Origin of the sequence: Neobacillus bataviensis LMG 21833 (assembly GCF_000307875.1) — a bacterium.
In the GTDB taxonomy this organism is placed as follows: domain Bacteria; phylum Bacillota; class Bacilli; order Bacillales; family Cytobacillaceae; genus Neobacillus; species Neobacillus bataviensis.
The window spans coordinates 1-226,304 of record NZ_AJLS01000035.1 but is presented as its reverse complement, the minus strand read 5'-3'; the positions used below and the strand labels follow the sequence as shown (position 1 = coordinate 226,304).

The 226,304-nt window shown below is 39.0% G+C and carries 230 protein-coding genes, 8 pseudogenes and 4 riboswitches; of the genes and pseudogenes, 53 read left to right on the top strand and 185 right to left on the bottom strand.

What is annotated here, in order from left to right; genetic code table 11:
* Positions 1-113: 113 nt before the first annotated feature.
* The 12 genes from BABA_RS04030 to BABA_RS03975 form a co-directional block, all read right to left on the bottom strand.
* Positions 114-872, bottom strand: a complete 759-nt coding sequence (locus tag BABA_RS04030; RefSeq protein WP_040345163.1) for an ABC transporter permease — start codon at positions 870-872, stop codon at positions 114-116.
* A 6-nt stretch (positions 873-878) separates the two neighbouring features.
* A complete protein-coding gene (locus BABA_RS04025; RefSeq protein ID WP_007083855.1) occupies positions 879-1,838 on the bottom strand; it encodes an ABC transporter substrate-binding protein in 960 nt (319 codons plus the stop codon).
* A 13-nt stretch (positions 1,839-1,851) separates the two neighbouring features.
* Positions 1,852-2,634, bottom strand: a complete 783-nt coding sequence (locus tag BABA_RS04020; RefSeq protein ID WP_007083854.1) for an ABC transporter ATP-binding protein — start codon at positions 2,632-2,634, stop codon at positions 1,852-1,854.
* A 230-nt stretch (positions 2,635-2,864) separates the two neighbouring features.
* Positions 2,865-3,734, bottom strand: coding sequence for a formyltetrahydrofolate deformylase (gene purU / locus BABA_RS04015; RefSeq protein WP_007083853.1), 870 nt, complete (start codon positions 3,732-3,734; stop codon positions 2,865-2,867).
* A 265-nt stretch (positions 3,735-3,999) separates the two neighbouring features.
* Positions 4,000-4,102, bottom strand: a riboswitch (glycine riboswitch).
* Positions 4,103-4,169: 67 nt separating this feature from the next.
* Positions 4,170-5,558, bottom strand: coding sequence for an amino acid permease (locus BABA_RS04010; RefSeq protein WP_007083852.1), 1,389 nt, complete (start codon positions 5,556-5,558; stop codon positions 4,170-4,172).
* 366 nt (positions 5,559-5,924) lie between these two features.
* Positions 5,925-6,025: riboswitch (glycine riboswitch) on the bottom strand.
* A gap of 210 nt (positions 6,026-6,235) precedes the next feature.
* The gene (locus BABA_RS04005; RefSeq protein WP_007083851.1) at positions 6,236-6,418 is read right to left on the bottom strand and encodes a Fur-regulated basic protein FbpA; all 183 of its coding nucleotides are present in this window, start codon (positions 6,416-6,418) and stop codon (positions 6,236-6,238) included.
* 162 nt (positions 6,419-6,580) lie between these two features.
* A complete protein-coding gene (locus BABA_RS04000) occupies positions 6,581-8,152 on the bottom strand; it encodes a bifunctional metallophosphatase/5'-nucleotidase (RefSeq protein WP_040345092.1) in 1,572 nt (523 codons plus the stop codon).
* Between the two features lie 4 nt (positions 8,153-8,156).
* Positions 8,157-9,578, bottom strand: coding sequence for an MBL fold metallo-hydrolase (locus BABA_RS03995; RefSeq protein ID WP_007083849.1), 1,422 nt, complete (start codon positions 9,576-9,578; stop codon positions 8,157-8,159).
* A gap of 94 nt (positions 9,579-9,672) precedes the next feature.
* Entirely contained in the window at positions 9,673-10,989 is a 1,317-nt protein-coding gene (locus BABA_RS03990; RefSeq protein ID WP_007083848.1) for an ABC transporter substrate-binding protein, read from the bottom strand.
* 96 nt (positions 10,990-11,085) lie between these two features.
* Positions 11,086-11,910, bottom strand: a complete 825-nt coding sequence (locus BABA_RS03985) for a carbohydrate ABC transporter permease (protein WP_007083847.1) — start codon at positions 11,908-11,910, stop codon at positions 11,086-11,088.
* A gap of 17 nt (positions 11,911-11,927) precedes the next feature.
* Positions 11,928-12,818, bottom strand: a complete 891-nt coding sequence (locus BABA_RS03980; RefSeq protein ID WP_007083846.1) for a carbohydrate ABC transporter permease — start codon at positions 12,816-12,818, stop codon at positions 11,928-11,930.
* Positions 12,819-12,831: 13 nt separating this feature from the next.
* Entirely contained in the window at positions 12,832-13,923 is a 1,092-nt protein-coding gene (locus BABA_RS03975; protein WP_007083845.1) for an ABC transporter ATP-binding protein, read from the bottom strand.
* A 347-nt stretch (positions 13,924-14,270) separates the two neighbouring features.
* Here BABA_RS03975 and BABA_RS03970 point away from each other — a divergent pair, with 347 nt between their 5' ends.
* Positions 14,271-15,068 carry a Cof-type HAD-IIB family hydrolase gene (locus BABA_RS03970; RefSeq protein ID WP_007083844.1) on the top strand — a complete coding sequence of 266 codons (798 nt, stop codon included), beginning with the start codon at positions 14,271-14,273 and terminating at the stop codon, positions 15,066-15,068.
* A gap of 183 nt (positions 15,069-15,251) precedes the next feature.
* On the opposite strand, the gene BABA_RS03965 is transcribed toward BABA_RS03970, so the two are convergent.
* Together BABA_RS03965 and BABA_RS03960 are read right to left on the bottom strand one after the other, a co-directional pair.
* Positions 15,252-16,979 (bottom strand): glycine betaine ABC transporter substrate-binding protein, encoded by a 1,728-nt coding sequence (locus BABA_RS03965; RefSeq protein WP_007083843.1) that lies wholly within the window; start codon positions 16,977-16,979, stop codon positions 15,252-15,254.
* A gap of 1 nt (position 16,980) precedes the next feature.
* A complete protein-coding gene (locus BABA_RS03960; RefSeq protein WP_007083842.1) occupies positions 16,981-18,186 on the bottom strand; it encodes a quaternary amine ABC transporter ATP-binding protein in 1,206 nt (401 codons plus the stop codon).
* A gap of 339 nt (positions 18,187-18,525) precedes the next feature.
* On the opposite strand from BABA_RS03960, the gene BABA_RS03955 reads away from it, so the two are divergent.
* Positions 18,526-18,735, top strand: coding sequence for a DUF6440 family protein (locus tag BABA_RS03955; RefSeq protein ID WP_007083841.1), 210 nt, complete (start codon positions 18,526-18,528; stop codon positions 18,733-18,735).
* A 147-nt stretch (positions 18,736-18,882) separates the two neighbouring features.
* Positions 18,883-19,047 carry a Lin0512 family protein gene (locus tag BABA_RS27960; RefSeq protein WP_268870139.1) on the top strand — a complete coding sequence of 55 codons (165 nt, stop codon included), beginning with the start codon at positions 18,883-18,885 and terminating at the stop codon, positions 19,045-19,047.
* 9 nt (positions 19,048-19,056) lie between these two features.
* On the opposite strand, the gene BABA_RS03950 is transcribed toward BABA_RS27960, so the two are convergent.
* The 24 genes from BABA_RS03950 to BABA_RS03835 all read right to left on the bottom strand — a co-directional run bounded on the left by BABA_RS03950 (position 19,057) and on the right by BABA_RS03835 (position 49,818).
* Positions 19,057-20,235 carry an acetyl-CoA C-acetyltransferase gene (locus BABA_RS03950; RefSeq protein WP_007083840.1) on the bottom strand — a complete coding sequence of 393 codons (1,179 nt, stop codon included), beginning with the start codon at positions 20,233-20,235 and terminating at the stop codon, positions 19,057-19,059.
* 77 nt (positions 20,236-20,312) lie between these two features.
* A complete protein-coding gene (locus tag BABA_RS03945) occupies positions 20,313-21,158 on the bottom strand; it encodes a 3-hydroxyacyl-CoA dehydrogenase NAD-binding domain-containing protein (protein WP_211214155.1) in 846 nt (281 codons plus the stop codon).
* Positions 21,159-21,271: 113 nt separating this feature from the next.
* Positions 21,272-22,729 (bottom strand): 4-hydroxyphenylacetate 3-hydroxylase family protein, encoded by a 1,458-nt coding sequence (locus BABA_RS03940; protein ID WP_007083838.1) that lies wholly within the window; start codon positions 22,727-22,729, stop codon positions 21,272-21,274.
* A gap of 225 nt (positions 22,730-22,954) precedes the next feature.
* On the bottom strand, positions 22,955-24,514 hold the full coding sequence (menE, locus tag BABA_RS03935) for an o-succinylbenzoate--CoA ligase (protein WP_007083837.1): 1,560 nt from the start codon (positions 24,512-24,514) through the stop codon (positions 22,955-22,957).
* 34 nt (positions 24,515-24,548) lie between these two features.
* Positions 24,549-25,358: a cyclase family protein gene (locus tag BABA_RS03930; RefSeq protein WP_007083836.1), complete on the bottom strand. Its 810-nt coding sequence runs from the start codon at positions 25,356-25,358 to the stop codon at positions 24,549-24,551.
* A 54-nt stretch (positions 25,359-25,412) separates the two neighbouring features.
* Complete coding sequence (locus BABA_RS03925; protein ID WP_007083835.1) at positions 25,413-27,569, bottom strand: hydantoinase B/oxoprolinase family protein; 2,157 nt, start codon at positions 27,567-27,569, stop codon at positions 25,413-25,415.
* A 23-nt stretch (positions 27,570-27,592) separates the two neighbouring features.
* The gene (locus BABA_RS03920; RefSeq protein WP_007083834.1) at positions 27,593-29,689 is read right to left on the bottom strand and encodes a hydantoinase/oxoprolinase family protein; all 2,097 of its coding nucleotides are present in this window, start codon (positions 29,687-29,689) and stop codon (positions 27,593-27,595) included.
* Positions 29,690-29,773: 84 nt separating this feature from the next.
* Positions 29,774-31,114 carry an MFS transporter gene (locus BABA_RS03915; RefSeq protein WP_007083833.1) on the bottom strand — a complete coding sequence of 447 codons (1,341 nt, stop codon included), beginning with the start codon at positions 31,112-31,114 and terminating at the stop codon, positions 29,774-29,776.
* Positions 31,115-31,536: 422 nt separating this feature from the next.
* The gene (locus BABA_RS03910; RefSeq protein WP_007083832.1) at positions 31,537-33,513 is read right to left on the bottom strand and encodes a sigma-54-dependent Fis family transcriptional regulator; all 1,977 of its coding nucleotides are present in this window, start codon (positions 33,511-33,513) and stop codon (positions 31,537-31,539) included.
* Positions 33,514-33,639: 126 nt separating this feature from the next.
* The gene (locus BABA_RS03905) at positions 33,640-34,695 is read right to left on the bottom strand and encodes a zinc-dependent alcohol dehydrogenase (RefSeq protein ID WP_007083831.1); all 1,056 of its coding nucleotides are present in this window, start codon (positions 34,693-34,695) and stop codon (positions 33,640-33,642) included.
* A gap of 39 nt (positions 34,696-34,734) precedes the next feature.
* Positions 34,735-35,913, bottom strand: a complete 1,179-nt coding sequence (locus BABA_RS03900; RefSeq protein WP_007083830.1) for a dihydrolipoamide acetyltransferase family protein — start codon at positions 35,911-35,913, stop codon at positions 34,735-34,737.
* 74 nt (positions 35,914-35,987) lie between these two features.
* Positions 35,988-36,995, bottom strand: a complete 1,008-nt coding sequence (locus tag BABA_RS03895; protein ID WP_007083829.1) for an alpha-ketoacid dehydrogenase subunit beta — start codon at positions 36,993-36,995, stop codon at positions 35,988-35,990.
* Positions 36,996-37,008: 13 nt separating this feature from the next.
* On the bottom strand, positions 37,009-38,013 hold the full coding sequence (locus tag BABA_RS03890) for a thiamine pyrophosphate-dependent dehydrogenase E1 component subunit alpha (RefSeq protein ID WP_007083828.1): 1,005 nt from the start codon (positions 38,011-38,013) through the stop codon (positions 37,009-37,011).
* Between the two features lie 120 nt (positions 38,014-38,133).
* Entirely contained in the window at positions 38,134-38,901 is a 768-nt protein-coding gene (locus BABA_RS03885; RefSeq protein WP_007083827.1) for an SDR family NAD(P)-dependent oxidoreductase, read from the bottom strand.
* 42 nt (positions 38,902-38,943) lie between these two features.
* Positions 38,944-39,582, bottom strand: a complete 639-nt coding sequence (locus BABA_RS03880; RefSeq protein WP_007083826.1) for an MBL fold metallo-hydrolase — start codon at positions 39,580-39,582, stop codon at positions 38,944-38,946.
* Between the two features lie 327 nt (positions 39,583-39,909).
* Positions 39,910-40,671, bottom strand: coding sequence for an SDR family NAD(P)-dependent oxidoreductase (locus BABA_RS03875; protein WP_007083825.1), 762 nt, complete (start codon positions 40,669-40,671; stop codon positions 39,910-39,912).
* A gap of 126 nt (positions 40,672-40,797) precedes the next feature.
* Positions 40,798-41,979 (bottom strand): M20 family metallopeptidase, encoded by a 1,182-nt coding sequence (locus tag BABA_RS03870; protein ID WP_007083824.1) that lies wholly within the window; start codon positions 41,977-41,979, stop codon positions 40,798-40,800.
* An 80-nt stretch (positions 41,980-42,059) separates the two neighbouring features.
* Positions 42,060-43,118, bottom strand: a complete 1,059-nt coding sequence (locus BABA_RS03865; RefSeq protein WP_007083823.1) for an alpha/beta fold hydrolase — start codon at positions 43,116-43,118, stop codon at positions 42,060-42,062.
* A gap of 17 nt (positions 43,119-43,135) precedes the next feature.
* Positions 43,136-43,714, bottom strand: coding sequence for a hypothetical protein (locus BABA_RS03860; protein WP_007083822.1), 579 nt, complete (start codon positions 43,712-43,714; stop codon positions 43,136-43,138).
* 1 nt (position 43,715) lies between these two features.
* A complete protein-coding gene (locus tag BABA_RS03855; RefSeq protein ID WP_007083821.1) occupies positions 43,716-44,318 on the bottom strand; it encodes a hypothetical protein in 603 nt (200 codons plus the stop codon).
* A gap of 100 nt (positions 44,319-44,418) precedes the next feature.
* Positions 44,419-45,747, bottom strand: coding sequence for an MFS transporter (locus tag BABA_RS03850; protein ID WP_007083820.1), 1,329 nt, complete (start codon positions 45,745-45,747; stop codon positions 44,419-44,421).
* Positions 45,748-45,775: 28 nt separating this feature from the next.
* Complete coding sequence (locus tag BABA_RS03845; RefSeq protein WP_007083819.1) at positions 45,776-47,365, bottom strand: class I adenylate-forming enzyme family protein; 1,590 nt, start codon at positions 47,363-47,365, stop codon at positions 45,776-45,778.
* 23 nt (positions 47,366-47,388) lie between these two features.
* Positions 47,389-48,153: an SDR family NAD(P)-dependent oxidoreductase gene (locus tag BABA_RS03840; RefSeq protein ID WP_007083818.1), complete on the bottom strand. Its 765-nt coding sequence runs from the start codon at positions 48,151-48,153 to the stop codon at positions 47,389-47,391.
* 234 nt (positions 48,154-48,387) lie between these two features.
* Positions 48,388-49,818: a sigma-54 interaction domain-containing protein gene (locus BABA_RS03835; protein ID WP_007083817.1), complete on the bottom strand. Its 1,431-nt coding sequence runs from the start codon at positions 49,816-49,818 to the stop codon at positions 48,388-48,390.
* A gap of 198 nt (positions 49,819-50,016) precedes the next feature.
* Here BABA_RS03835 and BABA_RS03830 point away from each other — a divergent pair, with 198 nt between their 5' ends.
* From BABA_RS03830 to tnpA, 3 genes are read left to right on the top strand one after another with little or no spacing between them, the layout of a single operon-like run.
* Positions 50,017-50,313, top strand: coding sequence for an alpha/beta hydrolase (locus tag BABA_RS03830; RefSeq protein ID WP_007083816.1), 297 nt, complete (start codon positions 50,017-50,019; stop codon positions 50,311-50,313).
* Positions 50,314-50,348: 35 nt separating this feature from the next.
* Entirely contained in the window at positions 50,349-50,717 is a 369-nt protein-coding gene (locus BABA_RS03825) for an alpha/beta fold hydrolase (protein WP_476703713.1), read from the top strand.
* On the top strand, positions 50,683-50,871 hold the full coding sequence (gene tnpA / locus BABA_RS28470; protein ID WP_420805975.1) for an IS66 family insertion sequence element accessory protein TnpA: 189 nt from the start codon (positions 50,683-50,685) through the stop codon (positions 50,869-50,871). Before BABA_RS03825 ends, tnpA begins: the two co-directional genes overlap by 35 nt.
* Before the next feature lie 104 nt (positions 50,872-50,975).
* On the opposite strand, the gene BABA_RS03815 is transcribed toward tnpA, so the two are convergent.
* The 20 genes from BABA_RS03815 to BABA_RS03720 form a co-directional block, all read right to left on the bottom strand.
* Positions 50,976-51,719 carry a glucose 1-dehydrogenase gene (locus BABA_RS03815; protein WP_007083813.1) on the bottom strand — a complete coding sequence of 248 codons (744 nt, stop codon included), beginning with the start codon at positions 51,717-51,719 and terminating at the stop codon, positions 50,976-50,978.
* Positions 51,720-51,770: 51 nt separating this feature from the next.
* Entirely contained in the window at positions 51,771-53,003 is a 1,233-nt protein-coding gene (locus tag BABA_RS03810; RefSeq protein WP_007083812.1) for an acyl-CoA dehydrogenase, read from the bottom strand.
* A 28-nt stretch (positions 53,004-53,031) separates the two neighbouring features.
* Complete coding sequence (locus BABA_RS03805) at positions 53,032-54,012, bottom strand: NADPH:quinone oxidoreductase family protein (protein ID WP_007083811.1); 981 nt, start codon at positions 54,010-54,012, stop codon at positions 53,032-53,034.
* Positions 54,013-54,130: 118 nt separating this feature from the next.
* Positions 54,131-54,913 carry an enoyl-CoA hydratase gene (locus BABA_RS03800; protein WP_007083810.1) on the bottom strand — a complete coding sequence of 261 codons (783 nt, stop codon included), beginning with the start codon at positions 54,911-54,913 and terminating at the stop codon, positions 54,131-54,133.
* On the bottom strand, positions 54,910-55,797 hold the full coding sequence (locus BABA_RS03795; RefSeq protein WP_007083809.1) for a 3-hydroxyacyl-CoA dehydrogenase family protein: 888 nt from the start codon (positions 55,795-55,797) through the stop codon (positions 54,910-54,912). The genes BABA_RS03800 and BABA_RS03795 overlap by 4 nt, the downstream gene beginning before the upstream one ends.
* An 83-nt stretch (positions 55,798-55,880) precedes the next feature.
* Positions 55,881-57,056, bottom strand: coding sequence for a thiolase family protein (locus BABA_RS03790; protein WP_007083808.1), 1,176 nt, complete (start codon positions 57,054-57,056; stop codon positions 55,881-55,883).
* A gap of 45 nt (positions 57,057-57,101) precedes the next feature.
* Entirely contained in the window at positions 57,102-58,664 is a 1,563-nt protein-coding gene (locus tag BABA_RS03785; RefSeq protein ID WP_007083807.1) for an acyl-CoA carboxylase subunit beta, read from the bottom strand.
* Positions 58,661-60,337 (bottom strand): AMP-binding protein, encoded by a 1,677-nt coding sequence (locus BABA_RS03780; RefSeq protein WP_007083806.1) that lies wholly within the window; start codon positions 60,335-60,337, stop codon positions 58,661-58,663. The genes BABA_RS03785 and BABA_RS03780 overlap by 4 nt, the downstream gene beginning before the upstream one ends.
* A 77-nt stretch (positions 60,338-60,414) precedes the next feature.
* Complete coding sequence (locus BABA_RS03775; RefSeq protein ID WP_051185995.1) at positions 60,415-62,145, bottom strand: AMP-binding protein; 1,731 nt, start codon at positions 62,143-62,145, stop codon at positions 60,415-60,417.
* Between the two features lie 14 nt (positions 62,146-62,159).
* The gene (locus BABA_RS03770) at positions 62,160-63,716 is read right to left on the bottom strand and encodes an acyl-CoA carboxylase subunit beta (RefSeq protein WP_007083804.1); all 1,557 of its coding nucleotides are present in this window, start codon (positions 63,714-63,716) and stop codon (positions 62,160-62,162) included.
* A 34-nt stretch (positions 63,717-63,750) separates the two neighbouring features.
* Positions 63,751-64,719 (bottom strand): ABC transporter ATP-binding protein, encoded by a 969-nt coding sequence (locus BABA_RS03765; RefSeq protein WP_007083803.1) that lies wholly within the window; start codon positions 64,717-64,719, stop codon positions 63,751-63,753.
* Entirely contained in the window at positions 64,712-65,731 is a 1,020-nt protein-coding gene (locus BABA_RS03760; RefSeq protein WP_040345084.1) for an ABC transporter ATP-binding protein, read from the bottom strand. Before BABA_RS03760 ends, BABA_RS03765 begins: the two co-directional genes overlap by 8 nt.
* A gap of 5 nt (positions 65,732-65,736) precedes the next feature.
* Positions 65,737-66,576 (bottom strand): ABC transporter permease, encoded by an 840-nt coding sequence (locus BABA_RS03755; RefSeq protein ID WP_007083801.1) that lies wholly within the window; start codon positions 66,574-66,576, stop codon positions 65,737-65,739.
* 16 nt (positions 66,577-66,592) lie between these two features.
* Positions 66,593-67,540: an ABC transporter permease gene (locus tag BABA_RS03750; protein WP_007083800.1), complete on the bottom strand. Its 948-nt coding sequence runs from the start codon at positions 67,538-67,540 to the stop codon at positions 66,593-66,595.
* A gap of 24 nt (positions 67,541-67,564) precedes the next feature.
* Positions 67,565-69,130: an ABC transporter substrate-binding protein gene (locus BABA_RS03745; protein WP_007083799.1), complete on the bottom strand. Its 1,566-nt coding sequence runs from the start codon at positions 69,128-69,130 to the stop codon at positions 67,565-67,567.
* Between the two features lie 66 nt (positions 69,131-69,196).
* On the bottom strand, positions 69,197-69,409 hold the full coding sequence (locus BABA_RS03740; protein ID WP_007083798.1) for an acetyl-CoA carboxylase biotin carboxyl carrier protein subunit: 213 nt from the start codon (positions 69,407-69,409) through the stop codon (positions 69,197-69,199).
* 58 nt (positions 69,410-69,467) lie between these two features.
* Positions 69,468-71,027: an ABC transporter substrate-binding protein gene (locus tag BABA_RS03735; protein WP_007083797.1), complete on the bottom strand. Its 1,560-nt coding sequence runs from the start codon at positions 71,025-71,027 to the stop codon at positions 69,468-69,470.
* A gap of 69 nt (positions 71,028-71,096) precedes the next feature.
* Positions 71,097-72,746 carry a long-chain-fatty-acid--CoA ligase gene (locus tag BABA_RS03730; protein ID WP_007083796.1) on the bottom strand — a complete coding sequence of 550 codons (1,650 nt, stop codon included), beginning with the start codon at positions 72,744-72,746 and terminating at the stop codon, positions 71,097-71,099.
* 31 nt (positions 72,747-72,777) lie between these two features.
* Positions 72,778-73,914: an acyl-CoA dehydrogenase family protein gene (locus BABA_RS03725; RefSeq protein WP_040345081.1), complete on the bottom strand. Its 1,137-nt coding sequence runs from the start codon at positions 73,912-73,914 to the stop codon at positions 72,778-72,780.
* A gap of 147 nt (positions 73,915-74,061) precedes the next feature.
* Positions 74,062-75,453, bottom strand: a complete 1,392-nt coding sequence (locus BABA_RS03720) for a sigma-54 interaction domain-containing protein (RefSeq protein ID WP_268870141.1) — start codon at positions 75,451-75,453, stop codon at positions 74,062-74,064.
* 519 nt (positions 75,454-75,972) lie between these two features.
* On the opposite strand from BABA_RS03720, the gene BABA_RS27140 reads away from it, so the two are divergent.
* The 4 genes from BABA_RS27140 (at position 75,973) to BABA_RS03705 (ending at position 78,308) form a co-directional block, all read left to right on the top strand.
* On the top strand, positions 75,973-76,143 hold the full coding sequence (locus BABA_RS27140) for a hypothetical protein (RefSeq protein ID WP_007083793.1): 171 nt from the start codon (positions 75,973-75,975) through the stop codon (positions 76,141-76,143).
* The gene (locus tag BABA_RS27830; RefSeq protein ID WP_051185993.1) at positions 76,136-76,339 is read left to right on the top strand and encodes a hypothetical protein; all 204 of its coding nucleotides are present in this window, start codon (positions 76,136-76,138) and stop codon (positions 76,337-76,339) included. Before BABA_RS27140 ends, BABA_RS27830 begins: the two co-directional genes overlap by 8 nt.
* A 63-nt stretch (positions 76,340-76,402) precedes the next feature.
* Positions 76,403-76,798, top strand: coding sequence for an McrC family protein (locus tag BABA_RS03710; RefSeq protein WP_235749559.1), 396 nt, complete (start codon positions 76,403-76,405; stop codon positions 76,796-76,798).
* 772 nt (positions 76,799-77,570) lie between these two features.
* Positions 77,571-78,308, top strand: coding sequence for an alpha/beta fold hydrolase (locus BABA_RS03705; protein WP_007083792.1), 738 nt, complete (start codon positions 77,571-77,573; stop codon positions 78,306-78,308).
* 202 nt (positions 78,309-78,510) lie between these two features.
* Here the strand turns inward: BABA_RS03705 and BABA_RS03700 are convergent, their stop codons facing one another.
* From BABA_RS03700 to BABA_RS03675, 8 genes and pseudogenes are all read right to left on the bottom strand, one after another.
* Complete coding sequence (locus BABA_RS03700; RefSeq protein WP_040345074.1) at positions 78,511-78,699, bottom strand: hypothetical protein; 189 nt, start codon at positions 78,697-78,699, stop codon at positions 78,511-78,513.
* A 206-nt stretch (positions 78,700-78,905) separates the two neighbouring features.
* Positions 78,906-79,004: pseudogene (locus BABA_RS27955) on the bottom strand (DUF2277 domain-containing protein); the annotation flags it as partial.
* 342 nt (positions 79,005-79,346) lie between these two features.
* Positions 79,347-79,511, bottom strand: a complete 165-nt coding sequence (locus tag BABA_RS27135; protein WP_157273094.1) for a hypothetical protein — start codon at positions 79,509-79,511, stop codon at positions 79,347-79,349.
* A gap of 121 nt (positions 79,512-79,632) precedes the next feature.
* A complete protein-coding gene (locus tag BABA_RS27655; protein WP_162829830.1) occupies positions 79,633-79,776 on the bottom strand; it encodes a hypothetical protein in 144 nt (47 codons plus the stop codon).
* Between the two features lie 218 nt (positions 79,777-79,994).
* Complete coding sequence (locus tag BABA_RS03690; protein WP_007083790.1) at positions 79,995-80,216, bottom strand: hypothetical protein; 222 nt, start codon at positions 80,214-80,216, stop codon at positions 79,995-79,997.
* A gap of 66 nt (positions 80,217-80,282) precedes the next feature.
* Positions 80,283-80,510 (bottom strand): hypothetical protein, encoded by a 228-nt coding sequence (locus BABA_RS03685; RefSeq protein WP_007083789.1) that lies wholly within the window; start codon positions 80,508-80,510, stop codon positions 80,283-80,285.
* 285 nt (positions 80,511-80,795) lie between these two features.
* Complete coding sequence (locus BABA_RS03680; RefSeq protein WP_007083788.1) at positions 80,796-81,236, bottom strand: cell wall hydrolase; 441 nt, start codon at positions 81,234-81,236, stop codon at positions 80,796-80,798.
* A gap of 379 nt (positions 81,237-81,615) precedes the next feature.
* Positions 81,616-81,921, bottom strand: a complete 306-nt coding sequence (locus BABA_RS03675; RefSeq protein WP_007083787.1) for a DUF4870 domain-containing protein — start codon at positions 81,919-81,921, stop codon at positions 81,616-81,618.
* Between the two features lie 430 nt (positions 81,922-82,351).
* Between BABA_RS03675 and BABA_RS03670 the strand changes: the two genes are divergently transcribed.
* Complete coding sequence (locus tag BABA_RS03670) at positions 82,352-82,744, top strand: hypothetical protein (protein WP_007083786.1); 393 nt, start codon at positions 82,352-82,354, stop codon at positions 82,742-82,744.
* Between the two features lie 220 nt (positions 82,745-82,964).
* On the opposite strand, the gene BABA_RS03665 is transcribed toward BABA_RS03670, so the two are convergent.
* The 4 genes and pseudogenes from BABA_RS03665 to BABA_RS27950 form a co-directional block, all read right to left on the bottom strand.
* Entirely contained in the window at positions 82,965-83,156 is a 192-nt protein-coding gene (locus BABA_RS03665; RefSeq protein WP_338040012.1) for a PspC domain-containing protein, read from the bottom strand.
* A 156-nt stretch (positions 83,157-83,312) separates the two neighbouring features.
* Entirely contained in the window at positions 83,313-84,083 is a 771-nt protein-coding gene (locus tag BABA_RS03660; RefSeq protein WP_420805974.1) for an SDR family oxidoreductase, read from the bottom strand.
* 351 nt (positions 84,084-84,434) lie between these two features.
* The gene (locus tag BABA_RS03655) at positions 84,435-84,857 is read right to left on the bottom strand and encodes a hypothetical protein (protein WP_007083783.1); all 423 of its coding nucleotides are present in this window, start codon (positions 84,855-84,857) and stop codon (positions 84,435-84,437) included.
* A 10-nt stretch (positions 84,858-84,867) separates the two neighbouring features.
* Positions 84,868-84,945: pseudogene (locus BABA_RS27950) on the bottom strand (GNAT family N-acetyltransferase); the annotation flags it as partial.
* Positions 84,946-85,154: 209 nt separating this feature from the next.
* On the opposite strand from BABA_RS27950, the gene BABA_RS03650 reads away from it, so the two are divergent.
* A complete protein-coding gene (locus tag BABA_RS03650; protein WP_007083781.1) occupies positions 85,155-86,711 on the top strand; it encodes a gluzincin family metallopeptidase in 1,557 nt (518 codons plus the stop codon).
* A 66-nt stretch (positions 86,712-86,777) separates the two neighbouring features.
* Here BABA_RS03650 and BABA_RS03645 read toward each other — a convergent pair whose 3' ends face one another.
* Both BABA_RS03645 and BABA_RS25935 read right to left on the bottom strand, forming a co-directional pair.
* Positions 86,778-87,323 carry a GNAT family N-acetyltransferase gene (locus BABA_RS03645; protein WP_007083780.1) on the bottom strand — a complete coding sequence of 182 codons (546 nt, stop codon included), beginning with the start codon at positions 87,321-87,323 and terminating at the stop codon, positions 86,778-86,780.
* Between the two features lie 279 nt (positions 87,324-87,602).
* The gene (locus BABA_RS25935) at positions 87,603-88,553 is read right to left on the bottom strand and encodes an HD-GYP domain-containing protein (RefSeq protein WP_007083779.1); all 951 of its coding nucleotides are present in this window, start codon (positions 88,551-88,553) and stop codon (positions 87,603-87,605) included.
* A gap of 802 nt (positions 88,554-89,355) precedes the next feature.
* On the opposite strand from BABA_RS25935, the gene BABA_RS03635 reads away from it, so the two are divergent.
* On the top strand, positions 89,356-90,135 hold the full coding sequence (locus BABA_RS03635) for a Cof-type HAD-IIB family hydrolase (protein WP_007083777.1): 780 nt from the start codon (positions 89,356-89,358) through the stop codon (positions 90,133-90,135).
* Positions 90,136-90,286: 151 nt separating this feature from the next.
* On the opposite strand, the gene BABA_RS03630 is transcribed toward BABA_RS03635, so the two are convergent.
* Positions 90,287-90,655, bottom strand: coding sequence for a PH domain-containing protein (locus BABA_RS03630; protein ID WP_007083776.1), 369 nt, complete (start codon positions 90,653-90,655; stop codon positions 90,287-90,289).
* Positions 90,656-91,418: 763 nt separating this feature from the next.
* On the opposite strand from BABA_RS03630, the gene BABA_RS03620 reads away from it, so the two are divergent.
* A complete protein-coding gene (locus BABA_RS03620) occupies positions 91,419-92,708 on the top strand; it encodes a ComEC/Rec2 family competence protein (RefSeq protein WP_007083775.1) in 1,290 nt (429 codons plus the stop codon).
* Positions 92,709-92,720: 12 nt separating this feature from the next.
* Positions 92,721-92,933 (top strand): DUF3006 domain-containing protein, encoded by a 213-nt coding sequence (locus tag BABA_RS03615; protein WP_007083774.1) that lies wholly within the window; start codon positions 92,721-92,723, stop codon positions 92,931-92,933.
* Between the two features lie 190 nt (positions 92,934-93,123).
* On the opposite strand, the gene BABA_RS03610 is transcribed toward BABA_RS03615, so the two are convergent.
* Positions 93,124-93,666: a hypothetical protein gene (locus tag BABA_RS03610; RefSeq protein ID WP_007083773.1), complete on the bottom strand. Its 543-nt coding sequence runs from the start codon at positions 93,664-93,666 to the stop codon at positions 93,124-93,126.
* Positions 93,667-94,332: 666 nt separating this feature from the next.
* Positions 94,333-95,193, bottom strand: coding sequence for a GNAT family N-acetyltransferase (locus BABA_RS03605; protein ID WP_007083772.1), 861 nt, complete (start codon positions 95,191-95,193; stop codon positions 94,333-94,335).
* Positions 95,194-95,531: 338 nt separating this feature from the next.
* Here BABA_RS03605 and BABA_RS03600 point away from each other — a divergent pair, with 338 nt between their 5' ends.
* Positions 95,532-95,834 (top strand): hypothetical protein, encoded by a 303-nt coding sequence (locus BABA_RS03600; protein ID WP_007083771.1) that lies wholly within the window; start codon positions 95,532-95,534, stop codon positions 95,832-95,834.
* A gap of 60 nt (positions 95,835-95,894) precedes the next feature.
* Here BABA_RS03600 and BABA_RS03595 read toward each other — a convergent pair whose 3' ends face one another.
* On the bottom strand, positions 95,895-96,212 hold the full coding sequence (locus BABA_RS03595; protein ID WP_007083770.1) for an iron-sulfur cluster biosynthesis family protein: 318 nt from the start codon (positions 96,210-96,212) through the stop codon (positions 95,895-95,897).
* 117 nt (positions 96,213-96,329) lie between these two features.
* Positions 96,330-96,452, bottom strand: coding sequence for a hypothetical protein (locus tag BABA_RS28255; RefSeq protein ID WP_268870138.1), 123 nt, complete (start codon positions 96,450-96,452; stop codon positions 96,330-96,332).
* Between the two features lie 336 nt (positions 96,453-96,788).
* Here BABA_RS28255 and BABA_RS03590 point away from each other — a divergent pair, with 336 nt between their 5' ends.
* On the top strand, positions 96,789-99,821 hold the full coding sequence (locus BABA_RS03590; protein ID WP_007083769.1) for an efflux RND transporter permease subunit: 3,033 nt from the start codon (positions 96,789-96,791) through the stop codon (positions 99,819-99,821).
* Positions 99,822-100,004: 183 nt separating this feature from the next.
* Here BABA_RS03590 and BABA_RS28585 read toward each other — a convergent pair.
* Both BABA_RS28585 and BABA_RS03580 read right to left on the bottom strand, forming a co-directional pair.
* Positions 100,005-100,406: pseudogene (locus tag BABA_RS28585) on the bottom strand (hypothetical protein); the annotation flags it as partial.
* Between the two features lie 794 nt (positions 100,407-101,200).
* Positions 101,201-102,394: a YhgE/Pip domain-containing protein gene (locus BABA_RS03580; protein ID WP_007083767.1), complete on the bottom strand. Its 1,194-nt coding sequence runs from the start codon at positions 102,392-102,394 to the stop codon at positions 101,201-101,203.
* A gap of 170 nt (positions 102,395-102,564) precedes the next feature.
* On the opposite strand from BABA_RS03580, the gene BABA_RS03575 reads away from it, so the two are divergent.
* Positions 102,565-103,173, top strand: a complete 609-nt coding sequence (locus BABA_RS03575) for a TetR/AcrR family transcriptional regulator (RefSeq protein WP_007083766.1) — start codon at positions 102,565-102,567, stop codon at positions 103,171-103,173.
* A 203-nt stretch (positions 103,174-103,376) separates the two neighbouring features.
* Here BABA_RS03575 and paiA read toward each other — a convergent pair whose 3' ends face one another.
* Together paiA and BABA_RS26950 are read right to left on the bottom strand one after the other, a co-directional pair.
* Positions 103,377-103,895 (bottom strand): spermidine/spermine N(1)-acetyltransferase, encoded by a 519-nt coding sequence (gene paiA / locus BABA_RS03570; protein WP_007083765.1) that lies wholly within the window; start codon positions 103,893-103,895, stop codon positions 103,377-103,379.
* Between the two features lie 26 nt (positions 103,896-103,921).
* Positions 103,922-104,008 (bottom strand): annotated as a pseudogene (locus tag BABA_RS26950) (MarR family transcriptional regulator); the annotation flags it as partial.
* A 280-nt stretch (positions 104,009-104,288) separates the two neighbouring features.
* Here BABA_RS26950 and BABA_RS03565 point away from each other — a divergent pair.
* Complete coding sequence (locus BABA_RS03565; protein ID WP_007083764.1) at positions 104,289-105,185, top strand: RCC1 domain-containing protein; 897 nt, start codon at positions 104,289-104,291, stop codon at positions 105,183-105,185.
* Between the two features lie 152 nt (positions 105,186-105,337).
* On the opposite strand, the gene BABA_RS03560 is transcribed toward BABA_RS03565, so the two are convergent.
* The 6 genes from BABA_RS03560 to BABA_RS03535 form a co-directional block, all read right to left on the bottom strand.
* Positions 105,338-105,553, bottom strand: coding sequence for a hypothetical protein (locus tag BABA_RS03560; protein ID WP_007083763.1), 216 nt, complete (start codon positions 105,551-105,553; stop codon positions 105,338-105,340).
* Positions 105,543-105,824 (bottom strand): hypothetical protein, encoded by a 282-nt coding sequence (locus BABA_RS03555; RefSeq protein ID WP_007083762.1) that lies wholly within the window; start codon positions 105,822-105,824, stop codon positions 105,543-105,545. Before BABA_RS03555 ends, BABA_RS03560 begins: the two co-directional genes overlap by 11 nt.
* Positions 105,825-106,226: 402 nt before the next feature.
* Positions 106,227-106,595, bottom strand: coding sequence for a DUF6155 family protein (locus tag BABA_RS03550; RefSeq protein WP_007083761.1), 369 nt, complete (start codon positions 106,593-106,595; stop codon positions 106,227-106,229).
* Positions 106,558-106,779 carry a hypothetical protein gene (locus BABA_RS03545; protein ID WP_007083760.1) on the bottom strand — a complete coding sequence of 74 codons (222 nt, stop codon included), beginning with the start codon at positions 106,777-106,779 and terminating at the stop codon, positions 106,558-106,560. The genes BABA_RS03550 and BABA_RS03545 overlap by 38 nt, the downstream gene beginning before the upstream one ends.
* Before the next feature lie 208 nt (positions 106,780-106,987).
* A complete protein-coding gene (locus BABA_RS03540; RefSeq protein ID WP_007083759.1) occupies positions 106,988-107,377 on the bottom strand; it encodes a cupredoxin domain-containing protein in 390 nt (129 codons plus the stop codon).
* Positions 107,378-107,473: 96 nt separating this feature from the next.
* The gene (locus tag BABA_RS03535) at positions 107,474-108,583 is read right to left on the bottom strand and encodes a glycosyl hydrolase family 18 protein (RefSeq protein ID WP_007083758.1); all 1,110 of its coding nucleotides are present in this window, start codon (positions 108,581-108,583) and stop codon (positions 107,474-107,476) included.
* 183 nt (positions 108,584-108,766) lie between these two features.
* Here BABA_RS03535 and BABA_RS03530 point away from each other — a divergent pair, with 183 nt between their 5' ends.
* The gene (locus tag BABA_RS03530) at positions 108,767-109,084 is read left to right on the top strand and encodes a hypothetical protein (RefSeq protein WP_007083757.1); all 318 of its coding nucleotides are present in this window, start codon (positions 108,767-108,769) and stop codon (positions 109,082-109,084) included.
* Positions 109,085-109,679: 595 nt separating this feature from the next.
* Here the strand turns inward: BABA_RS03530 and BABA_RS03525 are convergent.
* On the bottom strand, positions 109,680-110,192 hold the full coding sequence (locus BABA_RS03525; protein ID WP_007083756.1) for a DinB family protein: 513 nt from the start codon (positions 110,190-110,192) through the stop codon (positions 109,680-109,682).
* Positions 110,193-110,623: 431 nt separating this feature from the next.
* On the opposite strand from BABA_RS03525, the gene BABA_RS03520 reads away from it, so the two are divergent.
* Together BABA_RS03520 and BABA_RS03515 are read left to right on the top strand one after the other, a co-directional pair.
* Positions 110,624-110,914: a hypothetical protein gene (locus tag BABA_RS03520; protein ID WP_007083755.1), complete on the top strand. Its 291-nt coding sequence runs from the start codon at positions 110,624-110,626 to the stop codon at positions 110,912-110,914.
* Positions 110,915-111,012: 98 nt separating this feature from the next.
* A complete protein-coding gene (locus BABA_RS03515; RefSeq protein ID WP_007083754.1) occupies positions 111,013-111,405 on the top strand; it encodes a hypothetical protein in 393 nt (130 codons plus the stop codon).
* Between the two features lie 420 nt (positions 111,406-111,825).
* Here the strand turns inward: BABA_RS03515 and BABA_RS03510 are convergent, their stop codons facing one another.
* The 6 genes and pseudogenes from BABA_RS03510 to BABA_RS03485 form a co-directional block, all read right to left on the bottom strand.
* Positions 111,826-112,563 (bottom strand): SDR family NAD(P)-dependent oxidoreductase, encoded by a 738-nt coding sequence (locus tag BABA_RS03510; RefSeq protein ID WP_007083753.1) that lies wholly within the window; start codon positions 112,561-112,563, stop codon positions 111,826-111,828.
* A 180-nt stretch (positions 112,564-112,743) separates the two neighbouring features.
* A pseudogene (locus BABA_RS26335) lies at positions 112,744-113,108 on the bottom strand (Tn3 family transposase); the annotation flags it as partial.
* Between the two features lie 5 nt (positions 113,109-113,113).
* Positions 113,114-113,338: a hypothetical protein gene (locus BABA_RS03500; RefSeq protein ID WP_007083751.1), complete on the bottom strand. Its 225-nt coding sequence runs from the start codon at positions 113,336-113,338 to the stop codon at positions 113,114-113,116.
* Between the two features lie 20 nt (positions 113,339-113,358).
* Positions 113,359-114,531 carry a Ger(x)C family spore germination protein gene (locus BABA_RS03495; RefSeq protein ID WP_007083750.1) on the bottom strand — a complete coding sequence of 391 codons (1,173 nt, stop codon included), beginning with the start codon at positions 114,529-114,531 and terminating at the stop codon, positions 113,359-113,361.
* 39 nt (positions 114,532-114,570) lie between these two features.
* On the bottom strand, positions 114,571-116,058 hold the full coding sequence (locus BABA_RS03490) for a spore germination protein (protein WP_051185996.1): 1,488 nt from the start codon (positions 116,056-116,058) through the stop codon (positions 114,571-114,573).
* Positions 116,059-116,246: 188 nt separating this feature from the next.
* The gene (locus BABA_RS03485; protein WP_235749557.1) at positions 116,247-117,530 is read right to left on the bottom strand and encodes a GerAB/ArcD/ProY family transporter; all 1,284 of its coding nucleotides are present in this window, start codon (positions 117,528-117,530) and stop codon (positions 116,247-116,249) included.
* 21 nt (positions 117,531-117,551) lie between these two features.
* On the opposite strand from BABA_RS03485, the gene BABA_RS03480 reads away from it, so the two are divergent.
* The 6 genes from BABA_RS03480 to BABA_RS03455 all read left to right on the top strand — a co-directional run bounded on the left by BABA_RS03480 (position 117,552) and on the right by BABA_RS03455 (position 120,265).
* Entirely contained in the window at positions 117,552-117,791 is a 240-nt protein-coding gene (locus BABA_RS03480) for a P-loop NTPase family protein (RefSeq protein WP_007083747.1), read from the top strand.
* 158 nt (positions 117,792-117,949) lie between these two features.
* Positions 117,950-118,195, top strand: coding sequence for a hypothetical protein (locus BABA_RS03475; protein WP_007083746.1), 246 nt, complete (start codon positions 117,950-117,952; stop codon positions 118,193-118,195).
* Positions 118,196-118,211: 16 nt separating this feature from the next.
* Positions 118,212-118,580: a spore coat protein gene (locus BABA_RS03470; RefSeq protein ID WP_007083745.1), complete on the top strand. Its 369-nt coding sequence runs from the start codon at positions 118,212-118,214 to the stop codon at positions 118,578-118,580.
* 18 nt (positions 118,581-118,598) lie between these two features.
* Positions 118,599-119,735 (top strand): zinc-dependent alcohol dehydrogenase, encoded by a 1,137-nt coding sequence (locus tag BABA_RS03465; protein WP_007083744.1) that lies wholly within the window; start codon positions 118,599-118,601, stop codon positions 119,733-119,735.
* Positions 119,736-119,752: 17 nt separating this feature from the next.
* Positions 119,753-119,947, top strand: a complete 195-nt coding sequence (locus tag BABA_RS03460; protein WP_007083743.1) for a hypothetical protein — start codon at positions 119,753-119,755, stop codon at positions 119,945-119,947.
* A gap of 18 nt (positions 119,948-119,965) precedes the next feature.
* Positions 119,966-120,265: a spore coat protein gene (locus tag BABA_RS03455; RefSeq protein WP_007083742.1), complete on the top strand. Its 300-nt coding sequence runs from the start codon at positions 119,966-119,968 to the stop codon at positions 120,263-120,265.
* A gap of 153 nt (positions 120,266-120,418) precedes the next feature.
* Here BABA_RS03455 and BABA_RS03450 read toward each other — a convergent pair whose 3' ends face one another.
* The 5 genes and pseudogenes from BABA_RS03450 to dctA all read right to left on the bottom strand — a co-directional run bounded on the left by BABA_RS03450 (position 120,419) and on the right by dctA (position 125,629).
* Positions 120,419-121,516 (bottom strand): L-dopachrome tautomerase-related protein, encoded by a 1,098-nt coding sequence (locus BABA_RS03450; RefSeq protein WP_007083741.1) that lies wholly within the window; start codon positions 121,514-121,516, stop codon positions 120,419-120,421.
* Positions 121,517-122,002: 486 nt separating this feature from the next.
* Positions 122,003-122,323 (bottom strand): annotated as a pseudogene (locus BABA_RS03445) (FMN-binding negative transcriptional regulator); the annotation flags it as partial.
* Between the two features lie 93 nt (positions 122,324-122,416).
* Positions 122,417-122,614: a hypothetical protein gene (locus tag BABA_RS03440; RefSeq protein ID WP_007083739.1), complete on the bottom strand. Its 198-nt coding sequence runs from the start codon at positions 122,612-122,614 to the stop codon at positions 122,417-122,419.
* Positions 122,615-122,842: 228 nt separating this feature from the next.
* A complete protein-coding gene (locus tag BABA_RS03435) occupies positions 122,843-124,204 on the bottom strand; it encodes a dipeptidase (RefSeq protein ID WP_007083738.1) in 1,362 nt (453 codons plus the stop codon).
* 174 nt (positions 124,205-124,378) lie between these two features.
* Positions 124,379-125,629: a C4-dicarboxylate transporter DctA gene (gene dctA, locus BABA_RS03430; RefSeq protein WP_007083737.1), complete on the bottom strand. Its 1,251-nt coding sequence runs from the start codon at positions 125,627-125,629 to the stop codon at positions 124,379-124,381.
* 239 nt (positions 125,630-125,868) lie between these two features.
* Between dctA and dcuS the strand changes: the two genes are divergently transcribed.
* Both dcuS and BABA_RS03420 read left to right on the top strand, forming a co-directional pair.
* On the top strand, positions 125,869-127,479 hold the full coding sequence (gene dcuS, locus BABA_RS03425) for a DcuS/MalK family sensor histidine kinase (protein ID WP_007083736.1): 1,611 nt from the start codon (positions 125,869-125,871) through the stop codon (positions 127,477-127,479).
* A complete protein-coding gene (locus BABA_RS03420) occupies positions 127,472-128,185 on the top strand; it encodes a response regulator (RefSeq protein WP_007083735.1) in 714 nt (237 codons plus the stop codon). The genes dcuS and BABA_RS03420 overlap by 8 nt, the downstream gene beginning before the upstream one ends.
* A gap of 85 nt (positions 128,186-128,270) precedes the next feature.
* Here BABA_RS03420 and BABA_RS03415 read toward each other — a convergent pair whose 3' ends face one another.
* Positions 128,271-128,816, bottom strand: coding sequence for a GNAT family N-acetyltransferase (locus BABA_RS03415; RefSeq protein ID WP_007083734.1), 546 nt, complete (start codon positions 128,814-128,816; stop codon positions 128,271-128,273).
* 244 nt (positions 128,817-129,060) lie between these two features.
* Between BABA_RS03415 and BABA_RS03410 the strand changes: the two genes are divergently transcribed.
* A complete protein-coding gene (locus BABA_RS03410) occupies positions 129,061-129,357 on the top strand; it encodes a DUF3243 domain-containing protein (RefSeq protein WP_007083733.1) in 297 nt (98 codons plus the stop codon).
* A gap of 86 nt (positions 129,358-129,443) precedes the next feature.
* Here BABA_RS03410 and BABA_RS03405 read toward each other — a convergent pair whose 3' ends face one another.
* Both BABA_RS03405 and BABA_RS03400 read right to left on the bottom strand, forming a co-directional pair.
* Positions 129,444-129,671: a hypothetical protein gene (locus BABA_RS03405; protein WP_007083732.1), complete on the bottom strand. Its 228-nt coding sequence runs from the start codon at positions 129,669-129,671 to the stop codon at positions 129,444-129,446.
* A 184-nt stretch (positions 129,672-129,855) separates the two neighbouring features.
* Complete coding sequence (locus BABA_RS03400) at positions 129,856-130,302, bottom strand: GNAT family N-acetyltransferase (protein ID WP_007083731.1); 447 nt, start codon at positions 130,300-130,302, stop codon at positions 129,856-129,858.
* Positions 130,303-130,440: 138 nt separating this feature from the next.
* Between BABA_RS03400 and BABA_RS03395 the strand changes: the two genes are divergently transcribed.
* On the top strand, positions 130,441-130,857 hold the full coding sequence (locus BABA_RS03395; protein WP_007083730.1) for a DUF1284 domain-containing protein: 417 nt from the start codon (positions 130,441-130,443) through the stop codon (positions 130,855-130,857).
* A 321-nt stretch (positions 130,858-131,178) separates the two neighbouring features.
* Here the strand turns inward: BABA_RS03395 and BABA_RS03390 are convergent, their stop codons facing one another.
* On the bottom strand, positions 131,179-133,341 hold the full coding sequence (locus BABA_RS03390; protein WP_157273093.1) for a PQQ-dependent dehydrogenase, methanol/ethanol family: 2,163 nt from the start codon (positions 133,339-133,341) through the stop codon (positions 131,179-131,181).
* A gap of 229 nt (positions 133,342-133,570) precedes the next feature.
* On the opposite strand from BABA_RS03390, the gene BABA_RS03385 reads away from it, so the two are divergent.
* Positions 133,571-134,194: a TetR/AcrR family transcriptional regulator gene (locus tag BABA_RS03385; RefSeq protein WP_007083728.1), complete on the top strand. Its 624-nt coding sequence runs from the start codon at positions 133,571-133,573 to the stop codon at positions 134,192-134,194.
* A 45-nt stretch (positions 134,195-134,239) separates the two neighbouring features.
* On the opposite strand, the gene BABA_RS03380 is transcribed toward BABA_RS03385, so the two are convergent.
* From BABA_RS03380 to BABA_RS26330, 4 genes are all read right to left on the bottom strand, one after another.
* Positions 134,240-134,722, bottom strand: a complete 483-nt coding sequence (locus BABA_RS03380; protein ID WP_007083727.1) for a sigma-70 family RNA polymerase sigma factor — start codon at positions 134,720-134,722, stop codon at positions 134,240-134,242.
* 426 nt (positions 134,723-135,148) lie between these two features.
* Complete coding sequence (locus BABA_RS03375; protein WP_007083726.1) at positions 135,149-135,856, bottom strand: DNA alkylation repair protein; 708 nt, start codon at positions 135,854-135,856, stop codon at positions 135,149-135,151.
* Between the two features lie 23 nt (positions 135,857-135,879).
* Complete coding sequence (locus BABA_RS03370; RefSeq protein ID WP_007083725.1) at positions 135,880-136,257, bottom strand: hotdog domain-containing protein; 378 nt, start codon at positions 136,255-136,257, stop codon at positions 135,880-135,882.
* A gap of 79 nt (positions 136,258-136,336) precedes the next feature.
* The gene (locus BABA_RS26330; RefSeq protein WP_007083724.1) at positions 136,337-137,320 is read right to left on the bottom strand and encodes an MBL fold metallo-hydrolase; all 984 of its coding nucleotides are present in this window, start codon (positions 137,318-137,320) and stop codon (positions 136,337-136,339) included.
* Between the two features lie 466 nt (positions 137,321-137,786).
* On the opposite strand from BABA_RS26330, the gene BABA_RS03360 reads away from it, so the two are divergent.
* Positions 137,787-138,068, top strand: a complete 282-nt coding sequence (locus BABA_RS03360) for a CD3324 family protein (RefSeq protein ID WP_007083723.1) — start codon at positions 137,787-137,789, stop codon at positions 138,066-138,068.
* Between the two features lie 126 nt (positions 138,069-138,194).
* Positions 138,195-138,851 carry a FusB/FusC family EF-G-binding protein gene (locus BABA_RS03355; RefSeq protein WP_007083722.1) on the top strand — a complete coding sequence of 219 codons (657 nt, stop codon included), beginning with the start codon at positions 138,195-138,197 and terminating at the stop codon, positions 138,849-138,851.
* Between the two features lie 91 nt (positions 138,852-138,942).
* On the opposite strand, the gene BABA_RS03350 is transcribed toward BABA_RS03355, so the two are convergent.
* Both BABA_RS03350 and BABA_RS03345 read right to left on the bottom strand, forming a co-directional pair.
* Positions 138,943-139,077, bottom strand: coding sequence for a BA3454 family stress response protein (locus BABA_RS03350; protein WP_007083721.1), 135 nt, complete (start codon positions 139,075-139,077; stop codon positions 138,943-138,945).
* A 141-nt stretch (positions 139,078-139,218) separates the two neighbouring features.
* The gene (locus tag BABA_RS03345) at positions 139,219-139,638 is read right to left on the bottom strand and encodes an RrF2 family transcriptional regulator (protein ID WP_007083720.1); all 420 of its coding nucleotides are present in this window, start codon (positions 139,636-139,638) and stop codon (positions 139,219-139,221) included.
* 232 nt (positions 139,639-139,870) lie between these two features.
* Here BABA_RS03345 and BABA_RS27825 point away from each other — a divergent pair, with 232 nt between their 5' ends.
* Positions 139,871-140,233: a hypothetical protein gene (locus BABA_RS27825; protein WP_157273092.1), complete on the top strand. Its 363-nt coding sequence runs from the start codon at positions 139,871-139,873 to the stop codon at positions 140,231-140,233.
* Positions 140,234-140,375: 142 nt separating this feature from the next.
* On the opposite strand, the gene BABA_RS03340 is transcribed toward BABA_RS27825, so the two are convergent.
* On the bottom strand, positions 140,376-140,801 hold the full coding sequence (locus BABA_RS03340; protein WP_007083719.1) for a universal stress protein: 426 nt from the start codon (positions 140,799-140,801) through the stop codon (positions 140,376-140,378).
* A gap of 28 nt (positions 140,802-140,829) precedes the next feature.
* Positions 140,830-142,044, bottom strand: coding sequence for an MFS transporter (locus tag BABA_RS03335; protein WP_007083718.1), 1,215 nt, complete (start codon positions 142,042-142,044; stop codon positions 140,830-140,832).
* A 111-nt stretch (positions 142,045-142,155) separates the two neighbouring features.
* Between BABA_RS03335 and BABA_RS03330 the strand changes: the two genes are divergently transcribed.
* Both BABA_RS03330 and BABA_RS03325 read left to right on the top strand, forming a co-directional pair.
* Positions 142,156-143,028: a LysR family transcriptional regulator gene (locus tag BABA_RS03330; RefSeq protein WP_007083717.1), complete on the top strand. Its 873-nt coding sequence runs from the start codon at positions 142,156-142,158 to the stop codon at positions 143,026-143,028.
* Between the two features lie 130 nt (positions 143,029-143,158).
* Positions 143,159-143,896, top strand: coding sequence for a YqcI/YcgG family protein (locus BABA_RS03325; RefSeq protein ID WP_007083716.1), 738 nt, complete (start codon positions 143,159-143,161; stop codon positions 143,894-143,896).
* A gap of 115 nt (positions 143,897-144,011) precedes the next feature.
* On the opposite strand, the gene helD is transcribed toward BABA_RS03325, so the two are convergent.
* On the bottom strand, positions 144,012-146,315 hold the full coding sequence (gene helD, locus BABA_RS03320; RefSeq protein WP_007083715.1) for an RNA polymerase recycling motor HelD: 2,304 nt from the start codon (positions 146,313-146,315) through the stop codon (positions 144,012-144,014).
* Positions 146,316-146,569: 254 nt separating this feature from the next.
* Here helD and BABA_RS03315 point away from each other — a divergent pair, with 254 nt between their 5' ends.
* The gene (locus BABA_RS03315; protein WP_007083714.1) at positions 146,570-147,001 is read left to right on the top strand and encodes an HIT family protein; all 432 of its coding nucleotides are present in this window, start codon (positions 146,570-146,572) and stop codon (positions 146,999-147,001) included.
* Positions 147,002-147,099: 98 nt separating this feature from the next.
* Here BABA_RS03315 and BABA_RS03310 read toward each other — a convergent pair whose 3' ends face one another.
* The 5 genes from BABA_RS03310 to BABA_RS26325 all read right to left on the bottom strand — a co-directional run bounded on the left by BABA_RS03310 (position 147,100) and on the right by BABA_RS26325 (position 151,374).
* Positions 147,100-148,173 (bottom strand): sulfate/molybdate ABC transporter ATP-binding protein, encoded by a 1,074-nt coding sequence (locus BABA_RS03310; protein ID WP_007083713.1) that lies wholly within the window; start codon positions 148,171-148,173, stop codon positions 147,100-147,102.
* Positions 148,174-149,061 (bottom strand): sulfate ABC transporter permease subunit CysW, encoded by an 888-nt coding sequence (gene cysW / locus BABA_RS03305; protein WP_007083712.1) that lies wholly within the window; start codon positions 149,059-149,061, stop codon positions 148,174-148,176.
* Positions 149,062-149,079: 18 nt separating this feature from the next.
* The gene (gene cysT, locus BABA_RS03300; RefSeq protein ID WP_007083711.1) at positions 149,080-149,907 is read right to left on the bottom strand and encodes a sulfate ABC transporter permease subunit CysT; all 828 of its coding nucleotides are present in this window, start codon (positions 149,905-149,907) and stop codon (positions 149,080-149,082) included.
* Positions 149,908-149,969: 62 nt separating this feature from the next.
* Complete coding sequence (locus BABA_RS03295) at positions 149,970-151,055, bottom strand: sulfate ABC transporter substrate-binding protein (protein WP_007083710.1); 1,086 nt, start codon at positions 151,053-151,055, stop codon at positions 149,970-149,972.
* Positions 151,056-151,206: 151 nt separating this feature from the next.
* Entirely contained in the window at positions 151,207-151,374 is a 168-nt protein-coding gene (locus BABA_RS26325) for a YezD family protein (protein ID WP_007083709.1), read from the bottom strand.
* Positions 151,375-151,839: 465 nt separating this feature from the next.
* On the opposite strand from BABA_RS26325, the gene BABA_RS03290 reads away from it, so the two are divergent.
* Positions 151,840-152,154 carry a hypothetical protein gene (locus BABA_RS03290; protein WP_007083708.1) on the top strand — a complete coding sequence of 105 codons (315 nt, stop codon included), beginning with the start codon at positions 151,840-151,842 and terminating at the stop codon, positions 152,152-152,154.
* An 83-nt stretch (positions 152,155-152,237) separates the two neighbouring features.
* Here the strand turns inward: BABA_RS03290 and BABA_RS03285 are convergent, their stop codons facing one another.
* Complete coding sequence (locus BABA_RS03285) at positions 152,238-153,080, bottom strand: aldo/keto reductase (RefSeq protein ID WP_007083707.1); 843 nt, start codon at positions 153,078-153,080, stop codon at positions 152,238-152,240.
* Between the two features lie 214 nt (positions 153,081-153,294).
* Here BABA_RS03285 and BABA_RS03280 point away from each other — a divergent pair, with 214 nt between their 5' ends.
* On the top strand, positions 153,295-154,155 hold the full coding sequence (locus tag BABA_RS03280) for an SPFH domain-containing protein (RefSeq protein WP_007083706.1): 861 nt from the start codon (positions 153,295-153,297) through the stop codon (positions 154,153-154,155).
* 13 nt (positions 154,156-154,168) lie between these two features.
* Positions 154,169-154,324 carry a type II toxin-antitoxin system antitoxin gene (locus tag BABA_RS26320; RefSeq protein WP_007083705.1) on the top strand — a complete coding sequence of 52 codons (156 nt, stop codon included), beginning with the start codon at positions 154,169-154,171 and terminating at the stop codon, positions 154,322-154,324.
* 95 nt (positions 154,325-154,419) lie between these two features.
* Here the strand turns inward: BABA_RS26320 and BABA_RS03275 are convergent, their stop codons facing one another.
* From BABA_RS03275 to BABA_RS03220, 11 genes and pseudogenes are all read right to left on the bottom strand, one after another.
* The gene (locus BABA_RS03275; protein ID WP_007083704.1) at positions 154,420-155,787 is read right to left on the bottom strand and encodes an MFS transporter; all 1,368 of its coding nucleotides are present in this window, start codon (positions 155,785-155,787) and stop codon (positions 154,420-154,422) included.
* A gap of 122 nt (positions 155,788-155,909) precedes the next feature.
* Positions 155,910-156,344, bottom strand: coding sequence for a MarR family winged helix-turn-helix transcriptional regulator (locus BABA_RS03270; RefSeq protein WP_007083703.1), 435 nt, complete (start codon positions 156,342-156,344; stop codon positions 155,910-155,912).
* Positions 156,345-156,382: 38 nt separating this feature from the next.
* Positions 156,383-156,832 carry a PaaI family thioesterase gene (locus tag BABA_RS03265; protein ID WP_040345061.1) on the bottom strand — a complete coding sequence of 150 codons (450 nt, stop codon included), beginning with the start codon at positions 156,830-156,832 and terminating at the stop codon, positions 156,383-156,385.
* A 301-nt stretch (positions 156,833-157,133) separates the two neighbouring features.
* Complete coding sequence (locus BABA_RS03260; RefSeq protein WP_007083701.1) at positions 157,134-157,835, bottom strand: ABC transporter ATP-binding protein; 702 nt, start codon at positions 157,833-157,835, stop codon at positions 157,134-157,136.
* An 11-nt stretch (positions 157,836-157,846) separates the two neighbouring features.
* Positions 157,847-158,623: an ABC transporter ATP-binding protein gene (locus tag BABA_RS03255; RefSeq protein WP_007083700.1), complete on the bottom strand. Its 777-nt coding sequence runs from the start codon at positions 158,621-158,623 to the stop codon at positions 157,847-157,849.
* 3 nt (positions 158,624-158,626) lie between these two features.
* On the bottom strand, positions 158,627-159,922 hold the full coding sequence (locus tag BABA_RS03250) for a branched-chain amino acid ABC transporter permease (protein WP_007083699.1): 1,296 nt from the start codon (positions 159,920-159,922) through the stop codon (positions 158,627-158,629).
* A 9-nt stretch (positions 159,923-159,931) separates the two neighbouring features.
* Entirely contained in the window at positions 159,932-160,918 is a 987-nt protein-coding gene (locus BABA_RS03245) for a branched-chain amino acid ABC transporter permease (protein WP_007083698.1), read from the bottom strand.
* Between the two features lie 83 nt (positions 160,919-161,001).
* Positions 161,002-162,192, bottom strand: a complete 1,191-nt coding sequence (locus tag BABA_RS03240; RefSeq protein ID WP_007083697.1) for a branched-chain amino acid ABC transporter substrate-binding protein — start codon at positions 162,190-162,192, stop codon at positions 161,002-161,004.
* Positions 162,193-162,385: 193 nt separating this feature from the next.
* Positions 162,386-163,828, bottom strand: a complete 1,443-nt coding sequence (locus tag BABA_RS03235; protein ID WP_007083696.1) for a DHA2 family efflux MFS transporter permease subunit — start codon at positions 163,826-163,828, stop codon at positions 162,386-162,388.
* Positions 163,829-163,989: 161 nt separating this feature from the next.
* Positions 163,990-164,712, bottom strand: a pseudogene (locus BABA_RS27945) (Ger(x)C family spore germination C-terminal domain-containing protein).
* Positions 164,676-165,383 carry a spore germination protein gene (locus tag BABA_RS03220; protein WP_007083695.1) on the bottom strand — a complete coding sequence of 236 codons (708 nt, stop codon included), beginning with the start codon at positions 165,381-165,383 and terminating at the stop codon, positions 164,676-164,678. The pseudogene BABA_RS27945 and the gene BABA_RS03220 overlap by 37 nt, the downstream one beginning before the upstream one ends.
* A 224-nt stretch (positions 165,384-165,607) precedes the next feature.
* Between BABA_RS03220 and BABA_RS03215 the strand changes: the two genes are divergently transcribed.
* Positions 165,608-166,585 (top strand): M20/M25/M40 family metallo-hydrolase, encoded by a 978-nt coding sequence (locus BABA_RS03215; RefSeq protein ID WP_007083694.1) that lies wholly within the window; start codon positions 165,608-165,610, stop codon positions 166,583-166,585.
* 112 nt (positions 166,586-166,697) lie between these two features.
* On the opposite strand, the gene BABA_RS27125 is transcribed toward BABA_RS03215, so the two are convergent.
* The 11 genes from BABA_RS27125 to BABA_RS03165 form a co-directional block, all read right to left on the bottom strand.
* A complete protein-coding gene (locus BABA_RS27125; RefSeq protein WP_157273089.1) occupies positions 166,698-166,835 on the bottom strand; it encodes a hypothetical protein in 138 nt (45 codons plus the stop codon).
* A 128-nt stretch (positions 166,836-166,963) separates the two neighbouring features.
* On the bottom strand, positions 166,964-167,248 hold the full coding sequence (locus BABA_RS03210; protein ID WP_007083693.1) for a hypothetical protein: 285 nt from the start codon (positions 167,246-167,248) through the stop codon (positions 166,964-166,966).
* A 68-nt stretch (positions 167,249-167,316) separates the two neighbouring features.
* Positions 167,317-167,952: a pentapeptide repeat-containing protein gene (locus BABA_RS03205; protein WP_007083692.1), complete on the bottom strand. Its 636-nt coding sequence runs from the start codon at positions 167,950-167,952 to the stop codon at positions 167,317-167,319.
* A 125-nt stretch (positions 167,953-168,077) separates the two neighbouring features.
* Positions 168,078-168,278 (bottom strand): cold-shock protein, encoded by a 201-nt coding sequence (locus BABA_RS03200; RefSeq protein ID WP_007083691.1) that lies wholly within the window; start codon positions 168,276-168,278, stop codon positions 168,078-168,080.
* A 200-nt stretch (positions 168,279-168,478) separates the two neighbouring features.
* A complete protein-coding gene (locus BABA_RS03195) occupies positions 168,479-169,252 on the bottom strand; it encodes a DUF2935 domain-containing protein (RefSeq protein WP_007083690.1) in 774 nt (257 codons plus the stop codon).
* Positions 169,253-169,471: 219 nt separating this feature from the next.
* Positions 169,472-170,179, bottom strand: coding sequence for a response regulator (locus BABA_RS03190; RefSeq protein WP_007083689.1), 708 nt, complete (start codon positions 170,177-170,179; stop codon positions 169,472-169,474).
* The gene (locus tag BABA_RS03185) at positions 170,157-171,767 is read right to left on the bottom strand and encodes an ATP-binding protein (protein ID WP_007083688.1); all 1,611 of its coding nucleotides are present in this window, start codon (positions 171,765-171,767) and stop codon (positions 170,157-170,159) included. The genes BABA_RS03190 and BABA_RS03185 overlap by 23 nt, the downstream gene beginning before the upstream one ends.
* A gap of 71 nt (positions 171,768-171,838) precedes the next feature.
* Positions 171,839-173,365: a tripartite tricarboxylate transporter permease gene (locus BABA_RS03180; RefSeq protein ID WP_007083687.1), complete on the bottom strand. Its 1,527-nt coding sequence runs from the start codon at positions 173,363-173,365 to the stop codon at positions 171,839-171,841.
* Positions 173,366-173,395: 30 nt separating this feature from the next.
* A complete protein-coding gene (locus tag BABA_RS03175; protein ID WP_007083686.1) occupies positions 173,396-173,848 on the bottom strand; it encodes a tripartite tricarboxylate transporter TctB family protein in 453 nt (150 codons plus the stop codon).
* Between the two features lie 61 nt (positions 173,849-173,909).
* Positions 173,910-174,947 (bottom strand): Bug family tripartite tricarboxylate transporter substrate binding protein, encoded by a 1,038-nt coding sequence (locus tag BABA_RS03170; protein WP_007083685.1) that lies wholly within the window; start codon positions 174,945-174,947, stop codon positions 173,910-173,912.
* A 177-nt stretch (positions 174,948-175,124) separates the two neighbouring features.
* Positions 175,125-176,141 (bottom strand): threonine aldolase family protein, encoded by a 1,017-nt coding sequence (locus BABA_RS03165; RefSeq protein ID WP_007083684.1) that lies wholly within the window; start codon positions 176,139-176,141, stop codon positions 175,125-175,127.
* Between the two features lie 139 nt (positions 176,142-176,280).
* Here BABA_RS03165 and BABA_RS03160 point away from each other — a divergent pair, with 139 nt between their 5' ends.
* Entirely contained in the window at positions 176,281-176,598 is a 318-nt protein-coding gene (locus tag BABA_RS03160; protein ID WP_007083683.1) for a hypothetical protein, read from the top strand.
* 153 nt (positions 176,599-176,751) lie between these two features.
* Here the strand turns inward: BABA_RS03160 and BABA_RS03155 are convergent, their stop codons facing one another.
* Positions 176,752-177,219, bottom strand: a complete 468-nt coding sequence (locus tag BABA_RS03155; RefSeq protein WP_007083682.1) for an SRPBCC family protein — start codon at positions 177,217-177,219, stop codon at positions 176,752-176,754.
* A gap of 168 nt (positions 177,220-177,387) precedes the next feature.
* On the opposite strand from BABA_RS03155, the gene BABA_RS03150 reads away from it, so the two are divergent.
* The 3 genes and pseudogenes from BABA_RS03150 (at position 177,388) to BABA_RS03145 (ending at position 180,458) form a co-directional block, all read left to right on the top strand.
* A complete protein-coding gene (locus tag BABA_RS03150; RefSeq protein ID WP_040345047.1) occupies positions 177,388-178,299 on the top strand; it encodes an MBL fold metallo-hydrolase in 912 nt (303 codons plus the stop codon).
* A 152-nt stretch (positions 178,300-178,451) separates the two neighbouring features.
* Positions 178,452-178,538: pseudogene (locus BABA_RS27940) on the top strand (YjcZ family sporulation protein); the annotation flags it as partial.
* Between the two features lie 159 nt (positions 178,539-178,697).
* Positions 178,698-180,458: a DUF4153 domain-containing protein gene (locus BABA_RS03145; RefSeq protein WP_051185992.1), complete on the top strand. Its 1,761-nt coding sequence runs from the start codon at positions 178,698-178,700 to the stop codon at positions 180,456-180,458.
* Positions 180,459-180,506: 48 nt separating this feature from the next.
* Here BABA_RS03145 and BABA_RS03140 read toward each other — a convergent pair whose 3' ends face one another.
* Positions 180,507-181,070: a DUF2062 domain-containing protein gene (locus BABA_RS03140; protein WP_007083679.1), complete on the bottom strand. Its 564-nt coding sequence runs from the start codon at positions 181,068-181,070 to the stop codon at positions 180,507-180,509.
* A 213-nt stretch (positions 181,071-181,283) separates the two neighbouring features.
* Here BABA_RS03140 and BABA_RS03135 point away from each other — a divergent pair, with 213 nt between their 5' ends.
* Both BABA_RS03135 and BABA_RS03130 read left to right on the top strand, forming a co-directional pair.
* On the top strand, positions 181,284-182,021 hold the full coding sequence (locus BABA_RS03135; RefSeq protein WP_007083678.1) for a metallophosphoesterase family protein: 738 nt from the start codon (positions 181,284-181,286) through the stop codon (positions 182,019-182,021).
* Between the two features lie 134 nt (positions 182,022-182,155).
* Positions 182,156-182,671, top strand: a complete 516-nt coding sequence (locus BABA_RS03130) for a hypothetical protein (protein WP_007083677.1) — start codon at positions 182,156-182,158, stop codon at positions 182,669-182,671.
* Between the two features lie 38 nt (positions 182,672-182,709).
* Here BABA_RS03130 and cysI read toward each other — a convergent pair whose 3' ends face one another.
* From cysI to BABA_RS03080, 10 genes are all read right to left on the bottom strand, one after another.
* On the bottom strand, positions 182,710-184,428 hold the full coding sequence (cysI, locus tag BABA_RS03125; protein WP_007083676.1) for an assimilatory sulfite reductase (NADPH) hemoprotein subunit: 1,719 nt from the start codon (positions 184,426-184,428) through the stop codon (positions 182,710-182,712).
* A 17-nt stretch (positions 184,429-184,445) separates the two neighbouring features.
* On the bottom strand, positions 184,446-186,251 hold the full coding sequence (locus tag BABA_RS03120) for an assimilatory sulfite reductase (NADPH) flavoprotein subunit (protein WP_007083675.1): 1,806 nt from the start codon (positions 186,249-186,251) through the stop codon (positions 184,446-184,448).
* A gap of 63 nt (positions 186,252-186,314) precedes the next feature.
* A complete protein-coding gene (locus BABA_RS03115) occupies positions 186,315-187,049 on the bottom strand; it encodes a sirohydrochlorin chelatase (protein WP_007083674.1) in 735 nt (244 codons plus the stop codon).
* Between the two features lie 8 nt (positions 187,050-187,057).
* Entirely contained in the window at positions 187,058-187,834 is a 777-nt protein-coding gene (gene cobA / locus BABA_RS03110; RefSeq protein WP_007083673.1) for a uroporphyrinogen-III C-methyltransferase, read from the bottom strand.
* Positions 187,835-187,855: 21 nt separating this feature from the next.
* Entirely contained in the window at positions 187,856-188,455 is a 600-nt protein-coding gene (gene cysC / locus BABA_RS03105) for an adenylyl-sulfate kinase (RefSeq protein ID WP_007083672.1), read from the bottom strand.
* A 13-nt stretch (positions 188,456-188,468) separates the two neighbouring features.
* Complete coding sequence (sat, locus tag BABA_RS03100; protein ID WP_007083671.1) at positions 188,469-189,617, bottom strand: sulfate adenylyltransferase; 1,149 nt, start codon at positions 189,615-189,617, stop codon at positions 188,469-188,471.
* 146 nt (positions 189,618-189,763) lie between these two features.
* Positions 189,764-190,813, bottom strand: a complete 1,050-nt coding sequence (locus BABA_RS03095; protein ID WP_211214156.1) for an inorganic phosphate transporter — start codon at positions 190,811-190,813, stop codon at positions 189,764-189,766.
* A 65-nt stretch (positions 190,814-190,878) separates the two neighbouring features.
* A complete protein-coding gene (locus tag BABA_RS03090) occupies positions 190,879-191,595 on the bottom strand; it encodes a phosphoadenylyl-sulfate reductase (protein ID WP_007083669.1) in 717 nt (238 codons plus the stop codon).
* Positions 191,596-191,672: 77 nt separating this feature from the next.
* Positions 191,673-191,828, bottom strand: a complete 156-nt coding sequence (locus tag BABA_RS27935) for a YezD family protein (RefSeq protein ID WP_083865269.1) — start codon at positions 191,826-191,828, stop codon at positions 191,673-191,675.
* Positions 191,829-192,088: 260 nt separating this feature from the next.
* Complete coding sequence (locus BABA_RS03080; RefSeq protein WP_007083667.1) at positions 192,089-192,286, bottom strand: Fur-regulated basic protein FbpA; 198 nt, start codon at positions 192,284-192,286, stop codon at positions 192,089-192,091.
* Positions 192,287-192,564: 278 nt separating this feature from the next.
* Here BABA_RS03080 and BABA_RS03075 point away from each other — a divergent pair, with 278 nt between their 5' ends.
* Complete coding sequence (locus BABA_RS03075; protein ID WP_007083666.1) at positions 192,565-192,846, top strand: hypothetical protein; 282 nt, start codon at positions 192,565-192,567, stop codon at positions 192,844-192,846.
* Positions 192,847-192,917: 71 nt separating this feature from the next.
* Here BABA_RS03075 and clpP read toward each other — a convergent pair whose 3' ends face one another.
* The 4 genes from clpP to BABA_RS03060 form a co-directional block, all read right to left on the bottom strand.
* Complete coding sequence (clpP, locus tag BABA_RS03070) at positions 192,918-193,613, bottom strand: ATP-dependent Clp endopeptidase proteolytic subunit ClpP (RefSeq protein WP_275450335.1); 696 nt, start codon at positions 193,611-193,613, stop codon at positions 192,918-192,920.
* Positions 193,531-194,226, bottom strand: coding sequence for a sigma-70 family RNA polymerase sigma factor (locus BABA_RS03065; protein ID WP_007083664.1), 696 nt, complete (start codon positions 194,224-194,226; stop codon positions 193,531-193,533). The genes clpP and BABA_RS03065 overlap by 83 nt, the downstream gene beginning before the upstream one ends.
* A 101-nt stretch (positions 194,227-194,327) precedes the next feature.
* Positions 194,328-194,468: a YrzI family small protein gene (locus BABA_RS26310; protein ID WP_007083663.1), complete on the bottom strand. Its 141-nt coding sequence runs from the start codon at positions 194,466-194,468 to the stop codon at positions 194,328-194,330.
* A 144-nt stretch (positions 194,469-194,612) separates the two neighbouring features.
* A complete protein-coding gene (locus BABA_RS03060) occupies positions 194,613-195,224 on the bottom strand; it encodes a TetR/AcrR family transcriptional regulator (protein ID WP_007083662.1) in 612 nt (203 codons plus the stop codon).
* A gap of 266 nt (positions 195,225-195,490) precedes the next feature.
* Here BABA_RS03060 and BABA_RS03055 point away from each other — a divergent pair, with 266 nt between their 5' ends.
* On the top strand, positions 195,491-195,688 hold the full coding sequence (locus BABA_RS03055) for a hypothetical protein (protein ID WP_007083661.1): 198 nt from the start codon (positions 195,491-195,493) through the stop codon (positions 195,686-195,688).
* A 47-nt stretch (positions 195,689-195,735) separates the two neighbouring features.
* Here the strand turns inward: BABA_RS03055 and BABA_RS03050 are convergent, their stop codons facing one another.
* The 4 genes from BABA_RS03050 to BABA_RS03035 form a co-directional block, all read right to left on the bottom strand.
* A complete protein-coding gene (locus BABA_RS03050) occupies positions 195,736-196,104 on the bottom strand; it encodes a hypothetical protein (RefSeq protein ID WP_007083660.1) in 369 nt (122 codons plus the stop codon).
* A 158-nt stretch (positions 196,105-196,262) separates the two neighbouring features.
* Entirely contained in the window at positions 196,263-197,633 is a 1,371-nt protein-coding gene (locus BABA_RS03045; RefSeq protein WP_007083659.1) for an MATE family efflux transporter, read from the bottom strand.
* A 285-nt stretch (positions 197,634-197,918) separates the two neighbouring features.
* Positions 197,919-198,731 (bottom strand): hypothetical protein, encoded by an 813-nt coding sequence (locus BABA_RS03040; RefSeq protein WP_040345041.1) that lies wholly within the window; start codon positions 198,729-198,731, stop codon positions 197,919-197,921.
* A 233-nt stretch (positions 198,732-198,964) separates the two neighbouring features.
* Entirely contained in the window at positions 198,965-199,165 is a 201-nt protein-coding gene (locus tag BABA_RS03035; protein WP_007083657.1) for a cold-shock protein, read from the bottom strand.
* Positions 199,166-199,482: 317 nt separating this feature from the next.
* Here BABA_RS03035 and BABA_RS03030 point away from each other — a divergent pair, with 317 nt between their 5' ends.
* The gene (locus BABA_RS03030; protein WP_007083656.1) at positions 199,483-200,727 is read left to right on the top strand and encodes an MFS transporter; all 1,245 of its coding nucleotides are present in this window, start codon (positions 199,483-199,485) and stop codon (positions 200,725-200,727) included.
* A 14-nt stretch (positions 200,728-200,741) separates the two neighbouring features.
* Here BABA_RS03030 and BABA_RS03025 read toward each other — a convergent pair whose 3' ends face one another.
* The 6 genes from BABA_RS03025 to ftsW form a co-directional block, all read right to left on the bottom strand.
* The gene (locus BABA_RS03025; RefSeq protein WP_007083655.1) at positions 200,742-201,935 is read right to left on the bottom strand and encodes an FtsW/RodA/SpoVE family cell cycle protein; all 1,194 of its coding nucleotides are present in this window, start codon (positions 201,933-201,935) and stop codon (positions 200,742-200,744) included.
* 82 nt (positions 201,936-202,017) lie between these two features.
* Positions 202,018-202,977, bottom strand: a complete 960-nt coding sequence (locus tag BABA_RS03020) for an LCP family protein (protein ID WP_007083654.1) — start codon at positions 202,975-202,977, stop codon at positions 202,018-202,020.
* A 27-nt stretch (positions 202,978-203,004) separates the two neighbouring features.
* Positions 203,005-203,652 (bottom strand): helix-turn-helix domain-containing protein, encoded by a 648-nt coding sequence (locus tag BABA_RS03015; protein ID WP_007083653.1) that lies wholly within the window; start codon positions 203,650-203,652, stop codon positions 203,005-203,007.
* A gap of 139 nt (positions 203,653-203,791) precedes the next feature.
* Positions 203,792-204,427, bottom strand: coding sequence for a sporulation membrane protein YtaF (gene ytaF / locus BABA_RS03010; RefSeq protein ID WP_007083652.1), 636 nt, complete (start codon positions 204,425-204,427; stop codon positions 203,792-203,794).
* Between the two features lie 158 nt (positions 204,428-204,585).
* Positions 204,586-205,230: a magnesium transporter MgtE N-terminal domain-containing protein gene (locus BABA_RS03005; RefSeq protein WP_007083651.1), complete on the bottom strand. Its 645-nt coding sequence runs from the start codon at positions 205,228-205,230 to the stop codon at positions 204,586-204,588.
* Positions 205,169-206,380: a putative lipid II flippase FtsW gene (ftsW, locus tag BABA_RS03000; RefSeq protein ID WP_007083650.1), complete on the bottom strand. Its 1,212-nt coding sequence runs from the start codon at positions 206,378-206,380 to the stop codon at positions 205,169-205,171. Before ftsW ends, BABA_RS03005 begins: the two co-directional genes overlap by 62 nt.
* Positions 206,381-206,549: 169 nt before the next feature.
* Positions 206,550-206,715, bottom strand: a riboswitch (M-box (ykoK) riboswitch).
* Between the two features lie 171 nt (positions 206,716-206,886).
* Between ftsW and BABA_RS02995 the strand changes: the two genes are divergently transcribed.
* Complete coding sequence (locus BABA_RS02995; RefSeq protein ID WP_007083649.1) at positions 206,887-207,624, top strand: protein-glutamine gamma-glutamyltransferase; 738 nt, start codon at positions 206,887-206,889, stop codon at positions 207,622-207,624.
* 73 nt (positions 207,625-207,697) lie between these two features.
* On the opposite strand, the gene BABA_RS02990 is transcribed toward BABA_RS02995, so the two are convergent.
* From BABA_RS02990 to BABA_RS02900, 19 genes are all read right to left on the bottom strand, one after another.
* A complete protein-coding gene (locus BABA_RS02990; protein WP_007083648.1) occupies positions 207,698-208,687 on the bottom strand; it encodes an ABC transporter substrate-binding protein in 990 nt (329 codons plus the stop codon).
* Between the two features lie 19 nt (positions 208,688-208,706).
* Entirely contained in the window at positions 208,707-209,477 is a 771-nt protein-coding gene (locus tag BABA_RS02985) for an ABC transporter permease (RefSeq protein WP_007083647.1), read from the bottom strand.
* Positions 209,467-210,207 (bottom strand): ABC transporter ATP-binding protein, encoded by a 741-nt coding sequence (locus BABA_RS02980; RefSeq protein ID WP_007083646.1) that lies wholly within the window; start codon positions 210,205-210,207, stop codon positions 209,467-209,469. Before BABA_RS02980 ends, BABA_RS02985 begins: the two co-directional genes overlap by 11 nt.
* A 7-nt stretch (positions 210,208-210,214) precedes the next feature.
* Entirely contained in the window at positions 210,215-210,886 is a 672-nt protein-coding gene (tenA, locus tag BABA_RS02975; protein ID WP_007083645.1) for a thiaminase II, read from the bottom strand.
* Between the two features lie 2 nt (positions 210,887-210,888).
* Positions 210,889-211,407 carry an energy coupling factor transporter S component ThiW gene (gene thiW, locus BABA_RS02970; protein ID WP_007083644.1) on the bottom strand — a complete coding sequence of 173 codons (519 nt, stop codon included), beginning with the start codon at positions 211,405-211,407 and terminating at the stop codon, positions 210,889-210,891.
* A 7-nt stretch (positions 211,408-211,414) separates the two neighbouring features.
* On the bottom strand, positions 211,415-212,053 hold the full coding sequence (gene thiE / locus BABA_RS02965; RefSeq protein WP_007083643.1) for a thiamine phosphate synthase: 639 nt from the start codon (positions 212,051-212,053) through the stop codon (positions 211,415-211,417).
* Positions 212,050-212,868 carry a bifunctional hydroxymethylpyrimidine kinase/phosphomethylpyrimidine kinase gene (gene thiD, locus BABA_RS02960; RefSeq protein ID WP_007083642.1) on the bottom strand — a complete coding sequence of 273 codons (819 nt, stop codon included), beginning with the start codon at positions 212,866-212,868 and terminating at the stop codon, positions 212,050-212,052. The genes thiE and thiD overlap by 4 nt, the downstream gene beginning before the upstream one ends.
* Position 212,869: 1 nt before the next feature.
* Positions 212,870-213,688 (bottom strand): hydroxyethylthiazole kinase, encoded by an 819-nt coding sequence (gene thiM, locus BABA_RS02955; RefSeq protein ID WP_040345097.1) that lies wholly within the window; start codon positions 213,686-213,688, stop codon positions 212,870-212,872.
* Positions 213,689-213,768: 80 nt separating this feature from the next.
* Positions 213,769-213,877, bottom strand: a riboswitch (TPP riboswitch).
* 101 nt (positions 213,878-213,978) lie between these two features.
* The gene (locus tag BABA_RS02950) at positions 213,979-214,224 is read right to left on the bottom strand and encodes a glutaredoxin family protein (protein WP_040345095.1); all 246 of its coding nucleotides are present in this window, start codon (positions 214,222-214,224) and stop codon (positions 213,979-213,981) included.
* Positions 214,225-214,522: 298 nt separating this feature from the next.
* Positions 214,523-215,407, bottom strand: a complete 885-nt coding sequence (gene galU, locus BABA_RS02945) for a UTP--glucose-1-phosphate uridylyltransferase GalU (protein WP_007083639.1) — start codon at positions 215,405-215,407, stop codon at positions 214,523-214,525.
* Between the two features lie 27 nt (positions 215,408-215,434).
* The gene (locus BABA_RS02940; RefSeq protein WP_007083638.1) at positions 215,435-216,214 is read right to left on the bottom strand and encodes a HipA family kinase; all 780 of its coding nucleotides are present in this window, start codon (positions 216,212-216,214) and stop codon (positions 215,435-215,437) included.
* Entirely contained in the window at positions 216,215-217,309 is a 1,095-nt protein-coding gene (locus BABA_RS02935) for a glycosyltransferase family 4 protein (RefSeq protein WP_007083637.1), read from the bottom strand. It lies immediately after the preceding gene.
* A gap of 67 nt (positions 217,310-217,376) precedes the next feature.
* Positions 217,377-218,402 carry a serine/threonine-protein kinase gene (locus BABA_RS02930; RefSeq protein ID WP_007083636.1) on the bottom strand — a complete coding sequence of 342 codons (1,026 nt, stop codon included), beginning with the start codon at positions 218,400-218,402 and terminating at the stop codon, positions 217,377-217,379.
* 198 nt (positions 218,403-218,600) lie between these two features.
* Positions 218,601-219,884 carry a YjiH family protein gene (locus tag BABA_RS02925; RefSeq protein WP_235749561.1) on the bottom strand — a complete coding sequence of 428 codons (1,284 nt, stop codon included), beginning with the start codon at positions 219,882-219,884 and terminating at the stop codon, positions 218,601-218,603.
* Between the two features lie 142 nt (positions 219,885-220,026).
* Positions 220,027-221,022 carry an agmatinase family protein gene (locus BABA_RS02920; protein WP_007083634.1) on the bottom strand — a complete coding sequence of 332 codons (996 nt, stop codon included), beginning with the start codon at positions 221,020-221,022 and terminating at the stop codon, positions 220,027-220,029.
* Complete coding sequence (hutI, locus tag BABA_RS02915; protein WP_040345037.1) at positions 221,000-222,301, bottom strand: imidazolonepropionase; 1,302 nt, start codon at positions 222,299-222,301, stop codon at positions 221,000-221,002. The genes BABA_RS02920 and hutI overlap by 23 nt, the downstream gene beginning before the upstream one ends.
* Positions 222,302-222,313: 12 nt before the next feature.
* Positions 222,314-223,987 carry a urocanate hydratase gene (gene hutU / locus BABA_RS02910; RefSeq protein WP_007083632.1) on the bottom strand — a complete coding sequence of 558 codons (1,674 nt, stop codon included), beginning with the start codon at positions 223,985-223,987 and terminating at the stop codon, positions 222,314-222,316.
* A gap of 186 nt (positions 223,988-224,173) precedes the next feature.
* Positions 224,174-225,688, bottom strand: a complete 1,515-nt coding sequence (locus BABA_RS02905; protein ID WP_007083631.1) for a helix-turn-helix domain-containing protein — start codon at positions 225,686-225,688, stop codon at positions 224,174-224,176.
* A gap of 7 nt (positions 225,689-225,695) precedes the next feature.
* Positions 225,696-226,091 (bottom strand): hypothetical protein, encoded by a 396-nt coding sequence (locus BABA_RS02900; protein ID WP_157273088.1) that lies wholly within the window; start codon positions 226,089-226,091, stop codon positions 225,696-225,698.
* Positions 226,092-226,304 lie beyond the last annotated feature (213 nt).

Below are 226,304 nucleotides of genomic sequence, written 5' to 3'. Positions count from 1 at the left end.
GCTCTCCGCCCTACGATAAGTCAACATCGAATCGCCTCCGGCTCTTCGTGTTTCCTTTATCTCAGTTGGATCGCTCCAGGCCATACGCCGCTGAACAGGGCGTTTGCGCTTTTCTAAGTCATTCCCCAATGCTTGCCCACCCATCCTTCAAATAAGCCAATTAATCGATCCAATAGAAATCCGCTCACTCCGATAAAAATGATCCCTGCTAGAACGTAATCGAGATTTAAGGTATTTCTCGCATCCACGATTAAAAAGCCAAGGCCTGACTGGGCTCCAACCATCTCACCGGCTACAAGGAAAATCCAACCCGTCCCCACAGCAAGACGCAGGCCACTGACAATCGATGGGAAGGCAGCAGGAAAAATGAATGTAACCATCAATTTCAGATTCCGAATTTCAAGGTTTTCGGCAATTTTCAAAAAGGAACGATCAATCTTACTGACTCCCGTTACTGTCGTTAATAGCACGGGAAAAAAGGCAGCAATAAAAATAATCACAATCGCTGGCATGTTTCCTATTCCAAACCAAAGAACGATGAACGGCGACCAGGCAACGGGGGATACCGGCCTCAGCACTTGCACAATCGGGTCAAACACTTGCCACACTTTCGGTAATCTTCCGAGAATCATTCCGAGAATAATAGCAGGAATTGCAGCTAAGAAATAACCTGCTAGAAATCTGCCAAGACTCACTTGTAAATGCTCGAATAAAGTACCCTCAACAATAAGGGCAATAATCGCTTTCCCCACACTTAACGGAGAGGGCAGCAGTGCTTCAGGATAACCGCCAATCCAAATCACGATTTGCCAGATGATCACCAAAATGACCATCCCTATTAAAAAATTCAACAGTTTATTTCCTAGTTTCATCATTTGTCACATCGCTTTATTAATAAATGTATTGTCAACAAATTCTTCATATAATGGCGGGTTTTCCATTAGCTTCATTTCCAAGATGAGATTGCGGAGCTTATCATATTCCTTTTTCTCTATGCGTAATCCATCAAACGAAATCCATTGAAGCGATAGATCAAGGACTTTCTTGTCTACTTTCATGTAATGCTGGAATGATTCGTATAAAGCCGGATCCTTCTGATTGGCAAGTTCGCCAGATTTTATATACTGGCTTACCATCGATTGAACGGCAGTCCGGTTCCCTTGAATAAAATCGTTACGGAAAACGAGTACACAGCAATAGGAATTTGGCCAAATGTCATCAGAAGAGTGAAGAACATGCCCTTTATCCAATACAACCGCTTGCGCACCAAAGGGTTCTGCCACTACATAACCCGCAATTCGATTTCCCGCTAACGCAGCAGGCATTTCAGCTGGCGGCATTTCCACTACCTTGACATCATCATAGGTCAACCCTTCTTTTTTCAATGTTTCATATAATAAGAGATTATGAGTTGAATATTTATGAGGAATCGCAAATGTTTTATTCTTAAGTTCTTTTGCATCATCAATCTCTTTTGATGCTATTAAGACATTTCCGTCTTTATGACCGAGTGCCACTGCTTTTAAGTCAATTCCCTTTTCCACTGCTTTCATCGCAAGTTCAATTAAGACAGAAGCACCATCTACACGTCCGGTGTTTAAGGCATCCATTAAATCGGGCCAGGAGTTAAATTTGACCAGTTCAATGTTATAATCCTCAAATTGACCATCATGAACATGGGCATCTAGGTACAGTGGTCCAGCATGTGTGATGGGAAGGTAACCAATTTTGATCGTTGGTTTATCCAGGGTTTTCCCTGCCTGCTGTCCGCATGCCGTCAAAAATAGCATAATACAAGCGGTTACTAGTCGGATTATCCATTTTTTGTTTTTCCTCAACGCTCATTTCCCCTTAAATGATGTATTCCGGTTCTTGGTGACTACCGCTAAGCTCGAACTCTTCTAAGATTCTTTTACGGTAGTGATGAAAATCTTCCCCCGCACGGTCTCTCGGCTTGGCAAGCTTAATCGGCATGTCTTTAAAAATTCTTCCCGGGTGGGAACTCATAATTAGTATTCTGTCAGATAAATAGACAGCTTCATCTATATCATGGGTCACGAGTAAAATAGTTGTCTTCAATTTTTCCTGAATCCGAAGAAGTTCATCCTGTAAGAGATAGCGATTAAACGTATCAAGTGCAGCAAATGGTTCGTCCATCAATATGACATCAGGCTGCATGGCGAGCGCTCTTGCGATGGCAACACGCTGCTGCATTCCACCCGACAATTCATGCGGAAATTGATGGAGGACATTTTCAAGTCCAACCAGCTTTAATGCGTCCATGATCCGTTTTTTCTTTTCCACTCTCGGAATTTTTTCTCCATCTAGTCCTAGTTCCACATTTTTTATAACCGTACGCCATGGCAGAAGATTAATTTGCTGGAACAACATAATGCATTTTCTTGAAGGACGTTTCACCTCATGACCATCAAGCATCACCGATCCTCCATCTGCCTTTTCGAAACCAGCCACCATATTTAATATAGTACTCTTCCCGCAGCCGCTTTTTCCAAGTAATGTGACAATTTCCCCCTTTTTGACCTGATAAGAAACCTGGTCAAGTACATGAAGTGATTCCTTTCCATTAACATATTTCTTCTCTACATCGGTTACTTCAATCACATCCGTTAACACATCTCAGCCTCCTTTATTTCAAACTAATATATTCATAGTGGTTTAGTTGGTATTGTAGGTTATTTTATTATACTTTATTTTAAAAAACAACCTACTAATTTCATTTTTCTGAAATTTAATTTCGCGTTTAGTTCATCCATATAAAAAGCCCCATCTCTATTAAAATAAAGAGACGGGGCATTGCACTCCTAGGAACTTCGTTTACAGGGCAACCACCTTATGAATTCAACTCATGCAAATACAATCGTTTTATTACCATGAACAAGTACTTTGTCTTCAACATGCCAGGAAACGGCTTCGGCGAGAACTCTTTTTTCCACATGACGTCCCGCAGTCTTCAAATCCGCTACTGTATAGCGATGATTAATACGCTGCACATCTTGTTCAATAATTGGTCCTTCATCAAGATCATTTGTTACATAATGGGCAGTTGCTCCTATTAATTTCACCCCGCGGTTAAACGCCCTTACATAAGGATTTGCCCCAACAAAAGCTGGTAAGAAAGAGTGATGTATGTTAATGATTTGTTTCGGATAATGGGAAATGAAATTAGGAGAAAGAATTTGCATATACCTGGCCAGAACAATAAAATCTACTTTCCCTTTTAATAGTTCTAATACTTTTTGTTCGGCATCTTCTTTCGTTTCTTGAGACAGCGGAATATGATAAAAAGGGATGCCATAGCCTTCAACTAATTCTTTTAAATCAGCATGATTACTTATCACCATAGGGATTTCCACAGGAATTTCATTCGATTTCCACCGCCAAATAAGCTCGGTGAGACAGTGATCAGCTTTGGAAACAAAGATGGCCATTCGCTTTCTTCTTTCATTACTGCTCAACTGCCAATCCAAAGCATACTCCCGCGCCATAACATGAAGATCTTTTTCAAGTTTTTCAAATGTAGAATCAAATTCTTCCAAGTCAAACTCGATCCGCATAAAAAATATACCTGCTTGTGGATTAGTAGTATGTTGATCAAAATGTACAATATTTGCTTTGTGTTCTAATAAAAAATTCGTTACAGTCCAGATAATCCCTGGCTTTTCTGGACAAGAAATTAATAATTTTGCACGGTTCAGCTTTACCTTTGTGTTCATTGCTCTTCCACCATCCTTAGGGTTATAATTTATGTTGTATTACGCATGAATTTCCTCTTAAAATCTCTAATATATATCGGAAAACTTGGATTAATAGGAATAAAATAACTTGTTTGGCCATACTTGTTTGCACGCAAAAAAGGACAAAAAAGGGTAGCACAAGGCTTTCTTCTACCCTTCTCTGTCCTTTTACCTGAGAGTTTAAGTTCGATTAAGAACCTTCCCCTTTGGTGGCATATAACTGTATACGCGCTCTCCAGAGTTGCGTCCAATTGTGGTTCCATCTACCTGAGAGATTTGTTCCAAGGGTCTTTTTGGAACTTGCTCCTTCGGTGGCGTGTAAACTTGCACTCTCCCACAACTATCTACCGCTTATTCATTTTTATTATTTTCAAGCAGAAACATGAATTAAGATTCTATTTCCTGAGTTGCTAATCAATCTCCTACTACTTTTTGTTGATTCTCCTGCTCCGCATAATTCTCCTTCTTTATCAACAGCTTATAAATCCCAATCAGCATGATAAACCAAACAGGTGTTACGAACAAGGCAACACGAGTGTCTTCCGCAAGTGCAAGTACAACAAGCACGAACGCTAAGAAAGCAAGGATTAAGTAATTGGAAAATGGATAAAGCGGCAATTTAAATTTGTTCACTTTCGCTAGATCTGGTCTGGTTTTCCGGTATTTCAAATGGCTGATGACCGTAATTCCCCAAATAAAGATGAAACATACTGTGGAAATACTTGTAATCAGCGTAAATACTCCTTCTGGCATAACATAGTTCAAAATAACGGCAATTAGAATGACGACAGTGGAAAAGAACAATGCATTAGTAGGTACTTGACGTGAAGTAAGTTTTGCAAATGGTACAGGTGCATTTTTATCTTTGGCAAGCGAGAATACCATCCGGCTTGTACTGAAAATGGCGCTATTACATGCCGAAGCTGCAGAGGTTAGAACGACAAAATTGACGATACCAGCAGCTGCAGCGATCCCAACCGCCACGAAGACTTGAACAAATGGGCTTTTCGCTGGATTGATGGCGTTCCACGGATAAATACTCATGATGACAATAAGGGCGCCAATGTAGAAAATTAAAACCCGAATAGGGATATTATTGATGGCTTTTGGAATTACTTTTTCTGGGTTTTCTGTTTCACCTGCTGTAAGTCCTACAAGTTCAATGCCAACAAACGCAAACACTACCATCTGGAATGAGAGGATAAAACCATTTATGCCATTTGGAAACATGCCGCCGTGGCTCCATAGATTCCCGAAACTGGATGCCCCGGAATTTGTGGAAATGCCTTTAATAATCATGAAAATCCCGATTACAATTAATGCTAGAATCGCAATGACTTTAATTAATGCGAACCAGAATTCCATTTCGCCAAAAAGTTTTACGGTTGCAAGGTTCATGATGAGCAAAACGACTAGTGCAATTAATCCTGGCATCCACTGTGGTACACTTGGAAACCAAAATTGAGTATAGAGACCAACGGCTGTTAAATCGGCCATTGCAATTGAAATCCAGCAAAACCAGTAGGTCCAGCCAGTAATAAATGCCGCCATATTACCTAAATAGTCTCTAACAAAATCAACAAAAGAATGATATTTCAAATTGGATAAAAGCAATTCGCCAAGTGCGCGCATGATTAAAAAGCAAATTATCCCTGTAATCAAGTAAGCAAATAAAATCGATGGACCTGCTAAATGAATAGATTTACCTGCTCCAAGAAATAATCCTGTTCCGATAGCCCCGCCAATAGCAATAAGTTGAACGTGCCTGTTTTTTAAACCTCGCGACAATGTTTGTTCCTGCATATGAATTCCCTCTCCCTACTTTTCAAGGATGTTTGCAATTTTTTGATAGTTTTAATAATAAAGTAAAATCAAATAATTGAAAAGTAATTTCCCTATAAAAGTTTAATATAATATTAGTCAATTCGGCAGAAATAAGCGCTTACATTTTTTTTAAAAAGTAAATATTTAATGGATAAACCTAATTGGAATTCGAAAAGAATTGGACGCCCCCATTATTAATTTTTGTGTTTAACTCCTCCTTTTTTTGCTTTTTCCTATTTTTCTCTACAAAAAAGGACAGTGAAAAATAGGCGTTCCCCTATTTTTCACTGTCCTTTTACCTGAGAGTATAACTCCTTTGGTGGCACATGGCGCTCTCCAGAGACGCGTCCTATTGTGGTCCCTTTTACCTGAGAGATTGACCCCAATTTTTGGGACTTGCTCCTTCGGTGCTAAACAATGCGTTTAGACTCTCCCACAATATTCATCCGCTAGTATGAATATAAATTTATACTAATCTTTCAAAATCAAGTTGTCAATTGAATTTTCAGAATTCATATATTATTATAATTTCACAGGTATCCTAGTCCATTGTTCTTGTACAAAACCACCATTTTTGAAATGCTTCAAAAAAATACAGCGTTTATCCCCCATGGCTAGGGATTTACGCTGCATTTTGATCATTAGGAGAATTGGCTTTATATCCATTGAATAGAACCAAACTCACCATGTGGATGATTTTGTAATTTAAATCTTTTATATTCATATTCTAATTTTGAAAGTGATAATTCGTAAAGCTGTTTGTCATCTTTGTTATATACACTAAAGAAAATTAGTTTATTAATAAGTTTTTGTCTCTTTTTTTCAACGTTGTTTCTCATAAGAAACACTCCTCGTGGTTTAGTGTAGTAACTTTACTATAAACATACAATTCCCATCTGTAAAGTATGAATTAAAAAATAGTTAAATCCTTTTTTATCTTCGGTATATGACTAAAAATCCTTTTCCATTTGGAAAAGGATTTTAGCTGTCTACCCGTTTTTTTAATAAATGACCTTCCAATTGTGATTAACCGTTGCTTTCACAATTTTATTTTTTAGAATATAGTTTGCGATAATTTCTGATATGTCTGTTGGGATCTCTTTCATAACGGGTTTGTTTTTATACATAATATAATTACCGCCACCACTAGAACGATAGTTGTTCATGACAACATCATATTCTTTTCCAAGTTCTACTGGTTCACCTTTGTACTCCAGCTTTACAATTCGTTCGCCGATTGGCTTCGAAATATCAATTAAATAATCTATCCCTTCCCACATATCATAATTGTAATGCTGTGGTTTCGGGTAAATAAATGCCGGATTCACTTTGATTTCTATACCATCATATTGTTCAAAATAAGAGGCGGACTGCTCTAATGCATCCTTCATATCTTGTCCTGTAATGCGGATAACCTTTAATGTATTTGGATAGATATAGTTTGAAACAACCGCTCTCATTGTTACATCCTCTGGAAACCCAAGTGCTACACTATCAAATAAAGCAGTACAAGAGATATCAACTCCTGAAACCTCCATTTGGACACGGTTGATAAATTCAATTAAGGAATTATCCTTTATTCTAACTTCCATTGGATCTCGAAAAATCATAGCTCCTTCGATTTTCCCAATTGGTTGATCTAACCAGTCTTGTGTATCGTCTTCGTACCTCTTCACTACTTCTAGTAAGCTGAAATCCTCCTCGTCAGAAGGAACGGATAGCAATTCAGAGGATTTTTGCATACATTTCCAGCCAGCTGCATCCTTTTCTAGCAGTATAGTTACTTTCCCTAACGCAATCCCATCTTTTCCTGGCTGTACGACGATTACACCATTTATTAAATTTCCGGCAATTTGTCGATGCTGGTGACCTGTTAAAAGCACATCAATACCTTCTATTTCCATACAAATTTGGTATCCTTGATTTTCCCCTGTCAATTTTTCAGTTGGCTCTCCTGTTACTAAATCTCGTTCAAATCCGCCATGGTAGGAAACCACGACAATATCTACCTTTTCATCATCTTTTAGTATCTTTACCCACTTTTTAGCTGCTAAAACAGCATCCTCAAACCTCATACCTTCTATATGCTGAGGCTGTTCCCAGTTTGGTATATAATGAGTTGTTAACCCAAGAATCCCTACCTTTAGGTCTCCTGCCTTTTTTACCAGATAAGGTTTTCCGAAGTAGGGTTTGTCTGTCTCTACACTAACAATATTTGCTGAAAGCCAAGGAAAATTTGAATCATTTACAGCGGAATCTAAGATGTCCTTCCCATAGTTGAATTCATGATTACCAAAAACAGCTGCATCATATTTCATTTCATTCGCAGCAACAATCATCGGATTCGGGCGATGGCTGTTAACTCGGGCATAATGATAGGTCAATGGTGTCCCTTGAATAAGATCTCCATTGTCAACCAATAGAACATATGGATTTTTCGTTCTCTCCTTTTTGATTAAAGAAGCGATTTTACCAAGACCAACATCAGATGATTGATTATTTCCATAATTCAGAGGAAAAATGTTGCCGTGAACATCACTTGTTTCTAGGATGACAAGTTCCATTCTTTCCATCAGTTCATTCCTTTCCTTCATTTGCTAAAATTTGATGATCTTTTAATGTATAATCAACACCATAGTCTGCCAGCAATTGAATACCGGATTTAGGTTTTAATCTTTCCGGATTAAAGCTGTGTAAGGGTAGTAGGAATTTTGGATCAATGCGATCTACGATATATTTTAAATGAGATGGTATGGCATGGCCACCCGCACCAATATAATCATAGTCAACATCCAATTTATTCAAGATTTTTTTTAGATTTTCAAATGCAGGATCAAAGGATCCCAACGGTACTCCGTTTGAATGGATGTATATCCCCTCACAAACATCTAAATCAAATAACTCGAGAACATTTTCATACGTATTTTGCAGAAAGTATTCTCCAGGATTGATATTAATCTTTTCGGCACTGATCGATTCATATCGTTTTAACAATTCAGATTTCCAATCTGGTAGTGTACCTGTTTGTTCTTCAAAAATAGTTTCAACAGATTTATAAACAAGAAAATCATGTTCATCTGTTAACTTGTCTAATAAGTAAGCAGTCTCATGTTCAAAAACAGCTTTCCTTGAAGAGCCTTGTGATGCTTTTATGATTCCTATTAACCTATCAATGTTCCGATGATAAACGTTAAATATTCCTAAACCCTTTGTTTCATTTAACTTGTTACTCATTTTTTCAGGAATAGTTATTTCTGTTGTCATTCCCTCTGGTACGATAGGATTACCTATAATAGCTTCGCGCATTTCTTCTACATTGCTCAATGTGGTTCCTTCGATAATAAGAGCATCTATACCAAGCCTGTTTACTTCATTAATAAAATGCTCGATTCGTTCTGGGTATTTCCCATGCAGCCTAAGGTCTCCCGTATAAAGTATAGCTCCATTTGGAGTTTGAATATGAAAACCACACGCCCCAAGAATATCATGATCAACTTGAATAGGTGTAATGGTGATTTCTCCTATTGAGAAAGACACCCCATAGTCACAGGATTGGTAGTTGCGTTTACCCGGAACTCCTTCTCCAATTACTTCTAATGCATGATAGAGTTCATAGCTCTCTTTTGTTAAGTATACAGGAATGGACGGAGCAATTGATCCCATTGCACCTATATGATCAAGATGTAAATGAGAAATTATGACTGCCGTTTCTTGACCATTTTCTTCAGCAGGGATCAGGTCATGCTGATAAGTTCCGAGATTTTCCGCTGAATATACGCCATCAATAGCTGGAATTAAATTTAATTTGAGATTGTCTCGCACCATTCCATGAACTCGCCTTTTAATCTGTCCATCAAAAATATTCGATGCAGGATTATACGTCAGACCAAAATCAAAAATAACTCGTGAATCTTTGTATTCCACCGATACAACCGTGCCGCCTATCGTTCTTAGGCCGCCCCAAAATCGAATATTCGTATGATTTACCTCTTTTGCCATCTTTTCCGTCACCTCTTTAAAATATAATCTTTTTGAATGATACCTAAGTGAATGAAGAAGGGAACCATTTACTGGCCCCCAATTCTTCTCATTTTTATTTACTAGCCTTATCTAAAGCATCTTGAGAATTCTTGGCAGCATCTTTGATCCCTTGATCAACTGATTTTTTCCCAACCAATACTGCTTGAATTTCTGTAGAATACGCTGATTTCATGGCGAAAGCACCGTTAAGATGTGGGAAGTAGTACCCAGCATCAAACTGTTCTTCTGCTGCAGCATAATTTGGATTTTCTTCTATATGTTTTTTCCATTCGGGGTCATTTAGAGCCGATTCTCGTACAGGGACATATCCAGTGTTTTTAGCCCAAAAGATGGTTTGTTCCTTGCTGGAAAGGAATTTCATAAATTCCCATGCTGCAAGCTTTTGTTGATCTTCCGCAGAATCGAAAGTCACTAAATTTGTACCCTGAAATTGTGTAGATGCTTGCTTATCAGCTGGCAGCGGGGCAGTTGCCCAATTAATTTTCCCTTGTGCTGATGCGCCCACAAAAGAAATTCCTGCTGAAGATCCGATATACATTCCCACATCTCCGCGAGTGAATGGATCAGACATATAGTTATCTTCGCCAGCTAATCTAGCAATCTTTTTATTATTAACCATATCATTTAAGAAAGTTAGAGCTTTCTTCCCTTCTGCTGAATCGAAAGTGACCTTTTCTTTGTCACTATCGACAAACTGTCCGCCCGCTTGCTGAACCCATGTCGGGAAATTAAGACCAATAGCATTTTCAAAGCCCATACCCACTACATTTCCCTTTGTTAGTGTTTGAGCTGCTTTTTCAAGCTCTTTCCATGTGGTTGGAGCCTTTAGATTATTGTCTTTGAACATATCTGTATTATAGTAAAGGATTTCTGTACTCTTGTTAAATGGAACACCATAGAATTTATTATTCCAAGTATTTTCTTCACGGAATACTTTGACAATGTCATTGAGTTCGGCATCTGTCCAACCCACCGTCTTATTTTGAATATATGGTGTTAAATCAGTAATTAAATCATTATTAATATAATCCTGCATCCAATCTTCGTAAGCTTGTGCCATTACAGGTGAAGTATGAGATTTAGCTGCGGCCATTAACTTTTTGTTTAAATCATCATAAGTCCCTTGATTGACAAGTTTAACAGTGATATTTGATTGTGAATCATTAAATTCTTGTGTCATAGTCTGTAACGTCTTCTCTAATCCGCCAGTCATGGCATGCCAGAATTCAATGGTTACAGGCTTATCAATTTTCGTTGGAATCTCTGCCGTATTTTGCTTTTTGGAATCTGTTGATTTGCTAGCTGTTGAACAAGCAGCAAGACCAATCGCTAACAAACAAACTAAAAATAGATTGACGATTTTTTTCACGGTATCTTTCCTCCAAATTTTAAATAATTATGAAAATAATAAATTATTTCAAGCAGGATCAGTGAACACATATCACCCCCTTTATTTCTCTTTAAATCACCCCTTAATCCCTGCTCTAGCTACCCCTTCGATGATATATTTTTGCAAAACGATAAATAAAATAATCATAGGCAGGATAATCATAGATGAAGCTGCCATTAATAATTCGTATTTCGTACCTGTATCTGTACTAAAGGAGATTAGTCCTACCGGCAGCGTCCTCATATTTTCAGAACTTGTAACGATTAAGGGCCACAAGAAGGCGTTCCAGCTTCCAATCGCCTTTAAGATGGCAATGGTAATTAATGCTGGCTTTGCAAGTGGAACCATGACAGACCATAGGAACCGAAAGTCGCTGCACCCATCAATTTTGGCTGCGAATGAAAGCTCCTTTGGGATCGAAAAGAAAAATTGACGCAATAAAAAGATTGAAAAAATACTAGCAAGCCAAGGAACAATTAACGCCTGATATTGATCAATCCATCCTAAATTTGATAAAGTAACAAAATTAGGAATCAATAACACTTCTCCCGGAACCATCATCGTTCCAAGCAGGACGGAGAAGATTATTTCACGTCCATAAAAATGAATTCGGGAAAAAGCATAAGCTGCCAGAATAGTTGTAATCAACTCACCTATAGTACTTGCGATTAAGACAATCACACTATTGACCGTATAAATTGCAAAGGGAGCTGAGAACCATGCTTCTATATAATTGCTCCATTGAATGTCCGAAGGAATCCACTTTGGAGGCATAATCATCACTTCGTTTGGTTGTTTTAATGATGTACTGATCATCCAAACAAAAGGCAAGAGCATTAATATACTTCCAATGATCAATAATAGATAAATAAAACTTTTGGAAAGTGCTTCTTTTTGCAACTTGCTCCCTCCTTCTGTTAATAATTCACTTTCTTCTTACCAAAATAAAGTTGAATCAGCGTAAAAATAAAAATTACCAAGAAAAGGACATACGCTGCTGCAGAGGCAACTCCAAAGTCCCATTCACCGTAAAATTTATTATAGATATAATAAACAATCGTCACGGCACTCCCTGCGGGGCCCGGCTGGCCGCCAAAGAGGGCATACACTTCATCAAATACTTTAAACGAGTTTATAATGGAAACGATGGAGATAAAAAAGGTCGTCGGCGATAACAGTGGGACTGTAATATTCTTAAATCTCTCCCAAGCACCTGCCCCATCAATTTTAGCCGCTAAATAGTATTGTTGATTAATATTTTGTAATCCTGCCAGGAAAATAATGATATTGTAACCAAGGCCTTTCCAGATCGCTAGAATAACAAGGGAAGGCATCGCCCATTTTGGATCCGTTAACCAATTAACCGGCGAGATCCCAATTAGGCCAAGGAAATAATTCAATACACCATATTGACTGTGGAAAATCCACCGCCAAACAATCGAAACGGCTACAACAGATGTAACAAAGGGCAGAAAGTAAACAGTACGAAACAAACCGCGAAACTTAATTTTTTGATTTAATAATGTAGCAATGATCAATGAAATAATAATCGAAAGTGGAACTACACCAACAACAAATAGTAAGGTATTTCCCATCGATTTCCAAAATTCAGGGTCTTGAAAAATCATTTTATAGTTATCCAGACCTCTTGCAAAAACAAGATCTTTAAAATAGTCATAATCCGTATAAAAGCTCATAAAAAAGGACTTAACAATTGGATAAATACTAAAAGTAATAATGAGGACCAAAGCAGGAATTAGGTAAAGTGCTGCCTTTATCGTTTTTTTCATAGTTGGTTTGTCATTCAAGATCAGAACCCTCCTATCCTTCGTGGTGCAGCAAGTTTTTACCATTGCTCAAATCAAATAAATGAGTGCGTCCAGGACGAATGGCTAATTTCACCATATCTCCTCGATTAACTTTTACATCCGGGGAAACAATGGCACGCAGGTTTGTTTGTCCTAATCTAGCGTACAATAAATTATCTCTTCCAATTCGTTCAACCATAATCGTCTCTACCGTGAATCCCGCTTTTGCTAAATCAGGTTCAATGTAAAAATCCTCCGGTCTAACACCAAGTTCATAATGCATATTTACCTCACCGTTACTTTTTAGTGGTGCTCCTAAATGCAATGAATCTTCAGTATCCGGTAACACGATAGTTTGTAAATCCTCGCCAAGTTTAACTGATAGTCTGTTAATCGGAGGATTCCCTAGAAATTGAGCAACAAAATGGTTTTCTGGATAGTCATACATATCTTGCGGAGGACTAAATTGCTGTTTTTTTCCATCCTGCATTAATAAAATTTTATCTGAAATGCTCATGGCTTCTTCTTGATCATGAGTCACAAATATAGTTGTAATGCCAACTTCTTGCTGAATACGTCTTATTTCTTCCCTCATTTCTAAACGCAGCCGTGCATCTAAATTAGACAAAGGTTCATCTAATAAAAGTAGCTTCGGCTTTTTGACTAATGCTCTGGCAATCGCCACACGTTGCTGCTGTCCGCCTGATAATTGACTAGGCTTACGATCTAATAAATGGTTTATTTGAACGAGTGCAGCCATCTCTCTAGCTCTTTCTTCTGCTTCCTTTTTAGGTATTTTCGCCATTTTTAACGGAAACATAATATTTTTAAGAACGGTCAAATGAGGATATAATGCATAGTTTTGAAATACCATTCCAATTTCTCGGTTTTCTGGTTCAATTTTATTTACGATACGATCACCAAAATATAGTTCACCCTCAGTTGGCTGATAAAGGCCTGCTAGCATAAATAAAGTAGTACTTTTTCCACAGCCACTTGGACCTAACAGTGATACGAGCGTACCTTCTTCAATTGTTACATTTAAACGATCAACAGCCGTCATATTTTCAAATCTCATGGTGATATCTTTTAGCTGTACTTTCAACAGAATGCCTCCTTGAAGTAAGTTTCTTTTCTCCCCTATCGTAGCGAAGATTTATTAAGAAACTGTAAATTTAATGTTCGATTTATTTAAATAATGTAGTATAATAAAATGTTACGAGTGTATCTATATTTAAAAACTCACAAAAAAAAGTGCCGAGCACAATCTATTTGCTAGATATTGCCGGCACTTTTATGACAGTGGGACGGTTCTCAGAGGCCAAATCGGAAGTTTTGCATAGAACTATCCATTGCTTCCCAATAAACTTTATTAAATCTGTACACTGAGTTTACAATTCTTTAATAGTCAGATGATATGATTGGTTCACCAACGATGAGGAGGTAGTATAAATGAATGTTCGTGCAATTTTTATTGATATGGATGGTACACTACTAAAAGCCTCAAACAACATTTCCAACCGAAATATGGAAGCTATTTATAGGCTCATTAATCAAGGGGTCAAGGTTTTTCTAGCTACAGGTCGGCACTATGAAGTAACCGCTCCTTACCATAAAGAAATTGGATTACGAACTCCAATGATCTGTTTAAATGGTGCTGCTATTCACGATGCTGAGACAGGAAGAGCTATACAAATGAAAACCGTCCAACTGAACGAAGAACGATTCCACCAACTGACCGCTGAAAATCCATGTAATGTTATGATCCATACAGCAAATGGGCTTTATTGTAAGGAAACGAATGAAGAAATCGATTATTGGACAAAAGTTGGCAAAATTCCGCCACAGTATATTGGTGATTTAAGACAGGCAAATTATCAAGATGTTCTTAAATATAGTGTTCGAACGGGTGCACCATGTCCGCAAATTTCCAGTTTGTTTAACAAGGAAGCAGAAGTCATCAATTGGAATGACGGGTTTGAATTACTCGCTCCTAATGTTTCCAAGTGGTCTGCTATAAAAAGCTTACTTCGTGCATTTCGAATTAGTCCAAATGAAGTCGTTGCTATTGGAGACGGACCCAATGATATAGAAATGCTTCGTCATGCAGGAACTGGCGTGGCAATGGGGAACGCTAGCGAAGAGGTTAAAGCAGCAGCTGATTTTGTTACAGGACACCATGAAAATGATGGATTAGCTGAGTTTATAGAACGTTATCTTCATCAATCATATGAATCAAATGTGATTTAGGGTAATCCAGTCGATGCTTGCCCGATGAAAGCCAAGACCTTAAAGGGAAATCAGAAAGTCGGATTATCCTATGAATACAAGTCAAAGACCAAATCTATATGACTTGGTCTTTTCATTTGGTTGTGATTGTTATCTTCTTCCACAAAAGCAAAGCTACTTCTCCAAAAGTGACATTCCCTTTTTCTACTTCAAATCTTCAATTGAATTTATATCCATATACTCTGGTACTACCAGTCCATTCTTTGTTCCATGTAGATTGGATCCAAGATCAACAATATCGTTTTTATATTGTTTATAAAATTCTTTATGCGTACTAGGAAGCCAAGCAGCTACCATTCCGTCCACACTGCCATTTGCCACACCAGCAAACATTGGTCCAACCTCAACTTGGCTCAATTTTACCTTATAGCCATTCTGCTCAAGTACCTTTCCAATGACATTTGTACTAGCAATTTCAGTATCCCAAGCAACATAGACAAGATTCACGGTTTCCCCATTCCCTGCCTGTGCACCTTTTGTCCATTGCCCCACTTTTTCCCCGTTCGCCTTGATCCAATTTTCAGCTGCTTTAGCTGGGTCTGTTCCCTTTTTAATGTCCAGCATCACTTTTTCCATATCCGCAGGTTTCCAGGTAAATTGATCGAGGATGGTGTAGGCGCCTGGTGCATCCTTTTCCAGACCTTTTCTTACGATTGTATGAATATCTTCCACCGCTCCATATGAATCCTTAGGGTCTTTGAGAAATTTCAAATCGTAAGTAGAAAACATCCAATGTGGTGCCCACCCGGTAACAATGATTGGTTTCTTATTCTGGTAAGCCTTGTCCAATTCTGCCGCCATCGCTGCGGATGAACCTTCCTGCAGCTGCCAATCTTTCAGCTGATAGTCTTTTATGGCTTTTTTCGTCTGTGACATGATTCCTGCACCAGGCTCAATCCCAATAATTTGATAATCAACTCGGGTCCCAATGCTGTTACCATTCTTATCCTTAGCAGTTTCTTTTGTAATGCTTGTCACAACCGCCGTCACGATGATTAGAAGAGCTACAATGGAAAAGACTATTTTTTTATTTAAGATACTTTCATATGCCGGTTTTCGTAGGTTTTGCGAAATTCGATCAAGAATAACGGCGATGAACACAATCGATAATCCAGCCTCAAAACCCCGACCAACGTCTATTTGACTGACAGCACGGTAAACATCTGCCCCCAGTCCCGGTGCACCCACTAATGATGCTGTTACCACCATTGATAGAGCAAGCATAATACTTTGGTTTACCCCTGCCATTATGGTTGGCGTGGCAATAGGCAATTGAACCTTGAATAACTTTTGCCTGTTACTGGAACCGAAGGCGTCGGCTGCCTCTATTAAATCTTTCGGTACCTCCTTAATGCCCAGATTGGTCATCCGAATCGTAGGTGCAATGGCAAAAATAAATGAGGCAATAATTCCCGGTACTACCCCAATGCCAAAAAATAAAATAGAAGGAATTAAATAAACAAACGCCGGCATGGTCTGCATAAAGTCTAAAATCGGCGTCACAATTCTATGCACCGTTTTTCTTTGGGCACACCAGATACCCACAGGGATCCCAATAATGATGGTGAGTAAGCCTGATAATAAAACAATGGCAATGGTTTGAATACTTGAATCCCAATAGCCAAGATTATCAACCAAAAGTAAACTGATGAGGGTGAAAATTCCTAATGGCCACCTGCTGGTATAGGCAACCAAAAGTGTTAAGACGATAATCATGACAATGGGTGGGCCGGCACTTAATACATTCACAATAATATTTAATAGAGACTCGATGACGGCAGTTAATAAGGTGAAAAATCCGGCAAATGCAACGGTGACCCATTTGACCAGAACGTCTATCCAATTACCTAAAGGGATTTTCGGCACATTCATCTCATTCACTCTCCAAATCGTTCAAGGAATCTTTATTTCCTGCCAATGCCCCAATAACCGCACCACGAATGACCACGCCTTTTAGGCGGTGTTCTTCATCGATAACGGAGATAGGCAGACTCGATGTGGCCATCACGTCCATCAAATCAGCAAGTACAGTTTCTCCGGAAACGGTTGGAATATCTGTTGACATGACTTCTGCAATCGATTGATTCTGATCAATAGCCTGTCGCGCCTCTTCAGCGGTTATCGCTCCCAGTAATTTTCGATTTCGATCAACGACAAATACACTTGAATATCCCTGCTTCCGCATGATTTCCAAGGCCACCCGCGGCCCGCGATCAACTGCGATTCTTTCAGCCGGTTTCATCACATGTGTGGCTGTTAATATTTTTGATAAATCCACATCCTCCACAAATTTCTCGACAAATTCATTGGCAGGATTCATCAAAATTTGTTCTGGTGTTCCCAGTTGAATAATACTCCCATCCCTCATCAATGCAATCCGATCACCGATTCTTAGTGCCTCATCCAAATCATGAGTGATAAAAATGATCGTTTTCTTGTATTTTTCTTGGATCTCCAGCAATTCATCCTGCATATCTTTTCGAATTAATGGATCAAGTGCACTGAAAGCTTCGTCCATCAAGATCACATCTGTGTTACTAGCGAGCGCCCTAGCCAGCCCTACCCGCTGCTGCATACCCCCGCTCAATTGTTTGGGAAGCTGGTTTTCGTACCCTTTTAATCCGACAACCTCCAGTGCACTAAATGCTTTTTCCCGGCGCTTTTCAACGGGAACTTTCTGGATTTCCAGACCATATTCCGTATTTTCCAAGATCGTTTTATGAGGAAACAGCGCAAAGTTCTGAAACACCATGCTGATTTTTTTCTGCCTGACTTCCCTTAGCCGCGCGTCATTCATCTTCACAATATCCTCATTTTCAATTAGGATTTCCCCAATTGTTGGCTTAATTAGGCGATTAAACATTCGAATCAATGTGGATTTCCCGCTTCCGGATAAACCCATAATGACAAATATTTCACCGGGGTAAATTTCAAAGGAAACATTCTTGACCCCAACGGTTTGACCGGTAGCCTTCAAAATTTCCTTCTTCGTTTTCCCTTGCTTTAATAAATCAATCGCTACTTTTGGATTCGTACCAAAAATCTTAGAAACACCTCTGACCTCAACATAAGGATTCATCCTGTCACCTCTTCTAATAAAAACCATTTCATATACATTTTTTCCGAATAGTTCTGTTCTATGTGAATTTAGGACAAAAATAACAGACATGATTTATAATAATTCTAAAAAGCCCTTACTGCTTAAAGCAGAAGGACTTATTATGTGATTTATAATACTAATCATTGAAGGGATCCTTACAGTACGAACGGGCAGGTTAATACAATGGGCTGTTATCAAGAAAATTGTTGCCTTTTTACTACTTTTGCAATAATTTCCTGCTAAGATTATAGTATAAAAAGGTGTTATTTGAAATTTCAGTAATAGTGTTAACATTTAAATGAATATGGGGGCGAAAAAATGTTTAAAAAAGACTCAGAGAAGAATAAAAGCTCAAATAAGAGATTTGAAGAAATCCTTACAGAAAATGGCGTGGCTAATGGAAACAGAATAATAGTAGATAAAGAAACAGGAATTCAATATTTATTTAGTTGGAGTGGATATGCAGGGGGAATTACCCCGTTATTGGATAAGGATGGAAAACCAATGATAAAACCAAATAATGAATAACACACTTTATCTTGTTCAACTATAGGGTAGCTTTAACACCATTATGAATAAAATTTCAAAGGTAACCAGCTCCCACGCTTTTTCCTGCGGTAAATTATTGTATTGCAAGAAAATTGAAAGGTTGATCAATCAATTATGGAAAAATGAATGTTTATTGAAACCGGGATGGGTATTGATGTTCAAGTTCAAAATATTACGCACGCAGTAGTTCGTGCTGTAAAAGAGCCCTACAAGTTCAAAATAGAGAATAATCCACCCCTATCAAGAAGGGTGGATTATCTTTTAACTAATCAATATTTATTATCCTATTAATAATAAAAATTAACATGCTTCAACTAATATCGCAATTCCTTGGCCTCCCCCAATACAGAGAGAAGCAACCCCGAAACGTCCGTTTATTCTCTTTAATTCTAGTATAAGCGAATATAAAATCCTCGCCCCACTTGCTCCAACCGGATGTCCAAGAGCGATTGCCCCCCCGTGAACATTCGTCTTTTCACGGTTTAAACCTAGTTCCCTCTCAACAGATAAATACTGTGAAGCAAAAGCTTCATTTACTTCCAATAAATCAATATCTTGAATCGTTAAATTTTCCTTTTTTAAGAGTTTTTGAATAGCTGGAATGGGCCCGATTCCCATTAATGTAGGTTCAACCCCTGCAATGGTCCAGGAAACAATACGGGCAAGCGGTGACTTAGCATGCTTAGAAATAAAGGAGTCACTAGCAACCACAAGTGATGCAGCTCCATCATTAATTCCACTGGCATTCCCAGAGGTAACCGTTCCTTCCTTTTCAAATGCGGATTTTAATTTTCTTAATGCTTCTATACTAGTATTTTCCCGAATATGCTCATCTTCTGTTATCAATAAACTTCCTTTTCTATTCTTTATTTCAACTGGAACGATTTCTTTTTGAAATACACCACTTTTTCTCGCAGCAGATGCCCTCTGTTGACTTTGTAAAGCAAAATCATCTTGTTCTTCACGTGATATATTATATTTCTTAGCTATATTTTCAGCTGTTATCCCCATACCAATTCCACTATATTCATCAGTGAGCGTAGCCCACAACATATCATCTAATTGCGGACTCTTTAAGCCTGTTCCAAAGCGGCTGCCATTCATTACATACGGTGACTGGCTCATATTTTCAGTTCCACAAGCTAAACCGGCTTCACCCTCCCCTAATATGATGGACTGGGCAGCCGATATCACTGCTTGCAAGCCTGAGCCACACAAACGGTTAACCGTTAAGGAAGGGCTTGTAATTGGAATTCCTGATTTTAAGGCAATATGCCTGCTTAGATAGGAAGCATTACGGGCAGTGTGGATAACGTTCCCTACAACAGAGAAGTCAATATGATCCGGTTCTATCCCACTTCGTCTGATCGCCTCTTTACTTGCGGTCACCCCGAGTTCTGTCGCGCCCACATCTTTTAACGCTCCCCCAAATGAACCAAACGGTGTCCTTGCTCCTTCTAAAATATAGATATCTTTCATTTTCTTCATCCTTTCTTATTAAAATAATACTGTCATCCTGTTCCCTGCTTCGATTTCCTGAAAATGCCCATTTTTAATCAATAGGAATAAAATCCCTTTTTGGTTTTTCGTCCAAGGTAGCCGCTCCGAACCATTTTACGTAAGAGTGGAGCTGGGCGGTATTTACTATCTGAAAACTCATCGTATAAAACATCCATTACCTGTAAGCACACATCTAAACCGATTAAATCGGCTAAAGCTAGTGGCCCAATCGGATGACTTGCACCTAATTTCATTGATTGATCAATTTCTTCAGTTGATGCGACTCCTTCCGACAAAAGAAATACAGCTTCATTAATCATAGGGACTAACATTCGGTTTACAACGAAGCCAGGGGCTTCATTCACTTCAATCGGTACTTTTCCAATTGAATGGATAAACTCTTTACTTCTCGTTACAATCCTATCATCTGTCCGTTGGCCGCGAATGATTTCTACAAGTTTCATAATGGTGGGCGGATTAAAAAAGTGCAGTCCTATAACTTGATCTCGTTTTTCTATATACGACGATATTTCACTTATACTAATCGATGAAGTATTTGTAGCTAATATGGTTTTTTCATCACTGATTTTATCCATTTGTTTAAAAACGGCACTTTTAATCTCCTTCTTTTCAGGTACTGCCTCGATGATGATATCAAAACAAACTTGTGGCAAGGTTGAGGTTGGTTCTAGGTGATTTAATGCGGATTCTTTTTGTTGTGAATCTATTTTCCCCTTTTCTACTAAAGAATTAAGCTGCTTTTCAATACCGCCCATTCCTCTTTCAAGCTGCTCTTTGGATTGATCGAATAATGTGACCTCGTGATTATTTTGTGCAATTACTTGAGCGATTCCTGCTCCCATTGTTCCTGTTCCGATAACGAGAACCTTTGACATAATCATTCCTCCCATTTTCATTTTGTCTCATACTATGTAAAAAAATCTACATAAAACGAAGCCGAGTAGCTGCAAATGGGCATCTACTCGGGCAGCAAAAATGTATAATTCCTTGTAAATTATCTTTTTACTTCACTTGGTTCCTCTGTATCCTTGACAATTTCCGAAGCAAATTTAATCTTTTCTCCCCAATTGATCGATCTTTGGATGACCACTTTTTGTGCCTGCGGCGATCCCGCACCATGCATACACTCGATTATTGGAGTAGAACCGGTCATATTTTCAATAAGGCGTCCCATTTTAATTCTTTGAATAGGATCTACATTTTCACCTGTACGATAGTATTTATGAATATAGGGAGCAATCCTTGGGTTATCCAACTCTTTTTCAGATGGTAGTGTAGCAACAAATCCACCTGCTAAATCTTGTGAAATCTTTGTTACTTCCGGATAATAACGGGCAGTATTTAGTTTAGATGTATTTGCCAGCACTGGATCAACAAAAGCAGTACCACAGCCAGATTTAGAACAATTAAATGAACAGGCAAGGGCTCCACTATACATGGTTTCAACTAAGTGTGCCATTTCTGAAAGCTTCTCCTTCACATGACTGGCCCTTGAGATTCCGTGCATGTCTGTAAGAGAAGCTGTTGCACCTATCAGCACATCAAGATTTCCGGCCTTGCAGGCACCATAATTTTGACGATGGTAGGATGCGAAGCGATCAACAAGTTTTCCGGTATACTTGGTTTCCTTATACATGAATACGCGTTCCCATGGAACAAATACATCTTCAAAAATAATTAGTGCTTCTCCACCGACCACTCCATATTTTGCATTTCCTTGATCAATTTTTCCTTCCCATTTCCGGCTGTCATTAACTTGCCGTCCAAAAACATAGACAATCCCTTCTTCATCGGCTGGAACAGCGAATGAAATGGCGTAATCTGCATCGTTTGGTGTCATCGCAGCTCCCGGCATGACTAAAATTTGATGTGAATTGACGGCACCGGTTTGATGCATTTTTGCACCGCGAACAACAATACCATCTTCTCTTTCTTCTACCACCCTGACATACTGATCAGGGTCTTGTTGTTCTGACGGTCTTTTCGAACGGTCTCCTTTTGGATCTGTCATGGCTCCATCTGTCATATAGTCATTATTTTGTGTATCAATTAAAAATCGTTTAAATCTTTCATGATAATTCGTACCAAGATCTCGGTCCATCTCCCATGTTGTTGAATAGAGAGTAATTAAGCCATCCATTCCAACACATCGTTGAAAACAGGTTCCTGTTATTTGTCCTGCAACCCGAAGCATCATCGCTTTCTTAACGAGATCTTCTTGATTTTGCGGAATATGTGTCCAGCGGTTAATTTTCTTTCCAGTCAGATGGGAGATGGCACTCCCAAGTTCTTCATATTCCTCTTCTGTACCCAGTTTATAGGTGACAGATGCTGCATTAATATGCGGCCTCATCGCCGGATGATCGACTACATTTTCAACCCTTTCTCCCATGAAATAAACTTCCTTCTTTTGATTGCGAAGACTTTCAATATATTCTTCTTGGGTCATCATAATTATTTTCCTCCTCTTCATGTAAAGTTGTAATTTTGTATGAGTAGTAAGTTCTCTCTTATATACTATTAATGAATCTATAAAAAAAGACGATGTATAATATCATCAAACTTTTTTCCAGAAGTGTCATTGCATCAAATCATATTATCTGCCATTTGCGTCTAAGTTTGGACATTATACATCACCAGTGATTTCTTATATATCTATCACTCTAAATTATTTACTTTATGGTGCTTGGATTTTTTCAAGTTCTCGCAGCTCTCTGCGTAATACTTTGCCTGCAGCATTCCTTGGAAGCTCATCAATAAACACAACACTTGTTGGTTTTTTATAACTTGCCAGATGTTTTTGGCAATGCTCGACTATTTCTTCTGCAGTTACTTTCTCGTTGTCTTTTGTTACCACATACGCCTTTGGTGTTTCTACCCATTTTTCATGTGGAACTCCGACAACCGAAACGTCCTCTACCAAAGGATGTTTTCGAATGACCTGCTCAACCTCTGCAGGATAAATATTCTCCCCGCCACTAATAATCATGTCCTTTTTACGATCGACAATAAAAATATACCCTTCCTCATCCTGATAAACTAAGTCACCTGAATGAAACCATCCATTACGCATAGCCTCAGCAGTGGCAGCTGGATTTTTATAATATTCTTTAAACACAGTAGGGCCTTTATAGACAATTTCTCCAACTTCCCCTTGCTGGACATCCTGATCAAAATCATCCACAATGCGAATTTCCACATTTACAGCCGGCAATCCTACGGCACCAATTTTCCTTCTGGTATCGTCCCCTTTTAAAAAGCATGTATTGGAGGACATTTCAGTTTGACCAAAGGCATTTACAATTTCAACAGATGGAAACGCCTTTAATATCCCTTCAATGACAGGGATTGGTGCAATGGATGCACCCCATAAAGCTTTTTTAATTTGTTTAAGATTGTACTGTGATAAATCTTCTTCAATAATTTGCTGCCACTGTGTAGGTACAAAATAACAATGTGTAGCACGGCTGGCTGAGATTAACTCCAGTGTTGGCTTTGGAGCGAATCCCGTACTGGAAGTTAACACATTTGTCCCGCCAACAAAGATAAATGGCAACACACCGTTAAGTCCTCCGATATGGAAAAGGGGCAATCCGGAAAGCCAGACTGAAGAATTAGTTACCTGCATTTCCATTGACCAATTCGTCGTATTCATCCAGAGGTTCTTATGTGTTAGGACGGCACCCTTAGGTCGTCCTGTCGTCCCTGAAGTGTACATGATAAAGGCATCGGATTCATCACTGACATAGACATCAGGCTCCTCAACCTGTTCACATGCGATTATTTCCTCGTAATCTTCAGAATGAGCAGAGGTTTCCCCCTCCATTTGAATGGCATTTCGAACAACCTTACCGGAAACTAAACGATCTGATAACTCTGTAAATTCTTTACCAAAAATGAACACTTCACTGTCTGAATTTGCAAGGATATAGCGTACTTCTTCTTCTATAAGCCGAAAGTTTATGGGTACAGCAACGGCCCCCAGCTTATTACAAGCAAAAAACGATTCTACGACCCGATGGGAATTGTAGGACATGATAGCTACTTTTGTACCCTCTTTTACATTTCTTTTCGATAATGCATTGGCTAGTTGATTAACTCGATTATTTAACCCACGATAAGAGAGTTTTGTTTTTTCGAAAACTAGTGCCAATTTTTCAGGTGTCTTTCTAGCATTACGAGCTAACATTTCCCCTAGATTTAAGGAGCGCCAATTTGCTTTCGAATAGTTACTCATATGTTACGTTCAATCTCCTCTCTCAATCTATTAGTTAAATTACCGCAATTGGACGAATAGGTGACGCGGTTCCGCCTACGATGTTTAATGGGATCATGATAAAGGTAAAATCATAGACCTTTTCTTTAGCCAATTCTTCCAAATTCACCATTTCCATAATAGGTATACCGTTCTCTGCAATTAAATGAATATGGACCGGTGTATCCGGACTTGGCCATACTTCAAATGCTAGTGTGTCTGCTCCTGCCATAAGTACCTTTTTACTTGAAATCCATTTAGCACCATCTACATTTAACCCTGGACAACCATCATGGTGACCTGTATATACTTCATTATTTTCAAAGTGTTGAATCCAGCCTGTACGAACTAATACAATATCATTCTCCTGAATGGTCACACCTTGTTTTTCCGCTGTTTTTTGTAAAAGTTCCGCATCAATTGGTTCATTTGGACCCATGTGTTCAACACCTAAATAGCCCGCAACATCTAATAACACGCCTCTGCAAATAACAGGAGGAATTTCATTTACCCCCCCTTTAGCTAACCCTTTTTGACCATGCTGAACTTCTTTAGCATCAATCCCGCCATAAATTTTCCCATCCTTTGCAATATGACCTAATGCATCCACATGGGTACCCACATGTCCTCCCATTACAATCAAATCGTTAGATGGAGAGCAACATCCACTTTGATAATCTCCATGCATTGCCCACTGAGCAAATAGGAAAGGAGGATGTAACGGGGCATGTGGCATAAAGTTTTTTAATGGCATTCCTAGGTCAAAGACTTTCCCTTCTTTAATTTTTCCAAGAATATCAACCATATTGTTAGTTGCTGTAAACATAAATAAAACCTCCTAGTTTTTTGGAATTAATCTTTATGGACAAATAATCAAAACTTATGCATTTTTTTTAATGGCTGTTTCCAAGAGAACACCGCAATTTGGACAATAGGATTCTTCTAAAAATAAGTCGGCTTCTTTTCTATCTTGAATCTCAATATTTAAACTTTTTAGTCTGCTGGATAAAGGAAATTGATCCACAAGAGCCTTTTCTCTCCAATCTTCATGACTCGTGGAAATTGATTCCTGGCAGCATGCACATTTCAACACATTATCAGCTAAAATTAGGCCAAACTCTGTATGGTTTTTGTCTGAAAAGGATACTTTTTTGCCAATACGGTTTGAAAGTATTTTCCCTCGTAATGCTTCTGTTCCCTGAACATCGACCACATTTGATGATTCAAATAGGACTCCATAAACCGTCTTTGCCGTATCCGCCGTAATAAATCCATCCGTTACATCCTTCGCAACCTTATGGATTTCTCTAAATAAAGGATCACCATAACCGCCTCCACCACCAGTCAATTGACGGAAGACATCATTCTCTGTCAGCTTAATGTTAGTAGCATGGTTTGGCATAATTTCTTCATTGCCAATTTCTTGTAATGAAGGCATCCGATTTTTCTCTTTAATAAACGACTGTGACTTAGCGTTACGATGTACCTTGTATAAATTTGTCGCTCCTGGATATCCGCCAAGGACACCCCGAGTCGGGATTTCTGCCATCGCATTCTCAAGTGTTCCAGATAATTCTTCGGTACCATACGGAACCCAGGCAATGTCAATTCCTTGTCCCCCTCTGTTAAAGCCGTGGCCGCCTGATCCATAATTCAGTGATCTCCAGAGGTACAACATTGGATATAATCCTTCATTAATCTCAACATCCGGAATGGAGTTACCTAACATGACTTCATGACAGGAAATATCTAACCCATCACCAATGGATTGGCCGCCCAAACCGCCGCTTCCACAATCTAAAACAGCAAATGCAGTGTAGTTTCCTGCCTTATCAAGCCCAACCCAGCTATTACCGGGCCAAGAATAATGACTAAGTGCGGCCGTTCTTTCCCTAATAGTCTGATCCTCGCTTCTTTGCAAAGCTTGAACCATTCCTTCCCACAATGCTCTTCCTGCTGCAAGTCCGCCTTCCATATGTCCACATGACACAGGAGCTGGTACTGTAGGATTTACCACTGTTCCCGGCTGACCAAGATCAATTTCAATGGGGCGTAATATCCCGGCATTTATTGGGATATCATAGGCTAAGCCGATCATCATCAGACCATTAACAATGCCAATCATTACCCCGGATCCCGCATTAATAAAGGCATCTAATTGCTGATCAGTATCACTAAAATCAAAATGTAAGGATGAATCATTTACAGTTAACGTACACCCGACCCTCACTAATTTACTATCACCATGACCATCGTACTCAACCCAATCTTCTGTCTGAAAGCTGCCATTCGGTATTTTTGAAATTTTTTCACGCATCATCTTTTCAGAAAGAACTTTGTTTATTTCGCAATATTTGCGGTATTCGTCAATGCCAATTTGGTCTATAAGCTCGGAAACCCGGCGTTGGCTGACATTATTTGCTGCAATTAAACTTTTAATATCATTAACTACTGGTTCTGGTAACCGTACATTACTTCTTATTAAGTTAAATAACTCATAATTATATTTCCCTTCATTCACAATCCTTGTGGGAACAAACCGTAATGCTTCTGAATAAAGATCGCGTGCAACAGGTGCCCAGCCTCCTGGAGACATTCCGCCTATATCTGCAATATGGGCGTTAGAAAATGACCAGCCAATAAATTCGTTATTATGAAACAGTGGACTAATGATTGCTACGTCCCCCTGGTGAAGTGCACCGGCGGTATGTGGATCATTTACGATAAAATGATCCCCTGGTTTAATCGAATCAAGGTCATAGTAGTTTGTAATACTTTTGACACCCTCAACAGATGAACCAATATGTGTGATAACATAACCAGAGAAGGCAATATGTTCATTGTTATCGTCAAAAATGGCTGTACAGAAATCCTGTGCTTCCGTTAAAATGGGAGAACCTGATGTTCTCATTAAGGTTGTAGCCATTTCTCCAACAATATTTACCAAACGCATTTGAACAACCTCTGCTGTCACTGGATCATAGCCTAATTCATTCAAATTGGACGAGGTAATCTTATCCATCGTATTTAACTTCATCGCATTCCCCTCCTAGTTAAGATTTATCTTATTTCCATAACATAATTAAGGTACTCATCCTTAGAAATAGTTGAGTTCTCTGGGACATAAATCGTTGTATCGCCAGCTTCCACAATAGCAGGACCGCAAATTTCATCTCCGACATAGATACCTTGTGAAACAAAAGTAGGTATCTTTCTTGCTTCGTTTATATCTGGAAGAAATACTTCACTAAATTTATGTGGTGTGACTTCACCTTTTACTTTGTTTTGATTACTTTTTATTTTTGGCTTAACCGTTTTACCTACCCCAGTCACCCGGCAATTTAACATAATGACATCTGAGCCTTCCCATGCTGTTCCTTCTCCGTAAAGTCTTTCATACGTTTCCACAAATTTGGCAATAATCTCTTCCTTATCATCGGCCGTAATATTTCCATCTGGTAATGGAATGGTAATTTCAAAAGCTTGTCCGGAAAATTTAAAATCGCCTTCCTTAATGACCTGAATATTCTCTTCGGCAAAACCGTTAGAATGTAATGCATCCTTTGCCTGTTCAACCAATCCATTTAATAAATCATTGATCTCTTCCGTTTCACCCAAATTTACATTCCAGTTTACTGTTTGAGCGAAACTTCTAATATTATCAGACCATAATAAACCATATGCTGAGAACACAGACGAGTTTGCCGGAATAATCACCTTTTTAATCCCAAGATTTTTACAAATCGGCGCAATAAATAGTGGACTTGCACCACCATAGGAGATGACTGTAAAATCACGCGGATCAAATCCTTTTTCAATGGAAACAGATCTTGCGGCATTACTCATGGAGTTAACCACAATTCTATATAGGCCTGATGCTGCTTGATTGACATCCCATCCTAACGGATCAGCTATTTTATTTTTTATCGCTTGAACAGAGGCTTCCTTATTTAATTCCATCTCACCTCCAAGAAATAAGTCAGGGTTAATCATTCCTAGCGCAACGACAACGTCTGTTATCGCAGGATTTTCTCCCCCTTGTCCATAACATGCGGGCCCTGGAAATGATCCTGCACTTTCAGGGCCTACCCTTGGAGCATTCCGTTCATCAATCCAGCAAATGCTTCCCCCGCCGGCACCAATGGCTGTAATATCAACCATACTTAGCCCCGTCATGAAACGATTCAGTTCAGCACGATGGGCCAAACCAAGCTGATTATCTTTAATTAAGGCTGTATCGAAGCTTGTACCTCCCATATCAGCTGTAATGATGTCCTTCAACCCAAGCAGTTTCCCTAGGTTATTTGCCCCTAAAACTCCGCCAACAGGTCCTGAGTTTATCAGATTAATGGCTCGATATTTAGCCTCATCTGAGGATAAAACTCCACCGATTGATTGCATCAATCCTACAGGTACTTGTAAGCCCCTTTCTCTAAGTTCACCTTCCAAAATATCCACGTACTTTTCAACTGCTTGACCGCTAAACGAATTTAATACAGTTGTTACCATTCTTTCATATTCTCTTTCCACTGGATAAATCTCACTAGAAATGGTAATAAATTTATCAGGATACATTTCTTGAACAATAGCCTTTATTTGCTGCTCATGTTGTGGATTCTTAAATGACCAAAGTAAACAAACGGCAAAGGATTCTACTTTTTCTTCTTCAACAAGATATTTTACTCTTTCTTTCACCTGTTCAACATTTAACTCAATCAATACTTTCCCATTAGAATCGACCCGCTCATCTACCTCAACAATCGCACTTCTTTTTACAATTTCCGGTAAACTTGTTTGGGTATGCATATTGTAATCATTTGTTCTAGCCGAACGAGCAATCCTCATCGTGTCCTTAAAACCATTGGTGGTGATAAGTCCAACGATATCCCCTTTTAATTCAGCGATTGCATTCGTGACAATTGTGGTACCGTTTATAAATAACTCTGTTTTACTTAAAATATTTTCTATGTCTGTATTCATTTTCTTAGAAATCTTTTTTAATGCATGTATGATTCCCTCTGTATATTTTCCATGTGTTGTCAGCGCTTTTGCTCTATTTACATTTCCTTCATGATCAGATAAGACGAGGTCAGTAAATGTGCCTCCAATATCAATTCCAACATGATACTTGGTTTCTTTTTCTACTAAAACTTCCATCGTTCTCCTCCTTCATTTCTTATGTAAACTTTTCAATAATGGGTAAAGATAAACAGAAAACATTTTCTGTTTACCCTTTCCCGACTAGATCTCTATAGCATTCTTTAAATCTTCTTTTGGTTCTTTTTTATATTGTTGATGGATCATGATTTCTTTTGATAGGAAGATTAATACAATGGTTGCAAGGAATACGATACCGCCAATTAACCATACTTTACTAAAGGCAGCCGCTCCTTCTGCTGAGTTATTTACCCAGCCACCACTCATACTGACAAGTGCGTAACCGAATGCCACTTGTAAGGCTGAACCGAGTCCGTTTAGTGTTCCTATAACTTCTGGGCGAGCGATGCCAGACCAATAAACATTAATCGTGCCCCAGAAGTACACATTACTAACCGCTGCGAATCCATAGACTAAAAATGCATAAACTAAATAGTTAGGTACAAAAAAGCTTGCGATGATAAATGAAATACCACCGATAGCTGGTCCAATGGCTAATGCAGCCCTCGTATACCCTTTACATAATTTATTTACTACCCAGCCATTCGTGAAACCGAGTGCCATTGGTATGGCGTACATCAATGAAATAATGACCCCCGCAGTAGAAGGTGACACATGGAATCCATTAATTAATCCAGTCGATCCCCATGTTGTCGCTAACCAGTTAGGGGTGGTTGCCAAACCAGCGGCAATTGCCATAAAATACACGCTAGGATTCTTTAAGACTTCTTTAAAATAGCTCCACTTAAATTTATCCGCCTGTAATTCTAATTGATCGCTGTCTCCATAAATGAACTTCAACTCTTCCTTTGAGATTCCTCGTTTTTCTTCTGGACGATCCTTAACCACTAGGGCAAAAAATAGGAGGATAGGAATTCCCAATATCGTTACGGTTAAAAATGAAATTTTCCAGCTTAAAATGCCAGCGATTGTAAGTCCGATCGGGCCAGCTAATGCAAATGCCGCCATTGTTGAACTGAACCAAAGAGCAGTGAACCTTACTCGCTCATGTGCTGGAAACCACAGTGCTAATATACGATTACACGGTGCCCACAAGAGTCCGAAAAACATACCAAAAATGAAATTTCGCCACCAAATTTGGGTAAAATCAACTACAAATATGGTCGACGCACTAATGATTGTACAACCAATTAAGCAGGTAATTAATAACCGTTTAGCACCAATTCTATCTGCTAAAATTCCTGCAATAAATAAAAATGGAAAATATCCGAGTAAATAGGCAGAGGATACTGATGCGATCTCAGTGGTTGATAAGGCAAATTCCTTCCCCCAATACGGTGTCAATGTTCCAAAAATTGCTTCATCAAGCCATACAACAAAATTTGTAAGAATCACTGCAAGGAAAACAGTATGTCGTTTCCCCCATCCCTTCATTTGGATGCTACTTCCAGCGATTGTTTCCATTTCATCCCTCTTTTCAATTCAATTAATTTTTTGTTAAAAAGATCTACACCCTTCCTTTTCTGCACCACCCCCTTTAATTGACTCGTTTCAAAAATGATTGGTCATCATTTTTTCTTTTTTTGGTAAACGCTTTCAAACAAATAAAGTTTTATTTAATTTCTTTTGACTCAAACTTCCTAACCTTCTATAAAGATTCACATAATTATTATGCAATATTTATGCCAACATAATTTTTCTTAATTTTCAATACTTTCGTAAAAATATGACGCTACTTTCTTACTATCGATAAGAATTTTACTAGGAAATTCTTATTTTTGATTCCGTGAATACAAAATAAAAATCCACCGGTGATGATAACCAAGTGGATCCTTTAAAGTGAAATTCTTTTTTATTGATCTTGATATTTCGATTTCATTTTATTGTTATTTGATTAATTCCTTTATATTTAATTGATACTCACTTGCCCAGCGATATAAAGTACTAGAAGAAACACCTAGTTTATTAGCAGCCTCTGAAACACTTTTACTATTTTTAAGTGTTATAATCATGGTATCCTTTTTCGTATCATTAGCTACTGATTGATACAGACTTTCTCCATTCGTTTTATCCTCAAACTGCAACTTAATATAGTCCGGTAAATATTCTTCTGTAACAATGGGGTCGTCACAGAATATCTCAATTTGTTCCATCACATTTTTCATTTCTCTAAGATTCCCTGGCCAATCATACTCATAAAAACATTTTAAAACACCTGTACTTAATGTTTTTGTCGGCAGAAAGTGTTTCACAAATAATTCAATATCCTGTTTCCGTTTATGTAAAGGTGGTATGTTAATAGAAATTACATTCAATCGATAATATAAATCTAAACGAAATTTATTTTCTTTAACTAAAGAGAACAGATCTTTATTCGTCGCAGCAATGATTCTAATATCAATTGGTTTTGTAAAATTTGATCCCACCGGCGTTACTTCCTTTTCCTCTAAAACACGCAATAAATGTGCTTGTAATTCTAAAGGCATATCTCCGATTTCATCAAGAAAAATAGTTCCTCCATTTGCTACCTCAAACTTCCCTTTCTTTCCGCCCTTCACTGCGTTGGTGAAGGCTCCGTCAACATATCCGAACAGCTCACTAGCAATTAAATCCTTAGGAATGGCAGCACTGTTGATTGCGATAAATGGCTTTGTTTGTCTGGTGCTTTCATTGTGAATCGCCTGGGCAAAAAGCTCCTTTCCTGTTCCGCTTTCACCAATGATTAATACGCTCTTATCTGTACTAGCGGCTCTAGAAGCTAGCTTAATCGCACGTTTAAAGCCTGGGTCGTCTCCAACTAGAGATGAAAAGGTATACTTAGCAGATAACTTTATCATTTCCTTATTTTTTTTCTTCTTTAAAATGATAATATTACCTAAGTGTTCTCCCTCAACCATGATTCTTCTAGATGTTAATAATATTTTATACATCTCTTCATTGTGTAATTGGAATTCATCCTGTAATATTACTTCATTTCTCGTAATTGCCTTTTCTAAGTATTTAGAAAGCGGCTGCAAATGCTCAATATCAGTTAATTTCCATTTGACATGATCCATTAAAGGTATTTTTAACATGTGAGAAGCAATTTTATTTATACGGATCATCTCACCTAATCGATTTACAATGATGATTCCATCTGAAATAGAGTCAATTGCAGCACTAAAGTAATTGTTGAGAAGATACGTTTCTTTTTTTATCCCTTTTTGTTCAATTAACTTAACAATCGTGTCAGCAGCTGTTTTTACTAGTCCCAGTGAATGAGAATGTGCCGAACGTACATATCCTATTAATGTAATGACTCCTATCATTTCGTTTGTAAAAGGGTCTTTGATCGGTGCACTTGAGCAGTGGGAGGTATGCCAGGTTATACTATAATGTTCTGCACCTACTACATGAACTGCTTTTCCTTGTGCCATTGCTAAACCGATTGAGTTCGTTCCAATCCACGCTTCACTCATATTGACCCCAACTGTAAAGTTAACATGCGCTGCATTGATCGCAATTTCACTGTCACCACAAAGGTCTAACACGACTCCATCTTTATCTGAAAAAGCAATGAGGCTGTCTGTCCCCTTTACTATATCAAATAGATCATCCATAAATGGCCGAATTAACGCTAAAATTTCCTTGTTTTCTTCTTGTTTTTTTCTTAGTACCTTTGGAGAACATATAGGAGCCTGAACCAAATTAGGGTTTATTCCATACTTTTGGGAACGCCTCCAGGAAGTAGAAATAACGGGACGAGTATCATCAGAAACCACTCCCAGCTTAAAGTAATTGGTCCAAGCTTTTTTTAATATTTTTTCCCGATCAGACATTTCAAAAGATCGAACACGCGCTTTATAGGCATATATATTTTCCATCCCAATCACTCTCCAAACCAATAGTTCTGAATATTAAAGAATGACAAATTATTAGCCTACTTATATCAGATATTCGCCATAGATATCCATAATTTGGGAAATACTCTTTTTTTACAACATTTCTTGTTAAAATTCAATCATTACTTTTACCGACTTGTGTGGTTTCATCTGTGTTTCAAAGGCTTCCTTCACATGATCAAGAGTAAACACATGGGTAATTAAATCGTTTGTCATTACTTTCTTATTTTTTAACAATTCAATTGACTTGTTAAAATCTCCTCCTAAGCAGCCTAAAATCCTTGGTGACTTATGAACAATCTTTGTTGTATCCAAGGAAGCTTTTTTTTCAGGAAGACCAACAAATGCAATGGTTCCACCGCTTCTGACCAGCTCGAATGACTGTTCTACTGCAGAAGGGGCTCCGGCGGCATCTACTACGATATCTGCCATCGCCCCTTCATTAAAATGATAAGGCCCAATCCCCACTAATGCTTTGACTCTCTCCATAACATTTTCTTTGGCCGCATTAATTACGTGGTCCGCACCTAATTTTTTCGCAAAGGCTAATCGCTGCTCAGATACTTCAGTAACGACCACTTTGTCCACTCCGTACTCTTTAAAAATTTGCATAATGGCATTTCCGATTAATCCTGCACCCATTATGACGATCTTATCCTCCATTTTAGGCTGGCAAAGAGCGACAGAATGGGCAGCAACTGAGACAGGCTCAATCGTTGCTGCTGTAAATTTATCCAATTCATTCGGAACAGTAAAGAAGGAAATGTTTTTCTTGACATTTGGGATGACTATATATTCAGCGAATGCACCTGGAAGTCCATAACCAGTTGAGGCTTTAAACAAATTCGGGCATAGAATATATTGCTTATTTTTACACCAATAACAGGAACCGCAAAATTCGGAATAAAAACCAGTCCCTTTTTCACCTACCCGAATCTCTTTTACGTCCCTTCCCACCTTGACAACTTCCCCGGAAAATTCATGGCCCATAATTTGTCCCTTTTTTATATACAATCCTGTCCCATAACTATGAACATCCGACCCACAAATACCACAAGCATCCACTTTTAATAAAATATCCCTGGCACCAACCTCTGGAATATCAATGGTTTCAACCCTTAAATCACGCGGCCCATGGTATACAGCTGCTTTCATCGTTCCCATTTCAAACACTCCTCTATAGAAAACTGTAAGAGAAATCTCTTACAGTAAATCGTCTGCGGTTAAATTTTCCAAAGTATTTTTTACTTCATTAGTAAACTGTGCTCCAGTAACTCCGTCAATATAACGGTGGTCATAGCAAATTGAAAGTGTCATGATTGGTGCTACAACGATTTCATTATTCTCATCCACTACTGGAGTCTTTCGAATCGCTCCTGCAAAAACCAAGGTAGACTGCGGGGTATTGATAATTGGTGTGCCCGTTTCAATCCCTAAGCTCCCAAGATTGGAAACTGTAATCGTTCCATTTGAATAATCATCGAATGTCAATTGATTTTGTTCAGCTCTTTGAGCTAAATCTTTGACTTCCTCAGAAATATCAGTAACTGACTTATTTTCAACATTTTTAATAACCGGTACCACTAAACCATGTTTGCTATTAACAGCTACAGAGATGTTTACCTCATCAAAAACCAAAATCTGATTTTCTTCTAACCTGCTATTTACGATTGGTGTTACCTTTACAGCATTGCCGACAGCCTTCACAATCATATCATTCAGGGAAATACCACTAAGTGTCTTTTTTACATTTAAAGCCTTTTCCATATTGACGGAAACCATTTGTGTAAACTGTGGAACGTTTCTCCAGCTATCCAACATATTTTCAGACATTGCTCGTTGAATATTATTCAAGGTAATTTTTTCTTTAATAGCAATAGAAGAATTGGAATTTGCAGAACTAGCAGACTTTCGAACATCATCTTCCGTAATTAGTCCATTTTTTCCTGTACCTGTGACATCATCGATTGCTACGCCTAATTCTTTCGCCAATTTTCGAGCCCTTGGTGAAATACTTCCTTTTTGGCTTTCATTTTGTACTTGTGGTTTTTTTTCATCCATCGTTGATTCAATTTGTTCAAGTGTGGCAGCAGTCTCTTCAATTAAGGATGTACTTTCTGTATATCGAGACAAATCAACTTCCTCATCTTCATTAGCAATAATCGCAATGACCGTGTTAATTGGCACTTCCTCACCAGCAGGAACAATTATTTTTTTCAGGACTCCAGATGTTTGCGCTTCAATTTCCAAAGTTGATTTTTCTGTTTCCAATTCAAATAAATAATCACCTTTTTCGATTGTATCTCCTTCATCAATAATCCAATTTGATACTGTTCCATTCTGCATGGTTACACCTAAGCGTGGCATTTTCACCTCGTTCATTTCTTCCACTCCTGTCCGAATAAATTTTTAGGATGTTCCTACCCTTATAAGGGTAGGAACAAGAATTTTGCTTTCTAGTATTCCATTAACTCCTTAACGGTTTCTACTATTTGTTGTTCACTTGGGCGATAAAACTGCTCCAAGTATATACTTTGGGCAATAGGTACATCCGGGCTTCCCAGTCTCTTTACCGGTGCTTGAAGATCAAAAAGTGCTTCCTCTGAAATCCGTGCAGCGATTTCTGCACCCGATCCACCCGTTTTTGGTTCTTCATGGACAATCAGAACTCGACCCGTTTTACGGACAGAATTTAAAATGGTGTCCATATCAAGTGGAGCTAGAGTACGAGGGTCAATGACTTCTACCTCAACCCCTTGTGCGGATAAGGTTTTCGCTGCATTTAATGCCGTATGCACTTGGAGTGCGGTTGCAATAATCGTTACATCCGTACCTTCTCGTTTTACATCCGCCTTACCAAATGGAATTAAATATTCTTCTGCAGGCACTTCACCTTTTAAATCATATAAAACTTTATGTTCAAAGAAGAGAACAGCATTATTGTCTCGAATCGCTGTTTTCAACAAACCTTTTGCATCATATGGGGTGGAAGGAACAACGATTTGTAAGCCGGGTGCATGCATAAAAATGGCCTGCGGACTTTGAGAATGTTCCGGCCCTGCCCCGCCGGCAATCCCTATTGGCAGGCGCAATGTGACGGGAATTTCCATTTGACCTCCGTGCATATAACGCCATTTCCCTAATTTATGGAACACTTCATCAAACGCTATTCCAACAAAATCACCGAATTGCAGCTCCGGAATTGGCCTAATCCCTCCAGTAATTGCCATTCCTAATGCAGCAGCAACAATGGTTGTTTCCGCTATCGGTGTATCAAATACTCTATCGCCAAACTTTTTATGCAGTCCCTTTGTTGCACCAAAAACACCGCCAAATTTGCCGACATCTTCACCAAAAAGTACCGTACTTGGGTCACGTTCCATTTCTTCCGATAATGCTTCGATAATGGCTTGACGCATTGTTAATGTTTTCACCTTAACTCCGGTCTCTGATAATGTTTTCATACTCTACTCCCCCTTAAGCAAATAATCCTTCAAAAATTCTTTCTGGGTCTGGCAGCGGTGAATCCTCGGCTTTTTTGATTGCTGCTATAATTTCTGAATCTATTTGATTATCTAAATGAGCTAGCTCATCCTCAGTAAAAATTCCCTCATCAATTAATCTAGTCTTATAATTTTTAATTGGATCTCTTTTCTCTTTCCATTCCTTTAACACTTCTGCAGGAACATAATCATATGGATCACCTTCAAAGTGCCCGCGGTGGCGGAATGTTTTTGCTTCAATAAATGTTGGCCCTTCACCTCTTTTTGCTCTTTCCACGGCTTCTTTTACTACTTCATGCATGAGCAAAACGTCATTTCCATCTACCACACAGTTAGGAATTCCATAACCTTCAGCCCAGTCGGCAATATGCTCTTTAACAGAATGAGTTTCGGAAATATGACTTGAGATTGCATACTCATTGTTTTCACAAATGTAAATTAACGGTAATTTATAGAGTCCTGCCCAATTCAATGATCCATGTAAAGGTTCCCTTGATGCAGCACCATCACCAAAATAAACAAGTGTTACTTGGTCTGTTCCTTTAAATTTTGCAGAATAAGCAGTACCAACACTAATTCCAAGTTGGGAACCAATCGTTCCTGCTTGACCTAATACTCCCCTAGCGGGATCTGCACTATGGACAATTCCGGCACCTAATCCTTTTGTCGTTCCTTCTACTCTCCCCAAAAAGTCGCCATATAGTTTTGATAGAGGAACCCCTTTGGCAATTTTTTGGTTACAGCCGCGGTGATTATAATAAATATAATCCTCATCACGTAGATTACGGGAAATCGAGCCTGCTGAAACTCCTTCTGATCCAATACCGGAGTGATAGAATCCCGAAACCTTACCATCTTGCATTAACTGAATTAAATTTTCATCGAATTTTCTAATTTTCACCATCACTTCGTAAAAATGAAGTAGATCATCTTTACTATAATCCTGTAAATTTATTTCTTTTTCATAGATTTTGGCCATGAAATTCACTCCTTTGAATAAGTTTTTAGTTCTATAATAAACACAATTTTCTGAATCAAATGGATAGGAGACTACTATTTAATCACATAGGACAAAGGAACATTTGCATTGCTTTGTGTGTTAAGCAACACTCCATCCACCGTCAACAGGCATGATTAAACCGGTAATATAACTGGATTCATCCGATGATAAAAACAATGCTGCATGGGCTATTTCCTCAGGCTTACCCACTCTGCGAAGCGGATTGGTTGCATAACTTTTTGCGATTTTCTCATTATCTAATACCTCTGCAATCATCGGGGTATCGATTGCTCCCGGACAAATACAATTCACTCTAATATTATGTTTCCCGTAATCTACTGCCATGACTCTTGTTAATGCAACAACCCCGCCTTTAGACGCCGTATAGGCATCAGCACCCGTAACACCTAAAACCCCATTTAAAGATGAATTATTAACGATGCTGCCGCTTTCTTGTTTAATCATAATAGGTAACACATATTTAGACATCAGGTATACTCCATTAAGATTTATTGACAAAATTTGATTCCAATCCCCCAAAGGTGTTTCTAGTAATGGAGCCATTTTATATCTGGAGCGGGACGAAAAACCAATGCCTGCATTATTAAATAATATATCAATACGTCCAAATCTTTCGACCACCTGGTCAATAACCGAACGTACATTTTCTTCATTTGAAATATCTGTTTTCATAAATACAGCTGTATATCCAGCATTGACCAATTCCTGCTCGACCTGTTTCCCATTCTCTTCGTTCCATTCGGCAATGACAACACTTGCACCTTCACTGGCAAATAGTTTTGCAGAAGCTTTCCCTTGTCCACTGCCAGCCCCTGTAATAATGGCTACCTTGTCTTTTAATCTCATTAACTTCTCACCTCTTATTTCTTAATCATTCGGATCACTCTTTTAGAAATAGGCTTTAATATTAGGCAGAAGATTATACGTTTTTTCAAATTCTAGAGTTGTCGTTTCACCATGGCCCGGATAAATGATGATATTGCTAGGGAGACTGTATAATCTGGTTTTTATTGATTCCTTAATAAGTTCCCGATCCCCATACGGAAGATTAGTTGGTCCTACAATTCCAGCTAATAAAGTATCCCCTGTAAACAAATAGTCATTATCTAAGAGGTAACATGTACTCCCTGGTGAATGTCCAGGAGTGTGTATCGCTTTAATGCAAACTGAGCCGCATTGAATCAATTCATCCCCATTTAATAAAATGTCCGGCCACTCACAAACAATCGGCGTATTCATTTGAACGGAATGATTTAAGTCTGGATTTAACAACCATTCTGCCTCGGAATGATGGACAATGACTGAAGCATCTGTGTAATCTTTTAGTAAATTCAAGCCAGCAATATGATCATAATGACTATGGGTTAATAGAATATAATCTACTTTTCTTTTTCCAATATATCGAATTAATTCATAGGGATTTTCACCCGGATCAATGATGATACAAAAAGATTTCTCATCTGTAATAACGTAACTATTTGTTTTCAGTTTTCCTAAAGTAAATTGTTGTATTTTCAAAGATTCCATCAGGTGCTCCTTCCCATTGGCAAGTCAAATAAAGAAATAAGGTAAGCGTTTTCAGTGGGAAGTTTCATTACCTTGTAAAGCTTACATAAGCCCCCCTTTCAGTTATCCACGAAACCAGTAAGATAAGTAATTCCTATCACCACTTATTAATAAAATATGCAATTTTCATGCCAAAGTAAAAATTGCTATTCCATCAAATTTCGTTTGCTAATAAACATATCATTTTATCAATAATGGGAATTTTTTTGCGAGTTTTTTTATTCATGCAAAAAATATGAAATATTAATTAGTTATTTCTCCATACGGAGTTACATCATTTACTTGCAATTATTGTGCAAGCCATCCACCATCAATATAAATGGTTTGACCTGTTATAAAACTGCCGGCATCAGAGGCTAACAAAATAATCGCACCCTCTATTTCATCTGGATTTCCTAATCTTTTCATTGGTGTTTTGCTAATTATTTTTTCACGTACTTTCACGTTGCTTAATTCCTTTTGATTCATTTCCGTCTCGATATATGCCGGACCAATTGCATTTACTTGAATACCAAATCTAGCCCACTCTAAGGCTAGTGATCTTGTTAAATTAATAACAGCTGCCTTGCTGGCGGTATAAGCACTTATTCCAATATCGCCTACCGCCCCAACTACAGAGGAAACATTAATAATTTTTCCATGCCCCTGCTTTTGCATCGTTTTTGCAACTGTTTGAGAGCAAAAGAATAACGATTTTACATTTAAATCCATTACCTGATCCCATTCTTCTTCTGTTACATCAAAAGCATATTTTGTTTGAGAGGTTCCCGCATTATTTACCAAAATATCAATTGTTCCAAATTCAGAAACGATAGTCTCAACCATTTCACTTATTGATGAGATCTTTGTTAGGTCTGTCGAAAACCCTATTGCTTTCCTGTCCAATTTCTCAATTTCAGCGACTACTTGTTGGTTTCTTTCCACATCTCTTCCCACTATTACGACATTGGCCCCTCTTTTAGCTAATGCCAGAGAAATTGTTTTTCCTAATCCTCTATTTCCGCCTGTAACAATCGCTGTCTTATTTAATAAACTAAATTTATCCACCATTTTTCTATTCCTCACTCCTCTTTTTAAGTATCATTAATATTTTTTGCAATTTTCATGCCAAAATTATTATGTTGCTCTACTGAGAAAAAGAAATAATACTGGTATTATACACTTATCGAATAAGCACTAGCTTACACCCAAATAATCAATGGCCAGTGCCATAAAATAACGGATAGATTCTATGAATTTATCAATTTCTATATATTCATCTGGCTGGTGTGCAAGTTTTGGATTTCCAGGGCCAACTATAATCGTCGGAATTTGCAAATGAGGGCAATAAACGGATGCGTCCGTATAATAATTAACACCTGAAGGAATTAGCTCTGTGTTAAAATGGTTCTTAGCAGTATTAACAGCAAGTTTCACAAAATCATCTGATTCATTGGTACCTACCGATTCCATACTATTTATGACCTTTATTTGATAAGTGGATTGTGACCGTACGGAGCTTTCTTGGATCATATTTTCAATATCTTTTAAAATTTTATCTTTATCCTGGCCTGGAATGGTTCGGATGTCTAAAGTCAATTTACATTGATCCGGTACAACATTTGTTTTTACACCGCCTTCTATTGTCCCAATATTAATCGTTGGATGACCTAATAAGGTGTGTGGCGTGTAATCAAATTGATAGGTTTGGAGAGTATTTATAAACTCATTCATCGTTAAAATCGCATTAATACCCTGGTCTGGCATTGAACCGTGAGCTGTTTTTCCATTTGTAGTAATTTCTAGCCATAAACAGCCCTTATGTGCAGTGAATAGTTGGTTTTCACTAGGTTCCGAAATAACCAAAGCTGTTGCTTTGTCTATTTGCCCCTTTTCGACGACTTTTTTTGCCCCATATCCATCAACCTCTTCACCTGCGGTCCCGACAAACTGTACCTTTCCCTTTAGTTTCACTCCGGCATGTTCTAAATATTTCAGAGCAAGGATCATGGCAGCGACACCGCCTTTCATGTCGGTCGTTCCCCGCCCATATACTTTATTGCCTACTACCTTCCCTGAAAAAGGATCATGTTCCCATTCGACCTTCCCCGTTGGCACGGTATCTAAATGACCGCTGTAAACTAAATACTTTTCATCTGATGCAACATTTGGATAGGTAACAAATATATTAGCTCGATTGTTACCAAGATCATCTAATTCAACGTGAAGATTGGATGATGCTAAATAAGTCTTGATCACCTCAGCCACCCTTTTTTCATTTCCGGGTTGATTCACACTGTTCACTTGAATGAGTGATTGTAAAAATTGAATGGCCTCTTTTTCATTAATCGTTTCAAAAATAGAGTGCAAAACCTGCATGTTAAATCCCACCTTTTTTAATATATAATCTGAAGCTGCCTATGTCTTATTTTAATGACATAGACAGCTTCAATGGTTACCTAATTTTTCCTTGAACGCGCACAAAGCCATTGATCTAAGATACCGGATAATTTTCCTGATATCGCTAAAGAGACGTGACCTGCCTCCACTAGTTGATAGGTTTTATCTTTACTTGAAACTAAATCCATCAATGGCAGGCTTTGCTCTTCAGGTATAAGGTTATCGTTCTTCGAGCTGACCACCATTAGGTTTGCCTGAATATTTCTTAAATCTGCTTTTACGCCGCGAATGGTGAATTCCCCTTTTACAAGTTTATTTTCTTTAAAAAGGTCATTATTTATTTGTTGTAAAGCGCCACCTGTTAATGGCACATGGCCTTTTGTCCAATTGTTCATACGACGCCATTTTTCCACAAACCGCTTGTCATTCGCACGGGTTAAAAGTGTTACATATGGACTGTTATAAACTGGTGAAGTGACAGACCTAAACATGGCCTCAACGTAACTGGGTGGAATGATTCCGTAAACACCTACGAAACGTTCTATATTAAAGGCACCTTCTTTTATTCCATTCGCCAATTTGTCCGGAATGGCAGCCACGCTAAAATCAATAGGAACCGTCGCGACAACAAGATTCTTAATTGGTTCATCGGCAATTGAAGCATACATCGCTGCTAGTGTACCGCCAAGGCAATATCCGACCACCGACACCTCATCGGCAGCCGAATGCCGTAATACACGTTGAACACTTTTTTTAATATAGTCGACAATATAATCTTCAAGATTAATATCTTTATCCTCGTATCCAGCAATTCCCCAATCTAATAAATACACATCATACCCACTGTTTACTAATCCCTCAATGACACTGGAACCTGGTGCAAAATCTAAAATATTGGGCCGATTAAATAGGGAATAAACAAAAAATATTGGTACATCATATTTCCTTTCAACAGCAGAATAATGCCATAATGTTGCCTTATTTTTTTTCCAAATTAATTGTCTTGGGGTAAGCTCCGTACTAAGTTCTGGCCCATTAATGGTTTTGAAAAATTCATTCCAACGCGTCAACTCTTTTTCAAAATCAAAAGAGGTTTTCATTTCAGTATCTGTGGTCAATCCTGCTCCTCCTCCGACTACTTAGCTGCAGCTGCCAGTTCAAATTCCCGTTCGTGTTTCTTATGTTTGCCTAGATTTTCATCTACCTGCCTTTTAAGAGCGGCAATCTCCTCTTTTAAGTCAAAATTTTGTGCTAACTCACTTTTTATTTCTTGGATTTCAGAATATAACTCGCTTACTTTTTCTAATTCCTTTTTGTATTTCACTTGCTCCGTTCTAAGTTGTTTGGTTAGCTTACTAATCTCACGTGAAACCTCTACAAGGCTATAAATCTCTTTATTTGAGGTATCCATCGAAGCTTGTAAATTCCAGATTTGTTCTTCCAGTGTATCAAGCTTTTCTTCCGTTTGAATCGATAATTTCGCTACATTAGCCACATCGTTTTTAGTAGGTAAATTTAACTGATTGGCAAATAATTCATGACCTTTTTTAAACATTTCCAAGTAACGTGATTGAATATCTGAACTCACTTTTGAAAATTCAACAAATTCACGATTGTTTGTCCATGAGTGAATCATTTCATTTGCTTGCTTTTCCCATAGATCATTAAACTTTTTAAATGGTTCATATGGATCAAAAGTACGTTGATCTGCCATGTTAATCCCCCTGCTGATTGAATTTCGATTTTAAATAATTGCTCTGAACGTTATATATTTGGTGAAAAGGAAAGAAAATATTTTTCACTTGCTTAGTCATTAATTCCAATAATACACTTTGGTTTTCCCGAATAATGGAAGCTGTTTCCTTTACATTTTTCACAAACAGAATTCGATTGTTTCGTCTAAATTCAACATATTGCTCTAATGCACGGACAAGCTTATCTACTTGATCACTATTATCTAGATTATTAAAGGGAGTAAATGTAATTTCTGCTGTTTTGTTTTGAATATCATCAAGTTGTTGGTTTATTTCTTCGTATGATTTTGTTGGGAATAAGTTTTTCAAAGCTGTCGTTGTTGTCAGAAGCTCTTCTCGAGATGCTTTTTCCCACTCACGAACTTTTTCCAAAAAATTTTCCCTAAGTTCTTTGCTATTTTTTTGATTTCGTTTCACATTTTCTGCAAAATTGTTTGTAAATTGAAGGAGTATGTCCTCGTGAAATTGTGCTTGTTGAACCCAAGAATCGACTTGTTGAAAGGTTTGATCCCATAAAAGTTCTAAATAGGTTTCATTTTTTTGGATTTGTTTTATTTCTGCCATTGTTTGTATACCTCCATGTTTATTAACGAATCCCTTACGTAAGGAACTTCGTCCTAAATTGATCAATCTCATTACATATCGTAATATTTCTTAGAAAAACCTAACTAATTGATTTCTCATTGTTAATCAATTTTACACTTACATTATTTGCCTTATTTTCCTTCAAAATGATGGCACAAACTGCCGCTACTGCCGAAACGATGGCAAAGAAGATGAAAACTCTGCTAAAATCTTGTGCTCCATTTGCCCCTACTTTTACTAAATAGCCTGCAACTAGAGGAGAAACAAATGCACCCATTTGACCAATTCCATTCGCTAATCCTGTTGCACTTCCAACAACTTCCTTTGGATATAATTTAGGCAGATAAGCATAAATGGAGCCAAAGTTTAAGTTAACAAAGAAACCAACAAGCAATAGGAGTGTAAGTAATAGACCCGTATTACCTTTTTCAACTGCACCAAGCATCCATAGCACAGGAATACTGCATATATAACCAATCAAAGCAACAGGCTTCATTCGATGAAGAACGTTATCCATCAACCATCCCCCGAGCATCATAGCGAAGAAAGCAACGATATATGGTGCAGATGCGAACAAGCCCATTTCCTTAAGATTTAACCCATGCTGTGTAACCAAAAAGGAAGTTAACCAGGTCGTTGTTCCCCAATAAACAGCTAATTGGCAAAATAGACACAAGGTAAAAACATAAAAATTAACATCCTTCATGAAAACCCCGTAGCTTTTTCTTTTCTCTTCTTTCGAAAGCTTTCTAACAGAAGAATCGTTATCCCCATCAATATCCTGATCCTTGCTCAATTTTCCTTTCGCAATCATTTCTTTTGGAGAATCTGCTATAAAACGCCATAGTAAGAAAATCCCAATCGCTCCCGGTATAGCAAGAACATAGAAAACCGGTCTCCAATTACCACTGAAAAAATAAATAGAGATACTTGTAACGATAACCGGCACGATTGCCGGGGCAACCGCCCATGATGTTGCGAAAAACGAAACGGCCCTTCCTCTTTCTTTATGAGGGAACCAGTTATTTATTGCCCGAATGGCCGGGGCAAAATGGTGTCCTTCTCCAAGCCCTAATCCGATTCGAAGTGCCAAAAACTGTCCGAAGGTTTTCACCATTCCCGTTACAGCGGTAACAAAGGTAAAGACTGTAATGGCAACATACATAACCTTCTTGGCACCAAATTTATCAGCCAGGAAACCAGCGCTAATTTGCGCGGCGGCATAGGCAAAGAAAAACACAGATGCTAGCTGCCCTACTTCCACAGGGGTTAAGTTTAAATCCTTCTGTATGAATGGCAGGAAGGTTAAGACCGCCATCCGATCAAAATAATTAATAATATAGACTAACCAAAGAATAACTAAAACAGCATATCGGTAGCCCCATGCCTTTTTCACAATTGTAGACATTGCATCTCTTCCTCTCTTTTATAAAAAATTAGTTGTTCTGTAAATTCTTCAGCTCATTCTTTATTATTTTCCCCGCCGCATTACGAGGCAGTTCGGATATAAATTCTACTAGTTTCGGAACTTTATAATTTGCTAATCTTTCTGCAACAAAGTCTCTTATTTCTTGGCTCTCAATGGTTGCGTTGGCCTTTGGGACAATCACCGCTTTGACAATTTCCCCAAAGAGAGGATCTGGAACTCCTACGACGGCCACTTCTAATACCTTTGGATGATTATAAAGAACATTCTCGACCTCAATTGAAAATATCTTTTCACCGCCACGATTAATTAAGTCTTTTTTTCGATCGACAATATAAACAAAACCATCTTCATCTATTTTTGCTAAGTCGCCGGAGCGCCAAAATTCATTATGAAATGACGTTTGGTTGGCAACCTCATTGTTCCAATAACCTTCAACGATCATGGGTCCTTTAATTAATAATTCACCCACTTCACCAGGTTTACATGGTTCATCCAAATCATTTACAACTCTCATTTCACCAACAGGAACAGAGAGTCCAACGGAAGCTACCTTTGACTCATTAAAGTTTTGCGGCATAATGGTTGCAGGAGAGGAGGTCTCAGTAGCTCCATATGCATTATGCAAGAACGAATTCGGAAAATACTTTTTCAATTTATAAATCGTTTCCGATGACATCGGAGCACCGCCGTATGCGATACAATTTACTTTTGAATAGCTGTATAATGAGAAATCTGAATGTGCCATCATCATAATGTAGATGGTTGGAACATTAAACAAAAAGGATACATTTTCTTCCACTGTTAATCGGATGTATTCTTCTGTCTTATACCTCCTCATAATAACGGATGTCCCCCCCACCTTAACCATGTGAAAAAGCTGGCCAATTAAGCCTGTAACATGAAAGAGAGGAACAGCGATTAAGGTTCTAGATTCGTCATTTGTCTTTAACACGTATTCATAATTGATTGCACTGTGAATCGCTCCTAAATGACTGCCAACCGCCCCTTTTGGAAGTCCAGTTGTTCCAGATGTATACATAATAAATAATGGATCTTCTTCCGTTACATGAACATCCGCAACTGAAGATGGTTGTTCTAAGATTTCAAAAGGCAAATAATCTTTTCTGTTTGGTGTTTTATTCCCCACTAAGAAAAAGTATTGAACATTTAAGATGGAATCAAGATCTCTCATGCTTTCGACCTTCTCTAAAAATTCATCATCCACAACCAAGATCTTGGTGCCAGATTGTTGAATCATAAATGAAAGTTCATTTTCTCTTAGTCTAGTATTTAAAGGCACCACAATCGCCCCTAATTTAGCACAAGCAAAAACGAGTAGACAAAATTCAATACTATTTCCTAATAAAAGTGCAACACGATCTCCCTTTTTTACACACAGGGAGTTCTGTAAATTACCGGCAATCTGCTCCACTTTTTCGTGCATATCTTTATACGTTAAGCGACTTCCATTCATCACAAGCGCCTCATGTGATGAATACTTTTGGGCAGTCTCTTTCAACATCGCGGGCAGGTTCTCAGGCCGATTCTCGAAGACTTTTACTTCACGATTAAAGTGGACTTCATTGATGATATTCATTCATTAACCTCCTAATCATTCCCTTAACGAGCAGTACAGCCGCCATCAACATTTAATATTTGGCCAGTAACATATGCTGATGTATCAGAGGCAAAGAAAACTACCGGTCCCACAAGATCCGATGTTTCTCCAATTCTTTTGATCATGCTGGCATTGATTATTTTCTCAGCCCGTTCAGGATTAGATAACCAATCATTGGTCATTGGTGTTTTTATGTAACCTGGTCCAATAGCATTAACGGTGATATTATAGGGGGCTAACTCTTCAGCCCAAACTTTTGTTACTTGGTTAATGCCTCCTTTACTAGCCGCATAGGATGTCTGGAATGGCATTCCAATTGTTCCTAAAATGGATGAGATGTTGATGATCTTTCCATAATTTTGTTTGATCATTTGTTTGGCACAAGCTTGTCCCACTAGAAAAAGTCCTTTTAAATTGACCGTTAAAACTTGATCCCAATCGCTTTCTTCTACATCAACTAACAGCTTACGGATATTCATTCCTGCGTTGTTCACTAAGATATCAAGCGAGCCGAATTGATCAACAATTCGATTGACTAGCAGTTCCACCTGATCCTTTTTCGTCACATCACAAGGAATATAGGCTGCTTCAATATCTTCTTCCTTTAACTGGGCAACAGCCTTTTCCCCTTCTTCAACTCCTCGGCTGGAAATAACAAGCGTGGCACCATAACGCCCTAATGCCTGAGCCATGCTAAATCCAATCCCTTTACTTCCTCCTGTAACGAGGGCAACCTTGCCTTTTAAATCAAATGTTGGTAAATTCATTCCCTTCATTCCCCTTCATCTTCTTTTATTTGTGGTCGTGCTATTTATTATTAATGCAAATATTGTGCCAACTTTCCGTATTATGAGAAAATAAAAAATAATTCGACATATTGTTACAAAAATACAGATATTTCTTCCTTTATCAACATTAATATATTGATAATTCTTCAGTTTCTAATTAAGTGTACTGAAAAAAGCCAACGATTGAACGTTGACTTTTGATTCCTTTTTTCATCAAAAACCTAATTTCTGCATTTTTTTTACCAGGGCTGATTGGCTAATCCCTAATTCTTTTGCAGCTTGGCGTGTGGTTTTTGATTTTTCCATTTGCTCTTTGATTAGCTTTCGCTCAACATTCGCAATAATTTCCTTTAATTTCCCCGTTTCTGTCTTTTTACGAGGTTTTCCTTGTAACATACTAGCTGGTAAATCTTGCATCTCTATTTCCTCATTGTCTGTTGTTACTACTAATCTTTCGATTAAATTTTCTAACTCTCTAATATTCCCTGGCCAGCGATATTCTTCGAAAAAATGAATGATTTCATGATGAAACCTTTTATTTAACTTATTCTTTTTATTAGTTTTATTTAAAAAATAGAAGGCAAGTGGAACAATATCTGCTATCCTTTCTCTTAAGGGGGGCACCTTTATAGGAACTATATTCAGCCGGTAATAAAGATCCCTTCTAAAATCATTTTTATCTACCATTTCTTCTAAATTCATATGTGTCGCTGAAATGACCCTTACATCAATTTTAAAGCTTTTTCTTCCGCCAACCCGCATGATTTCAAATTCTTGGAGAACCCTTAATAATTTCACCTGAAGATCGATTGGCATGTCGCCAATTTCATCTAGAAATATAGTCCCCCCGTCCGCTTGTTCAAACAAACCGGGCTTTCCCTGACTATCAGCGCCAGTAAACGCGCCCTTTTCATAGCCAAATAATTCAGATTCCAGCAAGTGTTTTGGTATGGCACCACAATTCACTTTAATCAATGGTTTATTTGCCCGATCACTTTCTTGATGGAGATAATTCACAATCACTTCTTTCCCTACTCCAGACTCTCCTAAAATAAGGACAGTTGAATTAACCTTAGCTACCTTCCTTGCAAGATGAAAAACCTTCATTATTTCTTGGCTTTGACCGATAATTCCATCAAGATGCATATGTATTAATTCTCTCTTTTTTAATTCTTCAATTTCATAGATATACTGTTCCGTCAATCTTTTTGAGTGCAGCAGCTCAGTTTTCATATAATTTAAATCAGATATATCCCTTACGTTTGTTACAACATAGGTAATTTTCCCGTTAAGGTCAAATACAGGATTACCTGTTACTAATAATTCCTTGCCTCGAACGGTTTGAATAATCGTTTGAGCCGTTTTTTCCTCTAAAACCTTTATCGTAACAGATTCTGAAACTAGCCCTTCTTTTACCACAGTCATCATGTTCTTTCCAAGTAGCTCTTGGCTTTCTACACCAGTAATTCTTGAGTAAGCGGAGTTAACCATAACTCCCACACCATCACTGTCTGCAACGTAAATACCATCGTAACTTGATTGAAAAATGGAAACTAGGATGGTGTCAATATCGGATTTATTCACACGATCAAGCTTCGTATTCTCAGACATGGAAATATTCTCATCCGTATATTCAATTGTCATTTGGTACTCCCTCTCCGTTCGATAGAATTGAAAGCGCTGCTTTGTCATGTGTTTTTTAGAAAAAAAAGAGTTGATTACTTTTTAAATCAAATTTTATGTATGATTCTTTATCGAATCGTTCACACTATATAATTCTCCAAATATGGTAAAATTCCCTTTATTTTTATTATTTTTTCAAAAGAGTTCAAAGTATAAAAAATGGAAACCAAAAATATTTCGTTCTTTTCTAACAATGAATCTGCACATGTTTTTGGTATTTCCATGGGTGGAATGATTGCCCAACGATTGGCATTTGCTTATCCAGATCGGATTCGTTCATTAGTATTGGGCTGTTCCACAGCAGGTGGGACTCCCCATATACAACCTTCTCCTGAAATATCTGAATTAATGGTGGCACGAGCTGCTCTAACTGGCACCCCTGAAGAAAATGCATGGGCGGCTGCCCCCATTGTTTATAGTCAGGCTTTTATTCATGCACATCCGGAATTATTCTAGGAAGATATTGAAAAACGAATTGAAATTGTAACCCCATCACACTGTTATTTATCACAACTTCAAGCATGTCTTGCCATGATACCTCAAACGAATTAGGTGATATTAAAATCCCAACCCTAGTAATCCATGGTGATGCTGATGAATTGGTTCCTTATAGAAATGGGGAAAACTTTGCTAAAAATATTCAAGGGGCTGAGCTTTTTACTGTTCCAGGTGCCGGCCACATTTTCTTTACCGAAGCGACAGAGATTGTAAACAACAAGGTTATACAATTCTACGCAATAAGGAAACAAAGCCGGGAAGACATTCCCGGCTTTTTCCTTTATTTAAAAAGTGAGCGTCAAACTGCCCCCATCTCGTTAAATTACGATGTCTATGATATATTCTCATCAAGAAACAATTAATAGAGAAGTTTTTTTAATGTCCAAAACTGAACTAAGAAAGGAATGGGAACGGCGGTTTGCTGTTTTTAGGGCATGTGGACAGACCCAAGCGAAATGGTGTGCAGCTAATGGTTTGAAAATTCACAAGTTTAAAGTACTGGTTAAAGAGAATTGAAGATTCCATATCATTGGTTTCTCTATCAGCAAATAAAAATGCACCTTCCTAAGTATTAAATAGGAAGGTATCAAAAAAATTAAATATCAATAAATGGAGAGTTACTATAGATTAAGTGTACCGCCATCAACTACAATTGTTTCTCCTGTAATAAAGGAAGATTCATCGGAAGCAAGGAATAAAATCGTATTAGCAATTTCCCCAGGCTGACCGATTCGATTTAATGCATTAGCTTTAGATAAAACTTGCCATTTTTTTGTTTTTTTCCACTCTTCCACCATATCGGTATCAATAATTCCAGGAGCAATTGCATTCACACGAATATTCTTTTTACCAAATTCTGTTGCAGCAGTCTTTGTAAGCGCGATGACACTGCTCTTAGAAGCGGAATAGGCGGCAACTAGCTTTTGGCCTTTAATACCTGCAATGCTAGCTGTGTTTACGATGGTTCCTCCTGAGTCCATCTTTGGAATTGAATATTTCATTCCTAGAAACACACCGGTAGTGTTGATATCGAAAACTTCCTGCCATTCTTCAAGCGAAACATCCGGTATTTTTTTCTCATCACTTTTTACACCAGCGTTGTTTATGAAGATGTCAAGTTTCCCAAAAAGATCAATCGCTTTTTGGATCATATGCTTCACTTCTTCTGGTTTGGTCATATCCACACGAACAAACTCCGCTTCACCGCCAATTTCCTTAATTAATTGAACAGTTTTGATACCCGCTTCTTCTCTAAAATCAGCTACCAGGATCTGAGCACCTTCCTTAGCAAATCTGACAGCAGTTGCTCTCCCAATGCCTCCTCCGCCTCCAGTAATAATGGCTACTTTATTCTCTAAACGCATATTATCACCCCGTTTTCAATTTTATTCATTAAACTGTTTCAAATTTGTTGATTAATGGATTGCAGCAAGATCTGCTGATTGATATTTTCGTAGTTCTAATTTAGCAATTTGGCGTCGATGAACTTCATCGGGACCATCTGCAAGCCTTAACGTACGAGCGTTCGCCCAATGATAGGCAAGATTGAAATCGTCACTTACACCAGCTGCACCAAAAGCTTGAATGGCCCGGTCAAGCACACGCAGAGCCATATTTGGCGCAACCACTTTAATCATGGCAATTTCTGTTTTTGCTTCCTTATTTCCAACTGTGTCCATCTTATAGGCTGCTTTTAATGTCAATAAACGCGCTTGTTCTATTTCAATTCGTGAATCTGCAATCCACTCTTGAACAACACCTTGTTCAGCTATTTTTTTTCCAAAAGCAGTTCGACTAAGAACTCGCTTTGATAAGTCCTCCAACGCACGTTCAGCTAGACCAATTAATCTCATACAGTGATGAATCCGTCCAGGCCCAAGTCGTCCTTGAGCAATTGCGAATCCTTTGCCTTCTTCCCATAATATATTTTCAGCAGGCACCCGTACATTTTCATATACGATTTCCGCATGGCCATGTGGTGCATCATCATAACCAAACACAGGTAGTAATCGTTCGATCTTAACTCCTGGTGTGTCTAACGGAACAAGAATCATCGACTGCTGTTCATACGAAGGGGCGGTTGGATCATTTTTCCCCATTACAATTGCAATCTTGCACCGCGGATCACCTGCACCTGAAGACCACCATTTCCTTCCATTGATGACAAATTCATCGCCATCTCTTCTAATACTAGTGTTAATATTGGTTGCATCACTCGAAGCTACATCTGGCTCAGTCATGGAAAAGCATGAACGAATCTCACCTGCTAGAAGGGGCTCAAGCCATTGTTTTTTTTGGATTTCTGTCCCATAGCGGACAAGTACTTCCATGTTTCCTGTATCTGGTGCATTACAATTAAATACTTCCGGTCCAATCACAGATCGGCCCATGATTTCACAAAGAGGGGCATACTCAAGATTGGTTAAGCCTGCCCCATATTCACTTTCTGGTAAGAACAAATTCCATAATCCATTTTCTTTTGCCTTCTCTTTAAGTTCATCCATAATTGGCGGAATATCAGACCAGCGAGTTTTCTGTTGCTTCAACTGTTCCTGATATACCTTTTCGTTTGGATAAACATACTCCTCCATAAAATTAATGACCTTTTTCTGCAGTGTTACTACTTTTTCTGAATAAGAAAAATTCATCCTTTTCATCCCCTAATTATTTATTTCCCTAAGGCAAAGCAACTAATTTTCCATATGTTTGACGATCTGCCAACACCTCTAATGCCGTAGGGACTTCGTTAAAACCATACTCTCGATAAATTAATGGTTTAATCAACCCTTGTTCATAGAGCCCCATTAGATCTTCGTGGATTTCAATCACCTTTTCCGGATTCAATCTGCGGAACAACCCCCAATGGACTCCGACAATGGAATAGTTTTTAATCAACGCATGATTAACTGGAGCATCTGGAATTCGACCGCTTGCAAATCCGATGACCAATAGACGTCCATCAAAAGCGATACATTTTCTTGATTGGTCAAAAACATCGCCTCCGACAGGATCATAAATGACATCGGCTCCACGACCATTAGTTTCTTTTTTCACAATGTCAACAAAGTTTTCAGTTTGATAATCAATGGCGATATCCGCTCCAAGGTCTTTACATAATTGAACCTTTTCAGGGCTGCCAGCGGTTGCAATAATTTTTGCTCCTCTTGCCTTGCCAAGCTGAATGGCAGCTGAGCCCACTCCGCCAGCTCCTGCATGGACTAATAGAACTTCCCCCTTTTGAATATTTGCACGGTGATATAGCGCATAGTAAGAAGTTTGATAGGTAATAAACATGGAAGCAGCATCACTTGAGGACATCGACTCTGAGATGGCATAAACGGACTCTTCCGAAACACTTACCCATTCAGCTAAGCCACCGTTAGGTAATGCTGGAGTTGCAACTACACGCTGACCTACTTTAAATTTGCTTCCTTCTTCGACTGCACGGACAATCCCGGAAATCTCGGCACCGGGGGTAAAGGGAGTCGGCGGCTTCTCCTGATATTTTCCTTGACAAAGTAAAATATCAAAAAAATTAAGGGAGGAAGCATCGACTTGAATTAATAGTTTCCCCTTTTCAATGGTAGGAACAGTTAATTCCTTCAATTCTAAAACATCTTTAGGGTCTCCCAATTGATTAACAATCCAACTTTTCATCTAAACTTCCTCCTAAGGCAGATTTCTGTTTTTTACTTTGGTAATTATTTGAAAACACGAACAGCAATTTCTCCGGATTAGCAATTTTCTTAAACTTCCCAGCCCTCCATTTCATTGACTATTTATGGGCAAAAATTGGCTTTCTTTTTTCAATAAATGCCAAAACCCCTTCTTTTACATCTTCTGTTAAAAAGACTTCTGCAAACAGCTCGGCTTCTCTTTCAACCCCAGCTTGAAATTCCATGTTTGTTCCTTCATCTACCGCTTTCTTAATCCGGGATAGCGCTTGAAGGGAATATCCGCTGATTTTCTTAGCCATCGTCAAAGCTACTTTCATTCCTTCACCAGTTCCAACAACATGATTTACTAATCCCAATTTTTCAGCTTCGTGAGCCGTTATAGGATCTCCTACAAACATAAGTTCCTTTGCTTTAGCTTCACCTACAATTCTAGGCAGGCGCTGGGTACCGCCGCCGCCTGGAAAGATTCCTAATTTTATTTCCGGCAAGCCGATTTGAACATGCTCTTCTGCAATACGGATATCACAAGTGATGGCAAGCTCACATCCGCCGCCAAAGGTCAGTCCATTTAAGACAGCAATTGTCGGTTTAGGCAGGAAATCAATTTGATTAAAGACGGCGTGTTGCTCCAAGATGGTGTCTTTCATACCTTTTTTACCAATAGATTGGGGGAATTCTTTAATATCCGCCCCCGCCATAAAAGCCCTGCTCCCGGTACCAGTCAAAATCACCACAATAATTTCGTTATCATGGGCTATTTCATCGAAAATACCCCTTAACTGGTTCGTTACCTGACTGCTCAACACGTTTAAGGGTGGATTATCAATCGTTACAATCGCAATATGTTCATTTTTTTCCAGCTTTACTAATTGATTTTTCATTTTACTTTCACCCCTGATTCTTCATATATATACCAACCCTTGCCAGTCTTCCTGCCCAGGGTTCCTGCGGACACTTTTTCTTCCAAACTCGCTGGAGGTTTATCATCGATTTTTCCAGTTTCTTTATATTTTTCTAATAGTGCAAAATAGCCAACATCGATACCCGATAGATCCATTAGTTCAAAAGGGCCTAATGGATGGTTTAGTGACTTCCTCACAATGATATCTATGTCTTTATAATCACAAATTCCTTCCTCGTATAGCCTAAGTGCCTCATTGTTTAGAGCGAATAACAAACGATTAGCAACAAAGCCCCATGTTTCTTTACGCAATAATACCCCAGTTCGATTAATTTTTTTACAAACAGCCAATGCGATATTAGCCGTTTCATCAGATGTAGTATCACTCATCACAACTTCTACACAATCCATTACTAAAGCAGGAAAAAAGAAATGCATATTACACACTTTATCCGGTCTGGACGTGACAAAAGCAATTTTTGAGCTGGCAATCGTGGAGCTATTGGATGCCAAAATGGCATGAGATGGAGCCAGTCTGTCCACAGCAGTAAAAAGTTCACGCTTTACATCAAGCTTTTCGACAACGGCTTCAATCACAAAATCTGTATTGTCCACTGCCTCTATTAAACTAGTAGTAAAAGACAACCGTCCAAAGGCTTCCTCTAAGCCATCTTTACTAACTTTTCCTTTTTGTATCCACTTTCCCATCTGGAAATTTAGATTTTCTTTTGCTTTATCCAAAGCTTTTTCATCGATATCATAGATGGTGGCTGAAAAACCGCCTAGTACACATAACATGGCAATCTGATGTCCCATGGATCCTGCACCAAGTACAGCAATATGCTTTACTTCCTTAATATCCACTATCTTCTCCCCTTTCGAATACTAACTGGTTAGTATATGGACTGTATTTCAGTCATCAACAAGTTGACATACACTATTGTTTCTTATCCTTCTCGTTCAATCAGCGTTGCAATTCCTTGCCCGCCGCCAATGCAGGCCGTAATAATTGCCGTGTGTTTATTGGTTCTTTGTAATTCGTAGATGGCTTTCGTTAGTAGGATGGCTCCTGTTGCTCCCAGTGGGTGACCATGGGCAATTGCCCCGCCGTTTCCATTTAGTTTTTCTTCCGGGATTTCCAGCTCTCGATTGCAGGCAATGACTTGAGAGGCAAATGCTTCGTTTAATTCTACAATGTCAATATCATCCAATCTTAAACCTGCGCGTTTTAATAGCTTTCTAGTTGCTGGGACTGGACCAATTCCCATAATGTTTGGATCTACACCACTTACGGCATAGTCACGGACAACGGCAAGCGGCTTCAAACCTAATTCAGAAGCTTTTTCACGGGACATCAACACTAAAGCACTGGCCGCATCATTAAGTCCTGAACTGCTTCCAGCTGTAACCGTTCCACCTTCCAAAAAGGCGGGTGGCAGTTTTGCTAAACCTTCCAATGTAGTATTTGGTCTTGGATGCTCATCCACTGTGAAAGTGATTGGCGCTCCTTTTCTTACTGGAATATCAATTGGCACAATTTGTTGTTTAAAGAATTCCTGTTCCATAGCTGCTGCCATTCTTTGTTGGCTTCTAAGTGAATATGCATCCTGTTCTTCTCTAGAAATGTTATATTTTTTCACAAGATTTTCGGCCGTGATTCCCATCGGCGGATCACCAATTTCCTTCGGTGATAGTTGGGCCGAGCGGAATCTTGGCGGCACTGGACTATAGGCTTTTGTTGGACGGTCCATTAAATAGGGCGCTCGACTCATACTTTCAGTTCCACCTGCTACGTAAATATCTCCTGCTCCGGATTTTATGGCTTGCGCCGCTAAATTCACAGCATTGATACCTGAACCGCATTGGCGATCAATGGTTAATCCCGGAATTTCAAGGGAAAGACCTGTTTGTAATGCGGTTAATCTAGCAATGTTACCGCCACCGCTTAGCACATTTCCAAAAATAACATCCTCCACTTGATTGGCGTTTACACCTGCTCGACTTAATGCTTCTCTGATTACCCCTGCACCAAACTCATAAGCATTCAGACTAGCCAATGCTCCCCCTTGCCTTCCAATCGGGGTCCTTACCGCTGACACGATTACTGCATCTCTTTTAGACATTCCTTTTCCTCCTTCATATTTTTATTTATTTCCTCATTTCATCTATTAAAATCCCGTAGGCCAATTCGCTAATCTCCGTTCACTTTTCGATCCATTTTTTATCATGGCAAATTCTAACGTTTTACAAAGGAATTTCCGTGTTTCCCGCGGATCAATCACATCATCAATGAGATGTTTAGCTGCCGCTTTATAGGGGGAACTATCAAATGCCCACTTTTCAAGAAGCTCTTGACGGACTTCTTTGGCATTATCCAGCCCTTGCAGCTGGCGGCCATAGACGACATTGATTCCAACTTCCGGCCCGGTAAAATTGATTTCTGCTGTTGGCCATGCCACAACAAAATCTGCTCCCATGGTGGGACCACACATGTTTCCATAAGCTGCTCCGACACTTTTTCGAATAACCACCGAAATTTTTGGAACCGTTGATTGAGCGAGCGCTTGATTCCATACCATAATTTTTGAAGGAATCTTCATTTTCTCAGCTTCATTACTAATCCGGAAACCAGGGGTATCATGAAGGAAAATCATTGGAATATGAAAGGAGTCACATAGACAGATAAAATCAGTTGCCTTTTCACATTCCTGTACGCCAGATGCCCCGGCATATTTTATTGGCTGATTGGCAATGACACCAACCGTTCTTCCATTCATTCTGGCAAAAACAGTTATGAGTGCCGGACCATAAAGCGCCTTATATTCAAAAAACTGCCGGTTATCGACGATTTCAGTAATGATTTTCTTCATATCATAAGCGCGGTTCATTTTATTTGGCAAAATATCCAAAACCCGGTCTACCCTACGGTAAGGGTCATCTCCCATTTCTTTATACGGCGGCTCCTCTGTTCCGTTTAGCGGCATGTAACTAAAGTAATCCTTCATTTGCGCAATACATTCTTCCTCCGTATCACCAAAAGCATCCACTTGCCCGGTTTGAGTGGCATGGACTTTCCAGCCGCCTAGCTCTTCGGTAGAGACTTGCTGTCCGGTCGCCATTTCAATCATTCTTGGTCCGGCAACAGCCATGCAGGTCCCTTTTAACTGTGAGACAAAATCAGATGATACAGCCGTCCAGGTTGGACCTCCAAAGCTATTACCGAGAATACTAGTAATAGACGGAACCTGTCTGCCATGGGTTAACATCTCATTTGGAAAAAGTTTATCGCTAATTCCATCTGATCCCATACCATCCGGCATTCTTAGACCGCCGCCTTCATGCAGGTAAAACATGGGCAGCCCGCGTTTTAGTGCATATTGATGGATGGAAACGGCTTTCCGCATATGAACAGCGCCTTCCGTTCCCGCAAATACGGTTTTATCACCAGCTTGAACGACAATGGGTCTCCCATCCACTTTTGCAATTCCAGCGATTAGCCCATCACCGGCGCTTTTCTCTTCCGATCCAACCATGTCAGAATGATTATGCATCCCGATTTCTAAAAACGAGTCAGGATCAACTAGCAGGTCAATCCTTTCTCTGGCTGTATAAAAACCGGCCTCATGCTGGCGCCTAATTTTCGCATCTCCACCATTTAACTTGGCTCGTTCTTTTCTTCGCAATAAGTCATCTACTGCTTCTTTAACCAAACTCTTTTCTTGATCAATCACTTTTTCACGTCCTTTGCTTGCGGTTCTTTCAGAAGCCTCCTTAACACTTTACCTGAGCTTGTTGCCGGCAGCGCATCGAGGAATTCTACAAATCTCGGATACTTGTAAGCAGCCATTTTTTCATTTGCCCAACGAATCATTTCATTCTCGGAAATCTTGCCTGCATATTCAGGTTTTAACACAATGAAGGCCTTAACACTCTCACCTCTAATTGGATCCGGGACCCCAATTACAGCACTTTGCTGGATGCCTGGATGTTCATTTAGCAATGCTTCCACATCTTCTGGGAACACACTATAGCCTGAACTTTTAATCATTTCTTTGATCCGGCCGTGAAAATATAAATAGCCATCCTCATCCAGGCTGCCGATATCACCGGTGTGAACCCAGCCGTCTCGAAGTGTTTCTGCCGTAGCGTCAGGTCTATCTAGATATCCTTTAAAAACTCCCGGGTTTTTTAGAACAATTTCACCCTTTTCACCAGGTCCAACCGGTTTCCCTGTTTCAAAATCTACTATTTTTAACTCTGTATTAAAGGTTGGAATTCCGCAGCTTCCCCACTTGATTCGATTGAGCGGCATAAACGTATCGCATGTATGTGTCTCACTTAAGCCATAGGACGCTTCATGCATAATGCAGCCTTTCGTTAGTTCCTTCCATTGATTCGCTAATTGTTCAGTAACGGGAATTCCAAAACTCGTAGAAGAGTTTCTTTTTAAAGAAGATAAATCTCTGTTTTCAATTCCCGGTAAATTTAAAATCGCCACATTCATTGGTGCAATACTATACCAATTCGTTATTTGATATTTTTCAATCGCCTCTACGATTGCAGTGGGGTCGAAACGCGTTAAAATGTTGCACTCCGCGCCGCTATAGACAGGTATATTCACACCCATTACCATACCTGCAATATGACACAACGGGGCGACTGTCAAGTAACGACCCTCCAAATCAAATTGATTTGCATGGATAGTGGCAGCTGTTTTAAACAGTGCACTGCCATACGGCAACATGGCTGCTTTTGGTCTGCCTGTTGTTCCAGATGTAAAAACCATCAACCCAATATCATTCCACAAGTCAATTTTTACTTGATTTGCATATGGTTCATGGTCATGAAGCACCTGTATAAAATCAAAAGTATGCTCCGTATGCTGCTTTTTCAAACTTAGTTCATCCGGTATTGGCAAAGTGGTGTTTTCTGGGAGATAATCAGCATAATTAGTCGTCACGACAAATTCGACCGAAGCAGTCTTCGGACGAACCGCTCCAATTAAAGCTTGCAGTTCTTCGCCTGCTACAACAGCTTTCACGCTTGCCTCATTAATTAAGTACTCGAGCTCTGATTCTTTATACATCGGGTTTAACGGGACGACGATTCCCCCCAAGCGCTGTATTCCGTAATGAGCGATAATGTATTGAGGACAGTTTTGCATAAATAAAGCGATTCGGTCCCCTTTTTCTACCCCTTTACTCGCCAAAAATTGCGCGAATCTGCCAATTGATTCATTGAGTTCCTGCCATGACACATCTCTGCCATAAAATGAATAGGCTTTTTTTTGGGGCGTATCGATGGCATTCTGCATGACATATTCATGTAATGGTCTTTCCCCTAAGCGGTAGGTTAGTGTTTTATCGACTTCTTTAGGCCAGCTTTTTTGTAAAAGATCTTTCATAGTTCATTTATACCTCCCAAACTAATAAGCAGAATACGAAAAGGGTTAGTGAATCCTCCGTTATTTTCAGATAACACCTATTGGGGAACCCTTAAACGTAACTCAGCCATTAATTGCTGCTGCAATTTATATTTTTCTACCTTATTTGTTGGTGTACGTGGGATTTCATCTGTAAAACGAACATGCTTGGGCCACATGTATTTGGGCATCTTATCTTTTACCCATTCATGTAATTGTGCTTCAGTTAAACTAGACCCTGTATTCCTGACTACATATACCGCCACATCATCCTCATCCCCTACTTCTGCCGGTATCGGAAATGCTGCAGTAAGATTGATCTCGGGATGTCCATTGATAATATCCTCCAACTGATAAGAAGAAATTTTCTCACCCCGGCATCGAATGACTCCACCTAGCCGATCAACGAAATAGTACTTTCCGTCTTCCCCTAGGTAGGCGGCATCCCCGGTGTGGAACCAAAGATTACGAAAAGACTTGACAGTTGATTCTGGCTTATTAAAATATTCAGATAATATTAGATGCGGTAAATGAGGACGAAGGGCCAATTGCCCTACTTCACCACTAGGAACCTCTACATCATTGTCATCAAGAATGGCGGCATCAAAGTAATATGGTGTCGTTCCCATATAGCCTTTTTTCTTCACTTGTTTTCCAACCATTATCGGAATATTGTTAAGCTCACATTGATCCATAATTTCCTGGCGGGATAGACCTTTATAAAGAGATGGTGGAGTTCCTTCGCCTTCCTCCGTTTCAAGAATAATACTAATTAACGGATTTCCTGTTTCTGTTTGGCCAAATCCAGCCGTCACAATATCAAAACCAAAGCTTTGAGCAACTTCGTGATGATTGAGCGGAAGTGGCTGCATATGGACTTTATTTAAAGTATTGGATCGATCGTTTTCACTTGGCTCAGGATTAACCAGCCATGGAATCATTACATCTAACAGTGTAACCATCGTCGCTTTACACTTATGAATCCGGTTCCAAAACTGTTGGGGGCTGAATTTATCCCATAGTCCCACGGTGCAGCCCTCATAGACTGCCTTTGCTACATTAAAGAAGGCACCACCTACATGGTAAAGTGGCAGGTCATTATAGATGACATCCTCTGATGACATCATCTGCCTGCTTCCAGCTGTGTAGCCATTAATCCAGCGATGTGATTGAACCACACCTTTAGCTGGTCCAGTGGTTCCGGAAGTATAAATAATATTAGCCGTATCCCAATAGTTTATTTCTACATCCAGGTTACTATTTTCACCCTGTAGGAAAAGATCAAGTGGGATTTCCTGATAATTTGGGTGCAGGGGCAGCGCTGCAAGTTCCGCTGAATAATCATGATCTCCTTCTTTAGGGTTATGAATCACGGTGCAGATCCCGCCGGCTTCTAAGGATATTTCATTTAATACAGGCACCTTTGACCGTTCCGTTATCAACAATTTGGGCTTCGTATCGTTTAACTGATAGCTTAATAGTTTGCCGCGGTAATTAAAATTGATGGGACTGAATACTGCTCCACATTTCCAAATTCCGAACATAACCATGATCGTAATATATGGATTATTTAAAAAAACAGAAATACGGTCACCTTTTTGAATGCCTTGGTCCATAAGAGAATGGCCAATGCTATTCGTCAATTGGTGAAATTGTTGATACGAAATACGTTTCTCATCTTCCCCGTAGTATAGAAATGTTTTCTCTCCCGCTGTTTTAGCCCAGTATTCCAAGCCTTTTGTAACAACTTCTTCTGGAAAGGTCCCTTCCATTAATGGATTCAATAACATTACCTCCTTTTGAATTATGGACGCATCCCATGACTGGATGGACCTAGCATTTGCGGAAGAAGTGCATACGCATCCTTTACCCATTCACAAACAATTGGCCGGGTATCTCGTGGATCAATAATTTCTTCCACACCGAAGGCTTCAGCCGTACGGAAAGGCGAGCGTACTGACTCCATTCGCTCAAGCAATTCCTTTAATAATTCTTGCGGATTGTCGCTTTCTTCTAACTCACGGCGATAGGCCACCTGTACACCACCTTCAACAGGGAGTGAACCCCAATCGCCAGATGGCCATGCATATCGTAGATTTAATCCGTGGCCATTTGTCATCCCAGCTCCCCCGACACCAAAAACACGGCGCATAATGATTTCAATCATCGGAACTTTGGCCTGATAAATAGCCGCAATGGCACGAGCCCCTTTTCGAATCGTTCCCTTTAATTCATTTGGAAGACCAATCACCATCCCTGGCTGGTCTACTAAATTAACAATCGGTAAATGGAAGGTTTGACATAGATCTACAAATCTCTCAATTTTTTCACAACTCTCAGCTGTTAACCCTCCCCCGCTCACATAAGGGTCTGAGGCTAATACGCCAACCGGATGGCCGTCAAGGCGGGCAAAACAGGTAAGCGTGCCGCCGCCATAATAGCGCCCCATCTCAAAAATGGAGTCTTGATCAAAAATAAGCGGGAGAATTTCACGAATTTTATAGGGCGACCTTCTGTTTCTTGGGATAACAGAAATTAATCGTTCCTCCCTGCGGTTTGCATGGTCTGTACATGTTTGTACCGGAGGAAGCTGCCATACGTTGGATGGCAGATATGATAAGAATCTTCTGGTCTGCTCAAAAGCGTCTTCTTCCGAACTGGCAATATTATCAATGGCCCCGCTCGAACGGTGGACTTGAACTCCGCCTAATTCTTCTTTTGTTAGATTCTGGCCCATGCCATATTTAACAACAGGTGGACCAGCAACAAATAATTGTGCGATTTCCTCTACCATGACGGAAAAATGTGAAGCGACTACTCTAGCTGCTCCTAGCCCTGCAACCGATCCCAGACACAGGGCCACAACAGGAACACGTTCCATATTTGAAACAACTAGATTCCAAGCAGGATTGACCGGAACGTATGTATGGCCTTCGGTATCCAGAAATTTAACACTTCCTCCGCCGCCTGTACCATCAACGAGGCGGATGAGCGGCAGCTGGAGGTCGTGCGCCATCTTCTCCGAATAAATCTGCTTTCCCATGATGGCTCCGTCTGCTGCACCCCCGCGAATGGTAAAGTCATCACCCCCAAGGACCACTTTTCGTCCATTAATCCTTCCCGTTCCCACTAAAAAATTGGCTGGTGTAAAATCAATTAGTTTTCCATTTTCATCGTATTTTGCTTTTCCGGCAAGCGCACCCGTTTCATGAAAGGTATCTTCATCTAGCAAACAAGCAATCCGTTCTCTTACGGTTAATTTACCTTGTGCATTGTGTTTATTTACTCGTTCCTCCCCACCCATTTGCTGGGCAATGGCCTCACGGCGATGAAGTTCCTTAATTTCCGGCTCCCATGTCATTTCGATTAACTCCTCCTTTATTTCTCTTATGGAATTACCCGTGATAAAAGCAGGCAACCCATCTGCCTTCTGAAACTTGTTGAAGGGGTGGTTCTTCCTGTTTACATCTCTCATCCGCAAGCGGGCACCTGGTAGAAAATCTACAACCAACTGGTGGATTGGCCGGACTCGGAAGGTCTCCACTCAGAATAATTCGTTCACGATTACGCATGGTTGGATCGGGCTCTGGCACAGCTGATATTAATGCCTCGGTATAAGGGTGCAGCGGCCGTTCAAAGAGTTGATCGGTATCCGAAATTTCCATCACTTTTCCTAAATACATCACGACAATTCGATCACTGATGTGCTTGACGGCTTGTAAGCCATGGGCAATAAATATATAGGAAAGACCCATTTCCTCTTGAATATCCTTTAAAAGGTTTAATATTTGTGCTTGAATGGATACATCTAATGCTGAGACTGGCTCATCACAAACAATTAATCTTGGATTAAGCGCCAACGCTCTGGCGATGCCAATTCTTTGCCGCTGGCCCCCAGAGAATTCTTCTGGATAACGAGAACCATGTGCGGAGGTCAACCCTACCTTTTCAAGCAGTTCATCTACCCTTTTTTTCCTTTCACCGCTAGTGCCAATTTTATGGAGAACTAATGGCTCTTCAATAATATTGGCAACAGTCATTCTCGGATTAAGTGAAGAATACGGATCTTGGAATACCATTTGAATCTTTTTCCCTAAATCACGCTTTTTTCGTCCTTTGGATAATATCGAGCTTCCTTCAAAAATCACTTCACCCAAAGTCGGTTCTAGTAATCCAACCACCATTCGGCCTAGGGTGGTTTTCCCGCATCCAGATTCACCGACCAGTCCCAGCGTCTCACCACGATGGACATCAAGACTCACGCCATCAACTGCCTTGAGCCATTTGCCTTTTTTACTAAACAAACCGCTTCCAATCGGATAATACTTTTTGACGTCTTTCATCGAAATTAATGGTTCAGGCATGGACAGTCACCTCTTCGAACTGGGAATCGGCAACAAGCCAACAAGCTGCCTGCCTATCATTTCCTGTCTTGATTAACTTTGGACTTTCGGCCAGACATTTTTCCGTTGCATGACTGCACCTAGAATAAAAATTACACCCCGTTGGAAGGTCAAGAGGATTCGGGACAGCCCCCGGAATGGTATGGAGATGATTTTCCGATGGTCCTCTAAGGGTAGGAACACTAGCCAATAGACCCTTTGTATAAGGATGCTGAGGATTTTGGAAAAGAGAGTATACATCTCCTTCCTCCACAATTTCACCACAGTACATGACAAGAACACGATCTGCCATTTCCGCTACAACTCCTAGATCATGAGTAATAAGCAGGATCGAAATGTTGGTTTCTTTTTGCAGCGCTCTCATTACATTCAGAATTTGAGCTTGAATCGTTACATCAAGTGCCGTGGTTGGTTCATCGGCAATGAGGAGGGAAGGATTGCATGCTAGTGCCATCGCAATCATAATTCGCTGCCTCATCCCTCCGGAAAGCTGGTGCGGGTAATCATTGAGCCGAGTCTCCGGTTCTGGAATTCCCACTTTTGCTAGTAATTGAATGACGGTTGCTTTTGCCTTTTGATAACTGACACCTTGATGAACCATAATAGGCTCGGCAATTTGTTTTCCTATCGGATGTAGTGGGTTTAACGATGACATCGGATCCTGGAAAATCATAGAAATTTCATTTCCTCTTATTTTTTTCATTTGCTTTTTTTTCATTTTGAGTAAATTTTCGCCTTTAAACGCAATCGCACTATCCTTATCGTATTGGATAGACGGGGAATTCAGACCCATAATCGACAATGCTGTCACACTTTTCCCACTGCCGGATTCCCCGACTAATGCAACGATTTCACCGGCACCGATGGAAAAGGAAATATGATTTACCGGTTTTATGACTCCCCTGGATGTGGGGATATAGGAATAAAGATCTTTCACCTCTAATACAGGTCCATTTTGCTCTCTCACATTCATTCCCCCTACATTCTCTTCATTTTAGGATCGATGGCCACCCTCAATCCATCTCCAAAAAAGTTTCCTGCCAAAACAGACAGCAGAATAGCTAGCCCAGGAAAGATCATCATTAATGGGTTAACAAAAATCATACTATAGGCCTGATGCAGCATTCCGCCCCAACTAACCTGTGGAGACTGAGCTCCCATCCCAAGAAAGCTTAAGGAAGCTTCGACTAAAATAGCCAAACTGAAACTAAAAGATGCTTGAACGATGATGGGAGATAAAATATTCGGAAGGATATGCTTCATCATAATCCACAATGGACCTGCACCTGATATTTTTGATGCTTCAACATACGGTTCTCTCCTAACTTGGAGGGTTTGACCTCTAGCCAGGCGAGCAAATTGTGGAGTGAAAATAATCCCAATGGCAATCATGGCGTTCCATAAACTTACACCTAAAGCACCAGTGATCCCTAAGGCAAGGAGAATCGCAGGAAAGGAAAGGATGGCATCGACAATTCTCATAAATACATCATCGACAATCCCGCCTAGATATCCCGAGATAATACCGAGTGGAACACCAACGAAAATAGGAATTAAAATGGCAACGTGGCCAGCTTGAATAGCTGCTTGGGCTCCCGCAATTACGCGTGAAAAAGTATCACGTCCTAATTCATCTGTCCCAAACCAATGGGTGCCGTCTGGCGGAAGCATTACTTTTGATAAATCCTGTTCATTAGGTTCAAAAGGAACAATAAAGGAACCGATTAGGGCTAAAACCACTAAAAGCAGTAGATAAACCATGCTGAAGAATGCTAATTTTTCCTGAAATAATCGTTGAATGGCGATACGAAATTGCATCAAACCCACCTCCTTCCTACTTATATTCAATCCTAGGATCCAGTACGCTATAAAGTACATCTGTGACAAAATTGATGACTAATACCAATACAACCATCACTAATACAACACCCTGAAGCATGGGAAAGTCTCGCTGTAAAATAGAGTTCACAGCCAGCTGCCCCATTCCTGGAATAGCAAATACCGTTTCGATCACCACTGTTGCCCCCAGCATGTTTCCAAACAACAGTCCTGTTGTCGTTATAACGGGAAGTAAGGAGTTACGAAGACCGTGCTTCCAAATAATCGGCCCGATTAATAATCCCTTTGAATAGGCAGTACGAATATAATCCGATTCCAACACCTCAAGTAGTGAGGATCGTAATTGTCTTGTAATTTGGGCAGCACCAAAGGCTCCTAAACAAATAGCAGGAAGGATCACACTTTGGAAAAATCCTACCGGGCTTTCAGAAATACTGATAAAACCGGTTGCCGGCAGCCAGCCCAGATTAACGCTGAAGAAGACGATCAACAGCATGGCCAGCCAAAAATTAGGAATGGCGGTACCAAGAGTACCAATAAATCGTGCCATATAGTCCACCCAGCTATTTGGTTTAATGACTGATGCAATGGCAAAAATCATCCCAAAAACAAAGGAAAAGATAATCGATGCCAGAACCAATTGGAAGGTAACGCCGAGTCTTGAAGAAACAGCCTCACTTACGATTTCCCCTGTAAATAGTGACCTCCCTAAGTCACCTTGAACGGCGTTAGTTAGCCAATTCCAGTACTGAATCAGAACAGGCTGATCCAGCCCAAGCTGACTTCTTAACAATGCTAATTTGTCTTCTGTAGCGTTGTCTCCAAGCAAGGCGAGAGCGGGATCACCCGGTATGATCAGAATCAGGGAAAAGACAATCAATGTTGTTACGATTAGCATGGGTATGACATACATCAATCGCCGCAGCAAAAATGTTAAAAACATAGTTCTCTTCCCCCATCTATAATTCTATTTATCGATCCATAAGAATGAGACTTTTGGTTTTCCAAGTAGAGTGCCTTCAAATCCTTTTACCTCAGGTTTCATAGCTCCAGTTACTGGGGTAAATACAAGTGGTATGGTCATTGCTTCTTCCACCATAGCAATTTCATTAATACGTCCGTAAAGCTGTGCCCGCACCTTTATATCATAGGAACCCGCTGCCTTGGCGATTAGTTCTTCCTTCTCTGGAGTAGTCGCTCCGCCTGTATTATAAAAACCGCTGCCGCTTAGAAATAAATTGACTGTCTGTTGCGGATCGGGTCTTCCCGTCCAAGCAGTTAAATTTGCTGGAATTTGTTTTTCATTGAAATATAGAGCATTTCCTTTATTCATTTCCATCGTCTGGATATTAATATCAATCCCAGCCTCTTTGGCTTGACCCTTAATGGCTTCACCCATTCTTTGCCACTCAGGAACGGTAGGAACCATTAAATCAAAACTAACTCTATCTAATCCGACACTTTTTAAGAGTTCTTTTGATTTTTTGGGATTATATTCAAGCTTTAAGTCAGGGTTATAAGCCCAATAATCTTTTGGAAAGGCTTGGGATGCTGGTTCACCTTTTCCAAAGTACAATGCTTTAATGATTGCCTGCCTGTCAATGGCATATTGGAATGCTTGCCGAACTTCTTTCTTATCAAAAGGAGCCAGCTTTGTATTCAGATAAATATTATGAACAAACACGCGCATTTTGGAATCTAATACGACATTTGGATCCTTTTCCAGTACTTGAACATTATTAATGGAGACATTCCAATAGAAATTTAATTGACCTGATTTTAAGGCATTTAATCGTGTATTTTCATCCGGCATAATTTTCGCTGTGATTGTGTTCAGATATGGCAGCCCTTTCTGCCAATACTTTTCATTTTTTGCGTATTGGATTTCCCCATTAGGAATCCATTTCACGAATTTAAATGGTCCAGCCCCGACTGGATTTTGGGCAAAATCTTTACCCAACTTCTGGACTGCCGTCGGAGAAACCATCATTCCAGAACGGTCAGAAAGTGCTAAAATAATGGACGAGTCCGGCTGTTTAAGAGTTAATTTTACGGTATATGGATCAACCGCTTCCACGCTTTCCACATTCTTGATATCGGAAACGTTTGATCCCTCGGCATTGACCCGTTCCAAGTTGAATTTGACGGCCTCTGCATTAAATTCAGTGCCATCGTGGAAGGTAACTCCTTTTCTTAAATGAAGAACGATCGTTTTGTCATCCGGTGTTTCCCAAGATTCGGCCAATCCTGGTTCCGGCTCTAAGTTGCTGTTATAATTGACCAAAGTATCATAGATTGGATAAAGCATCGCGTGATCATTGCCTGAATTCCCTAAGATAGGATCAAAATTACTGATATCCGTATCGTACCCGAAAACCAAATCTCCTCCTTGTTTAGGTTCACCAGAGCCTTGATTTTTCTGTGGATTGGTAGATGATTGTGTATTCGAAGCTGAATTTTTTTGTGAGCAGCCTGCAATGACCAAAAGAACTGCTAAGAAAATAAAACTGAAAAACTTATTAAATTTCCTCATATGGTCCCTCCTCATATTTACCTTCTACCGAATGAATACTTACGAATAAATCAAGAAAAAATTTGGTTATTCTAACTCAATTAAAATATCACCTTCATTGACAAAATCGCCTTCCACTGCTCGTACTTCCCTGACAATTCCTTCTGTTTCAGCCTCTATAGGAATTTCCATTTTCATCGATTCAAGGATCACCACTTCTGTGCCTGCCTCAATTCGATCTCCTGGATTAACCAAAACCTTATAGATATTGCCAGCCATTAATGATAATATTTGGCTCATTTCGGTACCGCCTTTCGTAACCTATTTTCTAAGTGTGCTTCTTATATTTACAAACTTTTTATTTATCCAACCAAAGGAATGAAAACTTTGGTTTACCTAATAAAGTTCCTTCGAATCCCTGTACCACTGGTGACATTGCAGCCGTTGCAGGTGCAAAGAATACTGGAATTGTCATTGCTTCATCTAAAATAGCAATCTTATTAATCTGTGCGTATAGTTTCGCACGCTCCTTTTGGTCATAAGTAACCGCTGCTTTTGCAATTAACTCCTCTTTTTCCGGTGATGTTTCACCACCCGCATTATAGAAAGCGTCTCCACTTATCAACGAGTTCATGGTCTGTTGTGGGTCAGGACGGCCACTCCAAAAAGTAAACCATGCCTGTGCACGTTTCTCATTGAAGTATGTGGTATTCCCTTTATTTGCTTCCGTCGTCAGTATATTCATATTAAATCCTGCTTCTTTTATCTGTCCTTTTACTGCCTCAGCTATCCTTTGATAGAAAGGTAGATTCGGCACATATACATCGAATTTAACACTTGGTTCCCCCGCTGCCTTTAATAGCGATTTTGACTTTTCGGGATCAAATGGAATTTTGATATCAGGACTTGAAGCCCAATACTCCTTTGGGAATGTTTGATAGGCAGGTTCGCCCTCGCCAAAGGTTAATGCATTTACAATCGCCTCACGATCGATGGCATATTGTAGCGCTTGTCGGACTTCTTTTTTATCAAATGGTGCCAGCTTCGTATTGATGTACATATTTTGGAAAGCGACTTTCATTTTTGAATTTAGAACAATGTTCTTATCATTTTTTAAGCTTTGGGTGTTATCAGGTGATACATTCCAAAACAATTGAACTTGACCAGATTTCAGAGCATTTAACCGCGAATTTTCGTCGGGCATAATTTTTAGGTTTATTTTATCAAGATATGGAAGACCTGCCTGCCAATACTTTTCATTTGCCTCCAAGACAATTTCTGAATTCCTTACCCAATTCGCTAGTTTATATGGCCCTGTTCCCACAGGATTTTGGCCAAAATCTTTACCGTATTTTTGTACAGCGGTTGGGGACACCATCATTCCCGACCGATCAGACAAAGCAAGAATGATAGAGGAGTCAGGCTGTTTAAGTTTCAGTTTAGCTGTTTGTGGATCAATGACTTCAACTGATTCTACATTTTTCAAATCAGAAACCTTAGAATCTGGTGCAATCGCACGTTCGATGTTAAATTTTACTGCTTCCGCATCAAATGGAGTTCCATCATGAAAGGTTACTCCTTTTTTAAGATGGAGAATGATCGTCTTATCATCCGGTATATCCCAAGATTCAGCTAATCCAGGCTCGGGTTCCAATTGTGCATTAAAATTAACTAGAGTATCATACACCGGATAGAGTAAAGCATGGTCATTTCCTGAGTTACCTTGAAGAGGGTCATAGTTGCTTATATCGGTATCAAAGGCAATATTCAATTGTCCACCTTTTTTTGGTGTTGCTCCTTCTTTACTTTCCGCTGTACTATCATTTGTTTTTACGGAGCTTGAACTATTTAGCGAACAACCTGCCACTATCAATAGAGCCAAAACTAGAATTGTTAATAACAATTGGAGTTTCTTCATAATTCTCTCCCCATTTCATAAATCGAATCACTCTAGTAATCACAAATCTTTTTTGAAAACTACATTTTATTAGGTAATAACCCTACCTTGCATTTTTGCTAATTCTTGGTCTCGAAGTTCTCTTTTTAATAATTTTCCGACCGCAGATTTAGGTAGTTCATCCCTAAATTCAATCATCTTTGGTACCTTATATGCGGCTAAGTTTTCCCTGCAGAATTGAATAATATCCGCTTCTGTTAGCATTTGTTCCTTTTTTAATGAGATATATGCTTTTACCGTTTCACCCCGATATTCATCGGGTATTCCTATTACGACTACTTCTCTCACGTCAGGAATTTGATAAATGACATCCTCTATCTCCCGAGGATATACATTGTAACCGCTTGCAATAATCATATCTTTTTTTCTATCGACGACATAAAAATATCCTTCTTCATCCATGTAGCCAATATCACCCGTATGAAGCCATCCCTCCTTCAAAGCTGCCGCTGTTTCCTCAGAATTATTCCAATAGCCCTTCATTACTTGAGGACCCCTTACGAGTATTTCCCCCCTCATTCCTACTGGTGCCTCCACTATCCCTGTATCTTGTTCAATCCCAATCATGACTTCCGTTTTAGGAATTGGAATACCAACACTGCCTAATTTAGTCCTGGTGTACGGATTACTAAGGGTTCCAGATGTTGCCTCAGATAAACCATATCCATCGGAAATGTAAGTACCTGCTCCCATTAACTTTTTAAACTTGTCATATATTTCTTGCGGTAAGGGCGAGCTCCCGCAGAAAAAACCTGTTATTTTTTCAATCCCGTATGATTCCACTTTGGGAAAATGGAGCATAGCTGTAAACATAGTTGGAACTCCAAAAAATAGAAATGGTGGTTGTTTTTGAATCAATTCCAATACTGTTTTTGTTTCAAATCTTGGAATGATGATTTGTTTATAACCAAAACGAAAGCCTGTTAATGTTACATTGACAAAGCCAAAAATATGAAAAAACGGTAAAAAACTAATGACTGATCTGTTTTGAAGATTAGAGATATCAAATCTTTTTAATAAATACTCGTAAAATTGTTCTATTTGCGTAATAAAATTTTGATGTGTCAACATAACTCCTTTAGAAACTCCCGTTGTACCTCCTGTATATTGGAGTACGGCGAGATCTTCCACAGGGTTAATCGTAATAAGTGGTGCATCAGCATGATAGGTTGCAAGAAAATCATCAAAATAATGATCACCTTCTTCAAGGCAACCATTCTCAGTCTTGGATACTTGAACAATAATGATTTTTTTTAATGAAGTTTTACTTTGGACCCTTTTGACTCTTTCATATACTGAAGCATGACATATCATAAATTCTGCATTTGCATCGTTTAACTGATATTCCAATTCTCTTTCAACGTACATCGGATTGGTTTGTACAACAATTCCTCCAAGCCGAAAAACGGCAAAAGCCGAAAATATATAATGTGGACAATTAGGGAGCATGATGGATAAACGGTCACCCTTTTTAAACCCTCTTTGATACAAGACCCCGGCTAATTTATTTGAAATTTTTTGAACTTCCAGATAGGACCATTTCTCCTCATTATATTCAAGCGAAATATCATTTCCGAAGCGGGAAACCGCATTATCAAGCAGGTCATTTAATGATTTCTCTTCTATTACAACATCTGGATTCACGTCTTTTGGATAAAACTTTAACCATCTCTTCTTCACAGATTTTCACCTCATAACTAAATTGATCTACTTACAATAAAACCTGTCTAGCAATGACCAGCTTTTGGATCAAACTAGAGCCATCATAAAGCTGTGTCACTTTCGCATCCCTCATCATACGTTCAACTGGGTAATCATCTGTGTAGCCATGTCCTTCTAAAATTTGGACAGCATCAGTCGTTACTTTCATAGCTACATTCGAACAAAATAGCTTAGCCATGGATGCAATGCCGACTACTTCTTTCGACCCTTTATCCAGCAAATCTCCTCCATAGTAAAGCAGTCTTCTTGCGGCTTCAATTTCTGTCGCCATTTCAGCCAGCACAAGTTGAACATTCTGAAATTGCAAACTCCCTCTAGCGGTGAGTTTCCATTTATGAGCAACTTTTATAACTTCCTCATATGCTCCTTGTGCAATTCCCAATGCTTGAGCTGCTACATTTAATCTGCTGCGGTTGAGTGTTTCTTTTAAAATTTTGAATCCTTTTCCTTCCCCTCCGATTAGTTGGGAAAAATGAACTGTTACATCCTCCAAGACCACTTCCCTGAGAGGAATTCCTTTTACGCCCATTTTTTGTACTTCCCTGCCGATGGTAAGACCAGGTGTTCCTGTCTCTACAACAAAATAGGTGGTTCCCGCATTTTTAATGGATGGATCAATCGTTGCCACAATCACGTAAAGGTCTGCTTCTCCCGCATTAAAAACACAAACTTTTTTGCCGTTTAATTTATAATAATCGCCTATTTTTTCTGCCGTAGTAATTAATGATTCAGTGTCGCTGCTAATACCCTTTTCCGTAATACAAAAAGCACCTAATATTTCACCTGCTGCGAGAGGGCATACATACCTATTTTTCTGCTCATCAGTTCCCCCAATTAGGATGGGATTAATCACCATTTCTTGACTAGTCAATAGCATGGATGTGGACCCGCAGCAACGTGCTACCTCTTCTATTGTAATCAGCTGATTCACATATGAACTTCCTTCTCCCCCGTAAGGAGCTGGGACACTCGTGCCAAATATTCTATTTTCCTTTAGTACCTGGATGTGTGTTGCGGGTATTTTTTGAAATTGATCCACATCCTTGGCTGCCGGACGAAAATAATCTTCTGCTATCGACTGAACAAAATGACGAACAATGAGCATCTCTTCCTGAATCACTATCATTACTCCTTCCATTACCTTCATGTATTAGTAATGCAAGTTACATGCCAACTGTAAAAGGCTTGTTTTATTGGGTAAATTGATTGGCTGTATGCAATAGCGCAATAAAAAAGATGCAAAATTGCAACAGCGTGCAATTTTGCATCTTTTTTATTCTAACAACTTCTTATTCTTAAAGTATTTTTGTATTTTTCTAGTTAGAGTGGAAGCGTCAATGGCTAAGGCTTTTGCAGCCGTACGAATACTAGGAAAGTCCTTTAATGTACGCTCAATGATCTGTTTTTCATACATCATCATTTGTTCTTTGAGGGGCTTAAATTTCAATTGATTCGAAGTGATTTCTACACTTTCTAAAGAGGTTTCTACTCCATCTTTTTCATTGGCTGTTTTTATTTTCATTTCATTTTTTATGTCCTCAGCAGTAATAATCGGTTTTTCAACCATGATACAAAGCCGTTCTACCATATTTTGAAGTTCTCTTACGTTACCAGGCCAGTGATAATTTTGAAAGTTATCTAGAACTTCCTTAGAAAATATTTTGTTTACACCGTATTTTTTTCTTATGTTATTGATAAAATGATAGGTTAACGGAACAATATCATTGTGTCTTTCTCTAAGAGGGGGGATATGGATGGGGATAATATTTAATCGATAATAGAGATCCTCTCTAAATGCCCCTTTTTGAATTAACTTTTCCAAGTTTTGATTTGTAGCCGCAATGACTCTGGTGCCTATTTTTATCGGCTTGATCCCACCAACCCGTGTTATTTCAAATTCCTGCAAAACTCTTAATAATTTCACCTGTAAATGTAGGGGGATTTCTCCAATCTCATCCAATAAAATGGTCCCTTTAGAAGATTGCTCGAATAACCCAACCTTCCCTTTTGGACTTGCACCAGTAAAAGCTCCAGGTTCATAGCCGAACAATTCCGATTCTAAAAGTTCATTTGGTATCGCTCCACAATTTACTTTTATTAACGGTAGATCTCTTCTATTACTATTTTCATGGATCAGTTTAACAATAACCTCTTTACCTACCCCAGATTCACCATAAACTAACACAGTGGAATCATGTTGAGCAACGCGTTTTGCACGTTCAAGGACTCTCTTCATATTCATATCATAGGCGACAATGGAATTTATTTCTTTTTTATTGTTTTTTAAGTCCTCTAATTGCCTGCTGACTTCATCATGCTCCATCTCTAATTGAGAAATTTCATTCTTAAGTTGGTTAGGCTCTGTTACGTTTAAAATATGACTGACAACCTTTATGATTTCGCCATGCTTATTCTTAATTGGAATAGCGGTAACTAATACTTCTCTCCCATTATATATTTTTTGAACCAGTGTACACGGTTTTTCATCTTTTAATGCTTGTAATTCGGCAGATTGGTCAATTATTTCTTCAACAATTAAATTCCTGTGCAGACGATCAATATAATCGTTTGTGGTTAATCCTGTTTGCTCTTCAAAAGCTGGATTAACCTCAATAATCATGCCATCATTGTTTGTAATAACCACACCGGTTAATGAATGTTTTATCAGTTGCTGATATGTAATATATATTTCCTCTAACTTTTCTATATCTATTCGTGAGTCGGATTCAATTGTCCTTTTGGTAAATTCTTGCCAATTCGATATTTGAAATCGCCTCCTATATTAATATCTAAGTAGAGTTTGAGTTTCTTAACACCACTCATCTCAAAAAGACTTTTTCAATCCTTACCTTACTCTTATTATCTTGCCCCACCACTTCTATTAATCACCCACCAACTTTTTTAAGCCGTTTTCATAAATTTAAATGATCTATTTTTCTTTGAAAATTCAGAATTATGTAATTAAATAGTAACAATCTGAGAATCATGAGTCAAGGCTTCCTTTTTTTCTTGTTAGCTTCTGTAAATTTGAAAAAGATGAACATGGTTTAACATGATTGGTCAAGCAATAGACTAAGGCTTTAAAACAGTATCAAGGAACGATCGCAAATGAAAAATTCGATAGCTTAATCGACAATGTTGTAACACTCAATCGAGCCATAGTAGAAGATGTATCGCTTGGAAGTTGCTTCCAAATCGGGCACTTTACTTTAGCTCAAATGAAGAGGTCGATGACCAATCGCTGTCCGAAATCGTGGAATATGAACTGATTCCGCTGATTACAGAGTATTGGTTTGATGAACCTTCCAAAATTGACCATTGGGTCAGCAAAATTCTTGGAGCCCTTCATGATTAAAATTAAAAATATTTATTATATGCTGGCGTATGCCTATCAAACTCTTAACGAAGTAGGGTATAAAAACATTCAGCCAGATGAATTTGATAACGTCCATGATTTATTCGCCCCGATCCTCATTCGTGGGGTAACCCTCACGATATTAAATGGGGTTACATTGCGTACAACCGAAATAATGCTGCCTATAAAATGTTAATTAACATATGTGAGTTGGTCATAAAAGGATTATTAATGACGAATGCAACGGGGACAATTTCGAATGAAGCAATTTTTGGGCATCCAGCAAATGCATCGATTGTATGAGAAATTTTTACTTGCCTATTTCAAAAAGGAGTACCCGCAATATTCGGCTGTTGCTTCATATATTGACTGGAATGTGGATGACGATATGACGGAATTTCCGCCGGTCATGAAATCAGATATTACCCTCACTAATGGGACAAAAATCATGATTATTGATGCCAAGTACTACGGTCACACGATGCAAACAAATAAATTGTTCGATAGTACATCGCTTATTTTAGGTAACCTGTATCAAATATTTACTTATGTGAAAAACAAAGATCGTTATGGGAGTGGAAATGTAATAGGCGTCCTGTTTTACGCTAAAACGGAAGAAGACATTACCCCGGATATACTATCAAATGGGAAGTAATCATCTCAGTGTAAAAACACTGGACTTGGGGGCTGATTAGAAGGATATCGAAGATCAGCTAGCTGCGGTTGCTTCTCTAATGTAAGTTATACGTGCCTCGGGGATGGTTCCAAGGTTTTTATAAGGTACTGACCATAGGAAACCAATAGCCCAAATAATTAAGTTTGATTTCTATGGATGGGAAGATGGATTTTAATAATAAACCAATGATCATTCAGCTCTGCATCCATTTTTCCATTCATCTTTTCAACAACTTTTCAGACAGATAAAGGCCTAACCCACTTGATTCAGTGTTCGTCCTACTGGTGACTTCTGTGTAGTTGTTTCAATTTCCGCCTTATCTTTTTTGGATATAGGATAGGTCAATTGTAGCCTCGCAATTGACCTATAACTATATAGTTTTTGTTTATTAATTACTCAACTTTCGCACCTAGAAAAATGTGATGAGTTTATGAATATCGGTGCCTGACCCCACTGCGCTACCGCATTAACTTACTGGGGGTCAGGCACCGAAATACCTGTATGGGTCTTTATCGAATCATTCACACTATATAATTCTCCAAATGTGGTAAAACTTTCTTTATTTTTTTATTTTTTCGAAAGAGTTTAAAGTTTAAAAAATGGAAACCAAAAAAATTTCGTTCTTTTCTAACAACTAAATCAATACCATTTATAATAGATAATTGTTGAAAGGGAGGTTTTTATTATTCCATTTGTTAATCATGAAAATATTAATCTATACTATGAGATTCACGGACAAGGTGAGCCTTTATTGTTAATTATGGGTCTTGGCTATAATTCTCAATCCTGGCATCGAACATTGCCGGCACTCACAAAACATTTCCAGGTTATTATGTTTGATAATCGCGGGGTTGGTAAAAGTAGTATGCCTGAACAACCGTACTCAATCGAAATAATGGCGAATGATGCAAGGGCCGTCCTCGATGCCGCTTCGGTTGAATCTGCACATGTTTATGGTATTTCCATGGGTGGAATGATTGCCCAACGATTGGCACTTGCTTATCCAGAAAGGGTTCGTTCATTAGTATTGGGCTGTACCACAGCAGGTGGGACTACCCATATACAACCTTCTCCTGAAATATCTGAATTAATGGTGGCACGTGCTGATCTAACTGGAACCCCTGAAGAAAATGCATGGGCAGCTGCACCCATTGTTTATAGTCAAGCTTTTATTCATGCACATCCGGAATTAATCCAGGAAGATATTGAAAAGCGAATTGAAATTGTCACACCCCCCCACTGCTATTTATCACAACTGCAAGCATGTCTTGCACATGATACCTCTAACGAATTAGGAGAAATTAATATTCCAACTCTCGTAATCCATGGTGATTCTGATGAATTGGTTCCTTATAGAAATGGGGTAAACTTAGCGGAAAATATTCAAGGGGCTGAGCTATTTACTGTTCCAGGTGCCGGCCACATTTTCTTCACCGAAGCGACAGATCTTGTAAACAACAAGGTTATACAATTCTTACGTAATAAGTAAACAAAGCCGGGAAGAGATTCCCGGCCTTTTTCTTTATTTAAGGCTCTTTTCTGAAAGTTTGTTGCATTTTAAGATTCGCCGATATAATCGTTCAATTCGCCGATAAACTAGATTAACTTGATAATAAGTGTAATTTCACACCTTTTTTGCATTCCAAAGCGGTCATTCAGCATCGCCCCCTATATGGGGCCTTGCTATTTCATTAGAAAATTTCTTTTATGTAGGCAAAATGGTTTAGAAAATCACTTTCATTGATCACTATCCTATTTGTTAAATCCTCCGTTCTCAACACAAATTCTTTCACACCAATAAATTCTGATTCACTAATCAAGTAAAACTGTGTCCCTCGTTTATAGCCATTTAGCTTCTTTTTCAATCTATATACCTTCATTCCATACCTCTAGTGATAAATTATAGTTGCTCAATATAATTTACTAAATATACCCCAGTCGTAATAGCGACTGGGGTTTTCGTTACTTTTTATTAAACCGACCTTAGTCCATAAAGAAAAGGAGCTACCACTTCCAGGATTGCGCTAGATTGCGAAATAATGAAAAATCCAAAAATGCTTACACTTTTTTTCTATTCTTTAGTCCTCTAATTTGTTCCATACCTTTTAGCTGCTCTAGTACGAGCACGCTCAGCTTCGACCTCACGATTCCGTGGCTCGGTACTCGTTACCAGTGTGTTCAATAGTTCTCTAGAAACCATTGCAAAATTTAATCCTTATCCTAATAATGGGTTTGTGATAAAATCCCTTTAGAACCCAATGTTATGGTAAAAAATCAATGGTTCAATGATCTTGAAGATGAAGTGATGATTATAATTCCTGGTCAAGAACACCCGTATTTAATGACTTTTGATAACGAGAACCAACCAATTTTCTTAACTTTTCAAGGCGATACATGTAAATTCTTAGGATTATTGAATTTTAAGCCGTAGATCTCTTTCCTTTGCTTTGGAGGCCCAAAATTACCACGTTAGCTATGGCAAACATTAAGAAACTGCTCAGTTAACATAATAAGCATTCATACCAATTTATTGATTAGTGTCTTTTTCCAACATTTTAATAATTGTATTGTTTTGCTCAACTTGGGTGTCACTATTTCTTTTTATTTTATAGATCCATACTAAAATTAAAACCACCGCCAAAGGCATTCCAATTGTAATTAGCAAAGAATCAAAACCCATAACACCAATCATAAAAATCCCCCTGCTATTTTTCCCAAATCATACCATTTGTTCCGTTCCAGTCCTTTAAATAGTATGAATGTTTCTTGAACTAATCTGACCCAATTAGATTAATAACTTCAACAAAAAAAGTTTAATTCTTGTTTCCTTTGGACAATTCCTCGTGTAATTTTTTTATCTCTTCTGTTTGGTCTAAGATATTATTATTCACTTTTCTTAAAGCATCATAAACCGCAAAAATTCCCGCAAATATTAAGAAACCAAAAAGCAAATCCATTTTGACACCTACTTCATTTAATTTATTAAATTAATAATAACCCAATATGGGTAATTCTGTAATATCAAATTGGTCTTTGTTAAACAACTGTACCGTTAGCACAATAAGAAAAGGCTGCCGCAACGACAGCCCTTATCTTCAATTCTTGCCCCCGTTAGCTTGAGTACATTTTTTCACAAACTTAATTCTAATAAACCCTTAGGCGTACCTAAGTGTAATTACCATTTATCATAATTTTTTTGAATTTTTCTATAAACGTAATCTGCATTTTTAGTGCCTGTCCATTTACTAATAAAACTCGTAATCGCCATAAAAATTCCAAATAAAACAAATGCCACACTGTAATAACCTAAGAAAAACAAAACAAAAGACGCAACCAATGTTAATATCATTAAAATTATTTCCGAGAATTGTAATTTTTCCTTCTTCTTATCATTCATATGTTCAACCTCCTGTCAAATCGCCAATATTTTTCCGCAACTTTTAATATGTTTCTATATGGTCTATTATTTACTAGCCTTTGTTTTAAAAAATAAAGCAAATACCAATGACACAATAGTTGGAACACCATAAATAAGACCTGTTGTTTCCAAATAAGCGGAAAAAGGGGCTGACCATCCAGGATGTTTAATAAAATTCTGATAATCGATATAAATTTTAATTAACATTATTACTATCAATAAAGCCGAAAGAGTTAAGAATGAATTCGACGCAATTTTAAACTTATTCGCCACTTTAATACCCCCATTGTACAAAGTATTAAACATTGTTAATGATACATATTTTACCATATATTTTGAAGGCTTTTACTCCATTGAACTGTACCTTTAACAATTTTTCCTTCTTGTGCTAACCTGCTCGTTAGCCATCCATGAAGCGCAAAAATCGACGCTTCACCACATAGAATAAGTACAACATATCACAATCTTGTTTCTTGGATAAAAACTATTAATAAAAGTTTTATTTTATTTTATGTAAATATTCTAATTATGTAAAAAAGCTTACTTCAAAGAGTAAGCTTAACCCCTATAAACACTATCACATGTTCCAGCTTTTGGTTCATAAAAACAATGTTCTTTAAATTGACCAGAATGCGGTTGACCGTACCATGTTGGAGGACATGAAGCATGTGGATTAAAATACCAGAGAGCATATTTTGCAGGATGATCTCTCCAAAAATTTATATTTTGTTGTGCTAATCTTCTTTCAGAAGTTCTTGATCTTTGATAAAATACATTCCCTTTTTGCACAGCTTCAAAAGAATAATTTCCTCCTTGTATTTGAAATATTACATCATGAATATTGTTTACACTTTTAAAATCCAAGCATTGTGCTACAACACGATTTATGATTACATTTCCAACATATAACATTCCTTGCTTTCCTTCGCCTTCTGCTTCTGCCCTCATCATTCTTGCCATTTCATCTACATCATGACTTCTAGCCTTGACTCTTGGCATTTCATCACCTCCCAAATTATTGTATGAAAAAAATCCTACATTCATTTTATTGCTTATATAATAAGAATTCTTAGTTTTTATAGCATACCGTTTTTAAGTAAAATGAAAACTATTGCATTCTTTTTATACCTTTATACAACCTAAACTGCTCGCAATCTTTTGTGTAGAAGCATATAAAAAAGACGCCTTCTTACTAAAGAAAAGCGCCCGTTTATGGAAGATCGTTATTAAAGCAATATACCCTCATACCTACTTTTTTCAAGTATCTGTGTAGAGCGAACATTCGCATGAATTACGGTGGCATGGTGTTTATGAAGATTAAGTGTTTTAAATACCACTATTCATCATCATTAAAACGATTAGATTCGTTTAGGTTTAATCAAAACCATGATCCAATAATAGGATATCGAAAAGGACGCTCATTAAATGCTTTAACAATTCCAACAATCGGAGCTATTATAGCAATAAGTCCAAAAATAATGAGGAATGGAATCCCGATTAATATCCAAGAAAAAAAAGCAGACACTGAGATTAAAATACCAATCACAATATGAAATACCAAAGCCTGTAAGGATAAGCTTTTAATTTCTCGATCTGAAATAATAAAATATGTGATAATGGGAACTAGTATAGGTGCAAACCAAGTACTAGCATGAATCAATATTTTGAATCCCTTATTTTCCATTTAAAAATTACTCCCCTTTGTATCGTAATATTTAACAAACCTTTATTCATTAATCATTATAAAGTTTTGGTTAGAATATGACATCAGGCTATGAACTAATTCGTTATACGACTTTGGTCGTAGTCCAAATCAAAATTCCAGTATGCGAACTATTCTTTTACATTTTCCAGCTAATGAGTTTACTCCACTATATGGCCCGATTGTTGAAAAAGAAAAGCTGCCAAAGTGACAGCTCTGATCTTTAACTATTGCAACATAGAGTTTAAGTATATCACTTTACAAACTTGCAAAATAAATCCACAAGTCGATCAAATTGGAAGTTTGCATAACTCCTCTTACGTGTTAGTGAGACTAAAATCAAGTTATTTTACAATTTCAAATTGGTGTATAATAGTGTGAAGAAATTATCAATTAACGGAGGGTAATGAACATGAAGATTTTGTTTGATGAAACTTTCACTTCAAGTGACGGAAACCGAAGGAGCAGGAATATTTGGTATGGATATGCTGATATATCTGTTGATGGTGAACATGGAAAAAGCATGAAGCTTACTGAAGATTTTATGGATTATTTATGCGAAATCATAATAAATGACTTATCTAAGAATGCAGCAAATGCGCCTACTGAAACTAACTGGTATTTCTATGGAAGTACTATAACTCAGGACGCTATAGGAGACAAAATCCGTCCGACAATTATGGTTCGTGAGAGATCTAACGAGTTTTTAACTAATTTTAATATAAGTGACCACGATTTCGCTGTAAATTTTGATGCTATTCTGTCGTTTAAGGCAGATTTTGAAAAACGTTTAGCGAGTCATTGATAAGTAATATCAGTTTTAGCATTTTCAAACTATTTGAGGGGATGATCTCATAAAGAATTCATTCTCTTTTTTCATGTGGTGAATTCATTTTGTGTGGAGGAAAAAGATGACTTTTTCTTCAGCAAGTCTTATATTCATAAGAATTCCTCTCCATTTCATTCCCTTTTAAAGGAATGCATACGTAAATTAAAGAAGATGTTTTAACCAGAAAGTTTCTAATTTAATATAGTGCTGCATTTTTCTCAGGTAAAAAAGCTGCAAGAATTAAGTAAATAGCAACAGAAATAGGAATAAAAATAAATAGTAGCCTTACAGCTAAAGGGGAAATACCATAATACTCAGCTATACCTGCACATACTCCAAATAATGATTTATTTTTTGATGACTTTGTTAATTTATTCAACGCAATCACTCCTTTAGTTTATTTATAATTCCACCTAAATTATACCATATATAGCTTTTTCCTGTTGATCTTAACTCCCCGTTACTTGAAAAAAAAGGTTTTATTTCTAATCTTGTTAAGAATTCAAACAAAGTTTGTCTTTGGCAACCTTTCCCACCAACATTTTCAATCTATCTTATTACCAAGATGCTCTTCAAATGTAATTTTCCCCACTTTTCGGGAGTAGCAGGTATTTTTCCCATCGCGGAAAGATTTGTATAATTTTCCTGGTAAAGAAATGCTTAAAACTTTGTTGGTTTCATTATTTATCTTAATTTTCAGCTCCGCCATTTCTCTTAACGTCATTATGTCTGGTCCCCCAAAGTCATTGGTTCTTCCTTGAGGATCTTTATTAATTAAGTCTATTAAATGTTCGGCAAATTCACCAACACTGACGCTTTGAAATTTAATGCTTCCAGGGATTACATATCTTTTAAAGAGAGGTTTTGATAAAAGTAAATTTTCAACAAAGCCGTGGAACTGAGTTGCACGTACAGTTGTATAAGGAATAGAACTATTCCTTAACAATTCTTCTGCTTCGTATTTAAGCTTATAATATTTCAATGGTATTTCCTCAATGCCTACAATTGACGGATAAATAAAATGTTTTATGTGTTGCAGTTTACTTAAAAAGTTTTCAAACCCTGTAACCTCGATATTCTTCGAATTTTTTATAGGACTTGTTGCTGCGTGAATAATTACATCCACATCTTTTATTGCATCGTCTAAACCTTCACCAGACAATAAATCACTATAAACCCAGTCGAAATGTCCTATTCCTTCAGGTTTTCTTCTTGAAGTTACTTTAACTTTATAATCAGAACCTTTAAGTTGATTTAGCAAAGCAGAACCTAGTTGTCCTGTTGAACCAGTCACCAATATCCTCAAGTACAACACTCCTGTTCTAATGGATTATCTTTGTATTGTATTATTCAGAAGTTGGGATCTTCATTCATCAAAGCTGCTCCGTTAGTACAATTCATTGTAGCGCATCAGTTTGAAAATACTCAATTAAACCCTACATACCTAATATTCCACTAGGACGATCTGGACTCCTTCTTTCACTAAACTCCCGTTAGCTCAAAAAAACAAGTTCGCCGGAGAACCCCGCTATTGTTCAACTAAAATGCACCATTAGTTCAATTAAAAACGGGATTGACGTAGCAATCCCTTTATCAAGTTATGCACCTAGTTACTTTTATAAGCGAGATAAATTAGGTGCAAAAAGTGACCTTCAATATTAATACCTTATTCCTCATTATCTGTACGTAGAGGTGAAGCATATAGATTAATAAATAATATGTAAATAGGATACAGAATGACAGAACCATAAATCAGAAGGCTAAATCTTGGAAAAAGTGTTACTCCTTCATTAATAGGAAAAACAACAGGGAAAAAAGAGAAAAAAAGAATAAAATATGGTGCCCACAAAAGGAGTGACAAATAGCTGTATTTACTACCTATAGTCCATTTTTTTGTTAAGAAAATGAAGAAAATTGTCGAAAGTAGAAGTCCAATAACATTAATAATAGCAATTACAATGTAAACATTATCCCATTCCCAGCCTGTTAAGTTACTAATATGAGAAACATTTACTATGAGTTCGATTGCAATAAACAACGCTATAGCGTTTAAGGCACTAAGAGTATTTAACTTTATAAAAAACTGCATCATTTACCACCTCAATTAATTGAATCACCATCTGTGCTATACCCTTCCCTTGATATCTAGGTAAAATAAACACTGGACTTATCCAGAATGGCATCTTTTACCTCCAAAATACACAGATAGCTCCCACAATAACTCCTTGCCCTAATGTAACAATTTCTTAAAGCTGTCGTCAAATTTGATAGCAGCCCATTGGTATAAGTATTGAAAAGGACCGTTTATTCATACTATTTTGGTGAGTGGGTTTTTCCAAGCTCAAAACAAAAATGCTCTTTATTTTAGCAGAAAGAGGTGTAAAAGATGGAATCAATCATGGATTTAGAAAGGCTGGTCCAGATGAATGAAGAACAGGTATGGAAAGAGGCGTATCAGGAAGAAATTCAAAAATTGTCACACTTGTCTTTCGAAATAAACCGTCTTACGTATCAATTATACGCGACCGGTGAGCAGCCGGAGGAATTGCAAGGTTTACTGGAAGCAAGAAAACAAACGATGGCTGATCCAGCTTTTAAAGCTATGCTCCGGAATTGGTCCAAGTATATAGAGGATCCAATCTGGAAAAAACGCCTGTCTTTAATGCTTAATGAAATTGAAAAGCAGGAGATTGAGTCGGATTCTGAGGTTTTGACATTAAAAAATGAGCTCGAAGGAAAACTTTTCAGTAAAACCTTTGAAATTGACGAAACCGAGTTCAATAGCGGCCAAGTCCATTCTGCTTTAATGGACCATCCCGATCGTGCTATCCGGCGAAAACTTACAGAAGCGATGAATGATTTGGGAGAGGAACTTACGGAGGATTTCCGGAGGCTTATTAAAGCAAGGAACAAAAAAGCGAAAGAGTTTGGATATAGTAATTACTACGACTACAAGTTTAAGGCAGCTGGGCTGAATTTTCATCAATACAAGGAAGAAGGCTTGCGGTTGTTCCGAAACAGCGCCGCTGTCATAAATGAATGGATGGACCGTATAAAAGAACGTTTTGGTTATGAGTCCCTTCATGTTTATGATTTCTTATACACTGCGACGAATTATACAACGGTAGACATGTCCCTTTTTCCTAGTGATAAAATTGAAACGGCAATAGAAGAATCGCTTGCTTATTTTGGAATGGAGCTGAAAAATACCCCTATTAATGTTGAGCTTTTACATATTCCATTCGGAGGCTTCTGCATAGAAATTGCCCCTGAGGACATCAAATTAACCATCAACAAACGTAACAGTCACCTAGCCTTTGCCTCAGCATTCCATGAACTGGGCCATGCACTGTATAATTGTTTTGCTTCTTCAAAAATTCCTGAATTCAAGGAATTGCAGAGTGTGATAGGACATGAAGCCATGGCGGAACTATTCATGACAATTCCCTATCAAAAAGAATGGCTGGTCGATTATTTTGGATTAAATCAAAACGAAGCAGAGCAGCTTATTGAATCCAAGCACCTTGTTGATCTGTTTATTTCCTTGTTTTATTTTTACATTAGTCTAGTAGAGTATGAAGTTTATCAGAATCCAGATGGTGATTTGCAGGATCTTGCCGATAGCCTTCTAAAGGATGTCTTGGGACTCGACGGCCCAGGGCAGCACCCTGCCTCCCAGGCTATACTGGTCAGCCATCCGGCCTATGTCCAGGATTATATCTATGCAGATGGGATCAGGGACATGCTGCGCCATTATTGCAAAATAGATGGCATGTACAAACAGGGAACGGTCTTTACTAAAATACTACAAGAATTCATGGAGCCAACAGAGCGCTTTACCTGGCAGGAACGTGTCAAATCCATCTGCGGGGAAGACTTCACATTCAACTACTTCGAGCAATTTTTGGTCAACAAAAGCCTGATAGAAGCAAAAAAGCAGTAAATGAATAATGGAAAAGATGAAAGACGATGATTCCATTGCGTAGGAATCATTGTCTTTCATCTTTTGTTATTTTTTGGTTTGAATTTTTCCGAAAAGCATTGCGTTAAAATAGGTTTCTTCAATAAAATAGTGATCCCTTAATTCTCCTTCTAATTCAAAGCCATTCTTTACGAGGATCCTTGCAGAACCAACATTTGCATCCACTACACTAGCATAGAGTTTGTGCAGGTTAAGGGATTCAAATGCGAAAACACTCATCAACGACACACACTCAGTACCATATCCTTTACCCCAATGGTCTTGATGAAAAACATAGCCAATTTCTGCTTTGTTTGCTTCATGATCAAAATTGAATATCATCGCTGTCCCGATAATTTCCCTTGTTGATTTTTGAACAATGGATGCATATAAATGCGTACCTTCCGCCTCACGTTGAACCATTGTTTCAATATGTTCCCTAGTATCTTGCAAACTGTTCATTAATCTCCAGCCGATAAAACGTGAGACCTCTTTATCTGATGCATACTGATGGATTTCTTCTGCGTCGGTTGTGCTTAGTTCCTTAAAGGAGACATTTTTACCCTCCAATGAATGAAATATATTTTGCTTCATTTTGTCTACACTCCCCTATCATTAATGCAGATGAACGTTTTAGCTACAATATTTTTAATACTCTTCTCTATTTATTTCACACTTTTAGCTACTTTTTAATAGCTTTTGTCTCATAAAAAGTGGGCACATTGAATTCATGAAGTTTACCAGAACCGTTTGTATCTTGGTGCTAAGGAGGGGTCATTCACCAACTTCATGAAAAAGAGTTAATCCTATAAAAAAATAAATGGGAAAAGAGTTTTCTTTTCTCATTTTGTTAACAACGCTGAAAAGCGGTTTTTATATCGTTTTTGTTTTTTTATGTGATTCAACTAAGTTTATAGCCGTGCGCTCCACTTTTATATTCTCTTCTTTAAATAAACGAAGGAACGCATCTGCTACTTCAGGATCAAACTGTATCCCCTTATTTCGGCGAATCTCATTAATTGCAAAATTCAAATCCAATCCATTTCTATAAACACGTTTGGAAATCATCGCATCAAACGCATCAGCAACTCCAACGATCCGAGCAACCAATGGAATTTCGCTGCCTTTTAATCCTTTCGGATAGCCTGTACCATCAAATCTTTCGTGGTGATACAAAACAATATCCAAAACACCATTTTTCTTCAAACCATCAACATGTTTAAGTATTTCATATCCAATTTCTGGATGGGTCTTTATAATAGTATATTCTTTAGAAGTTAATCTCCCAGGCTTGGTCAAAATGTGTTCAGGAATACCAATCTTTCCAATATCGTGCAATAATCCCCCTGTACGAATGATATTGCACAGGTCTTTAGAAAGATTCATCTTTTCGGCTATTTGCACAGCATATCTTGATACATTGTCGGAATGGTCAGATGTATATGTATCCCTGGATTCCAAAGCATTAACAAGGGTTTTTGTTAAATCTAAACTGTCCTTTTTCACTTTTTGGATATATAGCGTCATACCCGCTGAAGTTAAAGTAACTAAAAAATAAGTCACCAAATAAGTTAAAAAGACACTCTCTTCTGCCTTTGGTACGAATTGAAACCTAAGATAAACCACTAAAACAGTGAAGCAGACCAAAAAAACAGGTTTATTATGAAAGCCAATGCCTAAAAAACTTACAGCAACCATAAACAATGCAAAATTATCATTATGAGGAAAAACAATGCTGAGAACTAAACTTAATGATAAAAGTATAAAAAAAACATAGCGAAAGTAAATATAATTCCCTATTTTCTCAAAAAATTTATCAAGCATCTCTTCTCCCTTTTTTTAAATGTAGTAAAAATGGACTATCCATTACCTTTCTACAATATCATACTTTTTTTCTAGAAAGTCCCTTTTCAAAATAGCAAGTTTTTTCAGTTTAGTTAACCCTTACATTAGCACTATTAGGTTCGGGGAGTGTTGGCCTTGCTATTAGAATGATAATGAAGGCGGTGCCTGACCCTCACTTCGCTAATAACCTTACCCTACTGGGGGTCAGGCACCGAAATATTATAAATATGATAACCAAAAGTTTAAATCCTCGAACCGCTAAATCGCTCAAGGTTTTTTGGCTTAAATCAAAGTACCAAAAAGTATTGAATTTGATTAGAGGATACTGGAGTAATGGCCATTATGCGATAACCAATGCTTAGTAATTGAGATAATGTTTCCGCACAATTGTGACGGGGCGGCTCAATCGGAGCGTGGTAACTTTTATAAAGATTGAGGAACTGATTATTGTTTGTACAGTGAAGCAAGACAACATGTTTTCCGGTCCAAGCTTGCCCGATTATAGGTTGGGCTTGTATCGCCCTTCTGTTTCTCATATGAATCACCCTCACGAATTGTTACAATAGTTTATGAATGTGACCTTGTCTATTGTTCTTCTATTTTGATTATTTTTAAAACGATAGGTAAAGAATACTCTACCTATTCAGGGATTTGACATGAAATGGTTTTCATAATGTACACTAAGTTAAAGAAGGCAGAGGAAATTCTTACTTGCATTGCAAAAAAATTAGCGGGAATATGACAGACAACAAACAAATTTTTCTAAAAGGCAGGAATGAACATGACAAACCAGAGCGTAATTTTTTTCGATATAGACGGTACTTTGCTCGATTCTAATAAAGAATTGCCATCTTCCACAAAAGAAGCCATTTATAAGCTGAAGGAACTGGGACATATAGTCGCAATCGCAACAGGGCGTGCCCCATTTATGTTCGAAGATTTACGAAAGGAATTGGATATTCATACTTATGTTAGTTATAATGGCCAGTACGTCGTGTTAAACGGCGAAGTGATACATACGAACCCATTAAATATCCCTTCTCTTGAAAAATTGACAGAAGCGGCGCTTACGAATAACCATCCTGTTGTGTTTATGGACCACGAGGACATGAAAGCAAATGTTCCGGAACATGCTTATATTACTGAAAGCATTGGGACATTAAATATCAGGCAATTTCCAACACACGATCCCAAATATTATAAAGGCCGTGAATTGTATCAAACTCTTCTGTTCTGTCCTGAAGGAGAAGAGAGCCAATATGAACAGGAGTTTCATGACTTTGATTTTATCCGATGGCATCCAGTTTCCGTCGATATTCTTCCAAAGGGGGGCTCAAAAGCTATAGGAATTGAAAAATTAATAGAAAAATTAGGATTTCCTGCGGAACGCCAATTTGCTTTTGGTGATGGGCTGAATGATTTGCAAATGCTGGCGACCATAACAAATAGTGTAGCGATGGGAAATGGCGAGGAAGAGGTAAAGAAGGTCGCAAAATTTGTGACAAAATCGGTTGATGACAACGGGATTCTCCATGGTCTGCAAATGGTTGGACTTTTATAAAAGGCAATACGGCTCTCAATCTTGCTTTGATACCAGTTTTGGACAAGACACTTCTAATGCAGTTATTTCTTTTATGAAAAGGAAAAAGATTTAATTAAAAGGGTCGTCTGCTAAGGAATAAGGCAGGCGACCCTTTTCAGTCATTGCCCAATTAAAGGAGTGCATTTGCAATTAGTTTATCAAACTTACGAATATCCACACCTTTTTTAAGATTTACTTTAATGTGGCCTGCCCTTGTCCATAATTCAACCTCTGCATTTACATCAAAGAAACTACCCGCATTCTCCGTTGACCACATATTGATTGATGAATATGGCAACGAATAAATCTCAACCTTCTTCCCTGTTAAACCTTGAGCATCCCTTACAATTAATCTCTTATTAGTAAAGATAGCACTATCACGGATAGTTTTATAAGCAGCAATCGCTTCTTCTCCACCCACTAATAGTTCATTCACATCATTTGGAATCGGACATTCAGAGATGAAAGTCCATTGTAGAATTGCCTGGGTTGCAGCCATAATAAACGCCTCCTATTTAAATTTTACTTCTCATTAATTAAATTCTGTAAATATTTGATCTACCCTTTTTCATCAAAGTTAGTTTTGACAAATACTATATTTGCCTTAGGAAAGAGGGTTTCACGCAATATTTTTCTACAAATAAGAGAAGCATCTATTGATTTACCGTCTTAATTTGTCCGAAAAAGGAGGTTTTTTACTGTTTTTTATAAAATATGGAGATTACTGTAGATAAGTTTTATTCTATGCAGGCAGGAAAAAATCATCCCGCTATAAAATAGTAAAGAAAACGGAACAGATGTCTAACGAATAAGTTGAAAGGTGGTCATGACCCCTGAGTATGGAGCTAACCCTACAACAAATCGTCGAAGGTCTACCGAAGTCTTTATTAAATGCAAGTGATAGAGATTTGGAAGGATTCCAAAAAATTATCGATGAAACGATTAAATTAAGAGAGGGTCATCGCAACCTTCAAAAGATGGTCAAAAACTTTTCAACCTCTACAATTCAGCGTAGTTGAAACTTGATAATCAAATCGTATTTGGAAGGTGAATCCACCTTCTTTTCTTTTTACAACATTTCGAACACTATTTTATCCTCATTAGCGAAATAAAGATGAATCTTTCCCATATTAATCGTGATTTTCCATTCATTCCTTCGCCCTTATTCGAAAAAAAGTACTATAATAAATATAGTAAACTTATAAATACTAGTTCAACATACTAGACATTATTGAAAAGATTAATGAATAAGGGGTAATCAAGTGAAAAAAAGGTTATTCAGCATAATAAGCAGTATCCTTCTCGCCAGCTCTTTAGCTGCCTGTCAGAGTACGCCAGAGCCAACGAAAACAGCTGCGACCACGGACAAAACGCCAGCGAAAGTGACGAGTGAGGAAGTCAAAAATGAAACCACTGACCAAGCGGAACAGACAAATGCCTCCGCTACCGGAACAATGCAGGTTTATTATTTAGATGTGGGACAAGGTGACAGTATTTATATTAAAACATCCAATGGCGATGACATATTAATTGACGGCGGGAACAACGATCGAGGTGATGATGTCGTTGCCTATCTGAAGAAATACCATGTTGATGATCTAGAGGTTATGATCGCGACACACCCTGATGCTGACCATATTGGTGGATTGGATACCGTCCTGCAAAATTTCGACGTCAAATCGGTTTATATGCCTAAGGTTACGCATACCACGAAAACATTTGAAGATTTCGTCATAGCTGTTAAAAATGAAGGATTAAAACTGAAGGAAGCGAAAGCCGGTGTATCATTGGCGTTAGCAGGTGTGGATGCGGAGTTTGTTGGGCCTGTTACCAGCTACGGTGAGGATCTGAATTCTTCCAGTGCTGTATTAAAAGTCACGAATGGGGAAAATCGTTTCCTATTTACTGGAGATGCAACGGTCAAAGCTGAGCAGGATATGATTGCTTCAGGTGCAAACCTTCAGGCAGATGTGCTGAAATTAGGCCATCATGGAGCGAATACATCGACGAGTGAAGCCTTCTTAACGAAGGTGCAACCGAAATATGCGATTGTTTCGGCAGGAAAAGACAATCAATATGGTCATCCAACCGTTGAAACGCTGCAAAAGATGCAGGCACAACACATTCAAGTTTTCAGAACGGATGAACAAGGAACGATTATTGCGACAAGTGATGGATCAACCATCACGTTTAATACGGATCCAGCAAAAATCGAACAGGATACGGTGAAAAACAATGCGACTGTCGCACCTACAGTGACACCACAGACTGCAACGAGTCAAGGTACCGATACGTCTATAAAAGCAAGTGTGGATAATCCCACGCCTGGCCAATACGGAACGATTCATTTAGATGTAGCCGGTATGTCAGGTGCACCGTTTACAGCTGTTTTTCATTATAAGAGCAAGGACACAACGTATACCGGGACTGTTGGAACTACCTTACCGGTTAAAATCAGCCGAGCCGCAGCCGGTTTTGAAGTGCTGATCGATATTACGGTTCAAGCAGATGGGAAAGAATATCAAACACAAACATCTTTTATTCCCCAATAAGGAGTGAGCAAAGTGAAGCTAATCATTGATCGATTTGAAGGAGATCAAGTCGTTTGTGAAAAAGAAGATGGCACGTTTGTCGATATAAGAATGAACCGTCTTCCCAGTGGCGCAAAAGTAGGCGATATCCTTGTGGTGGATGGCGAGCATATTTCTGTTGATGTGCAGGGAACTCAAGAACGAAGAAAACAAATTAATCGGTTAATGGAAGATATGTGGGAGTAGGGGTTCAAACCCCTCCCACTTTTTTATGAAGAAAGTATAAATTTTGACTTTGAGAATTGTCCAGCTTCAGGCACCATTGCTCGATGTATCAAGACAAGCCGATAATCAAGTGCTTTGCGCCTTTTCTTGTCATACGTCTTTAGAGGTTCCTATATTTCACAGGAGCATCCGCTATTAATTGATATAGTGATTATTTTTGTTCAAGTTTGTTGACCTTTCGTTTTACCTCCGCCACTTCTTTAAAAAGAAGTTCCACATCAGAATTGACATCAAAAGCTAATGTTTTCATGTCTCTCCGTATATAGGTAAAACTCTCGGTCATTAAAGTCGTCGTATGTTTGATTAGGTCTTTTATTTCTTGTTGACCAGTTTCCAAATTACCGATACGACCTGAAAGTTCATTCTGGCCAGTTCTTAATTCTGCTACATCTGAACGCAATTCATTCTGTCCCGTCTTCAATTCTCCCACATCTGAACGCAATTCATTCTGGCCAGTTTTCAATTCATTCAAGGTTGATTTTACCACTGCCATCTCAATAGCTACATCCTTCAGACCTGATTTTACTTCCGCAATATCAATAGTTAATAACCTTTGGCCTTTTTCAAGACTTCCAATTTGAGTTTTCATTACATCTTGTCCGCTAGATAAATCTACTTGGCCTGTTTCCAAATTTCCTAATCGCTTATTTGTATACTGAAGCTCAGTCAGAATTTTATCTATTTTTCCCTCCACATGAAACACCTCCATTCGTTAAAAAACTATATTAGCCTATTTATTTCTATCCATTGTAAACATTTATCTTTTCTCCGTAAACCTTAAAACTCCATAAATTACAAACAACTTCTCTCGATTATAAAACGGGCGCTATCAGATATAGTGGTATCCAAAACAGCAGCATTAGATCCAAATAATGAAACCTATTTTACCATCCATTGATGATTATTTGATAGGCTAGGTGAGCGATGCTCAAAGAAGGATAGATTTTGTGATGGGATTACCATGAAAAGTTGTAAACAACTATCACCCCCTTAAGGGCCGAAACATAGATAATCAATGTCAGGATTGTTTGTTCGGAAAAAGGATTATAAATTTAAAATACTGTTAGGATAGGAAAAAAGTGATGGCAATGTGAAACACGAAGATTTATTGAAGATTTACGAAAAGGTTTACATGCATTTTTATAGCAATCTCGTGTAATTAAAAAATACTTTTCTATGAAATTCACTAAATTGTAATATTTGAAGGAAATACACAAAAGGAGCGGTGAATCCGCTCCTGCTTGTTTGCTTTTCTAATAGTACCTTTAACCAACTTACGGTAATCTATTATTAGCCGAAACTTGATTGGTTCAGATTGATCAAAACAGCCCCCTTTACCTTCAACCGAAGTTTTTCCTTATTAAAGGAGTAAGTACATCTCAAATTGTTTCAGGTCTCCCTTTTTAAAACCTTTCTTTTTTAAAAATCCCTCGAGCAGGCTGTTATTGGGCAAACCTACGGACATTCTGGAGAGGTTGTGCTCTTGAACGGCCGTTTGCAAAAGCTGTGTACCTGCCCCCTTCCCTCTATCCTTCTTATCCACCATTAAAAAATGGATCGTTCCGGCTTTTGAAATGGCTAAACATCCTGCCATGCGGCTTTCCGTCATGGCGCTATAAAAATAGGTATTACTTGTTTTTTCGATATAATCGAGATCATTCTGCCAATTAATATGATAGTCCCATTTACCCGCCGCTTGCTTGAACTCTTCAAAATTGATTCGATTAATGAGGAACTCCGAGTGAGGTTTTACCATGAGTGAAAAATCTTCATGCGTATAGTAGACAAGATCATAGATTTTCTCATATCCAAGCTTTTCATAAAAACGGATCGCCCGATCATTGCCGACAATCACTTCAAGAAATAGCTGCTTACAGCCGTGCTTCACTGCCTCTTCTTTGTGAAGTTCAAACAGCCTCTGGCTGATTCCCTTTCCTCTGTAATCTGGATGAACCGCTAATGTTCCGCATCTCATCGTTTGGATGCCTTCATAAATCTTCATCCCACCTAGAATGACCCCTACCGGTTCATCCTGATCAAAGGCAATAAAGGAGTTCTCTCTCCCATTCCCTTCTGGACCAAAGAACCTTGCGAGGAATACATCCTCAGAAATATCCATTTTAATAATATAATCAGAAAAGCCAGTATGAAAGGCTTGGTATATAAACCGATCCCCTACTTCTGAACAACCGTAATACTGAATGCTATCCTTTAGTTTCATTTGATTCTATTCTCCCTTCGAATAGTAATTTGAAAAGGATTTAGTAATTTAGGTTAATCCCTTGAGTAGTATATATTTCGGGCTTTCTTTTAAATTTCCTGCCCTGAATGTTGAGAAAATTGTTATAGTTCCTCAAAAAACAACAAAAGGACACCAGTACCTAGTCACGACCCGAAAAATGTTGATAAAATCGACAAAATCCTGGTCGTGACAGGCAACATCTTTATTTTTTAACGTGAAAAGATACGGGTAGTATGATAAGCTCTTAGGATGTCGGACTTTTCAATTAATATTTTATGAATGAAGACCAAATGATACCAAAACCAAGGAGTGAAGATGTGATAAATCGTGTGAAAGAGAAATTGGAAATTGCTCTTGAAGATTGGGAAATGATGAAAACTGCTTCAGAAATTGATAACGAAGAATACGCTGAACGCTTTGAATTGCATTTTTATGAATTTATTGACGAATTAAAGCTTTGGTATCAGCATGTAGAACAACCGCCATTAACGATAGAAGAAGCAGAAAATCTTAGCGAAATTAGAGAAATGATTGACCGCTTACCCGCACCGCTTGAACTCAACTTTTTAACAGAATTGGAGTTAATCATTGAAGGAGAAGATCGAGTGCGCTATGATTAATTTTCCACTAATCGCGATATCTTACTGGTTGGAGGTATTTGCCGTTTACATACCATTCATTTACATAATAAACGACATTCTTCCATTTACGATTTGCTGTGGGCTTTTTAACTGAAAACTATTGACTGAATCCGAATAATCAATTGTTAAATCTTCATCAAAATTAATCATCTGTGATTTCTCCACGATCACTGGGCGAAAGGATGTTTCAAATAGAACGTCTTTAGTCTCATCCTTTGATGAGATGAACAACAAAGTAGGTATACCTGACCCACAGGCAAGCCCTTCAGTTACGTATTGAATTTTGAGATAACCCTGTTGATCTCCAATTTTTTTGTTCAGTACTTCTGCTGCGCTTTTTGTAATGGTCACTTTCATTCGATAATCCTCCTCTAATGTTTTTCTCAGTGAGTTAATATTTAATTTGAAAAAGGCAGCAGAGCAGTACTGCAGCCTTAACTTAAAAAGACACCTTTTTTTTGAAAAGGCTAAAGATTACTTCTTCTTTTTATCCTGTGCCTTCAATGCTACTTTTTCAAGTCCTTCCTGTGCAAATTCCACATCTGTTTTTGGCATTGCTGGATTGTTCCTTAGTTGCTTATTCTTCTTATTAGACATTTTCACACCACCTTTACCACATTTCATTCGTAATTGCACTCGCTTTGTTAGTTTGGATTTTTTTTTGCTGGGTATGCAATGTGAATTTTTTTCGCTGCTCTTTTTTAAAAATTGTTTCTAAAAATAAACGATATGGAAAAATCCGCTCTAACAATCATTTAATAGCAAAAAAAGTAACCGTGTAGTATGAATTTTGTATAACACCATCCCCAGGTTGGTGTTTTTGTTTTATCTATATTAAATTTTTGTAAAATTAAGAAAAAAGTACTGGTAGTTTTAACCTAATAAAGGTATAATTTACCTGTTTTTATGACTTTAGAACTAGGAGAGTGTTTTATGACTTGGTTTACGAAATGGGCATTACGGAACAAAGCGGCACTGGTTTTCGCTGTAATTGCCTCTATGATTTTTGGCATTTTTAGTTACACCACGATTCCAATGGAGCTGATGCCGTCTGCCGACCAGCCATACATAACCATTTCAACAGTTGGAAATGGTATGGATGCCGTAAGCATGGATGAACAAGTAACACAGCCAATTGAAAAGGCGTTAAACGGTGTCAGAGGAAAACAAAGTGTCGTTGCACAAACAGGAAATAATTTTAGCCAGTTGACCGTCACATTTGAAACGAAAATTGATGTAAAAGAAGCTAAACAGCAAATTGAAGAAAGAATTTCAATGGTCAAGCTACCAAATGGGGTCATGAACCCATATGTAATCAATCTCAACACTTCTGAAATTCCGATTGTTGAATTAGGTCTCACCTTTGATAAGGAAATTGGCAATCAAGAACTAAATATCGTAGAAAATGAGATTATGCCGATGTTCAAAGACCTAAAAGGTGTCGGCAATGTCATCACCAATGGCGGAAGAAATCAACAAGTGATGATTAAAGTTGACCCAAATAAATTAGCAGCAGCAAATTTCCCGCTTGATAAGCTATACACGCTCCTTCAAGGGAAATCAGCTTCCGTTGCGGTGGGTGAACAAACGATTAAAAACGAAGCAACAAGCATAATCGTAACAGGAAAATTAGAAACGCTTGATGAACTTAAAAACATCCAGTTAAACAGTAAGACAAAACTACAGGATATTGCTGATATTAGCATGCAGGAAGATACCGAAAGCATCACCCATTTGAATGGGAAGAGCTTTGTCGACGTCGTGATTCAAAAGGATTCCACCTCCAATGCCGTAACCCTTGGAAAACAGGTAGAAGACGCAGTAAAAAAAATCAACAAGGATTACAAAGGAACCTTACAAGCAACAATCGTAATGAATTTAGCGAATACCGTTCTTGATTCCATCAATTCAATGACAAGAGAAGTATTAACCGGAGCATTATTTGCCACCCTTATCATCTGGTTATTTCTTCGCAGTTTCCGAATGACCCTGATCACGATTATTAGTATTCCATTATCCCTTTTCATAACGATGATTCTACTTTCCTTCTTTGGCGTTACCTTAAACATCCTCACGCTCGGAGGAATTGCCGTATCAGTCGGACGGCTAGTGGATGACAGTATTGTTGTAGTGGAGAATATTTACCGAAGAAGGCAAAATAATGAATTAACCCCAGCCTTTCTTATAGAATCAGTAAAAGAGGTGGGATCAGCGATCACGTCATCCACTCTCACAACAGTAGCAGTATTCCTGCCAATGCTGATTGTTTCGGGAGGATTAAGAGATCTAGTTGCTCCGTTTGCGATTACGATCACTTGTTCCTTATTATCTTCCCTGCTTGTTTCACTGACAGTGGTCCCAGCACTCAGCGCTCGTATGATGAAAAAGGTAAAGATGAAGGAACACAAGCCCAAAGCATTCTACCCTTCTTTATTGAAATGGTCACTTAATCATAAATGGCTTCCTATCACGATAGCGGTTCTCGTTGTAGTTGGGTCCGTCGGCTTATTTATAAGCATGCCAAAAGGTTCTGTCGATCAACAAGATTCCGCCTATATAGCCATCGGTCTTCGCTATGATAACGGAACGCCATTTAGCGAAATAAAAGACGGTGTAGCGAAAATGGAGGGCATTCTTTCGGAAAAAGAAGGGGTAAAAACCCATATTACGGTGGCAGGTGTCAATGAGGATGCAGCACAATACGGCAACCTGCAAGAGGCAAACGTAGTACGATTTATGATTTTTCCTAAAGAAGGAATCGATTCTGCCAAATTTGTAAAAGACATCCGAAAAACAAAAGACCAGTTTTCAAACGCGGAGCTGACGGCTGAGACAGCAGGTTTGCTCGGATCCAATACGACGACTGTTTCCATTGATGTTATCGGAAAGAACGACGACGACATCAAAAAAGCAGCTGATAGGGTTAAGAAAGATATAAGCAGCATAAATGGTGTTGAAAAAGTAGAAAGTAACGATCAAAATACTAAACCAACCATTAGCATTCAGGTGGATTCCAAATTATCAAATGCGCAGGAAGTCGCCCAATCTATTTATGCGATGATAAAGCCTGCTGTGATTGGAAATATTAAGATTGATGGACGGACCACCGCCGTACAATTAGGAGCACTAAAAGAGATTCAAACGGTGGACGATTTAAAAAATCTGCAGCTAATGACGCCAGATGGACCTGTTGCTTTATCAAGCATTGCGAAGGTGGAAGAAAGCAATGAGCTAGGGACCATCTTTACAAAAGACGGCCATCATTATCTACAGGTAACGGCTCAAGTAAATCCGGACAAAATGGTAGACGTTACCGGAAAAATTCAGCAGGAGCTACTAACTTGGAACAAAGATGAAACATTTGCCAAGGGTACTAGTGCAGAACTTACCGGTTCCTCCATGCAGTCCTCCGATCAATTAGGGGAACTCGCTAAATTGTCTATGTTATCAATCGGAATCGTGTTTATGATTTTGCTCGTGACATTAAAGTCGTTCCGAGCAAGCATTGCCATCTTGATCACATTGCCGCTTGCAGCGATCGGTTCACTGTTAGGACTTGTAATTACGGGCTCAAGCATCAATATTTCTTCTGGTATCGGAATGCTGATGCTCGTTGGGATTGTGGTAACCAATGCCATTGTGCTGGTTGACCGAATCCGTCACAATGAAGAAACAATGACCATTCGGGAAGCGATTATGGAAGCAGGAACTGTACGTCTAAGGCCGATCCTTATGACAGCACTTGCCACTGTATTTGCCATGGTACCGCTTCTGGTTACACATGAATCGGCAATGAGTTTAAATATTGTTTCAAAGGGTCTCGCTGTGGTCGTCATTTTTGGACTCATCGTGTCTACCCTTTTGACGCTGATTATCATCCCAACATTTTATGAATTATTCCATTTCCGGAAAGCAAAAAAACAAAGGCTACAAGCTAACCAAGTAACAGGAACATTGGGTCAGTAAAGATTTGCCACAGGGACCGTTTTTAGTGAGGATATTCTGGCCACAAAAACCGTCCCCATGGCCTCCCTGAGACAGACAGAACAATCATTCGTTAATAGATTTCTTTCATGAATTTAAACTTCTTAAGAAGTTCGCTTTCATTGAAATGTCTGAGCCACGGGCTCTTTACCTCAACCTAGTTCACTAAAATAGGAACTTTCCCACGCCGATTAGACTGCTAATAATTCCTATTCCACCCATGGTGCCTTTTCCCATTTTAAGTAAGCCTCCAAGTATTCCCGGCTGGCCATTACCTTTGTTATTCCCCCATCCCATTAAGGCCCCAGGACCACCCCAGCCCATCGGATTTACCTGTCCCCCCCAGCCTGCAGGATTTCCAAAACCGCCCCAGTTCGCCTGCTGTCCACTGGCGCCAAAACCAAAAGGATTGGCGAACGGCGGCAGAAATGCGCCGGGATGACCTTGTGCGAACATCCCCGCATGATTGATTGGTTGCGCCCAAGGAAAGTACTGCTTTTGGGGATTGAATCCCATTTGGCCGGCTGATGAAGGCCAACCCAGAGGCTGTCCTTGAGGCGGTAAACCCGGATGTTTGGGAAGCTGCGGCCAGTTGGCTGGCTGCTCTTGCGACTCCCAATCGTCATGGTCGACCGGTTGCAACCATTTTCCGTTGTGTCCTTGAGACATGAAACCCGGATGTTCAGGAAGCTGTGGCCAGTTGGCCGGCTGCTCATTTGACTCCCAATCATCTTGATTGACTGTCGGCATCAAATTCCCGTTGTGCCCTTGAGACATTAAATCCGAATGTCCGGGAAGCTCTGGCAAATTGATAGGCTGTTCATGTGACTCCCAATCATCATGATTAACCTGCGGCATCGAATTCCCGTTGTGTCCATGGGGTGTAAAGCTATTATTGTCAGCCGGTGTGATCCAACTGGAAGTAGGCTCTTGTGCTGTCAAACCCATTTGGTCGGAGGGAGAAGTCCAATTAACAGTCTCTTCTATCCGTTCAAAACCCTTTAAATACCCGGGGCTATTCCCCACAGTAGGATAGATTCGACCACTCCAACCCTTGTGAATCCCATGACCATTTAATCCTCCAAGTTTGGGTATTTGGGGATAAGAATATAATGGTGGTCTTGAAAATTGGTTATTATATAGCTGCCAGTTTCCCTTTGAATTCGCATACCAATACGGGTGCATACCTATTCCCCTCATTTAAAAAACGTCATGTTAGACTTAGCCTATGATATATTTCTTTTTGTGGCTGGTTAAATAACCAGGTCTACAAGCCCATATTTAAAAATAAGTTTGGTTGTAATTCTAATTCCCTAAAAACAGAAAATTACACTTATCTTTTTCTCCTTAAAAAACAGTCGTTAGCCCTCCACTCTTTCGTTTTGCGTGTTCACTTTTACTGGATTCAGTTTAAAAGCTGACAGTAGTATAATGCCAATGCTGACTATTCCAATCCAAACAAGGGTAGATACAGGGGAACTCCACGTTAATCCTTTTCCAAAGAAGAACAGCTCTCGTAGACCTTGTATCATAAATCGCATTGGCAACCATGAGTAAATCCACTCTCGATAAAATGGAGACATCATTTCTGGAGCCATTGCGAGCAATGGTGCCCCAAAGAATAACAATAAGGCAAATACAGCAATACTTCTAATCCCAAACAACGAAAGTACAGCTAATATCATTAGGAAAAAACTAAAAGAAGTAATCGAAAGGAATAAAGCTGTTTCCGTATAATGTGGAATATGAAGTCCTACCATCCCATCTGCCAGCAAAGGTAAAACAAATCCAACGACAAGGGCGACAATTGCTCCCATTCCTATTTGTCCGATCTTTACGGTTAGGTTCTCTTTTCGATTTGTAATGGATAATTTACTAACAGCCATAAAGATAATAGCAGCACTTGCCAAGCTTGCTATCCATAATGGTTGAAATAAGGAAATAGGAGAATTTCCATTTGCACTATTCGTACCAATTTCGTTCACATTAGTGACTTTTTTTGTAATAGGCGTTGCAAGACTTGCAGCTTGCTTTGCTGTTAATGTTGCTCCTTGCTTCTCAAAACCATCAAGTAATTGTGAACGAATATTATTATTCAAATTGTCAACTATACCGTTCAATATTTGCCCCGCCATCGTTGCGGCAGCTGTATTCATTCCTTGATTGATATATATTTGAACCTCAGGTGAAGAAGGTGCTGGTGTCCTTAATGATGCCTGTTTAGCACTGAAATCTTTCGGAATGACTAATGCCGCATAATATTTTTGATCATCCATTCCTTTTTGTGCTTCCTCTGCAGTTTTTACTTCCTCCCATTTTACGACAGGGTCTTCATCTGTTGTTGCCTTTGAGTTTTTTTCCATTGTTTCAACGATGGTTTTACCCATATTCATTTCTGGTTGATTCGGAATTTCCACTCCTACATCCTCATTTACGATGGCAATGGGCAAATTTTTAGGTTGAGGTTGAACGGATGGAAATAATGTTAGCGAAAATATAAAAATAACGGCCAATGCGATAATCGGTGAAACTAATAACAGTTTGTTTTTGAACATATTTTATCCTCCCTGGTTTTTTGTTATAATAATAAACAACCTGTTGTTTATTATTGACAACTCGATTATAAAGTGGAATCAAGTTCTGTTTCAATCATCAAAATTGGCAGATGTGTTGGTTACGGAACACATTTTATGGATGTGTTGGCTAAAATGAAGGAGGAAGTAGCTTGCGAGAAAATAATACGGATTTACGTGTCCTTCGAACAAAAGAATCAATCCGAGATGCACTAGTAGAATTAATCGATGAAAAAGGTTTCGAAGCCATTACGGTAAAGGATATTACAATTAGAGCGAAAATTAATAGGGGAACATTTTATGCACACTATCAAGATAAATTTGATTTAATGACCAAATGCGAAGAAGAAATTATGCATGAGATGTCCAGAATTGTAAAACAGAACTTCCCAGGTTTAATTGCCGCACATGGAACAAAATTACCGACTGAAACACCATTTTCCATAGCAGTTTCAGTATTTGAGTTTTTAAATGAAAATAGTGGATTTATGAAAGCAGTGTTAGGCCCTAAAGGAGATCTATCATTTCAAACAAGACTGAAAGACTTTATGTGGAAAACAATGTTTGGAAATAATTCAGACGGACTGGTTAGGGAAGTTGTTCCAGGACAATACTTAGCTTCTTACGTTGCGTCTGCACATATAGGCGTCATTCAACAGTGGTTGAATAGTGGCAGAAAAGAATCTCCTCAAGAAATGGCACGGATCCTATCAACCATTACAGTGAATGGTCCCTTCTATGCTGCTGGGTTGAAAAGTTAAAACTATACCCGAATCGAATTTGATGAAGATCATCCACCTGAGATTAGGAATTCAAGGGTGGATATTAGTTTTTCTATATAGTTATAGCATGACAGAATCACTATGACTAAACTAGCAAAAGAAATTGCAAGCATCCCCCCTTCTGTTTGGGAGTATACCGACCACCCTTGAGAATTCCTATTCTTTTGTACTTCTAGTAAAAGTTATATAAGTGTTTTAATCATGATTAAATCTATTTGTTCTTCATCCCCCATATAAAATGAGTGGGCTCCAGTTTGAACAAACCCCATTTTCTTATAAAAGCCAATAGCATTTTCATTTTTTTCCCATACACCCAGCCAGACGTTCTTTTTATCACGCTCTATTGCTATTTCCAAAGCCTTATTGAGCAAATATTTACCGAGTCCCTCTTTTTGGAATTTATTCTTTATATAAATCCTCTCAATTTCAATTGATTCATTACCCAGTTGTTCAGTCTGAGCATCATTGGTGTTTACCTTTAAATAGCCAGCGATTTCATTGTTAAAATAAACAAAAAAGAATTCTGAAGAAATAGTGCCCAATTCTTTTTCTAATTGTTTTAAGTTAAATGCCCTTTCCAAATAGGCATTCATATTTTCGTGTGAATTCTGATGCTTAAATGTCTCATTAAATGTTTCATAACTAATTTCTTGAAGGGTGCATAAATCTTCACGGGTGCATTTTTTTATATTAATAGCCATTTTTATATATCGCTCCTTTTATATAATCAATAGTTTCTCTTGTTTCCCTTTTTTACAAATTCGCAGTCTATTTCTATATTTTTTCTTGTTCGTTGAAGACGATTAAAAATCGTTACTTTAATAAATATTATACAAAATTTCCTTCTCCAACTCTCGTTTTTCCAATAATCCAATTCCAAAAGTTTCTGACGATTGTGACGTATCGCCTATTACTATGGAATCTTTAACAAAAAATTATTTCATTTTTTTCGGGATTCTTTTTGGAATTCGGTAGAACAACAAACAGTATAGTTTACACACAACCATACGGATACTTACATTTGACGGGCAACCATAATCATACATATACTTGTCAGGTAACTACAGGGTTGCTTATATTCGAGGAGGTAAAACATGGATTACATTTCACCGAAAGAAGCGGTATTAAAGGTGAAAAGGTGGCCGAAAGATACCATAGCGGCGGGTCGCCGTCATACCGTTGTGCTTAAACCTGACGGTACGGTGACGGCCGTGGGGGATAATAAATTGGGCCAATGTGATGTAAGCGGCTGGCATGATATTGTGGCGGTCGCGGCGGGTAATGTTCATATGGCGACGAACACGGGTAATGCTCATACAATCGGGCTTATATCGGACGGTACCGTGGCGGGTGTGGGTTGGAATAAGCATGACCAGTGCGATGTAAACGACTGGCGCGATATTGTAGCAGTTACGACGGGTTGGCGTCGTACCATTGGGCTAAAATCGGATGGCACGGTGGTAGCAGTGGGACGAAATAATGATGGTGAATGCAATGTAAGCGGCTGGCATGATATTGTGGCGGTCGCGGCGGGCGACTGGCATACTATCGGTCTTAAATCGGACGGCACGGTGACGGCTGTCGGTAATAATCGGTACCGCCAATGCAACATAAGCGACTGGAGCAATATTGTAGCGATAGCGGCGGGCTATCTTCATACAATCGGGCTTATATCGGACGGTACAGTAATGACTGTAGGTTTGAATAAACATGACCAATGCAATGTAAGTGGCTGGCGCGATATTGTGGCGATAGCAGTGGGTAGTAATCATACCATCGGCCTTAAATCGGACGGTACTGTGGTGGCTGTAGGTTGGAATGAGTATGGCCAATGTAATGTATGTGATTGGCGCGATATTGTGGCGATTGCGGCAGGTTGTGCCCATACCGTCGGGCTTAAATCGGACGGCACGGTGGTTGCTGTGGGTGATAATGAATATGGCCAATGCGATGTAAGCAGCTGGCGTGGCATCCAACTGCCCAGCAATTAGTTTTTAATATAAACAGATCATGTTCTCTAATTTATCACCATTTTTGTAATAAGATGCATCCTTCCTATATTAATCGTGAATTTGCATTACAAATATGATATAAAAAATAGAGATGGAGCATTCTTATGATTGATTTTAAAATTCAATCATAGTTATGTCCATCCCTCATTTGGATCGATATCACAAAAAACTTGAGCGCTTCGTTCATTGTTTGCATAATAAGAAGCTTCAATCGCAACAATTTTATCTCTCTCGAATATTTCAAAAACAAGGATGATATTTCTAATGTTTATCCAGTAATAACCATCATACTCAAAATTTTTAACATCGGGATTCCAAATCACTTCATATAGGTCATTATTTGGCATTATGAGCCTCGTTCAAGTACTTATTGAATTCATCTTTATTGCGAAGATATGATGAAAAATTCGGATCTCTTTTCTCTCTAGCTTTTTTTACTTTTTCTATTAAGATCTGATCTTCGGACAACATTTTGGTCATTTCATCTATATCAAGCTTTTTTTCAATCTTAAAAACGACATCAAATTGTTCTTCGATTAATTTCGTCAAGTCCTTTAATTCGATTATCGTTTTATCCCCGATATAGTCATCAAGAGCTTTTTGGGTTATAAAATCCATCGAATCACCCCTCTATATCATATAATACTTGAAGCTTATTTCCCCTTATTCCACCGCGAATTTTTAATAATTCTTTTTTGACTATCATTATGAGAAAATCCTAGGTAAATCAGCTTTTCTCAAATAATCAGTTTGAATATTGTTAGCTACTTCGGTTTAAAAAAGCTTTCCCCAAATCAGATTGATCAAAACAGCCCAACTTGAAAAAAAGTGGTCAGCTCTCGGTATACCGGTATACTAAAGCGTTAATGCGCTGGGGAGTGACCTTTAATTTCTTAATTTCCAAACGATAAATGCTGATAAACATTCAAGCTCATTTTTAATAGCTCTTGTCGCATAAAAAATGTGGGGACATTGCATTCATGAAGTTTCAGCCATCACTACATTTACTATTTACATATATTATTCATCTTCTTCGACATCTACCCAATTAATAGTGTAAAAAGATTCTACTAATGCTTCATCGAAGCCCCATCCTATTCCATCTGCGTCCTCTAATACTTTCTTTATTCTTGAAGAGAAATCTCTGAATAGTTCTTCATCCCTATCACATGCTATAGCTACTTGATCAAACATATTTACCATACTAGAGTAAAACCGCTCATTTATATAACCGAAAGTGGAAGTGAATTCAACCCCCTGTTCGACATAGAAAAGCATGAGGTCTACTGTTCGTCTTTCATCATTTGTAGCCTTTTTAAAACCAGTAATTTCTTTTTTCTCTTCTGAAAATCTAAGCTTTGAATCCCCCTCTGTCTGGGAAAAACTCATTTTCAATTTTTTTACGAGCCTTTTTGAAAAGTTCGTCAATTACCTCTTCCCCGACAAATTTACTTGACAAAAAGTCTTGCACATCTTTATTAACCTTAACCAAATCAACGATTAGCCCAATCAATTCTTTCTGACTGTAATCGTTAAGCTTCTTTTTTAAGTCGGTTATTTTAATTTTCACCATAAACCCTCCCATTTTAGTTTCTTTTACATATTTTTTAACCTATGAAGTCCAATAATATTATACAAAACTATTTTGGGGGATCAATAAGTAAAACAAACATAATTTGGCATAAGAACAAGCATTTAAGGAAAATTTGATTGCGAGTCTGGGCTATTATAGGTAAATTTCCGTTGCCAATTAAAAAAGCAGGGCCCAATGACCCTGCTTGTTAGTTGACTATTACTTTTCCAACCATACCTTCCTGTAAATGGTACCGACATTCCAAATCATATGTACCGGGCTTTGTTGGTTTCACGGTAATGGTTTTTTCTTTTCCCGCCTGAACTTCGGTGTCAATTCCGAGCTTTTCCACGGTGAAGGTGTGCTTTACCCTACCTTTGTTTTTTAATATCAACGTTGTCGTGCTTCCAGTTGTAATAGTGATCACTTTCGGATTAAAATAATCATCATTCAACTCGACCTCAATCGTTTTCACTGTTTCAATAGGCTGTGTTACGACGCTGGATTCAGCAAATACACTAAGCGTGCCTGAAGTTGTTACAACCACAATCATCGCAAGCAAAACGACTAATCCAGTTAACCACTTTTTCACAGACATTCGCAATTCCTCCTTTCCTAAGACTATTTTCTTCCAATTAATAAAATATTATCACTATAAATTGGGTTCCAACTCACTTTTGGTTTGATCATTCCATCACTTTTTTACTTTTATTTGCTGGGGGATTGTCTTCCAGTACATTGGGTCTTCTAAGCCAAGTCGCCAAATCCCGATTCCCCGTAAGTTAAATTTTTCTACAAGGTCTAGCTTAAACCGCAGACTATCACTATTCTCAAACCATACCTGGTGGCTATGTTGTTCTTTATCTACGTAACTGAAATGAGGTGTTTGCGAACGGGAGTCCCACATACTTTTCGCTTTATATTTTTTTTTCTGATCCATTATCTGTGCATAGGATCTATACACGGCTTTGCCTTCTGTTATATCCCAGTCCCATCCATAACCTGCGATACCGAGTAAAATTTTTGATGGTGGTACTCCGTGTTTCAAAGCATAATGAATCGTTGCTTCTGTCCAATCGACTGATGCTGTTGACCCGGGTTTTGTTCTAGGGTTGTGTTCATCGTAGGTCATAATCATTAACCCATCTGAATATAGACCAAGTTTTTCGTAATCAAACCACGGTGACCAGGGATTAGCACGGGAATCACCTGTGTTTGCCGGGACTGAAACCGTAACTATTTTTCCATCATGGTGCAATTCATCAGACAATATTTTTATCAGCAGACTAAAGGAATCTCGGTCAGTCAGATTCAAATTTTCCATATCAATATTAATACCATCATATTTAAACTGAATTATTTCTTTCCGTAAGTTCTGAATGAAAACATTGCGGTTACTATCATTAATGAGTACATTACTCGCTACCTGCTTACCCTTCTCCACGGTTTCATAAAAGAGATTATGTACAACCATATATACCTTTACGTGTTTTTCATGAGCACTCTGAATAACCATTTTTTTATGATCTGCTGTAACCGAATCAATAAGATTGCCTGGTCGCTTATCATCGAGCTTATACCAAAAGGGTGCAATGGTACTTAAATTAGTGAATTGTGAGTTAACTGTAGGTTGAGACCCTTGTAACGTTCCTTCCTGTTCTGTGTAGAAACCTAAAACCTCGCGAGGAGTTTTATTCGTATTGTCATTTTCGTCTTTTCTTTGTGAATGACTGCAGGAAGACATTATAATAAAGACCATACTTAACGAAATGATGGCGAATGACCGATAACAATTTTTAACCATACTACACCTTCTTCTAATCTGTATAGTTCTTAAGTTGATTAGAAAAGTTGCAAAATATACACGAATTGACTTTCCCTGGGTTTTGCAAGCCTTTTCGGAACACTAGGTATAAAGACTAAGGAAAATAGTAGGATTTACTTTCCTCTTTCATCTTTTACAATACATAGAGGGAGGGAAAGTAGCATGTTCAAAAGAGTGATCATCCTTGGGGTACTCTCCTTAGTTTTAATAGCATTAGTTTTACTTAGAAGCCATACAGCTGCTCCTGTTTACAATCCAAGTACGAAAAGCAATGATTCTTCTGAATATACAACAGTAGAATATAAAATTAGCAAAATTGAAGGCAATCAGTACTACGGAAAAAGTAATGACGGGACAGGGATCATTTTTTCTACTCAAAGCATCGTTTCGGATGATGAAATACACGTCGATGATGTAGTCATATGCTATTTTGAAAAAGGTAATTTAGGGAAAGGATTAGTAAAAGTCAAAAAGAAATAATAATTTATGCTGCCGCTTTTTTAGCTTCGCCCTCTATTCTTGAATCGCGTGGCCATCCTTAATAACATTATACTTTTATTTAATTTCAGATGGGGCAAATAAAAAAGGATAGATTAGCAGAATAAAATATGCTCAATCTATCCTTTTTTGTACTACAATTGACTGCTAAAATAATTCTCAAAACTTTTAGCAACTAAAAATCACCTCTTAATATCTTTTTGGAATTAACGCCCCCGTTTGTTTAAGTACATTACTTCACATTTTCTTTTTTGTGTTCTTTCGGCTTTCTTTCGGTTTTCTCATTAGCACTAATAATGCTATAACAAAACAAATCATAAGAATTATATTTAGGCCCCAACCGAAATTATTAATATACTGCATTACCCTTCCTCCTCAGATATGTTTTGTTCACTTTAGCATGATTAATGTGCTAATTGGTTGTTTTCTACAAAAGAAGATAAAACGTTACAATTTTTTCTATCAAGATCCGTTTGCTGCAATTCACATAATAAAACACCACCCTTCCTCTATTACAAAATGTAGAGAAAGGGAGGTGCTTGGCTTTCATTAAATTAATCTATTGATAATAATAAGTTTAGTGCCGAGCATCTAAAAGTAATTTTATCTCTTTTATTTGTTCTGTGTGTCGCTGTTCATGCAAATATATCTGTTCAATCCATTGGTCAAGTGGTAATTCACCTAAGGCAGGATGCTTAAATGATTTTTCCGCCAATATCGATTTATCTTCTATTGTACTGAGGAAAGTCAGAAATTTTTTTCTCGAATCGTGTAACAAATCAATGATAGACTGAACTTCAAATGGTTCTACATCTGGTTCAACGATTTCGGGAGCTTTAAACTTTTTCGTTCTATCCAACATAAGGTAAAGATTTTTACGTTCTTCTTGAGTATTATCAACCTTTTTTAATCCCCATGCAATAGCCATTATTGTTGCCTGTTCCACTAAAACTAAGTGATGACAAACTTGTGCAATACTCCACATATTCATATCAGGTCTACCGTTAAATTGAGTATAACTTAATGAAGTAATCTCCTTTACTAAGTTATTTCTCGTTTCATACAGATTGTCATTTACTAAATTACCCATGAAATTCTCCCTTCACAAGAAAGTAAATATCTAGCTTCTATTCTGTATATATTCTCCACGATGAAAAGTATTCTTTAAGTATTATTTTACTATCCTCTTTCGTTAATATTATCCTTTTTAAACCAAACTCTTCGTTATTTCAATAAAAAACGTCTCCACGTATTGTAGAAACGCTCCCAATTAGTTTAAGTATATTTCTTCACAATATGGTCGTATTGTTCATTATCTTAGGTCAATAACTTTAATAAATAAAAGTGTCATCAGTAAAGATGACACTTGATACTTTTTAATCTGATTTTAAGGACTTACCTTATGGTAAGAATTGATTAATTTAATTTCCTTTTTAGATTTCCCTGATTCAGGACAAAGTGAACGCAGACCTGCATTTACTGCATAATTTTATTAGACAACAAATCCGAGAAGAGATAAGAATGCTATTAAATCCACAAGTCGAACGAATGGTAAAAATTTCGCTTAAAGGTGGTATTGTTGCAGCAACTGATAATTTTCTATCGGCTTCAACAATACAAAAATTTGTACCTTTAGAAAAACATGTAGACTATTCGGAGGTATTAGAAGAAGCGAAAAAACTAGGAGACACTATTTCAAACTTCCAACAAAAGAGGCTACTGACTTCCTGTAGGGGTTCGGGAATTTCCCCGACAAGTTCTTTTTGTAATGGCAGCGATCTCGCTGTCTATACAAAAAGGAAGCTTGCCTAACTCTTATGAGTTAGTGAGACTAACAGCAAGCTATTTTACAATTTCTAATTGGTATATAATAGTGTGTAGTAATTTTATTTTAACGGAGGGTAATGAAAATGAAGATTTTGTTTGATGAAACATACACTTCAAATGAGGGAAAGCGAGCAAGCAGGAATATTTGGTATGGAGATGCTGATATATCAGTTGATGGTAAGTATGGAAAAACCATTAATCTTAATGAAGATTTTATGAATAATTTATGCGAAAGAATAAAAAATGACTTATCTAAGAATGCAGCAAATGCGCCTACTGAAACTAACTGGTATTTCTATGGAAGTGGTGTAACTAAGGAAGCTATTGGAGACAATATCCGTCCGACAATTATGGTTCGTGAGAGATCTGACGAGTTTATAACTAATTTTAATATCAGTGACCATGATTTTGCTGTAAATATTGATGCTATTCTGTTGTTTAAGGCGGATTTTGAATTACGTTTAGCGAGTCATTGATGAGTAATATAAGTATAAGCATATTCAAACTATTTGAGGGGATGATTCCACAATGAATTCATTCTCCTTTTTCATGTGGTGGGAGTCTTTTTGTGTGGAGGAAAAGGACATTTAATAATACAGATTGTGAATAATTACACTTAAATTTAACTGCCCCGTTAGTCGAATAAGAAGAAGCCACCAATATGGTAACTCCAATCTTTAACTCTTGCACCCGATAGTTTAAGTAGAATCCTTCACAATCTCTTCTACACCTTAATATAACTCCAATTTAAATGTGTTGCCAGAATCGATTGATTAGAAAAAGACGCCTTCATACTCAAGAAAGGCGCCCTTTAATGGCATAACTTATCAACTTCTATTAACTAGTATTGCTGAAAAATGGTCAATTTTTCGATTGGTTTTATTTTACTGGCTTTTTTATTGTGCCGTATATCCACCGTCAACTGTTAATGTATTGCCTGTCATAAAGGATGAATCATCCGAAGCCATGAATAATACAGCTTTTGCCATTTCCTCTGCTTTGCCGAGACGTTGCATTGGTGTAATAGAAGCAAGCTCCTTTTTACTTTCTTCAGGAATAATTGGCGTATCAATAAAGCCTGGTGCTAAAGAGTTCACACGAATATTTTTTGCTGCATATTCTAACGCAAGTGAGCGTGTTAAGTTGAGAACCCCACCTTTTGCTGCATTGTATGCTGCCGACCCAGGTGAACCTACCCAACCATACATAGAAGCTGTATTGACGATAGTGCCACCACCTGATTTCAGCATTTCACGAATGGCTTCACGTGCTACTAAAAATACACCATCTAAGTCCACATTGACTGTGTTGCGCCATTCATCATAAGAAAGTTCCTCTGTTGGTGTTACACGTCCAATTCCCGCGTTATTAAATACAATATCTATCTTTCCAAAAGTATTTAATGTCTCTTTAAAAATATTTTGTACCTCTTCTTCAATTGTAATATTTGCTTTTACAAAAATCGCTTCAGCATTTTGTGTTTTTAATTCTGCTTCAAAGGCTTTTCCCTTTTCTTCGTTTAAGTCGACAAGTACTACTTTTGCACCCTCTTCAACAAATAGTTTTGCTGTCGCAGCACCAATACCCGATGCGCCACCAGTAATTACTGCAACTTTTCCCGATAGTTTTCCCATTTTATATTACCTCCAGTATTTTAGTTTATTTAATTACCCTTAATTAAATAATTTATAGTTAAAGACAATTGTGAGCCCCTATGAAAATTAATACAAGAATTTCCTTTCATAGTTTCCCCCTTTAAGGAAGTTAAATACAAATTTTATTGAATTTTCCTATTGAACTATTCTGCTTCATTTTCTTTCGTTCAAATATTCTTCAGCCGAACTGCTTACAGCAAGTCGATTATGATGGGAACCAGTTTCTAACCATTCTTCTTTTGGAATTAGATACTCTTCAAAATCTTTATGTTGTTTACTGCCTCGAACAGATACATCTCCTGACCGAATATGATTTCGTAATTTAGTTAATGCTGCCATTTCATAATAATGACGATTGATACTTCCATCATCGTCATATACATGTTTCTGTCACCGATTAGAGACAAAACCAAGAGGAGCTCCTTCTGGAACCTTCCGTTTACCGGAATCATTCATATTTTTAATAATATCTAGTGCTTCCATCAAGACTTGGCTGATTGGGTAGATTGAAATTCTAGTGATTGATATTTTATTTAAGCATCCTCCCTAGCGGGAAAAAGAGGGAACTAATCATTTGAGTTGGACCCGGAATTTCTGGAAAGTAAAGAAGTAAGATAGCAAGTAGCAAGCTTATTGCTGTTAAGGTCACAAGTATTATTTTTTCTTTTTTTTGATTAGGATATAACTTCCGCCATTCAAGTAAGAGGATTAGAAAAACTAATATGGATATTCCTATAAGCTCAAATATCTTCATTTATTTGCTCCTTTTTCATTTCACTCCAAAGTAGTGGTCGACAACCCAGGCTCGAGTATATGTACCTTAACTTTCGTTTCTACATAGATATCTGGAAGAACAACTTCCCAGTGATCTTTTACTTTTTCCCATTCTTTTGGGTATTTACGATGAAAAGCAGTAGCAAATCCAAAGGGATCCACCTTCATTCCATCTTTTACCTGCTTAAGGGCTTTCTCTATGGAATTAGAAACGTCCTTTTCTATATAATTTTCTACTCTTTTTGTATTTTTCTTACTCATAATATTTATTTTGCTTCCATTTTGAACAATCATCCCTTCCTTTAATATATATATAGTGACACTCCATTTTCCTTTTTCAATTTTTGGAATCAGCTTTGTCTTTGTTCTTTTCAGATATAGTGAAATGGTTTGCCCTTTTTTGGGATACCCTGTTATTTCAGGTAATTCATTTTGATTTCTTACCCATAATAATCCTTTTGATTCAACTTCATTAATTCTGCCAATCATTTTATCTCTCATAAAAATAGCTGTGCCACCAATGATGGGAGAGACATTCATTTTCCTATCATCATTATTTTGATGCTTGATTTTAATAAGCGGTAATAGTGCACCTCCTCCTTCACTTGTAACCATCAGGTCAAAATCTTTCAATGTAATATCTGCACCAACATGCATTTCCGACATCTTTCGAAGCACATCTCCTACATATTTTTCTAATGAAGGTGATATCTGTAAAATGTCAGATGCCTTTCCATCACTGACATATAAACGAGAATCCTCGCGAGGCTCTGGGTGACGGTCTATGAAGTCAATTTGTCTTCCGAGGTTCCCTATTTCAGAGAGGGATTGGCCAAAGATATATGTTTTACAATGTCCCCAAAAAAGTCTGCGTGAATATTCCCGTTGAAGATTGGATGCAGCATCAGCCATGTTTGTTCCAACAGCTGATTTAATCTCTACTTGGGCCTTACCAGAACTACTTTGTTGCCCACCACTTTGTGATTGAGGAAGGAAGACTTGAACAGTTAATTTAATTTTATTATTTTTTTCTTTATCGATGGCTGCTCCTACTATGATGGCTAATTGATTTAGTTCCTTATTATCCCAGCAACCAGTTAGCAAAAGACACTGTGAAAGAACAAGAAAGAAGGCAAGAATAGCTTTCATTATTCGAAACAAAGTATCATTCATTCTTTCAAGTCCCTTCCTTTAAATTTCAGTAAGTTTCATCTATTTTTTTGGTTTTGGTTGCTGATTGGGAGCCTGTCTGTACTTATTAATTCTTCCAGTTAAATGTGGTCGTGTATTTAACATCCACCAAGGAGAACGTATAAAAGCATCCCTCATTTCTTGTCCTATTGTTGGGGCTATTGGTGAAAGATATGGAACACCGAAAGAGCGTAATTTACATAAATGGATGACTATCGCAATAAAACCAAGTACTAATCCATGTAGCCCCATCGTTCCAGCAAGTATCATGATGGGAAAGCGAATCATTCTTAAAGCAATTCCTTCTGAGTAGCGAGGAACCATAAAAGAAGCAATGCCTGTAATCGCCACAACAATTACCATGAGAGGAGAAACAAGTCCTGCTTGAACAGCAGCTTGCCCGATAACTAATGCCCCTACAATGCTTACTGCAGCTCCGACTTGTTTAGGTAGACGGAGCCCTGCTTCACGAAGCGCTTCGAAAACAATCTCCATTATTAATGCCTCTATCATGGCAGTAAATGGGACACTTTCCCGTAACGATGCCATACTTAATAGCAAGGTTGTAGGTACCATCTCCTGATGGAAGCTGGAAACTGCGACATAGAGCGAAGGTAAGAATACAGAAATTAACATAAAGAAAAGACGCATTATTCTTATAACAGAACTAATTAAATAACGTTGGTAATAGTCATCAGGTGCCTGAAAAAAAGAAAAAAAGCTTACAGGAGCAATTAGAACGAAAGGAGTACCATCTACTAATATGACGACACGTCCTTCCAATAGGTTAGCTGAGGCGACATCTGGTCGTTCTGTATCAAGTAACTGCGGAAACGGTGAAAAAACATTATCCTCTATCAATTCCTCGATATATCCGCTTTCCAAAACACTGTCGATTTCGATTTTCTGTAGTCTGTTTTGAACTTCATCTATTAATGACTGATTAGCAATTCCCTCTATATAAGCAATGATTATACTTGTATCAGAATAACTCCCGATATTCATTTTTTTCATTTTTAGGTTGGGACTTCTGATTTTTCGCCGAAGCATGGAAATATTGACTCCCAAAGTTTCCACAAATCCTTCTCTTGGTCCCCGGATTACGCTTTCGGATTCAGGTTCTTTAATGGATCTCTTTTCCCATTTGGCTAGTCCTAAAGCCGCTCCTTGTTCCTCATGTTCCATTAAAAGGATGGGGTTTCCATTAGAAATGTTCTTTATACAATCATCATATGTCTTGACAACTCGTATATTTGATAATTGTATCTTTTCACATGTCTCTTGAAGGTTAATCGATTTATCAATTGTTTTACACATTAAAGGAGCAAGGACGCTAGAATCTATTTGTTCTGTATCAGATAAGCCATCAATATATACAAGGAGGGCTTTTGTTTTTCCGGCAATTAAAAAAGGATGATAGATTACATCGATGCAACCCTTATAAATGGATTTTAGAATTTGAAGATTTTTATCCAACTCTGATGACAGAGGAAGATTTCGGTTACTCATTCCTTCATAAGGATGTTGTTTTTGAGGACGTTTTTTTAAAATTCGAAACAAGTTGAATAAGTCCTTTCTGTTAGCGAATTTCCTATTTACTAAAACATCATTTTTTATTAGACTGATTGAATTTCGATCAAAAAGATCAAAACGGAAAAGGAAGGGTCTTAGATAAAATGTTTGAAAAACAACCTTTTCTAATAATTTGATATACGGGGTGTCTCTTTCTTCATAGTATTTCTTGTCCGTATCTTAGCAATAATCAATAATATTGTTGGTAGAACCGTTAACATAAATGGAACATAAAACGGGAAGATGAACTTTGAAAATTCAAACTGTTCCTGTAAATTAGCGAATTCCCAAATAGCAAATAGAGATATTAATAAACCGAATGGTAAAACGATTGGCTTGAAGTCTGAAAGGTTCAACCATTGTGCGGTACCCAAAACTAATGCATAATAGAAGATTGTAATTTTGATATACGCACCTAAAATCCAAATAGTGATAATTCCCGCTTCTAAATGTTCAAAAAAATCAGAAAGACTGATAATGCGTACAGCCTTAAAAACAGGAAAAGTGTAACTAGCAGTCATCTCTCCGAATAGGAAAGTAGTCAGTAAATTTAAACTAACAAGACTAAGCATAACCGCAAATACTGAGATAAAACTCCATTTCAATCCTTTTTCAGGATCTTTTAAAAAGGGGAGAAACATAGATATAAGGAATACCTCACTAAACCAAGCCTGCGGGGCAGCGGAACCTTTAAGCAAAGGTAACAAACCATGTTCCAAGATCGGTAGAACATTCTTTGGATCCAAGTCTTTAAGAAGCATGATTGTAAATATCGGTATAGGGAGAATGAAAATAGGAATGAATAGTTGGGCAGCTCTCCCCAGCACCTCTACTCCTCCAGTTATAGCGAGAGATGCCATAATAACAACGCTTCCTATAATTGCAATCATTGGAGTTTTTGGTAAAAGGGAACTTTCAATGAAAGAAGAATACTCCTTTAAAATGAACCCACACATATACAAGAAAAAGAACAGGTAGAATAATCCAAGTATGTTACTTAGAAAGGGTCCAATAATATGTTTACTATATTGAATAAGTGATTCATTTGGATACATCTTATGTAATTTATAAAGGACATAAGCAGTAAAAAATCCATTTAAGGAACCTAAAATGGGTGCTGCCCAACTATCGCGTCCCACATATTGACCTGTAATTACTGGAACCATTAGAACAGCTGTGGCGTAAATCGTTGGATATATCATCAGTGCCATTTGATAGGCTGTAATTCTCCCTTTATCGTGCATAATTATTACCTCTTTATTTATTTTTATATAGTATCTCTTTAAAAAAAAAAAAAATGCAGGCTGTAAAAAACTAATTAGATGAAAATAACAAGGCACAGCAATTGCTGTAAAAAATGACCTGACAATGGAAAAAATCAAGAACTCACGCATTGTACCATTAAACAATTTGACAGGAGGCACGCGGAGGTGACAACTGAACTACTTTTAGATCACTTAACTAAACAACTACAGATTCCGACTATTGCTGCACAATATCGTTCTCTGGCAAGAGAGGCTGAGGATCGTAACTTTAGCTATGAGGAATTCCTATTGGCATTACTAGAAGCAGAATCAGAGTCTAGAGAAGAAAATCAAAGACAAAGAAGACTTAAGTTTTATGGGTTAACCCTATGCCCTTTTAATCAAAATATATCGAATATTTATTAGCGATACCTTATGAATGAATTTTCACTACATTATGATTAATCCAGCCATTTAATCAGCGTTTTTCCTACCTCTTAAAAAAACTACTAAAGAATGATTCATTGTATATTTGGAATAATACCTTTGTATTTGTAAGGTTAGTCAAAAAGGAGGGAACCAAAATGGATATTCAAAAATTAGCCGATCATGAGGCTTTGGATCTACATGAAGTTATTAATTTTAAAACCCTTTGCTTAGCAAAATCAAAACTAATGCAAGGACTGGTATTTGATCATGATTTGAGAGCATTAATGCAAAAAGATGTTGAACAATCCATGCAAGCACTTGGAGAATTACAGGCAATTTATCAACGTGCACCTTTTGAAGCTCCTGTTCCTCAAAACCGGCCAACACCAATAATAAATTGAAAGGGAGGCAAATTCATTGAACCATGACTATTTAGACCCTATAAACTCGCTACACGTACCAGAGCTAGCAGATACCACATTTGCGATGGATTTACTTCTTCGTGCCAAAGAAGGTGTTCGCAATATTGCTGTCGCATTAACGGAGTCCGCATCACCTGATGTTAGAACCCTCTTACGAAACCAGTTAATGCAAGGGATTGCCATGCACCAAGAAATCACAGAACTAATGATTAATAAAAAATGGTTCCATCCACACGAACTAAGTGAACAGTATAAACTAGATCAACTCTCTGCCAACAATACATTGATGATTGGCAAAATGAATCTATTTCCTGTTGAGACCAATAGAAAAGGTATGTTTGACCGGACACCTGATGATCACTAACACTGGAGGCTGTAACCAATGAAGGCAGTAACATATCAAGGTATTAAAAATGTTGTAGTCAAAGAAGTTCCAGATCCAAAGATTGAAAAACCAGATGACATGATTATTAAAGTAACGAGTACAGCTATATGCGGGTCTGATTTACATTTAATTCATGGCATGATTCCTAACCTGCAAGAAAACTATGTTATTGGCCATGAACCAATGGGAATCGTTGAAGAAGTTGGTCCAGGTGTGACTAAGCTAAAAAAGGGAGATCGAGTTATTATCCCCTTTAATATAGCATGCGGTGAATGCTCTTATTGTAAAAACCATTTGGAAAGCCAATGTGATAATTCTAATGATAATGGTGATATGGGTGCCTATTTCGGATATTCTGGTACGACGGGTGGCTATCCAGGTGGGCAAGCTGAATATTTAAGAGTGCCATTTGCTAACTTTACTCATTTCAAAATTCCAGAGACTTGTGAAGAACCAGATGAAAAGTTAGCAGTTATTGCCGACGCAATGACTACTGGTTTTTGGAGTGTTGACAATGCAGGCGTAAAGGATGGAGATACAGTTATTGTTCTTGGCTGTGGTCCAGTTGGCCTTTTTGCCCAAAAATTCTGTTGGCTAAAAGGAGCAAAGCGTGTCATTGCCGTTGATTATGTCAATTATCGCCTGCAGCACGCCAAGCGCACCAACAAAGTAGAAATTGTTAACTTTGAGGATCATGAGAATGTAGGAAGTTACCTGAAGGAAATCACCAAAGGAGGTGCGGATGTTGTCATTGATGCAGTTGGTATGGACGGTAAAATGACTGATATGGAGTTCCTTGCGAGCGGAATGAAGCTTCAAGGCGGATCATTCGGTGCGTTTATCATGGCTTCACAAGCAGTGCGTAAATGCGGGACAATTCAAGTTACTGGCGTTTACGGCGGCAGATATAATGGTTTCCCTCTTGGAGATATTATGCAGCGAAATATCAATATCCGCTCTGGGCAAGCACCTGTGATTCACTATATGCCATATATGTTTGAATTAGTTTCGACCGGAAAAATTGATCCAGGAGATGTCGTAAGTCATGTACTTCCACTTAGTGAAGCAAAGCGTGGCTATGAGATTTTTGACACAAAAATGGATGATTGTATAAAAGTCGTGTTGAAACCTTAAGGAAGGAGGTATAAAAAATGAACTACGCCTTACATGAAGTTCTTGAGGTCCATGAGATGGCTGCATTTAAGACCACATGTTTGACTAAGTCCAAAACGATGAAAGCGTTAGTTACAGATCAGCTATTAAAAGATATTATGCAGCAAGACATTGATGTATCTACGAGACAATTACAAGAATATGCTTCTATCCTTTCCAACGCTAAGCAGTAAATTAGGAGATGAATGAACATGAATCCAATCATTGAAACTTTAACTGGCATGGACGGACTATCGGATCAAGTCGTTGCAATGGATCTACTCATTTCAGCTAAAAGTGGAGTTAGAAATTATGCCATGGCAGTAACAGAATCAGGAACACCGGAAATTAAAGAAATGCTCACTCACCATTTAACCGAAGCTATTGATATGCATGAACAAATTTCCGCATATATGGTAGAAAAAGGATGGTACCATGCTTGGAATACCAACGAACAAATCAATTTGGATTTAAATAATATCAATACAGCATTGAACTTACCGACATTATAAAAAATTTCTAGGAACAGTTTAACACTCACCAAATAAACTGTTCCTATTAAACCATTTCGAGTTTATTTGGCAGAAGTAAATAAAGTTAATACTTCTTGCTTACTCGTGTTTGTTTTACACTATATAATGAAAACAATTAATTGACTATTTTTATTATGAAAAGGTCGGAGCAGGAAATTCATCAATTTTGATACGAAGTAAACTATAAGGTTTTTGTCGCAGGTCTTTACCATAATGAAATCTTGCCTGCCGATGTAATTGGTTCACAATGACATATAAGTATTCATCCGGACCAATCGAAAAAGTATCCGGCCATAAAATTCTCGGATCATGTGCGATGGTTTCCATTGTGCCATTCGGCAATATCTTTCGAATACTGTTGTTCTCATAATCTCCAGCATAAACGGCCCCTATTGCATCTGTACTCATTCCATCAGACGCACCTTTTTCTCCCCAATACTCCACATGATAAGGTAAATCCATGTCCGGTATCATTCTGTCTCTAAGGGCTTCTGTTGAGATCGAGAACAAATGACGACTGGTTAGTGGAGCAAAAAATAATATCTTTCCATTGGGAGAAATCGCAAGACTATCAGACGCCAATCTAAATGGAGAAGTTGAACCGTCTTTGTTTCGATTCATTAAAATTTGACCTTCTACTTTCGGTAAAAAGTAGGGATCGGGTGAAGTTGAATTTGCCCCATTTAACCGTCTAAACGCGTTTCCATTTGATAAATCTACGACGATAATAGCTCCTGGTCCTCTTGAAGAAGAATCCGTTATATAGGCATAACCTGCTTTTCCAACACGAAAATCAAAACGGACATCATTCAGATAAGTTGTAGGCAGGACAACATCTTCTGTAAAGGTATATACTTTTCTTATTGTATTGGTTTCTAAATCAACAGCGACTAATTTTGCCCCCCTTTTAATAGGTTTAGAAAAATTGGGTGCCGCTGTATCTAATATCCAAAGCGTTCCCCTTCCATCAGCAACTACACTTTGGACACTGATGAAAGTCATTGTGATATTCTCGGGGTTAACCAAATTGGTTTGTAAATTAGGATAAGGCTGCAATTTATCCTCAACAATTTCCGCCACCGTAAATTTAACATCGTCTCCCCATTTCGGAAAGCAAATGAAAATACGACCGGTTTCTGAAACAGTAACACCTGTAGGCATAGCCCCATAAAATGCATAAACTAGTTCTAAATTACCGAAATATTTTTCACTAGGTAACATAGGTTTCATAATATCCTCCTCAAGCATTCAAACGGGATATCTACTATATATGATTTATATTTTTTCTAGTGCATGTTTCTTAATAAGTTTTTCTATACGAAAAGATGATTGAATTGATTGTTTTCGAAATTTAATAAGTCTGTCAGAAGAAAGGAAACATTTTAATTTAAAGGTCTCCAGATGAAGTAGAATTCAATTAGCAGGTAGCGAAGTTCAATATTCCCGAATCAACGTTAAGCTGTTATAAATAAAAATTGGGGAAATTTGCTTTTTTAACTTTGTGAAGAAATGTACTTAAGCTAAACTGCCCCGTTAGTCCAATAGGCATGACTTTCAAAAATCTGTATAAATATTAGTGTTTATACAGATTTCCATGAGAAATGACTCATAAAGATTTATTAAACATACTGCAAAACATACATCAATAAATACCTAGCTGGGTTTCTAAAGTTGGATTTGCAAAATATCCTCCAAAGTAACAGAATAAAAGTGGGCTTATATGTGTTTTTTTAATCTCTTTTCCATCTGTTCTGCCATTTGTTTAGAATTTGGATTTCCTTCATTTTGTAATTTATCAATGATGTTACTATAACCCGTTTCATTTCGATTCTGACTTAATTTATATGCAGCCTGAATTTCACCCACCTTAATCTTAAATCCCACTATTCCTTTCAGTTCACTTTCTAATAGATTAGGAGAAAGTTTATACCATACAACAGGATTTTCATGATTTTCTTCATATTTTTCCAGCATGATTGTTATTTCTTCTATTAATTCATCTTTCTCTAAAATGCTTGCCTTACCATATACATGGACAAATGGTATCATCTAGTGTGTGATGATACCATTTTCATTTTTACTTGGATGTAATTTGACTTTCGCCAAGCAGAAACACGCATCCTTATCGTGTTAAACGCTTTTGCGTTCTTTTTTTATCTGGTTACGTGTTACCATTAAACAAGTTAATCCCGCAGTTAACGAGGGTGGAATACTTACCAAGAGGTAATTCCATTTTCCAGTAAACAATGATAGGCAGAAAAAAAGAACTGGAAAACCAATTAATACAATTAACGAAGCATATAATCCATATTTTGTACCTTTTTTCATTTTGACCCTCCATTTAGATATTTAAATTGTTCAATCAAACGACCGATGGCTATTTAGCATATATTTTTATTTTAACATATATATCCAAATGCCAAGATTTAATTTGGTGATTATTGACATAACGTTCACCACTACCTTTGGTCAAAGACATTGTTTATGTCTTCAGAGGACAATGATATATGATCACAAAAAGAGGGATGCTGTGCGCTCCCTCCTTTGCCTATCAATTTAGATCAGTTCTAAAAAGGAACAAATCGTTAAGATACCTTTATCAAAGTTTTCCAAGTTAAAATGTTCATTCGGAGCATGAAGATTTTCATCTGGCAAACCGAATCCCATTAAGACAACAGGAGCATGGAGGACTTGATTGAAATCCGATACAATTGGAATCGAGCCCCCTTCTCTTTTGTAAACAGGTGTTTTCCCATAAACCTGTTCATATGCTTCGGCCGCTTTTTGCATCATCGGACTGTCGATCGGCGTTAAGAACGGATTACCTGTATCTTGAAGCGTCACTTTTACTGCGCATCCTTTTGGTGCCTGTTCTTCCAAATGCTTTTTAATCAACCCCTGAATCTTTTCAGGGTTTTGATTGTGAACCAGACGGCAGGTGATTTTTGCATGTGCTTCGTTTGGTATGACCGTTTTTGTCCCTTCCCCCTGGAATCCACCCCATAAACCGTTTATTTCTACCGTTGGCCGGGAACTAATTTTTTCAGGATAAGGAATATTGTTTTCCCCTCCCGTTAATTCCGTTAACCCTAATGATTTCTTTAGCTTTTCTTCATCAAAGCCTAGTGCTTTGATTTGTTCCTTTTCCAATTCGGTCAGTTCCACTACATCATCATAAAAATGTTCAACCTTTACTTTTCCATTTTCGTCATGAAGGCTAGAAAGCAGCTGTATCAATAAATGGTTGGCGTTCTGGACTCCCCCGCCGAACATGCCGGAGTGCAGATCAGAATTTGCCGTTTTAAGGGAAACTTCCAATGCACACAGACCTCTTAAAGAATAAGTAATAGCTGGGACTCCTCTTTCCCACATATCAGAATCGGAGATTACCACCACATCACAGGCTAATTTTTCTTTATTTTCGGATAAAAACTTCGGAAGATGAGGACTTCCGATTTCTTCTTCTCCTTCGATGCAAAATTTTACGTTTACTGGCAACTTTCCATCGGATGCCAACAAGGTTTCCACTGCTTTGATATGTAAGAACGTCTGCCCTTTATCGTCTGTTGCCCCTCTGGCAAAAATCTTCTCATCACGAATGTCCGGTTCAAATGGAGGAGTTTCCCATAAATCAATGGGGTCAACAGGCTGCACATCATAATGACCGTATACTAGGACAGTGGGGGCATTTTCCTGATGAAGCCAGTCTGCATAAATAATCGGATGACCTTTTGTCTGTACGATTTCAACATGTTCCATTCCAATGTTTTTTAACTTAGTGGCGATCCATGATGCTGCTTGTTCGATGTCCTTTTTATGCTCTGATAAGGAACTTATGCTAGGAATACGGAGTAATTCTTTTAATTCCTCAACATTTTGAAGATGATGCTTGGATACAAATTCTGATATTTTACTCATGTTCTCACCTATTCTGTTATATTTTCTATTCTATTTTACACAAATAATAAGGAAATAATATACACCCAGCGCTGAAAAAGGGAAAGAAACGAAAAAAGGACCAGACAACACTGTAATTTTTAAAAATTACAGTGTTGTCTGACCCACTATTCAGAGCTTTTGTGCTATTTTGAATTAGGCACCCATTTTCTCCTCAACAACTTCTTGGACAGGTTTAAACTCCCCTTCTGTCTTAGAAATGATAACTGTAGCAACACCATTACCAATAAGATTCGTGATTGCACGCGCCTCTGACATAAAGCGATCAACACCAAGGATCAGAGCCATTCCAGCTACCGGAATCGACGGGAATACCGTTAATGTTGCGGCCAGTGTTACAAAGCCTGACCCTGTGACGCCAGCAGCACCTTTCGATGTCAGCATCAACACTCCAAGAAGTGTAATCTGCTGCCAAATGCTAAGATCCACACCATAGGCCTGGGCAATAAACAATGCCGCCATTGAGAGATAGATGGAAGTTCCGTCCAAATTGAAGGAATATCCGGTTGGCAGCACAAGTCCCACTACTGGTTTCGAGCAGCCATATTTCTCAAGCTTTTCCATCATACTAGGCAGTGCTGCTTCAGAAGATGATGTACCGATGACAAGAAGGATTTCTTCTTTTATATAAGCAATAAATTTAAAGATACTGAAGCCAAACATTTTAGCAATTCCACCAAGAACCAGGATAATAAAGATGGCCATTGTAATATAAACAGAGCCCATCAGTTTTCCAAGATAGAGAAGCGACCCAATTCCAAAGTTTCCAATTGTATAGGCCATCGCACCGAAAGCAGCCAATGGAGAAACCTTCATAATGATATTGACAATACCGAAGAACACTTCGGTTACTTTTTCAAAAAACTCAATGACTGGTTTCCCCTTCTTGCCTAAGTGGGCCAGTGAGATTCCAAACAATACGGCAAGCAGCAGCACCGGCAGAAGCTGGCCATTCGTGAATGCACCCAGGAAGCTATCAGGTATGATGGAAAGAATAAAGTCCATGAATCCATGGCTTGTTTCCTCAGCCGCCTTCGTATACTGGGTGATATCCCCTTCTCCCGCCTTTGCATCAATGCCTTTACCTGGTTTTAGGACATTGGCAACAATGATCCCGATAGCCAAAGCAATCGTTGAGACAATTTCAAAGTAAAGTAACGCTTTACCGCCAATTTTGCCAACTTTCTTTAAATCCCCCATTCCTGCAATCCCAATAACGATGGTAAGGAATATAATAGGGGCTATCACCATTTTCACCAACTTAATAAACATATCAGCAATCACCTTTAGCTGTGAGCCAATATCAGGAAACACAAAACCAACCAATATCCCCAGTATAATCCCAATAATCACCTGAGTAGTAAGACTCTTAAACCTAATTTTCATACGCCTTCCTCCTATTTAATGTTCTTTTGTAAACGATTTCAATTTTTGGATTTATCAATATGTTACAATTTTGTGAAAAGTAAATATAGTTAATGAAACTTTAAAAATTGTTTTGTAATTAAAGTAAGCAGAGATATAGTTGAAAACAGTTCTTTATTTTAAAGCCATTTCATTTTATAGTGAGAAAGAGTAATCATTCTTTCGTTCGAATAGCAGCAAGTATTTTTCGGAGGTTTTTTGTGGACAATCGACGATTCAAGTTTAAATTAAGTTCGATCATTATTTTCTTCGTGTGTTTAGTCGTTCTTGCATCACTTCTAATCACTGATTTATTTATTAGTAAAAATGTTAGTAATAGTATTAAAAAAAATCATCAGGAGAAGGCACAGATTGTGTCGAGGACAGTTGCCAAGTCAACTATAGTCATTGATACATTAGTGGACGGCCAAAACACTCAGGCCATTCAAGAGTATACGAAGGATATTCAATCTGCCACAAACGTTTTGTTTGTTGTCGTCATGGATATGAACGGGATTCGCAAGTCGCATCCCAATCCGAAGGAAATCGGCAAGCATTTTGTTGGCGGGGATGAATTGCCAGCACTTATGGGGAAAGAGTATGTTTCAATCTCACATGGGACTCTAGGGGAATCCGTTAGGGCCTTTACGCCCATTTATAATAAGGCAAACGAACAAATTGGCGTGGCTGCAGTCGGCATTTCCCTTAAAGATGTAAAAATATCTCTGGGCCGAAGCCAGCGGAGCATTCTGATTGTAACCGTTTTGGGCTTAACGATTGGGGTGATTGGCGCTATTATTCTTGCAAGATATATTAAAAGAATCTTGCTAGGCCTTGAACCCTTTGCGATTGCAAAGATCCATGTGGAAAGAAGTGCCATGCTTCAGTCTGTTCATGAGGGAATTATTGCGGTTGATCGTGGTTCCACCATCACCTTGGTAAATAAGTCGGCATTACTCATCTTTAAAAAGGCTGGTCTTTCCCAACATCCAGTAGGCATGAAAATTTATGATTATATGCCTTCCACCACATTGGATCAAGTGATGCAAACAGGAAAACCCGAACTCGATGTAGAACAGAAAATAAATGGTGTTTCCATCCTCTTCAATAGGGTTCCGGTTGTAGTCAATGGTCAGGTGGTCGGAGCGATTTCAACTTTCAGGGACAAGACCGACGTCAACCAATTGGCTGAACAGTTAACTGGTGTAAGAACATATGCCGATGCCCTTCGCGCCCAATCGCACGAGTTTATGAATCGCCTTCATGTGATCCTTGGTATGGTCCAAATGAAATTTTACGATGAACTATCAGACTTTATTCATACATTGGTAGACTTTCGAAATCAGGAATATGGAAACATCACTCAGCATTTCAAGGATCCAGTTGTCGGTGGATTTATCATGGGAAAATTATCGTATGCTAGGGAAGAAAATGTTGAATTGTCAATCAATTGTGCAACTGTTATTCCTGAGCCGGCAGATCAAAAGACGACGTATGAGCTAATGACCATTCTAGGAAATTTGATTGATAACGCGATTGAGGCATTGGCCGATAGTCTTGAAAAAACGCTAGAATTGAATATTACATATGCTGATGGATGGTTAACAATTGAGGTTCTCGATTCCGGACCTGGAATTTCTGATAAGCTGCAGAAGAGAATTTTTGAAAAAGGTTTCTCAACAAAAGGGGAAAATAGAGGGTTTGGCCTTTATTTAACTGCAAATGCCATTCACAACCTCGGTGGAGAAATAACGATTGATTCAAAACTATTACTTGGGACTGAATTTCATATAAGAATACCTTATGAAGCAAAGAGGTGGGAAAATGATTAAGATCCTAATTGTCGAAGATGATCCAATGGTTGCTGAATTTAATAAGCGCTTCCTCCAAGAAGTGAAAGGATTCAATCTATCAGGAATCGTCCATACCGTAAAGGATGCTAAGGATTATCTTCATACCGCAGAGGTTGATCTTATTCTACTTGATGTATATATGCCTGGTGCAACTGGGCTTGAACTGCTAAAGTTTATTAGAGAACAAAACAAGAAAACCGATGTAATCTTGATTACAGCCGCAGCTGACAAAGAAAAAATTCAAACTGCCCTAAGATATGGGGCTGTCGACTATTTAATCAAACCGTTCGAGTTTGACAGGTTTTATCAGGCCTTGATGCGGTACAAGGTTACATACAATTTTTTCTCCAGTATCGAAATACTAAAGCAGGAAGAATTGGATGAACAGATTCTTAGCACTGGTCAAAAACAAGCCGAAGAATCCCTATATAATCTGCCCAAAGGTTTAACCAGCAGCACCCTGCAGTCTGTCATCCATGTCATAAAGTCAAAAGGAAATAGCCAGTTTTCAACTGATGAGATCTCCGAGGCTACCCTTATTTCAAGAGTGTCGATCCGAAAATATTTGAAATTCCTGACCACTCTTGGCGTCCTCGAAGAAACATTGACATATGGGATTGGGAGACCCGTTAATTTGTATACACTGAAGGCAGACAAGCTGGGTAAAGTGAATAGATTTCTTTAAAATCGCTTTAAAAGGATCAGACCCCCAGCGCGCTAAAGCGTTAGCATGTCGGGGGCCTGACCATAGAGCCTAGTTCGAACTATGCTCATTCATGAAATCTTCCCATAACAACTGTGTTGTAATATTGCCCGTCGGAAAGGACTTTGTCATTTTGTAGGATGCCTTCAGTTTTAAAACCCAATTTTTTATATAGGTTTATCGCTTTTTCATTTGTTTCAAGAACATTTAAGGTTACTTTTTTAATTCCGTTTGATTCAGCCCAGGCAATGGACTCTTTTAAAAGGTTTTTGCCAATGCCGTAGCCCCAATAATCTTTTAAGACACCCACTCCAAATTCTGCTTTGTGAGCAAATCGTTTTAATAGATTTCCTTCACATCTTGAAAATCCGACAATCCTGTCATGAACCGCCGCAACTAAAAAAAGGTTCTTCTTATTTTCTGTATCTGATTTGATTAATTCTTCAAAACCTTGTACATCTATGAATGCCTCGCCTTTTTCTCTGTCGAGGTTTTCAGTTTCTCCATCAATCTGTAATCTGATTTCCGACAAAACCTTTGCATCTTTATGTATAGCAGATCTAATTATATAGGTCGTCCCGTTAACAATAAATTCTTGTTGGTTTATTTTCATCGAATACTCCACCTCACCATTTATTAGTTCCCCCATCTCAAAATAGAAAACAGCTTGTTTGAACATCACCTCGATTGATTCTAGCAAATTGGTATAAGAATGAAAATGAGCGCTAATCTTTGTTATTGAATCGCGCCCTTTATATCCAAAGTCCCGAAATCAGGTTTTATCTACTTAGACACAGGGTAAGTATAGAGTAGCACATCAAATTAAAGACGAACAATCCAAACGAGGAGTGATTTACATGGATAAGCAGTTACAGGATCAAGAAATAGCTAATCATATTTACAAGAACGGTGATGCTTTAACTAGTTTTGATGATTTTAGGGAATACCTGAGTGGCAAAGTTGATTTGGGTATAAAACTAGGTATGGATGAGGAGCAATTAGCCAATTCTGCGCAAAAAGTGGCTGATTATTTAGCGGTTCAGCAGTCCCCGAAAAATTCTGAGGAGCGATTATTACAAGAGCTGTGGAAAGTAGGTACGGAGGAAGAGCAGCACAAGTTGGCACATATGCTTGTACGATTGGTACAGGAATAATGATATAGTAGTCCTCGGAAACTAACCTATCCGTAAATGAATAGGTTAGTTTTTTCTATGTATTTGTATTTACTGCGAACAGAAATCTAGATTCTTTTTTTGACATCTTCCCTAATTGATTCCACAATTTCCTCAGGTACATTCGCTGGAAATGAGGTACCCTCCTCAAAAACCCACGAATTGATGATTTCAAGGTCTGCTTTTTTAAATGTTATGCTATACGATTTATGATTGTAGGTAAATTCTGCAGTCACATATTCCTCTACGGCAAAATCATCATCGATCATCATGTTAGTTATTTTATAATGTCCCATCGAACTCATCTCCTTTTTCTTATCAACTCCCTTTATAGTTTGCCTAAAATCAATGTTTATTCACTTTCGGAAGGCCGATGCTGTTTTTGCTTAGTAGGAACTAGGATACTCACCTTCTATCTTTTGTTGTATCAATACTAATTAATGTAAATACATACCAGTAAGAGCGTAAATTTTATGATTATTACAAATTTAATTCCAACCATTCATCAGTTTCTTTAAAGCCAAACTTTTTATATACTGGTCTACCTAATTTCGAAGCTCCAAGCCAGATTTTTGAAATGTCTAAGTTTTTAGCTTCATCAACTAACTTAAGCAACAATTTAGTTGCGATTCCTTGTCCACGATACTTCTCTTTCGTATACATATTGGTGACATAAGCCTTTTTTCCACTCTTATTGGTATACGATGGAGGGAATTCGTAAACAATTATTGCACCACAAGCAATAATTTCTTCATTCTCTTCTACTAACCACTGAATTAAAGAAGCATCACGTAGTTTATTTTTAAAGAAAACTGTAAGTTCCATATCGATGTCAATATTAGGTTCGATCCCCTCATCCATTAATTGCTTTTTTCTTAAATCAATTAATATATCAATGTCATCGATAATTGCTTTACGATATTTCAACTTCTCACCACTCCTTAAAATTAGCAATCCATTTAACAAACAAATAGAAAGACTGATATGGTATCATTAGTCATATAGATGTTAACCAAATTTCATTTTTAGTTTACTTTTAAAGATAAGACATACTGGGGGAGAATAATGTATAAGCTGCGAGGTCATCATCTTTTTTGCCTTCTAGGCTATCGGGGAATGGGCTATTCTCAAGAATACGTGGAAAATATGACGCGTTTGCATCAAACCTTGAGAAACGACCCAAAAACGTTAATTCTGCTTGTAAGTGGACCGGATCAGTTGTGTGAAAAGTACCCTAATTCAGGTGAATATCATTGCCAAGACGACCAGATTTTTGACAGAGATGCCAATATTTTAGAAAAAATGAACCTTAAAATCGGACAAATTCTTAGGTGGGAGGAAATAGAATCCCGTATCCGAAAACAAGTCATCCCCACCGATATTCAAGTGGTCTGTGAAACATGTTCTTGGCGTTCTTATGGGGTTTGCGAGGAAGGGATTCGCGAGATTCATGATGGCAAGGGCTTAAGAGAAATTCAATAAGCCACTATCTATTTTGCTCCAAAACGCTGAATGAATACTAGCAAAATGGTCTTCATCATGCTAATGAAGACCAAAACCCGCAAATGCCTACAGGGACACGGATGGTTCTTTTGGCCTTTTTAATTTCTTTTACTTATCCAAAAATCCAGTAGAACCGTCCCCTTGATCCCAAGATTGATAGACTTTTATTATGTATTTATTAAAAGAAGAACCATTGTCTCAACTGTAATATATCATGAGTATCCCCATAACAAAAGTGAGTTCCTCCCTCGGTCTCTAAAAAAACTGACCAGTAATTATTACTGGTCAGCCTTTTTTAATCTATTCTTGTTTTTTTGCTACAACTTCCGTGATATAGGCGGTAACATCTTTTATCTGTTTCTCTGTTAAAAGATCTCCAAAAGCAGGCATCGTCTTTCCGCCCTTTTTCACCCTCTCCGTTACCTTCTCGGCATCCTTCGCTACTTGGCTAAGCTGTAAATCAGGCCCGTTATGTCCCCCAGTTCCTTCTCTTCCGTGACAGGCCAGACAATTTCCTTCAAAGACCTTCTGACCATCATCGACATTTGCCGTTGCTGCCACAGCACCGTTGTCCTTCGTGCCATTTTGATTATCGGCAACTGGAGTCGTTCCTGATTCAATTGTACCGTCCAAGGCAAATGTCCATAAGGAATCTCCATGCTTCGTTCCAGCAAGAGAATTTCCAGCCACAAGGACAGAAATATATTGTTTTCCATCGACCTCATAGGCGATTGGCGCGGCATTCACACCGGCATCTGTCATAAACTCCCATACCTGATCACCCGTTTTGGCATCATAGGCAATTAATCTGCCATCATTATGACCGACAAACACGAGACCACCCTTCGTCGTTAAAACACCGCTATAGGCACTATCATCCCATACCTTTTGCCAGGCTATTTTATTTGTTTTCACATCGATTGCTGTCACTGTGCCTCTTCTTGGCGAATCATCTACAGGCGCGATGATACTTCCAAGATACACACTTCCTTCTTCAAATTCTTCCTCACTTCTGGTAAAAAGCTGGTACTGATCAGTAGCTACAACATAAAAATAACCAGTGTCCGGATTGTAGGCAGATGGCGGCCAATTGGCGCCTCCAGCTGCTGCTGGTTTTAATAGAAGCCGCTCTTCCCAGAAAGGATCAAAGATTTTACCAAATTTCCCCTCATATTTGGGTGCATCCTTGGCAAGGGCTACTTTTGTTACCTCTTGCGGTACAAACGCATCTCCTTTAGGAATTGGCTGAGTAGGTGAAGTTGCCTGACGTTCATCCTGCGAAACTGGCACTTCGTCAATTCCTATTAACGGCTCCCCATTCGTCCTGTCTAAAATATATACCCAGCCCGTTTTCCCAGCTTGAGCTAATCCTTTTCTCATTTTTCCATCCAACTCGACGTCAAATAAAACGACAGGATTTGGTGCATCTAAATCCCAAATATCATGGTGTACCTCTTGAAAATGCCACTTGTATTTACCCGTTTCTGCATCAATCGCCACGATCGAGGCAGCAAAAAGGTTATCCCCTTTTCGTATGCTTCCATCTAAGTCAGGAGCGGCATTCCCGGTTGAGAAATAAAGCAGTCCCGTTTCAGGATCAACGGCCGGTGTCTGCCAGACCGGCGCACCACCGCGTTTCCATGAGTCATTGTCACTTGGCCATGTTTCGTGGCCTGTTTCTCCTGGTCCCGGAATAGTATAGAATCGCCAAAGTTCCTTCCCACTTTTGGCATCAAAGGCAGTCACCCTGCCACGGGTACCAAAATCACCACCTGATATTCCTGTGTATATTTTACCGTTATAGTAAAGTGGCGCGCTTGTAATCGTATAGCCCTTTTTCCAATCATCAACAACCGTGGACCAAACTTCTTTCCCTGTTTTCTGATCTAATGCCACAATTCGGGCATCTAAAAGCCCTACATACACTAACCCATCGCCAATGGCTACACCCCGACTGGTCCAGCCGCAGCAAACGGTTGTTAATTCGTCAATTTCGGGCTTATAAATCCATAAATTTTTACCCGTTTTTACATCAAGTGCCGATACCTCATCGGCCCCTGTAATAATATACATTACCCCATTATAAACGACCGGTGATGCCTCGCCTGAATACTTAAACTCTTGTCCCGAGCCAAGGTGTGTTACCCATTTTCCTTTTAAATTTTTAACATTCGTAGTGTTGATTTCATTTAAGGTTGAATATCGTTGATTAAATGTACTGCCGCCATTAGTTATCCAATTCTCTCCTGGAAGCGTTGTCAGTTCCTTACTAGTAAAGGCCGGTGTCATAGGATCCTTTGGCACCTCTGCTTGTTGTGTTGAGGCTTTTTCAGTTCCTTTTGGATTACTGGCTGTTTGTTCGGTTTTATTGACTGAGTCCAGAAAAAAATAAAACCCGACAACAATGATCAAAAAGACCAAAAAGCCGGCAACGACAAGACCTTTGTTTTGTTGACCTTTCATTTTAATACCCGCCTTCCCCTTTTTCCCTTTTCTAGTATATTGGGAATATTTATTCATGAAATAGTACAAATATAGGAGAAATTGATTATCCACCTTTTAAAATATTCGTACTATTTATGATATAATCACTATAGCAAACTAATAAAAAGGCCCACAAGCAACAGAAGGTGAAAAAGTGTTGGGGTAATAAACAATTTAACAAAAATTGTTTACTTAAGGAGGATTTTTCATGATTGATTACAAAAATATCTCTAAAAAACAACAACATACAATAATGGATTTCTATTTCGTATTGGCGGAGCTAACCGTTAAAAACGGATATTCTTGTGTTACCATTTCAGAAATTGTGGCACACTCAGGTTATAATCGTGCAACATTTTATAAGTACTTTAAGAACAAACAAGATCTTGCCAACTCTTTCGTTACATACGTATCTCATGAGTTCTATCGGGAATGTCTTCATCCTTTCAATGAAAAAGAACAAATTAACTTCAATCGAATGAAACCACAAGAGTTAACTATTTTCCATCATATAATGAGATATTCCCATTATTATAAATTATTAATAGTAGATGACTCTATACCAAAATTGCAGGGTTCCATCATCGAAACCATTATATCAATTTTACAGCATGAACTGCTTTTCACTAATTTCGAAGATAGTTCACCGATATTTAATACGAATGCGTACTATAAAGCGTACGGTTTTTACGGTTTGATCCATGAATGGATTAAAAGTGGCTTTCAAATCTCACCAACTATACTCACGAAGGATTTATTCACTATTTTTACAACTGACAATTCTAAAGTAAATATTCAGTCTGAAGTAAGTCTCAGACCCCCAGCGCGCTAAAGGTTAGCACGATAAGGGTCTGACTATGAGTCATCCCTGTAGTTTTTAGTCCACCATTAACCTCTTTATTTTTTCTTGAGCCCCGGCACGCCAGCTTTTTACGGCGGAAACAGACACTTTCTCTAATGACGCAATCTCGCTTGTAGATAAGCAATATAGTGCCGAGTAGATGACCCACTTTGTTTGGTTAGGTGTTAGGCCCGTGCAATATGAGCGAAGCGTTTCTTCTTCTAATGGGCAGAAGGAAGAGTGATCTTCGATGACGGTCCAAAATTCTTCATTTGGATAAAGATTTCTTTCCTCGTTTTTACGGCATTTCTTCAGTTCCATGAGCAGATACCCTTTAATATAGATGTAAGCATAACTGGCAAGCTTCCCCTTCCCCGCGTCAAATCGGCGGGTGGCCTCCCAAAGGGCAATAAGCCCCAGCTGATAGAATTCCTCTTGGTCTTTATAGATGTGTAGTGAGTGAATGATTTTGAAGATCATTGGCTTGTATTGTTCGGCTAACTGTTCAAAGCTTTCCACTGGTATAACCCTTTCAGAAAGCGCGCTTTACCTTGTATTCCCGGGTACCTTTACCATAACGGGTTACGAACAGTTGAGCGAACGAGACAATTTCACTTTTGGCGGGAAAATAAGCCTTAAACTAGCAAAAACTACGTTCAAAAATGACTTTTGAACGTAGTTTTTGCTTTTTTCGATGAATTTCATATGAAATGAGGTAGAACTGTTCTATTGGATATTTTTATCTTGATTTGCGATGTTTTGTCCATTAGAACCGTTCTATTGGACATTTCCAAACGGGTTCTTGAAGTTTTGTCCTATAGAACGCTTCTATTGGACATTTCTATCTGTATACTAATATTTTTGTCCTTTAAGGTTTGAAAAATGGTATTATCACCATACTTTGCAATTGATCGGTTTTAAAGGTCGTCCCAATTTGGAACCATACTAACACCTGACATATTTTCGTTTGAAACCAAGCTTCCCTCTATCTATTTCCTTTTGAATATTTTCGGAAGCAAGCAGGATGCTGCTTTTTTTCTTGTCCCGTTTGATTTCGACTGGGCCTACTGTCTTTGCGGTTTCAAGAGCTTTATCATGAAGTGGTACATATGAAATCGCGACGGTGTAGATAAAATTATTCATAGCAGATTTGGTTCGATCAGGAGAATCATGTATCGTTTTTTCTACCTGATCGAGCATACTGGCCAACTTGGCTGCACTAAATTCACTGTCAGGGCGATTACCTAAAAGCCAGCAGTAACAGCTCCAGCCTGCCGACATTCTAAGTTCTTCCCCGCTTGCAATCCATTTATCGGCAACATCTTGCGCAATATCGGTTTCTGCTAAAGTTACCGCCACTACATAATCGGACAGCATATAAAAATATGCCGCACCGATCCAACGGTCAAAATCCGCCTCCGTCATTGCCATTGGATCCGCAATGATCCCTGCAAAATACATGGCATCGTAGTTCCCAGTGGCGTAAAGCTCCTCAGCCAAAGGCTGATTTTTCTTGATTTTCTTTGCGAGCGGCTTCATTGCGCCTGTAGCCACGCCAAAAAGCGGCTCATGTGCCCCATTGCTTATGTATATCTTTTTCATTCGTTCCTTGCTGAGTGCTTCCAGCTCCTGCATAACTATTTCGAAATTCATCGTTTTGCACTTCCTTCCTTTTTTTACAATATTACACCTGCAAAATTCCCTTTTAATACTTCTTTTTCATTCTGATTTTTACATAAAAAAGTTGCCATAATAGCTGTTCTATTATTTTCTTGCCTTTCGTATTTTTCAATTCTCACTTCGCAAATGATTGTATCCCCTGTAAACACAGGTCTTAAAAACTCAAAATTCATCGTACGAGCCAGTACATTGTGATCTCCACCAACTTTTGTTGGTAATGTAGCGGTCAGCAAACCTTGAATGACAAGTCTTCCCTGTTCATCTGGGGTTGTATGATGAATCCCTTCATCACCTGAAATCTCAATAAATAATTCCACATCCCTACCTGTAAAAGTCCTTTCAAACGTAATGATATCTCCTACTTTTAATGACATATAAATCTCCCTCCTAAAGGTTTTATACCGTATGGGTAACAATAATCTGAGTATTGCAGCGATTCAGAATAAAAATCAACTATCCATTTACAATATGAGTGTTCCAATCTTTTGGCTTTATGTTCTTTTCCATCCATTTCGCTTGTGATGCTTGGTATGGAGCCGAGGCGATTAAACGATGATTGTGCCAGTTTGCTGCGCCGGAACGAATCATTTCATCTAGGAGGATTGGAATAAATTCTTCTGGCTGAAGCTGGAAAGAGTAGCGTGCAAAATCTTGGAACCATCCACAGTTTAGTAGGTAGTGATTGATTTCTTCTTTTTCCAATCCGTTTTTCATAATTAATGTGAATGAAAAAATCCTTTTGCAGGCATGCCATGAAACTTTTTCCGGTGACTTGAGCCATTTTTCAAACCGTTCCCTTGCTGCATCAATGGCAGCCATAGGATTCTCAATTTGAGATCCGTGTCCTGAGTACGCCTTCCCGATCCGAAGCAGGGACAACCGCTCTAAACTTTCTATCGATCGTTGGATAGATGAGACACCCTCTCGAAAGATATTTAACCATCCGATATCATTTTTGTGAAAAAGATCCCCACAAATTAATATTTCTTCTTCAGGTTCATATAAAGAAATATGCCCTAGCGTATGTCCCGGTGTGTGCAAAACTTTCAGGGTTCTACTCCCTGTATCAATCTCATCGTTATCGGAGAGCTTTGTATCGACTCGATAAGGTTCTACAGGCTGATCTAACCATTCTGCACAACAGGATTCAGGGTCACAAGAATTAACTAAATCGGCCTCCCATTTATGCGCAGCAATCGTTACACCATAATTTCTTTGAAGATGATAATTGCCGCCTACATGGTCACTATGGTAATGCGTGTTTACTATAAGGTGTAACTCTTCCGGTGAAACACCTGCTTCTTTCATTAATTGCTCTGTTTCTATCGCATCACTGCCAAAACCAGTATCAACAAGGATTGGGAGCTGATCCTTAATAAGGATCATATTTGCACTTGGAAATTTCCTTTCAAAGAAAATTACACTAGATTTTTTCATAAGCCATTCCTCCTCCATTTACATGTGACATATTTTCAAATGAGTGTTTATTAAAATTGATGTAATATTCATGGAGAAAACTTCTTTCAAGGTAATCTCGTGCGATTTTATATCTTAAAAATAATAAGCTTATAGTATATTATTGCAGGAATATATAAACATTTGTAAAGTTTAATCTGCAAATTAATTACCAGTAACATCAAACTGGCCACTATGGTAAAAATTCGTTTATAATAATTTATACTCTAGTTCCAAAATATCTTACATTTCAGGAGGTGATGAGTCTTGGGAAATCAGTGTAGATTACCAGGAACTCCAGCCACTCATGCAAAGCCACGTATTGGAAAGGCGATACTTTGCATGGGGCGGACATTTATTTTAAAAAATCGCCCAGGTATGCTTTTATTTCATTTCTAATTTGCGGCTTTGCACCTTATTAATCATAAAAATAAGGGGCTGGCAAACAATGAAATACGTAAACGCAAGCAACATATTACCTGAAAAACTGATAGCGGAAATTCAAAAATATGTTCAAGGGGAAACCCTTTATATCCCCAAACTGGAAAAAACCTACCGGAAATGGGGAAGTTGTTCAGGGGCAAGAAAGTTTATTGATGAACGAAATGCCTCCATCAAACATTCATTTTCTATTGGAAAAAGCATCCACCAGTTAGCGGATGAGTATTTCCTCTCTATCGAAACCATCAAAAAAATAGTTTACACACAGAAAAAAGAAAATAGCTTTTAAGGGGTCTGACCTAGTCAGGCTTTTTTCTTATGTATTCTTTGTTTCTAAATCATCTTACCTCTATTATTAAGTGGATGCTTTTTTTAAAATATATAACAGTATCGTAAGAAAATGAGGCGACTGATCATGAATGAAAGATTTATAAAGAATGAGCAATATAATTTAATAAAACGGCAAGTGGATTTAATTAAGGATAGTTATAAAAAGAACACTGACCCAAGTGTCATTATGGCTGTCAGGGAACTGGCCATTGCACAAATTCTTGAGCTTTTTCCACATGCAGCAAAGGAACAAGTTGAAATGCTGGATCTCTCAAGGTGGAAAACGGATGCTGAATTGGATAAATACGTTCAAGAGTTAACCCGATGCATAATCCCGTTTCCCAAATTGACAGAGCAGGAAGTAAAAAAAATGTTTCCAAAAGCCAAGAAGCTAAAGGTACCAGATTTATCTACAGGTGATTTCGAGAAGATGACTTACCTAAGCTGGACTGATATCAGTACCAATAAAAAGTTTATTATATACGATCTGAATGAGAAATTGATGGGAATTGAATGTAAATACTCGATTTTAAATAAGGATAATATTTGTTCGTTCTGTAATCGTTTTGGTAAAGTAGCTTTTATTTCCACGATCACCAAAGCCAAAAAGTCCAATAACCCCGACTACTATAAAGCGATTGGAAATTATATCTGTCTAGACAGTGCTGAATGCAATAGAAGGATTACCAGCGTTGACTATTTGACCGCGTTTCTTAAGGAATCGATCCGAAAACATGCTTAAAAAAAGGTCAGATCCCCAGTACGCTAAAGCTTTAGCATTTAGGAGGTCTGTCCTTCAGCAAAGGATTGTCAAAAAAAGTAGGGGCACCCTATTATGCGCCCCATTGTTTCACAACTTGTTCTTTTGCTAAGCGCTTAATTTTTTCACAGCTCATTTCTTTATTGGCGATTACATTTGTTTGATACTTTTTATCTTTATAGTTTACTGTTACGATTACTTCAATCATCTTATTTCTCCTTTCTGAGAATATTTTTTATGAAAAAATATATATCTTAATTAAACTATTTTGACTTAGAGATATAAGGGCTATAAAATGTATTAAAAAAAGTTACAGTTTAAATTAAAAAACCCCTGCATTTGTCTTGTATTATTCAAGACATTTAATTCTTTTCAAAACACCGCTAATCGTGGCTTGACTTAAATATGCTTGCATATGCTGCTCTGCCTCGATAAAGATTTCGTCCATGACACTCTGAGTATTGGATGAAATTACACATTCCTTTTCAGGATCACCTGTGCACCAGTTTGGCTTAAGTGAACCAGATGAAATAGCCAGATACACTTCGGACATGGTTGTCTTTTCAGGGTCGCAGTTTAACAAATATCCTCCGCCAATACCTTCTTTTGTTTTCACATATCCTTCTTTACGCAAAATACTCATAACCTTGCGAATTCTTACAGGATTTGTACAAACATTTTCGGCGATGGTTTCGCTATTTGCCATATGATCAGGTAGGTTAGCTAATAAAACAAGACTGTGCATTGCAATAACAAAATCACTATTCATGACAATTCATCTCCATCCATACCTCTTCAACTGATCATACTGTAACTTTATTATATACAGTTAAAAATGTCAACTGTTATACCTATAAGCAAGTTCTCCAATATACTTCTTCATCAATGTCAGTATTCCTTCATGTTGGTTTAGTTCAATATCCTGAGGAAAACGTCTATACACACAATTATATAGACTCATACACTATTTTGTATTGATTAATGATGAGGAGAGATAAATTGTGGAAAATAAGCCCTATGTAAAGTCAAATGCATTTCCAAATAACCCGGTGGTAAGCCCGAATATCATGCCGAACCAGCCGACATTACCGACAAATATTATGCCAAATATCCCTTATATCGCACCACAAGTTTACCAACAGCCAAGTTGTTACCCGGTGCAAAATCCTTGTTGCTCCCCTATGCCGATGTATAACCCATGCTGTCCACAGCCGATGTATGACCCATGTTGTCCACCGCCGATGTATGAAGCATGCTGTCCACAGCCCATGTATGACCCATGCTGTCCACCGCCGATGTACAATCCGTGTTGTCCGCCTGTTTACAACCCATGCTGTTATCCGATGTACCCAGGATGCTGCTAAATAAAATGCTTTTTCTTCTGATATTACATTAATCATTTTATCGCCACTATAACTAAAAAAAGGGTCAGACCCCCAGTTTGCTACAGCGTTAGCATGTTGGGGGTCTGACCCTAGATGTTCTAATTTCCTTTGTTCTCACTGATTACTTGATGATCAAAACAGGACAATGCGATAGTTGGGTAACCTTCTGACTAACACTTCCGAGCATTAACCCTTTAATATTTCCCAATCCCCTGCTGCCCATGACGATGAGCTGATAATTCCTCTCCTCTGCCTTTTTGACGATTTGAATTGCCGGTTCTCCCATCACCAATTGGACTTCAATTTCGATACCTTCATTTTCTGCAAGTGCAGTAGCTTGATGTAATAGATCCTCGCTTTCTTTACTTTGTTCAGAATAGATTCTATCAATCGTCGCTTTTGGCATTCCTTCAGTAATCTCTATATTTTTTTCTACATGGATCACGCTGATTTTGGAATATCTTTCCTTTACAAAATTAAATGCCGACTTTAATGCTTTTTCACTCATTATAGAACCATCTATTGCCACAAGAATACGATTAAACATAAGCTCATCTCCATTAAGCGATTTTTGTCTATTTTATTGAAGAATTTACTTCTACGGATGAAACAGTTATTTTTGACGATGAAACTTTTTTTCCATACAAGAAATAGTGTAATGGTAAACACAGGACGGCGATAATACCGAGAACGATATATAATCCATTGTATCCTATGGAAGGAACTAAAAATCCTTGGACAAACGGCCCAACTCCTAGTCCTATATCGGTAAGAATGAAAAATGTCGATGTTGCTAATCCTACACGATGAGCAGGGGCAGATTGGATGGCAACCGTCTGCGAACTTGACATGTAGGTTCCGTATCCAAAACCGACAAGTGCACCAGCAATTAATAGAACAAATCCAACAGTTGATTGACTTAGAACAAATAACCCGATTAATAAAGAAATAAGTGAAGGGTACATGATGAAATTTGGTCCCTTCTTATCAAACATCCGCCCGGAATATGGTCTTGTGAAGAGAACCGCGGCAGCATAAACAACAAAGAAGAAACTTGCTGCTGAAGTAATATCGTTCTTGATGGCAAAGAACGAAAGGAAAGATAAAATTCCGGAATAACAGAATGCAGTAACGGCTGCAACTAGTGTAATCGGCACAGATTTTTTCTCAATAAAATTGGATAATTTAAACCCTTTTAATTCCGCCTTTTGCTCTTCTGTTAAGGTAATTTCTTGAACTTTTATGATAACTGATAAAACTAAACTTATGGCGATACAGATTAAACAAAAAGCAAATATCATTTTAAATTGAAAATGTTGTTGAATATATATACCAATAAAAGGTCCAATGGCAGTAGCCAATGTCATACTTAAAGCAAAGTACCCGATTCCTTCTCCGCTTCTGGTTTTCGGAATCACTTGGGCTACCACTGTTCCTAATACAGTACCAGCTAGTCCAAATGCAAAGCCATGTAATAACCGGTTAGCAATGAGCATTCCAAAACTATTCACACCGAAATAGAAAATCGCTGAAATGACCATAATGATAACGCCAGCTAACAGAAGTTTTTTTCTCCCTATTTGATCTATATATTTTCCGCCAATGATTCTCCCGACTAGCGCTCCAATCACAAAAATGCTGGAAGCTAAGCCTGCTTGACTTTCCGTTGCATCAAATTCATTAACAGCAAATACAGAAATAGTTACCATTAATAAATAAAAAGTTAACATAAGAAAGAAATTTGTTACTAAAATACCGATATAATCTTTTGTCCATAACTTTTCTTTCATTATTTACTCCCCTTTTTTCAATTTATTTAAGATGACCATAGTATTTATGTTACAATATCGCTATTGATAAATAAAATGAATGTTATTTATAAAGGGGATAAGTAAATAGTTATGCCAACGATTACTCAATTTGAAATCTTTGTGAAGGTTATTGATGAAGGAAGCTTTACAAAAGCTGCCCAAGCACTAAATATGTCGCAGCCTGCTGTCAGTCATGCGATTGCCGCTTTAGAATCAGAACTAGGAGTTACATTATTAGTAAGGGAACGGGGAAAAGATTTAATTGTAACGGATATAGGAAAACGAGTCCTATTTCAAATAAGAAATATTCTGAATAGCCTTGAAAAAATTGACCAGGAAGTATCTCTGGAAAAAGGAATCATCACTGGAACCATTAGGATTGCCACTTTTCCTAGTGTAACAGCTCACTTTTTACCAAAGATTATTAGTACCTTTCAACAAATACGACCGAATGTGTCGCTGACTTTTAAGGAGGGTTCACAAGAGGAAATTAAAGGTTGGCTAACATCTCGAGAAATTGATATTGGCTTTGTCGTTCTTCCGTGCGATGAATTAAATACGATTCCTCTTGTAAAGGATCGCTATCTTGTTATGCTGCCTGATCACCATCCATTGCTAATGAATCGATCTGTTTGTCTTTCAGATTTGGAAAACGAGCATTTTATTATCTCAAATGCCGGATATGAAGCACCAATGATCGACCTAATGAGGAAACAAAAAATGACTGTAAATGAGAAATATAATACATCCAATCTAAATACATCATTGGCTTTGATTAAAGAAGGATTAGGTGTGCTTATCCTCCCTGAGCTCTCATTGAAATACCTTGCTTATCCCAAATCGAATATCCGGCCATTAGAAACAAACCATTACAGACATATCGCCTTAGGCTTACCTTCCATAAAGGATGCCTCGCGTGTCGTCCAATTATTTATTCAAATAACGAAGGAACTATTTGAATAGACTGACCAAACAGTGCCAGGTACCATACAAATTCTTTTTTCATATACTTCAGAGGGGTGACTTAAAAGCTCAGAGGAACCGTCCATCTAGTCATTCGAATATAATGCACTAACTATTGGAGGTGCCTATAATGAAAGGACTATACATGAATGATTCTTCTCTTCCAATTCAACTTGAGGAGTGGGAAAAAAATGCCTTAGAGAAATTCGCCATGAAAATAAATGATAAAGAAAAACCATTTCCCTGTATCCCGGCTACGATCGGGTTCTCTGTAAATCAGTTATGCTACGGTTTTATTGGAGATCCAAGGGAAACCTCCACCATTTACGAGCTTGCTGAGTTAGTTAGCAGTTTTACAGAAGTTTCAAGGGATTTTGGCAATTATACCTCGTTGATTGTTTTTTATGAAACGCCTGAGGATATGAAGGCTACGTATACAGTTGTAGATTACGAACAATTATTTTGGCAGCAAATTTCCGGGTTATGCGCTATAGACTATTTTGAATGGCCTCACGATATTCCTACTGACCCTCATAATCCGCTTTGGGAATTTTGTTATCATGGTGAAAAGTATTTTATGTACTGTGCCACACCTGCACATTTGAATCGAAAAAGCAGGCATTTTGAGGTGATATTGCTCGCCATAACACCACGTTGGGTCCTTCAGGAGTTTAACAAATCACAGAAGTTTGCCCAAAGTATTAAAACACAGATACGCAAAAGGCTATCAAACTATGACTCCGCTCCTATACACCCTGATTTGAACAGCTATGGCTCAGAGAATAATTTTGAGTGGAAACAATATTTCCTTCGAGATGACGATACTTCATTATCTAAATGCCCCTTTCACCGAGGACTTAAGGAGTAAAGGAGAAAAAGGGTCAGACCCCCGGAGCGCTAAAGCGCTTATGCATCGAGGGTCTGACCTTTAGTTTAAGAAGAAAAGTACCTGAAATGGCAGCCGGATTAGAAGTAACCCCATTTTAATAATCGAAATGTAAATCATCCGCATGATGTAATAAAAAGTCTGACGAGCTCTTCCCGTATAAATTCAAGCGATGCATCGGTCTTGTCATCGCTACGTACAACAATTTGATATCCAGATCTACTTTTACATACGGTTCTTCCACGCATACAATCAAAACGGCATCAAATTCCAACCCTTTCGATAAATATGAAGGTAAAATCGCGATGTGCCCCTTCTTCATATCTTGCTTTTCTTCTACTAATTGAATGTGAAGATGACTATTTTCTAGGATTTGATGGATTCTTTGGCATTCCCTGTCGGTACGTCCAATGATGGCAATCGAGTGAAGCTCTTCCCTTTTGAGTGAGGCTATATCTTGTTCCAGCTGCAGCCGAACTTGTTTATGATTCTTCGTGTCGATGGTTTTAAACAATGGTTTTTGGCCATGGCGAATGACCGGTTCAACCTTTGGCAAGTCTTGGTCGATCAATTGAAGGATATCGTTTGCCAAATTCATTATCTCAACGGTCGTTCGATAGCTTTTTTGTAAGGTTTGATAATTCGCGTTTGGGAATATTTCTTTCAATACCGGCACCCAGCTATTCAAGCCGCGATAGGAATGAATCCCTTGTGCTAAATCCCCCACGATGGTAAACAAGTCTGTTTCGAAGCCTTCCTTTAAAGCGGCAAATTGAAAATAGCTGTAATCCTGTGCTTCATCAATAAAGATACTCCGCATTTTATACTTCTCATCGATCCCTTCCAATTTTGTCTTTAAATAAAATAATGGGGCTAAATCCTCTAGTTCGTATGCACCTCTGGCAAAAATTCTCTGACAAAACGTACTTAGGATCGTACATTGTTGATCTGAAAGCGTGGTGGAATGCTTCTTGATCAATTCAGGTGAAGACATCAATTCCTTGTATAAGGTAAAAATATCTTTCATTTCAAGCGGTTCCATATATTTTTTTACCGCTGACTTTGACTCTTTCTCCACCTGCTTCAATCTTTCTTCTTTCCTTTCCATCAGCATGATCACTTTTTGCTTTCTACTTTCCGGATCGAGCCTTTTACTGTAAAGAACCTGATCTAAAACATCATCGTATTTCTTATTAAGTTTTGATAGCATAATGGCTTTCTTTTTTTTCAAATCATCTTCTAATAGGGATTTCAATTTACTGATCCTTTTATAGATTGGTAAATATGTATATTCTTTTAAAAATAGTTTTTTAAGCTTTTGACCTTTCAAAAGAATGGATTTTTCCACTCGAAAATCCTCTTTAGGGGCAAGGTTTCTTTCTAATTCCTTTACAAAATGATCTATTAATGATTTAAATTCGAGTGAGCCCTTATAGCTAGAAATCCATTGGAGCGATTTGGATGGTTTTCCTTCCAGTAGCTTCATTAGTTTTGTATTTGGGGAAAAAAGCTTTATTTTCTGTCCCAAGCAACTTTTCATAAAATCGATATAGGTGGTTTGATTAATTTTGTTAACGCCTAGTTCAGGTAAGACGGCAGATATATAATCAATGAACAATCGGTTGGGTGCGAGAATCATTAATTTTTCTGGAGGAAAACTAAACCCTAAGGAATAGAGAAAGTAGGATATTCTATGGAGTGCAATAGTTGTTTTCCCGCTTCCTGCGGCGCCCTGAACGATAATGGGGTGCTTCAGTGATGCCCGGATCACTTCATTTTGCTCATTTTGAATGGTCGCAACTATTTCTGTTAAGCGATTGTCGGCTTTACCTGACAAAGATTTCTGCAAAAGTTCGTCGTGTGTAGTTAAATCGATATCCCTGATATCTTTTAGTAATCCATCAACGATTTCATACTGCCTCTTTAATGATAAGTAACCAGTTTGAGTCTCCCCATAGGCTTCATATGAGACATCTCCCAGCCGGCCATCATAGTAGACATTGGCAATCGGTGAACGCCAATCCACGATAATCGGCTCCTGTGATACACGGTCAAACAAGGATACCTTGCCAATGTACAAAACTTCTTCCTTATTCGTACTATTGCTCGTAAAATCGATCCTTGAAAAATAGGGTTTGCCAATCACGCTCTCTAGCCTCTTCAGTTCACTTTCGGCCAACTCAAGAAATCTTGCATTTGCGAGGAGATCCGTGTAGCTGGTACTACTATCCTGAGGGTCCAGATCAGCAAAAGCTTGTTTCATATTTTCAAGAAAAAACTCTTTATTCCCCTTAGAAATCTCTAAAACAGTTCGAATGTATTCCTTAGAAAACTCTAAGCGCTCAACCTCTGTTTGATAGTCTTTATGGTCACGGACAGACACTTGTTCTTTGGCACTCATCCTTGTACTAGTCACCTCACTATTCCATTTTTTGAAAACATCGGATATTTAGATTACAGAAAACTTATAACCTAGTCAAGTCTCATCCTCCAGCTTGAAACAACTATGGAACTCGAATTTGCGTATTATTTTTAAATTGAATCGGTAAAGTATGTACCACTTTCTATTTGTTTAGTCACTTTACAAATAGCCGACTAAAAGGTGTATACTAAGAATGGAATTACTTCATTTGTAGAGCAGAGAGGTTGAATATGATGGTAAAGAATCAAGACTGCATGTATTGCATGGAAGATGAGAGACGCGATCAACTGATGATTGAAATTGGCAAGCTGGAGGCTTCGACTGTTTTTCTTTTTAAAGAACAAACCTATCGGGGCAGATGCAATGTGGTTTATAATGACCATGTAAAAGAATTATATCAGCTTAACGAACAGGAATCTGCAGCCTTTATCAATGATGTAAAACGGGTGGCAGAGGCATTGGACAAGGCCTTTGAACCGAATAAAATCAATTATGGGGCTTACGGAGATACACTACACCACCTTCATATGCATGTGGTGCCTAAATACGAAGGTAAAGAAAATTGGGGCTCAACTTTCGAAATGAACCCAGGTAAAACATACTTGACCGATGAAGAGTATAACGAACTGATTAGCAAAATCAAGGAACAGCTGAATATCGACTAATATGGTTGGGTGCCACTAGCCATTATGAAAACAGCTGCCATATTTTTAGCAGCTGTTTTCATTGTTTCTAGGTAACTTTTAATTTGCTAATCCAGTTATTATATCGAATAATCCTCGGGTATAAATACCTTCAGCTGTTTTGGCTTTATAAACACTTCTTCACCTGTTTTTAGCTCTAGGCTGCGAAAGTAATCCTTCGCTATTTCCGCTTCGACGAACTCACCATTATCTTGTCGGATCAGCTCCACTTGAACGGCGGCACCCACTAAATGGATGTAGCTTATTTTGGCAGCGACCGAATCACTGCTTGCAACGCGTTTGATAGTTATATCATGCGGCCGGACATAGCCTACTGCTTCCGTATTTATTTTTCCAGCAAACTCGAGCGGTGCATCCACTTCAATACTTCCATGCCGAAGCTTCCCCTGATCCAGGCGTCCTTTAAACAAGTTCACATTTCCTAAAAAGTTGTAAACAAATGGGTTATTTGGGTGTTCATAAACCTCGTCCGGAGTCCCAATCTGTTCAATTTTCCCTTCATTCATGACGACAATCCTATCGGCAACATCGAGGGCCTCTTCCTGATCATGTGTCACAAAAATACTGGTTATTTGGTAATTGTCATGAAGCTTTCTTAACCATCGGCGAAGTTCCTTTCGCACTTTTGCATCAAGCGCACCAAAAGGTTCATCAAGCAAAAGAACCTTGGGCTCAACGGCTAATGCTCTTGCCAATGCAACACGCTGCCGCTGTCCTCCTGATAAATGGGAGGGATAACGATTAGCAAAGGCCTCAAGCTTTACGAGCTCAAGTAGCTCTGTGACTTTCTCTTTGATCTCCTGTTTTGATGGGCGCGCTTTTCGAGGACGGACCCTTAGCCCATATGCGACATTATCAAATACCGTCATATGGCGAAACAAGGCATAATGTTGAAAAACAAAGCCTACCTTCCGCTCTTTTGTGCCGATATGGGTCATATCCTCTTCGCCAAATAGAATCGCTCCCTGATTGGCGTTTTCTAAACCGGCAATAATTCTCAGCAAGGAGGTTTTTCCCGATCCAGAAGGGCCAAGGAGTGCGATTAGTTCTCCTGTTTGAATATCTATATTTATTTTATCAAGGGCTTTAAATGCTCCAAATGATTTAGAGATATTTTGTATTTGAATGCTCATCTAGGATTCTCCTTTTTCAGGGACGAATGATCGTTTTGCCTTCCACTCAATCACATTTTTCACCACTAATGTAATGATTGCGAACAACGACATTATGGAAGCAACGGCAAAAGCGGCAGAAAACTGATATTCATTGTATAATATTTCGATATGCAGGGGCATCGTATTTGTCATTCCCCGGATATGGCCGGATACGACTGATACAGCGCCAAACTCTCCAATCGCTCTAGCCGTACACAAGATAATGCCATAAAGCAATCCCCATTTGATATTCGGCAGGGTCACAAGCCAAAATGTCTTCCAGCCGCTCGCCCCTAAGGTTAAGGATGCTTCCTCATCGGCCGTCCCCTGTGTTTGCATTAACGGAATAAGTTCCCGGGCGACAAACGGGAATGTTACCAATAAGGTTGCTAGTGCAATCCCCGGCACTGCAAAGATAATTTTGATATTGTAATCAAGCAGCCAAGCACCAAACAAGCCGTGGGCACTAAATAATAGGACAAACACCAATCCCGCAATAACCGGTGATATGGCAAATGGGAGATCGATCATCGTAATCAGGAGACTTTTTCCTTTAAAATTGAACTTGGTCACTGCCCATGCTGCTGCCACACCAAAGATGGCATTAAGAGGAACCGTAATGAGTGCAATAAAAAACGTTAATTTAACTGCGGATACAGCGTCAGGGCTGCTAATCGCAGCCAAGAAAACATCACTGCCTTTTTCAAAAGCTTTGATAAAAATGGCTGCAAGTGGAAGTACCAAAAATAAACATAAAAACCCGACAGCCACTGAAATAAGCAACCAGCGCACCCAACGAGGTTCGGCATCTTTTTTAGAATTCTGCAGCGGCGCATTCGAATATTGCAAAGAAACATGTCCAGCCATCGTTCCCCCTCCTTCATGTTAAATAAATTTCCGATTTGTCCACCACTGCAATACATTAATCACGAATAATAGAATAAAAGAAAAAATGAGCATTACGGCTGCAATTGCAGTAGCACCGGCATAATCGTATTGTTCTAACTTCGTCATAATTAGCAGCGGGGTAATTTCTGTCTTCATCGGCATATTTCCGGCAATAAAGACGACCGACCCGTACTCCCCCAATGCCCGCGCAAATGCTAAGGCGAACCCTGTTAGTGCTGCTGGGAACAATTCAGGAAAAATAACTTTTATAAATGTTTGCAGTCGATTGGCTCCCAAACTAGCAGAAGCCTCTTCGATTTCTTTTTCAAGGTTTTGCAGCACCGGCTGAACCGTTCGAACAACAAAGGGCAGTCCAATGAAGGTCAATGCAAGGGTAATGCCTAGCGGTGTGAACGCCACTTTGAATCCCAAGAATTGTCCGATCCAGCCATTTTTTGTATACAACGTGGTTAAGGCAATACCAGCAATTGCTGTCGGCAGGGCAAAGGGTAAATCGACAAGACCATCAATGATTTTCCTGCCAGGAAAGTGATAGCGAACCAACACCCACGCGATTAATACCCCAAAGATCACATTGATGGCTGCAGCTAAAAAGGAAGCGCCAATGCTGAGCTGATAGGATGCGATCACCCTCGGTTCCGTAATAGTCTGCCATACCTTTGACCACGGTGCGGCCATTGAGTTCATAAAAATCATCGATATTGGTATAATGACAAGCATGCTAATGTATACAATAGTAAACCCTAGTGAAAGACCAAATCCAGGGAGCACACTATTTCTTTTAAATGATTGTAAACGAGCCATGAGGTTGACCCCTTCCGCTATAGATACAAGGGATGCTCCTACGCGGAACACCCTAATTTGACTTACTTCGGCTGATATATTTGATCAAACGTGCCGCCATCATTAAAATGCTTTTCCTGAGCTTTTTTCCAGCCGCCAAAATCATCATCAATGGTTACAAGATTAATCTTTGGAAAAATATCCGCATATTTGGCGAGGATTTCTTGATTGCGCGGACGATAATAATTTTTTGCGACAATTTCCTGTCCTTTGTCCGTGTATAAATAGTTTAAATAAGCCTCAGCCACTTCTCTTGTTCCCTTTTTGTCGACTACTTTATCGACCACTGCAACCGGAGGTTCCGCGAGAATACTTATGGAAGGAACGACAATTTCGAATTTGTCCTTACCTAATTCATTAAGCGTTAAAAAAGCCTCATTCTCCCAAGCTAGCAGAACATCGCCGATTCCCCGCTCGACAAATGTAGTCGTTGCCCCGCGCGCACCGGAATCTAACACTTCCACATTTTTATATAATTGACCTACAAAGTTCTTAATCTTCCCTTCATCACCGTTATATTTTTTCTCCGCATAAGCCCATGCGGCTAAATAATTCCAGCGCGCTCCGCCGGACGTCTTCGGGTTAGGGGTGATGATTGATACCCCTTTTTTCGTTAAATCATCCCAATCTTTAATCCCCTTTGGGTTTCCTTTTCTGACAAGAAAGACAATGGTGGACGTATAAGGTGTGGAATTATCCCCTAATTTCTTTTGCCAATCTTTCGAAAGCAATGCCCCTTTGTCGGCAATTTCATCGATATCATAGGCAAGGGCAAGGGTTACGACATCGGCTTCAAGCCCATCAATGACAGCACGGCCCTGTTTACCTGAACCGCCATGTGACTGCTGGATGGTAACCTGCTGACCTGTTTTTTGTTCCCAATCGTTCGCGAATTCTTTATTAAACTCTTCATAAAGTTCACGGGTTGGATCATATGATACATTCAATAATTGAATCGGTTCTTTCTTTTTAGCTGTTTCCTCTTTCGCTGCACTTGTTTTTTTCGTCTCTTGATTACTGCTTGCTTCAGTACCGCATCCTGCTAGAATAAGCGCCATAATAATGAGAAACGGGGTGAACTTATTGGCAATTTTTTTATTAATAAACATGTTATTTCCTCCTTTTTTCTACTAAAAAAGACTGCCTATTTTATAGAACAATGCATAAAGAAACTCGTCTGTGGTTTGTACAGACAACCTATTTCTTACACACTGTCTAAAAATAAACAGCCTTCAGTGGACTGATCGGCAGCATCCATCATCATTTTTTGTTTTTAAGTGATGAATTATTTGATGCAAAACGTGTTTTCTCCGTTTTGTCAATCTGGGTTATGGCTCCATCATGAACAGTTATAATAACTGAGCCATACTCCATATTTTTTAATGTAGAAAGAATAAAATTAGCTTTTGCTTGATCCACATTTGCCATGTAGTCATTCTCCTTCAATCTTAATATTTCATATGAGTTTACTTGGTTTTAGAAATAAAAAAATCCCGAATGAATTGCAACAATGTGGACTTCCTTTACTAATCGGAAATATCATCATGATTAGCCCCCCTTTACAATAAAAAAGGCTTATACCCAGTAAATGAGTATAAGCCTTTGGTTATCCAATCAGCTTTCTGTTTTTAATTGTGTCAAACTTTTAATGTAATTCCCATTTTATTCTGACTTTTCCGACGTGTCAAGTGTGTTTTGAAATTTCTTACTATTCTTTTTTCGGGATATCCTACCTGCACACATCCATTCCCCTCCTTTCCTTTATGCCCTAATTCTTTAAATTGCTTTTCTGCTTTTATTAAAAAACGGGTACAAACCTATAGCATGTCCTACCCTTGATACATATAAATACAGTACAAACTTACAACAGGGATAGATGGAAGGGAGGTCCAAATGTGGATTGACTATAAAGAAGGTTTCTGCAACATCTATAGAATAGCAAAAATACCCAAAAGGAGATGGATGATTATTAAAACAATTAGATTTGATAACACGTCATGTAGTGATGTATTATCGGCAATTTTTGATGAAAACTGGAAGCGTGAGTTGACAAATGAACTTGTAGTTTACACTGCTACATCGTACAACGCGGAAGTAACACTGAATCTCAAAGGCGACTATAGTCAAGACCTTTTTTTCGATTATGGCAGCAAAATATTGGTCGCAGGAAAGACCTATCATCTACCACCACACAAAGAATATAGATAAAATAAAAAAAACGGGGTCAGTCCCCCGGTGCTTTAAAGCTTTCATTCACTGGGAGACTGACCCCGTTATCCGTGGATAAGGGTTTAAAATTCTTCATATGTAGCAGGATCTTGATTGTTAATTCTGCCATCAAGGCGGGTTAATCCCGAAATCATCATCATTTCAGTCTCATCCAGGGAAAAGTCAAAAATAGAAATATTCTCAAGTTGTCGTGCCGGAGATGCCGATTTTGGAATGGAAATAGCCCCTAGTTGATAATGCCAACGTAATATAATTTGTGAAATAGACTTGTTATGCTGATCGGCAATCTGTTGAATCGTATCATTTTGCAAGACTTCACTTGCACGGGCTAATGGACTCCACGATTCTGTTGCAATGTTATTCTCTTCATGCCATTTTCGTTGTTCGGCTTGATTGAAAAATGGATGTAATTCAATTTGGTTGATACTCGGCTTAACGCCCGTCTCCTTTTCCAACCGCTTCAAATGCTCAGGCAAGAAATTACAAACACCAATCGACCGAACCAGCCCTTCTTTTTTAGCATCAATTAATGCTTGCCATGCTTCCACAAATTGTCCCTGTTTCGGGTTTGGCCAATGAATTAGATATAAATCATAATAATCAAGATTGGCGCGGTATAACGATTCTTGGATGGTCGTAACCGCTTTGTCATAGGTTTGATAGCGGCCTGGTAATTTAGATGTAATTCTTAATTCTTCTCTTGGAACCGAACTCCGTCTAACGGCTTCCCCTACCGTTCCTTCATTTTCATAATTATAAGCAGAATCGATGAGTCGATAGCCCATATCAATAGCACTTAGGATAGAATTGACTCCTTCATTCCCCTTTAATTTATATGTACCCAAACCGATTACCGGCATAGTAATCCCATCATTTAGTATTATTTCAGGAATTAATTTACCCATACGAATCACTCCTCTCCATAATAACCAAATATTATCATAATTTCGAGTAAATTTCTTCGATGGTGATTTTTGAGAAATCATATCCAGCAACAAAATTAACTTTATTATTGTAAAAAATGGTAAATGATAAAACATTTTACTTTTTTCGGTAACTATCTTATGATATAAATATGATATCACTTTTATATCATATTTATATTAAGGGGGAGAAACAATGAGTGAAAAATCTATTTTTAAAATGAATGGGTTTGCAGCACTAATTATCGCGCTATTGTGTATTGGTTTTGGAATTTATCTAATCGTTACTGGAGAAATCCCGGTCAAAATAACCGGAGTCGTCGTCTTACTTATTGGATTAATTGTTACTACAAGCTTAACGATAGTTCAGCCAAACGAAGCAAAAGTATTAACGTTCTTTGGAACCTACCTCGGTGTCATTCGAGATCAAGGTTTATGGGCAACCATTCCATTTACATTCAAACGCAGCGTTTCCTTACGTGTGACCAACTTTAACAGCGAGAAGTTAAAAGTAAATGATTTAGAAGGAAATCCGATTGAAATTGCCGCGGTTGTTGTGTATAAAGTACGTGATGCAGCAAAAGCGTTATATGACGTTGAAAACTATGAAAAGTTTATCCAAATTCAAAGTGAAACTGGAATTCGTCATATTGCCAGCAGATATGCTTATGATTCGTTCGATCATGATGCTGAAAACACATTCACCCTTCGTCAAAATAGTGATGAAGTTGCAGATGTACTAATGTCTGATTTACAAAAAAGACTGGATGTTGCCGGGGTGGATGTCATCGAAGCACGGATTATGCATCTCGCCTATTCATCTGAAATCGCTTCTGCCATGCTACAAAGACAACAAGCACAGGCTGTTTTATCTGCGCGTAAGGTGATTGTCGACGGTGCCGTTGGGCTTGTGAAAGCTGCGATTGACCAGCTTGCGGAGCAAGAAATTGTAGAGCTTGATGAAGAGAAAAAAGCACAAATGGTCAATAACCTGATGGTCGCTATTGTTTCCGAAAAAGGAACGCAGCCGATTATCAATACAGGAAGCATTTATTAAGGTTGTGTCGTAAATGACGAAAAGAAAATCATTTCCGCTTCGCATAGACCCCAAATTATATGAAGTGCTGGAAAAATGGGCGGAAGATGAAATTAGAAGTGTGAACGCCCAAATCGAAGTCATCTTAAAAGAAGCAGCCAAAAAGGCCGGACGATTAAAAAAAGAATAAATGAAAAAAAGCCTGTATCCATGATTTTTTAGATTACATAGATACAGGCTAAATCACACATTTCCACCATGTCCAAAGTAAAAGTCACCTCGAGGCTAGCTTAGCTGCTTTATCTTTTCTTTTCGATAATATAAACCGTACATGAAAACAGCCACAACGATAATCAGGGAATAGTAAAAATAAATATTGTGATACATCAATTCCGAAGAAAAACCTTCCTGATAGGTTAATAATAATCCAGAAACTGTCACTCCTATCCCCGCACCGAAAAATTGCATTAATTGAACGATTCCTATCCCTGAACCGATTTGAGTCATTGGCAGGATCCTTGTTATTTCGTTCGAAATACTCGTTGAAATGGCTGTAAAGCCAACACTCGCGAACATATAGGTTAAAAGTACGAAATAGGGATTTAAGGTTGATAACAACGCAAATAAGATGGTGGCACTTAATAAAAATAATTGCCCAAAAATGATTACCGGTGCATTGCCAAAGCGATCAATGATTCTTCCAATAAATTGACCGGCAATCACTGCCAAAATGGCTCCAGGAAAAATGATCATTCCTACCTCTGCTGGCCCTTTTCCGAATACATTCGTAAGAATAATTGGCATTAAAAACAGATTTGAAAAGTTAATAAAAAAAGCTGAACAACTAATAAAAAGTAGTTTTGTATATTGCTTATTTCTGAGGAGTATTGGCGGAATAAACGGTTCTTCTGTTCTTTTAAGATATCTCCACCAAATTGCTAATAGAACGACCGTTCCAAATAAAATAACATATGAAAAGGTAGATAGAAAAAGTAATAATCCTATAACACTAAGGCCCGTTAGAATTGCACCAAACAGATCGAAATGTCCCTTTTTATTAACCTCTTTAGGCAATACCCTTTGGAAGAAAGGAATAGATAGGACTGAAAATCCAGTGATAGCAAAAAGATAATTCCATCCTAAGTATTCAGTTATGACTCCCCCTAATACTGGACCTAATCCAAATGCCAAAGAGGCAGCAGAAGCAATAATGGCCATCGCTTTTCCACGCCTTGATAGAGGTATATAGCGCCCCGTCATGATCATGCTTAATCCCATAACGGCTCCCGCCCCTGCAGCCTGAAGAATTCGAGCTCCTAATAATATAAAAAAATGATTGGCAAAGAAACCGATGATCGAGGCTATTCCTAAAATGCTAATTCCAAAGAGTAAAAGTCTTGAGATTGGAATAAAATCCGATAGTCTGCTAAAAGTTAACGTTGATATGGCAAACATGATCGAATAACCGGAAACGAGCCATGATGCGGTGGATGAATTTAAGGAAAAGTCCTTAAGGACAACTGGCAATGCCACATTAAACATGGTCGTATTCATTACCACTAACAAGGTAGTAAAACCCCAAATGAATATGAGTTTATTCTCTTGAAAGGGTACCTTTCTTTCAGCTTCGATAGAAATTGATATAGAAGACATTCACCTTCACCCTTTTTCAATATTTAGAAAATAAACTTTAAAAAGTTGTTTCTTTGAAACGATAAGCATCCAGGATCCATAAGGTTCAGTAATATTACTTCATGATAAATTACTTTTTCTAATTAGAGTCCCTTATTCTTTCTACTTATCCCGATGTCAAAAAGTGTTTTCTTAAATCGTTGAATCTCCTCAATACCCAAACTAGACATCACCTCTCTATTCATTTCATCCATTTTCTCACATAATGGAATCTCCATTGATCTCCCCTTTTCTGTCAGAAAAACTAACTTGTTCCGTCGATCATTGGGGTCAATTCGTCGTTCAATAAATCCATTTTGTTCCAAACGATCTATTATACCAGTAATGGTTGCACTGTCCAGAAGAAGTTGTTCAGCTAAAACATGACCAAATTGTCCATCCTTTTCCCAAAGGCGACGAAGCAGTGCATATTGAACAGGCGTCACACCATAAGGAGAAAGTTTAGATTTACTCACTTGATTTACTCTTTGCAAAGCTTTACCTAGAAGAAAATGAACACAGATATCATACTTTTCCATAATTTACCGCCATCATTTACATTTTAATTTTTTTATCCTTATTTTTTGAACCTCTTACCATCAGCATTTCCTTTTAAAATCATACATGTACTTGTAGAATGAGAAACAAGACTTCCTTTTTTATCATATACATGACATTCAACTAAGCCAGTTGAACTCCCTTTTTTTATAATTTTACCTTCAGCCCGAAGTTTACCTTCCCAAATCGGTTTAAGGAAATTTAACTTAATTTCCACTGTCGTAAATAATTCATCGTCGGCAAGTGTACCGACGAAGGCATAACCCATAGCTAAATCAGATAAATCACAAAGTACGCCCCCATGTAGGGTTCCCATTGGATTATGTAACTTTTCTGAGGCTTCCATCTCCAATGTAACCATTCCTTTTTCCAACCCAGTTATTTCTATCCCAAGTAATTGGGCGATAGGTGGTCCAGGTTCCTCTCCATTCTTCATCTTTTGTAATCCCTCTAAATGTTTCAATAACATCACCCTCCGAATTTTCTGATTAATATGAATATAACATGATCAAGATGGTTTGTATACAAGTGATTTGTATACAAGTGATTTGACAAAAACCATAATCACATAGAATTGGAGTATGAGTCCTTAAGGTATTATCGGTATCTATATATGAAAACAGAAAGTACACCCATTTGCTGAAAAACACAAAAAGTGTCCTCACGAATGTTTCATGAGGACGGAATTCGCCGATGTTAGATTAAAAGTGTCTTCCTGATACCTTTTTAAAGCTCATGAATCTACCTATGAACTAATAATTTCTCATACTTTACGCCAAATATGCCTCACGAACTTCATCATTTGTTATTAGATCATGGCCGTTCCCTTTGAGCTTTATTTCGCCTGTTTGGATGACGTAACCGCGATCAGCGACTTGTAAGGCCTGATAGGCGTTTTGTTCCACGAGCAGGATTGTGATACCTTCCCCGTTCAATTCTTTGATAATTTCAAAGATTTGTTCGACGATAATTGGTGCAAGACCCATGGAAGGCTCGTCTAACATGAGTAAATCCGGGGACATCATAAGGGCTCTTCCGATTGCTAGCATTTGCTGCTCCCCGCCGCTCATGGTGCCACCCTTCTGCTCCAGTCGATCCTTCAGTTTCGGAAAATAGTGGAAGGCCCGCTCCATTCTTTCCTCAATCACTTGTCTACTTTTTACCGAGAAAGCGCCCATTAATAAGTTTTCTTTGACTGATAGTCTTGGAAAAATCCTTCTGCCCTCGGGAACATGGGCAATTCCTAAAAGGGTTGTTTCATGGGCTGGTTTATTGGTAATATCCGATCCTTTATAAACGATGTTACCTGTTTTTACTTTTGTCAAACCGCTGATAGATTTTAGTGTTGTTGATTTACCAGCACCATTACTGCCAATCAGTGTAACAATTTCTCCTTTTTCGACTGAAACGTCAATTCCTTTTAAAGCTTGTATACCGCCATAAAAGGTCTCCACGTTATTTAATTGAAGCATTGATTTTCCCCCTATCCAGCATGAACAGCCCCAGATCCTAGATATGCCTCAATCACTTTTGGATGATTTCGGATGTCTTCAGGCCTTCCTTCTGCAATTTTTTCACCATGATCAAGTACAAAGATTTGTTCAGAAATTTCCATAACAAGCTTCATGTCATGTTCAATTAATATGATAGTTAAATTGAATTCATCTCTCATCCTTTTAATCAGGTGGGTAAGTTCTTTTGTCTCCTTTGGATTCATACCTGCCGCCGGCTCATCTAATAATAAAACCTTTGGACTTACTGCCAGCGCCCTCGCAATCTCTAATCTTCTTTGGGCTCCGTAGCTTAAATTGCACGCTTTTTCATTTAAAAAGTCAGCCAGCCCTACGTATTCTAGTAATTGATAGGCCTCTATTTCCGAAGCAATCTCTTCTTTCCGTATGGTGGGAAGATTGAATAAAATGCCAATAAGACCTGCTTTTAACCGTGTATGCATGCCAACCATCACATTTTCAAGTACAGACATTTCATTAAATAAACGGATATTCTGAAAGGTTCTGGCAATTCCTCTTTGACTTACAACATGGGGCTTTAACCCATTTAATTTTTCACTTTCAAGTAAGATCGTTCCTGAAGTGGGCTGATAAACACCCGTAATCATATTAAAAAAGGTTGTTTTTCCAGCCCCGTTTGGACCGATAACAGCTGTGATTGAATTTTTCTCCACTGACATGGAAACATCCTGATTGGCAATGAGACCGCCAAATTTTTTCGTCAGGTTTTGCACCTCTAAAATGGCCATTTGCTACACCTCCTGCGCCTTCTCGATTGGTGATTGATCTGAACTAGTTTCACCGGATGCCTCCTTGCTTCCCTTTCGTAATACAGCTTCATTATATTTCCGATTCTTGGCTGGCAGGAGACCCTGCGGCCGATAGAGTGCAAACAGGATTAAGAGCAATCCGAAGATCATCCGTTGCATTTTTGAAGGAGACAGTGCATCTGGAATGGAAAAAGCCCCCGACGTACTTAGTTGATTCAACCAATTTGTGATCTCTGTTAATACTTGAAGGTTCAGAATGGTCATAACCGCAGCACCAAGGATGACACCTGGAACACTGCCCATTCCACCCAAGATGACCATGACAAGAATCGTAATCGATTCAAGTAAGGTAAAACTCGTTGGATCGACAAAGGCTTGTTTTGCCGCAAAGACCACACCCATCATTCCTGAGAAGGAAGCGCCAATTGCGAAAGCCATTAATTTTGTTTTGACTAAAGGGACACCCATTGCCTGGGCAGCGATTTCATTTTCTCTGACCGCTTTCCACGAGCGGCCTATTTTTGAATGCTCAAAACGGCGGACCGTAAAAATAGTAAATATTAATATAATCAGCACAACGTAATAGAATTGACTTGGGTAAATAAAGTCTATTCCAAACAGGCGGGGAGGCGTCACGGAAGAGAGTCCCATTGCACCGTTCGTTATATTAAGCGGACGATCCAGGTTATTAAAGATAATTCGGATGATTTCACCAAAGCCCAGTGTAACGATGGCCAAATAATCACCTTTCACCCGAAGTACCGGTATTCCCAGCAGCACCCCAAATAGGGCGGCAATAAAACATCCAACTAGGATAAAGATCCAAAAACTTTCTCCTGAAAGTGGAAAATGACCAAATGGCATAAAATTATTTGCTTGTGCTGTTGCAAAAATTCCATACGTATAGGCACCGACGGCAAAAAACGCAATAAAACCTAAATCAAGTAGCCCGGCCATCCCTACGACAATATTCAATCCCAGTGCCATAGAGATATAGATTCCAACAAGTGTCGCCACTTCCATATAGGATTGATAGCCATCCCCATTACTTGCTGTGAAAGGAAGTAAAAATACGAGCACCACGCCTGCAATGACCCATTTGGTGAGATTCTTGAAGTTAGTAAAATATAATAGTAAGAGCGATGCTAATAGAAGAAGAAAGGCGGTTACTGATTTTTGCGCTAAAAATAACCCAAGAGATGTGACTCCAATGTAAATAAGAAGAAAAACCCCTTGTGCTACTCTATTTTGTTTATAGTGATTCCAAAGTGCTTTCATTCTTCTCACCTACACTTTCTCGGTTACCGGTTTGCCAAATAAGCCCTCCGGTTTAAACAGTAGTACAAGAATTAAAATGATAAACGCAAATACATCTTTATACTCTGCGCCAAATACTCCGTGAGATAAAAGGGTTAAATTGGCGGACGCAAACATTTCTAATAATCCAAGCAGTAACCCCCCGAACATGGCTCCACGTATATTTCCTATCCCCCCTAAAACGGCTGCTGTAAACGCCTTCAACCCCAGAATAAAGCCAATATAGGGGTCAATGGTTCCGTATTGAACAGCAAAAAGCACCCCGGTTGCTCCGCCAAGGGCAGATCCGATAAAGAAGGTCATCGAGATGACTTTATTTACATTTATCGTCATCAATGAAGCGGTTTCACGATCTTGCGCCACAGCTCTTAGCGCCATTCCCCACTTTGTCCGATTAACAAAAAGGTCAAGACCAATCATCATGATCACCGCCGTAACAAGCACAATCACAAACGATGTTTTAATCGTTGCATCATTAAATATGGAGCTCAGGGATGAGGCTTTAATGGAAAGCTGGTCAGTAAATAGACTTGGGCCCGTTACAATGTAATTACCTTTTTTTAATTCTGCAATGAATCGAACAATATCCTGTAATAAGAATGAAATTCCAATTGCCGTAATCAACGGGATTAGCCGAGGCGCATTTCTGAGTGGCCGGTAAGCCACCCTCTCAATTCCCATTCCCAGGAAACCTGTTAAAATAGCTGTAAATAAGAGTACGGCTATCAGCATCACGATCGCCGGTATAGATGAAACCCACCCTATTCCCGTTAAAACGATTAAAATGGCTGTTCCTATAAATGCACCTGACATAAAAATTTCCCCATGTGCAAAGTTAATTAATTCCAAAATCCCATATACCATGGTGTATCCTATGGCAATAACGGCGTACACCGCCCCCAAGGTAAGACCATCGATCAAAACCTGCGGGATTGTGTGGAGTATTTCGTTAAACAATAGCTTTCCCCCCTTGTCCCATTTTTCATAGAAGAAAAGGGTATTCTCACTCAGGAAAAATGAGTATACCCTTTTCAAACTAGTTATTTATTAACTTCGCCCACTAATTCAGCTGGGTATTTCGCTTCTTTAAAACTATAAATAAACACTTTTGCATAATTATTGTCGCCGATATCGTCAAAGCTGACTTTTGTTAAAACACCTTGATAGTCCTTCACACCACGCACGGCATCCCTAACTTGTTCACGGGTAGGCATTTTGTTGTTATTGGCTTTGATGGCATCCTCAATTCCCTTTAACACTACGCCCATCGTGTCATAGCCGTATACGGAATACGATTCAGTATTTTTGTTGAACTTTTCTTTGTAGCTCACAGTAAACTTCTTCCCGTCTTCTGATTTCGTTGAATCCCCGGCGAGCGAGGTAATATACGTATCTTTGATTGCACCTCCGGCTATTTCAACCAGTGTAGAAGCATCTAACCCATCTCCGCCAAGGAATGGAACATTAATGCCCTTTTCACGAGCTTGTTTAATTACTAGACCGCCCTCCGCGTAGATTCCTCCGAAATAGACTAAATCAGGCTTTTTCGAAACGACTTGGTTGAGAACTCCATTGAAATCCTTTTCACCAATGGTAATCCCTTCAAAGCCAAGAATTTCAGCTCCTTTTTCCTCTGCTGCTTTCTTGAAAGCTTCTGCAAGACCTGTCCCGTATGCCGTTTTGTCCTGGATGATAAAGATTTTCTTCGCTTTTAATGTATTAACGGCAAATTCAGCACCTGCTGGACCCTGGAAGTCATCTCGCGCGACAATCCGGTTGACGGTTTTTAACCCTCTTGATGTAACTTCTACCGCAGAGTTAGCAGGTGAAACCATTGGGATCGCATATTTTTCATAAACCTCGGATGACGGGATGGCGACTCCTGAATTAAAGTGGCCGACCACTGCCATAATCGATTTATCCGCCCCGATTAATTGAGCATTGGCTACCCCTTTCTTTGGATCCCCTTGATCATCATAAGGAACCAGCTGCAGATCAAATCCTAAATCTTTAAACTTTTTCTTTTCCTCATCTAATTTCATTTGTGCGCCCAGCTTAATGGCTTCCCCAATTGTCGCACTACCGCCAGATAGCGGAGTTTGTGTTGCAATCTTAATCATGCTTGAACCACTTTTCCCATTATCCCCTGACTTAGAACCGCAGCCAGCTAAAAAAATACTCGCAGCCAAGCCCCCCGTTAATAATAATGCTAAAGATTTTTTCAACTTCATAATGCCCCTCCCTTTTTTCTCGGTATTGAAACACTCGTCCTTTTATATGTATATTGATCCAAAGATATAAATAGGACAATTTATTCATTCCAATTTTATACAATTGGTGCCTGTTACCTTTTTCCACAAAAAGGGAAAACAAAAAGGGAGAACCATTTAAAATGGTAATCCCTTTTATGAAAGTGTTGTTCTATTACTCTTGGAGTTTCACTCGGACATTTCTTTGTCTTTTTCCCCCCGCCTCATCTTCAGCTTGGCGGTTATTTTTAATGAAAAAAGAAAGGATTAGTGCTACTAATGAAAGGATGGAAACCGCGAGAAAGGCGATATTCGCTCCGTGTATATCCGGATAGGCAATGTCCGGGCGATGTTTCGCTCCTTCTGCGGTTGTCGTCATGACGGTAACCAAAATGGCCGTTCCTACAGAAGCAGCAATCATTTTCATCGTATTATCCATGGCAGCCCCGTGCGGAATTAACCGTTTGGGTAATTGGTTCAAGGCAGCTGTTGCGACCGGCATCATAACCATCGAAAGACCAAACATTCGTATTCCATAAAGGACTGTAATATAGGTCATCGAGGTTGATGGACTTAAAGTAGTAAACGCAAACGAAGCCGCTGTCATGATGGTTAAGCCAATCATCACGAGCCCCCTCGCACCAATTTTATCAAATATTCTTCCCACGATTGGTGACATGACCCCGCTAATCAGTGCACCAGGCAATAAAGCAAGACCCGCCTCAAAAGCAGAAAATCCTCTCATCCGCTGCATGAACAGCGGGATAATGGTTTCAGCTCCAATTAAGCCCATAAAGCCAATCATTCCAATGATGATTGCGAACGGGAAAATTGAATACGTAAAAACACGGAATTCCAGCATCGGATGTTTCAGGCGTACTTGGCGGAAAATAAATAACAACAATGAGGCGCCCCCTATTACAAGTGATAGAAGGGTGATTGTAGCCGTCCAACCGTAATTTCCAGCACAAGTAAATCCATAGAGAAGCCCGCCAAAACCTAGTGATGAAAGCAGGATTGACCATACATCCACTTTTGGCCGGGAAACCTCTGTGACATTTTTCAAGAAACGATATGCGACAATGATATCGATCAAAGCAATTGGCAAAATGATAAAAAATAACACTCGCCATGAAAAATGGAATGTCACCCATCCGGATAGTGCGGGTCCGATAGCTGGGGCAAAGGAAATCACGAGCCCCACAAGCCCCATTGCGGCACCGCGCTTATTAACCGGAAAGATTAGTAAAAATACAGTTGTCATTAGCGGCAGCATCACCCCTGCGCCGATGGACTGAATAACTCTTCCTAAAAGAAGAAATTCAAAATTAGGAGCACTCCCGCCGACAATAGTTCCGACTGCAAAAATACTCATCGCCGTAATAAACAATTGTCTCGTGGTAAATCGTTCTAGTAAAAAGGCGCTGATGGGAATCATGATCCCATTCACCAGCATAAAAACGGTCGTCAGCCATTGTGCACTATTTGCAGTAATGTTCATTTCATCCATTATTGGAGGTATTGCAGTAATCATCAGTGTTTGATTCAAAATGGCAATAAATGTTCCTGCCAGCAAAAGTCCTACAATCATCGAGTGCTTATTTCTTGATGTCTCCATTCATCCAACTCCCCTGTTGCCAATATAAAAATTCATTGTTACATATTACCTTGTTTTCCTCTTTTACTCCAATTAAATGCTTTAGGGAAGCTTGGAAAGTTCATGTGTTTTTAAAATGTTATGATGCAAGGCAGGAATGAAGCAAAGAGCCGTCCCCTCCTTCATTCCACTAACCCTGTTTTGACAATGGTGAAGTCTACTTTTACGTTTACTTTGGCATGGGGAAACATTTTATGCCATTTTTCCCTTGTAAGCTGCGAATGATGAACGGCGCTTCTGTATTCTTCACCAAGGCCAATCACGTCAGCATCTTTGCTTTGACAATAAGCAATGAGCTTTTCAATGTCCTTTTTCATTTGGGAAGAGACTTCTTTTTCCAGTTTATAGACATTATCGGGTTTCTTCAAATTAACTTCGCTATTTATTTCTTACAGCCGGGCATTGATCTTCAAGTTTAGATTAAATTCAAAATTTCTTTTGCTTACTAATTTGATTTTACTATTGGCGAAAACCGTATCAAGGGTGACGGCAAGATGTTTATGTGTCAGGTTTTTCCCATCTACACCCAAGATCTTTCCTGAAATCGGAATTTCGAATTCACCCGATTTTATGGACTGTCTAATGGTTTTTATAAAGTAGCTTTGCCTGTCCGAAACCCTGCCAACCATTTTATCATTTTTTAATAGAGCGAGCCTCAAAACTTTAACCATGTCGCCGGATTTTTTTAAAATAGGCAGAACCGGATCAATTCCTGCCGAGTAATGATCATGCAATGTTTCATGTAAGGTAGTGGAAGGGATTAATGACCATTTCACGTTATGGTCAATTTGTTTAAAAATATGCTGTCCTATATCAGGAACTTCGTTATTCTTAATCTGCAGCAATTCTCGAGATTTAATTGTGATAGATATGTACTGACAATAATGGCATCTATTTTTATGTTCGTTATTCTGCGGCGCAGGTTGGTAACCAATTCCTCATTGGCAATTCCCTTAACATAGAGCATCGACACGGCAGTGTGCGTTCTGCTCCCAACATGGAACATTTCATTGCAAAGATTGGGATCCGCAATATACCTTCTGATTAAGGTAATATTGGTTGCTAGACTTTCATTAAAGGCAATCTGTGACCCAATTACTTGTGATTCATTTTCAGACTTAGTTAAGGAGCGGCTCTCACTTGATGGGATTTTTACTAATAGGACAGAAAGCTCACCATCCAAATGGATGATTACACTTCCGGAAAGGGTCGATTTAATGGCTTCATCCAAATTTTTGCTTTTTCGAACATCACCAACCGTAATTCGATCCATTACAGTATCAATTGACTGGTAGGCTCCGTTTTTAATCTGGCTAATGATATCCTGATGAAGCACCTTTTTATCGATTAGTGTTTCGATATATAATAGGGTAATCCCCAATCCCTCATTCTTTACCATTAAATCTAAACTATGCTGGAGCCGATTTTTAAATTCTCGTACCATCTCTTCTTTAGTAGAAGGGATTTGTTTTTCTTCCTCATGTACCTTATCTGCCTGATCATTTTTAAAAAACACCTGTTCCACCCTCTTGAAATCGTGTCAATCTTTAAAAATAACACATTTTTCCGATTCATTACTGCATCATAGTATTCCTAATCATTACTCTTCTATACTATTTGAGGTTTGTTTTAAAAATAGAAAATGGAAATTTGTCTTCTTTTGGTAACCTTTGTCAAATCTATTGTTTCCTTATTGAGAATCTATTAATCTAATAAAAATAGATAGTGAGGAGTCGAGCAATGAAGAAGAAAATAACAGTTTCCATTATCGCTATGTTGTTTAGCCTTTTGACTATTGTTGGGGGTGCTTCAGCCCAAACCGTAACCTACAAACCATCACTTGTACATAAAAACGGGGCAATGGCATACGAACATATGAAGTACTTAGCCTATGAAATAGGTTCACGGGTAGCTGGTTCGGTAAATGAGCGAAAAGCCGAGGAATATATTGAAAGTCAATTTGGACGAATCGGCTTTAACACAACCGTCCAGGATTTTTCCTATACAAGATCAGGAAAAACAACCGAGTCTTCAAACGTTATTGCCTATAAACCTGGGAAATCCAATAAGCAGATCATCGTGGGCGCTCATTATGATTCCGTTTCATTAGGACGCGGTGTTGATGATAATGCATCTGGTGTAGGTATCTTATTGGAAGTCGCCGAGGTCTTGAAAAACATCCCTACTCCGTACTCCATAGTCTTTATTGCTTTTGGTGCTGAAGAAACTGGTCTCCGGGGATCGGATTACTATGCGAAACATATGACGCAAAAAGAAATTGAGAATACCATTGGCATGATTAATATGGATAGTCTTGCAGTCGGGGATAATATGTATGTTTATGGAAGTCCCGGAGAAGCTGGCTTCATTCGTGACCAAGCTATAGAAATCGTGAAGAAGAAAAAGCTAAATGTCGGAACCAATCCTGGGATAAATCCGGAATATCCGGCTGGTACTACAGGTGACTGGAGCGATCATGCCCCATTTGAAAGACTTGGAATTCCATACGGTTATTTAGAGGCAACGAACTGGGAAATTGGCGATCTTGATGGGTACGACCAAACGGTAAAACACGGGGGAGTTTGGCATACCCGAAATGATACACTTGAGTTTATCGAGTCTGAATATCCTGGCCGAATCCAGGAACATCTCTCCACTTTTAGTACATTGCTCACCGATTTATTGAAGTTTATGGATAAGACTAGTACGTCTAAATAATGACTATAAATAATAGGGCTGACTCAAAAGGGCGATAATGTGACCTTTTTGAGCCAGCCTTTTCCTTTAATGATGAAAACCATCTTCCTATGTAAAAGATAGTTTTTTTCTCTTATTGCATTTTAATAGGGGTGACAACTGAAAATAAACTCTCGGTTGGATCCGAAACATTCATTTCAATGATTTTAAATCCATCCTCTACCTCTTTTAATTCATTTTTGCCTGATGAAATCATTTGATTGTTCTTCATAGTTAGTTCCTCCTTAACATTTCTCACACAGAAGTTACTATATGACGGGTTCTCAAATATGTGCATGTTTTTTTGTAAATAATCATTTTATGAAATAAGTTTTTAATGAGGTATTCTTTTGGAGTGATTTAGTTGTTTTTTAACTTGTAAATTTGCCTGGGGTGTTCGGAAATCATTTGATCAAAGTATTCAAGATCATGTTTTGTTGCCATAGAATTTTTGATTTCTTTAACATCTTCAATGACAGTGTCTACTTTGTTTTCTAGGCCGTCTATTCTTTGGTTTGTTTCAGAAATCTTAACATTCGTGGCTGCTACCGTTTCAATTAATTGATGTAACAAGCCCCCATGTCTTTTTATTTCTTGATCCATGTTGTCTAGTTTGTCCAATATCAACTTTAGTGTTTGTTCCATGTTATTCACCTCCTTCATTTGATAGGATAGCAGATTTATGTAAATATTTGTCGATTTATTTTAAATTGTTAATCCTTGATGACCAATCCCATAAGTGCTGCAAATTGAATCGCTTGAATGGATGAAACCTTGCACCCCTTTAAATCTTCAATAGTTACAATAAGGGAATCAAATGTGGACGTACTGATATCAATTCCTTTTAATGAGGTTTGGTCAAAATTTGCCCCATCGAGATTACAAACCTGAAATTCAACATTTTTAAGTTTACAGTCAAAAAAATCGCTGCTTTTTAACATAGTGTCTTGGAACTTTACTTTTTCAAGCTTTGAATTCCCAAATGTCGCAAGGTTTAATACAGAATTCTCAAATTGAACATTTCCAAAGCGTGATTCGGAAAAATCCACACCTAAACACTTACTATTTTTAAATGCCACTCGATGAATGGATGACTTGCTCAAATCGGCATTTGAAAAATCGCAGTTTTCAAACACTACATCTGTTATATCAATATTTTTAAAATTGGTATGATTAAACCGGCAATTCTTAACTACCATATTGACTAATCTCGCTCTTCCTACCACTTCATTTTCAAAAACGGAATCGTTCACCTGGCACATTTCTAATTCTGGATCTTCTTCATATAAGATATCTTGGAAATTCCTTGTAGGTAATTCAGCGGAAATTTTAGGTAAATCAATTTTCATACTATACCTCTTTCTTCAAATCATTTTGTCGAATAACCTTATTGTACAGATTAAGGTACAATATATCAGCTTTTAGGCAAAAAAAAAGACTCTACAAGAGAGTCTTTTTTATCTATTGGTTCTTATTATGCTTTGCGAACGTTAGTAGCTTGGGGTCCACGTTGACCTTGTTCTACTTCAAATGTAACAGCTTGACCTTCGTCTAGTGATTTGAAACCTTCGCTTTGGATAGCTGAGAAGTGTACGAATACATCGTCCCCTGCTTCGCGTTCGATGAATCCGAATCCTTTTTCTGCATTAAACCATTTTACTTTACCTTGTTCCATTGTTGTTTCCTCCTCGTGTGCTTTGCACACATTGTGTTACTATCCTTGCTCAGTTCTTCAAGACGAAAGTTTTACACTTCATAATCAAACTGACTAACAAAAATAATTCTTCTTTACTATAACAGACAATCTTTCATAATGCAAATAGTGGTTTATAACATTTTTAAAATAACCTCAAAAGTAATCTTCGTTTAAGTATATTAAGTGATAACCCCATCCTCTAAGTTTCTCCATAAGTGATGGGCTTCCCTTGCAATATGTTCTAACAAATCTGGTGGAGAGGTTGTCGCGATTGCACATTTTTTGATTAGATCATCTACTTCTAATTTAAACGTTTCTAGACTCTTGGCTTCTTTAATAATCGTTTGCCTGAATTGATCCAAAACTGGCAGCATCCCATTGCGCGGTTTGCGTATCATTGTTTTAAGGGCAGTAGCCTGCATTAATAGCCGCTCAAATTTTTGCATCATATTTGTGACTTGAAAGTTCACTTCATAATTTGAAACATCTGAATAATGCCGTATATAACCTAAATGATCCGCCATTTGTCTTAACCAAAAGACGGTTTCATGGATGACTGCATCTGACGGAGAAACTTGAGCGCCACTTTGGATTAATTTATAAACCTTTTGAGACTCTTCAGATTCCCGTACCATATGGTCGAGAAGTGATACCGGTGTTGAAATAATCACCTCACAATGGAGAGATTTATCCATGGTATAGGCAAGTAAACTGTGAAATTCACGCGAAGCATGTTCTGCTTCATTAAGCAATTGACCAATATCCCCAGTTTTCGACTGCGCTTTTTGCCATACCGTTCCCAAGCGCTGAATATTATTCTGGTTAGCCCGGGCTAGTTCTATTTCGTAATGGCTTATTTCCCTGTCGAAAAATCTCCCATGGTCATAATCATTCCGCAACCAAAACGCGATGACCCCATAGGTATCCCTTTCATAGTTATCCGTATAACCCATATCCCCACCCCATTTTCATAAGTAGTTTACTTGCCTCGATGAGTTAGTTCAAACGAATCATTAACTGCTGTTCTCCTAGAATCATCCCCTTAATTTGAAGGATTTCATCCAATGAATTATATTCGCTATGTACAATATTTATGTTGGACTTTCCCTAACACAACATCTAAAAACAGCTCCCAGAAATGAAAGACCTGGCAGCTGTTTCCTTGTTTCTTGTTAAGTTGTAACAATATAAACCCGCTCCGGACGACCCACAGTTCCGTATGCAAGATCAGCCGCTATTTTATCTTCTGCTACAAGATGTTCTAAATAGCGTCTTGCGGTTGTTCTGCTGATACCAATTTCATTCGCGACTACTTCGGCCGTTAGACCGCGAACCCCCTTACCTAATACCTCAAGCACCTTATCCAAGGTCAGTGGGTCAATCCCTTTTGGCAGGTAGGACTTTTCGTTAGACCCCATATCAATTTCTTTTCGCAACAGCTTGTCCACCTGCTTCTGGGTGACATGGAGACTCTCTTCCTCTAGTTGAACCAACTTCCTATGGAAATCCCTAAATCGTAGTAAGGATTGTTTAAAACGCTCAAACACAACCGGTTTAATGATATAATCAAACACCCCAATTTGAATGGCTTCCTGTACTTTATGAATCTCTTTTGTTGCCGTAATCATAATCACATTCAGTTGTTTTGTTTGCTGCTTCGTTTCTTTCAATAAATCCAGCCCATTCATATCGGGAAAAAAAACGTCAAGCAAGAGTAAGTCCGGCTGCATAATCTCAATTAAGGTTTTAGCCTCGACATAACTAGCTGCAATACCAACCGTTTGAAAACCTTCGATCTGCTCTAAAAAGCGTTTTTGAATTTCCGCTACCCTTAAGTCATCCTCTACAATTAACACTTCAATCTCTCGGTTCCCATTCATTCCAATCCCCCCTGCTCTTTGGTATGGACACAGTGAAAATAGTTCCTTTTCCCCCATCCGAAGAAAACGTAATGGATCCGCCTAATTCGTCAATCGCTCTTTGTACCAAACTTAGGCCAATTCCGGCATTACTATTAGTGTTCTTAGTTGTATAACCTTGCCTAAAGATCAGTTTGTTTCTAGTTTCATCTATTCCCATTCCGTTATCTTCCACTTCAATAATCAAATCCTTACCGAGATCTGTTAAAAAAAGTGAAACCCATTTTTCTATCTTTTCATTCTCCCTAACTGCTTCAAATGCATTATTAACCAGGTTTCCAATAATAGTTATTAACGAGTCCCGGCTAATGTCCGCGGGCACATCCGCAAAGCTGCTCTCTCGGTCGATTGAAAAGTGAATTTTTAATTCACTTGCTAAACTTACCTTTCCTAAGATAAATGCGGCAATAATCGGATCAGGTACTTCCTTCATTAAAAATTGAATAAACCCCTGGGTAACATCTACTTCCTTAGAGATAAAATCAATCGCTTCTTTATAGGAGCCAAGCTGGATTAAGCCTAGCAAGGTATAAAGACGATTGGAATATTCATGGGTTTGGGCACGCAAGCCCTCTGCATATGTTTTAATATGGGATAATTCCTTTAGCAGATTGGCAAGCTCAGACTTATTCCGAAAGCTTGCCACAGCCCCTATCACTTCTTTCTTATCATTATAAATAGGAATACGATTGGCTAAATACACTTCCCCTAAAATCAAAATTTCCTTGTCATATTCAGCTTGTCCTGTTTGAACAACCTCCAGAAGATGCGTATTTTCCAGTACTTCTTCTATTCTTTTACCACGAAGCAGAGTTTGGAACGGGATCTTTAAAATGGCATGTGCTGTTTCATTCACTACTGTAATCCGCCCGTTTGTATCTACCGCGACGATCCCTTCGTGAATAGACTCAAGAATCGCGTGTTTTTCCTGGTACATCCAAGCAATTTCCTTCGGTTCAAGACCAAAAATGGCTCTTTTTATATTTAAAGAGATTAATAGTGCTACGAGCAGCCCGCCGAGTAAAATAATGAAAGTGGCAATAAATATCTTTTTCTGTGCTTTTGAAACTTCTTCTTCTATATCTGTTTGCAGGTATCCGACAGAAACAACCCCTATTACCTCTCCCCCACTGAAAATCGGTGCTTTACCCCTTAGGGAAGGCCCCAACGTCCCTGTAGATTCCGAAATCACGGAATTCCCTTTAAAGACACGACCATTGTCTCCCCCCACCATTTTCTGCCCCAACCGCTTGGGATTGGGGTGCGAATACCGGATTTCATTTCGATTTCCAATTACGATAAATTCGGCATCGACCTGCTTGCGAATTTTTTCAGCAATTGGCTGAAGGATCGCGGAGGGATTCTCGTTTTTAAAAGCAGCTTGAATCTCCGGCATATTGGAAATAGATTGTGCTACAGATAAGGCCTTCGAACCGATTTCATGTTCCAGGTTGGATTCCAGGATATTTTTAAAAGTAAATTCAATAATGGCCCCAAGTACAATGATGAGGACGGAGATTCCAAGCATAAGTTTCGTATGTAATCGCATGAATACACCTCTATCTCTATCATAATAAAAAAAACTCCTTTTAAAAAGGAGTTTTTTAAAATTTCTGAATCCTATCCTTCTACATTTATAATGACTTCTTTCCCTTTTTTCTTCATTAGGAACGGTATGACCAGCCAAAGGAATGTGATAATAAGGAAGACTAAGGAAAGCGGACGAGTGAAAAATACACTATAATCACCATTCGAAATGGTCAATGCTCTTCTTAGGTTATTCTCAATCATTGGTCCCAGTACAAGTCCAAGAACGAGCGGAGCAATTGGATAATCATATTTACTGAAAAAGTAGCCAAGGACACCGCAAGCAAGTAAAAGCAAAAGATCATTAACCGATACTTGGACTGCATAAACACCAAAGATGGAGATCGCGATAATCATCGGGATCAGATACTTTTTTGGCGTTTGAATGATTTTGGCAAACACCTTTACAAGCGGCAGATTCAAAATTAGTAACATTAGATTTCCGATAAACATACTAGCAATCAGACCCCAAGCAACCTGCGGATGATCTTCAAATAATAATGGCCCCGGCTGGACATTGTACATCATTAGGGCTCCCATTAGGATTGCTGTTGTACCTGAACCTGGTATACCCAATGTTAATAAGGGAATCATGGCACCGCCAGAAGCGGCATTATTCGCAGATTCTGGTGCCGCTACCCCTGCAATGGCACCTGTTCCAAATTTCTCAGGGTTTTTGGAGACCTTTTTTTCAAGAATATAAGAAAAGAAGGATGCAAGTGTCGCCCCCGCCCCCGGTAAGATCCCAACAAAAAAGCCAAGGATGGAACCACGGGCAATCGGCCCTACAGATTCCTTAAACTCTTGCTTGGAAGGAAGCATATTGTTAATTCTCGAAATTTCAACATCTTCCTCTTCTTTTTCTAAAATGGTCTTGAATACTTCGCCGAGTGCAAACAACCCAACGGCAATCGTCAAAAACTCAATTCCCTGGAAAAGCCATGGAACATTAAAGGTAAATCTAGCAATACCCGAGACACTGTCAATCCCAATCGTTCCCACTAATAACCCGCACACCGTCATGATCAATGCCTTCGTGACCGATTTCCCGGCCAATCCACTTACAGCGCCTAACCCCAAAAGCATCAAGGAAAAATATTCTGCAGGGCCAAACTTCAGTGCCACCTCTGATAGTGGTTTTGCTAAGGCAATCAAGGCAATAAGTGTCACAATCCCCCCAACAAATGAACCGATTGCCGAAATGGATAAAGCGCTGCCGGCTCTTCCTTTCTTAGCCATCTGATAACCGTCCAATGTGGTAACCACAGAGGAGGATTCCCCTGGGGTATTTAATAAAATCGATGTAGTCGAACCGCCATACATCGCTCCATAATAAACGCCGGCAAGAAGAATAATCGCGCTTGTTGCCGCTTGTTCCGGCGGAAGCCCGCCCGTGATCGAAGCCGTTACAGGAATAAGTAGCGCTACCCCGCTCATTGGACCGATCCCCGGCAAAACTCCGACAGCCGTTCCTATTAATACGCCAACAAAGGCAAAAAGAAGATTGTACCATATAAGTGCTGTTCCAAATCCGTGTATTAAATAATCAAATGTGCTCATGTCATTTTCCCCCTTTCTTTTAGTTGATGGTTAAAACCAAATCGGCCAGCCTGGAAGTGTGCCCTTCAATACCTCTACGAATACAAAATAAACAATTCCTGAAAAACAGGCGGAGATGATGAGAGATGAAATCCACTTCGACCGTTCCATAGTTTGAAAGCAAACAAATAAAAATAAAAAGGTTGTTATGACATATCCGACAGATTCTAACGTTAAAATATAGACTAACGTTGCAACCCCGATGATTAAGAATGGCTTATACTGTAATTGTTCTTTCTCACCCTGCTCACGACTGCCCATAAATGTTTCATAAAACAAACGGATACTTAATAAAACAAGTATAATTCCCAGAATGAATGGAAAGATATCGGGCCCAACAACGCTTCCATATGATGAGCTGGCTAATCGCTTGCTCCCTATAATAAATAGCACCCCTACCGCAAGAAACGCTACAGATGCAATACGATCGAATTTTAAACTCATTCGTATTCCCTCCTTTGAAAAAATAGAGGAAGGAGAAAGTAAACTCCTTCCCGCGCTTTTTTTACTTCTGCATGCCCAGCGCTTTTAATAATTGCTGAACTTGTTGATCTTGTTCTTCTAAGAACTTTTTGAAATCAGCACTGTTTTTATATTCCAGTTCCCAGCCTTGAGTCTCTACTTCCTTTTTCCACTCAGGAGTATTCACAAGTTTATCAATTGATTTTTCCCAATAAGTTTTTGCTTCGTTGGACATTTTTTCAGGGCCAAACACTCCGCGCCAAATCGTGAATTCAGCATCGACACCTTGTTCTTTCGCTGTTGGCACATCTTTATATTCACCAGCTAAGCGCTCTGATGACGTCACTGCCAACACCCGAACCTTACCGGCCTTAAAAAATTCTTTAACACTGGAAGCATCTGTACCGATAACATCTGCATTACCGCCAAGCAGTGCTGTAATAGCTTCACCGCCGCCATCGTAGGAAACGTATTTAATTTTTGTAGGATCAACTCCATATTTATATGCTGGCAGAATCGAAATTAAGTGGTCCATCGAACCGGGTGCAGAACCGCCTGCAAAGGTAAGTTTGGTCGGATCTTTCTTGACTTCCTCTAAGACTGATTTAAGATCTTTAAATGGTGAATCTGCTTTGACCACAATAGCACCAAAATCCTTTGTTAGCTGCGCCAATGGAGTTGTGTTTTTGTATCCGTATGGACTGTTTCCTTCTTTTTTCAGGTTGTTAATAATAATAGGTGGTGAATTAACAAAGAGCATATCGTTATTTGCTACTTGCTGTGTTGCGTATTCTGCCATAAACACAGCACCGCCGCCACCCGGCTTATTCTCAACTGTTAATGGCTGTGATACAAGCTTGGTTTCACTCAGCACCTTTGAAAAGGAGCGTGCCGTTAAATCCCAGCCACCTCCTGCACCCGATGGCGCGACAACTGTAATCGTCTTCGTAGGGTAGCCTGTACCTTCCTCCTTCTTAGCGGAGCCTGCTGTTTCTTTACTGTTACTGCTGCTGCATGCCCCCAAGCTTAATGCCAATGCACCTGCACACATTACTGCTGAAATTCTTTTAATCGAAAACATTTTCATTTCCCCTTTGTAACCGTTTTCTCAATTTTACAAAGATTTTTAAAAATTGATAGTTTATACATTTAAACAGCATTAAAATCGTATTAACCATTTTGTTCATATTGTTCAGCTGCATGAATAGTCCATAAAATGACAAAAGGCGATTTCCGATTAGGAAACCGCCTCTTAATTTTATTTAAAATCCGCAATAAATGCCTTAACCGCTTCCTCTTTCGTTGCCCAAGATGTTACCAATCGAATGGCAGAATGTTCTGAGTCGACCTTTTCCCAAATATGAAATGCATACTTATCCTGAAGTTTAGTAATAAGTGCATTAGGGAGAATCGGAAAAATTTGATTCGATGGTGAATGGGTAAGAAATTGGATATTTTCTTTGCCAAGTTCATCTCTTAGCTTTTCTGCCATCTTGTTGGCATGTGAGGCTAACTCAAAGAACAAATTGTCGCGAAATAATTCCAGAAACTGAACACCCAAAATTCTTCCTTTAGCTAGCATTGCTCCTTTTTGCTTCATATGGAAGCGGAAATCCTCTTTTAAGGAATCACGGCAAATGACTAGTGCTTCACCAATTAATGCTCCATTTTTCGTTCCGCCGATATAAAAAGCATCAACGAGTTCTGGTAAATCACGTAATTGAAGATCATTTTCCGCCGAACAAAGCGCTGACCCAAGTCTTGCCCCATCCATATACAAAATGAGATTGTTCTCATGACAGAAATTCCTTAATTGCTGCAGCTCCGTCTTATTATAAATGGATCCTATTTCTGTAGAATTAGATATGTAAACAAGCTTCGGCTTCACCATATGTTCATCTGTGTGGGCATCGAGTACTGTTTTGACATGCTCTGGTGTTAATTTTCCGTCCTCTGCTTCGATGGATAGTACCTTGTGACCTGTCGCTTCAATTGCCCCAGTTTCATGTATAAGGATATGTCCAGTACTTGCTGCGATTGCCGCCTCATGGGGTCTCAAAAAGGCTGAAATGGCCAAAAGATTCGTTTGTGTCCCTCCAGATACTAGATGAATATCAACATCATTCCGACCCATTCGTTCCTTTATAAATTCAATCGCTTTTAAAGAATACCGATCTTCGCCATAACCTTCTTCTTGCTCCAAGTTTGATTCTACTAATGCATTCAAAATTCGAGGATGTGCACCCTCGCTATAATCGTTTTTAAAACTATACATATAACTGCCTCCGTTGGTTTTTTCTATTATCGTATCATAGTTTAAAATATAATTATTGAAAAAAATGTTGAAATTAATCGAATCAGGAACTAGATACTGTAGAAAAGGAAGGATATAATACTCTTGAGGAGGTGAGGACATGGAACAGTCAGGAATTCAAGAAATACTGAATGCATTAAAATTATATTCTTCCCAGATTGATAAAAAATTGGATGAAATGAAAACTGATCTTGAAAATAAGATTGACAATGTGAAATCTGATCTTAAAAATGTGAAAACTGGCCTAGAAAACAGAATGGATGAAAGATTTGACCAGATGGACGAAAGATTTGACCGCCTTGAATCAAAACTCAATGGTTTCAGAGTGGAATTAACCGAAACACAAGAAACAGTTGATTACCTTAGCATTAAAACTGCACAGCATGAAAAAAAGCTAAGAAATCATGCGGGACAATAATTGGAAATTGAAAATCACCTCAAAGAAACCACAATAAAGATTGCCTCTAAAAATATGAGCTAATTCCAGAAAACAAATGCGTGGTTAAGACTTTCATTAAAAAATAACATTCCGTTACAATACAACAAAGCAGATGACCCGAGTTAACTTTGGTCATCTACCGCTCTTTCTCGTTTGATAAATAGTTCCTTTTATTTCTTTTTCGACTGTTTGAAAAAAACTATCCAATATCTTTTTCGCTCCAGATTCCAATATTCGCTGACCAAGAAGTGCCAATGCACCAGATACCTGGGCTTCAGCGAGACAGTTTACGATTGTGGAACTCCCCAATTCTTGTAAAAGCATGTCGGCTGTACCATTTATCTCCCCAACATTTCCTTTTCCTTTCATATACATGCGGTAAGAAGATGGTGGTTTCAGATGATCTATCCGTATTTCAAGAGTAAAAACATCTTGTAATGGTCCAATACTAATCTCCACTTCAGCTTCGTATACTCCTTTCGAACGCTCTACAAACGTTCTACAACCAGGAATAGCTTTTCTCAGAACAACCTTATCCATTAAATACTTCCAGACAATATTCCTTGGCAATCCAAAGGTATACTCATAATTTATTTTCATAGGACTCCCTATCGCTTTCTTTCCATAATAGCTCCATTTAATCTTATTCAAGTTGCGAACGGGAGGTTCATCTTGATCTCAGCTCGGACAAAACAAAAAGAAGTACCGTGCTGGCACTTTCTCTTTATTCAGTTTATAATTTTTTATTATGTATAGAATGAGGAAACTATGAAGAGATATGCTAATTTGGATAATGTGACAAGCTACAAATCGTTTAAAGACATGCGGAAGTGGCAGAAGGAACGAAGATCAAAAGTGAAGGATTTATCGGTTAATATCGAACAGTGCCCGACAAAAAGAGTGAGCGAAATAATTGAGAACAAAAGCCGTACTTCTTATACATGGGTTGGACATTCTACTTTTTTGATTCAACTTAATGGTCTAAACATTTTGACCGATCCCGTTTGGGCAAAAAGGATGGGGTTTGAAAAGAGGTTGACGGCACCGGGAATTTCTTTGTCAGATCTTCCGGAGATTGACCTGGTCGTCATCTCCCATGGCCACTATGATCATTTGGACTTCCCGACCTTGAAAAAATTAAGAGGCAATCCGCACTATTTTGTTCCTGTTGGTATGAAATCCCTTTTTATTCGCAAAGGGTATCAGAACGTAACTGAATTGAGTTGGTGGGAAAGTGTCAAACACGGAGGAATAACCCTTCACTTTGTTCCTGCCCAGCATTGGACCAGACGATCTTTGAGAGATATGAATACCTCCCATTGGGGCGGGTGGATTTTTCAAACTCCGGCGGAAACCTTCTATTTTGTAGGTGATACAGGCTATTTCAGCGGCTTTAAACAGATTGCGGAGCGGTTCGTGATTGATACGGTATTCATGCCGATTGGTGCCTTTGAACCCGAATGGTTTATGGCGCCCGCACATATTTCGCCTGAGGACAGCGTAAAAGCTTTCATTGAATTGGAAGCAAAATTCTTCGTGCCGATGCATTATGGCGCCTACCGATTAGCCGACGATACGGGGCCGGAAGCATTAGAACGGTTATACCGTGAATGGGAGAAACAGAAGGTTCCTGAGGGGCAATTGAAGGTGCTTTTACTTGGTGAAACGGTGATGGAGTAAGCAATTTGCTGATTTTTTCTATCAATAGGAAGGTTGTCCAATCAACTATTGAATTCGGAAATATAAATACATAGTGAAGTGTTTTTCCTTCCACTATTCAAAAAGGTGGTGAAAAAGATATGTATGGATATTCCGGTGGCGGATATGGCGGCGGATATGGCGGCGGCAGCAGTTTTGTATTGATTGTTGTATTGTTCATCCTGCTTATCATCGTTGGTACTTCTTTCATGGGCTACTAATTCTAACTCGATAGAACTAAAGTGTGTTATTTGGGAGCCTTCGGGCTCTTTTTTTATTGAGTATTCTTATTAACCAAACATTCAAGGTTATTTTATTTCCAAAATGTTATAATTTATTGTAGAAGGAAGTGAAAATGTAGTAAATCAGAGGAAGGATTGATGAAGATGAAGTGGATAAGGAGGCTTCAAGCTAAACTCACAGGGTTGACCGATGCCATTGTCCGTTTTCCGTTAACCACCCTATTTCTTGTAGGAGCTGCAGCCATTAATGCTTCTACGATCACCGCAGGAAAGCACCAATCGATTTTGCTTGTAACATTTGTAGTTGGCGCATTTCTTAGTGCTGTTTTTCAGGTTGACATCGAACGTTTTTCTTCCAAGACTTCTACCCGTTTTCTATTTATGATTTTGGTCATCCTGCTAACTGCGGGGTATTACCTCATTATTCGACCAGCCCCAACTCTAAGCATGGAAATTGAAATCCGAACCGCCGTTGCCTTGTTTGCCCTGCTTATCGCCTTCATTTGGGTCCCAGTTATAAAAAGTGAAATAAGTTTTAATCAGAGCTTTATGATCGCTTTTAAATCTTTCTTTAATACCTTATTCTTCTCTGGTGTCATTTTCGGAGGTATAGCCATCATCCTCGCAGCGATTCAACAGCTGATTTTCGCCATCGATTCTGCAGCCTATTCGCATGCGGCCAATATTGTATTTATACTTTTTGCACCGATGTATTTTCTTTCGTTAATTCCAATATATCCAAAGAAAGATAAGCGCAAAGAAAATATCGAAAAAGCTGCCGCTTGTCCAAAGTTCTTGGAAATTCTCCTATCCTATATTATCATTCCGTTACTGTCCATATTTACATTAATCTTAGTAATTTACATTATTAAAAATATTGGCGGGGAATTTTGGAAGGATAATTTATTAGAACCAATGCTCGTTTCCTACGCGATCACCATTATTTTGGTGTATATCTTGGTTAGTGAGATTGAAAACAAGTTTACCGCCTTTTTCAGAATGATATTTCCAAAAGTGCTAGTGCCCATCGTGCTTTTCCAAATAACATCCACGATCATCAGTTTAACAAATACAGGTGTTACCCACACCCGATATTATGTCATATTGTTCGGGATTTTCGCCGCCGCTGCGGGGATTTTATTAAGCTTTTTGCCTGTGAGAAAAAACGGTGTGATTGCCGCCATGCTGATTATCTTTTCTGCCGTTTCCATTTTACCGCCTGTGGATGCATTCACAATTAGCCGAACCAGTCAGATGAATACTTTAAAAAACGTCCTTTTGAAAAATAAGATGATCGAAAATAATCAGATTAGGCCAAATGAATCAATCCCGGCAGAAGATAAACAGATCATAACGGATACCATTCAATACCTACAAATGATGGGATATACAAAGAAAATTGCCTGGCTGCCAGATGATTTCAATGCCTATAATGATTTTCAGGATACATTCGGCTTTAAAGAGTATCAAAAGCCGGGTCAAGTGAATCAATCGGTCTACCTAAACATGGTACAGAAAACACCCATTACTATCACTGGCTTTGATACCTTTGCTACCATCGAGATCAACATGACCGAGAAAAATAGAGCTGGAAAGATTTTTGATTTCAAAAAACAAGGTAAAACCTATTCTTTGTTAAAAGAATTTCATAAAGATCAATTGGTGCTTTCATTAAGAGGAGCAAATGACCAGACTCTTATCAACTTTCATACACAAGAAATCTTTGATAAATTTTATGATTATCAACCCTCAGCGGGACAAATAACAGCAGAAGAGGCAACCTTTACAAAGGAAAATGATCGTGTCAAAATGACCATTGTCGTTCAAAATGTGGGCATCGAAAAACAAGATAAACAATATAATAACGCGATGTTATTGGTATTTGTTCAGATTAAATAACAGAAAGCAAGCGGACATTTTTCCGCTTGCTCTTCTTTAGCTTAATCATTAAATTAAATTCTTATTGATCCTATTTAAACGAATTTCATGTTTAAGACGTCTTCTTTTAAGCCTATTCGATTTTTCTTTATCATAAAGATAATGAACAATAAAGTAAGATATAATGGCAAGGATAATTCCAAATATCGTCATTCCAATTAAGGCATGGACCCCGCCATGCATCAGGCCGATTAAACTGCGGAAATCACCATGTAATACATTTTGAAAAGAAAATTGTGTGTGATGGCCAATTCTTACTCTCATTGGAACGATTAATTTCCCCAAATGTCTAGCAAATGGTAAAAGAACTACGGGAAGAAGCGTCAGTTTCCCAATAATATTCCCAATGATCGAAGCTGGTAATGAGCCTTTTGCCAGTTTGACAATGGGGACAAATAAAATATAAATAAGGGAAGCTGTAGAAATCACTAACATTTCCAAGCCAAAGCCAAGGGCGAATCCCAATGCCACCTTTTTGGCCCCTCCAGGTGAGCGCAGGAGTTTCGTGAAATTCAACTTAAAGGCTCGTCCAATCCGCTGATAAAAAGTATATTTTTTTTGTTTTTTGCTCATTAGGTGTACCCCCCTGCTGAAAACGGATTAGTTTATATTATTAATTTTGAACTTTCAAAAAATTATATCATAATAATCCTTATCTTTCTATTTTACACCTTTATCATACTTAATAAATAGAATATCTACGAAAAATAAGCGAATATTTTTGGATAATAATTTTGAATTTATTTATCCATAAATGGAAACCTAATGAAAAATGGAGATCATGTTATGGAGAAGAAAATTGCAATTATCTCAGATATTCACGGAAATCATTCCGCATTAGAAGCCGTATTTAAGGAAATCGATGCCGATCCTACGATTGAGCATATCTATTGTTTAGGGGATTTAATCGGGATTGGCTATGAAACCAATAAAGTGCTGAACCTGCTTTTGTCACATGACAATGTTTCTTATGTGATGGGAAATCATGATGAGGCCATTATCGATATTTTAGCAGGAAGAGAACCTTACAGTAGAAAAAAGGAAAAGGAGCATCATGAGTGGATTGCCGCTCATTTAGATCGAAAATATCTCCCATTTCTCTTGAGTCTTCCAACCACATTATCTGCTGAATATAATGGAAAACACTTATTTCTTATCCACTACCATTTAGACGAACGAGGTACTTTCTTACCGGTAGATTATGAACCGACCGATAAAAAATTGGACTTTCTCTATCGTGCTTCAAATGCTGATATCGTTTGTTTTGGTCATCATCACGTGATCCATCATTTTAAAACGAAGAAACGGCTCTATCTGAATCCCGGATCACTAGGGTGCTACCACAAACCTCTGGCCTCATACACTATTTTAACAATCGGCAATCGTGGTGAAATGAATATCGTTTTTCGAGAAGTTCCCTATGAAAATAAAGAATTTTTGCAAGGATATATCAGACTGAACGTTCCTGATTCAGACTATTTTTTGAAAACCTTTCATGGAAATCAGCATTTAAAGTATCTATAGAAGATGAAAAACGGGGCCGTAAAGAATTTTTAATCAAAATTAAATACATTAGTAAAACAATCCTGATATTTTATATGATACATTGATTTTAGTCATTTAAAAGTACTTACGTAAAAAAAGAATGAGTTGATTACATGTTGAACCTTAAGGAAGTCACTGAACTACTAAAGGACGAAGGTATTACAGATAGTGAACAGGTTGTCATACGTTGGATTTTAGACGGAAAACTTAGGGCAAAACGAACAAAGAATTTGAATATTGATTATTTAATTAGCCCAGGTGAGCTAGCATCCTTTATTTTGAAGAAGCAGATTGAGGATAGGTGCAGGCAATTTGGTGTTGATTTTCACCATTGGGAAAAGACATTCTATGAAAATAAGCAATTAAAAGAGGAAAACGAAGAATTAAAAACCAAGGTTCGCATCGAACAAACAAAAGTTCGCGGTTTAAAAAGAATGTTACAAGCTGAATATGCTCTTGCTGATCCCCCGCCCCTTACATATGCAACATTATTGGGATTAGAAATGGATCCTGACAAAGAAATCATGAAGAAAGAGTTTAAAAAAATACTCAAAGCACTCCATCCCGATCGCGGCGGTGACGAAAGACTTTTCAGAGTGTTTTATGAACATTACACCAAAGCAAAGTAGAAAAGAGACAGCCCGGCTGTCTCTTTTGCTTGTGAAAATCATTCATGAAAATTGGTGCCGTCTGTTGTTGCATTAACAATCTCGGCGCGGATCACAAAGTCCCCGAAATGTTCCCCTTCCTGCCGTTCTTTTGCGTAGCGCGGAAGAATGACGCTCAATTCTTTGAGTATTTCTGCTTCGCCGATATTTTCACGAAACATTTTACTTAAACGGCTGCCATCATGTGCTGCACCTAGATACATGTTGTATTTACCTGGTGCCTTGCCAATAAAGCCAATTTCGCCGAGTGCGTGCCTTGCACATCCGTTTGGACAGCCCGTCATGCGGATTGTAATGTCCTCGTCACGGAGGCCGCTTTCATCCAAAATTTCTTCAATTTTGTTAATCAGAACCGGTAAATAGCGTTCTGCTTCGGCCATCGCCAATCCACATGTTGGAAGCGCCACACATGCCATCGAGTTGCGGCGGAGGGCCGTAACATGCTTTCCGTCCGTTAATTTGTATTTTTCAATCAATTCATTGATCTTTTTCTTTTTCTGGCTAGATACATTGGCAATAATTACGTTTTGATTGGCTGTCAAATGGAAATCTCCAGTATGAATCTTAGCGATTTTGCTTAAGCCCGTCTTTAATTGAACATTTTCATAATCAGCGACGCGGCCGCCTTCAACAAACAGTGTAAAATGCCATCTCCCTTGAATGCCTTTTACCCAGCCGTAACGGTCACCATTATGATCGAACTGATACGGTTTCGCCTCACTTAGCTTCCATCCAAGGCGATTTTCTAACTCTTCCTTGACTGCACCTAACCCAAGTCGATCCACCGTGTATTTAAACCGAGCATTTTTGCGAACAGAACGATTTCCATAATCGCGTTGAATGGTAATCGTTTTTTCCGCCACGTCATAAAGCTGCTCCGGTTTGCAGAAACCAATAACCCTGGCTAGCTGTGGATATGTTGCCGTATCACCATGCGTCATGCCCATTCCGCCGCCAATTGCAATATTAAATCCAATCAGCTTGCTGTCCTCCACAATTGCAATGAATCCAAGGTCTTGTGAAAAAACATCAATATCATTGGATGGTGGAACGGCAATGCCAATTTTAAACTTTCGCGGCAAGTAAGTCGGGCCATACATTGGTTCTACTTCTTCGACATCAGGAGTGCCGGCCACTTTTTCTTCATCCAGCCAAATTTCATGATACGCTCTTGTGCGAGGTAATAAATCATCACTTAATTTTTTTGACCATTCATATACTTCGGCATGGATTTCAGACTGATATGGATTTGAGGCGCACATCACGTTACGATTTACATCGCCGCAGGCTGCGATCGTATCCAATAGCGAAGAATGAATTTCCTGTATCGTGTTTTTCATATTCCATTTTAAAATCCCATGCATTTGAAAGGTCTCACGAGTGGTCAGTTTCAAGGTGCCATTACCATATTTTTCAGCCAGTTCATCCATGACAAGCCACTGGTTTGGAGCTGCAACGCCACCAGGCAATCGAACACGCAGCATGAATTGATACGCCGGTTCCAGTTTTTGCTTTTGTCGTTCGTTGCGGAGGTCACGGTCATCCTGTAAATAGCTGCCATGGTGTTTCATTAAGCGATTGTCGTCCTCGGGAATTCCGGCGCTGATTCGATCCTGCATGACCTCTTTCAACGAGCCCCGCAAATAGTCGCTTTCATCTTTTATGCGTTCGACATCGCTAGGCGCTCCCCCTGGTGCTGTTAAAATTTGTTTCAGCATGTTGAAAAAAACTCCTCTCAATATACATCCCTTTGGTAACGTTTTTGCTGTTGCAAGTTTGCTAGATACTCTACTGCTTGTTCTCGGCTCATGACGCCTTCTTTTTCAATAATCTCAAGAAGGGTTTTGTGGACGTCGTGTGCCATATGTTTTTCATCGCCGCAAATGTAAAGGGCGGCTCCTTCTTGCAGCCACTCGAACAATTCCTTGCTTTGTTCAAGCATACGGTGCTGGACATATACTTTTTGTTTGGTATCCCGCGAAAAAGCCACATCTAATTTTGTCAGTGTGCCGTTTTGAAGCCACTTTTGCCATTCAATTTGATAAAGGAAGTCGGTCAAGAAATGCTGATCACCGAAGAACAGCCATGATTTTGATGTAGCTCCGATTTCTTCACGTTCCTGCATAAACGAGCGGAACGGTGCTACTCCTGTTCCAGGTCCAATCATGATGATTGGTGTCTCCGGACTTTGTGGCAATTTAAAGTTTTCGTTATGTTGAACGTAGACCTTCAATATGTCTCCCGGGTTTAGCCGTTCTGCTGTTTGTATCGAACAAACTCCATTACGACCGCGGCCATGGGCATCATAGCGAACAGCACCAATGGTCAAATGGACCTCATCTGGATTTGCAGATAAGCTGCTGGCAATCGAATAAAGTCGTGCAGGTATTTTTCGCAAAATAGTGACAAACTCTTGTGCAGAGCTGATCCATGGTGTAAAGTCACGAATTAAATCTAGCAAATCACGTCTAGCCAGGTAGGCTTTTAATTTTTCTTCATTGCCTTCTGCGGTTAGGTCCTGTAATTCCTTGCATGCTGACAGTGTTGCTGCCTTTTGCAGAAGTGGTTTTGTTAGAACAGTAATTTCATAATAAGAGAGAAGTGCTTCTCTTAACGGGCGAACATCCCCTTGTTTAACTGTCACGAGTTCTTCTGGATTCCATCTCGTTTCCTCAAGAAGGAGGTCGACAAGTGCCGGATCGTTTTCCGGATAAATTCCAAGGCTGTCACCAGGATCATATGTGAGACCAGAACCTTCCAGTGAAATTTCTAAATGACGTGTTTCTTTATTCGAGCCTCGTCCGTTCAAATTGATATTTTCAAGAATTTCGGCTTGGAATGGCTTCGTTCTTGAATACTGTGATTCTACTGATTGTAGTGCTGATTCATGGGCTTGAGTCGCATTTCCAGATTGTGCCTCACCCAGACTGCCCAGAACCCCTTGAAGCCATTCTGCTGCTGGTTCATCAAAGTCCACATCACAGTCAAAGCGGGGATAAAGTCTTGTGCCTCCGAGTTCTTCCAATCGCTTATCGAAGTCTTTTCCCGTCTGGCAAAAGAACTCATACGAACTGTCGCCCAGTGCTAAAACGGAAAATTGGAGACCTGCCAGCTTTGGCGCTCGTTTGCTATGGAGAAATTCATAGCATGTCAGCGCGTTATCAGGCGGATCACCTTCTCCATGTGTACTTGCAATAATAAGCAGATTTTGGACCTTTTTTAGATTATTTGGTTTAAAATCATTCATGGAAGATATGTTAACTTGAAAGTCTTTGCTTTCTAGTTGCTTGGCAGCCTTCTTTGCCAAGCCTTGGGAATTCCCAGTTTGTGATCCATATAAAATGGTCACTTCTTTTGTTTTTGTTTTCACAGCTTGTAACTGAACATGTGTAGCTGGCGTCCCGAGCGCAACGGTGCCTTGAGATGCAGCAAGAAAACCGCTTAGCCAGAATTTCTGTGGTTCGGTAAGTGTCGGCAGAATGCGGTTAAGGAGCTCTGCCTGCTCCTGATTAAACGGGCTGTTCAATACCTGAAGTTGCAACAATACCACCTCAATTTGTGTTATATATTCTCTTATGTTTGTTTGAGCTTTTAAGCTATGAAACTAGAACACTTCCACCGCACTTGCCCTTTCAATGACAATTTTTTCAATCGCCCGATGGCCGCTTAATGCGCCGGTTAGAAGAATCTCCTGTCCTAGCTTTTGCCGCCTTTGCACCTCTTGATTCACTTCCGCAAGTAGGAGGCCTGAAAATAATAAATATGGCACTACGATAACCCTGCCCTCTGCATCTGCGGTTATTGACTCAAACCCCTCCAAAAGCCTAGGTTCAGCTGCAGCTAAGTAACAAACAGAAACTTTTTTAATTCCAAGGCGATTCCTGATGCCACTTGTAATTTTTGAAAAATCATCAAGGATCCCCGCGTCGCTGCTGCCCCTTCCAACAAGTAAGAGTCGATCCGCTGGCACCAAATCCCCTGCAGTATCCCTAATCAAATCGACAATCGCATCGAGAATTCTTCCCTGAACACCAAATGGATCCTTTACAGTTACCTGAATTTCAGGAAACCTCGCCTGTAATCCTGACAAGGCCAATGGGATATCTTGTTTAATATGACCTGCAGCAAGGAGAAACAGTGGTACAACCGTAATTTCAGAAGCGCCCCTTGCGACACACTGCTCAAACCCTTCCTCAATGAACGGCTCCGTCAACTCTAGGAAACTGATTTCCTGAATTGGCACATCTGTCCTATCTATTACCCTTTTAATAAAGGCTTTTGCTTCCTCAGACCCTTTTTTCGAGCGAGATCCGTGACCAATATATAAAATAGCTTTCATTTTTTACCTCATCCATGGACAACTGGTAAATCAGGAGCTATCTCTTCCTGAAACCAGTTCAATTTATTATGAAGGCGGACGACCTCACCAATGATGATCATGCTTGGATTGGAAATCGCTGCCTTCTTCACTCGTGCTTCTATCGTCTCAAGCGTCCCGATTACCGTTCGCTGGTCACTTAATGTTCCCCAGTGAACAAGAGCAATAGGGGTTTGCGCTGATTTTCCGTTCTGAATTAAGTGTTTTGTGATTGTTGAAAGGTGGGAAACCCCCATATAAACACAAATCGTATCCACAGCATTTGCCAAATGATACCACTGGTGCTCCGCTGCCGCGTCGCCGATTTGATGACCTGTTATAAACGCAAAACTTTTACTCAAGCCTCGATGGGTAACAGGAATCCCGGCATATGCAGAGGCAGCGATTCCGGCCGTGATACCTGGAACAATTTCAAACGGCACATCGCAGCGGGCACATTCCTCTGCTTCTTCCCCACCGCGTCCGAATACAAAGGGATCTCCTCCCTTTAAGCGGACAACCTGATAGCCTTTTTTGGCGTATTTTACTAAAAAGTGGTTAATCGTTTCCTGCTTCATCGTATGATAATGCGGGAGCTTGCCACAGTAAACAAGCTGTGCCCCTTCCTTTGCATAACCCAGCAGTTCAGGATTGACCAGCCGATCATAAAGGATGACATCGGCTTGCTGCAGGCAGCGCATTCCTTTTACCGTAATTAATTCAGGATCCCCAGGACCCGCACCTACCAAAAACACCTTGCCAGCCATGGGCTCATCATCCTTTCACAGCTAAATAATATTTTTTTGTTGAAGGTATTGAAAAATTTGCCCCACGGCATCTTCTACATGTAATAGGTCAGAACGAATCGTGATTTCCGGGCGCTCTGGTGCCTCATACGGGGAATCAATCCCGGTAAAATCCTTTATTTCTCCGCGGCGTGCTTTTTCATATAGCTGCTTAGGATCGCGGCGTTCACATTCTTCAATCGGACACTCGACGTAAACCTCAATAAATTCTTCTTTTTTAAAAAGGGCACGTACCTGATCACGGTCTGAACGGAATGGTGAAATAAATGCGGTGGTTACCACCGCACCGCTATCGACAAACAGTTTCGCCACTTCGCCAATCCGGCGAATATTTTCTGTACGGTCATAATCGGAAAAACCAAGATCGCGGTTCAAGCCGTGGCGGATATTATCGCCGTCGAGTACATATTCATTGATGCCCTGACGGTATAATTCGCTGGAAACAGCGTTAGCGATGGTTGATTTTCCTGAGCCTGACAGGCCGGTAAACCATAAGACACAGCTGCCATGACCATTTTGAACACGCCTGTCGGTCTTTGTAACTGTTGCCGCGTGCCAGGTGATATTCGTTGCTTTTGACATGTTCGATTCCCTCCTATACCGTTGCGGTTTCTTTTAATCCTTCAATCAACACTTCCACGACCTCTTTTCGGCTGAAAGTAGACGGGGGAAGTGTGCCGGAGCGCAGCATTTCCCTTACCTTTGTACCAGAGAGGATAACCCTGTCTTCATTGCTGTGCGGGCAAGTTTTGTCAGAAGCCATACCTTCACATTTAGTGCAATAAAAGCTATGTTCAAAGAACAGTGGCTTAATGCCTAGTTCCCCTTCAGGAAAATTACTGAAGATTAGCTGCGCATCATAGGTTCCGTAATAATTGCCGACACCGGCGTGATCGCGGCCGACAATGAAATGTGTGCAGCCAAAGTTTTTCCGGGCAATTGCGTGAAAAATGGCTTCTCTTGGACCAGCGTAACGCATCGCCGCGGGATAGACACCGAGTTGCACGCGATTGCTAGGATAGTAGTTTTCAAGTAAAACTCGATAGCTTTTCAAGCGAACATCGGCCGGGATGTCGTCAGATTTTGTTTCACCGACTAAGGGGTTCACGAAAAGTCCATCGACTGTTTCCAATGCGGCTTTTTGAATATATTCATGGGCACGGTGGATCGGATTCCTTGTCTGGAAGCCCACGACCGTTTTCCAGCCTTTTTCTTCAAATAATGCCCTTGTTTCCTTTGGTTCAAGCCACACATCGGAAAATACACCTTTTTCCGGCTTTTTAACGAGTGTTACTTCACCGGCAACATAGACTGGCCCTCTTTCATATAGTCGCTTGACGCCTGGATGGGCAAGTTCTGGAGTCTTATATACCTCGATTGCCTCCTTATCTAAATCAGGTTCATACCATTCAGATACTTTAATAACCCCATATACCTCTTTTTGAAAAACTAACTTGATTTCTTCCCCCACTGTGAGCGTTGCAGCCGTTTGATAGGAAATGGGAAGTGTCACTGGTATCGACCAGATTGTGTTGTCTGCTAAACGCATGTTTGTAACAACAGATTCATAATCGGATTTACCGAGGAACCCAGTCAGTGGGCTAAACAACCCCACACCAATGAGTTCAAGGTCGCTCAAGGCGATTGCATCAATTTCCAGTTCTCTTTCGATCTGTGTTAGATCATAATTTGGATTATATGCTTGAATCAATTTTCCTCCATGAGGTTTAGGCAAAAATGACATCTTTTTCAAATCCCTTCAATGTTTTTTGTATTTAAAAATGGTGTTGCTGGCCACTGAGCCGCGTTTACTCGCGAATTGGCCGCGTTTACTCGCGAATCCCCACCGTTTACTCGCGAATGTACCGTTTTTACTCGCTACTCCGCAGGTTAATCCTTCACAACCTCCTGATGCACCGCGATCGTATGCTTCCCTCGTTTCATTAATGACAGCACACCAAACACGGAGATCAGCACACCGGCCATGGCGATAATTGGATAGAAATTATGTTCAATAATCAATTGGATGAGGGTGTACGATAACACCATCGACAATACAGGTGAAACGATCCACACGGTCAGCAGCTGAACCACAATATCCTTTTTCAACACTGACTTGCCGTGTTTAGCAAAACCCATCCCAATAATGGAAGAAGTCGTAATTTGCGTTAGTGGAACAGGAATTCCGAACACCGATGCCACCGTCACAATCGTTGCCCCTGTGCCTGAAATAACACAGCCCTCTTCCAGGCGAAGCTCCGTTATTTTTTTTCCATTTGTCTCAAGGACGCGCTGCCCAAGCAGCAAGGCTCCGCCTGCAACAAATAATCCGCCCCAGAAAATACCACTTCCGGTGGAGAGAATTTTGGCACCGACAAGCGGACCGACCGCATTGGCTACATTGTTCATCCCCGCTGAAAACGCCTCAAACAGCCCCATAATAACCACTAACAAAGATAAAAATGGAACAGCTTTCGATGTCGTCATCCATTTTACCTTTTTTAATAAATAGGAGGCTGCGACGGCAATGACAAATGCGGCAAACGGTGTGAGCAGCCAAAAAAACATAATCCAGACAAGCTTACTGACAAATACCGATTGGTACACAATCCCGGCACCGACGACAGATCCAACTGCCACTTCACTTGTGGATAAAGGGATGCCAAAAATATTAGCCAAGAACAGGGATAACGCTGCTGATGCTAAAACGATAAGGGCAATTGGCACGGTAAAGGTGTGGCTCGGGACAATTCCGCTGCCAATGGTTTTGACCACTTCACCGCCGCCAAGCCAGGCACCAAGAAATACTGCGATACCGCAAAGCATCAAGGCCAGTCGTTTTTTGACAACACCTGATCCGTAGGCGATTCCCATCGAGGCCGCCGCACCGCTGGCACCAATATTTATCGCAAAAAATAATCCGATGGTAATCGCAATCATTATAAGCACTTGAAATGCCTCCTTAATCCCTCAAATATGGGGATTTGCACGTTTAAAATTTTTCATTAACGGGTGTGTAAACCACATTCCGTCTTACCGCTTCCTGTCCACCGTCCGGCGCGCGAATCACCGTCATCCCCAACAGGTTGTGTACAGGGAAAGCAGCCGATGCTTGGGTATTGATGGTCGTGCAGGGTGTTGTAAGGAAGATCCCTCTCCTTGATGTAGCTCCATACTTCATCCCAGGTCCAATGAATCAATGGACAGATTTTGATGTTCTCAAATTTTTCATCCTTATTAAGGAATTCGGTATTCGCCCTTGTCGGAGATTGTTCGCGGCGCAGCCCGGAGATCCAAGCTTGTTTTGCGGTCAACGTCTCCTTTAATGGAATGACCTTACGAATATGGCAGCATTGATTCGGATCCCTTTTCCATAATGCCGACCCATATTCGGCCGATTGTTCATCCAAACTTATTTTCGGTTGTTTTCGCTCGATTCGTAGGATTGGAAACCGAGCTTCCATCTTATCAATGACTTCATACGTTTCAGGAAAATGTAAGCCTGTATCTAGAAAAACAATATGGGCATCCGGCTTCACCTGTTGAATTAAATCAATTAATACGATTGCCTCGGCACCGAAGCTTGACGCATAGACAATCTGCTCTTCGGGATAGGAACGATATGCCCACTCTAATACCGAACGCGCCCCCTTGGTTTCATCCAAAATGGGGAATATTCCGGAAATTTGACTCCAATTTTGATACGTTACTGTTTCTGTCATCCTTGCTGGCCTCCTTTTTTCAATAAAAAAGGCGGTCTTCCACTTTATTAAGTGAAGACCGCCTCTAGTTTGTCTAGTCAGCGATTTTTATTTGGTTGAAGACGAACCTTTTCGTTTTTCTCAAGTTGCACAATCTTGCCATCTTGGACAACTAGTGTGATGGATCCAAACTTTAAGGATTCAAGCATTTTTTCGAGATGTGCAATAAGCTCTTCCTTTTCATCTGCATTCAGTTGATTCGCCCCCTTTTCATAAAAACGACTTTCCAAGGTATTCGATGGAATTAATCCTACCATACCAATAGGTTTTGTGTAAATAAGAAAATAAACAATTTAAAAAATTTTTATTTGCACCACTTTTTACTAGGTCTTTTTATCTAAAGAAAAGCAGAACGCCTGATTTTTCAAGGTAAAATCGCATAGGAAAAAAGCAGCCACTAGACTGCTTTTGGTTATCCTTGCATCCATATTTACTTAAGTATCATTTTCTTTATCTAAGTATTTAACGAAATCGGAGCACTTTCCTCGTCATACATCTGTTTTTCAAGATCTTTATACTCATCTTCTAAATCACGTAAAGTCCATTCATATAGGTGCTTGTTATTTATTTTATAAATGCCAGATTTAATGAGCTCATCAATTAGAAGATGTAGTTTTTGCTGAACTTCATTCTGTGGTGACTGATCCATCATGCAAACCCCTCCACTCGTTAGACTTAAAGGCATTATAAAATAGGATATACCCTTCATTTTGTCGATATATCAGTTCATTACATTCATTTAATTGAAATGTTACCGGTCTTTAATGAACGTCACAAACTGGGGTAAATGACCTACAGTTCTTTCAAAAAGTTCACATAAGCGAAATATCGCAAAAAATCATTTCTCTGTTTTGTTCGGAAAAAATTAATAAAAAATAGACGCTTTTTTGCCTTTTTTGCATTTACTGTAATGTGAAGGAGGCGATGATAATGACAGAATTAACGTTTCATCAAATTGCCCATGAGTTATTAAAAAAAGAAGTTGAAATTAATACTCTTCAAGGTACCTTTACCGGCCGGCTTCTTGAAGTAGGCAAGGATGTTCTTGTGATAGAAAGCAGGGGCAGAATGAGGCAGAGGCTTTTGGCGGTTAGAATTGATGTGATTATGGCGATCTTCCGCGTAGAACAAATGCCTAGAGGACCATTTGGCTTTATGCCAGAGGAAGTTGAAGATGAACATGAGCAGCAGCATGAAAGCAGCGATAATTAGGAGAACAGGAAAATTGATTTTATCATCATGAATTAAAAAGAGCAGGCAATGCTGCTCTTTTTGATTTCATTTCATTTTGGGTAGAGAATCTCATCGATAATCCCGTATTCCTTCGCTTCCTCTGCACTCATGAAGTAATCTCGCTCCGTATCATTTGCAACCTTTTCAACCGATTGGCCGGTTCGCTCAGAAATAATCTGATTGATGTGTTCTTTTAACTTTATGATGCGTCTTGCTGATATTTCAATTTCTGTTGCCTGACCTCTTGCGCCGCCCAATGGCTGATGGATCATGATTTCGCTATTTGGCAGGGCGTACCGTTTTCCCTTGGTTCCCGCGAGCAGTAACATCGCCCCAAAAGATGCCGCCATGCCAGTGCAAATGGTTCGAATATCTGGCTTAATGTATTGCATCGTATCAAAAATGGCAAACCCTGCTGAAGTAGATCCACCTGGACTATTAATATAAAGGGATATTTCTTTATCAGGAGCGTCTGCCGCTAAAAATAATAATTGGGCCACCACACTATTGGCTGTATGGTCATTGATTTCATCACCAATGATAATAATTCTGTCCTTTAGCAGACGAGAGTATATATCATAGGATCGTTCACCACGGTTAGATTGTTCAATTACATATGGAATGGTACTCATTTCTATATCCTCCTTAAAGCGTTTTGAATGGCTATGCCGCCATACGGAGAGTGCTTGAAGGAGAGTGAGTTTGAATCGATTGCAATTGCCTTGATTTATGCTTCGGAACCTCATTCATGCTGGTTATAGTAGGGATGGACTCAATCAGAATGGCAGGGTCTTGATTTTTCAACGATTCATAAAAAATCTCTGAGAGCCGCTCCGTACCTTCCTCATTCCAAAATGATTCAACTGAAAAGCATTGCTCTTCCTTTTCCAGACGTTTTTTTACCCGATGTAGACTGGCTTTTACCGCCATTTCTGTCGTGTGCATGAGCTCGGCAATTTCCTTCAACTGATATTGAAAAGCTTCTTTTAACATGAAGATGACAGCTTGTTTTGGGGTAAAATGCTTGAGCAGCAGGTCAACTGCATGGTTCATATTGTCCAGTTGATTGGTTGGGTTCTGGATGGTGTGGTCAAGATCCGTTTCAGCCGTCTCATTTTTTCTTTTCCGGAGCTGATCGACCCAATGATGATAAGCAATTTTATTTAACAAGGCCGGACTTATTTGTTGCTGGTGATATTTTAAGGCCTTAATATAGGCCTCTTGTGCAATATCATCTCCATCCCATGAGTTTCGAGCTAGGAATCGACAATATCGCTGCAGCTTCGGGAAATATTCGTTCCACAGCTGACTATCTTGATGTGAAGGATCTACGCTGTCGGGGCTTATCTTGTGTGACATGGTTTTCACTCCTTTTTGCACTCTCTACCTTATGAACGTTTCAAAGGGATTTAAAAGATACGGGGTCATCATTTTTTTTATGATATTATATGCTGGTTTGTTTACATGAATCGATGAATCGAAATTTGCTTTTCTTTATTTTGTTCATAAAGCCTTTCAACCATCTCATCATGCCTAGCTTCTTCAAGACTTATCTTCCGTTTTTTGATTGAAATTGTAAAGAATATAAGATTAATCGTCATTTCTTTCTCCTCCTTCAATTCTCTTTTTAAAATGACTGGTCAGTTTATTTTATTGTATTTTCCAATTCAAAAAAATGTCAATTACATTTTAACTATTTTCCACAAATAAAAAAAAGCAAGCATCTGTGCCTGCCTTTTTACTCTCTACGCTTTCACTTTTTCTAAAAATAACTGTTTCATCTCAGTTAATACTTGTTTATAAGGATAATCTTTATAAATGGATTGGATAGTGACTCCATCAATCATCGACCAGAAAAGATTGGCTGTCAATTCTGGGCTAAGCTGCTGATTGAACTCACCTGATTCTTGTCCTTCTTGGATGACCTTCGAGAACAGTTGGATGAGATACTGTTGTCTTCGTGCAGTTAATTTCTCCATTAATTCTGCATGTCGTGCTGCATGGAGTTTAAATTCATTGTGAACGATAATTTTGCTATGGGTTTCATCCTTTGCTACATCTAATGTTAAGTAGACGTCGAATAAAAAATTTATCTTTTCAATGGCATGATCGTAAGTGTCAAGGTCTTTCGTTAATAGCTCATTTGTTTCCTCTGTTTCAGTAGTCATTAATGCCAAATATATTTCATCTTTACTTTTAAAATAATTATAAATGGATCCTTTGCTAATCCCTGAATGCTCCACTATGTCATCAATGGTTGCTACTTGAAATCCCCTCTTGGCGAAACATATCAGTGCACTTGCAAGGATCTCTTTCTTTTTCTTTTCTTTATATGAATCTGATACGATTGGCGGCATTTTTTATCTCCGTTCATTTGAGTAATTTCCATAGTTTTATTAAAACATATTTCTTACTTTTTAAACAAAAAAAACGAATAGTCTTATTGTCTATGCTTATGTTTACATAATATTATTATAGTTATTTACGTCAAACTGCACTGTAATTTTAAATGGAAGTGGTTTCAAAAAAAATGGGTGATTTTGATGAAAAATAATGGTGGACTATTTTTGTAAGACTGCTATAATCTCATATAGAATACATTATTATTTTAAAGGTGGGCATTATGGGGAACACTTGTAGATATGTTGTCAACGCACTTGGAAAAGGTGGAGAAACATATTATACGCATTGTAAGGATAAACATGAGCTGCAGAAATGGATTCATAACAATCGTGAAAAGTTAATCATGGATGAACTAATAATCACGGATAAAAACCAAAGTTTATTTACCAAGTTATTTGGCTTAAAAAAATTATATTAGTATTGAGACGCTATTCCAATAGGAATAGCGTCATATTTTAGTATTTTTTATTCCTCTAATTCTCTCAGTTTCTTTCGTAATTCTATCATCACCGCTCTTGGGTTTTCCATTTCAAAAATGACATATTTATATTTTCCAAAGTCCTCTAATTCCAAATGAATGAGTGGTACTGGATGTTCGCAGGAAAGAAAGTACCACTCGTTGCCAAATTTGAAGCTTCCTTCAAAAATATGGAGGGATGCAATCGAGGCTCCCGGCATTTTGAGCTTCCACATCGGCGGCTCAAATTCATCAATATATACGCTTTTTATCGCCTTATACGGAATTTTCAATTGCCACCTAAGAGCAAACACACTTAAGACTCCCGTTAATTTTAGTACGAACTCTTCCTTTTTAAAGTGTACTTCCCTTCCCATAAAGCTCACCCCAAATATGGATTTCAATCAATCCTTCAACCATATTTTATCACCAGAAAAAATAACAAACCAGCTATTTTATAACGAAACAACAAAAAACCCCCGCCACACATGGCGAGAGCAAATATCAAAAAATGGTGCCTGACACCATTGCTAACCTACACAACTTCTTTAACTTGAATATGGGTGAATTTTCTTTTTTGGATGTAGATTAGTCTGATGGATAGGGCGATTCCTGCTGCTAGTAGTCCGATGGTTAGCCCGAGCCAGTAGCCTCTTGCTCCTAATCCTGCAAAATGGGCTAGCAGATATCCTACTGGTAAACAGATCAGCCAATAGGCGATTAGGGTCATAATGAAGGCGAGGTTGACATCTTTATACCCTCTTAATGCCGCCTGCGCGGTTGCCTGTATGGCATCCGAAATTTGAAAAAACAGCGCGAAGATTAAGAAGTTTGCTGTTAAATTAATTACCGCGGTTTCATTCGAGTATAATCCGGCAACCTGGTAGCGGAATATGACGACTAACACACCCGTACCGGTCGCGATCAAGATGGCGAGCAGCACGCCTAACCAACTATACTGTTTCGCATCTTTATAGTGCCTAGCCCCTACCTCATATCCAACAAGAACGGTAAGTGCGGTCGAAATACTAATCGGAATCATGTATAAAAACGATACAATATTTAAGGCTGATTGATAAGCGGCAATAGTTGTGACACTATATTTACTCAACAAGATGGTTACGACGGCAAACATACTGGTTTCAAAGAAAGTCGAAAGACCCATCGGCACGCCGATTTGTAAAATCTCTTTACACTTTTCCCAAGAAAATTCCCTCATATTAGCAAACACTGGATAAGAAGAAAATGGATCCTGTGTTTTCACAATAAACCATGTCATCCCCATGATGATCCAGTACGTAATAGACGTGGCAAAGCCTGCTCCGGCACCGCCAAGTTCGGGGAGGCCGAATTTTCCAAAGATAAACGCATAGTTCAAAAAGAAATTGACTGGCAATGACATGAGCATAATGACCATGACCACACGTGTTTTACCTAATGCATAAATAAAGGAACGAAGTACGTTAAAAATAAACAATGGTAAAAGACCAAAACTTAGGCCTACCAAATAATCAAAGGCCGTTTTCTCCACTCGAGCCGGCAGCGCCATTTTATTTAAAATAGGATTCAAAAAGAAAAACCCAAGAATGATGACCGCTAATGCTATGAAAACGGAAAGATAGATTCCATGCCTGACAACTGCTGAAACCTCGTTGCTCTTCTTTTCACCGAATCGTTGGGCTGCAATCGGTGAGACAGCGAGAAGAATACCGCTGATTCCGTTAAAAATTGGGCTCCAAATCGAAGAGCCAATCGCCACTCCAGCTAAATCAGAAGAATTATATTTACCTGACATAATCGTATTGAAAAATACCATTGAAAACATGCCAAGCTGCGTAATTAAAATAGGGATTAACAAAACAAAAATTTGCTTTGTTTTTTCCTTGATTGTATATGTCTGATTCATACATTTGTACTCCTTAAGAAATAAAAATCCGAACCTTCATTATACCCTACCTTTAATTAATTTTCCTCAAAAATATTAAGATATCGTGATTTCCATCACCACTACTGCCTGATGCTTTTTTTACAATATAGAGAAAGGGGAAAGGTGATCAAAGTATGGAAAAACAATTAATCGATTTAACTATTTTTGAAATGATTTTCAAAATTACTACATGTTTCATAACGATGCACATATCCGGTTAGAGATATATTTTCCATAAAACGAATAGGACCTCCCATGGAAGTCCTATTTTTTAACGATTTTAGATGGGTTATTTATCTTATATAACACCGGGACATCCATCACGAATTCTTCAGGAACTTCTTTTCCTTTAGCCAATTTCTTGGCAGCAACTTTGCCGTCAAATTCAAGCATGTCTCCCGGTGCCAATTCAAATTTTTTCAGCGTTTTGCTGTGACTGCACCAGGCCAACCCCAGTTCGAGCGGATTTTCTTGGACAATTTGGGTCTCCTCTAGAACAACCACCTCATCATTTTCTTCATTAAAGGGGTTGTATACAAGCGCAAATTGTTTCACTTTCGCTGTAAAATGAACTTTCTCAGCAGGAAGTTCGAGTTTCGGAGCTTTTTCTTTCTTTGGTTTCGGTTTCTTTGGTTTCGGTTCCTTTGCCGCCTTATCCTTTTTTGAAGATTCTATGGCTGCGACCGGTTCAGCAGCTGCTACTGTCACGTTTTCCTTTTCAGTTACACTCGCTTTGTCTTCAAGCGTTAACATGGATTCTTTTCCAAAGCTTGATTGCTGCATTTCTTTTAAATAGGCGGGGTGAATGCAGCTTAGATGACCGTCTTGGAATTCAATCACAAGGGTGTTAAATTCCCCAGCATTCCCGTAGGTTTCATATCCTTTAATAGTCACAAGTCGCTGAACATATCGATCCTTGTACCAAAATTCCCGTTTCGCTTCCTTTGCGGACGATAGCGCCCATTCCTTTAGCTTCTCCCTATAATGTTCGTCATCACGAAAAGCTTCAAAATCCCCTTTAGGTGGAATATAGGTAGTTAACCCGGTTTGTTCTATTTGAGGCCGAAGGATCACCATTACGCCACTTCCTTCCACTATGTACATTGATTTGATTATAGCATTTCCTGCAAATAACAAAAAGCGCAAGCGCCTTGGTCAGCCCCGACAAGCATAAGACGCTCCTGAATAGAAGGCGTTCTTTGCCTTCAATTCAGGAGTGGCTTATGACCTCGAGGGGCTAGGCGCTGGAGCTAGATTCACAATAAAAAAAGACTCTGCGAAAGAGTCTTTTTCTTTTATGTTAGCTAAAATTATGCTTTACGCACGTTAGAAGCTTGTGGTCCACGTTGACCTTGCTCTACGTCAAAAGTAACTGCTTGACCTTCGTCTAAAGTCTTGAAGCCTTCACCTTGGATAGCTGAGAAGTGTACGAATACATCGTCTCCTGCTTCGCGTTCGATGAATCCAAATCCTTTTTCTGCATTAAACCATTTTACTTTACCTTGTTCCATTTGTGTATCCTCCTGCTGTGTGCCACGCACACAATTTGTTACTATCCTTGCTTAAATCTTCAAGACAAAAAGCAGTATTTCACTTTCACGTTCTTTCCGACCCACAAAAATAATTCTACTTAACTATAACAGATACTACCCAATAAGGCAAACCAATAAACAATTCTGATGATTCATTTTTAGCTATATTTTGTTGTCATTTCCAGTTTATCTTTCTAAAAATTCCGAAGTTCGTAAATAGAAAAAATTCTCCTGTAGATTCGTACAATTTGGTTGTATAATATCTAGAGAATTTATGAATGAAACGGTGAGGACATATGCGCACATATAATGAAAAAGTAAGTATCTATCATGGAATGGTCTCTATAGTTGCTGTGAATCTTGCAGGTAACTTTTTCCCGATTTTCGCTATCGCCATCTTGGGAGCATCCAATTATCAAGTTGGTTTGATCAGTTCCCTCCCACCATTGGTTGCGTTAGTTATGACAATTCCGGCAGCGATTCTATTAAACCGACTCGAGCAGCAAAAGAAAACCGTTGCACTATCTGTTTTTTGGGCAAGGATCATGTTTTTGTTGTTAGCCGGAGTGGTTTTTGTTCATTCCTCCTATCAGGCATGGGCTTTTTTAATCATAGTCGCAATAATGAATATCCCTGGAACGATTTCTACGATTGGCTGGCAGACACTGATTAGTGGGATGATTAAGGAGGATCGCAGAGGAACTTTTTTCAGTGACCGGAATCGGTTATTAACGATTGTTGGGATGATTACGACGCTGATAATTGGGATTTTGATGAAAAAGCACACAGAAGATGCAGCGGCATATCAGGTATTATTTATCATTGCGTTTCTTTTTGGCTTAATGGAAGTATTTTTTTTATTGAAGCATAAGGAAAAAACAGAATCGAAGCCCGACAATAAGAAAAAAAATTCATCGATGGATTGGTCCATTTTTAAAGATAAGGGATACAAATGGTTTCTTATTACTGCCCTATGCTTCAACTTTTCCTGGCAAATGGCTTGGGGACTTTTCAATATTTATAATGTGAAATATGCCCATGCGACGATTTTGTGGATTAGTATATTTTCCGTTGCCAATCAATTGGTGCAAATCTTCTCGTTTCCATTATGGAAGAAATTTGCGGAGGAAAAGTCGAACACATTAATGCTTGTATGGGTGGCAGCCGGAATGGCAACGGCTCCTTTTTTAACCGTCTTGTCTACTAATCTGGTTTATCTTACTCTTGTACAAATGACATCCGGCTTTTTTGTTTCTGGTACCACGCTTCTCCTGTTCAATCTGTTATTAGAGAAATCACCAATGGAGAAGAGAACCTATTGCATCACGACTTATAATGTCCTTTTATCCTTTGTCGCTTTTATTGCACCACAGATTGGCATCTGGCTTTTGGAAGTAACCGGCATGGAAACCTCGATGGGAATAAACTCCCTCCTACGTTTTATAAGTGCCTCCGTCTTCCTGCTCATGTACCTAAAATTTAAGAACACAAAAACATCAACAAAGGCCATCACAGGAAAAAAAGCGTCCCCCCTGCCGTAAATGAGGGACGCTTTTTAATCGGTCGAAAGCTTGTTATTGCCCGAAAACATATATATTCCAAATGTTTTTCGAATTGAAAAGATCATGCCCATTAAAATCATATTAGAAAACAAGGAACTTCCGCCATAGGTGATAAACGGGAGGGCAATCCCTTTAACTGGCATTATTCCGACAACCATTCCGATATTTTGAAAAATTTGCACGGAAAGACTCAAGGTGATGCCTGCACAGATATACATCCCAAAAGATGTCTGGGATTTATGTCCAATGCGAATCACTCTATAGAGCAATAGCATGAACAGAAGAACAACGAAAGAGGCGATGATAAAACCTCCTTCTTCTGCTACGGTTGCGAAAATAAAGTCCGTATGCTTCTCAGGAATATAAACCTTCCCATTCATGAATCCTTTTCCTACTATTTCACCGCTCCCTACAGCTAAGATCGATTTCTGGCTTTGATACGCATCACTACTGTTTCCTGCAGGATCCAGCCACCCGATAATTCGTTCCTGCTGATGCGGTTTTAACAGTGGAATGAGGTCTTTATAAATAATATCTGGTTGATAGTAAAACAGATAAACCAGCATTCCTGCAAATAAAAGCGCTGCTAGCATGAAAAAAGCAACCAATTTTCTCTTTAATCCAGACAAATAAAGCATACTTCCAATCGCGATGAAATAAAGGAAGACCATCCCCGTGTCTGGCTGCTGATAAACAACCAACGAAGGTGGAATCGTTACAAATAATATTTTTCCAACTAGTAATAAATCGGTGTGGACTGTTCGGAAAAAATGTGAGGCATTATGCGTTGAAATGAGTCTAGCGACCAAAATAATTAATGAAATTTTAAAAAACTCTGATGGCTGTATAGAACCTACCAAAGGGATGCTATACCATCTCTTCGCACCATAAATCACTGGAGCAATCTTTTCCGGTGAAAATCGTAATAAAATGATGACCATAAAGAAGAAAATATAGGCAGGCCAAGCTAATCTTTCAATTTGATCTATATCTAGCTTGGCTACGGCCAGTAAGAGACTAAAGCCGATAATATAATTGATACCCTGTTTCAATGCGAAATTTTGTGCACCATACTGGCCAGTTTGCTGACTGCTATAAATAAAAACAATACTGACCATAAAAAAGGCCATCAAGATGAGCATGATGGGACCATCTAATCTTTTATAAAAATTTGTTTCTGTGTTCATTTTACTTCACCAATTATTTTTCATTTATTTTACTTTCTGTAATGACCCTAACCTATTACTAGTAGGAGCCAGTAATTCCGTCTCAGGAACTTGTAGTATTTTCAATTTCACTAGATGCTAGGAAGTCCTTTAATGCTTGCTGGTTTTTCTCGAAATCTAATTTAAGCACCGCTCCTACGTTAACCGTTTCATCGACATATGAATTGTCAACTGGTATCCGAATACTATCCACTTTGGTTGATTTCCCAGCAAGTAATCCTTTAGTGATTGATAAAATCGTTGGCGAATCAACATTTGTATCAATATAAGGGGTAGCAACCCCTAGGATCTTTGGCAGATTGATTAAATTATGAAGACTGACTGCTTGTTCCTTTATCTTTGAAATGGCCTCCTGCTGTCTTTGCACCCTGCCAAAATCACTCAAGCTATCATGGCGAAAACGAACATATCCTAATAATTTATCACCATGTAATATTTGTTTCCCAGGTTGTAGTGTCATACCAATTCCATACGACATTTCATACGGAATATCGACCTCAATTCCTTTAGGAGCGGCAATGTCGACAATTTTTGAAAAACCTTCAAAATCAACAATGGCATAGTAATTTATATCGACATCAAAATTTTCTTTAATCGTTTTCCTTACTAATTCAGGCCCGCCAAATGCAAAAGCCGCATTTATTTTTTGCTTGCCATGACCGGGAATATTCACGTAAGAATCTCTCATAATCGAAGCTATCTTCATTTTCTTTGTGTTTTGATTATAATGAGCAATCATCAATGTATCAGATCGAGAATGCTCCTCACCACGGGAATCACTTCCAAGTAATAAAATATTAATCTCTCCAAATTGCGGTTCAGCACCTTGGAAATCATCAAACTCTTTCTGTTCATCCTTAAATTGGCTATTACTCGCTTCGGATAGACCTCTTTTATATTGATATACAGAATAAATAACAACTATTAAACATAAGGTAAGAACTACCAAAACGCCATTCCTAATCCATTTTCGTTTCTTGTGTATATTTTCTCGTTTTTCCATTTTAACAATCACCTGTCAGAATTAATTTTATGCTTTTGTTGATAAGAAATCTAAAACAAGCTTTACTGCTATTGCATCATCAACATACCCGAGTGGAAAAATATAATCAGGAATCACATCAACTGAAAAAATAAAGTAAATGAGCGCACTGCCAATCAGTCCAAGCTCAACAGGAGTACCCTTTCTTAAGCGAAACTGTTCAAACATTTCTTTTAACTGGTTAATAAACGGACCGATGCTGCCAACTTTGTTTAGCTTTGGCTCAAAGTCTGATAGAATTATCTCGCTTCCCTCATCCGTTTGCGAATAATGTTGATATTTGACCAATTGCTCTTCAACACTTTCAATCGTGAAGGTATTCGGTGTTAATTCAGAAGCTTCAAGGACACTTTGAATGCTATCCAAAGATGAGTGAATGTCTGAATTTTTCTGTTCCTGACCTTGGTCAACCCGGTAACCAGCTGCTGTATACAAATCAGGGGTCGGCACACCAAGACAGTCGGCCATTTTCTCTAAATGCTCTGGAGTTGCTCTGCGTTTTCCATTGATAATCCGCGAAATAGTAGCGGTGTCAATTTTTGTAAGCTCACTGAATTTCCTCATTGATAATGATCGTTCCTTTAGTAATTCTTTCAACAGTAACCCAAGTTTATTATTTGTATGTTGAGTTGACATTCGCTTTCCTTCCCCTTCTAGACAATAAATAAGCCAATTTTTCATATAAGAATATGAATCTACTTCATAGAGTTATAAAATAATTGTTATTTTGGAATATAACTCAATATTGACATTTTGTCAACAAAAACTACTGGTGTTAAAAGAATGCCGTAAAAGCGATGATGATAATAATGATCCCGCTGATCATTGTTCCGAATTCTCCCAGCGTAAAGGAACCGATACGAATGTCAGCTAATTTATATCCTAATTTTACTCCACACCATACACTGATAATACTACCGATTGCAGCAGTGAGTGAAATAGCCAGTGGTGAAAACCCTAGTAAACCTGCCCCTAAACCATTTGTAAGGGCATTGGCTGATAAGGCAATCCCAAGAACCACTGCCTCCCCCATGCCAATTTCTCCTGAACGATCGACATCCGCTGACTCCGGATTCCGGAGAATTCCCTTCATTCCAGAAGTTTGGGAGGAATCACTGTCAGTACTTACCGCAAAGTCACCTTTCTTCCTCGGAGCCCCCAGTAGAATGATACGAATACCAATAATACAGAGAAAAATCGCTCCGATGATCACGGGGAACATACCAGGAAGAATTTTTGAAAGCCACATCCCAAAGCTGATCCCCATAATACTCATCAAGAAGCAAATCATGCCTATCAACAGGTTTGCACCGAATCCGATTCGAATCTTGCGAATTCCGTATGAAATACCTATCCCTAAATTATCAACACTTGCTGAAACTGCAAAAGCCAAGATAATTAACCACGACAATGAAATTCACTCCTCATTTTTTTTTCATTGTATTGATTCTATTGAGGAAAAGTGCTAATTTCATTCAAAAAATTGACAAAAAGTCAAATATGTTGCTCTCAAACTAATAACCAAGCAATATTCTAACCTATTTCATTAAAGGTGTAATAGGATCTTAGCTACCGTGAAATAATGGAAAATACATCTACCGAAACAAAAACAGGTTCTCCTTGGACAATTTCCTCTAATATTGTTCCTGCTTCGGCTAGGATGATATCCTTTAAAGAAACAACACCAACAAGGTCACCATTTCTTCCTAATACATAAATATATGAAACAATTTCTGCTTCCTGGCCAACTTTTCGAATATGTCTGATTGTTTGTTCGACAGTCCAGTGAATTCGGGCTGCAACATAATCGATCGTGGCCAATCTTCCGGCAGTATTTGGTTCATAGTTCATCAAATGATGAATTTTTTCTCGATAACTTTCAGGCAGATAGCCCAATAATTTTTTTCCTTGATTCGCATGCACCGATAAGAACAAATTTACAATTGTATCACTGGACATTTCATTTATAAGGTCTGATTTACTTTGTTCATTGATACGAAGCAATATTTTATATTGCTGTTCTGGATCTAAATATTCAAGAATTTCTGCACCGAGTGATGCAGGAACAAGTAAGAACAAGTTCATTTGTTCTTCCGAATTCAACGCACTGACCATTTCCGCAATATCAAAAGGTTGAAGATCTCCAAGGAACTTATTTAAAAGGGGTTGATTTTGTTCCTGCAAAATTGTTTGTAATTCCATGTTGTGTTCCATATTCTAAACCTCCATTTCTTACATTATGTTTCGATGTTTTAGCCGAATATGAGTGGCTGTTCCAGGATATATTCACTAAAATCCCTATAGAAATTAACATAAATAGTAATGAGGAACCCCCGTAACTAACAAAAGGAAGCGGGACTCCAGTGATTGGAAGCAGGCCTGAAACTGCACTCAGGTTAAAAATGACCTGTACCATCATTTGAAAAGTCAGACCAATAGCCAATAATTTAGCAAATGAATTCTTAGCTATTAGAGCAATGCGGACACCACGGTACATGATGAATAAATAGGAAAAAATGATAAATAAAAGACCGAATACGCCCAGTTCCTCCAAGATAACAGCCATAATAAAATCTGTATGCGCTTCGGGGAGATATCCAAATTTTTCAACACTGTGACCGAGACCTTTCCCCCAAATCCCTCCGGATGCGATAGCATGATATGCGCTAACTAATTGGTAGCCATCGCCAAATGGATCAGCAAAGGGATCTCGAAATGACAAAATCCGGTTCAAGCGATAGGGAGCAGATAGTGCTAAAAAACCTACTCCACCTAAGGCTATGCTCCCTAATAGGAGTAAGTGAATAGCTCGTGCACCCGAACAAAGCAGGATAAACCCGCATGGTATTAATATCGCAGTCGCTGTCCCTAAATCCGGCTGTTTCAATATTAGTAAAAAAACCGTCCCAAGTATAAAAAGCGGTGGCATAACACCCTTCCAAAAATGATTAATATAGGTTTGTTTTTTGGCATAAACGCTCGCAAAATAAATGATCATGACAAGTTTAACGGCTTCAGTTGGCTGGATGAGCAATGGTCCTAGTTGGAGCCATCGCTGTGAATGATTCCTCTCCACTCCGAACAATGGAACTAACACCATGATCAATAATAAGATTGAGATTAACACTAATATTGGACTAAATTTCCCATAAACACGGTAAGGAATGATGGCAGTGATGGCCATTAGAACAAATCCGATGATAATGGAGTGTAGTTGTTTAAAGTAAAAAAACCGCGAATCCCCGAAATCAACCGAAGAGATCGGAAAACTTGCACTATAAACCATGACTAATCCAAACAAACATAAAAGTACGGTAGCAATGACTAATAAATAGTCCATCTGTTTCAAACGCTTTATAACCATTCAATCACCTTCTTATTGACGATTATTTTTTTCGAACCCACTGCCCACATGCTTTGGTTGTAAAACAAAAAAACCCTTATTTCCTAAACTGAGGAAATAAAGGGCCAATGTATGTACATTAATAAACTATTTTTCGCTTAAAAATTCTAACAGCTTACTAGAGTTTTACCTATTATTCCCTCGTTCAAGTTTTAGCACTAAATAGCATAGGCAGGGATACCAGCTTCGTTAAAAAAGACCTTCGTCCGATCTTTCCTGTTGACCCATTGGCGTCTCTCGACATTTTTGGGCAGAAGCGTATCTCTATTTAGGAGCCTCACCTAACAGAATACTTAAAGTGTTTATGAAATTAATTAAACTATACGATTTTGTTGTCAAATTGTCAACGTTTTATCAACAATTAATAGTAATATCTTTTTGTGAAATTTCCTTGAAATTGATTAATATTAAGCTGATTGTTTCATATTTTTATATAAGGGGATAATTATGGTGACTAGGAGGCAGCGATGATCAGAATTAATCATCAGGTGGTTGAGCAAAAGGAGCTTCTTCACAATTTTACCAATAAAGAAGATATTTCTATTATTAAACAATTGACGGAATACCAGGCAGTTTACGAATATCAAACGATAAGTCAATTAAAATTTGAACTTTCGTTTCGAAAAAACACGATGAAGGCCGCACAGGAGTTGAATAAAAGCGGTGTAAAGTTTACAACATTCCGCTATGCCTTTTGCAATAAAAAGTATTGGAATCGATTACGGAATGGTGGCTTTCTCATTAAAGCCAATGTTCCTCCTTCGACTGCTATTCTAGATATCCTTAAAAACGGCAAGCTTTATGCGTTTGAATGCTCCACCGGCATCGCGATTGTATTGTATATTGCCACGCTCTATTCCATTGGAAGCGAAAGGTTTGATATCCTTTTTGCCCGGCTTTACTTGATGGATTGGCAATTTGATGACGATCTGCCAATTCTTCAAAAGTTTGGTACGGACTATTTGCCTGGTGATGTCCTGCACTTTAATAATCCGGATTTTGATCCGAAACAGCCGTGGTGGCGGGCAGAAAATGTCATCTATTTTGGCGATGACAAATACTACGGCCACGGAGTCGGCATTCGAGGGGCCAACACAATTATTGAATTTTTAAACAAAAAACGTAAGAAAGATCCCGAGACATCGGCCTACCTCATGCAAATGATCACTCGGCCACATTATCAATCATTACAAAATCACTTGTAGCGTTAAGGGTGACAGGCACCATAGCTCTGCTATGGTGCCTGTCACCCTTATTACCCTATTTACAGTTGGAACCTCAAAAATTAATAAATGCGTCCTCCGCATTTACTTCTTTTTTTATCATTTTGGTGGTTTTCAGCCATTTGGTGACTTTTTCCCATGTTTCTGGGTCTTGGTAGCCGAATGGCTTTTCTTTTGCGTCCATTAGCGGGAGAAGGATCTCTAGGCTTTTTCTTTCAATATCCGTCTCTAATGGCGACGTTTTGTCTTCATGCTTTAATAATATGGACAGGCCTTCCTCCGGATGGTCGGCGACATAGGTCTGACCCTTCGAAGTCGCAGCGATGAACTTTTTAAATACTTCCGGCTTTTCCTTTAGGCCTTTTTCACTTCCGACTAATACCAATTCATAATAATCGGGAACACCATAATCCTTAGGGTTTAATGTACGGATTGGATAACCTTCTTTTTCCAATAATAACTTCTCGTGGTTAATAAATCCACCCATCAGTGCATCAGTTTTCTTCGTGGCTATTGCAGGAATCAAGTCCCATCCAACATCGACCATTTTTACGTTCTGCGTATCCCCGCCATCCGATTTCACCATCGTTTGGATAATCGCTTCATCTAATGGAATGGTCGGATAGCCAATCGTTTTTCCGGCTAAATCCTTTGGGGAACGAATCGGACTATCAGCAGCAACCATTAATTGATTCAAGGGGTGGCGCACGATAGCGGCAATTGATTGAACGGGAATATTCTCGCTCCGTGCCACAAGTACCTCAGGCTGATAGCTAATCGCTAGATCCACCTTCCCTGCCGCCACAAGCCGAAGCGGATCGTTCGTGTCGGCAGGCATTTGGATATCCACGTCCAACCCCTGTTCTTTGAAATAACCCTTTTCTATTGCAGCATATAGAAACGAGTGCACGGCATTGGGATACCAGTCCAGCATAATACTCACTTTTTGCTGGCCACCTGAAGCTTTATCAGCACCGCCTTTCCCACATGCACTTACTAAAAGAAGCAACAAGCATACCATGATTGTTAACAAACTTTTCTTCATTGAATTTCCCAAAACCTTTCTAGTTCCGAATTATATTTTTCAATAAATACTTTTCAATGAAACTAATACATAAAAATAAGACAATCCCTATTAATGACAGGAGGAAGATGGCGGCAAAAACGGCATCCGCTTTCAGATTACCCGACATCCGCCGGCTGAAATAACCAAGCCCCTCACTCGCCCCGAGCCATTCACCAATGGTTGCACCGACAACACAATAAACCACAGACATTTTCAAGCCGGACAAGATCGATGGCAATGCCAACGGTACCTGGATTTTTTTAAAAATAGTCCAGCGATTGGCGCCCATTGTCTGCAGTAACTCCCGGTACTCACCACCGCCTGCCTTCAGCCCATCATAGGTACTCACAACAATTGGAAAAATTGCGATTAAAATGGTGACCGCAATTTTGCTCCAAATCGAATACCCAAACCACATAATAAAAATAGGTGATATCGCAATCAACGGAATAGTTTGTGAAATCACCAGAAATGGGTACAATATTTTTTCTAAAGTGCGGGAAAAGTGCATGCCAACGCCAAGCAGCAAACCGCCGGCAAGTGATAGACCAAACCCAATCAATACCTCTTTTAAGGTTGCTGGCAAATGTACCTTGAACAAGAGCACCCGGTTGTCCGTAAGTGCCGCACCAATTTCCGTAGGTGATGGCAAAATAAAAGACGGAACCATTCCGCTGCTTACAATCCACTCCCAACCACTTACTAACAAAATGGCCACTATCAGGAATAGACCATAATCCCCTAACCATGTTCTCCAATTAATTTTCATCTTGAATCAGCCGCTCCAATTCTTTTCTCATCACGATAAATTCGGATTGATAGATTATTTCTGCATCTCTTGGTCGTGGAAGGTTGACTTTAATTTCTTTTATAGTCCCGCTTTTTCCAAGCAAAATAATCCGGTCGCTTAACAAAATGGCTTCTTCTAAATCATGGGTGATGAACAAAACCGTTTTTTGTAAATTCCCCCAGAGTCCTAGCAGCCAACTGTGCATGTTCCGTTTCGTTAGCGAATCGAGTGCCCCGAACGGTTCATCTAATAATAACAAGTCTTTCCCTGTCATGATGGTTCGTAAAAAAGCAACCCGCTGCCTCATCCCGCCGGAAAGCTCATCCGGATAGGCATGTTCAACATCTGCCAAGCCAAATCTGGCCAGCCATTCGTGAATCTCTGGAATTTTCCGCTGACGATTTTCCTTCGTGACTTCAAGCGGGAGAATGACATTTTCTATAACCGTCCTCCAGGGTAAAAGCAAATCCTTTTGCGGCATATACCCTACATTGCCTAATCTGTTTCCGGGATGTGCACCATGAATCCTGATTTCACCCGTATGTGGCTCCAATAATCCAGTTATCAATTTAAAAAGCGTACTTTTTCCAGAACCGCTTTCACCAATAACAGAAACAAATTCTCCCGCTTTTACAGCCATTGAAACTTTTTGAAAAATGGGTCTTGCATTCCCGTCAAAAGCGTATGTAAGGTTTTCGATTGATAACATCTTGGTGTTAGACAGGCCAATCCTCCCCTTCGTAAATCATATCCCAGAACATGTACTCAAAGCGGGAGGCCGTAAGGAAATGTCCTTCTAACGCTGCTAATTCTCGTTCTGGTTTTCCTTCTGTCAATTGATCTAATAACTCAATCAGCCACGTTGCCAATGAACCAAATTCATCAGAGGCATACATTTTTATCCAATCGCCATATAGTGAATGCTTGCTAGCTTCTGGATATTTGTTTGCTAGCATTCTGCTAATCTCCCAGTAGCTCCACATACATGGCAATAAAGCTGTAATTAATTCTGCTAATTCTCCATTTTGAGCAACGTTCAACATATACCGTGTGTAGGCTAAATTGGTGGGAGTTGGTTTTGTTTCTTCAAGCTGTTGTTGACTAATGCCAAATTTGGCTGCATATCCCCTGTGCAGTTCCATTTCACCATGAAGCGTTTCATGGAGCAGTTTGGCAAAGGCAGCCATCGTTTCGAGATTGCTTGCTTTAACTGCCCCCAATGCAAAAAGCTTGGAATAGTCGATTAAAAATATATAATCCTGCTTCATGTAACGAATAAATGATTCCACAGGAAGGTTCCCCTTCCCTAACCCGTCAACAAATGGATGTTGATGAGTTTTTTCCCAAATTTCTCTTACCTTTTCATACAGTCGATGAGAAAATTTCATTCCTACTCCCCCAATTCATTGTTAAAAGAATGGCCAGCCCTAATCAAGACTTTCTTTCGTAAGAATACCGTTAAGATCACAAACCCTAGCAGAGCTCCCACAAACGAACTAAAGATAAATAATGGGATAAATCCAAATAAGGTTGCTTCCTTCCCTAAAAATAGAGTGGCAATTGGATAACATAGGATCGCACCAATAATCCCCGTTCCAATGACTTCCCCGATAAATGCTAAATAGATTTTTCTAGTTTTTAAAAATAATAGGGATGCAAGCAGCGCTCCGACCATACTGCCAGGAAAGGCAAAAATGGAACCCGTTCCCATTAGATTTCTTAGCAACGAGACACAAAAAGCCTGGGCGACAGCGTAAAACGGTCCCAATAGCACCGCTGACAATACATTCAAAAAGTGCTGAACTGGAAACACCTTTGTAAATCCAATCGGAATTGAAACCAGGCTGCTGGAGATAGTGCCAATCGCAATCATCATCGCCGTCAACGTCAGTTTATAAGTTTTCTTCATTTCCTTTTCACTCCCCTACGTTTTTTCTAATTGCTTTTGCTGCTTCCCTTGGTGACTCTGCATGGCTAATCGCGGTGATCACCGAAACACCATCTGCCCCTGCTTCCATAACGGAAGCGGCATTTTCGCTGGTAATTCCGCCAATTCCCACAATCGGGATGGTGTATCCATTTTTTCGCAGTGTTTCGATAAGGCTGGTTCCTTTAGATGGCTTGGCATCTTCCTTTGTTTTCGTCGGAAAAATAGGCCCAATCCCGAAATAATCAGCACCATTTTGCAATGCAATTATCGCCTCCTCCATCGAATGTACAGAAACCCCAAGAGTCATATCGCCAATCCTTTCCCTTACCGTTTTTACCGGCCCATCCTCTTGTCCGATATGAACTCCATCTGCCCCAATTGCAACCGCAAGCTCAATATCATCATTGACAATGAATGGAATATGGTTCTCCTTGCAGATTACTTGAAGTTCTTTTGCAAGGGTCAATTTTTCGGCACCGGATAGAGCCCCATCACCCTTTTCACGGAATTGAAAAAGGGTGATCCCACCGGCAATTGCTTCTTTTAATACAGCCTTTGGTTCTTTATAGCAGTTCGGGCTCCCCATTATAAAATAAACACGTATTAACTCACGTAAGTTATTCATGACTTTGCTAACTCCCTAATAAATTTTCTTTTTCCATAGGCCCAGTGGTTTGTCGGTCCATGACCGTTGCCAATTGAAATACCATCTTCAATGGCAGCTTGAATGAAATCCTTCGCTATTGATACTGCATCAAACACGGTGGAGCCCTTCGCTAATTCAGCGGTAATAACAGCCGAGAAGGTACATCCTGTTCCATGAGTGTTTTTCGTATGGATTCGCTTGCTCGTAAAGGTATGGAATTCATTCCCGTCAAAAAATAAATCAGTGGACGTTGTCTCATTTTCGTCATGACCGCCTTTAATCACGACATTTCTTACACCAAGGTCGCATAGCCTAACTGCCGCCTGTCTTTTATCCTCAAGAGTTTGAATTTTCATCCCCGTTAACACTTCCGCCTCTGGAATATTGGGTGTAATGACTTCGGCAAGCGGTAATAAATAATGTTTCATAGCGAAAATGGCTTCCTGTTGTAGTAAAGGGGCGCCGCCTTTGGCAATCATCACAGGATCGATAACCACATTTCTCCATCGGTATTTTTTGAGATAATCAGAAACAGTTTCGATAATTTCAGCGCTAAAAAGCATTCCTGTTTTTACCGCATCCGCCCCCATATCCTCTCCGATTGCTTCAATCTGTTTGGCGACCGCCTCTGCCGTCATCGGGTAAACAGCGTGGACTCCTACTGTATTTTGTGCCGTAACTGCAGTCACAGCTGACATGCCAAAAACCTCTAATTCCTGAAACGTCTTCAAATCTGCTTGAATCCCTGCACCGCCGCCGCTGTCAGACCCAGCGATTGTTAATGCTTTTCTCATCTTATATTCCCCCATTCCACTTTTTAACAGAAGCATAAATATTCATATCTTCAGAAGAAACCATTGATAATTGATTTAAAAATTCCATTTGGAAGCTGCCAGGCCCTAATGGAGCTATTTTCGCCGCTGCCTTATCCGCAGCAACACCATAGTAGGTTAAGGCAGCCACCGAAGCTTGAATTAGATCCTTTTCCACTCCTGCAAATGCACCAATCACCGAGGTTAGCAGGCAGCCAGTCCCCGTTACTTTTGTCAAAATGGGATGCCCATTTGTGACTATATAAGTTGTTTTCCCATCGGTGACGACGTCCTCTTTTCCTGTAATAACAACAACACAATGCAATTTCTCCGCAGCAGTGACCGCCAGTTCTATGGTGTTCCCTTTCCCTGCTCCTACATCAACGCCCTTAATTTCCCACTTCTCCCCAACGACATTGGCAATCTCGGCGGCATTTCCTCTAATCACGGCCACTTTGAGCTCATTCATTAATTTTTGTGCCGTATCTGTTCGATACGGTGTAGCGCCCGCACCAACTGGATCAAAGATAACGGGAACTCCATACGCATTGGCAGCCTTTCCCGCCAAGAACATCGCCTCTACCGTCTGCGGGTTTAATGTACCAATATTCAAAACTAGTGAACTCGCAATTTTTGCCATATCCGCGGCTTCTTCTTTGGCATTCGCCATAACTGGTGAAGCCCCCAGGGCAAGGAGCCCATTTGCTGTAAAATTAGTGACGACTACATTCGTCATATTATGTACTAGTGGGTTTTCCTCCCTAACCTTTTGTAATGTTTCTGCCAATTTACTTTTTTCCAAACCAATCTCCCCATTTCTTTTTAAAAATAAAAAAACCAGATCCATATTTGGACCTGGTTAGGTAGAAAGCGAATAAATAACAGTACGCTCGACTACTTTCCTACGCTGGTATTACCCAGATCAGGTCCAAAGGGTTAAAAACATAACGTTTTCTCTCAGCCTGATAACAGGGCACCCCTAGTAGATACATCACATATTAAATTAAGTACATATTACCGCTAATTACCATTGATGTAAAGAAAAATACTTGCCCGAGATTATGCACCATTCGGGATAAGTCTTCATGTCCCTTAATCCCTGATTTTCACAAAATCTATTAGTTCCTTAAGTTCATTGGTAAATCCTTTTACTGTTCGCTCGCCAACTACGGTCACGGGGACTCCCATAAAACCAAATTTCTCCACTTCCTTTTGATAGTCCGCGTTTGTCGACACATCCCGAATTTCAAAGGCAATCCCTTCTTGTGTGAGAACCTGTTTGACCATTGAGCATTCAATACAATCATTTGTCGTATAGACGATGACATGTTTATTCATAAATAAGCCCTCCCCAAAACCATATATTTCAACAAAATCCCTATGTAATGGTTCAAATGAAACAAATGCACTAGAATAGACGCCCTTCCGACATAATAACTCGAGAAATGTCTGAATATGCGCTTTCCCAAGCAATAAAGAGAAATTTCCTAAATTCATAATGGTAATACTATACACCATACCATCATAAGAAAAACCTTCACAAACTACAACCCACAAAGTCTCTCAAATATAAATATATGCAAAAAGAAAGGGCAATTTGTCCACCTCAGGTGGACAAATTGCCAAAAGTGTCTTTTTATGGTGCCTGACACCGTTTTACTATTTCTTCCAAATAGGTGAAAGTTTCATCTCTGGTGTCGTTTCTTTGGAGTGCAATGTCGATGGTTGCTTTGATGTAGCCGATTTTGTCACCGATGTCGTAGCGGTTTCCTTTGAAGTTGTAGCCTAAGACAGTCTGTTCCTTGTTTAATTCGTTTATGGCATCTGTTAGTTGCAATTCACTGCCTTGTCCAACCGGAAGCCGTTCCAATATGGGGAAAATCTTCGGGCTCAAAATATAACGCCCCATGACAGCTAAGGTAGACGGAGCCTCTTCTTTCATTGGTTTTTCAATAAATGATTCAATTGTACAGATGTCTGGTTTAATCATTGCCCCTTTTGTTTTAATGATGCCATATTTACTTACATCCTGTTCTGGAACATGTTGAATGGCAACAACTGAACTATTATAATCCTCAAATACATCAATCAGTTGTTTTAAACAAGGAACGTCCGCCAGTACTACATCATCGCCAAGCATCACCGCAAATGGTTCATCGCCAATAATATTTTGGGCACAAAGAATAGCATCCCCAAGTCCCTTCGGTTCCTTTTGGCGAACATAATAGATTTTCACTAAACTGGATATTTGTTGAACTTTCGCCAAATCTATTAGTTTGTTTTTTTTAAACAGCGTATCTTCAAGCTCATAGGATTTATCGAAGTGGTCCTCTATTGACCGTTTTCCCCTGCCTGTTATGATAATAATTTCCTCAATCCCCGACGCTGCGGCCTCTTCAACAATATATTGAATCGTGGGTTTATCAACAAGCGGAATCATTTCCTTTGGCACTGCTTTTGTTGCTGGTAAAAACCGTGTCCCGAGCCCTGCAGCTGGAATAATGGCCTTACGGATTTTCATAAACTCCCTCCCTTCTAAAAATATTTCTTACTTTTCGTCATTAGTATGCAATGGTCGATAAACCTTTTTTAAAAACTTTTGCGTCAACTGCGGCAGAATGGCCTTCCTTCTCGTTACCAAGGTAGTCACAATCGCCTTCTTTTCCTCTTTTGACACATGCCAGTCCTCAGGGATGAGCGAGACAATTTCCTCCATTAAAAGAATAGGCATCGTTTGAATCAACTCCAGATGTTCAGTAAAACTCTGTTCGTTTTCAATATATTGCGCCATTAATTGATGTGTGGCACTTTTCAATACTTCCACTGGCAAACTTTCCAAATCAGCATTCAGCCAATTGTAGGTTCCGAAAATTTCTGCCTGATCAATCATCCACAATTGGTAACAATCTCCCACTACCTCTCGCAAAAGAATATTTTTACGAGTGCGGTCTTGATTACATAACCAATAATCCAATAAAATGATTCCTGCCAGTGATTGATGGTTAACAATATTGGATACATTGGTAACTTGATGCCCATTTAGGCAATCAGGGACATACACGGAGGCGAATTGGTACTGCATTTGATGCATCTGGGCGAGTTCAGGGATCTCCGAAGAAAATTTTTGGGGTATATCCACTATACAAGCATATGGTACCGGTAATCCTAGGTATCTTGCTAGACAATAACCAACCCATTCATTCGGCAAGGTTTTTTCGAAGCCCGGTTGAAAATATTTGACCACATAATCCCTGCCATCATTAAACGTGATTAAATGGGCATTCGATTTCCCTTCCAATTTCTTAAGATACGCAGCGGGCTTAATCATCTAGCCTCCCCCCCCATCCACACCTAATTTTTTTAACAACTGAATATAATCATCGGCTACTGCTTCTATTGAGAAGTTTTGTTGAACATGATCAATTGCTGCCTGTGACATTCGTTGTTGGACATTCCGGTCATCTAAGATCTGATATAATTGCGTGACCGCATCATCGACATTTTGTCCGCGAAAAAGCAGACCTGTCTCGCTTTCTGGTACCAATTCTGTAACTGGCATCATTCTGGAAGCAACAACGGGAACTCCGCAGATCATCGATTCAATAAACGTATTGCCAAACGATTCGGACTTAGTTGTCGCAAGGGTGCAGCCGCCGGATTCGCGAATTTTCGCATACACATGAGGCATTTGCTGATAGGGAATCACTGGAAACCACTTGATCATGTCCGTGAGACCTTCTTCATGCCAAGCAGCTTTAAACTCTTCACGCTGGACACTTTGTGCACCGCCTATAATCCAAATTTCAATATCACTGCGCTCACTTTTAATCTTCTTTGCGACCTCGATCAGCATGGGCCAATTCTTACGTTTGTCCAATCTGCCAATCCAGCCGATAATTTTTTTCTCCTTTGGCAGCGTGGGAGCGGTGTTAAAGTCGATTTCCTCAATGGGTAATGCCCGGAAAAATGATGTGTCGACACCGTTGTAAATAACAGTTATCGGTACATCATTTGTCAAAATAGAAACTAACCGTTTTTGATAGTTTGAAGGGACAATAATTAAATCCGGCTGAATACCTTTAAAGGAAGTAAGGTGCGGCATGAGCTTAATCAGCTCTGGAGTCCGCGCTTCGATAATAACTGGACCCTGATATTTAGCCTTGCGGATCCATTTATAAGCGGCACCAGTATCGACAACAATGATCGCGTCATAGGCATTTTTCTTAATAATGTTAATAATCTCTTTTTCATCCTTCGTTAAATAAACCGGTGCAACATCCTGCATAATATGCAGCCCGCCGTGGTCTGTCGTGTATAAAAATTCGGTATCAATCCCCTGCTGTTTAAAATAAATCGAGCGGTTTCTCCATCCGGCATTTACCCCGCCAACAGTGAGTAGCCGCCAGATTACTAAAACTTTCATTTAGCCTACTCCTTTTTTATTTTTTGGATCTCCTCTTTTTAAAAATAACTATCATTTTTGCTGATAGTTAGCTATGATGGTGTTTCCTATTTTTAGGACCACCTTTTCGATCACGTTCACTGTATTTTTCTCCCTCAAATCGCTTTCTGTTGTGGTGTTTATCGACATCACGGCGGCTTTCACCAACGAATCGTTTTCCTTTATTTTGATCTCGATCTTGATCCCTGTCTCCTATTCGTTCTCCTTCACGGACTATCTCCGTCTCGCGGGAATCCCAGTATTCATCTATTTTTTTCATAACATCTTCCGGATCGGTACCGCGTGCAAGCATTGTTTTGACCCATTCCTCTTTAAATACCTTGTGGACTAACCCTTGTAGCTGCGCAACATATTTTCCCTCATCCTCTGTTGTGAGCAGCTGTTTACTTAAATTTTTCAAGGAATCTTTGTCAGGTTTTTCCGGCAGTAAAATTTGATAGATTTGATGAGAAATCTCTTCCATTCGGATATAGTGCAACCATTCTGCATACACTTCCGGAGCCAATTCTTGAACATGTCCTAGAAAAATGGCCTTATTTTCTTCCCCTAGTGAAGTTAGTAATTTCCGTGGATACGGATAAACACGATCACGCCAAACCGTTCTTGCAACATCAATTACCTTCAAACTGCCATCCGGCTGCAAGTAAATTTGCCGTTTATGATGGTCAATTCTCTCATAGCCAATTGCTTTAAACGTAATTAACATCACGAGTAGTTTGGCAGAGAGTGATTCTGTAAGCGGCTGGGATTGTAGATATTCACGAATGTCCACGCCTCTAACAATATCCATGGCTATATAGAGCTGTCCTTTCGCATGTATTTTTGGAAAAAGGTTTGTATCTTTACCAAGAGATAAGGCGTAGTGTTCTCGTTCACAATCCTCTTCATTACCGAATACCTTTACACAAACATCCTCAGAAACCTGGAAGACTGCTCCTTGACGTCCCTTCCCCAGCATAATTAATGGTGAGTTGTTAACGACTTCTACATCTGCATTCACTTGATTTTGAACTTTAATTTCTTTTAACCATTTGTTTAATTGTTTACTATCCACTTTTCTCCTCCTTGTTAACTTCCTGGTACTTTTTGCAGCTTGTCTAAAAGATTAATATGAAAAACACCGAATCTCAGTTGTTGCCTACTATAGTTAATTCAAGTATGGTGGAAAAGGTTAAGGCAGACGTCTAAAAAACAAAAAAATGGACAACGATAAATGCTATCGTTGTCCATCCATAATTAAAATTGACTATTTTTAAAGCAATAAATAGGCAAGCGGTGCAGTGATTAAAATCGTTAGGACAACTCGTTCAAACCAGATCACCACAAGTTTGCCGATAGTTAGTGGGATTTCTGTTGATAAAATACATGGAACAACTGCTGAGAAAAAGATGATGGACGAGACGGAAACTACTGCGATGACAAATTTCGTCACAACTGCTGCTTTTGTCACTAATAGTGCCGGCAAGAACATTTCCGCTATTCCAACGGCACTTGCTTTTGCAGCCAACATTGGATCAGGCAGCTGAACAAGTGCTGTAAATGGATAGAAAATATATCCCAACCAATCAAATACTGGCGTGAACTCGACCAAAATTAGTCCAAGCAAACCAACTGACATGATAGAAGGTAAAATACCCATTGTCATGACAAAACCATCTTTGAGGTTGTCCCAAATATTTTTACCAAAGCTAGGTGATTCGTTTGCTGTAATCATCGCCTCTTTCCAGGCAGTTTTCACTCGGTCTTTTTTAATGATAACTTCTTGATCCCCTTCCATTTCCTGATAGTAAGAATCACTCATTTTCGATAATGGCCAAATTCTAACAGTAATGGCCGTAACGATAAAAGTAACCACCAAAGTAATCCAAAAATAAGCATTCCACATATCCATGATATTTAGTGTTTTCGCGACCACAATCATAAATGTCGCGGATACAGTAGAGAATCCAGTTGCGATAATCGCAGCTTCCTTTATGGAATATTTACCTTCTTTAAAAACACGATTCGTAATTAGTAGACCAATAGAGTAGCTTCCTACAAACGAGGCAACTGCATCGATTGCCGATCTCCCGGGTGTCTTCCAAATCGGGCGCATCACCGGCTGCATGAATATTCCGATAAATTCAAGTAAGCCATATCCCACTAATAGGGCAAGAAAGACTGAGCCGATTGGCACTAACAATCCTACCGAAATAACAAGCTTATTAAAAAGAAATGGTGCCATATCGGGATCAAAAAACCACTTTGGTCCGATATTAAACACGAGCATCGTACCTGCAACAAAACCAAATACCTTTAAGACTGAAAAGACTAATGTAACCTTGTCCTTATTCCACGTTTTCTTATAAAACGGATAAATGGCACCCAATAAAATAACTAATAATGCATAATAGGGCAAAACACCCGGTATTGCTAATTGAATATAGGAAACAAAATGGTCGAGCATGATCGATGATTTTCCATTCAACGTAATAGGAACAAAAAACACAAAAATGCCAATCGCACTGAAAACAAAAAATTTCATCATATTCAACATATTACTATTCTCAAACTCAGGCTGATTTGCCTTAACTAACGGCTGATTTTCCATACCCATCCCCCTAAAATAATATTTTCCTAGTTCGAATACCATCAAACTTAGGCATCCGACCACCAAAGGTGGCCGTGGTGCCTGACACCTATCTCATCATTACCCCTGTGAGAAACGTTAAAAATACGTGGGTGCCGAGTTTGACGGTTGGCTGTACATGGGTATCTTTTAGTGGGTCGAGGCAGACGATGTCCATTGCCTTTACTTTTGGATGCTTGGCAGCGGCTAGTACCCCTTCTAGCAGTTCAGCTGTTGTCATGCCCCCCGGTGTTGAAGCCGGTACCCCTGGAGCATAGGCAATATCTAGTACATCCATGTCCACCGTTAAATAAATAGTGTCTACCTTTTCTGACAATTCCTCTAAACACTGGCGGACGGTTTCTTCCATCCCTTTTTTCCTTGCCTTTCGCAGCGTAATGTAGTTGACACTATGCTCGTCAGCGTACATCTTTAAATCCTTTGTATTGAAAAATCCGTGCAAACCGATGTTGTACATATCGGATCCTTTCACTACACCGCTTTCGATCAAATTCCTCATTGGTGTCCCGTTCGACGGGCCGTTATCTGTCATGTCCCGTAAATCAAAATGGGTATCAAACTGGATAATCCCAATTTTCTCGTCCGGACGAGCCTGATGCATTCCCTTTACCATCATCGCCGTAATCGAATGATCGCCGCCAATCGCACACACCTTTGACGCCGAAAAATGTTCTTGGATTGCAGCAGAGGCCTCAATAATATTATCATGACAGCGGCGAATATCTGTGACATGCATCGGAACATCGCCTACATCAACCGCCACCCTTGACGATAGATCCATATCTTCATCCAAATTATAGGTGGTAAATCCCTTCCAGGCACGGCGGAAAGCATCCGGGAATTCAGAAGCACCCGAGGCACTGATGGATGAACGGGAAAGCGGGACGCCGACCACTACAAAATCGGCGTCCGTACTTTTTTCAGAATCAGTTTTGGCAGAAAGCGGCTGAATCCACTCGTGAACCTTAACCACATTATCCGCATCCTCTGGCCTTACCCAGGTAAAACTTGGCGGATTTAACTTAGGATAGAGAAAGCTCTTCAACTAAATGCCCCCCTCTAACAACCACCTGACCATTTTTCACCACTGTATCGGTATGGTTTACTCCATAAGAGTATTGTAGCTTCATATAATTCTCGATATTAAAAATCGTCACATCGCCTTTTTTCCCCACTTCCAAACTGCCAATCTCTTGACCTCGATTAAGCGCATGTGCTGCATTAATCGTTGTTGCCGTGATCACCTCTGCAGGTGTCATCCCCATTTTTAAACAGCCAAGATTCATAATAAATGGCAGCGAGACGGTTGGTGATGAGCCTGGATTGCAATCTGTTGACAATGCAACCGGCACCCCAAGGTCAATCATTTTTCGGCCGTTTGCAGATTCAGCCATTAAAAAGTAAGCTGTCCCAGGCAGTAACACGCCGACCACACCTTTTTCCGCCATGGCCCTCATTCCTTTTTCCGATGCCTTTAATAAATGATCCGCAGAAATAGCGCCAACTTCTGCCGCCAGTTCTGCCCCTTCATAGGGCTCAATTTCGTCCGCATGAATCTTTGGAATTAACCCATGGCGCTTCCCGGCTTCAAGAATCACCCGTGATTGCTCCGGAGTAAAAACGCCGTGCTCACAGAACACATCGTTAAATTCCGCAAGTCCGAGTTCCGCCACCATTGGAATCATTTCTTCCACAAGTAAACGAACAAACTCATCTGGATTTTCCTTATATTCCTTCGGGACTGCGTGTGCCCCCATAAAGGTAGAAACGACATCAATGACATGATTTTCATTCAATCGTTTCGCTACTTCCAACTGCTTACGTTCGGTTTCCCATTCCATTCCATAGCCGCTTTTCGCTTCAACAGTCGTGACCCCGTGGCGCAAGAATTGATTTAACCTTCCATAGCTAGCATGAAAAAGTTCTTCATTTGACGCAGCCTTTGTCGCCCTTGTTGTCGCATGTATGCCGCCACCTGCGTTCATGATGTCCATGTACGTTGCACCCTGCAGACGCATATTAAATTCATTTTCCCTGCTGCCGGCAAATACCAAATGGGTATGCGGGTCGACAAGGCCTGGCGTAACAAGCTTGCCGCTTGCATCGACCACTTCAGCTTCATCAAGACGACCTTCGAACATCGCCAAAAGTTCTTCATCCGTGCCCACCGCTTGAATGACACCATCTTCGATCCACACACTGCCGTTCTCAATAATACCAAGCTCAGACATCGCTTCCTTTACAAGGGGAGCATGTGCCCCCCCCTGTAAAGTAACGAGCTGATTCGCATTTCTGATAAAAATTGCTTTACTCAACGCCAACATCCTCTCCGTCTATTAGTCTTGCTGCAACATCGGCATTTTAATGCCTTTTTCTTTTGCCGTCTTAATCGCTAGGTCATATCCGGCATCCGCATGACGGACAACCCCCATGCCAGGGTCAGTGGTTAGAACACGCTGTAAGCGTACCTCTGCATCTTTCGTACCATCAGCAACAATAACCATTCCGGAGTGCTGTGAATACCCCATCCCAACACCGCCGCCATGATGAAGCGAAATCCAGCTTGCGCCGCCAACCGCATTGATCATCGCATTTAAAATCGGCCAGTCGGATACTGCATCACTTCCGTCTTTCATTGCCTCTGTTTCACGGTTTGGTGAAGCAACAGAACCGGCATCTAAATGATCTCGGCCAATAACGATTGGTGCAGAAACCTCGCCAGAAGCAACCATATCATTGATCACTTTACCAAAGCGGGCACGGTCTCCGTATCCTAGCCAGCAAATACGGGCAGGGAGTCCTTGGAACGCGATTCTTTCTTGCGCCATTCTCACCCATTTGCAAAGGTGCTCATCATCCTTGAACTCACGAAGTAATGCTTCATCAATTTTGCGAATATCTTCAGGGTCGCCAGAAAGTGCTGCCCAGCGGAACGGTCCTTTTCCTTCACAGAATAACGGACGAATGTAAGCGGGTACAAATCCAGGGAAATCAAATGCATTTTCAACTCCTTCATCCTTTGCCACTTGACGAATGTTGTTACCGTAATCAAATGTAACTGCACCTTTTTCCTGCATTTTCAACATTGCCTTTACATGTGTGGCCATGCTTTGTTTAGAAAGTTCCACATACTTAGCTGGATCTGCCATACGTAATTCAGCTGCCGCTTCTAAAGAATAGCCAACTGGCACATAGCCGTTAAGTGGATCATGTGCTGAAGTTTGGTCTGTTAACACATCCGGGTTGAAGCCTTTTTCAATCATTAACGGTAAAATTTCCGCCGCATTTCCAAGTAAACCAATCGAAAGCGCCTTGCCTGCTGCCTTAGCTTCATGCGCCAATTTCAATGCCTCGTCAAGGTCATTCGTTTTTACATCAAGGTATCTCGTTTCAATTCGACGGTCAATTCTTGTTTCATCCACATCAATCGCAAGACAAACACCATCATTCATCGTGACAGCTAATGGCTGTGCGCCGCCCATGCCGCCAAGTCCGGCAGTTAAGGTGATGGTGTGTTTTAATGTGCCGCCATACTCCTGACGAGCAAGCTCGGCAAATGTTTCATACGTCCCTTGAACAATTCCTTGGCTGCCAATATAGATCCAGCTGCCGGCCGTCATTTGTCCGTACATCATCAAGCCCTTTTTATCAAGCTCATGGAAATGCTCCCAATTCGCCCATGCTGGGACGAGGTTGGAGTTTGCAAGCAATACTCTTGGGGCATCCTTATGAGATTTCCAAACAACCACCGGTTTACCTGATTGAATTAACAAGGTTTCATCCTCTTCTAACTCTAAAAGCGTTTTCACAATCGCGTCATAAGACTCCCAATTACGGGCTGCCTTACCAATCCCTCCGTAAACCACTAAATCCTCCGGTCTTTCCGCCACCTCCTGGTCAAGGTTGTTCATCAACATCCGTAGTGCGGCCTCTTGAATCCAGCCCTTTGCATGTAATTCCGTTCCTTTATAATTGGTAATAACCCGTTTATTTGCTGTATTCGCTTCCATTCATTTCACTCCTTATTTTTCATCATATGCTTATTATAAAAATATAATTTTCTGAAAAATAGAGTTGAATAATCAGAAAAATGATAAAATGCACAGTTAAATCAATACTTTTTTTAGAGTTAGTCCGACTTAAATGATAATATCCTTACAAAATGATATTTTTTATAGAAAAAAAGGACAGTTTCACTAAACTGTCCTTTTGTCACTTTTATTCCACTCGGGTTTTTGTAAGCGAAATTCCCTTGGCGTCATCCCGCATAATTCTTTAAACATTCTGCTAAAATAATTGGCATTTTGGTAACCCGTCAACATGGAAATCTCTTTTACCGGCTTTCTTGTTTCATTTAATAATCGTTTGGCTTCTTTCATTCGGATCGCTGCCAGCACCTCTGTAAAACTTGAACCGGTTTTCGTGATCAGCAAATGACTAAAATAGGAAGGATTGCGATCGACATATTGGGCTACATCTTCCAATCTTAGACTGTTATTGAAAAAATTCGCCTTCATATACGATATGCCCATTTCAATCGGATCTTGTTTCACTTTTTGCATGCTAATTTCAGCACCAACAAATATTTTTTGACTAAATAAAATGAGGTTTTGCACCGTTCGATATAGAACCGTATCATATAAAATCGAGTTAAAGATAGTTCGGTAATCTTGTTCATGACTTGGATCGTCGTTGAGATTGTAGGTTTTCATAAATCTTCTAACTTGCGCCAATATACTCGTTAGCCTTATTCGAACTAAACCTGGATCCGGATAGGGATCAGATAAATGGAGAAATTCATCATAGAGCCATTTTTTTATTTTTTCCAAATTGAGATTTGTCAGCATGTCGACCCATTCCCGTTGTTCCGGTGGTGTTAAAAAAGGATCGATATGCCCCCATTCCGGTGAAAATTCCAACTCAACCACTTGCCGGTAGCCTTTATAATAGGTAAACTCCAGCATTTTCCGCGTTTGCAGGTATTTCTGATTTAAGGTCATCGCTGAGGTGTTCCCTTTATGTACGACAATCGCCAATGGATCGGAATATTCTTCCTCCCACTTTCTCATTGCTTTTTGACATTGTTCTGTCATGTTACGGCACGTATCCTTGAATAAAAGCACCACCATATCACTCAGTGCGAAAATGCCGCGGCTGTCCATAAACGGATATTCCGAGATAAAAGAATAGAGTGTTGGTACCATTTCAATACATTCGGTCTGTAAAGCAGCTATTTTAACATGATCGGCTGTTGACTCCTGCTGCGAGAGGAATAATCCTTCATATGAAATGTCTTTATGTGAATGCGGAAGGTGGAAGCTATCAGTTTGAAATTTCGTGCTCAGTCTTCGTGAAGCTTTTTGGAAGGCCGATTTTACCTTTGTCGTCGAAAAAGGTTTAATCATTAAGTCCAATGCCTGCATATCGATTGCCAGACGCGCCTTTTCAAAAGTTGCTTCCGCGCTTGATAAAAGGAGGATGGGATCATAAATTTGCATCAGGTCTCGAAAGCCGGACCACTCCTCTTTGCTAATCATGTCGAGCTCCAAAAGGACAATATCGGGGGATTCTTTTTCAAAGGTCACAATAAATTCTTGATAGGTAGCTGCTAAAAAAATTTCCGACACCGCGATAGAAGATGTCTTTAATAACCATTTTAACCCTTCCCGCTCATTCAAATCCCGATCGGCAATTAGCCATTTACCTTCCATTATAAATTCACCACTTTACATGAGGTCTTGTGAACAAAATCGCTAGGCATAGCCCACTGATCGTGGCAAGAAGAAATGTCACTCCGGTTGACAGTGCTAGGAATTTGATGATTGCGCCGTAACTTTCATTCGCGATACTAACTAGGGCTCTCTGAAATACTGGTTTATACAGAAGAAAATAAGGGACGAGAACCAATGGAACCGCAAGCCAATTTCGCCCAAGTAAATATTTCGTTAACAGAAAATAAATAACAGCGAAAAGAATAGCAAATCCGTAAACAAATAAATTTATGTATTGTAACGCTCGACCAGGCTGATCTAAAAAAGCTACTAAAGCCAGATACATGATCCAAAATAGCGCCATCAAAAGAGAAACAACCTGCGTCTTCAATAAAAACTTCATCTCACCTTCACCCCAAAACCTACCATAACATAAAATGGTGCCTGACACCATAAACTGTACTACCACAATGATAATACGATAAAAGGACAAATGGGATCCAGAGGGGATCCCATTTGTCCTTTTTTGTTGTCTAGCTACAGCGCCCTAGCGGCTAGTGTCCTTCGCGCTCCGCCCTACGATAAGTCAACATCGGGCAGCGAAGCTCACCGTGTT

Coding starts and splice junctions, on each gene's coding strand:
- BABA_RS04030 (WP_040345163.1), bottom strand. CDS start 872: ATGAAACTAGGAAATAAACTGTTGAATTTTTTAATAGGGATGGTCATT.
- purU (WP_007083853.1), bottom strand. CDS start 3,734: ATGAACACAAAGGTAAAGCTGAACCGTGCAAAATTATTAATTTCTTGT.
- BABA_RS04010 (WP_007083852.1), bottom strand. CDS start 5,558: ATGCAGGAACAAACATTGTCGCGAGGTTTAAAAAACAGGCACGTTCAA.
- BABA_RS04005 (WP_007083851.1), bottom strand. CDS start 6,418: ATGAGAAACAACGTTGAAAAAAAGAGACAAAAACTTATTAATAAACTA.
- BABA_RS04000 (WP_040345092.1), bottom strand. CDS start 8,152: ATGGAAAGAATGGAACTTGTCATCCTAGAAACAAGTGATGTTCACGGC.
- BABA_RS03995 (WP_007083849.1), bottom strand. CDS start 9,578: ATGGCAAAAGAGGTAAATCATACGAATATTCGATTTTGGGGCGGCCTA.
- BABA_RS03970 (WP_007083844.1), top strand. CDS start 14,271: ATGAATGTTCGTGCAATTTTTATTGATATGGATGGTACACTACTAAAA.
- BABA_RS03965 (WP_007083843.1), bottom strand. CDS start 16,979: ATGAATGTGCCGAAAATCCCTTTAGGTAATTGGATAGACGTTCTGGTC.
- BABA_RS03960 (WP_007083842.1), bottom strand. CDS start 18,186: ATGAATCCTTATGTTGAGGTCAGAGGTGTTTCTAAGATTTTTGGTACG.
- BABA_RS03955 (WP_007083841.1), top strand. CDS start 18,526: ATGTTTAAAAAAGACTCAGAGAAGAATAAAAGCTCAAATAAGAGATTT.
- BABA_RS27960 (WP_268870139.1), top strand. CDS start 18,883: ATGTTTATTGAAACCGGGATGGGTATTGATGTTCAAGTTCAAAATATT.
- BABA_RS03950 (WP_007083840.1), bottom strand. CDS start 20,235: ATGAAAGATATCTATATTTTAGAAGGAGCAAGGACACCGTTTGGTTCA.
- BABA_RS03945 (WP_211214155.1), bottom strand. CDS start 21,158: ATGATTATGTCAAAGGTTCTCGTTATCGGAACAGGAACAATGGGAGCA.
- BABA_RS03940 (WP_007083838.1), bottom strand. CDS start 22,729: ATGATGACCCAAGAAGAATATATTGAAAGTCTTCGCAATCAAAAGAAG.
- menE (WP_007083837.1), bottom strand. CDS start 24,514: ATGAGTAACTATTCGAAAGCAAATTGGCGCTCCTTAAATCTAGGGGAA.
- BABA_RS03930 (WP_007083836.1), bottom strand. CDS start 25,358: ATGTTTACAGCAACTAACAATATGGTTGATATTCTTGGAAAAATTAAA.
- BABA_RS03925 (WP_007083835.1), bottom strand. CDS start 27,569: ATGAAGTTAAATACGATGGATAAGATTACCTCGTCCAATTTGAATGAA.
- BABA_RS03920 (WP_007083834.1), bottom strand. CDS start 29,689: ATGGAAGTTTTAGTAGAAAAAGAAACCAAGTATCATGTTGGAATTGAT.
- BABA_RS03915 (WP_007083833.1), bottom strand. CDS start 31,114: ATGGAAACAATCGCTGGAAGTAGCATCCAAATGAAGGGATGGGGGAAA.
- BABA_RS03910 (WP_007083832.1), bottom strand. CDS start 33,513: ATGGAAAATATATATGCCTATAAAGCGCGTGTTCGATCTTTTGAAATG.
- BABA_RS03905 (WP_007083831.1), bottom strand. CDS start 34,695: ATGGGAACGATGAAAGCAGCTGTATACCATGGGCCGCGTGATTTAAGG.
- BABA_RS03900 (WP_007083830.1), bottom strand. CDS start 35,913: ATGAACGAGGTGAAAATGCCACGCTTAGGTGTAACCATGCAGAATGGA.
- BABA_RS03895 (WP_007083829.1), bottom strand. CDS start 36,995: ATGAAAACATTATCAGAGACCGGAGTTAAGGTGAAAACATTAACAATG.
- BABA_RS03890 (WP_007083828.1), bottom strand. CDS start 38,013: ATGGCCAAAATCTATGAAAAAGAAATAAATTTACAGGATTATAGTAAA.
- BABA_RS03885 (WP_007083827.1), bottom strand. CDS start 38,901: ATGAGATTAAAAGACAAGGTAGCCATTATTACAGGGGCTGGCAGTGGA.
- BABA_RS03880 (WP_007083826.1), bottom strand. CDS start 39,582: ATGGAATCTTTGAAAATACAACAATTTACTTTAGGAAAACTGAAAACA.
- BABA_RS03875 (WP_007083825.1), bottom strand. CDS start 40,671: ATGGTGGATAAATTTAGTTTATTAAATAAGACAGCGATTGTTACAGGC.
- BABA_RS03870 (WP_007083824.1), bottom strand. CDS start 41,979: ATGCAGGTTTTGCACTCTATTTTTGAAACGATTAATGAAAAAGAGGCC.
- BABA_RS03860 (WP_007083822.1), bottom strand. CDS start 43,714: ATGGCAGATCAACGTACTTTTGATCCATATGAACCATTTAAAAAGTTT.
- BABA_RS03855 (WP_007083821.1), bottom strand. CDS start 44,318: ATGGCAGAAATAAAACAAATCCAAAAAAATGAAACCTATTTAGAACTT.
- BABA_RS03850 (WP_007083820.1), bottom strand. CDS start 45,747: ATGTCTACAATTGTGAAAAAGGCATGGGGCTACCGATATGCTGTTTTA.
- BABA_RS03845 (WP_007083819.1), bottom strand. CDS start 47,365: ATGAATATCATCAATGAAGTCCACTTTAATCGTGAAGTAAAAGTCTTC.
- BABA_RS03840 (WP_007083818.1), bottom strand. CDS start 48,153: ATGAATTTACCAACATTTGATTTAAAAGGCAAGGTTGCCCTCGTTACA.
- BABA_RS03835 (WP_007083817.1), bottom strand. CDS start 49,818: ATGACAATTGAATATACGGATGAGAATATTTCCATGTCTGAGAATACG.
- BABA_RS03830 (WP_007083816.1), top strand. CDS start 50,017: ATGGAAACCAAAAATATTTCGTTCTTTTCTAACAATGAATCTGCACAT.
- tnpA (WP_420805975.1), top strand. CDS start 50,683: ATGTCTATGATATATTCTCATCAAGAAACAATTAATAGAGAAGTTTTT.
- BABA_RS03815 (WP_007083813.1), bottom strand. CDS start 51,719: ATGCGTTTAGAGAATAAAGTAGCCATTATTACTGGAGGCGGAGGAGGC.
- BABA_RS03810 (WP_007083812.1), bottom strand. CDS start 53,003: ATGAATTTTTCTTATTCAGAAAAAGTAGTAACACTGCAGAAAAAGGTC.
- BABA_RS03805 (WP_007083811.1), bottom strand. CDS start 54,012: ATGAAAAGTTGGATTGTTAATCAATTGGGAGACCCTAAAGATGTTTTA.
- BABA_RS03800 (WP_007083810.1), bottom strand. CDS start 54,913: ATGAAAAATCAATTAGTAAAGCTGGAAAAAAATGAACATATTGCGATT.
- BABA_RS03790 (WP_007083808.1), bottom strand. CDS start 57,056: ATGTCTAAAAGAGATGCAGTAATCGTGTCAGCGGTAAGGACCCCGATT.
- BABA_RS03780 (WP_007083806.1), bottom strand. CDS start 60,337: ATGAAAGATCTTTTACAAAAAAGCTGGCCTAAAGAAGTCGATAAAACA.
- BABA_RS03775 (WP_051185995.1), bottom strand. CDS start 62,145: ATGTTATTGAATCCATTAATGGAAGGGACCTTTCCAGAAGAAGTTGTT.
- BABA_RS03770 (WP_007083804.1), bottom strand. CDS start 63,716: ATGACATGGGAGCCGGAAATTAAGGAACTTCATCGCCGTGAGGCCATT.
- BABA_RS03765 (WP_007083803.1), bottom strand. CDS start 64,719: ATGCCTGAACCATTAATTTCGATGAAAGACGTCAAAAAGTATTATCCG.
- BABA_RS03760 (WP_040345084.1), bottom strand. CDS start 65,731: ATGAATGTGAGAGAGCAAAATGGACCTGTATTAGAGGTGAAAGATCTT.
- BABA_RS03755 (WP_007083801.1), bottom strand. CDS start 66,576: ATGCAATTTCGTATCGCCATTCAACGATTATTTCAGGAAAAATTAGCA.
- BABA_RS03750 (WP_007083800.1), bottom strand. CDS start 67,540: ATGTTTTTAACATTTTTGCTGCGGCGATTGATGTATGTCATACCCATG.
- BABA_RS03745 (WP_007083799.1), bottom strand. CDS start 69,130: ATGAGGAAATTTAATAAGTTTTTCAGTTTTATTTTCTTAGCAGTTCTT.
- BABA_RS03740 (WP_007083798.1), bottom strand. CDS start 69,409: ATGAGCCAAATATTATCATTAATGGCTGGCAATATCTATAAGGTTTTG.
- BABA_RS03735 (WP_007083797.1), bottom strand. CDS start 71,027: ATGAAGAAACTCCAATTGTTATTAACAATTCTAGTTTTGGCTCTATTG.
- BABA_RS03725 (WP_040345081.1), bottom strand. CDS start 73,914: ATGATAGTGATTCAGGAAGAGATGCTCATTGTTCGTCATTTTGTTCAG.
- BABA_RS27830 (WP_051185993.1), top strand. CDS start 76,136: ATGATTAAAATTAAAAATATTTATTATATGCTGGCGTATGCCTATCAA.
- BABA_RS03710 (WP_235749559.1), top strand. CDS start 76,403: ATGAAGCAATTTTTGGGCATCCAGCAAATGCATCGATTGTATGAGAAA.
- BABA_RS03700 (WP_040345074.1), bottom strand. CDS start 78,699: ATGAAGGTATATAGATTGAAAAAGAAGCTAAATGGCTATAAACGAGGG.
- BABA_RS27135 (WP_157273094.1), bottom strand. CDS start 79,511: ATGATTGGTGTTATGGGTTTTGATTCTTTGCTAATTACAATTGGAATG.
- BABA_RS27655 (WP_162829830.1), bottom strand. CDS start 79,776: ATGGATTTGCTTTTTGGTTTCTTAATATTTGCGGGAATTTTTGCGGTT.
- BABA_RS03690 (WP_007083790.1), bottom strand. CDS start 80,216: ATGAATGATAAGAAGAAGGAAAAATTACAATTCTCGGAAATAATTTTA.
- BABA_RS03680 (WP_007083788.1), bottom strand. CDS start 81,236: ATGCCAAGAGTCAAGGCTAGAAGTCATGATGTAGATGAAATGGCAAGA.
- BABA_RS03675 (WP_007083787.1), bottom strand. CDS start 81,921: ATGGAAAATAAGGGATTCAAAATATTGATTCATGCTAGTACTTGGTTT.
- BABA_RS03670 (WP_007083786.1), top strand. CDS start 82,352: ATGAAGATTTTGTTTGATGAAACTTTCACTTCAAGTGACGGAAACCGA.
- BABA_RS03655 (WP_007083783.1), bottom strand. CDS start 84,857: ATGCAGTTTTTTATAAAGTTAAATACTCTTAGTGCCTTAAACGCTATA.
- BABA_RS03650 (WP_007083781.1), top strand. CDS start 85,155: ATGGAATCAATCATGGATTTAGAAAGGCTGGTCCAGATGAATGAAGAA.
- BABA_RS03645 (WP_007083780.1), bottom strand. CDS start 87,323: ATGAAGCAAAATATATTTCATTCATTGGAGGGTAAAAATGTCTCCTTT.
- BABA_RS25935 (WP_007083779.1), bottom strand. CDS start 88,553: ATGCTTGATAAATTTTTTGAGAAAATAGGGAATTATATTTACTTTCGC.
- BABA_RS03635 (WP_007083777.1), top strand. CDS start 89,356: ATGACAAACCAGAGCGTAATTTTTTTCGATATAGACGGTACTTTGCTC.
- BABA_RS03630 (WP_007083776.1), bottom strand. CDS start 90,655: ATGGCTGCAACCCAGGCAATTCTACAATGGACTTTCATCTCTGAATGT.
- BABA_RS03605 (WP_007083772.1), bottom strand. CDS start 95,193: ATGAAACTAAAGGATAGCATTCAGTATTACGGTTGTTCAGAAGTAGGG.
- BABA_RS03595 (WP_007083770.1), bottom strand. CDS start 96,212: ATGAAAGTGACCATTACAAAAAGCGCAGCAGAAGTACTGAACAAAAAA.
- BABA_RS28255 (WP_268870138.1), bottom strand. CDS start 96,452: ATGTCTAATAAGAAGAATAAGCAACTAAGGAACAATCCAGCAATGCCA.
- BABA_RS03590 (WP_007083769.1), top strand. CDS start 96,789: ATGACTTGGTTTACGAAATGGGCATTACGGAACAAAGCGGCACTGGTT.
- BABA_RS03580 (WP_007083767.1), bottom strand. CDS start 102,394: ATGTTCAAAAACAAACTGTTATTAGTTTCACCGATTATCGCATTGGCC.
- paiA (WP_007083765.1), bottom strand. CDS start 103,895: ATGGCTATTAATATAAAAAAATGCACCCGTGAAGATTTATGCACCCTT.
- BABA_RS03565 (WP_007083764.1), top strand. CDS start 104,289: ATGGATTACATTTCACCGAAAGAAGCGGTATTAAAGGTGAAAAGGTGG.
- BABA_RS03560 (WP_007083763.1), bottom strand. CDS start 105,553: ATGCCAAATAATGACCTATATGAAGTGATTTGGAATCCCGATGTTAAA.
- BABA_RS03555 (WP_007083762.1), bottom strand. CDS start 105,824: ATGGATTTTATAACCCAAAAAGCTCTTGATGACTATATCGGGGATAAA.
- BABA_RS03550 (WP_007083761.1), bottom strand. CDS start 106,595: ATGAGTTTTTCCCAGACAGAGGGGGATTCAAAGCTTAGATTTTCAGAA.
- BABA_RS03545 (WP_007083760.1), bottom strand. CDS start 106,779: ATGGTGAAAATTAAAATAACCGACTTAAAAAAGAAGCTTAACGATTAC.
- BABA_RS03540 (WP_007083759.1), bottom strand. CDS start 107,377: ATGTCTGTGAAAAAGTGGTTAACTGGATTAGTCGTTTTGCTTGCGATG.
- BABA_RS03535 (WP_007083758.1), bottom strand. CDS start 108,583: ATGGTTAAAAATTGTTATCGGTCATTCGCCATCATTTCGTTAAGTATG.
- BABA_RS03530 (WP_007083757.1), top strand. CDS start 108,767: ATGTTCAAAAGAGTGATCATCCTTGGGGTACTCTCCTTAGTTTTAATA.
- BABA_RS03525 (WP_007083756.1), bottom strand. CDS start 110,192: ATGGGTAATTTAGTAAATGACAATCTGTATGAAACGAGAAATAACTTA.
- BABA_RS03520 (WP_007083755.1), top strand. CDS start 110,624: ATGCTATTAAATCCACAAGTCGAACGAATGGTAAAAATTTCGCTTAAA.
- BABA_RS03515 (WP_007083754.1), top strand. CDS start 111,013: ATGAAGATTTTGTTTGATGAAACATACACTTCAAATGAGGGAAAGCGA.
- BABA_RS03510 (WP_007083753.1), bottom strand. CDS start 112,563: ATGGGAAAACTATCGGGAAAAGTTGCAGTAATTACTGGTGGCGCATCG.
- BABA_RS03500 (WP_007083751.1), bottom strand. CDS start 113,338: ATGAAGATATTTGAGCTTATAGGAATATCCATATTAGTTTTTCTAATC.
- BABA_RS03495 (WP_007083750.1), bottom strand. CDS start 114,531: ATGAATGATACTTTGTTTCGAATAATGAAAGCTATTCTTGCCTTCTTT.
- BABA_RS03490 (WP_051185996.1), bottom strand. CDS start 116,058: ATGAGTAACCGAAATCTTCCTCTGTCATCAGAGTTGGATAAAAATCTT.
- BABA_RS03475 (WP_007083746.1), top strand. CDS start 117,950: ATGGATATTCAAAAATTAGCCGATCATGAGGCTTTGGATCTACATGAA.
- BABA_RS03465 (WP_007083744.1), top strand. CDS start 118,599: ATGAAGGCAGTAACATATCAAGGTATTAAAAATGTTGTAGTCAAAGAA.
- BABA_RS03460 (WP_007083743.1), top strand. CDS start 119,753: ATGAACTACGCCTTACATGAAGTTCTTGAGGTCCATGAGATGGCTGCA.
- BABA_RS03455 (WP_007083742.1), top strand. CDS start 119,966: ATGAATCCAATCATTGAAACTTTAACTGGCATGGACGGACTATCGGAT.
- BABA_RS03450 (WP_007083741.1), bottom strand. CDS start 121,516: ATGAAACCTATGTTACCTAGTGAAAAATATTTCGGTAATTTAGAACTA.
- BABA_RS03440 (WP_007083739.1), bottom strand. CDS start 122,614: ATGAAAAAAGGTACAAAATATGGATTATATGCTTCGTTAATTGTATTA.
- BABA_RS03435 (WP_007083738.1), bottom strand. CDS start 124,204: ATGAGTAAAATATCAGAATTTGTATCCAAGCATCATCTTCAAAATGTT.
- dctA (WP_007083737.1), bottom strand. CDS start 125,629: ATGAAAATTAGGTTTAAGAGTCTTACTACTCAGGTGATTATTGGGATT.
- BABA_RS03420 (WP_007083735.1), top strand. CDS start 127,472: ATGATTAAGATCCTAATTGTCGAAGATGATCCAATGGTTGCTGAATTT.
- BABA_RS03415 (WP_007083734.1), bottom strand. CDS start 128,816: ATGAAAATAAACCAACAAGAATTTATTGTTAACGGGACGACCTATATA.
- BABA_RS03410 (WP_007083733.1), top strand. CDS start 129,061: ATGGATAAGCAGTTACAGGATCAAGAAATAGCTAATCATATTTACAAG.
- BABA_RS03405 (WP_007083732.1), bottom strand. CDS start 129,671: ATGGGACATTATAAAATAACTAACATGATGATCGATGATGATTTTGCC.
- BABA_RS03395 (WP_007083730.1), top strand. CDS start 130,441: ATGTATAAGCTGCGAGGTCATCATCTTTTTTGCCTTCTAGGCTATCGG.
- BABA_RS03390 (WP_157273093.1), bottom strand. CDS start 133,341: ATGAAAGGTCAACAAAACAAAGGTCTTGTCGTTGCCGGCTTTTTGGTC.
- BABA_RS03385 (WP_007083728.1), top strand. CDS start 133,571: ATGATTGATTACAAAAATATCTCTAAAAAACAACAACATACAATAATG.
- BABA_RS03375 (WP_007083726.1), bottom strand. CDS start 135,856: ATGAATTTCGAAATAGTTATGCAGGAGCTGGAAGCACTCAGCAAGGAA.
- BABA_RS03370 (WP_007083725.1), bottom strand. CDS start 136,257: ATGTCATTAAAAGTAGGAGATATCATTACGTTTGAAAGGACTTTTACA.
- BABA_RS26330 (WP_007083724.1), bottom strand. CDS start 137,320: ATGAAAAAATCTAGTGTAATTTTCTTTGAAAGGAAATTTCCAAGTGCA.
- BABA_RS03360 (WP_007083723.1), top strand. CDS start 137,787: ATGAAATACGTAAACGCAAGCAACATATTACCTGAAAAACTGATAGCG.
- BABA_RS03355 (WP_007083722.1), top strand. CDS start 138,195: ATGAATGAAAGATTTATAAAGAATGAGCAATATAATTTAATAAAACGG.
- BABA_RS03350 (WP_007083721.1), bottom strand. CDS start 139,077: ATGATTGAAGTAATCGTAACAGTAAACTATAAAGATAAAAAGTATCAA.
- BABA_RS03345 (WP_007083720.1), bottom strand. CDS start 139,638: ATGAATAGTGATTTTGTTATTGCAATGCACAGTCTTGTTTTATTAGCT.
- BABA_RS03340 (WP_007083719.1), bottom strand. CDS start 140,801: ATGTTTAATCGTATTCTTGTGGCAATAGATGGTTCTATAATGAGTGAA.
- BABA_RS03335 (WP_007083718.1), bottom strand. CDS start 142,044: ATGAAAGAAAAGTTATGGACAAAAGATTATATCGGTATTTTAGTAACA.
- BABA_RS03330 (WP_007083717.1), top strand. CDS start 142,156: ATGCCAACGATTACTCAATTTGAAATCTTTGTGAAGGTTATTGATGAA.
- BABA_RS03325 (WP_007083716.1), top strand. CDS start 143,159: ATGAAAGGACTATACATGAATGATTCTTCTCTTCCAATTCAACTTGAG.
- helD (WP_007083715.1), bottom strand. CDS start 146,315: ATGAGTGCCAAAGAACAAGTGTCTGTCCGTGACCATAAAGACTATCAA.
- BABA_RS03315 (WP_007083714.1), top strand. CDS start 146,570: ATGGTAAAGAATCAAGACTGCATGTATTGCATGGAAGATGAGAGACGC.
- BABA_RS03310 (WP_007083713.1), bottom strand. CDS start 148,173: ATGAGCATTCAAATACAAAATATCTCTAAATCATTTGGAGCATTTAAA.
- cysW (WP_007083712.1), bottom strand. CDS start 149,061: ATGGCTGGACATGTTTCTTTGCAATATTCGAATGCGCCGCTGCAGAAT.
- cysT (WP_007083711.1), bottom strand. CDS start 149,907: ATGGCTCGTTTACAATCATTTAAAAGAAATAGTGTGCTCCCTGGATTT.
- BABA_RS03295 (WP_007083710.1), bottom strand. CDS start 151,055: ATGTTTATTAATAAAAAAATTGCCAATAAGTTCACCCCGTTTCTCATT.
- BABA_RS26325 (WP_007083709.1), bottom strand. CDS start 151,374: ATGGCAAATGTGGATCAAGCAAAAGCTAATTTTATTCTTTCTACATTA.
- BABA_RS03290 (WP_007083708.1), top strand. CDS start 151,840: ATGTGGATTGACTATAAAGAAGGTTTCTGCAACATCTATAGAATAGCA.
- BABA_RS03285 (WP_007083707.1), bottom strand. CDS start 153,080: ATGGGTAAATTAATTCCTGAAATAATACTAAATGATGGGATTACTATG.
- BABA_RS03280 (WP_007083706.1), top strand. CDS start 153,295: ATGAGTGAAAAATCTATTTTTAAAATGAATGGGTTTGCAGCACTAATT.
- BABA_RS26320 (WP_007083705.1), top strand. CDS start 154,169: ATGACGAAAAGAAAATCATTTCCGCTTCGCATAGACCCCAAATTATAT.
- BABA_RS03275 (WP_007083704.1), bottom strand. CDS start 155,787: ATGTCTTCTATATCAATTTCTATCGAAGCTGAAAGAAAGGTACCCTTT.
- BABA_RS03270 (WP_007083703.1), bottom strand. CDS start 156,344: ATGGAAAAGTATGATATCTGTGTTCATTTTCTTCTAGGTAAAGCTTTG.
- BABA_RS03265 (WP_040345061.1), bottom strand. CDS start 156,832: ATGTTATTGAAACATTTAGAGGGATTACAAAAGATGAAGAATGGAGAG.
- BABA_RS03260 (WP_007083701.1), bottom strand. CDS start 157,835: ATGCTTCAATTAAATAACGTGGAGACCTTTTATGGCGGTATACAAGCT.
- BABA_RS03255 (WP_007083700.1), bottom strand. CDS start 158,623: ATGGCCATTTTAGAGGTGCAAAACCTGACGAAAAAATTTGGCGGTCTC.
- BABA_RS03250 (WP_007083699.1), bottom strand. CDS start 159,922: ATGAAAGCACTTTGGAATCACTATAAACAAAATAGAGTAGCACAAGGG.
- BABA_RS03240 (WP_007083697.1), bottom strand. CDS start 162,192: ATGAAGTTGAAAAAATCTTTAGCATTATTATTAACGGGGGGCTTGGCT.
- BABA_RS03235 (WP_007083696.1), bottom strand. CDS start 163,828: ATGGAGACATCAAGAAATAAGCACTCGATGATTGTAGGACTTTTGCTG.
- BABA_RS03215 (WP_007083694.1), top strand. CDS start 165,608: ATGAAGAAGAAAATAACAGTTTCCATTATCGCTATGTTGTTTAGCCTT.
- BABA_RS27125 (WP_157273089.1), bottom strand. CDS start 166,835: ATGAAGAACAATCAAATGATTTCATCAGGCAAAAATGAATTAAAAGAG.
- BABA_RS03210 (WP_007083693.1), bottom strand. CDS start 167,248: ATGGAACAAACACTAAAGTTGATATTGGACAAACTAGACAACATGGAT.
- BABA_RS03205 (WP_007083692.1), bottom strand. CDS start 167,952: ATGAAAATTGATTTACCTAAAATTTCCGCTGAATTACCTACAAGGAAT.
- BABA_RS03200 (WP_007083691.1), bottom strand. CDS start 168,278: ATGGAACAAGGTAAAGTAAAATGGTTTAATGCAGAAAAAGGATTCGGA.
- BABA_RS03195 (WP_007083690.1), bottom strand. CDS start 169,252: ATGGGTTATACGGATAACTATGAAAGGGATACCTATGGGGTCATCGCG.
- BABA_RS03190 (WP_007083689.1), bottom strand. CDS start 170,179: ATGAATGGGAACCGAGAGATTGAAGTGTTAATTGTAGAGGATGACTTA.
- BABA_RS03185 (WP_007083688.1), bottom strand. CDS start 171,767: ATGCGATTACATACGAAACTTATGCTTGGAATCTCCGTCCTCATCATT.
- BABA_RS03180 (WP_007083687.1), bottom strand. CDS start 173,365: ATGAGCACATTTGATTATTTAATACACGGATTTGGAACAGCACTTATA.
- BABA_RS03175 (WP_007083686.1), bottom strand. CDS start 173,848: ATGAGTTTAAAATTCGATCGTATTGCATCTGTAGCGTTTCTTGCGGTA.
- BABA_RS03170 (WP_007083685.1), bottom strand. CDS start 174,947: ATGTTTTCGATTAAAAGAATTTCAGCAGTAATGTGTGCAGGTGCATTG.
- BABA_RS03165 (WP_007083684.1), bottom strand. CDS start 176,141: ATGTATAGTTTTAAAAACGATTATAGCGAGGGTGCACATCCTCGAATT.
- BABA_RS03160 (WP_007083683.1), top strand. CDS start 176,281: ATGGAACAGTCAGGAATTCAAGAAATACTGAATGCATTAAAATTATAT.
- BABA_RS03155 (WP_007083682.1), bottom strand. CDS start 177,219: ATGAAAATAAATTATGAGTATACCTTTGGATTGCCAAGGAATATTGTC.
- BABA_RS03150 (WP_040345047.1), top strand. CDS start 177,388: ATGAAGAGATATGCTAATTTGGATAATGTGACAAGCTACAAATCGTTT.
- BABA_RS03145 (WP_051185992.1), top strand. CDS start 178,698: ATGAAGATGAAGTGGATAAGGAGGCTTCAAGCTAAACTCACAGGGTTG.
- BABA_RS03140 (WP_007083679.1), bottom strand. CDS start 181,070: ATGAGCAAAAAACAAAAAAAATATACTTTTTATCAGCGGATTGGACGA.
- BABA_RS03135 (WP_007083678.1), top strand. CDS start 181,284: ATGGAGAAGAAAATTGCAATTATCTCAGATATTCACGGAAATCATTCC.
- BABA_RS03130 (WP_007083677.1), top strand. CDS start 182,156: ATGTTGAACCTTAAGGAAGTCACTGAACTACTAAAGGACGAAGGTATT.
- cysI (WP_007083676.1), bottom strand. CDS start 184,428: ATGCTGAAACAAATTTTAACAGCACCAGGGGGAGCGCCTAGCGATGTC.
- BABA_RS03115 (WP_007083674.1), bottom strand. CDS start 187,049: ATGAAAGCTATTTTATATATTGGTCACGGATCTCGCTCGAAAAAAGGG.
- cobA (WP_007083673.1), bottom strand. CDS start 187,834: ATGGCTGGCAAGGTGTTTTTGGTAGGTGCGGGTCCTGGGGATCCTGAA.
- cysC (WP_007083672.1), bottom strand. CDS start 188,455: ATGTCAAAAGCAACGAATATCACCTGGCACGCGGCAACAGTTACAAAG.
- sat (WP_007083671.1), bottom strand. CDS start 189,617: ATGTCATTTTTGCCTAAACCTCATGGAGGAAAATTGATTCAAGCATAT.
- BABA_RS03095 (WP_211214156.1), bottom strand. CDS start 190,813: ATGATTGCGATTACCATCGGATTATTTTTTGCGATAAATATTGGTGCC.
- BABA_RS03090 (WP_007083669.1), bottom strand. CDS start 191,595: ATGACAGAAACAGTAACGTATCAAAATTGGAGTCAAATTTCCGGAATA.
- BABA_RS03080 (WP_007083667.1), bottom strand. CDS start 192,286: ATGATGGATCAGTCACCACAGAATGAAGTTCAGCAAAAACTACATCTT.
- BABA_RS03075 (WP_007083666.1), top strand. CDS start 192,565: ATGACAGAATTAACGTTTCATCAAATTGCCCATGAGTTATTAAAAAAA.
- clpP (WP_275450335.1), bottom strand. CDS start 193,613: ATGAGGTTCCGAAGCATAAATCAAGGCAATTGCAATCGATTCAAACTC.
- BABA_RS03065 (WP_007083664.1), bottom strand. CDS start 194,226: ATGTCACACAAGATAAGCCCCGACAGCGTAGATCCTTCACATCAAGAT.
- BABA_RS26310 (WP_007083663.1), bottom strand. CDS start 194,468: ATGACGATTAATCTTATATTCTTTACAATTTCAATCAAAAAACGGAAG.
- BABA_RS03060 (WP_007083662.1), bottom strand. CDS start 195,224: ATGCCGCCAATCGTATCAGATTCATATAAAGAAAAGAAAAAGAAAGAG.
- BABA_RS03055 (WP_007083661.1), top strand. CDS start 195,491: ATGGGGAACACTTGTAGATATGTTGTCAACGCACTTGGAAAAGGTGGA.
- BABA_RS03050 (WP_007083660.1), bottom strand. CDS start 196,104: ATGGGAAGGGAAGTACACTTTAAAAAGGAAGAGTTCGTACTAAAATTA.
- BABA_RS03045 (WP_007083659.1), bottom strand. CDS start 197,633: ATGAATCAGACATATACAATCAAGGAAAAAACAAAGCAAATTTTTGTT.
- BABA_RS03040 (WP_040345041.1), bottom strand. CDS start 198,731: ATGGTGATCCTTCGGCCTCAAATAGAACAAACCGGGTTAACTACCTAT.
- BABA_RS03035 (WP_007083657.1), bottom strand. CDS start 199,165: ATGGAACAAGGTAAAGTAAAATGGTTTAATGCAGAAAAAGGATTTGGA.
- BABA_RS03030 (WP_007083656.1), top strand. CDS start 199,483: ATGCGCACATATAATGAAAAAGTAAGTATCTATCATGGAATGGTCTCT.
- BABA_RS03025 (WP_007083655.1), bottom strand. CDS start 201,935: ATGAACACAGAAACAAATTTTTATAAAAGATTAGATGGTCCCATCATG.
- BABA_RS03020 (WP_007083654.1), bottom strand. CDS start 202,977: ATGGAAAAACGAGAAAATATACACAAGAAACGAAAATGGATTAGGAAT.
- BABA_RS03015 (WP_007083653.1), bottom strand. CDS start 203,652: ATGTCAACTCAACATACAAATAATAAACTTGGGTTACTGTTGAAAGAA.
- BABA_RS03005 (WP_007083651.1), bottom strand. CDS start 205,230: ATGGAACACAACATGGAATTACAAACAATTTTGCAGGAACAAAATCAA.
- ftsW (WP_007083650.1), bottom strand. CDS start 206,380: ATGGTTATAAAGCGTTTGAAACAGATGGACTATTTATTAGTCATTGCT.
- BABA_RS02995 (WP_007083649.1), top strand. CDS start 206,887: ATGATCAGAATTAATCATCAGGTGGTTGAGCAAAAGGAGCTTCTTCAC.
- BABA_RS02990 (WP_007083648.1), bottom strand. CDS start 208,687: ATGAAGAAAAGTTTGTTAACAATCATGGTATGCTTGTTGCTTCTTTTA.
- BABA_RS02985 (WP_007083647.1), bottom strand. CDS start 209,477: ATGAAAATTAATTGGAGAACATGGTTAGGGGATTATGGTCTATTCCTG.
- BABA_RS02980 (WP_007083646.1), bottom strand. CDS start 210,207: ATGTTATCAATCGAAAACCTTACATACGCTTTTGACGGGAATGCAAGA.
- tenA (WP_007083645.1), bottom strand. CDS start 210,886: ATGAAATTTTCTCATCGACTGTATGAAAAGGTAAGAGAAATTTGGGAA.
- thiW (WP_007083644.1), bottom strand. CDS start 211,407: ATGAAGAAAACTTATAAACTGACGTTGACGGCGATGATGATTGCGATT.
- thiE (WP_007083643.1), bottom strand. CDS start 212,053: ATGAATAACTTACGTGAGTTAATACGTGTTTATTTTATAATGGGGAGC.
- thiD (WP_007083642.1), bottom strand. CDS start 212,868: ATGAGAAAAGCATTAACAATCGCTGGGTCTGACAGCGGCGGCGGTGCA.
- BABA_RS02950 (WP_040345095.1), bottom strand. CDS start 214,224: ATGAATAAACATGTCATCGTCTATACGACAAATGATTGTATTGAATGC.
- galU (WP_007083639.1), bottom strand. CDS start 215,407: ATGAAAATCCGTAAGGCCATTATTCCAGCTGCAGGGCTCGGGACACGG.
- BABA_RS02940 (WP_007083638.1), bottom strand. CDS start 216,214: ATGATTAAGCCCGCTGCGTATCTTAAGAAATTGGAAGGGAAATCGAAT.
- BABA_RS02935 (WP_007083637.1), bottom strand. CDS start 217,309: ATGAAAGTTTTAGTAATCTGGCGGCTACTCACTGTTGGCGGGGTAAAT.
- BABA_RS02925 (WP_235749561.1), bottom strand. CDS start 219,884: ATGTTGAATATGATGAAATTTTTTGTTTTCAGTGCGATTGGCATTTTT.
- hutI (WP_040345037.1), bottom strand. CDS start 222,301: ATGTTGGCGTTGAGTAAAGCAATTTTTATCAGAAATGCGAATCAGCTC.
- hutU (WP_007083632.1), bottom strand. CDS start 223,987: ATGGAAGCGAATACAGCAAATAAACGGGTTATTACCAATTATAAAGGA.
- BABA_RS02905 (WP_007083631.1), bottom strand. CDS start 225,688: ATGGAAGGTAAATGGCTAATTGCCGATCGGGATTTGAATGAGCGGGAA.
- BABA_RS02900 (WP_157273088.1), bottom strand. CDS start 226,091: ATGAAGTTTTTATTGAAGACGCAGGTTGTTTCTCTTTTGATGGCGCTA.